General features: G+C 72.2%; 186 protein-coding genes, 5 tRNA genes, 2 pseudogenes and 1 riboswitch. Of the genes and pseudogenes, 89 read left to right on the top strand and 104 right to left on the bottom strand.

The annotated features are described in order from the left end of the window. The first annotated feature begins 609 nt into the window (after positions 1–609). From ACF062_RS05580 to ACF062_RS05530, 11 genes are all read left to right on the top strand, one after another. Positions 610–1,440: an LPXTG cell wall anchor domain-containing protein gene (locus tag ACF062_RS05580; protein WP_392136000.1), complete on the top strand. Its 831-nt coding sequence runs from the start codon at positions 610–612 to the stop codon at positions 1,438–1,440. 81 nt (positions 1,441–1,521) lie between these two features. Then, a complete protein-coding gene (locus ACF062_RS05575; RefSeq protein ID WP_392135992.1) occupies positions 1,522–2,310 on the top strand; it encodes a GntR family transcriptional regulator in 789 nt (262 codons plus the stop codon). A gap of 140 nt (positions 2,311–2,450) precedes the next feature. Then, on the top strand, positions 2,451–3,575 hold the full coding sequence (locus tag ACF062_RS05570; protein WP_392135990.1) for a TIGR03364 family FAD-dependent oxidoreductase: 1,125 nt from the start codon (positions 2,451–2,453) through the stop codon (positions 3,573–3,575). 5 nt (positions 3,576–3,580) lie between these two features. Beyond that, a complete protein-coding gene (locus tag ACF062_RS05565; protein WP_392135987.1) occupies positions 3,581–4,285 on the top strand; it encodes a phosphonatase-like hydrolase in 705 nt (234 codons plus the stop codon). After that, positions 4,282–5,337: an ABC transporter ATP-binding protein gene (locus ACF062_RS05560; protein WP_392135985.1), complete on the top strand. Its 1,056-nt coding sequence runs from the start codon at positions 4,282–4,284 to the stop codon at positions 5,335–5,337. The genes ACF062_RS05565 and ACF062_RS05560 overlap by 4 nt, the downstream gene beginning before the upstream one ends. Continuing rightward, complete coding sequence (locus ACF062_RS05555) at positions 5,330–6,244, top strand: 2-aminoethylphosphonate ABC transporter permease subunit (RefSeq protein ID WP_392135982.1); 915 nt, start codon at positions 5,330–5,332, stop codon at positions 6,242–6,244. Before ACF062_RS05560 ends, ACF062_RS05555 begins: the two co-directional genes overlap by 8 nt. After that, entirely contained in the window at positions 6,231–7,058 is an 828-nt protein-coding gene (locus tag ACF062_RS05550; RefSeq protein WP_392135979.1) for an ABC transporter permease, read from the top strand. Before ACF062_RS05555 ends, ACF062_RS05550 begins: the two co-directional genes overlap by 14 nt. 21 nt (positions 7,059–7,079) lie before the next feature. Further along, positions 7,080–8,156 (top strand): 2-aminoethylphosphonate ABC transporter substrate-binding protein, encoded by a 1,077-nt coding sequence (locus ACF062_RS05545; RefSeq protein ID WP_392135977.1) that lies wholly within the window; start codon positions 7,080–7,082, stop codon positions 8,154–8,156. 73 nt (positions 8,157–8,229) lie between these two features. After that, positions 8,230–9,009, top strand: coding sequence for an HAD-IIA family hydrolase (locus ACF062_RS05540; protein ID WP_223774811.1), 780 nt, complete (start codon positions 8,230–8,232; stop codon positions 9,007–9,009). Between the two features lie 96 nt (positions 9,010–9,105). Then, entirely contained in the window at positions 9,106–9,657 is a 552-nt protein-coding gene (locus tag ACF062_RS05535) for a hypothetical protein (protein ID WP_392135974.1), read from the top strand. Positions 9,658–9,667: 10 nt separating this feature from the next. Continuing rightward, entirely contained in the window at positions 9,668–10,339 is a 672-nt protein-coding gene (locus tag ACF062_RS05530; protein ID WP_392135971.1) for a class F sortase, read from the top strand. A 19-nt stretch (positions 10,340–10,358) separates the two neighbouring features. On the opposite strand, the gene ACF062_RS05525 is transcribed toward ACF062_RS05530, so the two are convergent. The 3 genes from ACF062_RS05525 to ACF062_RS05515 form a co-directional block, all read right to left on the bottom strand. Then, positions 10,359–11,147, bottom strand: coding sequence for a CbtA family protein (locus tag ACF062_RS05525; protein ID WP_392135968.1), 789 nt, complete (start codon positions 11,145–11,147; stop codon positions 10,359–10,361). Between the two features lie 23 nt (positions 11,148–11,170). Then, positions 11,171–11,392 (bottom strand): CbtB-domain containing protein, encoded by a 222-nt coding sequence (locus ACF062_RS05520; RefSeq protein WP_223774808.1) that lies wholly within the window; start codon positions 11,390–11,392, stop codon positions 11,171–11,173. Between the two features lie 32 nt (positions 11,393–11,424). Then, a riboswitch (cobalamin riboswitch) is annotated at positions 11,425–11,548 on the bottom strand. Positions 11,549–11,764: 216 nt separating this feature from the next. Further along, entirely contained in the window at positions 11,765–12,523 is a 759-nt protein-coding gene (locus ACF062_RS05515) for an ANTAR domain-containing protein (RefSeq protein WP_392135964.1), read from the bottom strand. 136 nt (positions 12,524–12,659) lie between these two features. Between ACF062_RS05515 and ACF062_RS05510 the strand changes: the two genes are divergently transcribed. Continuing rightward, entirely contained in the window at positions 12,660–13,694 is a 1,035-nt protein-coding gene (locus ACF062_RS05510) for a glycoside hydrolase family 6 protein (RefSeq protein WP_392135961.1), read from the top strand. 209 nt (positions 13,695–13,903) lie between these two features. Here the strand turns inward: ACF062_RS05510 and ACF062_RS05505 are convergent, their stop codons facing one another. The 4 genes from ACF062_RS05505 to ACF062_RS05490 form a co-directional block, all read right to left on the bottom strand. Beyond that, complete coding sequence (locus ACF062_RS05505; RefSeq protein ID WP_392135958.1) at positions 13,904–15,841, bottom strand: galactose oxidase-like domain-containing protein; 1,938 nt, start codon at positions 15,839–15,841, stop codon at positions 13,904–13,906. After that, positions 15,838–17,724 carry a glycosyltransferase family 2 protein gene (locus ACF062_RS05500; RefSeq protein ID WP_392135955.1) on the bottom strand — a complete coding sequence of 629 codons (1,887 nt, stop codon included), beginning with the start codon at positions 17,722–17,724 and terminating at the stop codon, positions 15,838–15,840. Before ACF062_RS05500 ends, ACF062_RS05505 begins: the two co-directional genes overlap by 4 nt. A gap of 300 nt (positions 17,725–18,024) precedes the next feature. Then, positions 18,025–18,738 carry a FadR/GntR family transcriptional regulator gene (locus tag ACF062_RS05495; RefSeq protein ID WP_392135952.1) on the bottom strand — a complete coding sequence of 238 codons (714 nt, stop codon included), beginning with the start codon at positions 18,736–18,738 and terminating at the stop codon, positions 18,025–18,027. 98 nt (positions 18,739–18,836) lie between these two features. Next, a tRNA-Lys gene (locus ACF062_RS05490) sits at positions 18,837–18,910 on the bottom strand. Between the two features lie 196 nt (positions 18,911–19,106). On the opposite strand from ACF062_RS05490, the gene ACF062_RS05485 reads away from it, so the two are divergent. The 7 genes from ACF062_RS05485 to ACF062_RS05455 all read left to right on the top strand — a co-directional run bounded on the left by ACF062_RS05485 (position 19,107) and on the right by ACF062_RS05455 (position 27,809). Continuing rightward, positions 19,107–20,471: a peptidoglycan-binding protein gene (locus tag ACF062_RS05485; protein WP_392135949.1), complete on the top strand. Its 1,365-nt coding sequence runs from the start codon at positions 19,107–19,109 to the stop codon at positions 20,469–20,471. A 308-nt stretch (positions 20,472–20,779) separates the two neighbouring features. Next, positions 20,780–22,048, top strand: a complete 1,269-nt coding sequence (locus tag ACF062_RS05480; protein WP_392135946.1) for an SPFH domain-containing protein — start codon at positions 20,780–20,782, stop codon at positions 22,046–22,048. Positions 22,049–22,227: 179 nt separating this feature from the next. Beyond that, positions 22,228–22,830 carry a lytic polysaccharide monooxygenase gene (locus ACF062_RS05475; RefSeq protein WP_356572960.1) on the top strand — a complete coding sequence of 201 codons (603 nt, stop codon included), beginning with the start codon at positions 22,228–22,230 and terminating at the stop codon, positions 22,828–22,830. Positions 22,831–23,003: 173 nt separating this feature from the next. After that, positions 23,004–24,662, top strand: a complete 1,659-nt coding sequence (locus ACF062_RS05470; RefSeq protein ID WP_392135943.1) for an AMP-binding protein — start codon at positions 23,004–23,006, stop codon at positions 24,660–24,662. 685 nt (positions 24,663–25,347) lie between these two features. Continuing rightward, positions 25,348–26,691, top strand: a complete 1,344-nt coding sequence (locus ACF062_RS05465) for a sensor histidine kinase (protein WP_392135940.1) — start codon at positions 25,348–25,350, stop codon at positions 26,689–26,691. Then, positions 26,688–27,329, top strand: a complete 642-nt coding sequence (locus tag ACF062_RS05460; RefSeq protein WP_392136547.1) for a LuxR C-terminal-related transcriptional regulator — start codon at positions 26,688–26,690, stop codon at positions 27,327–27,329. Before ACF062_RS05465 ends, ACF062_RS05460 begins: the two co-directional genes overlap by 4 nt. A 78-nt stretch (positions 27,330–27,407) precedes the next feature. Further along, positions 27,408–27,809, top strand: a complete 402-nt coding sequence (locus ACF062_RS05455) for a hypothetical protein (RefSeq protein WP_392135937.1) — start codon at positions 27,408–27,410, stop codon at positions 27,807–27,809. A gap of 233 nt (positions 27,810–28,042) precedes the next feature. On the opposite strand, the gene ACF062_RS05450 is transcribed toward ACF062_RS05455, so the two are convergent. The 9 genes from ACF062_RS05450 to ehuB all read right to left on the bottom strand — a co-directional run bounded on the left by ACF062_RS05450 (position 28,043) and on the right by ehuB (position 34,869). Further along, positions 28,043–28,687 (bottom strand): response regulator, encoded by a 645-nt coding sequence (locus ACF062_RS05450; RefSeq protein ID WP_392135934.1) that lies wholly within the window; start codon positions 28,685–28,687, stop codon positions 28,043–28,045. Then, on the bottom strand, positions 28,678–29,820 hold the full coding sequence (locus tag ACF062_RS05445; RefSeq protein ID WP_392135931.1) for a sensor histidine kinase: 1,143 nt from the start codon (positions 29,818–29,820) through the stop codon (positions 28,678–28,680). Before ACF062_RS05445 ends, ACF062_RS05450 begins: the two co-directional genes overlap by 10 nt. A 22-nt stretch (positions 29,821–29,842) precedes the next feature. Continuing rightward, the gene (locus tag ACF062_RS05440) at positions 29,843–30,520 is read right to left on the bottom strand and encodes a DedA family protein (RefSeq protein WP_392135928.1); all 678 of its coding nucleotides are present in this window, start codon (positions 30,518–30,520) and stop codon (positions 29,843–29,845) included. 143 nt (positions 30,521–30,663) lie between these two features. Continuing rightward, positions 30,664–30,737: transfer RNA gene (locus ACF062_RS05435), tRNA-Lys, on the bottom strand. Positions 30,738–30,800: 63 nt separating this feature from the next. Next, complete coding sequence (locus tag ACF062_RS05430; RefSeq protein ID WP_392135925.1) at positions 30,801–31,559, bottom strand: IclR family transcriptional regulator; 759 nt, start codon at positions 31,557–31,559, stop codon at positions 30,801–30,803. Positions 31,560–31,756: 197 nt separating this feature from the next. Continuing rightward, entirely contained in the window at positions 31,757–32,572 is an 816-nt protein-coding gene (gene ehuA, locus ACF062_RS05425; RefSeq protein ID WP_223774792.1) for an ectoine/hydroxyectoine ABC transporter ATP-binding protein EhuA, read from the bottom strand. Beyond that, a complete protein-coding gene (ehuD, locus tag ACF062_RS05420; RefSeq protein WP_392135921.1) occupies positions 32,562–33,209 on the bottom strand; it encodes an ectoine/hydroxyectoine ABC transporter permease subunit EhuD in 648 nt (215 codons plus the stop codon). The genes ehuA and ehuD overlap by 11 nt, the downstream gene beginning before the upstream one ends. Further along, on the bottom strand, positions 33,206–33,937 hold the full coding sequence (gene ehuC, locus ACF062_RS05415) for an ectoine/hydroxyectoine ABC transporter permease subunit EhuC (RefSeq protein WP_223779048.1): 732 nt from the start codon (positions 33,935–33,937) through the stop codon (positions 33,206–33,208). Before ehuC ends, ehuD begins: the two co-directional genes overlap by 4 nt. Beyond that, positions 33,937–34,869 (bottom strand): ectoine/hydroxyectoine ABC transporter substrate-binding protein EhuB, encoded by a 933-nt coding sequence (gene ehuB, locus ACF062_RS05410; protein WP_392135918.1) that lies wholly within the window; start codon positions 34,867–34,869, stop codon positions 33,937–33,939. The genes ehuC and ehuB overlap by 1 nt, the downstream gene beginning before the upstream one ends. A 105-nt stretch (positions 34,870–34,974) precedes the next feature. Between ehuB and ACF062_RS05405 the strand changes: the two genes are divergently transcribed. Then, a complete protein-coding gene (locus tag ACF062_RS05405; protein WP_392135915.1) occupies positions 34,975–35,475 on the top strand; it encodes a DUF3830 family protein in 501 nt (166 codons plus the stop codon). 7 nt (positions 35,476–35,482) lie between these two features. On the opposite strand, the gene ACF062_RS05400 is transcribed toward ACF062_RS05405, so the two are convergent. Beyond that, the gene (locus ACF062_RS05400) at positions 35,483–36,886 is read right to left on the bottom strand and encodes an amidase (RefSeq protein ID WP_392135912.1); all 1,404 of its coding nucleotides are present in this window, start codon (positions 36,884–36,886) and stop codon (positions 35,483–35,485) included. An 18-nt stretch (positions 36,887–36,904) separates the two neighbouring features. Next, positions 36,905–37,861: a D-2-hydroxyacid dehydrogenase gene (locus tag ACF062_RS05395; RefSeq protein ID WP_392135909.1), complete on the bottom strand. Its 957-nt coding sequence runs from the start codon at positions 37,859–37,861 to the stop codon at positions 36,905–36,907. 231 nt (positions 37,862–38,092) lie between these two features. On the opposite strand from ACF062_RS05395, the gene ACF062_RS05390 reads away from it, so the two are divergent. Then, a complete protein-coding gene (locus ACF062_RS05390; protein WP_392135906.1) occupies positions 38,093–38,923 on the top strand; it encodes an aspartate/glutamate racemase family protein in 831 nt (276 codons plus the stop codon). Next, the gene (locus ACF062_RS05385; protein WP_392135903.1) at positions 38,920–39,666 is read left to right on the top strand and encodes a decarboxylase; all 747 of its coding nucleotides are present in this window, start codon (positions 38,920–38,922) and stop codon (positions 39,664–39,666) included. The genes ACF062_RS05390 and ACF062_RS05385 overlap by 4 nt, the downstream gene beginning before the upstream one ends. Before the next feature lie 21 nt (positions 39,667–39,687). Here ACF062_RS05385 and ACF062_RS05380 read toward each other — a convergent pair whose 3' ends face one another. Further along, positions 39,688–39,879 (bottom strand): hypothetical protein, encoded by a 192-nt coding sequence (locus ACF062_RS05380; RefSeq protein ID WP_392136544.1) that lies wholly within the window; start codon positions 39,877–39,879, stop codon positions 39,688–39,690. 65 nt (positions 39,880–39,944) lie between these two features. Further along, on the bottom strand, positions 39,945–40,193 hold the full coding sequence (locus ACF062_RS05375) for a hypothetical protein (RefSeq protein ID WP_223774784.1): 249 nt from the start codon (positions 40,191–40,193) through the stop codon (positions 39,945–39,947). Between the two features lie 185 nt (positions 40,194–40,378). Between ACF062_RS05375 and ACF062_RS05370 the strand changes: the two genes are divergently transcribed. After that, positions 40,379–41,467 (top strand): LLM class flavin-dependent oxidoreductase, encoded by a 1,089-nt coding sequence (locus tag ACF062_RS05370; RefSeq protein WP_392136542.1) that lies wholly within the window; start codon positions 40,379–40,381, stop codon positions 41,465–41,467. A 379-nt stretch (positions 41,468–41,846) separates the two neighbouring features. Here the strand turns inward: ACF062_RS05370 and ACF062_RS05365 are convergent, their stop codons facing one another. Next, positions 41,847–43,676 carry a putative bifunctional diguanylate cyclase/phosphodiesterase gene (locus ACF062_RS05365; protein WP_392135900.1) on the bottom strand — a complete coding sequence of 610 codons (1,830 nt, stop codon included), beginning with the start codon at positions 43,674–43,676 and terminating at the stop codon, positions 41,847–41,849. 357 nt (positions 43,677–44,033) lie between these two features. Here ACF062_RS05365 and ACF062_RS05360 point away from each other — a divergent pair, with 357 nt between their 5' ends. Then, positions 44,034–45,332, top strand: a complete 1,299-nt coding sequence (locus ACF062_RS05360; protein ID WP_392135897.1) for a M6 family metalloprotease domain-containing protein — start codon at positions 44,034–44,036, stop codon at positions 45,330–45,332. A gap of 73 nt (positions 45,333–45,405) precedes the next feature. On the opposite strand, the gene ACF062_RS05355 is transcribed toward ACF062_RS05360, so the two are convergent. From ACF062_RS05355 to ACF062_RS05325, 7 genes are all read right to left on the bottom strand, one after another. Then, positions 45,406–45,479 (bottom strand) — tRNA-Lys (locus ACF062_RS05355). Beyond that, positions 45,470–46,102, bottom strand: a complete 633-nt coding sequence (locus ACF062_RS05350; protein ID WP_392135894.1) for a bifunctional DNA primase/polymerase — start codon at positions 46,100–46,102, stop codon at positions 45,470–45,472. The genes ACF062_RS05355 and ACF062_RS05350 overlap by 10 nt, the downstream gene beginning before the upstream one ends. A 109-nt stretch (positions 46,103–46,211) precedes the next feature. Beyond that, positions 46,212–46,565, bottom strand: a complete 354-nt coding sequence (locus tag ACF062_RS05345) for a hypothetical protein (protein ID WP_223774780.1) — start codon at positions 46,563–46,565, stop codon at positions 46,212–46,214. A 552-nt stretch (positions 46,566–47,117) separates the two neighbouring features. Next, positions 47,118–48,479, bottom strand: a complete 1,362-nt coding sequence (locus ACF062_RS05340; RefSeq protein WP_392135889.1) for an AAA family ATPase — start codon at positions 48,477–48,479, stop codon at positions 47,118–47,120. Then, the gene (locus ACF062_RS05335; RefSeq protein WP_392135886.1) at positions 48,479–50,074 is read right to left on the bottom strand and encodes a hypothetical protein; all 1,596 of its coding nucleotides are present in this window, start codon (positions 50,072–50,074) and stop codon (positions 48,479–48,481) included. The genes ACF062_RS05340 and ACF062_RS05335 overlap by 1 nt, the downstream gene beginning before the upstream one ends. A 55-nt stretch (positions 50,075–50,129) precedes the next feature. Continuing rightward, complete coding sequence (locus ACF062_RS05330; protein ID WP_392136540.1) at positions 50,130–51,305, bottom strand: hypothetical protein; 1,176 nt, start codon at positions 51,303–51,305, stop codon at positions 50,130–50,132. Next, positions 51,232–52,185 (bottom strand): phosphatase PAP2 family protein, encoded by a 954-nt coding sequence (locus ACF062_RS05325; protein WP_392135884.1) that lies wholly within the window; start codon positions 52,183–52,185, stop codon positions 51,232–51,234. The genes ACF062_RS05330 and ACF062_RS05325 overlap by 74 nt, the downstream gene beginning before the upstream one ends. 220 nt (positions 52,186–52,405) lie before the next feature. Here ACF062_RS05325 and ACF062_RS05320 point away from each other — a divergent pair, with 220 nt between their 5' ends. Next, positions 52,406–52,999 carry a histidine phosphatase family protein gene (locus ACF062_RS05320; protein WP_392135881.1) on the top strand — a complete coding sequence of 198 codons (594 nt, stop codon included), beginning with the start codon at positions 52,406–52,408 and terminating at the stop codon, positions 52,997–52,999. A 203-nt stretch (positions 53,000–53,202) separates the two neighbouring features. On the opposite strand, the gene ACF062_RS05315 is transcribed toward ACF062_RS05320, so the two are convergent. After that, on the bottom strand, positions 53,203–54,732 hold the full coding sequence (locus ACF062_RS05315; RefSeq protein ID WP_392135878.1) for a hypothetical protein: 1,530 nt from the start codon (positions 54,730–54,732) through the stop codon (positions 53,203–53,205). 312 nt (positions 54,733–55,044) lie between these two features. Here ACF062_RS05315 and ACF062_RS05310 point away from each other — a divergent pair, with 312 nt between their 5' ends. Both ACF062_RS05310 and ACF062_RS05305 read left to right on the top strand, forming a co-directional pair. Then, complete coding sequence (locus ACF062_RS05310) at positions 55,045–55,539, top strand: hypothetical protein (RefSeq protein WP_356573008.1); 495 nt, start codon at positions 55,045–55,047, stop codon at positions 55,537–55,539. A gap of 61 nt (positions 55,540–55,600) precedes the next feature. After that, entirely contained in the window at positions 55,601–56,461 is an 861-nt protein-coding gene (locus tag ACF062_RS05305; protein WP_392135875.1) for a spermidine synthase, read from the top strand. 9 nt (positions 56,462–56,470) lie between these two features. On the opposite strand, the gene ACF062_RS05300 is transcribed toward ACF062_RS05305, so the two are convergent. Next, positions 56,471–57,046: a hypothetical protein gene (locus tag ACF062_RS05300; protein WP_392135872.1), complete on the bottom strand. Its 576-nt coding sequence runs from the start codon at positions 57,044–57,046 to the stop codon at positions 56,471–56,473. A gap of 78 nt (positions 57,047–57,124) precedes the next feature. Here ACF062_RS05300 and ACF062_RS05295 point away from each other — a divergent pair, with 78 nt between their 5' ends. Beyond that, positions 57,125–57,829 carry a response regulator transcription factor gene (locus ACF062_RS05295; RefSeq protein ID WP_392135869.1) on the top strand — a complete coding sequence of 235 codons (705 nt, stop codon included), beginning with the start codon at positions 57,125–57,127 and terminating at the stop codon, positions 57,827–57,829. Continuing rightward, positions 57,826–59,199: a sensor histidine kinase gene (locus tag ACF062_RS05290; RefSeq protein ID WP_392135866.1), complete on the top strand. Its 1,374-nt coding sequence runs from the start codon at positions 57,826–57,828 to the stop codon at positions 59,197–59,199. The genes ACF062_RS05295 and ACF062_RS05290 overlap by 4 nt, the downstream gene beginning before the upstream one ends. A 56-nt stretch (positions 59,200–59,255) precedes the next feature. Here ACF062_RS05290 and ACF062_RS05285 read toward each other — a convergent pair whose 3' ends face one another. The 4 genes from ACF062_RS05285 to ACF062_RS05270 all read right to left on the bottom strand — a co-directional run bounded on the left by ACF062_RS05285 (position 59,256) and on the right by ACF062_RS05270 (position 63,986). Beyond that, the gene (locus ACF062_RS05285; RefSeq protein WP_392135863.1) at positions 59,256–60,701 is read right to left on the bottom strand and encodes a GH1 family beta-glucosidase; all 1,446 of its coding nucleotides are present in this window, start codon (positions 60,699–60,701) and stop codon (positions 59,256–59,258) included. A 92-nt stretch (positions 60,702–60,793) separates the two neighbouring features. Continuing rightward, positions 60,794–61,666 (bottom strand): carbohydrate ABC transporter permease, encoded by an 873-nt coding sequence (locus ACF062_RS05280; RefSeq protein WP_223774769.1) that lies wholly within the window; start codon positions 61,664–61,666, stop codon positions 60,794–60,796. Beyond that, the gene (locus tag ACF062_RS05275) at positions 61,663–62,667 is read right to left on the bottom strand and encodes a carbohydrate ABC transporter permease (RefSeq protein WP_392135860.1); all 1,005 of its coding nucleotides are present in this window, start codon (positions 62,665–62,667) and stop codon (positions 61,663–61,665) included. Before ACF062_RS05275 ends, ACF062_RS05280 begins: the two co-directional genes overlap by 4 nt. Positions 62,668–62,672: 5 nt before the next feature. Then, on the bottom strand, positions 62,673–63,986 hold the full coding sequence (locus ACF062_RS05270; protein WP_356573024.1) for an extracellular solute-binding protein: 1,314 nt from the start codon (positions 63,984–63,986) through the stop codon (positions 62,673–62,675). A 301-nt stretch (positions 63,987–64,287) separates the two neighbouring features. Here ACF062_RS05270 and ACF062_RS05265 point away from each other — a divergent pair, with 301 nt between their 5' ends. Then, entirely contained in the window at positions 64,288–65,343 is a 1,056-nt protein-coding gene (locus ACF062_RS05265) for a LacI family DNA-binding transcriptional regulator (protein ID WP_392135856.1), read from the top strand. A gap of 86 nt (positions 65,344–65,429) precedes the next feature. On the opposite strand, the gene ACF062_RS05260 is transcribed toward ACF062_RS05265, so the two are convergent. The 4 genes from ACF062_RS05260 to ACF062_RS05245 all read right to left on the bottom strand — a co-directional run bounded on the left by ACF062_RS05260 (position 65,430) and on the right by ACF062_RS05245 (position 68,161). Beyond that, positions 65,430–65,502: transfer RNA gene (locus ACF062_RS05260), tRNA-His, on the bottom strand. Positions 65,503–65,613: 111 nt separating this feature from the next. Continuing rightward, the gene (orn, locus tag ACF062_RS05255) at positions 65,614–66,216 is read right to left on the bottom strand and encodes an oligoribonuclease (protein ID WP_205034441.1); all 603 of its coding nucleotides are present in this window, start codon (positions 66,214–66,216) and stop codon (positions 65,614–65,616) included. A gap of 10 nt (positions 66,217–66,226) precedes the next feature. Next, entirely contained in the window at positions 66,227–67,456 is a 1,230-nt protein-coding gene (locus ACF062_RS05250; RefSeq protein ID WP_392135854.1) for a helix-turn-helix domain-containing protein, read from the bottom strand. Positions 67,457–67,888: 432 nt separating this feature from the next. Next, complete coding sequence (locus tag ACF062_RS05245; RefSeq protein WP_223774763.1) at positions 67,889–68,161, bottom strand: hypothetical protein; 273 nt, start codon at positions 68,159–68,161, stop codon at positions 67,889–67,891. 508 nt (positions 68,162–68,669) lie between these two features. Here ACF062_RS05245 and ACF062_RS05240 point away from each other — a divergent pair. Continuing rightward, entirely contained in the window at positions 68,670–69,194 is a 525-nt protein-coding gene (locus ACF062_RS05240; RefSeq protein ID WP_223774762.1) for a universal stress protein, read from the top strand. Positions 69,195–69,505: 311 nt separating this feature from the next. Here ACF062_RS05240 and glmS read toward each other — a convergent pair whose 3' ends face one another. The 3 genes from glmS to ACF062_RS05225 form a co-directional block, all read right to left on the bottom strand. After that, positions 69,506–71,323: a glutamine--fructose-6-phosphate transaminase (isomerizing) gene (gene glmS / locus ACF062_RS05235; protein ID WP_392135851.1), complete on the bottom strand. Its 1,818-nt coding sequence runs from the start codon at positions 71,321–71,323 to the stop codon at positions 69,506–69,508. A gap of 10 nt (positions 71,324–71,333) precedes the next feature. Beyond that, the gene (locus ACF062_RS05230; RefSeq protein WP_205034437.1) at positions 71,334–71,591 is read right to left on the bottom strand and encodes a hypothetical protein; all 258 of its coding nucleotides are present in this window, start codon (positions 71,589–71,591) and stop codon (positions 71,334–71,336) included. 98 nt (positions 71,592–71,689) lie between these two features. Beyond that, on the bottom strand, positions 71,690–72,577 hold the full coding sequence (locus ACF062_RS05225; RefSeq protein ID WP_392135849.1) for a DUF4429 domain-containing protein: 888 nt from the start codon (positions 72,575–72,577) through the stop codon (positions 71,690–71,692). A 166-nt stretch (positions 72,578–72,743) separates the two neighbouring features. Here ACF062_RS05225 and ACF062_RS05220 point away from each other — a divergent pair, with 166 nt between their 5' ends. Then, positions 72,744–74,366, top strand: a complete 1,623-nt coding sequence (locus ACF062_RS05220) for a beta-N-acetylhexosaminidase (protein ID WP_392135848.1) — start codon at positions 72,744–72,746, stop codon at positions 74,364–74,366. Positions 74,367–74,434: 68 nt separating this feature from the next. Here ACF062_RS05220 and ACF062_RS05215 read toward each other — a convergent pair whose 3' ends face one another. The 5 genes from ACF062_RS05215 to ACF062_RS05195 all read right to left on the bottom strand — a co-directional run bounded on the left by ACF062_RS05215 (position 74,435) and on the right by ACF062_RS05195 (position 81,411). After that, positions 74,435–75,499: an ABC transporter substrate-binding protein gene (locus ACF062_RS05215; protein WP_392135846.1), complete on the bottom strand. Its 1,065-nt coding sequence runs from the start codon at positions 75,497–75,499 to the stop codon at positions 74,435–74,437. A 126-nt stretch (positions 75,500–75,625) separates the two neighbouring features. Then, entirely contained in the window at positions 75,626–76,780 is a 1,155-nt protein-coding gene (locus ACF062_RS05210) for an acyl-CoA dehydrogenase family protein (protein WP_223774757.1), read from the bottom strand. A 7-nt stretch (positions 76,781–76,787) separates the two neighbouring features. Further along, on the bottom strand, positions 76,788–77,732 hold the full coding sequence (locus ACF062_RS05205; protein WP_356573037.1) for a hydroxymethylglutaryl-CoA lyase: 945 nt from the start codon (positions 77,730–77,732) through the stop codon (positions 76,788–76,790). After that, positions 77,729–79,714 (bottom strand): acetyl/propionyl/methylcrotonyl-CoA carboxylase subunit alpha, encoded by a 1,986-nt coding sequence (locus ACF062_RS05200; RefSeq protein ID WP_392135843.1) that lies wholly within the window; start codon positions 79,712–79,714, stop codon positions 77,729–77,731. Before ACF062_RS05200 ends, ACF062_RS05205 begins: the two co-directional genes overlap by 4 nt. A gap of 65 nt (positions 79,715–79,779) precedes the next feature. Next, positions 79,780–81,411 carry a carboxyl transferase domain-containing protein gene (locus ACF062_RS05195; protein WP_392135841.1) on the bottom strand — a complete coding sequence of 544 codons (1,632 nt, stop codon included), beginning with the start codon at positions 81,409–81,411 and terminating at the stop codon, positions 79,780–79,782. A gap of 88 nt (positions 81,412–81,499) precedes the next feature. On the opposite strand from ACF062_RS05195, the gene ACF062_RS05190 reads away from it, so the two are divergent. From ACF062_RS05190 to ACF062_RS05175, 4 genes are all read left to right on the top strand, one after another. Continuing rightward, positions 81,500–82,093, top strand: coding sequence for a TetR/AcrR family transcriptional regulator (locus tag ACF062_RS05190; protein WP_392135839.1), 594 nt, complete (start codon positions 81,500–81,502; stop codon positions 82,091–82,093). 105 nt (positions 82,094–82,198) lie between these two features. After that, complete coding sequence (locus ACF062_RS05185) at positions 82,199–83,356, top strand: acyl-CoA dehydrogenase family protein (RefSeq protein ID WP_392135838.1); 1,158 nt, start codon at positions 82,199–82,201, stop codon at positions 83,354–83,356. Positions 83,357–83,392: 36 nt separating this feature from the next. Then, positions 83,393–84,304, top strand: a complete 912-nt coding sequence (locus ACF062_RS05180; RefSeq protein ID WP_392135836.1) for an acyl-CoA thioesterase — start codon at positions 83,393–83,395, stop codon at positions 84,302–84,304. A 20-nt stretch (positions 84,305–84,324) separates the two neighbouring features. Next, positions 84,325–85,305, top strand: coding sequence for a cation diffusion facilitator family transporter (locus ACF062_RS05175; RefSeq protein WP_392135834.1), 981 nt, complete (start codon positions 84,325–84,327; stop codon positions 85,303–85,305). Here the strand turns inward: ACF062_RS05175 and ACF062_RS05170 are convergent. The 3 genes from ACF062_RS05170 to ACF062_RS05160 all read right to left on the bottom strand — a co-directional run bounded on the left by ACF062_RS05170 (position 85,266) and on the right by ACF062_RS05160 (position 89,142). After that, positions 85,266–86,054 (bottom strand): phosphatase, encoded by a 789-nt coding sequence (locus ACF062_RS05170; protein WP_223774749.1) that lies wholly within the window; start codon positions 86,052–86,054, stop codon positions 85,266–85,268. The genes ACF062_RS05175 and ACF062_RS05170 overlap by 40 nt on opposite strands. A gap of 115 nt (positions 86,055–86,169) precedes the next feature. Next, the gene (locus ACF062_RS05165; protein WP_392135833.1) at positions 86,170–87,561 is read right to left on the bottom strand and encodes an erythromycin esterase family protein; all 1,392 of its coding nucleotides are present in this window, start codon (positions 87,559–87,561) and stop codon (positions 86,170–86,172) included. A gap of 93 nt (positions 87,562–87,654) precedes the next feature. Continuing rightward, positions 87,655–89,142, bottom strand: coding sequence for a PucR family transcriptional regulator ligand-binding domain-containing protein (locus tag ACF062_RS05160; RefSeq protein WP_392135832.1), 1,488 nt, complete (start codon positions 89,140–89,142; stop codon positions 87,655–87,657). Between the two features lie 159 nt (positions 89,143–89,301). Between ACF062_RS05160 and ACF062_RS05155 the strand changes: the two genes are divergently transcribed. From ACF062_RS05155 to ACF062_RS05125, 7 genes are all read left to right on the top strand, one after another. Beyond that, positions 89,302–90,759: a sodium:solute symporter gene (locus tag ACF062_RS05155; protein WP_392135831.1), complete on the top strand. Its 1,458-nt coding sequence runs from the start codon at positions 89,302–89,304 to the stop codon at positions 90,757–90,759. Between the two features lie 96 nt (positions 90,760–90,855). Then, positions 90,856–91,857: an agmatinase gene (gene speB, locus ACF062_RS05150; RefSeq protein ID WP_392135829.1), complete on the top strand. Its 1,002-nt coding sequence runs from the start codon at positions 90,856–90,858 to the stop codon at positions 91,855–91,857. After that, a complete protein-coding gene (locus tag ACF062_RS05145) occupies positions 91,854–93,563 on the top strand; it encodes a thiamine pyrophosphate-binding protein (RefSeq protein ID WP_392135827.1) in 1,710 nt (569 codons plus the stop codon). Before speB ends, ACF062_RS05145 begins: the two co-directional genes overlap by 4 nt. Before the next feature lie 273 nt (positions 93,564–93,836). Then, entirely contained in the window at positions 93,837–94,775 is a 939-nt protein-coding gene (locus tag ACF062_RS05140; protein ID WP_392135825.1) for a serine hydrolase, read from the top strand. Positions 94,776–94,862: 87 nt separating this feature from the next. Then, positions 94,863–98,585 (top strand): ABC transporter ATP-binding protein, encoded by a 3,723-nt coding sequence (locus tag ACF062_RS05135; protein WP_392135822.1) that lies wholly within the window; start codon positions 94,863–94,865, stop codon positions 98,583–98,585. Positions 98,586–98,704: 119 nt separating this feature from the next. Then, on the top strand, positions 98,705–99,112 hold the full coding sequence (locus ACF062_RS05130; protein WP_392135819.1) for a hypothetical protein: 408 nt from the start codon (positions 98,705–98,707) through the stop codon (positions 99,110–99,112). A 117-nt stretch (positions 99,113–99,229) separates the two neighbouring features. Next, on the top strand, positions 99,230–100,669 hold the full coding sequence (locus tag ACF062_RS05125) for an aminopeptidase (RefSeq protein ID WP_392135816.1): 1,440 nt from the start codon (positions 99,230–99,232) through the stop codon (positions 100,667–100,669). A 41-nt stretch (positions 100,670–100,710) separates the two neighbouring features. On the opposite strand, the gene ACF062_RS05120 is transcribed toward ACF062_RS05125, so the two are convergent. The 3 genes from ACF062_RS05120 to ACF062_RS05110 form a co-directional block, all read right to left on the bottom strand. Next, positions 100,711–101,328 (bottom strand): hypothetical protein, encoded by a 618-nt coding sequence (locus ACF062_RS05120; protein WP_392135814.1) that lies wholly within the window; start codon positions 101,326–101,328, stop codon positions 100,711–100,713. A 210-nt stretch (positions 101,329–101,538) separates the two neighbouring features. Beyond that, entirely contained in the window at positions 101,539–103,317 is a 1,779-nt protein-coding gene (locus ACF062_RS05115) for a glycoside hydrolase family 3 protein (RefSeq protein WP_392136537.1), read from the bottom strand. Between the two features lie 243 nt (positions 103,318–103,560). Continuing rightward, positions 103,561–104,457 (bottom strand): LysR family transcriptional regulator, encoded by an 897-nt coding sequence (locus ACF062_RS05110; protein ID WP_392135811.1) that lies wholly within the window; start codon positions 104,455–104,457, stop codon positions 103,561–103,563. Positions 104,458–104,547: 90 nt separating this feature from the next. Between ACF062_RS05110 and ACF062_RS05105 the strand changes: the two genes are divergently transcribed. After that, positions 104,548–105,540, top strand: coding sequence for an EamA family transporter (locus ACF062_RS05105; RefSeq protein ID WP_392135808.1), 993 nt, complete (start codon positions 104,548–104,550; stop codon positions 105,538–105,540). On the opposite strand, the pseudogene ACF062_RS05100 reads toward ACF062_RS05105, so the two are convergent. From ACF062_RS05100 to ACF062_RS05090, 3 genes and pseudogenes are all read right to left on the bottom strand, one after another. Next, positions 105,518–106,207: pseudogene (locus ACF062_RS05100) on the bottom strand (sugar phosphate isomerase/epimerase family protein); the annotation flags it as partial. The gene ACF062_RS05105 and the pseudogene ACF062_RS05100 overlap by 23 nt on opposite strands. Before the next feature lie 49 nt (positions 106,208–106,256). Then, complete coding sequence (locus ACF062_RS05095) at positions 106,257–106,814, bottom strand: Uma2 family endonuclease (protein ID WP_392135805.1); 558 nt, start codon at positions 106,812–106,814, stop codon at positions 106,257–106,259. Positions 106,815–106,827: 13 nt separating this feature from the next. After that, positions 106,828–107,427 (bottom strand): LysE family translocator, encoded by a 600-nt coding sequence (locus ACF062_RS05090; RefSeq protein WP_392135802.1) that lies wholly within the window; start codon positions 107,425–107,427, stop codon positions 106,828–106,830. Between the two features lie 28 nt (positions 107,428–107,455). Here ACF062_RS05090 and ACF062_RS05085 point away from each other — a divergent pair, with 28 nt between their 5' ends. Then, positions 107,456–108,970 carry a PLP-dependent aminotransferase family protein gene (locus tag ACF062_RS05085; RefSeq protein WP_392135799.1) on the top strand — a complete coding sequence of 505 codons (1,515 nt, stop codon included), beginning with the start codon at positions 107,456–107,458 and terminating at the stop codon, positions 108,968–108,970. 39 nt (positions 108,971–109,009) lie between these two features. Here the strand turns inward: ACF062_RS05085 and ACF062_RS05080 are convergent, their stop codons facing one another. Further along, positions 109,010–110,053 (bottom strand): LacI family DNA-binding transcriptional regulator, encoded by a 1,044-nt coding sequence (locus ACF062_RS05080; protein ID WP_392135797.1) that lies wholly within the window; start codon positions 110,051–110,053, stop codon positions 109,010–109,012. Positions 110,054–110,251: 198 nt separating this feature from the next. Here ACF062_RS05080 and ACF062_RS05075 point away from each other — a divergent pair, with 198 nt between their 5' ends. From ACF062_RS05075 to ACF062_RS05065, 3 genes are read left to right on the top strand one after another with little or no spacing between them, the layout of a single operon-like run. After that, positions 110,252–111,403 (top strand): Gfo/Idh/MocA family protein, encoded by a 1,152-nt coding sequence (locus ACF062_RS05075; protein WP_392135794.1) that lies wholly within the window; start codon positions 110,252–110,254, stop codon positions 111,401–111,403. Further along, positions 111,400–112,569 (top strand): dihydrodipicolinate synthase family protein, encoded by a 1,170-nt coding sequence (locus ACF062_RS05070; RefSeq protein ID WP_392135791.1) that lies wholly within the window; start codon positions 111,400–111,402, stop codon positions 112,567–112,569. The genes ACF062_RS05075 and ACF062_RS05070 overlap by 4 nt, the downstream gene beginning before the upstream one ends. Beyond that, entirely contained in the window at positions 112,566–113,414 is an 849-nt protein-coding gene (locus ACF062_RS05065) for a sugar phosphate isomerase/epimerase family protein (RefSeq protein ID WP_392135788.1), read from the top strand. The genes ACF062_RS05070 and ACF062_RS05065 overlap by 4 nt, the downstream gene beginning before the upstream one ends. 24 nt (positions 113,415–113,438) lie before the next feature. Here ACF062_RS05065 and ACF062_RS05060 read toward each other — a convergent pair whose 3' ends face one another. Beyond that, on the bottom strand, positions 113,439–113,645 hold the full coding sequence (locus ACF062_RS05060; RefSeq protein ID WP_392135785.1) for a hypothetical protein: 207 nt from the start codon (positions 113,643–113,645) through the stop codon (positions 113,439–113,441). A 311-nt stretch (positions 113,646–113,956) separates the two neighbouring features. On the opposite strand from ACF062_RS05060, the gene ACF062_RS05055 reads away from it, so the two are divergent. Both ACF062_RS05055 and ACF062_RS05050 read left to right on the top strand, forming a co-directional pair. Continuing rightward, positions 113,957–116,200, top strand: coding sequence for an ATP-dependent RecD-like DNA helicase (locus ACF062_RS05055; RefSeq protein WP_392135783.1), 2,244 nt, complete (start codon positions 113,957–113,959; stop codon positions 116,198–116,200). A 197-nt stretch (positions 116,201–116,397) separates the two neighbouring features. After that, positions 116,398–117,696, top strand: coding sequence for a citrate synthase (locus ACF062_RS05050; protein WP_392135780.1), 1,299 nt, complete (start codon positions 116,398–116,400; stop codon positions 117,694–117,696). Positions 117,697–118,180: 484 nt separating this feature from the next. Here ACF062_RS05050 and ACF062_RS05045 read toward each other — a convergent pair whose 3' ends face one another. The 5 genes from ACF062_RS05045 to ACF062_RS05025 form a co-directional block, all read right to left on the bottom strand. Further along, positions 118,181–120,460, bottom strand: a complete 2,280-nt coding sequence (locus ACF062_RS05045) for a heavy metal translocating P-type ATPase (RefSeq protein WP_392135777.1) — start codon at positions 120,458–120,460, stop codon at positions 118,181–118,183. 96 nt (positions 120,461–120,556) lie between these two features. Then, positions 120,557–120,880: a heavy-metal-associated domain-containing protein gene (locus ACF062_RS05040; RefSeq protein WP_392135774.1), complete on the bottom strand. Its 324-nt coding sequence runs from the start codon at positions 120,878–120,880 to the stop codon at positions 120,557–120,559. Between the two features lie 137 nt (positions 120,881–121,017). Beyond that, on the bottom strand, positions 121,018–121,215 hold the full coding sequence (locus ACF062_RS05035) for a MerR family transcriptional regulator (protein ID WP_055564500.1): 198 nt from the start codon (positions 121,213–121,215) through the stop codon (positions 121,018–121,020). A 374-nt stretch (positions 121,216–121,589) separates the two neighbouring features. Continuing rightward, positions 121,590–122,501 carry a helix-turn-helix transcriptional regulator gene (locus ACF062_RS05030; RefSeq protein ID WP_392136534.1) on the bottom strand — a complete coding sequence of 304 codons (912 nt, stop codon included), beginning with the start codon at positions 122,499–122,501 and terminating at the stop codon, positions 121,590–121,592. Between the two features lie 110 nt (positions 122,502–122,611). Further along, positions 122,612–123,511: a sugar phosphate isomerase/epimerase family protein gene (locus ACF062_RS05025; RefSeq protein ID WP_392135771.1), complete on the bottom strand. Its 900-nt coding sequence runs from the start codon at positions 123,509–123,511 to the stop codon at positions 122,612–122,614. Between the two features lie 126 nt (positions 123,512–123,637). On the opposite strand from ACF062_RS05025, the gene iolC reads away from it, so the two are divergent. The 6 genes from iolC to ACF062_RS04995 all read left to right on the top strand — a co-directional run bounded on the left by iolC (position 123,638) and on the right by ACF062_RS04995 (position 131,671). Beyond that, a complete protein-coding gene (gene iolC / locus ACF062_RS05020) occupies positions 123,638–124,621 on the top strand; it encodes a 5-dehydro-2-deoxygluconokinase (protein WP_392135768.1) in 984 nt (327 codons plus the stop codon). A 65-nt stretch (positions 124,622–124,686) separates the two neighbouring features. After that, positions 124,687–125,598: a deoxyribose-phosphate aldolase gene (locus ACF062_RS05015; RefSeq protein ID WP_392136531.1), complete on the top strand. Its 912-nt coding sequence runs from the start codon at positions 124,687–124,689 to the stop codon at positions 125,596–125,598. A 28-nt stretch (positions 125,599–125,626) separates the two neighbouring features. After that, positions 125,627–126,439, top strand: coding sequence for a 5-deoxy-glucuronate isomerase (iolB, locus tag ACF062_RS05010; protein ID WP_392135765.1), 813 nt, complete (start codon positions 125,627–125,629; stop codon positions 126,437–126,439). After that, positions 126,436–128,325, top strand: coding sequence for a 3D-(3,5/4)-trihydroxycyclohexane-1,2-dione acylhydrolase (decyclizing) (gene iolD, locus ACF062_RS05005; RefSeq protein ID WP_392135762.1), 1,890 nt, complete (start codon positions 126,436–126,438; stop codon positions 128,323–128,325). Before iolB ends, iolD begins: the two co-directional genes overlap by 4 nt. A gap of 17 nt (positions 128,326–128,342) precedes the next feature. Continuing rightward, entirely contained in the window at positions 128,343–129,845 is a 1,503-nt protein-coding gene (mmsA, locus tag ACF062_RS05000; protein WP_223774721.1) for a CoA-acylating methylmalonate-semialdehyde dehydrogenase, read from the top strand. Positions 129,846–130,243: 398 nt separating this feature from the next. After that, positions 130,244–131,671, top strand: a complete 1,428-nt coding sequence (locus tag ACF062_RS04995; RefSeq protein ID WP_392135759.1) for an APC family permease — start codon at positions 130,244–130,246, stop codon at positions 131,669–131,671. Between the two features lie 229 nt (positions 131,672–131,900). Here the strand turns inward: ACF062_RS04995 and ACF062_RS04990 are convergent, their stop codons facing one another. Next, positions 131,901–133,133, bottom strand: coding sequence for a pyridoxal-phosphate dependent enzyme (locus ACF062_RS04990; RefSeq protein WP_392135757.1), 1,233 nt, complete (start codon positions 133,131–133,133; stop codon positions 131,901–131,903). A gap of 180 nt (positions 133,134–133,313) precedes the next feature. On the opposite strand from ACF062_RS04990, the gene ACF062_RS04985 reads away from it, so the two are divergent. The 3 genes from ACF062_RS04985 (at position 133,314) to ACF062_RS04975 (ending at position 138,615) form a co-directional block, all read left to right on the top strand. Then, positions 133,314–135,980 (top strand): alpha/beta fold hydrolase, encoded by a 2,667-nt coding sequence (locus ACF062_RS04985; protein WP_392135754.1) that lies wholly within the window; start codon positions 133,314–133,316, stop codon positions 135,978–135,980. After that, on the top strand, positions 135,977–136,840 hold the full coding sequence (locus ACF062_RS04980) for an ABC transporter permease (protein WP_223774717.1): 864 nt from the start codon (positions 135,977–135,979) through the stop codon (positions 136,838–136,840). Before ACF062_RS04985 ends, ACF062_RS04980 begins: the two co-directional genes overlap by 4 nt. Before the next feature lie 119 nt (positions 136,841–136,959). Further along, on the top strand, positions 136,960–138,615 hold the full coding sequence (locus ACF062_RS04975) for a von Willebrand factor type A domain-containing protein (RefSeq protein WP_392135751.1): 1,656 nt from the start codon (positions 136,960–136,962) through the stop codon (positions 138,613–138,615). Between the two features lie 74 nt (positions 138,616–138,689). Here ACF062_RS04975 and ACF062_RS04970 read toward each other — a convergent pair. The 3 genes and pseudogenes from ACF062_RS04970 to ACF062_RS04960 form a co-directional block, all read right to left on the bottom strand. After that, positions 138,690–138,855, bottom strand: a pseudogene (locus ACF062_RS04970) (sugar-binding domain-containing protein); the annotation flags it as partial. Between the two features lie 15 nt (positions 138,856–138,870). Next, positions 138,871–140,562 (bottom strand): hypothetical protein, encoded by a 1,692-nt coding sequence (locus tag ACF062_RS04965; protein WP_392135748.1) that lies wholly within the window; start codon positions 140,560–140,562, stop codon positions 138,871–138,873. Positions 140,563–140,628: 66 nt separating this feature from the next. Continuing rightward, on the bottom strand, positions 140,629–141,108 hold the full coding sequence (locus ACF062_RS04960; RefSeq protein WP_392135746.1) for an SCP2 sterol-binding domain-containing protein: 480 nt from the start codon (positions 141,106–141,108) through the stop codon (positions 140,629–140,631). Between the two features lie 216 nt (positions 141,109–141,324). On the opposite strand from ACF062_RS04960, the gene ACF062_RS04955 reads away from it, so the two are divergent. Then, the gene (locus tag ACF062_RS04955) at positions 141,325–143,268 is read left to right on the top strand and encodes an AMP-dependent synthetase/ligase (RefSeq protein WP_392135743.1); all 1,944 of its coding nucleotides are present in this window, start codon (positions 141,325–141,327) and stop codon (positions 143,266–143,268) included. On the opposite strand, the gene ACF062_RS04950 is transcribed toward ACF062_RS04955, so the two are convergent. The 3 genes from ACF062_RS04950 to ACF062_RS04940 form a co-directional block, all read right to left on the bottom strand. Next, complete coding sequence (locus ACF062_RS04950; protein WP_392135740.1) at positions 143,269–145,719, bottom strand: ATP-binding protein; 2,451 nt, start codon at positions 145,717–145,719, stop codon at positions 143,269–143,271. Positions 145,720–145,870: 151 nt separating this feature from the next. After that, on the bottom strand, positions 145,871–147,601 hold the full coding sequence (locus tag ACF062_RS04945) for a hypothetical protein (RefSeq protein ID WP_392135737.1): 1,731 nt from the start codon (positions 147,599–147,601) through the stop codon (positions 145,871–145,873). 314 nt (positions 147,602–147,915) lie between these two features. After that, positions 147,916–147,988: transfer RNA gene (locus ACF062_RS04940), tRNA-Arg, on the bottom strand. Between the two features lie 310 nt (positions 147,989–148,298). On the opposite strand from ACF062_RS04940, the gene ACF062_RS04935 reads away from it, so the two are divergent. From ACF062_RS04935 to ACF062_RS04920, 4 genes are all read left to right on the top strand, one after another. Beyond that, a complete protein-coding gene (locus ACF062_RS04935; protein ID WP_392135734.1) occupies positions 148,299–149,969 on the top strand; it encodes a dynamin family protein in 1,671 nt (556 codons plus the stop codon). A 5-nt stretch (positions 149,970–149,974) separates the two neighbouring features. Next, entirely contained in the window at positions 149,975–152,008 is a 2,034-nt protein-coding gene (locus ACF062_RS04930; RefSeq protein WP_392135731.1) for a GTPase, read from the top strand. Positions 152,009–152,178: 170 nt separating this feature from the next. Then, on the top strand, positions 152,179–152,598 hold the full coding sequence (locus tag ACF062_RS04925) for a single-stranded DNA-binding protein (protein WP_392135728.1): 420 nt from the start codon (positions 152,179–152,181) through the stop codon (positions 152,596–152,598). A gap of 282 nt (positions 152,599–152,880) precedes the next feature. Beyond that, positions 152,881–154,353: a Cys-Gln thioester bond-forming surface protein gene (locus ACF062_RS04920; protein WP_392135725.1), complete on the top strand. Its 1,473-nt coding sequence runs from the start codon at positions 152,881–152,883 to the stop codon at positions 154,351–154,353. A 71-nt stretch (positions 154,354–154,424) separates the two neighbouring features. Here ACF062_RS04920 and ACF062_RS04915 read toward each other — a convergent pair whose 3' ends face one another. Then, positions 154,425–154,721, bottom strand: a complete 297-nt coding sequence (locus tag ACF062_RS04915; protein WP_392135722.1) for a DUF3303 family protein — start codon at positions 154,719–154,721, stop codon at positions 154,425–154,427. A gap of 211 nt (positions 154,722–154,932) precedes the next feature. Here ACF062_RS04915 and ettA point away from each other — a divergent pair, with 211 nt between their 5' ends. From ettA to ACF062_RS04900, 3 genes are read left to right on the top strand one after another with little or no spacing between them, the layout of a single operon-like run. Further along, the gene (ettA, locus tag ACF062_RS04910) at positions 154,933–156,597 is read left to right on the top strand and encodes an energy-dependent translational throttle protein EttA (RefSeq protein WP_392135719.1); all 1,665 of its coding nucleotides are present in this window, start codon (positions 154,933–154,935) and stop codon (positions 156,595–156,597) included. Between the two features lie 7 nt (positions 156,598–156,604). After that, positions 156,605–157,045, top strand: a complete 441-nt coding sequence (locus ACF062_RS04905; RefSeq protein WP_392135716.1) for an acyl-CoA thioesterase — start codon at positions 156,605–156,607, stop codon at positions 157,043–157,045. Then, positions 157,042–157,728, top strand: coding sequence for a hypothetical protein (locus ACF062_RS04900; RefSeq protein ID WP_392135714.1), 687 nt, complete (start codon positions 157,042–157,044; stop codon positions 157,726–157,728). Before ACF062_RS04905 ends, ACF062_RS04900 begins: the two co-directional genes overlap by 4 nt. A 41-nt stretch (positions 157,729–157,769) precedes the next feature. Here the strand turns inward: ACF062_RS04900 and ACF062_RS04895 are convergent, their stop codons facing one another. Next, positions 157,770–158,183 (bottom strand): globin, encoded by a 414-nt coding sequence (locus ACF062_RS04895; protein WP_223774701.1) that lies wholly within the window; start codon positions 158,181–158,183, stop codon positions 157,770–157,772. Positions 158,184–158,295: 112 nt separating this feature from the next. On the opposite strand from ACF062_RS04895, the gene ACF062_RS04890 reads away from it, so the two are divergent. Next, positions 158,296–159,264: a methyltransferase domain-containing protein gene (locus ACF062_RS04890; protein ID WP_392135711.1), complete on the top strand. Its 969-nt coding sequence runs from the start codon at positions 158,296–158,298 to the stop codon at positions 159,262–159,264. A gap of 33 nt (positions 159,265–159,297) precedes the next feature. Here the strand turns inward: ACF062_RS04890 and ACF062_RS04885 are convergent, their stop codons facing one another. The 15 genes from ACF062_RS04885 to ACF062_RS04815 form a co-directional block, all read right to left on the bottom strand. Continuing rightward, positions 159,298–160,650, bottom strand: a complete 1,353-nt coding sequence (locus ACF062_RS04885) for an FHA domain-containing protein (protein ID WP_392135710.1) — start codon at positions 160,648–160,650, stop codon at positions 159,298–159,300. Between the two features lie 97 nt (positions 160,651–160,747). Further along, entirely contained in the window at positions 160,748–162,103 is a 1,356-nt protein-coding gene (locus ACF062_RS04880) for a VWA domain-containing protein (protein ID WP_392135708.1), read from the bottom strand. Between the two features lie 70 nt (positions 162,104–162,173). Beyond that, entirely contained in the window at positions 162,174–163,469 is a 1,296-nt protein-coding gene (locus ACF062_RS04875; RefSeq protein ID WP_392135706.1) for a protein phosphatase 2C domain-containing protein, read from the bottom strand. 3 nt (positions 163,470–163,472) lie between these two features. Then, positions 163,473–166,013, bottom strand: coding sequence for a tetratricopeptide repeat protein (locus ACF062_RS04870; protein WP_392135703.1), 2,541 nt, complete (start codon positions 166,011–166,013; stop codon positions 163,473–163,475). Then, complete coding sequence (locus ACF062_RS04865) at positions 166,010–167,329, bottom strand: hypothetical protein (RefSeq protein ID WP_392135700.1); 1,320 nt, start codon at positions 167,327–167,329, stop codon at positions 166,010–166,012. The genes ACF062_RS04870 and ACF062_RS04865 overlap by 4 nt, the downstream gene beginning before the upstream one ends. A gap of 85 nt (positions 167,330–167,414) precedes the next feature. Next, positions 167,415–168,407, bottom strand: coding sequence for a glutamate ABC transporter substrate-binding protein (locus ACF062_RS04860; protein WP_392135697.1), 993 nt, complete (start codon positions 168,405–168,407; stop codon positions 167,415–167,417). Between the two features lie 32 nt (positions 168,408–168,439). Further along, on the bottom strand, positions 168,440–169,897 hold the full coding sequence (locus tag ACF062_RS04855; protein ID WP_392136528.1) for a hypothetical protein: 1,458 nt from the start codon (positions 169,895–169,897) through the stop codon (positions 168,440–168,442). Positions 169,898–170,167: 270 nt separating this feature from the next. After that, on the bottom strand, positions 170,168–171,160 hold the full coding sequence (locus ACF062_RS04850) for an N-acetylglucosamine kinase (protein WP_392135694.1): 993 nt from the start codon (positions 171,158–171,160) through the stop codon (positions 170,168–170,170). Then, entirely contained in the window at positions 171,151–172,416 is a 1,266-nt protein-coding gene (locus ACF062_RS04845) for a 6-phospho-beta-glucosidase (protein WP_392135691.1), read from the bottom strand. The genes ACF062_RS04850 and ACF062_RS04845 overlap by 10 nt, the downstream gene beginning before the upstream one ends. Positions 172,417–172,424: 8 nt before the next feature. Continuing rightward, positions 172,425–173,333, bottom strand: a complete 909-nt coding sequence (locus ACF062_RS04840) for a carbohydrate ABC transporter permease (protein ID WP_392135688.1) — start codon at positions 173,331–173,333, stop codon at positions 172,425–172,427. A gap of 6 nt (positions 173,334–173,339) precedes the next feature. After that, entirely contained in the window at positions 173,340–174,281 is a 942-nt protein-coding gene (locus ACF062_RS04835; protein WP_392135686.1) for a carbohydrate ABC transporter permease, read from the bottom strand. Positions 174,282–174,294: 13 nt separating this feature from the next. Beyond that, positions 174,295–175,635, bottom strand: a complete 1,341-nt coding sequence (locus tag ACF062_RS04830) for an ABC transporter substrate-binding protein (RefSeq protein ID WP_392135683.1) — start codon at positions 175,633–175,635, stop codon at positions 174,295–174,297. A gap of 48 nt (positions 175,636–175,683) precedes the next feature. After that, positions 175,684–176,871: an ROK family protein gene (locus ACF062_RS04825; protein ID WP_392135680.1), complete on the bottom strand. Its 1,188-nt coding sequence runs from the start codon at positions 176,869–176,871 to the stop codon at positions 175,684–175,686. Between the two features lie 158 nt (positions 176,872–177,029). Further along, the gene (locus ACF062_RS04820; RefSeq protein ID WP_392135678.1) at positions 177,030–177,650 is read right to left on the bottom strand and encodes a Uma2 family endonuclease; all 621 of its coding nucleotides are present in this window, start codon (positions 177,648–177,650) and stop codon (positions 177,030–177,032) included. Positions 177,651–177,777: 127 nt separating this feature from the next. After that, complete coding sequence (locus tag ACF062_RS04815) at positions 177,778–178,866, bottom strand: mechanosensitive ion channel family protein (RefSeq protein ID WP_392135675.1); 1,089 nt, start codon at positions 178,864–178,866, stop codon at positions 177,778–177,780. Positions 178,867–179,157: 291 nt separating this feature from the next. Here ACF062_RS04815 and ACF062_RS04810 point away from each other — a divergent pair, with 291 nt between their 5' ends. Continuing rightward, positions 179,158–179,694 carry an HNH endonuclease gene (locus ACF062_RS04810; RefSeq protein WP_205039954.1) on the top strand — a complete coding sequence of 179 codons (537 nt, stop codon included), beginning with the start codon at positions 179,158–179,160 and terminating at the stop codon, positions 179,692–179,694. Between the two features lie 224 nt (positions 179,695–179,918). Here ACF062_RS04810 and ACF062_RS04805 read toward each other — a convergent pair whose 3' ends face one another. Beyond that, the gene (locus ACF062_RS04805) at positions 179,919–183,023 is read right to left on the bottom strand and encodes a beta-N-acetylglucosaminidase domain-containing protein (protein WP_392135672.1); all 3,105 of its coding nucleotides are present in this window, start codon (positions 183,021–183,023) and stop codon (positions 179,919–179,921) included. Between the two features lie 290 nt (positions 183,024–183,313). On the opposite strand from ACF062_RS04805, the gene ACF062_RS04800 reads away from it, so the two are divergent. From ACF062_RS04800 to ACF062_RS04790, 3 genes are read left to right on the top strand one after another with little or no spacing between them, the layout of a single operon-like run. Next, complete coding sequence (locus tag ACF062_RS04800) at positions 183,314–183,670, top strand: hypothetical protein (protein ID WP_392135669.1); 357 nt, start codon at positions 183,314–183,316, stop codon at positions 183,668–183,670. Then, positions 183,670–185,820 (top strand): 4-alpha-glucanotransferase, encoded by a 2,151-nt coding sequence (gene malQ / locus ACF062_RS04795; protein WP_392135666.1) that lies wholly within the window; start codon positions 183,670–183,672, stop codon positions 185,818–185,820. The genes ACF062_RS04800 and malQ overlap by 1 nt, the downstream gene beginning before the upstream one ends. A gap of 20 nt (positions 185,821–185,840) precedes the next feature. Next, positions 185,841–186,080 (top strand): hypothetical protein, encoded by a 240-nt coding sequence (locus ACF062_RS04790; RefSeq protein WP_030791007.1) that lies wholly within the window; start codon positions 185,841–185,843, stop codon positions 186,078–186,080. Between the two features lie 101 nt (positions 186,081–186,181). Here the strand turns inward: ACF062_RS04790 and ACF062_RS04785 are convergent, their stop codons facing one another. Continuing rightward, complete coding sequence (locus tag ACF062_RS04785) at positions 186,182–186,844, bottom strand: TetR family transcriptional regulator (protein ID WP_392135663.1); 663 nt, start codon at positions 186,842–186,844, stop codon at positions 186,182–186,184. 99 nt (positions 186,845–186,943) lie between these two features. On the opposite strand from ACF062_RS04785, the gene ACF062_RS04780 reads away from it, so the two are divergent. From ACF062_RS04780 to ACF062_RS04770, 3 genes are all read left to right on the top strand, one after another. Continuing rightward, the gene (locus tag ACF062_RS04780; RefSeq protein ID WP_392135660.1) at positions 186,944–188,431 is read left to right on the top strand and encodes an FAD-dependent monooxygenase; all 1,488 of its coding nucleotides are present in this window, start codon (positions 186,944–186,946) and stop codon (positions 188,429–188,431) included. A gap of 150 nt (positions 188,432–188,581) precedes the next feature. Continuing rightward, positions 188,582–189,523, top strand: coding sequence for a DMT family transporter (locus tag ACF062_RS04775; protein ID WP_392135658.1), 942 nt, complete (start codon positions 188,582–188,584; stop codon positions 189,521–189,523). Between the two features lie 51 nt (positions 189,524–189,574). Beyond that, positions 189,575–190,486 carry a LysR family transcriptional regulator gene (locus tag ACF062_RS04770; protein WP_392135655.1) on the top strand — a complete coding sequence of 304 codons (912 nt, stop codon included), beginning with the start codon at positions 189,575–189,577 and terminating at the stop codon, positions 190,484–190,486. Between the two features lie 164 nt (positions 190,487–190,650). Here the strand turns inward: ACF062_RS04770 and ACF062_RS04765 are convergent, their stop codons facing one another. Continuing rightward, positions 190,651–191,721 (bottom strand): alpha/beta hydrolase family protein, encoded by a 1,071-nt coding sequence (locus ACF062_RS04765; protein ID WP_392135652.1) that lies wholly within the window; start codon positions 191,719–191,721, stop codon positions 190,651–190,653. 84 nt (positions 191,722–191,805) lie between these two features. On the opposite strand from ACF062_RS04765, the gene ACF062_RS04760 reads away from it, so the two are divergent. Next, positions 191,806–192,765, top strand: coding sequence for an ArsR family transcriptional regulator (locus ACF062_RS04760; RefSeq protein ID WP_392135650.1), 960 nt, complete (start codon positions 191,806–191,808; stop codon positions 192,763–192,765). A 178-nt stretch (positions 192,766–192,943) separates the two neighbouring features. On the opposite strand, the gene pepN (ACF062_RS04755) is transcribed toward ACF062_RS04760, so the two are convergent. After that, positions 192,944–195,520, bottom strand: coding sequence for an aminopeptidase N (gene pepN / locus ACF062_RS04755; RefSeq protein ID WP_392135647.1), 2,577 nt, complete (start codon positions 195,518–195,520; stop codon positions 192,944–192,946). Between the two features lie 349 nt (positions 195,521–195,869). Here pepN (ACF062_RS04755) and ACF062_RS04750 point away from each other — a divergent pair, with 349 nt between their 5' ends. Both ACF062_RS04750 and ACF062_RS04745 read left to right on the top strand, forming a co-directional pair. Continuing rightward, on the top strand, positions 195,870–197,147 hold the full coding sequence (locus ACF062_RS04750) for a flavin-dependent oxidoreductase (RefSeq protein ID WP_392135644.1): 1,278 nt from the start codon (positions 195,870–195,872) through the stop codon (positions 197,145–197,147). A 72-nt stretch (positions 197,148–197,219) separates the two neighbouring features. After that, on the top strand, positions 197,220–197,744 hold the full coding sequence (locus tag ACF062_RS04745) for a DUF1203 domain-containing protein (RefSeq protein ID WP_392135641.1): 525 nt from the start codon (positions 197,220–197,222) through the stop codon (positions 197,742–197,744). A gap of 4 nt (positions 197,745–197,748) precedes the next feature. Here ACF062_RS04745 and ACF062_RS04740 read toward each other — a convergent pair whose 3' ends face one another. Then, on the bottom strand, positions 197,749–198,618 hold the full coding sequence (locus tag ACF062_RS04740) for a LysR family transcriptional regulator (RefSeq protein ID WP_392135639.1): 870 nt from the start codon (positions 198,616–198,618) through the stop codon (positions 197,749–197,751). 109 nt (positions 198,619–198,727) lie between these two features. Between ACF062_RS04740 and ACF062_RS04735 the strand changes: the two genes are divergently transcribed. Further along, positions 198,728–199,930 carry an MFS transporter gene (locus tag ACF062_RS04735; RefSeq protein ID WP_392135635.1) on the top strand — a complete coding sequence of 401 codons (1,203 nt, stop codon included), beginning with the start codon at positions 198,728–198,730 and terminating at the stop codon, positions 199,928–199,930. A gap of 30 nt (positions 199,931–199,960) precedes the next feature. Here ACF062_RS04735 and ACF062_RS04730 read toward each other — a convergent pair whose 3' ends face one another. Further along, on the bottom strand, positions 199,961–200,977 hold the full coding sequence (locus tag ACF062_RS04730) for an aspartate-semialdehyde dehydrogenase (RefSeq protein WP_392135632.1): 1,017 nt from the start codon (positions 200,975–200,977) through the stop codon (positions 199,961–199,963). Between the two features lie 197 nt (positions 200,978–201,174). Here ACF062_RS04730 and ACF062_RS04725 point away from each other — a divergent pair, with 197 nt between their 5' ends. Continuing rightward, a complete protein-coding gene (locus tag ACF062_RS04725; protein WP_223779041.1) occupies positions 201,175–201,705 on the top strand; it encodes an RNA polymerase sigma factor in 531 nt (176 codons plus the stop codon). 2 nt (positions 201,706–201,707) lie between these two features. After that, positions 201,708–202,445 carry a hypothetical protein gene (locus ACF062_RS04720; protein ID WP_392135629.1) on the top strand — a complete coding sequence of 246 codons (738 nt, stop codon included), beginning with the start codon at positions 201,708–201,710 and terminating at the stop codon, positions 202,443–202,445. 58 nt (positions 202,446–202,503) lie between these two features. Here the strand turns inward: ACF062_RS04720 and ACF062_RS04715 are convergent, their stop codons facing one another. After that, on the bottom strand, positions 202,504–205,803 hold the full coding sequence (locus ACF062_RS04715; RefSeq protein ID WP_392135626.1) for a S8 family serine peptidase: 3,300 nt from the start codon (positions 205,801–205,803) through the stop codon (positions 202,504–202,506). 206 nt (positions 205,804–206,009) lie between these two features. Continuing rightward, positions 206,010–206,561, bottom strand: coding sequence for a CGNR zinc finger domain-containing protein (locus tag ACF062_RS04710; RefSeq protein WP_392135623.1), 552 nt, complete (start codon positions 206,559–206,561; stop codon positions 206,010–206,012). Between the two features lie 146 nt (positions 206,562–206,707). Here ACF062_RS04710 and ACF062_RS04705 point away from each other — a divergent pair, with 146 nt between their 5' ends. The 5 genes from ACF062_RS04705 to ACF062_RS04685 all read left to right on the top strand — a co-directional run bounded on the left by ACF062_RS04705 (position 206,708) and on the right by ACF062_RS04685 (position 212,038). Further along, the gene (locus tag ACF062_RS04705; RefSeq protein WP_392135621.1) at positions 206,708–207,172 is read left to right on the top strand and encodes a VOC family protein; all 465 of its coding nucleotides are present in this window, start codon (positions 206,708–206,710) and stop codon (positions 207,170–207,172) included. Positions 207,173–207,345: 173 nt separating this feature from the next. Continuing rightward, positions 207,346–208,281, top strand: coding sequence for a pyridoxamine 5'-phosphate oxidase family protein (locus ACF062_RS04700; RefSeq protein ID WP_392135618.1), 936 nt, complete (start codon positions 207,346–207,348; stop codon positions 208,279–208,281). 9 nt (positions 208,282–208,290) lie between these two features. Next, on the top strand, positions 208,291–208,758 hold the full coding sequence (locus ACF062_RS04695) for an NUDIX hydrolase (RefSeq protein WP_392135615.1): 468 nt from the start codon (positions 208,291–208,293) through the stop codon (positions 208,756–208,758). A 256-nt stretch (positions 208,759–209,014) separates the two neighbouring features. After that, the gene (locus ACF062_RS04690; protein WP_392135612.1) at positions 209,015–210,787 is read left to right on the top strand and encodes a TIGR03767 family metallophosphoesterase; all 1,773 of its coding nucleotides are present in this window, start codon (positions 209,015–209,017) and stop codon (positions 210,785–210,787) included. 90 nt (positions 210,788–210,877) lie between these two features. After that, the gene (locus tag ACF062_RS04685; protein WP_392135609.1) at positions 210,878–212,038 is read left to right on the top strand and encodes a serine hydrolase domain-containing protein; all 1,161 of its coding nucleotides are present in this window, start codon (positions 210,878–210,880) and stop codon (positions 212,036–212,038) included. Positions 212,039–212,066: 28 nt separating this feature from the next. Here ACF062_RS04685 and ACF062_RS04680 read toward each other — a convergent pair whose 3' ends face one another. From ACF062_RS04680 to pepN (ACF062_RS04670), 3 genes are all read right to left on the bottom strand, one after another. Further along, complete coding sequence (locus ACF062_RS04680; protein ID WP_392135606.1) at positions 212,067–213,122, bottom strand: hypothetical protein; 1,056 nt, start codon at positions 213,120–213,122, stop codon at positions 212,067–212,069. 115 nt (positions 213,123–213,237) lie between these two features. Then, positions 213,238–213,636: a hypothetical protein gene (locus tag ACF062_RS04675; RefSeq protein ID WP_392135604.1), complete on the bottom strand. Its 399-nt coding sequence runs from the start codon at positions 213,634–213,636 to the stop codon at positions 213,238–213,240. Positions 213,637–213,891: 255 nt separating this feature from the next. Next, positions 213,892–216,456 carry an aminopeptidase N gene (gene pepN / locus ACF062_RS04670; RefSeq protein WP_392135601.1) on the bottom strand — a complete coding sequence of 855 codons (2,565 nt, stop codon included), beginning with the start codon at positions 216,454–216,456 and terminating at the stop codon, positions 213,892–213,894. Between the two features lie 145 nt (positions 216,457–216,601). Here pepN (ACF062_RS04670) and ACF062_RS04665 point away from each other — a divergent pair, with 145 nt between their 5' ends. Next, a complete protein-coding gene (locus ACF062_RS04665) occupies positions 216,602–217,258 on the top strand; it encodes a DsbA family protein (RefSeq protein ID WP_392135598.1) in 657 nt (218 codons plus the stop codon). A 21-nt stretch (positions 217,259–217,279) separates the two neighbouring features. Here the strand turns inward: ACF062_RS04665 and ACF062_RS04660 are convergent, their stop codons facing one another. The 5 genes from ACF062_RS04660 to ACF062_RS04640 all read right to left on the bottom strand — a co-directional run bounded on the left by ACF062_RS04660 (position 217,280) and on the right by ACF062_RS04640 (position 222,902). Then, positions 217,280–217,486, bottom strand: coding sequence for a hypothetical protein (locus ACF062_RS04660; RefSeq protein WP_223774663.1), 207 nt, complete (start codon positions 217,484–217,486; stop codon positions 217,280–217,282). 142 nt (positions 217,487–217,628) lie between these two features. Next, complete coding sequence (locus ACF062_RS04655) at positions 217,629–218,279, bottom strand: superoxide dismutase (protein ID WP_062773926.1); 651 nt, start codon at positions 218,277–218,279, stop codon at positions 217,629–217,631. Between the two features lie 146 nt (positions 218,280–218,425). Then, complete coding sequence (locus ACF062_RS04650; protein ID WP_392135594.1) at positions 218,426–219,742, bottom strand: hypothetical protein; 1,317 nt, start codon at positions 219,740–219,742, stop codon at positions 218,426–218,428. A gap of 105 nt (positions 219,743–219,847) precedes the next feature. Next, on the bottom strand, positions 219,848–221,299 hold the full coding sequence (locus ACF062_RS04645; RefSeq protein ID WP_392135592.1) for an amino acid permease: 1,452 nt from the start codon (positions 221,297–221,299) through the stop codon (positions 219,848–219,850). A 136-nt stretch (positions 221,300–221,435) separates the two neighbouring features. Further along, complete coding sequence (locus ACF062_RS04640) at positions 221,436–222,902, bottom strand: amino acid permease (protein WP_392135589.1); 1,467 nt, start codon at positions 222,900–222,902, stop codon at positions 221,436–221,438. A gap of 315 nt (positions 222,903–223,217) precedes the next feature. Here ACF062_RS04640 and ACF062_RS04635 point away from each other — a divergent pair, with 315 nt between their 5' ends. Further along, the gene (locus tag ACF062_RS04635) at positions 223,218–223,796 is read left to right on the top strand and encodes a biotin transporter BioY (RefSeq protein WP_392135586.1); all 579 of its coding nucleotides are present in this window, start codon (positions 223,218–223,220) and stop codon (positions 223,794–223,796) included. A 171-nt stretch (positions 223,797–223,967) separates the two neighbouring features. Here the strand turns inward: ACF062_RS04635 and ACF062_RS04630 are convergent, their stop codons facing one another. Together ACF062_RS04630 and ACF062_RS04625 are read right to left on the bottom strand one after the other, a co-directional pair. Beyond that, positions 223,968–225,308, bottom strand: coding sequence for an FAD-binding oxidoreductase (locus ACF062_RS04630; RefSeq protein ID WP_392135583.1), 1,341 nt, complete (start codon positions 225,306–225,308; stop codon positions 223,968–223,970). Between the two features lie 128 nt (positions 225,309–225,436). Then, entirely contained in the window at positions 225,437–226,900 is a 1,464-nt protein-coding gene (locus ACF062_RS04625; protein WP_392135580.1) for an amino acid permease, read from the bottom strand. Positions 226,901–227,084: 184 nt separating this feature from the next. Here ACF062_RS04625 and ACF062_RS04620 point away from each other — a divergent pair, with 184 nt between their 5' ends. Next, the gene (locus tag ACF062_RS04620; RefSeq protein WP_392135577.1) at positions 227,085–227,570 is read left to right on the top strand and encodes a ribose-5-phosphate isomerase; all 486 of its coding nucleotides are present in this window, start codon (positions 227,085–227,087) and stop codon (positions 227,568–227,570) included. Positions 227,571–227,712: the final 142 nt, after the last annotated feature.

Here is a 227,712-nt window from a genome sequence, read left to right as displayed (position 1 = left end):
TCGGTTGGTCGGCTTCCGGGCGGTGGTGTGGCGGTCAGTCGGGTGCTTGGTTGGTCGGCTTCCGGGCGGTGGTGTGGCGGTCAGTCGGGTGCTCGGTTGATCGGTTCCGGCCGGTGGTGTGGCGGCCAGTCGTCTCTCCGGTTGATCGGTTTCGGGCCGGTCGTCCGCCGGGCAGTCGGCTGCCCGGTTGATCGGCTCTCGGCCGGTGGTGTGGCGGGCAGTCGGGTGCTCGGTTGGTCGGCTTCCGGGCGGTGGTGTGGCGGTCAGTCGGGTGCTTGGTTGGTCGGCTTCCGGGCGGTGGTGTGGCGGTCAGTCGGGTGCTCGGTAGATCGGCTTCCGGCCAGTCGTTTCACGGTCAGTCGGCTGCCCGGTGAAGCGGCTCCCGGCCAGTCCTCCGCCGGCCAATCGCGATATGCGGGATCTCGACTGATCGTGGGGTTCTTGAACGGCCGATCGGGCCTACCGGGGGGTGGCGCTCCGGGGCGGCGGCGGCCGCGTGGCAGGGTCGCGGCCATGACCGGTGGCCCGGTCACCGTGCCCACCTCACCGGCCCCCGACGTACGCATCACAGCCTGGCAAAGGTCCATTCACACCCGGCAAAGGTCCGTCATGCGATTCCGCAGCTCCGCCCCCTTCGGCCTCGCCACCACGGTCGCCACGACCCTCGCCACCGCCCTCGCGTCCACCGTGGCGACCGCCCCCGCCGCCGCCGAGGAGCCCGGCCAGGCGGCGCCCGTTCCGCAGGTGCGCCGGCAGGGCCACGCCGGTGTGCCCCCGCCCAGCTGCGCCCCGCCCGACCGCGTCGACTTCCCCCTCGCCACCCGGATCCACGAGGGCCCCGGCGCCTACCGCCCCGGCGGCCCCCGGCAGGAGTGGACGATCGACCTCACCAACGCCACGGACGAGACCTGCGCCGGCGTCCACCCGATCCTGGTCCTCGTCGGCCAGCGGCAGCCGCTGCTGCCGGAGCAGATCCGGCTGGAGTTCCACGACGGGACGCGCTGGCGGTCCGTGCCGTTCGAGAAGACCGACCAGGACGAGAACATCGGCGTCCTCGACGACGGCTTCCCCGGCTTCACCGTCGGCCGCGGCGAGACCGTCACCGTGAAGGTCCGCCTCGCCTTCACCGCCGACGCCCTGCCGAACCGCGTCGTGGCGTCGGTGGCGCTGGTGCAGCGCAGGGAGGACGACGGCGAGTGGGTCGGCGACTCCAACGACTACGGCTTCGCCGTCGCGGCCGATGCCCCTGACGATGCCGAGGACGCCGAGGACGCCGAGGACTCAGGGGGGGTGTCCACCGCACGGCCGGAACCGATCGAGCAGCTGGCGCAGACCGGCCCCGCCACTCTGCTCGGCCTCGGGGCGGCCGCCGGTGCCCTCCTCCTCGGCGGCGCCGCCCTGCTGGCCCGCTACCGCAGGCTCCGCGCGACCGGCCGCTGAGCCGTCCCGCACCGGATCCCCTGCGCGGGCGGGCCCCGTTCACGTACGTCTGCGTTCACGTACGTCTGCGAACATCCCCGGGTGGACAACCCGAACCCCGCTCAGCCGCCCGCCCACCTGCTGGACCAGGCGCCCGGCGCCCCCATCCGCTCCGGCATCCCCGAGCACGGGCGCATCCCGAAGTACTACGCCGTGAAGGCCCGGATCGCCGCCCTCACGGACGAGTTGGGGGACGGGCAGACGCTGCCCACGGAGCGGGACCTCGCCGAGCGGTACGAGGTGGCGCGCGAGACCGTGCGCCAGGCGCTGCGCGAACTCCTCCTGGAGGGGCGGCTGCGCAGGCAGGGCCGCGGCACCGTCGTCGCGGGCCCCAAGCTGGAGCAGCCGCTCTCCCTGGCCAGTTACACCGAGGGCGTACGCCGACAGGGACGCACGCCCGGACGTCACCTCATCTCCCTCGACCGCTTCCCGTGCCCGGCCGCGCTCGCCGCCGAGATCGACGCCGGGCCGGGCGAGCCGGTCTGGCACATGGAGCGCGTCCTGCTCGCCGACGACGAACGGGTCGGCCTGGAGAGCACCTACGTGTCCGTGGCGCGGGCGCCGCGCCTCGACCGCGACTTCGAACCGGACTCCTCCTTCTACGCCTACCTCCGCGACCGGCTCGGCATCGGCTTCGGGGACGCCGACGAACGCATCGAGACGGTGCTCGCCACCCCGCGTGAGGCCCTGCTCATCGGGACGCCGCCCGCCCTGCCCATGCTGCTCATCCACCGCCTCTCACGGGACACCGACGGCCACCCGCTGGAGCGGGTGCGCACGCTCTACCGGGGCGACCGGTTCTCCTTCACCACGCATCTGGGGCGGGACTGAGGCTCCCGTCCTCCGCGCGGCGACAGCGGACCGGGATATCACGAACAGATAACGGGTCTAGTCCAAGCTTGGGTGCCCGTTCACCGTCCCGTTGCCGTTCGGCCCCGCGCGGGCCACCCGTCCGCAGGAGCGTTGCCGCCGTGAGAGTCATCGTCGTAGGAGCCGGCGTGGTGGGCACCATGCACGCCTGGCACGCAGTGGAACGCGGCCACGAGGTCGTACAGATCGAGCGCGAGAGCGAGGCCCGAGGGGCGTCCCTGCGCAACTTCGGGCAGATATGGGTGAGCGGCCGCGCGGGCGGCGAGGAGCTCGAAACCGCTCTGCGCGCACGCGAGTTGTGGGAGGCCATCGGTGAGCGCGTGCCGGGCCTCGGCTTCCGGGCCAACGGCTCCCTGACCCTCGTGCGCACCGAACGCGAGCGCGCGGTCGCCGAGGCCGCACTCACCCGCCCCGACGCCGCCGCCCGCGGCTACGAACTCCTCGGGGAGAAGGAGGCCCGCGCCCTCAACCCGGCCCTGCGCGGCGACTTCCTCGCCGCCCTGTGGTGCGAGCGGGACGCCGCCGTCGAGCCCCGCACCGCCCAGCTCCGGCTGCGCGAAGCCCTCCTGGCCTCCCCGCGCTACACCTTCCTGCCCGGCCGCGAGGTCCGCGAGGCCGTCGGTGGGAACGCGGTGCGCGACGACCACGGTGACGTGCACACCGGTGACGTCGTCGTGCTCGCCACCGGCGCCTGGCTCGGCGGCCTGGTGCGCGAACTGGCCGGGCCCGAGCTGCCCGTGCGCCGCGTCCGCCTCCAGATGATGCAGACCGCGCCGCTCGGCGAACCACTCACCACGTCCGTCGCCGACGCCGACAGCTTCCGCTACTACCCGGCGTACCGGTCCGCCGCGCTCGACGCGCTCAACGCAGGGCAGGCGCAGACCCCGACCGCCGCCGCGCACAAGATGCAGCTGCTCATGGTGCAGCGCGCGGACGGCGGCCTGACCATCGGCGACACCCACGAGTACGAACACCCCTTCGCCTTCGACACCGTCGAGGACCCCTACGACCACCTCACCGAGGTCGTCGAGGGCTTCCTCGGCCGCCCGCTGCCGAAGATCAGGCGACGCTGGGCCGGGGTGTACGCGCAGTGCGTCGACACCAGCCGTGTCGTGCACCGCCAGCAGGTGCGCGACGGCATGTGGCTGGTCACCGGGCCCGGCGGGCGCGGCATGACCTGCTCGCCGGCGATCGCCGAGACGACCGCGGACGAACTGGGATGGTGAGCGCTGTGCAGGACAACCGCATCGGTCTCGTCGTGCTCGACATGGCCGGGACCACCGTCGCCGACGGAGGCCTCGTCGAACAGGCCTTCTCCGCCGCCGCGGCCGGACTCGGCGTCGAGCCCGGCTCGGCCGACCACGCCGAGAAGCTCGCGTACGTGCGCGCCACGATGGGCGAGTCCAAGATCTCCGTCTTCCGGCACCTCTTCGGCGAGGAGGCGCTCGCCCGGCGGGCCAACGCCGCCTTCGAGCAGGCGTACGGGGAGCTGGTCGACGGCGGCCGGATCGCACCGATCCCCGGGGCGAGGGAGGCCATCGAGCAGCTCAAGTCCCAGGACCTCACCGTGGTGCTGACCACCGGCTTCGCCCGCGTCACCCAGGACGCCATCCTGGACGCGCTCGGCTGGCGCGACCTCGTCGAACTGACGCTGTGCCCCGCCGACGCGGGCGGCCGGGGCAGGCCCTACCCGGACATGGTGCTCAGCGCCTTCCTGCGCACCGGGGCCGTGGCGGGCGTCCAGGAGGTCGCCGTCGTGGGCGACACCGCGTACGACATGACGAGCGGGGTGCGGGCCGGGGCGGGCGTCGTCGCGGGCGTGCTGACCGGCGCCCACGGCGAGGCGGAGCTGCGGGAGCACGGCGCCACACACGTCCTCGCCTCGGTCGGCGACCTGCCCGGGCTGCTCGCCCTGCTCGCCGGGGCGCGGACATGAGCAGCGGCATCCGCTTCGACCGGGTCAGCGTCGCCTACGGCAGGACCACCGTCCTCGACGCGCTCGACCTGACCGTCGAGCCGGGCGAGGTCATGGCGCTGCTCGGGCCCTCCGGCTCCGGGAAGACCACCGCGCTGCGGGCCGTCGCGGGCTTCGTGCGGCCCGCGTCGGGGCGCGTGTTCATCGGGGAGCGCGACGTCACCGCGCTGCCGCCGCACCGGCGGGGCATCGGCATGGTCGTCCAGCAGTACGCGCTGTTCCCGCACATGCGGGTCGAGGACAACGTCGCCTTCGGCCTGAAGGCACGCAAGGCCGCGAAGTCCGAGATCGCCGGGCGGGTCGCCGAGGCCCTGGAGATGACCGGGATGGCCGCGTACGCCAAGCGGTTCCCGCGCGAGCTGTCCGGCGGCCAGCAGCAGCGCGTCGCCATCGCGCGGGCGCTGGCGGTCCGGCCGGGCGTCCTGCTCCTCGACGAGCCGCTCTCCGCGCTCGACGCACAGCTGCGCTCCGGCATGCTGGCCGAACTGGCGCGCCTGCACCGGGAGTTGCCGGACGTGTCGATCCTGTACGTCACCCATGACCAGGTGGAGGCGCTGACCCTCGCCGACCGGATCGCCGTCATGGACCGGGCGCGGCTCCAGGACTGCGGGACGCCGCAGCAGCTCTACCGCGCGCCGCGCACGGAGTTCACGGCCTCCTTCGTGGGCAACGCGAACCTCCTCGCGGTGACCGTGGGCGGTGCGGGGGCGGTCTCCTTCGGCGGCTTCGAGCTGAAGGCCGACACGGGGGAGGCCGTGCCCGGCGCGGCGGCCACGCTGTGCGTGCGGCCGCATCTCGTCGGGCTCGGGGACGGGCCCAACGCCCTCACCGGACGCGTGAGCGAGGTCCAGTGGCGGGGCGCCACGCACCGGCTGTACGTCGAGGTGGGCGGCGAGCGGGTGAAGGCGGACGTCCGTGAGCTGCGGACACCACCCGGCATCGGGGACGAGGTCACCGTGCACTTCGCACCGGAGGACGCGGTGCTGCTGTCCGCAGGGGTGACCGATGGGTAGCTCCACTGAGCGCCTCGTTTCCGGTGACCCGGCAGTGAGCGCTGCGCCCACCCGTTCCGCCGTGCGGAACGCCTGCCCACAGCGGGAGCGGCTACCTCGCTTCGTGTGGGCCCTGCCCCCCGTCGCCCTTCTCGCCCTCACCTTCCTCTACCCCCTCGCCCTCGTCGGCCGGCAGTCCGTGCGGCCGGACACCGGCGGCACCTCGCTCCAGCCGTACGCGGACGTCTTCGCCTCCGAGGCGTTCCGCGAGGCGCTCGGCACCACCGTGTGGCTGGCGCTCGGCGCGACCGCCGGATGTCTCGTGCTCGGGTTCGCGCTCGCGCTGGTCATCGCCTTCGTGCCGTTCCCCGGCGGGAAGGCCGTGGCGAAGTTCGTCGACGTCTTCCTCTCCTTCCCGTCCTTCCTGATCACCCTCGCCCTGCTGTTCGTCTACGGGACGAAGGGCATTGCCAACGGGCTCTGGACGGACGCGACCGGCGCCGCCGAAGGCCCCTTCCAGTTCCTGACGACCCCCTGGGGCGTACTCCTCGCGGAGATCACCTACTTCACGCCCTTCGTGATGCGCCCGCTGCTCGCCGCGTTCACGCAGATCGACACGGCGCAGATCGAGGTCGCGTCGAGTCTCGGCGCCCGGCCCGGGCGCATCGTGCGGCGCGTCATCCTGCCCGAGGCGCTGCCCGCGCTCGCGGCCGGCGGCAGCCTCGTCCTGGTCATGTGCCTGAACGAGTTCGGCATCGTCCTCTTCACGGGCGCCAAGGACGTCACGACCCTGCCGACGCTCGTCTACTCCAAGGCCATGCTCGAAGCCGACTACCCGGCGGCCTGCGTCGTCGCCGTCGTCAACATCGCGATATCCGTGGGCCTCTACGGCCTCTACCGGGTGGTGAGCCGTCGTGCTGGTGCATAGCCGCATGGGCAGGTGGGCCGTGCGGGCCCTCTTCCTCGTCCTCTTCCTGCCCCTCTTCGCGCTGCCGCTCCTCGTGATCGTCGCGGCGTCCTTCTCCGCCCACTGGTCGGGAGCCTTCCCCACCGGCTTCACCACAGGGCACTACGCGGCGGCCACTCGCGGGGAGTCGCTCCAGGCCCTCACCACCAGCCTGGTCACCGCCGTCGGCGCCAGCCTGCTCGCGCTCGCCACCGGGACCTGGGCCGCGCTCGCCGCCGCGTCGCTGAAGCGGGGCGGCGGCAAGAACCCCCGGCTGTCCCGGCTCCTCGGGAAGGCCCTCGACACGCTCTTCATGCTGCCCGTCGCCGTGCCGTCCGTCGTGGTCGGCCTCGCGGTCCTCGTCGCGTTCAGCAAGCCGCCGATGCTCCTCAACGGCACCCGCTGGATCGTCGTCCTCGCCCACGCCGTCCTCGTCACGGCCTTCGCCCACCAGTCGGTCTCCGCCGCCGTCGCCCGCCTCGACCCCGCGTACGAACAGGCCGCCGCCTCGCTCGGCGCCCGCCCCTCGTACGTCCTGTGGAAGGTGAGGCTGCCCCTGCTGCTGCCCTCCCTGACCGCGGCCGCCGGGCTCTGCTTCGCGCTCTCCATGGGCGAGTTGAGCGCCACCATGATGCTCTACCCGCCCGACTGGACACCGCTGCCCGTGCGGATCTACGCGGCGACCGACCGCGGCTCGGCCTTCACCGGCGCCGCCCTCGCCGTGGTCCTCATGGCCGCGACCCTGCTCGTCCTCCTCGCCGTCTCCCGCATCCGCACCCGCGCCTCCTACCGCTGAGAACCCCTTCAAGGAGTACGAATGTCCCGCCCCACCCGAGCCCGCCGCCTCCGCACGGCCGCCGCCGTCACCGGCGGCCTCCTCCTCGCCGGGTCCCTCACCGCGTGCGGCGGCTCCGCCGCGTCCGAAGAGAACGTCGTCACCGTCTACAGCGCCGACGGCCTCAAGGGCGAGAAGGGCGACGGCTGGTACGACAAGGTCTTCAAGGACTTCGAGAAGAAGACCGGCATCAAGGTCAACTACGTGGAGGGCGGCTCCGGCGAGATGGTGCAGCGCGCCGTCCGCGAGAAGTCCAACACGCAGGCCGACGTCATCATCACGCTGCCGCCCTTCATCCAGCAGGCCGACGAGAAGGGGCTGTTGAAGGCGTACAAGCCCAAGGGCTCCGAAGAGGTCGACGGCGCCGACAAGGCACCGGACGGCAAGTGGACGTCCGTCGTCAACAACTACTTCGGCTTCATTTACAACAAGAAGGAACTGCCCGGCGGCAAGGCCCCCAAGACGTGGGAGGACCTCACCGGCAGCGCGTACAAGGGCAAGGTGCAGTACTCGACGCCGGGCGTCGCGGGCGACGGCACCGCCGTGCTCATCAAGGCCATGCACGACTTCGGCGGCCGCGGGCCCGCGATGGCGTACCTGAAGAAGCTCCAGACCAACAACGTCGGCCCCTCCGCCTCCACCGGCAAGCTGGCGCCCAAGGTCGACAAGGGCGAATTGCTCGCCGCCAACGGCGACGTCCAGATGAACTACGCCCAGTCCAAGGACATGCCGAACCTCAAGATCTGGTTCCCCGCCAAGGAAGGCGGCGAACCGACCACCTTCGCCCTGCCCTACGCGGCCGGACTCGTCGACAAGGCCCCGCACGGCGCCAACGCGAAGAAGCTCCTCGACCACCTGCTCAGCCAGGAGGCCCAGCGGCAGGTGAGCGAGGTCGGCGGCGGCTTCGCGGCCCGCAAGGACGTCAAGGCCACCGACGCCGACGCGGTCGCCCTCGACAAGATCATGGACGGCGTCGAGATCTTCGAGCCGGATTGGGCGGACATTTCGGAGAACCTCCGGAGCTACGTGGAGGACTGGAAGTCGGCCACCGGCAGCTGATCGTAGGGTGGGGGCGTCGGCACAGCGCTGTCCCGGCGCCCCAGCCACCCCGTACACCGCAGGAGTGCACCTCATGGCAGAGCGCAAGCCCATCGAATCGTGGCTCACCGACATGGACGGCGTGCTCATTCACGAGGGCGTCCCGATCCCCGGTGCCGACGCGTTCATCAAGAAGCTGCGCGATTCCGGCAAGCCCTTCCTGGTGCTGACCAACAACTCCATCTACACCGCGCGCGACCTACAGGCCCGGCTGACCCGCATGGGCCTCGAAGTGCCCGTCGAGAACATCTGGACCTCCGCGCTCGCCACCGCCAAATTCCTGGACGACCAGCGCCCCGGCGGCACGGCCTACGTCATCGGCGAGGCGGGCCTGACCACGGCCCTGCACGACATCGGGTACGTCCTGACCGACCACGACCCGGACTACGTGGTGCTCGGCGAGACCCGCACCTACTCCTTCGAGGCCATGACCAAGGCGGTGCGCCTCATCAACGGTGGGGCCCGCTTCATCTGCACCAACCCCGACGAGACCGGCCCCTCCACGGAGGGCCCGCTGCCCGCCACCGGCGCCGTCGCCGCGCTGATCACCAAGGCGACCGGCAAGAACCCGTACTTCGCGGGCAAGCCGAATCCGCTGATGATGCGGACGGGGCTGAACGCCATCGGGGCCCACTCGGAGACCAGCGCGATGATCGGCGACCGCATGGACACCGACGTCCTCGCCGGTCTCGAAGCGGGCATGGAGACGTTCCTGGTGCTCACCGGCCTGACGTCCCGGCGCGACATCGACAAGTACCCCTTCCGGCCGTCCACCGTCGTGGATTCCATCGCCGACCTGGTCGATCGTGTCTGACCGTCTGGCCGTCTGACCGTCTGACCCCCGTTTGGCCCCGTACCAGGATGCGAAGAGCGTCACCGGGCGTGAACCTCGAAGGACAGGAGGTTCACGATGTGCATACGATCCCTTGCTCTCCGTGGGGCGGGTGCGGCCGTCGTCCTGGCGCTCGCCCTGCCCGTCGGTGGGGCCCGTGCCCACGAGGACGGCGCCGTACAGGCCGAGGTCACCCCGGCCGACGCCCAGGCCGGCGCCACCGTCGAGGTGCGCGTCTCGGGCTGTGAGGGCAGCAGCGGGACGGCCGGGTCCGGCGCCTTCGAGGGGGACGCGAAGCTCACCGGCCGGGGCGGGAAGGACGCGCTGCACGGCAACGCCGAGATCCGGGGCGGCCTCTCCGGTTCGTACGACGTCACCGTCATCTGCGACGGCCACCCCCACCAGGGCACCGGCACGGTCCGGATCAACCAGCGGAACCCGGAGCCCGCCGCCCCGGTGCGCGCCGGTGGCGGGGGCACCGCCCACATCACCTCGACGGTGTCCGCGGAGGCCGACGGGGCCGACGAGGCGGGACCCGGCACCCGGCACGCCGTGATCGGCCTGATCCTCGCGGGCGTCGCGGCGGTCGCCGTGGCCTTCCGCAGCGTCCGCCGGCGCCGCTCCGAGTGACGGGCGGGACGTGAGCGTGTCCGGCGGCGAACGCCCGCCCGGGTCCGGACGCCTGCTGACCGGCGTCGCCTGGGCGGTCCTCCTGGTGGGCCTCGCGCTGTGGGGCAGCGGCCTCACGAACCTGCCCGGCGGCCTGTCGGGGCCCGCGACCGGCGACGTGGCGGCGGTCGGCCGCCCCCACGCGGTCGAACTGCCGCCCGCACACGAGCCGTTGACGCCCGCCCGGCCGGCGCGCGTCGAGGTGCCGTCCCTGAAGATCGGCGCCCCGGTGACCGCCCGCGGCCTCGACGCCCGCGGCGCGATCGACCCGCCGCCGTTCGCCGAGGCGGACGCCGTCGGCTGGTACGGCGGCGGCACCCGCCCCGGCGCCCCCGGCGCGGCCCTCTTCGTCGGCCACGTCGACACCGAGACGGACCCGGCCGTCTTCTACGACCTCAGCGCGGCGCGCCCCGGCGAGAAGATCGACGTGACCCGCGACGACGGCACCGTCGCACAGTTCACGATCGACGACGTCCAGGTCGTCACCAGCGACCGCTTCGACGCGAAGAAGGCCTACGGCCCCCACGAGGAGGGCCGCGCCGAACTGCGCCTCATCACCTGCGGCGGCACCTTCGACCGGGCCACCCGCACCTACACGGCGAACGTGATCGTCTCGGCGTACCTCACGGGAGTGCGGCGCTAGCCCCGGCGCCACCCCCCGGTCAGGCGACCCGCTGCCCGGCCGGCGACGGGGCCGGAGCGGCCACCTCGACGGCGCTCCGGGCCGCCGCGCGCACCCCCAGGGCGCCGAAGACCGCCGCGAACACCGCCCACAGCAGGGCGTGCGAGGCGAGCGACAGCATGCGGAACTCCCACAGCAGCGACGCCTCGACCGGCACCGGGTCCGGGTTGCCCGGCAGCAGGAAGAGCACAAGGAGGACGGCGACCGCGGTGAGCGCCGTCGCGATGTGCCGCACCGGTTCGGGACGCGTGACGAGGCGCACGTACACCTGGCGCACGAGGAACATGCCGAGCACGCCGATGGCGACCGAGGCGAGCCAGAGCGCCTGGCGGTCACCGACGGTGCCCGCGTCGCCGACGCCCGGCGGGTTCGCCGGATAGCGGATCCCGGGCAGGAGCGAGACCGCGAGGAAGGCCGCGCCGCAGAAGGCCAGCGCACGCGGCCACGGCAGCGCGCGCGGATCCCGCCGGTGCACCGCGGCGTACGCGACGGCGACCAGCACGCCGAGGGCAAGACCCGCGACGACCGCGGTCACGACCAGGCCGCCGTGCTGGGTGGAGCGGCTGAACAGCTCCTCATGGTGCTGGACGGCCTGCGCCGCGCCGTGCTGCGCGTGCTCCTCGGCGGCCGAGCGTCTCTCCTCGGCGCGGATCGCGCGGTCCATCAGGGGCTCGGCGAGCAGCAGGGAGAAGAGGCCGGCGGTGAGGCCCGCCGCTCCTCCCGCCACCAGGCCGCGTCCGAGCAACGGGAGTACGGGTGATGTGGGCATGGTGCTCGTGTCCGTCCGCCCGGTCAGTGGCACGGGGCGCCGAAGAGGTGCCGGCCGTCGTGCGCGAACTCGTGGAGGTAGTCGCCGGTCGCCGAGATCAGCGAGCCGTTGTCCATGAACACGGCGTACAGCGCGATGAGCGCGATGACCGCGGCGGCCGATGCGATCAGCCAGTCGCGGGTCTGCGTCACGGCGGCCTGGCTCGCCGTGGTGTCGGTGTGCGGAGCTGCGGAGTGCAGGGACATACCGGTGGGCCTCCTTCTGGGGTTTCCACGCCCCATGGCAGGAGGACGACGGCTCAGTTCCTGACTTCCGCGTACGAGCGTGCGTACGCGGTCACAGTGGCGGGACCGTCCCGGATTCGCACCGGGTTCCTGACAACCGTCGCCTCGATGTATGGACTTGTCGTCACGGAGAGTCCCAGTGCGTCGCGTCCCTGTCAACACGCGCCAGGTCAGGGCGGCTCCGCCGGCCGCCGGGCTCACCTGGCCCGATCGGCGACCCGCTCCCCCCGGGAGCCGCCGACCGGGCTGCCCCGCGACGGACGGCGCCAAGTGGGCCACGCGGTTGGCCCCGCGTCCCTCCGTGGCCCGGCCCGCCCTGTCAGGACCGCCCTCTCAGGACCGCCCGGGTCGCACCCGCCGCAACTCCTCGACGCCGAGGGTTCCCTCGATGACCTGCGCGGCGACCGCGTCGATGAGCCGGCGCTCCCTGCGCGCGTAACACCGCAGCGCCTCAAAGGCGTCGTCCACCCCCGTGTTCCAGCGTTCGGCCAGGACGCCCTTGGCCTGTTCGATGCGGATACGACTGTCCAGCGCCCCCTGGAGCTGTGCGGACAGCGTGCGGTACCGCGTGTGCGTGCGGTGGTTGTGCAGGCCCACCGCCGCGGCGTCCGCGAGCACCCGCAGGAGCCGCAGCTCCCGCTCGGCGGGCTCGGTCCCGCGCGCCTGCGACACGAAGACGTTGAGCACCCCGATGACCGGGCCGCGGTGCCGCAGCGGCACCGCCGACGTCGCCGTGACGCCGTGCTCACCGGCCCGCGCGGCGAACGCGGGCCAGCGGGACGCCACTTCGGCGCGGTCGATCCGGACCGGCGGCACGGGCCTGCCCGTTCCGAAGCCCTCGAGACACGGACCGCCCCGGTGCTGTGCCGCCAACAGGGCGCGTACCGCCGCCGGCCGCCTGCTCCCGGTGATGAGGCGGACCTCGCCGCCCCCGCCGGTGTACATCACGCCCGCGCCCTGCGCGCCGAGCAGTTCCACGGAGTGGTCCGAGAGCCGCCGCAGATAGCCCTCGGGGTCGAAATCGTCGGTCAGCGTGTCCGCGCTCTCCACCAGGATCTCCGCGAGCCGCAGTTCGCATGGGTGGTCCCCCATGGCCCTCTCCTCCCCTCTCCGCACGCTCTGCCTACCCTGCCGACGCGCACGGTAACGGCCCTTGGTGACAGCTCTCGTGGGGCAAAGGACCGTATGTCAGGATTGAGATACGGACAGTGCACCCAAGGGGGAGTGGATGTACCGCAAAGACACCCGCCGCGGACATGGTCTCGCGGCCAGGGGGGTGCGGACGGGGGTGGCGCTCGCGGGGGCCGCGCTGCTCCTTTCCGCGTGCTCCTCCTCCGGTGGTGACCCGGAGGACAAGTCTTCGGGCCGGCCTCCGGAGCAGCAGCCGAAGAGCAAGGACCCGTACTGGGTCAACCCGGAGGGGACCGCGGCCAAGCAGGTCGCCTCGTACGAGAAGGACGGCAAGAAGGACGAGGCCGAGCTGATCCGGCGGATCGCCGAGCAGCCGGTGTCCGAGTGGATCGTCCCGGAGAACGCCGAGGAACAGGCCCGCGGCTTCACAGAGGCCGCCGAGAAGGCGGACCGGGACGCCCTGCTGGTCCTCTACAACATCCCGCACCGCGACTGCGGCCAGTACTCGGGCGGCGGCGCGGCCGACGGCAACGCGTACCGCGCCTTCGTCGACCAGGTCGCCAAGGGCATCGGCGACCGGCGCGCCACGGTGATCCTGGAGCCCGACGCGGTGCTGCACATGGTCGACAACTGCACGCCCGAGCAGTTCCACGAGGAGCGCTACGACCTCCTCAAGGGCGCCATCACCACACTCAAGTCCCTGAAGAACACCAAGGTGTACCTCGACGCGGGCAACGCGGGCTGGCAGAACCCCGACTCGCTCTGGGAGCCCCTGAAGCGGTCCGGCGTCGAGCAGGCCGACGGCTTCTCGGTGAACGTCTCCAACTTCCAGACCACCGAGGACAGTACGGAGTTCGGCAAGAAGCTCTCGGCGAAGATCGGCGGCAAGCCGTTCGTCATCGACACGGGCCGCAACGGCAACGGCCCTTACGACAAGGGCAAGGACCCCTGGTGCAACCCGCCGGGGCGGGCGCTCGGCGAGACGCCGACGACGAAGACGGACGATCCGCTCGTCGACGCGTATCTGTGGGTCAAGCGGCCGGGGGAGTCCGACGGGACGTGCCGGGGTGGCCCCAAGGCGGGCGAGTGGTGGCCGGAGTACGCGCTCGGCCTGGCGAGGAACGCCTCGTAGGGGTCGCCTCCCTAGGGCCTGTCTGACAATTCCCGCCTGCCTCCCTCCGGGCGACGACGCGAATTGTCAGACAGGCCCTAGGGGCGCGGCGAACTGCGCGCTCAGCGAGGGGAAAGCCGCAGACGCGACTGCCGGGATCTCGGCAGATGCGTCTGCGGCTTCTTTGTGGTTGCTCGCGCAGTTCCCCGCGCCCCTTACGGGGCGGCTGCTCACCGGACGTGGACCCACCGCGCCTTGCTCGGGACGCCCTGGTCGTCCGTCACGAAAAGCATGTACCAGCCCGTTTCCACCAGGCTCCGATTCTTCGGGACCGTCACCGTCACCTTGCCCCGCGACTTCTCCAGGTCCAGCGCGATCGACGTCTGGTCGATGTCCGTGACGTGCGTGGAGGCGCTGGGCCGGATGAGGCGGGCCGCCTTGATGGCCGAGGAGTGCGGGGTCGGGAAGGTCCCGGAGCCGCCCCGCGCGATGGTCTTCGGGCCCTTGCCGAGGGCCGGCCGCGAGCCTTGGTAGAGGTACGGCGGGCTGTAGATCTCGATGCGCTGCTCGAAGACGCCCGGCTTGGTGTTGGCCTTGTCGGCGTAGAGCGAGTCGGAGCCGAAGAACATCACGCGGCCGTCGGGGAGCAGGACCGACCCGGCGTGGTAGTTGCGGCCCACCTCCGGGTCCGCGACCCGCCGCATCTCCCCGGTCCCGGCGTCGTAGATCCGCGCCTGGTGGATGTTGGAGTCGCCGCGCCCGCGGTAGTCCTCCGAGCCGCCGGAGATCAGCACGGTGTCGTCCGGCAGCGTGGACATCTGCGGGTAGCGCGTGCCCTTCTCCAGCGGGGGACCGTCGACGAAGCGCGGCTCGTCCGCCTTCAGGTCGACGATGCGGGTCTTCTCGCTGGACCTCTTGGACTCGCCCACGCCGCCGCCGCCGACCACCAGGTACTTCTGGTCCTGGGCGGGCGGCAGCTCGACCGTGCCGGAGGTCTCCATGAGCCCCGGGTCGCTCAGACCGGGGACGCCCTGCCACTTGTTGGTCCGAAGGTCCCAGATGCCGGGCTTGCGGCCGACGTCGGCGGGGCCGTAGCCCGCGTTGGAACCGGAGTAGAAGAGCCTGCCGTCGGTCATCTGGAAGATCGCCGGGTACGTCGGGAACTGCCGGATGCCCTTGGTGTACGTCCACTTCTTGGTCTTCGGGTCGTACACCTCGTTCTTGCCCGGCACCAGCTGGCCGATCTCGTCAAGGCCCGAGGTGGAGAGGATCCTGCCGTCGGTGAGCGTGGTCAGCGTGGGGTACCAGCGCGCCTCGTTCATCGGGTCGACCTTGATGTACCGCTCGGCCACCGGGTCGAACTCGAAGGCGTCCTTGATCCCCTGGAAGTCCTTCTTGTCCAGGGCGAGCTTCTGCGCCATGCCGTAGACGTTGCGCTTGTCGGAGCCCTTCATGCCCTCGACGCGGTAATTGTCCTGGGTCCCCGTCTCGTACTTGGCGCCGCTTTTGGCGGCTTCTACGTAGACCCGGCCGAGACCCGCCTCCGTGCGCAGGAACCTCCCGGTCCGCTTGTCGAAGACCTTCTTCGCCTTCTCCACGAGGACGTTGTCCTGGGAGACGAACGTCTTGCCGTTCTTCTTGCCGGTGAACTTCGTGCCGGCGGGAATCGTCTTCGGCTCGTCCGGGTCCTCGTTGTGGACGATCATCAGGCCGCCGGCCTTGGTGACGTCGCCCTTGAGCTTCTCGTAGCGCTGCGTGCCGCCGGCGATCAGCAGATTGCCGTTGCCGAGCTGGGTGTGACCCGTGCAGAACAGGTCGGTGGGCGTCGGGATCTTCTTGATGGTCTTCTTGACCGGGTCCCACAGCCGGGTGTCGAACTTCTTCTTGTCGAAGTTGCCCTGGTCGTTGCCGGAACCGGCGACCAGCAGGACCTTGCCGGTGTGCAGGAGCGCCGCGTGGATCGTGTTCTGCCGGTACTCCTCGGGGAATTCCACGATGTCCCAGTGGCCGTTGTCGGCCTTGTACTCCGGCTGGTTGATCTTGTAGTCGTGGTACTTCTCGGAGCCCACGCGCCACAGCCATGGGCCGTTCATCCCCGCCAGCGCGAGGACGACCGCCGCGCCTATCGCGATGCGGCGGGCGCGGCGACGGCTCGAACGGTCTTTCATTTCTCACGTCCCCCAAGGGAGATCGGCATCGTCTGCTCGGACGACGCCCAGCTGGGCTTCGGCCGCGGAACCACCGCTTCGAGCGCGGGCGGTGCGGGCTTCTTCCTCTCCTGCCGCATGCCCCAGCGCCACGCGAAGATCGGCGCCGCCGTGATCAGCAGGGCGAACGAGGCCCAGATGATCATCGCCGGGTGGGAGTGGCCGTACAGGAAGGAGGCGGCCATCGAGGCACCGAAGACCACGATGAAGAACAGGTGGATGCGGAAGGTCCCGAACAGCGTGTCCGGGCTGGCCGAGTCGCCCTTGGGGGTCACCACGAACCTGCTCTTGCGGCGCAGGGCCGCGTCGAGCAGTGAGCGCGCGTAGATCGGGGCGGAGAGCGCCGACATCACCATGCCCGCCACACCGCCGGAGCCCTCGGGTTCGTGCGGGGAGACGTTGTGCCTGCGGTTCCAGATGTAGAGGCCGATCTGGAGCGCCGAGGCGTTGCCGTACAGCATCAGCCAGATGGTCGGGTCGATGTTCACGCCGGACGCGCCGAGACCCAGGAAGAGCGCGCAGCTCAGCGCCGCCAGGATCCAGTTCATGGCGGACATCGGGTAGAAGATGACCATCATCGTGTAGTTGAAGAGACGGCCCGGCGGCAGCGAGAACGGCGCCTTCCAGAACTGCTTGAGGATCGTCTCGTACGTCCCCCGCGACCAGCGCAGCTGCTGGGTGAAGAAGTCCGTCCAGGCGTTCGGGCCCTCGCCGACCGCGAGCACGTCGGGTGTGTAGACCGACTTCCACTTCTTGCCGGTCGCCGGGTTCGTGGCGCGGTGGATCTCGAAGCCGGTCGCCATGTCCTCGGTGATCGAGTCGTACAGGCCCCCGATCTGCTTCAGCGCCTTAATGCGTACGGCGTTAGAGGTACCGACGAACATCGGGGCGCCGTAGGCGTTGCCGGCCCGCTGGATCAGCGCGTGGAAGAGGAACTGCTGCGACTCGGCGGCCTTGGTGACGAAGTTGTCGTAGTTGCCGTAGACCTGCGGGCCGATGACGAAGCCGACGTTCTCGTCGCGGAAGAAGCCGAGCATCCGCTCCAGGTAGTTCGGCATCGGGACGTGGTCGGTGTCCACGGAGGCGAAGTAGTCGTAGGCGTCGCCGTGCGCGTCCAGCCAGGCGTTGTAGTTGCCGTGCTTGGTCCTGGCGCGGTGCGGGCCCTTCGCCGTGTTCCACCTCGCCACGCCCTTGCGGGAGAAGTGGTGCACGCCGAGCCGCCGGCAGACCTCCTTGACCTCCGGGTCGTCGCCCTCGTCGAGGAGCCAGACGTGCAGCACGCCGCGGTGGCGGATCCTGACCGCGGCCTCCAGGGTCTTCGTCACCATCTCGATCGGCTCCTTGCCGGGCACGAACGAGGTGAGGAAGGCGACTCTGGTGCCGGTCTCGGGCACCACCGGGACCGGGTCCCGTGCCACCAGCGTCGCGTGCGCGTTGGAGAGCACGTTCATACAGCGGAAGAACTCGATCAGGCCGATCGAGACGAGCATGACGACGTCGAGGACGGGCAGCCAGTCGTTCGCGACGTAGTCCCGCTTCGTCCAGTGTTCGGGCTGGAGCAGCCAGCCGAGCAGGACGAGCGAGAGCAGTGGGGCCGCGCCCAGCATCAGCGCGGCCCGTACTCTGTGCGGCTCCTGCGAGAGCAGTGAGCGGTACCTCACCCGGTAGGGCTTGCCCGGGTCGGGCTGCGTCAGCGGCCCGGCGAGCCGGCTGTAGTGCTCGTAGTCGTACCGCGGCAGGGTCTTCTTGATGCGGCGGAAGCCACCGGTCCTGTGCGGTGGCACTCGCAGCCGGGTCGTTTCTGACGGGTCGTTCTGCCGCGCCCCCGTCGGCGTCGACGTCATGGTCATCCCCCCGCACGCGGTTTCGCCCGCGTGTCCTTGGTTCCATCCGCCCGGCGGGTTCCCCACGACCCTCACGGACGTGTCAGTGGCAGGCCACCGTCCCCTCAGACAGGGACCGGCACGCCTCCGGTCGCAGTGATGCCCCCCTCGACATCGCTTCGTGAGCGAGGCCCCCCAGCCCTGCCCCGCCGCGGACGCGGGAGCCCCCAACTGCCCCGTGCCGCCCGCCTCATGAGAGCCGATGGCTCCCGAACAGGTTTCTACGCCCTCCAGCATGATCGCAAGGGCGAAACAAGGCGTTTACCGGTCAAACGAGCTATCTGAGGTGTCTCTTGGTGCAGGTGTGCCCAAACGTGTTCGAATGTTGCCGAAGTGTTCCCGTATGGCCCGCTCGGCCCGGAGGGCGTCACCCGAGCGCACGGCCTCCAGGATCTCGCGGTGCTGGCGGCAGGTGATCTTGGGATCCTGCGGTACGTCCACCAGATCTGTGCGGACCTTGTGAAAGGCGTCCCAGAACGCCTCCAGGACCTCGCCGAGGAGCGGATTGCCGAGCCCGCGGTAGAGCGCGGCGTGAAAGGCGCGGTCGGTCTCGGCGCGCACGGCGCCCTGAGGGGAGGCCGCCTCGGCGTCCATGCGGTCCGCCAAGGCGTCGAGTTCGGCGAGGTCGGCCGCCGGGACGCGGCCCGCGAGGCGCGCGATCAGCCCGGTCTCCACGGCCTCGCGCAGCTCAAGGAGCTGGAGCAGGCTGTCCTCGCCGCGGTAATGGCCGGCGACCGTGCGGAACGCGAGGCCCTCGATCATCGGCGCGACCGACATCGGGCCGACGTACGTCCCGAAACCGTGCCGGATCTCTACGATGCCCATGGCCTGGAGTGCCTTGAGGGCCTCCCGTACGGAGTTCCTGCTGACCCCCAGGCGCTCCATCAGTTCGGGCTCGGTGGGGAGCGAGGCCCCGGAGGGCAGCCGGGAATCGAGGATGAGCTTCTTGATCCGCTCCTGGATGTCGCGCGCCATGGCGCAACCGTAGCGGTAGGGGTGGCGTGCCGAGGGGACGGCGAAGGCCCCCGCATACACGAAGGCCCCCCGCGTGAACGGGGGGCCTTCGCTGTCTGTGCGCCGCCAGGGACTCGAACCCCGGACCCGCTGATTAAGAGTCAGCTGCTCTAACCAACTGAGCTAGCGGCGCCTGCTGACCTGGAGAACTCTACCGGATGTGCCGGGGTGCTCCCGACCACCCCCGTCTCCCCGGCGCACGTGGCGAGGGCCCCTGGCGGGCCGGATACATCATTCGGACCGTCAACATGCGGTATCGCCGGACAGTTGAGAAACTGACGGATGTGCAGATTCGCGGACATTCTTTTCAGGGGTGTGAGGGAAATCGCATGGAGGACGCTCCGGTATTCGTGGAATTCGATCCCGAGAGCGACTGCGACTGCCCCGGCTGTATCCACTGGCGGCGCTCGATGGCGCACGCGCTCCCGCTGCGCCTCGGGGGCCACCCGGCGGCGCACGGCGCGCGCCGCGCCCTCGTCCTCGTGGCGGCGGCCGGCACGGTGCTCGGCGGCCAGGCGCTGCCGGCCGTGGCCCTGGCGGACGCGGGTGCCCGTCCGACCAGGCCCGATCCCCGGCCGGCGCCGGACGGACCGGACACGCCGCAGGGCGGGGTCAGCCCGCTGCACGGCGGCGCGGGCACGTCGGCGGGCTCGACCTACCGGGCGATCACCCGTACGGAGATCATCGAGCGGGCCCAGACGTGGGTCACCGCGCGGGTGCCGTACAGCATGAGCGAGTACTGGACCGACGGCTACCGCCAGGACTGCTCGGGCTTTGTCTCGATGGCCTGGAACCTGAGCGGCAACGAATGGACGGGCACCCTCGACAAGTACGGGACCCGTATTGCCAAGGAGCAGCTCCGGCCCGGCGACATTCTCCTCTTCCACAATCCGGCGAACCCCACCAACGGTTCTCACGTGACGATTTTCGGGGGGTGGACGGACAGTACGCAGACGTTTTACGTGGCATACGAACAAGCAAGGCCACACGCCCGCAAACAGGCGACGCCCTATGCCTACTGGGCGAACGCGAACCGCTATGTGGCCTATCGCTTCAAGGGGGTGGAGGGCGCCGCGGAGGACGTGGGGGCCGTGGGGGCCGTGGAGGACCCGGCGGGCGGCAAGGCGAGCGGCGCGGGCTCCGCGGTGACGCCGTACCCGGGTGCCGGGGCCTTCGGTCCGGGGGCGGACAACAAGTACGTGACGCGGCTCGGCAAGGCCCTGGTCGCCCGTGGCGGCAAGCGGTTCTACCGGTCGGGCCCCGGGCCGCGCTGGACCGAGGCGGACCGCAGGGCGACGCGGGCGTTCCAGCTGGCGCAGGGCTGGCGGGGCGCGGACGCGGACGGGCTGCCGGGGCCGACGACGTGGTCGTACCTGATGCAGGGGAAGGGACGGGACATCCCGGCGGCGGGCGCGGGGGTCGGCGGGAGCGGCGCGGAGGCTCGCCCTGCCTTTCCCGGCAGGGGCGTCTTCCGCCCCGGCCAGTCGCATGCGGCGGTCGAGCAGCTCGGGAGGCAGCTGGTGCGGAAGGGCTATGGCAGGTACTACACGGGGGGCCCGGGCCGGGGCCCGGACCCGGTCTGGAGCGAGAGCGACCGACGCAACGTGGAGGCGTTCCAGCGCGCCCAGGGCTGGCGTGGCGCGGCGGCCAACGGCTATCCGGGGCCGGAGACGTGGCGGAGGCTGTTCCGGTGAGGGCCGTGGGCGGGGCCGGGGCCGTGCGGGGGAGGTGGGACAGGCGTGGGCGACGGCGGGCGGGATCGGCGTATGCACGGATGAGGTCGATGCGGGGGCGGGGGCGGGTGGATTCGGCGCGGGTGCGGATGAGTCCGTCGGCGGACGTGTGGGCGGGTTCGGCGCAGGGCCTGGCGGGGTCGGCGGACGTGTGGACGGGTTCGGCGCAGGGGCAGGCGGGTCCGACGGACGCACGGACGGGCCCGGCGCACGGGCAGGCGGGACCGGTGCGAGAGCGAGATCGAGGCATGAATGAGGCGGAGGCACGGATGAGCGCGACGGCAGCTTCACAATCCCAGGCCCAGCCCCAACCTCAGCCCCAGCCCAAAGCCCAGCCCCAGCCCAAAGCTCAGCCCCACCCCCCGCAGAGCGGTGCCGCGCACGAAGCGGTCGCCGTGCGGGCGGGGCGGGTGATTCAGACTGAGGCCACCACCGAGATCCCCGTCCACCTCCTCTTCCGCGACGACCCGGACGACGTGACGGGCGTCCCGCTGAGGCCGGCCGTGGTGCGGCGCAGGCAGGGTACGGGGGAGCAGCCGAAGGCGGTACGAAGCAGGCAGGGTACGGGGGAGCAGCCGAAGGCGGTACGGCGCCCGGCGACCGCGCCCGCCGAAGCCGTGGCGCGTCCGGCGCCCGACGTCGACCCCGCGCTCGTGGAACGCCGGGCGCGGGTGCTGCCCGGCTTCGCCGGCGTGCTCGGCGGGTGCGCCGGCGCCGCCGGGTGCGCGCTCTCGCTGTGGTGGGCGGGGTTCCTGCCCGAGCCCGCGCTGCGCGTCACGGGATTGCCCGGGCACGCGGGGGCCGGGCTCGGGGCCGCCCAGTGGGCCTCGCTCGCCGGCTCCGGGGCGCTCGGCCTCTTCGGGTTCGGCGGGCTGGCGCGGGGACGGGTCGGCCGGGCGTGGGTGCTGAGCCTCTTCGGCCGCTACCGGGGCACTGTCCGCCGCACGGGCCTGATGTGGGTGAACCCTCTGCTCCTGCGCCGCCGTGTCGACGTACGTCTGCGGCACTGGCGGAGCGAGCCGATGCCCGCCGTGGACCGGGACGGGGTCGCGCTGCGCGTCGTCGTCCTCCTCGTCTGGCGGGTCAAGGACACCGCGCGGGCGACGCTCGCGGTCGAGGACCACCAGGAGTACCTGCGGGAGTGCGCGGAGGCGACGACCGCACGCGTGCTCTCGCGGCTGCCGGCCGACGCGTTCCACGACGACGCGCCCACTCTGCGTGACGCGGACGCCGTGGGCGCCGCGCTGACGCGGGCGCTCGCCGCCGAGGCGGAGGCGGTCGGCGTCGAGGTGTTCTCGGCTCAGCCGACCCGTATCGAGTACGCGCCCGAGGTCGCCGCCGCGATGCAGCGCAGCCGGGTCGCCGCGCTCGACGCGCGCCACCGCGACACGGTGCTGACCTCGGTGGTCGACTCCGTCGAGGACACCGTGACACGGCTGACCACGCGGGGCCTGGTGGAGCTGGACGACTACGAGCGCAAGGCGTTGGTGAAGGACCTGACGGTGGCGTTCTACACAGGGCGCGTGGAACAGCGCTGACCGGGCACCGTGGTGCACAACTGCCCGTTCCTGTCGTCAGGTTCCCGTTCACGGCCCGGACGGATCCCCTCCACGGTTGGTATGGACATGTTCAACTAACGGCAATAATCTGAACTTGGTCTAGACCGCAGTGCGCGCACGTCTCACGGAACTTCCCCATGTTCGGTCAGGAGCGGCACATGCGTAACAAGAAGGTGTACGCGGCCATGGTCGGCCTCACCACGGTCGGCGCGTTCGCGCTCTCCGCCGGTGGCGCCAGCAGCCACGGCTACACGGATCTGCCCGCCAGCCGGCAGATCAACTGCGCCAAGGGCGTGGTGACCAACTGCGGTTCCATCCAGTACGAACCGCAGAGCGTCGAGGGCCCCAAGGGCTTCCCCGCCGGGGGCCCCGCGGACGGCAAGATCTGCTCGGCGGGCATAGCGGGCTTCAACCAGCTCAACTCGCCGAAGACGCCGAGCGGCGCCGCCTGGCCCGCGACGCAGGTGAGCGGTGGGCAGAACTACACGTTCCGCTGGCAGTTCACCGCCCGTCATCGCACCACTGACTTCAAGTACTACATCACCAAGCAGGGCTGGGACGACAGCAAGCCGGTGACCAGGGCCGCCCTGGACACCACGCCGTTCCTCAGCGTCCCGTACAACAGCCAGCAGCCGCCCGCGACGCTCTCGCACAGCGGCACGATCCCCGGCGGCCGCAGCGGTCACCACGTGATCGTCGCGGTCTGGACGGTCGCCGACACGGCGAACGCGTTCTACGCCTGCTCGGACGTCAAATTCTGAACCGTGCCTGAGGCGCTTCCCCGCACCCCGCGAGCAGGTTCCGCGTACGCCGTGCACGACCTCACGGCGTACGCGGAGCCGCACGAGGGCAACGGCCATAAGGCAGTGTCAGAGCCGCCACTCGCCCGCGACACTCTCCCCATCTGACGGGCCGTCAACTATGGTGCGCGGTCATGGGGAGCACCGGGAGCACGGTCGCGGAACTCGTACAGGCGCGGTGGGAGGACCACCGCACCGGCCTGCGCTGGGCGGACGGCGCGCTGAGCCACCACGACGTCACGGCGGGCGCCGCGGCCAGGGCCGCGCTCCTCGCCGACCTGCTGTCGAGCCGGGGTGAACCCCACATAGGGGTCCTGCTCGACAACACCCCCGAATACCCCCTGTGGCTGAGCGCGGCGGCGCTCGCCGGGGTGGCGGTGGCGGGCATCAACCCCACCCGGCGCGGCGCCGAACTGGCCCGCGACATCCTGCACACCGACTGCCGGATCCTCGTCACCGAACAGGTTCGGCTGCCGCTGCTCGACGGCCTCGAACTGCCGGGCGTACGCGTGCTGGTGACCGACACCGAGGAGTACGAGGCCCTGCTCGCCCCCTACGCCGACGCGGAACCGGAGATCGCGCGGACCGTGGGCCCGGCGAGCCGCATGCTGCTCTACTTCACCTCCGGGTCCACGGGCGCCCCCAAGGCGGCGATCTGCAGCCAGGGCCGGCTCGCGGCGGCGGGCCGCTCCCTCGTCACCCATTTCGGGATCCGGCCGAGCGACACGCACTACATCTGCATGCCCATGTTCCACGGCAACGCGGTGATCGCGGACTGGGCGCCCGCGCTGGCGGCGGGCGCGGGGGTGGCGCTGCGCCGCCGCTTCTCCGCCTCGCGGTTCCTGCCCGACGTAAGGGAGTTCGGGGCCACGTACTTCACTTACGTGGGGCGGGCCGTGCAGTACCTCCTGGCCACGCCCGAGCGGCCGGACGACCGGGAGAATCCGCTGCGGGCCGGGTTCGGGACCGAGGCGGGGGCCGTGGACGCGGCGCGCTTCGAGGAGCGGTTCGGGGTGCGGCTCGTGGAGGGCTACGGCTCGTCGGAGGGCGGAGCGGCGATCCAGCGTACGCCGGGGACGCCGCCGGGGGCGATCGGGCGGGCGGCGCCCGGGGACGACCTCGCGGTGGTCGATTCCGTGACGCTGCGGGAGTGCGAGGCGGCGCGGTTCACGGATGACGGGCGGCTCCTCAATGGCCGCGCCGCGATAGGGGAGTTGGTCAACCGGGGGCCGAATCCCTTCGAGGGGTACTGGCGCAACGACGAGGCGCAGGCCGAGCGGGTGCGGGGCGGCTGGTACTGGACCGGGGACCTCTTCTACCGGGACGAGCGCGGGTACCTCTACTTCGCGGGGCGTACGGATGACCGGCTGAGGGTCGACAGCGAGAACCTCGCGGCGGCGATGATCGAGAACATCGTCGCGCGGTACCCGGGGGTGGTGGCCGTCGCGGTGTACGCGGTGCCGGATCCGGTGGCGGGTGATCAAGTCATGGCGGCGGTGGCGCCGGCGGAGGGGGTGGGCTTCGATCCGCCGGCCTTCGCGGAGTTCCTGCTGGCGCAGCCCGATCTGGGGACGAAGATGATGCCCCGCTTCGTGCGCGTGGTGCGGCGGATGCCGGTGACGGCGACGAACAAGGTGGCGCGGGCGGTGTTGCGGGGGGAGGGGTTCCGCTGTGCGGACCCCGTGTGGTGGCGTCCCTCTGGTTCCGCGTACCGCAGGCTGACGGCGGCGGACGTGGCGGCCCTGCGGGGCCGCTTCCGCGAGCATGGCCGTGAGTCGTTACTGCGCCTCTGACGTCCCCGGCGGCCTTCCCGCCCCGCGGCGCCCCGAGTACCCGGCGGCATCCCCTACCCCGCCGCTCCGCGCCGGACGTCTCCCACCCACCCGCCCGTAACCCGGCGTCGAGACGCCGAGCTAGGAGCAGGCCGGGGTTGCGCACCCCGCAGGGCGGTACAAGTACCCGGCGGCATCCCCTACCCCGCCGCTCCGCGCCGGACGTCTCCCACCCACCCGCCCGTTACTCGGCGTCGAGACGCCGAGGTAGGGGCAGGCCGGGGTTGCGCACCCCGCGGCGCCCCGAGTACCCGGCGGTATCCCCTAACCCGCCGCTCCGCGCCGGATGTCTCCCACCCACCCGCCCGTTACTCGGCGTCGAGACGCCGAGGTAGGGGCAGGGAAAGACGGGGCGCCACCCGCAGTCGAATACGACCCCGAGGGGAACAGAGGAACAGGGACGGCCCGCAGGTGCTCGCGCGCGGTCGAGGGAGGGCACGAGCCGACGACGGCCCGCAGGCGCTCGCGCTCCTGAGGGGACGTGGGGGTATGTGCGCGCGGAGCACAGTGGTGGTCATGAGGGTGGGCGAAGCAGCAAAGGTCCCGCGCCAAGATGGCGAGCACGGACGTACCCCCACGGCCCCGCCCCTAAGACGCACCCCAGGCGCCCCACCCGCCGGCCCCCCAACCCCATACCGTGAAGCCCATGGTTCGGGACAGCGTGTGGGTCGGGTTGTGGCGGCGGGACTACCTCCTGAGCAGCGCGCCCTGGCGCAGCGCCGCCTACCTCCTCGGCGGCGCCCTCCTCGGTGCCGCCGTACTCGTCATCGGCGCCGCCCTGACCGCCGTAGGGGCAGCCCTCGTGCTCGTACTGGTCGGCATCCCCCTCCTCACCGCCCTCACCTTCTCCGGCGTCCCCATCGCCGCCCTGGAACGCCGCCGCATGCTGCTCATCGACCCCGCCCCGGCGCCCACCCCCCACCGCACCCCGGAAGCCCCTGGCATCCAGGCCTGGTTCCGGCTCCGCCTGAAGGAGCAGGCGACCTGGCGCGAGCTGGCCCACACCGCCCTGCTCGCCCTCGTCCTGTGGCCCCTGGACCTCCTCGTCCTGGCCTGCACCGTCGCCTTCCCCGCCCTACTCGTCGCCGCCCCCGCGCACCTCGCCCTCACCGGCGGCCCCGGCCACGACATCCGCCCCGCCAAGCTGTGGGTCGTCGACGCCTACCCGGCGGCAGGCGGCACCGCGCTCCTCGGCCTGCTCCTACTAGCGGCCCTCGCGTATCCCCTCGGCGCGTACGCGGCCGCCCGCGCCGCGTTCACCCGCCTCCTGCTCGCCCCGCGCGAGGCGGAACTCGCCGCCAGCCTCGCCGAGGTCACCCGCTCCCGGGCCCGGCTCGTCGACGCCTTCGAAGCCGAACGGCGGCGGATCGAACGGGACCTGCATGACGGGGCACAGCAGCGGCTGGTCGCGCTCACGATGCGCCTCGGCCTCGCCCGGCTCGACGCCGAGCCCGGCAGCGCCCTCGCCGGGCAACTGGCCGCCGCGCACGACGAGGCGGGGCACGTCCTGACCGAACTGCGGGAACTCATCCGCGGCATCCACCCGCAGGTCCTCGCCGACTACGGCCTGGCGGCGGCCATAGAGGACGCAGCGGACCGCTCCGCAGTACCCGTGGAGACGGCCGGCGTGGAGACGGCCGACATGGCGCTGCCGAGGTTGTCCGAGTCCGTCGAGTCCGCCGGGTACTTCGCGGTCCGCGAGGCCCTCGCCAACGTCGGCAGGCACAGCGGCGCGACCAGGGCACACATCACGGCCGCGCACACCGACGGAGTCCTCCGTGTCGAGGTGCGCGACGACGGCCGCGGCGGCGCGGACCCGGCCCGCGGTACGGGTCTGACCGGGCTCGCCGACCGGCTCGCGGTCCTCGATGGCACACTGACGGTCACCAGCCCGCCGGGTGGTCCGACAGTCCTGTCCGTGGAGATCCCGTGCCAACCCCATCCCCAAACGCGACCCCAGCCCCGAACGCGACCCCAGCCCCAAGCCTGAGGGTCGTCCTCGCAGAGGACAGCGTGCTGCTGCGCGAGGGCCTCATAGGCGTCCTCGGCCGCTTCGGGCACGAAACGGTCGCCGCGGTCGGCGACGCGGAGGCGCTGCGGGACGCCGTATCGGCGTACGAACCGGACATCGTCGTCACCGATGTGCGGATGCCGCCCGGCTTCCAGGACGAGGGACTGCGGGCGGCGGTCGCGCTCAGGGCGCAGCGGCCGACGCTGCCGGTCCTCGTGCTCAGCCAGTACGTCCAACGGTCCTACGCGGCCGAGCTCCTGGACACCGGGGACGGCACCGGCGTCGGCTACCTGCTCAAGGACCGCGTGGGCCAGGTCGAGCAGTTCATCGAGGGACTCACGCGGGTCGCGCGGGGCGGCACGGTCGTCGACCCGGAGGTCGTACGGCAGTTGCTGCGGCGGCGGCGCGACCCGCTGGAGCAGCTGACGCCGCGCGAGCGCGAGGTCCTCGCGCTGGTCGCGGAGGGGAAGTCGAACGGGGCGATCGCGGCTGAACTGGTCGTATCCGAGGCGGCGGTGGGCAAGCACATCGGCAACATCCTGGGGAAGCTGGACCTGCCGCCGGCGGACGGAATTCACCGCAGGGTGCTGGCGGTCCTGGCGTATCTGCGGGGGTGAGCCCCGCTCGTGAGGGACCCGTGGTGAAGGAAGACAACTCCGCGGCCCCGCTTGTGTGAACGATTACGATCCACTCTCATGACCACGCCCGACCAGACCGACGCCGACGCAACGGCCAAGAACGACGAGCAGACGGCAACCCCGGAAAGCGCGACCGCAAAGCCCGAGGAACCCGAGGGACCCGAGGGACCCGAGCGGCCCGAGGGACCCGAGCGGCCCGAGGGACCCACCCCGGCCGCCCGCGCCCGCCGCGCCCGCATCGCCGCGGCCGGACTGCTGATGGCCGCGGCGGCGGTGGTCCTCGCGCTGCGTCTGGCGAGCCGTTCGTCGGTGCTGGTCGTCGGGGTCTACGGGCTGCTGCTCATCCTCTGCGGCGTGGTCATCGAGCTGAGCCGCCGCGGCCGCACCAGGCTCGGCACCTGGCTCCTGGCCGCGGGTCTCGTGGCGGCGCTGGTCATGGACGGTGCGGTCCTGTCGTGAACCCCCGCGGCGCCCACCAGGCGTGCCGGCCGAGCAGGGCCATGGTGGCCGGCACCAGGAACATACGGACCACGGTGGCGCCGATGAGGACCGCGAGGGTCAGGCCGAGGCTGACCTGGAGGACCGGGGAGAAGCCGCCCGCGCGACGTCGACCACGTACGGATGGGCGGCGGGCGGCCCCGGGCGGCGGGCGTCCCCGGGCGGCGGGCGGCCGGGCGGCGCGGGGGACCGGCTCAGGACTCCAGGTAGCGCAGCACCGCGAGGACCCGGCGGCTGTAGCCGGTCGTCCGGGACAGCCCCAGCTTGTCGAAGATGGCGTTCAGGTTCTTCTCGACCGCGCTCAGCGAGATGTGCAGCTTCTGCCCGATGGCCGCGTTGGTGTGCCCCTCGGCCAGCGCCTCAAGGACGGTGCGCTCGCGCGGGGTGAGGCGGGTCAGCGGGTCGGCGTGCGTGGTGCGGATGAGCAGCTGCCGGACGACCTCGGGGTCGATGGCGGCGCCCCCGGCGTGCACCCGCTCCAGAGCGTCGAGGAACTCCTCGACCTGGGCGACGCGGTCCTTGAGGAGGTAGCCGACCCGCTCGGCGCTCGACGTGAGCAGCTGCGCCGCGTAGTTGCGCTCCACGTACTGGGAGAGGACCACCACGCCGATCTCGGGGCGCAGCTCGCGGATGCGCACCGCGGCGCGCAGGCCCTCGTCGGTGTGGTCCGGGGGCATCCGGATGTCGGTGACGACGACGTCCGGGGTCTTCGCCTCGACCTCGGCGAGGAGCGCTTCGGCGTCACCGACGGCGGCCAGCACCTCATGGCCCTCCTCGGCGAGCAGCCGGACCAGGCCCTCCCGCAGCAGGGTCGAGTCCTCGGCGAGGATTACGCGCACGGCAGCTCCGCGGTGATCGTGGTGGGTCCCCCGAGGGGGCTGTCGACACACAGTGTGCCGTCGAGGGCGGCGACCCGGCTGCCCAGCCCGGTCAGGCCACTGCCCGAGGGGTCGGCGCCGCCGGTACCGGTGTCCCGGACGAGGACGACGAGGGAGGTCCCGTCCCCGTGTACGCGGACGAAGACCTCGTCGGCCGCCGAGTGCTTGGCGGCGTTGTTCACGGCCTCCGACACGACGAAGTAGGCGGCCGTCTCGACGGCGGACGGCAGCGGTTGCGGTACGTCGTACTCCATGCGCACGGGCAGCGCGCACCGCTCCGACACCCCGCCGAGCGCCTCGCGAAGGCCCAGGCTGTCGAGGGCGGTGGGGTAGACCCGCCAGGCCACCTCGCGCAGTTCGGTGAGGACTTCCTGCGCCTCTTTGTGGGCCTGTTCGAGCAGGGCGTCGGCGCGCTCGGGGGTGCGGCCCCTGCGGGCTCTGCCGAGCAGCATGGCGAGGGCGACGAGCCGCTGCTGGACGCCGTCGTGCAGGTCGCGCTCGACCCGGCGCCGCTCGACGTCGACGGCCCTGACCACCGCGGCACGGCTGGTGGCCAGCTCGTCGATGCGGCGCTGGAGCAGCTCCCGCTCGGAGGGGCCGAAGCACTCGCGGGCCAGGCGCGCGTCCTGCTCGGTGAGGGCGCGCAGGCCCTGCACGGCGAGGAAGAGGAGGGTGCCGCCGAGGACGACCTGGCCGAGTATGTCCACCCAGGTCATGGAGGTGTGGGTGAGCGACGCGGCGAAGATCCCGGCGAGGACCGCGCCGAAGTCGACCAGGCCGACCACGACCGCGCAGAGCAGCCCGGAGTACGTACGGGCCGCGAGGTAGCGCAGGATCTGCTGGTCACTGGCGCGGTGCTCGGGGAAGGCGTCGCGGAAGAAGAGGGAGCGGCGGCGCCGCTCGACCCCGGTGAGCCTGCGGGCGCCCGCGGCGAGCAGGGCGTGGGCGCGGGGGCGGGTGCGGGGCCAGAGCAGGAAGGCGCCGAGGGCGGTCCCCGCGAGGACGAAGTAGAGCAGGTTGAGCACGGCGGTGAGGCAGCCGACGAGCACACCGGCGACCCTGAGCAGGAACGGGGCGGCCACGGGCTGCTTCACGTCGTCCGACACTAGCGGACCCCTAGCCGCGACGGTGGCGGGCCGCGGCACCCGCAGGCGCCCGGCGGCGGGACCGTACGCGCACCGTCACATACACGGCGACGGCCGCGAGGGCGAGGACCAGGACGATCTTGGAGAGGACGCCCACGTACGTCCCGACCGTGTCCCACTGATCGCCCAGCCAGTAGCCGGCGAGGACGAGCACGGAGTTCCAGACCAGGCTGCCCAGCGTGGTCAGGGCCAGGAAAACCGGCAGCGGCATGCGCTCCACCCCGGCCGGCACGGAGATCAGGCTGCGGAAGATCGGCACCATCCGGCCGAAGAGGACGGCCTTGGTGCCGTGCTTGGCGAACCAGGCCTCGGTGCGTTCCAGGTCGGTGGCCTTGACCAGCGGGAGCTTCGCCCACAGGGCGTGCATGCGCTCGCGCCCGAACAGCACGCCGATCCCGTAGAGGGCGGCGGCGCCGACCACCGAGCCGAGCGTGGTCCAGAACAGCGCGGAGAACAGGGTGATGACTCCCTGCCCGGCGGCGAAGCCGGTGAGCGGCAGGATGACCTCGCTGGGCAGCGGCGGGAAGAGGTTCTCCAGCGCGATGGCGAGCCCGGCACCGGGGCCGCCCAGGGTGTCCACGAGATCGGCGGCCCACCCGGCGATGCCGCCGGCGGGCTCCTGAGGGAGGGCGAGAGTCATGAGGTCCATGGGGAAGACGCTAGAAAGCGCAGGTCGGCGGCGGTATGGGGGTTGCCGTTGAGTGAGGGTGCGGTTTTCCGCACCCCGGGTGCGGCAGGGGTACGCGAAAGGGCGTCCCCGGAGACCGGGAACGCCCTTTCGGCATTCGCAAGTGCGCCGCCAGGGACTCGAACCCCGGACCCGCTGATTAAGAGTCAGCTGCTCTAACCAACTGAGCTAGCGGCGCCTGCTGACACGAAAATACTACCTGGTCCGAAGGGGTGCTCCTGACCACGGCCCGCGGGCCGGCTCAGATGGCCAGCGACAGCAGAACCGGCGCCGCCCCGCGGTTCAGCGTGTCCGCCGCCTCCCGCAGCCGGTGCGCGTGCTCGACGGGCAGGGACAGGGCGAGGCAGCCGACCGAGGAGCCGGCGGTGATGGGCACGGCGGCGCAGACCGTGCCGACCGCGTACTCCTGGAGGTCGAGGACCGGGACCGTGGCGGGCTGGGCGGCGAGGCGGTTGAGCAGGACTCGCTCGTTGGTGATCGTCCGCGAGGTGAGGCGGGCCATCTTGTGGCGGGAGAGGTGATCGCGGCGGCCGTTCACGTCGAGCTGGGTGAGCAGGCTCTTGCCGATGGCGCTGGCGTGCGCGGAGGAGCGGAAGTCCACCCATTCGTTGACCGCCGGGGTGCGGGGCCCGGCGGCGATGTCGGTGACGCGGATCTCGCCGTCGACGTAGCGGCTGATGTAGACCGCGGCGCCGATGGAGTCGCGCAGGCCGTCCAGGGTGTGCCGGAGCTTCTCGCGCAGCGCCTCGTCGTGGTGGTCGGCCGAGGCGAGGCGGCTGAGGCACTGGCCGGTGACGTAGACCCCGTCGGCCGTCTGCTCGACGTACCCCTCGCGGCGCAGCATGCGGAGCAGGGGCGCCAGCCGGGTGGCGGGCAGACGGGTCACGCGGGCGAGCTCGACGGTGGTCACACCGGAGCCGTGCCGGGCGACCATTTCGAGCACCCGCAGGGCGCTCTGGACGGAGTCGTGCGGCGTGGTCGCCTGGTGCTTCAACGCCACGGCTTCCCCCTGCGTGGAGCGGTTCCGGACAGTCGGGCCCGTCCCACGATAGCCGCCAAGTGGCGTACGGAGAGCGGCTGTTGCGGAGATTGGCGGCGCGCTCCGGCCCGTCAGCAGGAACGCGCCACCCTGGCATATGTCAGCGTCATGCCCCAGGCGCGGGGCCTCGGTCGATGTCCCGCGCCTGGGGCCGACGGTCACAGCACCGCGCTGAGGAACTCGCGGGTCCGCTCGTGCTCGGGCTCGGTGAAGATCTTCTCCGGGGTCCCGGACTCGATGACCCGGCCCGAGTCGAACATCAGCACTTGGTCCGAGATGTCCCGCGCGAAGTTCATCTCGTGGGTCACGCAGAGCATCGTGATGTCCGTGGTGTGCGCGATGTCACGCAGGACGTCCAGGACACCCGCCACCAGCTCGGGGTCGAGCGCGGACGTCACCTCGTCGAGCAGCAGCACCTGCGGGCGCATCGCGAGGGCCCGCGCGATGGCGACCCGCTGCTGCTGGCCGCCGGAGAGCTGTGTCGGGTACGCGTCGCAGCGGTCGCCGAGGCCGACCAGGTCGAGCAGCTCACGGGCGCGCTGCTCGGCCTCGTCCTTGGACAGGCCGAGGACGTTGACGGGCGCCTCGGTGATGTTCCGGAGCACCTTCATGTTCGGGAAGAGGTTGAACTGCTGGAAGACCATCCCGATGTTCTTGCGGACCTCGCGGACGTGCTTCTCGCCGGCCGGGACGAGCTTGCCGTTCTTCTCCTCGTGGGTGAGGTAGTTGCCGCCCACCTTGATCGTGCCCTGCTCCGGCCGCACCAGCGTCATCAGGAGCCGCAGGATCGTGGTCTTCCCGGAACCGGAAGGTCCGATGAGCGTCACGTGCTTGCCGGAGGCGACGGAGAAGTCCAGCTCGTCCAGGACGACGTTCGAGCCGTAGCGCTTGACGACCTTGTCGAAGCGGATCAGCTCGCTGCCGTCGACGGCGGGGTTGGGGATTTCCTGGGAAGTGCTGCTGTCAGCGGACAAGGCGACGCTCCAAAGCTCGCAGAAGGACAGAGGCCGGGTAGGCGATGACGATGAAGGCGACACCGACCACGCTGATCGCCTCGTAGGTGAAGGTCGCCTGGCTGTAGCCCTGGGCCTGGCCCAGCATGTCGAGCGCGCCGATGGCGGCCATCTGCGGCGACTCCTTCAGCATGATGATCACGTAGTTGCCGAGCGCCGGGATCACCCGGCGTACCGCCTGCGGCAGGATCACGGACGTCCAGGTGCGCCGCTTGGAGAGGCTGAGCGCGGTCGCCGCCTCCCACTGGCCGGCGGGCACACCCTCGATCCCGGCGCGGTAGACCTCGGAGGTGTACGTCGAGTAGTGCAGCCCGAGGCCGACGATGCCCGTGGTGAGGGGAGACATAGAGGGGCCCCACTGAGGCACCACGTAGAACAGGAAGAACAGCTGCACCAGCAGCGGGGTGCTGCGGATGAACTCGGTGACGGCCGTGACCGGCCACCGGATCCACTTCTTCTCCGAGCGCTGCGCGATCGCCCAGACCAGGCCCAGCGAGAAGGCGATCAGGGTGCCGAAGAACAGCGCCTGGAGGGTGAGTTCGACGCCGTCCCAGAAGAGCGGCATGAAGTCGTCGACATGCGACCAGTTCCAGTTCACTTGGCAGCCCCCGTACCGGCGACGACGTCGATCGACGACTTGGCGCGCATCCCGCTGAACAGGCCCGTCTTCTCGGGCGCCTGGCCGACCCGTTTCTTGGCGTGCCGCTCCAGGAGCCGCATGCCGCGCGTGAGGACGAACGCGAGGACGAAGTACAGGACGAGCAGCAGCGTGTAGATCGGCGCGCTCTCGTTCGTGACGAGTCGCAGCAGGTCACCGGCGAAGGTCATGTCGGCCACCGCGATGAGGGACACCAGTGAGGTGCCCTTGAGCAGCTCGATGAGCAGGTTGTTGAACGGCGGGATCATCTCAGGCCAGGCCTGCGGGAGTTCGATGCGGCGCAGCCGCTGGAACGGCGTGAAGTTCAGGGCGATGCCCGCCTCGCGCTGCGCGGGCGGCACCGCGGCGAGCGCGCCGCGCACGATCTCCGAGGCGTAGGCCCCGTAGGTGATGCCGAGTGCCAGCACGCCCGCGAACATCGGCTGGAAACTGATGCCGAAAACCGGCGGGACCGTGAAAGCGATCCAGTACATGAAGACCAGCGACGACGTGCTGCGGAAGATCTCGAAGTAGGCCCCGGCGAGGAACCGCACGATCCAGAGCCGGTTCGTGCGCAGCACACCGATCGGGAAGGCGATCACGAAGGCGAGGGCCGCGCTGAGGAAGGTGACCTGGAGGGTGATCCAGATACCGGGCAGGAACCAGTTCCCGAAGAACTCCGACGACATCATGAGGAGACGCCCTTCACCGGGGGACACAGCTTCCGCAGGGTCAGGTCCGTCATCTCGGCCTCGGTGAAACCGAACGGCTTGACGATCCGCAGCAGCTCGCCGCTCTTCTTGAGCTTGTGCAGCTCCTTGTTGAAGGCGTCCCGGAGGTTCTTCTCGGACAGCCGGAAGGCGAAGCCGCCCGCGCCGTAGGCCGGCTTGCCGTCGACCTCCGGCTGGAAGGGCTTCGTCGCCTCGACCCGCGGGTTCTTCTTGATCACCGTGCGTACGGTGACGTTGGTGCCGGCGAAGGCGTCGACGCGGCCCTGGGCCACGGCGTCGAGCCCCGCCACCTGGTCGGGCAGGACGAGCACGTCCTTCACACCCGCGGCCTTGGCGTAGTCGATCTCCGCGTAGGCGGTGCCGCTCGCCAGCTTCAGGCCCTTCTCCGCGATGTCCTCGTACGTCCTGATGCCGTGCGGGTTGCCCTTCTTCACGATGAAGGAGTCGAGCATGAGGTAGTCGGGGTCGGAGAAGAGGACCTGCTCGCACCGCGTGGGGTTGATGTACATGCCCGCCGAGACCACGTCGAACTGCCGTGCCTGCGTCAGCCCGGGGATCAGCGCCCCGAACTTGGTGGGCACCGCCTTGACCTCGGGCACGCCGAGGCGCGGGAAGATGACCTTGGCGATGGCCGGCGCCTCGCCGGTGACCTCGCCGTCCTCGTCGATGTATCCGAACGGGACCTCGCCCGCGACGCCGATCCTGACCGTGCCGCTGTCACGCAGCCGCTCCAGCAGGTCGCCCCCCTGAACCTTCCCCTCCTCGGGCACCCGGCTGCATGCCGAGAGCCCGAACGCGCCAAAAGCCGCCCCGCCCGCTCCGGTGAGCAGGGCGCGGCGGCGAACCGCTCTGCCAGTGATTCCCTCGTTGTTCCCAAGTGGTGGAGCCATGGGCGCGCGGCTACCCGACTCGACGCCACATATGCCGGTGAATTTCGGCCCCTGATGCGATCGTTGTGCTCCCGGCGTCTTGACCCGGGGAGGAACATGGGATTCATGGCAGACCGATTCATCGAAGTCTCCCTCGCCAAGCGGGGAGTCCAGTGCACGGCCAGGCTGCTGGACGACCGGGCCCCGGTGACCTGCGTGGCGGTGTGGGAGGCGCTTCCGCTCGGGTCCGACGTCTACCACGCGAAATACGCGCGCAACGAGATCTACGCCCTCTTTCCGGCTTTCGCGGACCGCGAGCCGCCCTTGGAGAATCCGACAGTCACCCCCATTCCGGGTGATCTCTGCTATTTCTCCTTCTCCGGTACGGAATTGGGGACCCCGGCGTATGGCTACGAACCCGAGGCCGATGTGCGGGCCGGCACCACCGTCGTCGACCTCGCCCTCTTCTACGAACGGAACAACCTGCTCCTGAACGGCGACGTCGGCTGGGTGCCCGGCATCGTCTGGGGCCAGGTCGTCGACGGCCTCGACCGCATGGCCGAGGCCTGCAACGACCTGTGGCGCGCGGGCGCGCAGGGCGAGACGCTGAACTTCCGCCGGGCCTAGGCCCCGCTCAGCCGAGCTCGGGCGGCGCGACACCGGCGCCGCCCGCCTCGTACAACGCGTGCGCGGCCCGCAGCACCACCGTGTCGGCGTGCCGAGCGCCCACGATCTGCACCCCGATCGGCAGCCCCTCCTCGTCCACCCCGCAGGGCACGGTCGCCGCGGGCTGCTGGGTGAGGTTGAAGGGGTACGTGAACGGCGTCCAGCCCGTCCACCGCCGGTGCCCGGAGCCCTTGGGGACCTCGGCGCCCGCCTCGAACGCCGTGATCGGCAGCGTGGGCGTCACCAGCAGGTCGTACGCCGAGTGGAAGTGGCCCAGACGGCGCCCGAGATCCATGCGGACGTCGACCGCCGCGAGGTAGTCAAGGGCGCTGTACCGCGCGCCCTGCCCGCAGATCTCCCGCAGCCCCGGGTCGAGCAACTCCCGCCGGTCGGGTGCCAGATGCTGCACGACGCGCGCCGCCCCGCTGAACCACAGGGTGTGGAAGGCCTCCACCGGCTCCGAGAAGTCGGGGTCGGCCTCCTCCACGTACGCCCCCTGCGCGGCGAGGGACTCCACCGCCCGCCGCACGGCCGCCGCGACGGCGGGCCGCACCGCGACCTGGCCGCCCAGCGAGGGCGAGTAGGCGACGCGCAGCCCGCGCACACCGCCGTCCAGGCCCGCGCGGAAGCTCCCGGCCACCGCCCCGAGCTGGGACCAGTCCCGCGGGTCGGGGCCCGTGATCACCTCCATCATCAGCGCCGCGTCCGCCGCGTCCCGCGTCATCGGCCCCACGTGGGAGAGCGTCCCGAAGGGGCTCGCGGGGTACAGCGGCACCCGGCCGTACGTCGGCTTCAGCGCGAAGATCCCGCAGAACGCCGCCGGGATGCGCACGGAGCCACCGCCGTCCGTGCCCAGCGACAAGGGGCCCGCCCCGACCGCCACGGCCACCGCGCTGCCACCACTGGAGCCGCCCGAGGTGCGCGAGGTGTCGTACGGATTGCGGGTGATACCGCTGCGGGGGCTGTCCGTCACGCCCTTCCAGCCGAACTCCGGGGTCGTCGTGCGGCCGATGAACACCGCGCCGTGCTCCCGCAGCCGCGCCACCGAAGGGGCGTCCTCGTCCCACTCGCCCTCCGCGCGGATCGTCCTGGAACCGCGCAGGGTCGGGCCGCCGCGCAGCAGCAGGAGATCCTTCACCGACACCGGTACGCCGTCCACCAGGCCCTGCGGCTCCCCGCGCCGCCACCGCCCGGCACTGGCCTCGGCCTGGGCCAGTGCGGTCCGGGCCTCGATCCGCACGAAGGCGTTCACCAGGGGCTGGGTCTCCTCGGCCCGCCGCAGCGCGGCGCGGACCACGTCGACCGGGCTGAATTCGCCCTTGCGGTATCCGTCGACGAGTCGTACGGCGGTGAGATCCGTGAGTTCGGACATCCGGCCTCCTAGTCGTGATCAGTGCCCCGGGACATACCCACGTTCCTTGTCGACCACGTTCCACAGCGGCCGACCCGCCGCCCAGGCCTCGTACAACTCGAGGAACTGGGCGCCCAGTTCATCGCGCCAGCCGACCGTGTCGCCGCTCATGTGGGGGGAGACCAGCAGCCCCGGTGCCGTCCACAGCGGGCTGTCCCCGGGCAGCGGCTCGTGCGCGAAGACGTCGAGGGCCGCACCCGCGATCCACCGCTTCGACAGGGCGGCCACCAGGTCGTCCTCGACGACGAGGGGGCCGCGACCGATGTTGATGAAGTGCGCCGAGGGCTGCATGACGCCGAAGCGCCGGGCGTCGAACATGCCGCGCGTGTCGTCGGTGAGCGGCGCCGCGCACACCACCCAGTCGGCGCGCGCGAGCAGTCGGTCCAGTTCCTCGGCGCCGTGCACCCCCGGGCGTGGCGCGCGCCCCACCAGGGCGGTGGTGACGCCGAGCGCCTTGAGGGTCCGCGCGACGGCCCTGCCGATCGGTCCCGAGCCCACCACGCACGCGCGCGTGCCCGCGACCCGCCGCGACTCGCGGTGGCGCCAGGAGCGCTCGCGCTGGAGCTCCAGGGTGCGCGGCAGGTCCTTGGCCAGGGCGAGGACGAGCGCGGCGACGTACTCCGCGATGGGCCCGTCGAAGACGCCGCGCGCGTTGGTCACCACGGTGTCGCAGGCGGCGAGTTCGGGGCACATCAGGTGGTCCACGCCCGCGCTCGCGGTGTGCACCCAGCGCGGCCGGGAGCCCTCGCCCGGCCAGGCGCGGCGCACCGCGTCCGAGGCGAAGTCCCACACCAACAGCACGTCCGCGAGCGGCAGTCGGGCGGCGAGGCCGGCCTCGTCGGTGTGCAGGATCCGGGCGCGGCCGGTCAGGCTGCCCAGGCGCGGCGGCGGCGTCGGGGGAGCGGCGTCAAGGACGAGCACGGTGGTGGTGGCCAAGGGGGTTCCGCTTCCCTGAAGAGGTACGGCGCAGCCGTCTGAAAGGTGCGGATTGACCACGCTCGCACCCGAACCTACCTTCGTCAACAGAGGCACTGTGGCAGCGGTGCCGCACCCATCCGCTCCTTCTCCGTGCGCGCGTGCGCACCGCAGGTCCCGGCGCCCTCGCCGGGCAGCTCGCCCCGGCCTCCGGCCGGTCCCTGATCCCACGCACGAACTTGGGGCCTGCTCATGGACGTCTCCTTCCTCGGCGGACCGCACCCACAACGGGGTGTGGGTGTCGTCGCCCCCTTCGACTTCGCCCTCGACCGCGAGCTGTGGCGCTGGGTCCCGGACGAGGTCTCCCTCCATCTCACCCGCACGCCGTACGTGCCCGTCGAGGTCAGCCTGGACCTGGCGCGCCTGGTCAGCGAGCACGAGACGCTCGCCGACGCGGTCCGCGCGCTGACCGTCGCGGAGCCCGAAGTCCTCGCGTACGCCTGCACGTCGGGCAGCTTCGTCGGCGGCACCGCCGGTGAGCGGGCGATGTGCGAGGCCATGTCCCGCGAGGGCGCGGTCGCCTCCGTGACCACCTCCGGCGCGCTTCTTGAGGCACTGGAGGAACTGGGCGCCCGGCGCATCGCCCTCGTCACGCCCTACACCTGGTCGGTGACGCAGGCCCTGGAGGAGTACCTGGCCGAGGCGGGCGTGGTCGTCACGGCCCGCGCCTACCTGGGACTGACCCGGCACATCTGGAAGGTCCCCTACCGGGACGTGGCCGACATGGCGCGCCGCGCGGTCGAGGGCGGTGCGGACGCCCTCTTCATCAGCTGCACGAACCTCCCCACGTACGACGTGATCCCGCAACTGGAAGCGGAACTGCGCATGCCGGTGATCTCGGCGAACCAGGTGACGATGTGGTCGGCCCTGCGTCGGCTGGGTACGCGTGCGGTAGGGCCTTATCAGGCACTGATCGACCCGGGGGCACGGCCGGGCGCGAGTCCGCTGAATCCGCCGCCCCCACAGGGCCTGCCCGAAGGACCACCCGCGGGACCACCCGCAGAAGGAGGAGGCTGGACGTGACGGCACTCGGATTTCTCTACCCGGGGCACTCGGCCGAGGACGACTACCCCCGCATGGAGCAGATGCTCGGCAGCGATGTCCGGCTTCAGGTCGTCCACACGGACATCGGCGAGGACGCGCACCGGGTCGACGCGCTCCTGGAGATGGGCTCGGCCGCGCGGCTCGCCGCCGGCGTCGAGGAGCTGCGGCTCTCCGGCGCGGAGGCGGTCGTGTGGGCGTGCACCAGTGGCAGCTTCGTCCATGGCTGGGAGGGCGCGCACGAGCAGGTGCGCGGCCTCGCCCTCGCGGCGGGCCTGCCCGCCTCGTCGACGTCGTTCGCCTTCGCCCACGCCGTACGCGAGGTGGGCGCGGCCCGCGTCGCGATCGCTGCGACGTACCCGGACGACGTGGCCGCGCACTTCACGGCGTTCCTGAAGTCGGCGGGCACGGAGGTCGTCTCGACGCGGGGGAGCGGCGTCATCACGGCGGCGGAGGTCGGCACCTGGGGCCGCGAGGAGGTCCTCGCGCTGGCCCGCGACGGCGACCACCCGGACGCGCAGGCGCTGCTCCTGCCGGACACGGCGCTGCACACGGCGGCGTACGTCCGCGAGCTGGAGGCGGCCGTCGGCAAGCCGGTCCTGACGGCCAACCAGGTCACGGTCTGGGAGGCGCTGCGGCTCGCCGAGCGCCGGGTGAATGCCCCGGAGCTGGGCTCGCTGTTCACGAGGGAACCGGTGGTCCAGGCCGACGGCGGCACTTCCTAGGGGGCAGGGGCGTCAGGGGCGTCAGGGGCTGAGGATCAGTCTGACCACCGTTAACGTCTGGACCGACCCGGAGACGTAGTACAGGACGATGGCTCCCTCGACGGTCGCCTCCCTGCGGTCCTGCTCGCCCCGTACGGGCGTCGAGCCGTGGCCGTACGGGTCGCGGCCGATCGTGCGTGTCAGCGCGGCGCGGAACGCATCGGGGTCGCCCATCTTGGCGAGGGTGTCGTCCGCGGGCGGCGCGTAGGTGATCCGGTGGGCCCGGCGGTGGCGGGGGCTCACGCCGTTCCCCGCCGCTCGGCCTCGTCGGAGGCGAGCCGCGCGAGTCGCGCCTCGGCGTCCGGATCGGGCACGGCCTCCAGCATCCAGTGCCGCATCACGGCGTGGATCTCGTCGACCCCGGCGGCGTTGATGGCCCGGTCGAACTCCGCGCGCCGGTCCTCGGGCAGGGCGGCGCGGATGTCCGGGATGGTGTTGGGCACCTCGACCTCGACTCCGTCGACCAGTGTCTTCAGGGGATCAGCCATGGCGGCACGGTACTGGTACGAGGCGCCGACCGGGGCGCGGCCATGGCCCCGGAATAAAACGGAGTGTGCCTCCTGTTGTGCTCTCCCGTACCCACGTGACGTACATACGCAGTGCAGGAGGCACCCCAGTGACAGTGGACCCGACCGGCGACGGCACCCGCGACGACGGCACCCGCGACGACGGCATCCGCGGTGACGGCATCCGGGGTGAGCGGCACGGCACCGCGCCCGTTCCCCTGTCCGTCCTCGACCTCGTCACCGTCGGCGCCGGGCGCACCGCCACCGACGCGCTGCGCACCAGCGTCGAGATCGCCAAGCTCACCGAGGCCCGCGGCTACCACCGCTACTGGGTGGCCGAGCACCACTCCATGCCGGGCGTCGCGTCCTCCTCACCGGCCGTGATCCTCGCCCACCTCGCCGCCCACACCGACCGCATCCGGCTCGGCTCCGGCGGCGTCATGCTGCCCAACCACGCCCCGCTCGTCATCGCCGAGCAGTTCGGCACCCTGGAGGCGATGGCCCCCGGCCGCGTCGACCTGGGCCTCGGCCGCGCCCCCGGCACGGACGGCGCCACCGCCGCCGCGCTGCGCCGCTCGGACCGGCTGAGCGAGGGCGCCGACGAGTTCCCGCAGCAACTGGCCGAGCTGACGCGCTTCTTGGACGACGACTTCCCGGACGGCCACCCCTACCGGCGCATCCACGCCGTGCCGGGACCGATCCAGGCGACCTCGCCCGGCGGTGTCCAGTCCCCGCACCGGCCGCCGCTGTGGCTGCTCGGCTCCTCCGGTTTCAGCGCGCGCCTCGCCGGTGTCCTCGGCCTGCCGTTCGCCTTCGCGCACCATTTCTCGGCGCAGAACACCGTCCCGGCGCTGGACCTCTACCGCGAGTCGTTCAAGCCCTCCGCGGTGCTCGACGCCCCCTACGCCCTCATCGGTGTCTCGGCACTCGCCACGGACGACGAGAACGAGGCCCGCCGCCAGGTCATGGCCGCCGCCCTGAACATGGTCCGCCTGCGCACCGGGCGTCCCGGCCTGGTCCCCACCCCGGAGGAGGCGGAGGCGTACGAATTCAACGAGATGGAACGGGAGTTCGTCGCGAGCTGGAACGCCAACGTCATCCATGGCACCGCCGACCAGGTCCGCACCGGCCTCGACGACCTCGCCAAGCGGACGGGGGCGGACGAGCTGATGATCACGGGCAACGCGCACGGTGGTGACATCCGTCTGCGGTCGTACGAGCTGATCGCGAACGCGTACGGGTTGCCCCTGGCGTAGCCCCGTAAGGGGCGCGCTCAGCCCCTTGCGGTCCGCAGCGGCTGGTGTGCGGGATTGCGCGGACGCGTCTGCCTGTGACGGTGCGCCTGCGTGTGCGGGTGGGACGGGGGTTGCTCGCGCAGTTCCTCGCGCCCCTGGGGGCGGTCGTCGGCCGTAGGGCCCCGTAAGGGGCGCGGGGAACTGCGCGCTCAGCTCCTTGCGGGCCGCAGCGGCGGGTGTCCGGGATTGCGCAGACGCGTCAGTTCCTCGCACCCCTGAAACCACCGCCCCGTAAGGGGCGCGGGGAACTGCGCGAGCAACCCCGTTCGGTCCGCACCCGCGCGCGGCGGGCTGTGGGCAGACGCGTCTGCGTGGTCCCCCGCGTCGGCCGGTGCGGCTCTCAGTGGGCTGGGCGCGCAGTTCCTCGCGCCCCTGACGGGGCGGCGGCCGTGGTGCGCAGCAGCAGGGAGATGCGGTCCGCCGGGACCGGGCGGGAGTAGAGCCAGCCCTGGCCCGTGTCGCAGCCGATCCGCCGCAGCCGCGCGGCCTGCGCCGCCGTCTCCACGCACTCCGCGGTGACCGTGATCCCCAGGCGGTGGGCCAGCTGCACCAGCGCCTCGACGATGACCTCGTCGGCGGGGTTGGTGTGCGTCTCCCCCTCCTCGTACTGGAAGCCCCGTACGAAGGACCCGTCCAGCTTCAGGACCGACACCGGCAGCCGGCTCAGGTAGGCCAGGTTCGAGTACCCCGTGCCGAAGTCGTCGATGGCGATCCGCACCCCCATGTCGCTGAGCGCCTGGAGGGCCTGGAGGGGACGGCCCGCCGAGCCCATGACGGCGGACTCGGTCAGCTCCAGCTGGAGCAGCCGGGCCGGCAGGCCCGTCTCGGCGAGGATCTCCGCCACGTCCGCGACCAGGTCGGAGTCCCACACCTGCCGCACCGCCACGTTCACGCTCACGAACACGGGCTCCCGCTCGGGGTGCGCGACCTGCCACCGCCGGGCCTGCCGACAGGCGGTCCGCAGCACCCAGCGGCCGAGCTGCACGATCGAACCGTCCTCTTCCGCCAATCCGATGAACCGATTCGGCGTCAACAGCCCGAACTGCGGATGCCGCCACCGCACCAGCGCCTCGACGCCCCGCACACCCTCGTCGTCCAGACCCACCAGCGGCTGGTAGTCCAGGACGAACTCGTCGCGCTCCACGGCGGGCCGCAGCGAACTGGAGAGTGTCTGACGGGTCATGCGGTGGGCGTTGCGCTCCGGGTCGAAGAGCGTCCAGCGGGCCTTGCCGTCCGTCTTCGCCCAGTACAGCGTGGTGTCGGCGGCCTGCATGAGCCCCGTCGTGGTGGTGCCCGCGGCCCGCCGCTCCACCACGCCGATGGAGGCGGAGACGGAGAGCCGCTGACCGGCGAGGTCGAACGGCTCCTGGAGAGCCTTCAGCGCCGCCTCGGCGAGGTCCGCCAGCTGTTCGGTCCCGGTCGAGTCCTCCACGAGCAGCGCGAACTCGTCACCCCCGAGGCGCGCCACCAGCGGCGCCGTCACCGCGCCGTACCCGGCCCGGTCGGCGCAGCGCGTGAGCCGCTCCGCGACGGCGGCGAGCAGCCGGTCGCCGACCCGGTGGCCGAGGGTGTCGTTGACCGCCTTGAACCCGTCAAGATCCAGGTAGCACAGGCCGACCCGGCCGGTGCTCGTGTCGTCGTACGCGCCCGCTTCGAGGGCGGCCGCCAGGCGTTCGAAGAAGAGGTTGCGGTTGGGCAGCCGCGTCACCGGGTCGTGCATCTGCACGTGGCGCAGCCGGGCCTGCAACTCGCGGCGCGCGCTGATGTCGGCGGCGGAGAGCAGGACGGTCCTGCCCTCGCGCCGCTCGGCGGACTCCGGCATCGGCGTGACCGTGATCTGTACCCACAGCGAGTGCCCGTCGGGATGTTTCAGTCGTCGCGTGCAGCGCAGCTTCGCCTGCCGGCCGCGGAGCACTTCGCGGTACGCGTGCCACGTACGGGCGTCGGAGGCGAGGTCGACCAGATCGGCGGCGACGCACCCGTCGAGCCCTCCGGGGCCTGCGCCGAGAAGCGTGCCGAGGGCGTCGTTGGCGCAGACGACCAGTCCCTCGCTGTCGACGACGGCCAGGGGGAGGGGGGCGTGCGCGAAGGCGCCGCGGTAGTCGACCCGCTCCGGGCCGCGACGTTCTGTGACGACAGGACGGGCTCGGCCGGGTGCAGTGGCCGCCATGGGGGTGGGCCCTTGGGACGTTCCGTTCACCGCTTGCTCCCGCAGTGCAGTTGTTCTCGAACAGGTCTCGTCGGGCGGCGGGCAGGGGGCGGACGGCGGTGTGGGGGCCGGGCCCGCGCTGGAAAGTGTGCCGATCATAGAGGCCCGCCTGAGGGGCTATCCAGCCATGCGACCGGACCGGGTGGGGCCCGTCGGCGATGGCAGATCGTTTCTGCTCGGCAGTGAACTGGTTCCTGCAAGGCCCGATCACTTGTGACGTTCCGTGAGCGGTCGGGGTGTCGCCCCGCTGCCCGCCGCTCACCCGGAAGGGCCAGACAAACAGGGCGAAGTTCAACAAAACATCACAAGGTGGGTGGGGTGTCCCGCATTCCGCACCCGGAGGTCGACGTGCCGCGTCAGCTCCCCCCCAGGGGACTCACCCGTGGAGGGAGGAACCCCAGGCCAGGAGGGAACCACCGGCTGCGCAGCACCGCGGCGATGCTCACCTCGCTGACCGCCCTCGTCGCCACCTCGCTCGTCGCGGGGCCCGCCATCGCCGAGTCCGTCGCGGGACCATGCGCCCTGCGCCGCACCGCCGCGCACCACTCGGAGGGCCTCGACACCTGGAACGCCGCCTATCCGCGCCCGGCCAGGACCCTGGACGCGGTCATGGTCTTCCTGTCCTTCCCGGACTCCCCGCCGCTGACCACGCCCGAGGAGCTGGCCGCCGACCACTTCCCCGCCACCAGCCGCTTCTTCGAACAGGCCTCCTACGGAAAGTTCAGGCTCCAGCCGCATCCGCAGCCCGAGTGGGTGCAGATGCCGCGGAACTCCCTCGCGTACGCCATAAAGCGCGACTGGAACGCGCAGCGCCGCGCCGCCTACCTGCGGGACGCGCTGGCCGCCGCCGATCCGCACGTGGACTTCTCCGGGTACGACATCGTCTACTTCGTCGCGGACCCGGACGCGCCCGGCGTCGACTCGGACGCCACGAAGGTCGTGAACTTCGACCGGCCGATGCGGGCCGACGGCACGGACATCCGGCGCATCGTCACCGTCTTCGAGCGCCACCCGCCGGACCGCAACGTCCTGGCCCACGAGACCGGCCACGTCTTCGACCTGCCCGACCTCTACCACCGGCCGACCGACGGCAAGGGCGACTGGGACACCCACGTGGGCGACTGGGACGTCATGGGCAGCCAGTTCGGCCTCGCCCCCGACCTCTTCGGCTGGCACAAGTGGAAGCTGGGCTGGCTGGAGCCGCGGCAGGTGCGCTGCGTGGCGGCGGGCACCGGGCGGCTGACCCTGGAGCCGCTGGCGGCCGAGCCCGCGCGGGGGGCGCTCGGCGGCACCAGGCTGGCCGTGGTCCGTACGGGCCGGGACTCCGCGATCGCCCTGGAGGCGCGGACCGCCGCCGGCAACGACCACGCGACGTGCACGGAGGGCGTGCTCGTCTACGAGGTGCGGGGCGAGACGGCCTCGGGGGACGGCCCCGTGGAGGTCGTCGACGCCCATCCGGAGTCAGAGTCCTGCTGGGGCGACTCGGTGTATCCGCAGCTGGCGGACGCCCCGGTGCGGGAGGGGGAGACCTTCACGGTGCCGGGGGAGGCGATCCGCGTCGAGGTGGAGGGGCGGACGGCTTCGGGGGCCTGGACGGTGAAGGTCACGGTGGGCTGACACCCTCCGGCGCGGGTGAGGCCCCGGCAACGCGAGAAGCCCCTCGCTCGCGCGAGGGGCTTCTTGCTGTCTGTGCGCCGCCAGGGACTCGAACCCCGGACCCGCTGATTAAGAGTCAGCTGCTCTAACCAACTGAGCTAGCGGCGCCTGCTGACGTCGTAGACCTTAGCATCCTGATCGGGGCCAGGAAAAATCGATATGCGGACCGTGGAGGAGGCCGCCGAGCGGGCCGCCCGGACGCAGGCCCAGAGCATCACCTCGGGACCGGGCAGCCAGGGATGGCGGGTGTCGGGGGCCACCAGCCAGCGCGAATCGAGACGGGCGTTATCGGGTGCGGCGTCCTCGGCGGTGGTGTCGGCGGCGGTCGTGAGCGGGGGCACGGTGATGGCGTCGCCCGTGCCGTGGCAGAGCACGGAGGGCACCGCGCGGCCCCACTCCTCCCACTCCAGGAGCGAGGGCAGGCGCGGCGCGGTGCCGGGGGCGGCGAACAGGAGCATGCGGCCGCGATGGGCGGCGACGGGGCCCGAGCCCGGGCCCTCCTCCCATAAGCGGTCGAGCATCCGCCGGCCGAAGACCGCGGGGACGCTCACCACGTCGAAGGCGGAGCCGCAGGGCAGGACGGCGGGCGCGGTCGGCCGGGCGCGCCAGTGGCTGAGCGTGCTGCGCGGGTACGTCTCGGCCGAGGCGAGCCAGGCGGCGCCCTCGGCGGTGACGCGGCAGGCGTCGCGGGAGGTCCGGGCGGGGGTGAGGGTGGGGGTGCTGGCGCTCATGACAGGAACATCTACCGGTAGTGAGCGTCCCCGTTCGGAGAGTTGCCGAAAGCCGGGACAGTGCCGGGTGAAGTGGAGTACCTTGCCCCCCGGGCATATGCCGTCCGCACTAACCCTGCCGGTCGGCGCCTCCGCGCAGGAGGTCACGGCCGAACTCGACCATCTTCTTCGCGTAGTCCTCGGTCCACTCGGCGCGCTCCGCGATCGTCGCGGTCGTCAGCCGGTCGAAGCGGCGGGGATCGGCGAGCTGCGCGGCCGCCATCGCCTGGAACTCGACGGACCGGTCCGTCGCGGCGCGGAACGCGTGCGTCAGCTCCGTCGCGCGGTCCAGCAGCTCCCGCGGGTCCTCGATCGACTCCAGGTCGAAGAAGTGCTCGGGGTCCGCCGCCGCCTCCGCCGGCTCGAAGAGCAGGGGCGCGGGGCGCATACGCTGCTCGGTCCGGGGCCGCTCGGGCTCCGCCATGGTGGTTCCTCCTCGTACGGTGCGTGCCGCCCGCGCGGCGTTGGGCCATCTTCCATTCTCCCCCGCAGCACAAGTAGGCAGGGGAGTCCGCCGCCGCCAGGGGCGCGGGGAACTGCGCGCTCGGCGCACGAGGGCGGCGGGCGCGTGCGCGGTTCTCCTGCGGCTGGACGGTGGGTCCGCCGCCGCCAGGGGCGCGGGGAACTGCGCGCTCAGCCCACGAAGAGCCGCAGACGCGTCTGCGCGGGACCCGGCAGTCGCGGCGGCGGCTTCCCTTCGGCTTGGCGGCGGCCCCGCTTCCCTCAGGGGCGCGGGGAACTGCGCGCCCAGCCCCCGCGGAGCCGCAGCCGCGTCCGCGCAGAGTCCGGCAGTCGCGGCGGCGGCTTCCCCTCGGCTTGGCGGCGGCCGCACCTCCCTCAGGGGCGCGGGGAACTGCGCGCCCAGCCCCCGCGGAGCCGCAGACGCGTCTGCGCAAGGTCCGGCAGCTGCGGCGGCGGCTTTTTCGTGGCTCGGCGGTGCCTCCGCCTCCCGCCACCCCCGGCGGCCGCCGCACCCTCACACCGGCCACCTCACCCTGTGCTCCGACAGCCGCGCGAGCACCGCATGGTTCGCCTCCCAGCCGTCCGGGAACTTCACCGTGACGCCCAGCTGAACCGGCTCCGTGGACGGGTGGTCGTCGAGGAGCGCGTCGACGCCCGCACGGCACACCACGATGCACGCGTGCCGGTGCCGCGAGGCAAGGACGCACAGCCGCCCCGTCTCCAAGTGGAACGCCGTGGCGTCCGGGCGCCCCGACAGCGGATGCAGGACGACCGTCACGTCGTACTCACGGCCCTGGAGGCGGTTCGCCGTGTCCACCGTGACGTCCGTGACGCCGAGCTCCGCGAGGGCCGCGCGGACCGCCGCCGCCTGGTCGCGGTGGGCGGTGCCCACCGCGATCCGGTCGGCCGTCAGCGGGGCGGGCTCGGGTCCGCGCTCCGACGTGGCCGCACCGCCCCGGTCCAGCAGGCGCCGCACCACCAGCGCCAGCGCCCGCACGGCCTGAGGGTCCGTACGCGGCGTGTTCCGCGCGGGCAGCTCCAGCAGGCCCCAGCCCGCCCGCGCCGCCTCGTCGATCACCCGGTCCGCCGCCGAACCGTCCGACGCCACCGCGAAGTTCAGCGTCCGGTCGCCAGGGCCCGTGCCGCTGCGGAAGGGCGTGTACGGATAGAACGCGCCGGACACCAGCGGCGCCGCCGACGCCGGCAGCCGCCAGGACACCGGAAGGCGGTGCTGCGGCAGCTCGGGGTTGTGGGCCAGCAGCGTCGCCACGGCGGAGGCCGAGGGATCGTACGACAGGCCCGCCCACTGCTCCGCGCCGACGATCGAGAACGGATCCAGCTGGCCCGGGTCGCCCACGAACAGCGCCCGCTCGAAGAGGCCCGCCACGGCCAGCAGCGCGTCCGACCGCATCTGGTACGCCTCGTCGACGATCGCGTGCCCCCACGGCGCGTCGAGCTGGTCCACCTTGACGTGCGCCCACTTCGCGGCCGTCGAGATGACCACGTCAAGACCGGCCAGGTCACCCGCCTTGGTGGACTTGCGGACGTTCGGCAAGTCGTCGAGCGCCTTGTCGTACGGGTCCGGGTCGCTGCTGTGCAGGCGGCCCACCGGAAGCTCCGGGTCCTTCTCGGCGAGGCGCAGCACCAGGTCGTCCACCTGCGCGTTCGTCTGCGCGATCACCATCAGCGGTCGGCCCGCCGCGGCCAGTTCCCGTGCCGCGCGAACCACCAGCGTCGACTTCCCGGCACCGGGCGGGGAGTCGACGACGACACCGCGGTGCGTGCCGTGCAGCGTGTCGTGGAGGATCGCGTCCGTGGCGCGCGCGGCCTCGGCGCCGGGGTCGAAGGCGTGGCCCGCGGGCGGGGCGAGCTGCATCACAGGGTGTCCTCCGCGGTGACGGGGTCAGGGCTCTCCGCGGCGCCCGACGGCGGGCCGCCGTGGGTCCACGGGGTCGCTTCCGGGTCCGGCAGCTTCGGGCCGCCGCGCTGCTCGTGCTCGAACAGCGTCCAGCAGATCCGCTCGCCCTTCTCGGGGACCGACCCCGCGTCGGGCTCCTTGCCGCGGCCCATCTTGTCGACCAGGCGCAGCACGATCGAGTGACCGGGGCCCTCACCCTCGTACGCCACGAACTCGGCCGTCTGCGGCTTGCCCTGGAGCGAGCGGTACACCTTCGTGCGCTCACCGAGGTGCGGGCGGTCGTCCGTGCGGACGGTGACCAGTGGGCGCGGCCTCGGGCTCTTGGCCTCGCTGTACGCCATGACGACCTCGGTCACCTCGCCCGCGAAGGCCTCGCCCGCCAGGCGGCGGCCCGCCATCACCAGCGGGTCGTCGAGGGCCTCCTGGGCGTCGAGGCGGGCCTGCTCGCGCTCGCGCGTGGCCAGTTTGTTCGCCGCGGTGATCGCGTCGTCGACGCGGGGCTGCGGGGGCTCGCCCGCCGTCACGCGGTCGCGGTGGCCGGTGAACGACCAGCGGTCGCGGGTCCACCGGTCGGCGTCGTGCGCGGCCACGGGCAGCGTGCACAGGGCGTCCAGGCCGCGCCACACGGCGTCCCAGGTGGGGCGGGTCCTGCTCTCGATCAGGGCGTGGATCTCGCGCTCGGCGGCCGTCAGCCCGGCCAGCCGCGTGTCCGCCTCGACGCCGTCCTGCGCGGCGGCAAGGGCGGTGCGCGCGCGGTCGTAGCGCTCGATGGCGGGGGCCAGCAGGTCGTTGTCGAACGCCGGGTCGGTGGCCGGGCCCGCGGGCGGGCACAGCAGCTGGCCGTCCTTGTCGCGTGCCAGCTCGGCGCGGAGCGCGGCCTCGGCGCCCGAGGTGCCCTCCGGGGCCTCGATCCAGGCGAGCAGGGCGCCCAGGTGCTGGTCCTCCAGGCTGGACTGGCCAGTGGCCCAGTGCCGCGAGAGCAGGTCGGTCATGGCGACGAGCAGAGACGAGCCGGGGACGCGGGCACGCTCCCCGAAGTGCGTCAGCCAGCGGCCGAGGAGGGGCACGCGGGGCGGGGCGGGATAGGGCGCGTCGGGGTCCTGCTCGGCGGTGCGGCGAAACCGCATGGAGCGGCCGAGGAGCCGCACGAACTCGACGCCGGCGCGGCTCGGGACGATCAGCTGCGGGGCGTCCGCGCACAGTTCGACCTCGACCTTGACGCGCTTGCCGGTCTCGGGGTCGGTCTCACTGCGCTCGGCCGCCTCGACGTCGTCGGCGTACGCGTCGATGTACGGCAGGACGGTCTCGGCGAGCCGGGCGAGGAACGCGAAGCGCAGGTCGCGGTCGCGGGGCTGCGGTACGACGAGGAGGCGGGGCGCGGTGCGCTCCGTGCCGACGAGCGCGCCCAGCGGTGCGCCCGCCTCGCCGGCGGTGGTCAGCGGGACGAGGACCAGCGGCCGCTGGGAGATGTGCCGGTGGCGCACCGTCGCGCGCGGCTGCGCGCGTCCGGTGCTCACGGCCTCAAGACGGGCGAGGCTGTCGATCAGCGACACGAGCGGCCTTTCTTCGTCTGCGGGGCGTGGGGGCGCACGGCGGGCGGCGTCAGCGTCACGAAGCCTCCAGCGCACCGGCGCCGGCCGCGGCGCCCGCGCCCGCCAGCGCCTCGGACCGCAACGCCGCCGCCCTCCGCAGCGTCGCCACCGCCGGGTCGTCCGGGTCGCCCGAGGTGCCCGCGGCCGCCGCGAGGATCTCGCCGATCGTGGTCAGGCCGCCCAGCTCGCCGCGGATCGAGCGGCCCAGGGACGTCACCTCGCCCTCCTCGCGGGCGCGGGTCCGGCAGTGGAAGGCCAGCTCGCAGGCGGCCAGGCACTCGGGGGCGTACGTCGCGGGGACCGCCTCGACCGCCGCCGTCAGCTCGGCGGCGGAACGGCGCACATCGAAGGTCGTGCCCTCGGGCAGCTGAGCCGCGATGTCCTCGACCCGGGTGAGGCGGGCCAACTGGCGCCTGGTCACCGCCAGTTGCTTGCGGACGTCGATCGCCGACGCCGTGGGGAGGTTCGAGAAGTCCTTGGGGCAGACCAGCAGGACGTCGTGCCGGACGCGGGGCGCCGGGTCCAGGCGCTCGGCCACCCGCTCCAGCGCCAGCGCGTACACCGCGGCCTGGCGGGCCGCCGCGCCCACCTTCGCCGCGTCCGCCGAACCGTCGATCATCGGGAAGGACTTGATCTCCACGACCGTCCAGCCGCCGTCCGGATGGACGACCACCGCGTCCGGCTCCAGGAAGGCGAGGGTCCCCGCGACGTCCAGCGCCAGCATGGGATGGTCGAGGAGCGTCCAGCCGCCGGACTCCGTGGCCTCGCGCAGCGCCAGCGCCGTGCGTGCCGCCCGGCCCTCGGGGCCCGCCGCCGCGAGGTCGGGGACGGCGGACTCACCCGGCACCGGCTCAAAACCGCCGCCGAGGCGCCCGTGCGTCAGCCGCAGCAGCTCCGCGCCGCCGTCCGCCTTGACCCGCGCCTCGAAGGCGTTGCCCCGCATGAACGCGAACTGGGACTGCCCGAAGCCGGAGGGCGCGCCGAGCGACCGGGCGAGCGCCGTCTTGTCCACGCCCGCCCCGTCGAGCAGCGCGCGCCGGCTGCAGCCGGGATTGGCCGCGAGCGCGGCGAGCGCGCGGGCGTCAAGCGGCAGTGCGGGTACGTCACCGCCGCGCAGCTCAGCGAGCCGGTGCCGCAGCGCTGTCCGCCGCGTCGGCGGGGTGGACGCTCGGCTCGGCGCCGGGGACGGCACTGTGCTTGCGCTGTCGGGGAAATCGCTCACCCGGCGAAGTCTGGCACTCGCCACTGACAATTGAGGACTCTGGGGCGGACGCGACCGCGGCGGTCCGCGTGAACCGCTCCCGCAGCCGCTCCATCACCGGCCCCGTGAGCCGCTGCACGGGCCGTACGAGCAGCAGCCCGACGCCCATCACGGCGGCGCCCGCGACCGCGTCGAAGAAGTAGTGGTTGGCGGTGCCCATCACGACGAGCGTGGTGATGAGCGGATAGGCGACCGCGGCGGCCCGCACCAGCGGCGAGCGCCCGTGCCGCCACAGCATCACGCCGCACCACAGCGCCCACCCCACGTGGAGGCTCGGCATGGCCGCGTACTGGTTGGTCATGCCGCCGAGCCCGCGCGGCGCGCTCGCCTCGGCTCCCCACCAGCCGTAGTCGCTGTACTGCGCCATGGTGTCGATGAAGCCGTGGCCCGCGCTCAAAAGCCGCGGCGGACACGTCGGCAGGAGCGTGAAGCCGACCAGGCCGATCAGGGTGGAGATCATCAGCCACGCGCGTGCCGCGCGGTAGTGCACCGCGCGGCTGCGGAAGAGCCAGACCAGCACGGCGGGCGTGACGAGATAGTGCAGCGAGGCGTACCAGAAGTCGGCGGGGACGCCGATCCAGGCGTGGGCGGTGAAGAGACGGTTCAGCGGGCTCTCCGCGTCGAGCCGCAGGAACTGCTCGGCCCTGAGGATCCCGACACCGTGGTCGACGGCGCTGGAGACGTCCCCCCGCGCGAGCAGCCGCCCCGCCGAGTACGCGGCGTACACCAGCACGATCAGCGGCAGCTCGGTCCACCAGCGCAACTGGTGCCCGATTATGCGGCCGGTGCCTGGTACGTCCTTCTTCGGCATCCGGTCGGTCCCCCATCATCTCTGTTCACTCGGTGTAGCCCGGCGCGTCACTTTACGGCGTACGCGAGGACCGCGGGGGTGCCGTCCCCCGGAGGTAGGGGACGCAGGGATCGGCCCAGGGGTTGCCAGGCCGGACGAGGCGTCGATCACGGGTGGGCGATGATGGAGGGGCGGACGCGCCCGGTCCGCGGAGAGCACGAAAAGCTTGGAGAGTCCCCCCATGGCACCCCGCATCCTGCTGGCCCGGCACGGACAGACGGAATGGTCACTGTCCGGGAAACACACCGGCAGGACGGACATCCCGCTCCTCGACGAGGGCAGGCGGGGCGCGAAGCTCCTGGGCGAGCGGCTGCACCGCGCGCCCTACGACGGCCTCCCGGACGTCGAGGTACGCACGAGCCCGCTCGCCCGCGCGCGTGAGACCTGCGAGATCGCCGGCTTCGGGGACCGTGCCCGCCCGTGGGGCACGCTCATGGAGTTCGACTACGGCGACTACGACGGCATGACCCCGGCCGACATCCAGGCCATCCGGCCCGGCTGGCTCATCTGGCGCGACGGCGTCCCCGGCGGCGAGACGCTCGCACAGGTGTCCGCCCGCGCGGATGAGGTGGTCGAGTGGGCCAGGAGCGCGGACCGCGACGTGCTGGTCTTCGCGCACGGCCACATCCTGCGGGTCATCGGCGCGCGCTGGCTCGGCCTCGACATCGGCTTCGCGGCCCGCATCCGCCTCAACCCGACGTCCCTCTCGGTCCTCGGCTGGGCCTATGGAGAGCCCGCCATCGAGTCGTGGAACGAGACGGGCCACCTGGCCTAGGGCCTGTCTGACAATTCCCGCCTGCCTCGCGACGCCATGCACGCACTCGCGCCGCACCGGGCGCAGAGCCAAGTACATCCAGTACGAGGCCCTACGCCCGGCACGCCGAGAGCACGCACCTGACGCCGCGAGGCCGCCCTCCGGGCGACGACGCGAATTGTCAGACAGGCCCTAGCGGTCCGGGCCCTTCACCGGGCGTACGCCTACACGGCCCGCGGCAGCGCGGCGTGCCGCTCCAGGAAGCCGCCCACCCCGGAGGCCCTGCGGTGCGGCAGCAGCACCCGCGCGGTCGCGGCGAGCATCGACTGGATGCGGGACGACTGCACCTCGTCGAGGAGGGTCAGCACCCGCAGGCCCGCCGTCGCCGCCTCGTCGGGGCGTCCCGCGCGCGCCAGGTCGTCGGCCAGCTCGGCGGTGTAGAGCGCGATATTCCGGGTGAAGTGCGGAGTCTTCGCGGAGGCCGTGGCCGCCGCGCGCCGCGCGTGCCGGGCAGCCCGCTCCCAGTCGCCGAGCGCCGACCAGCACTGCGCCTCGAGGCCCTCCAGCTCGGCCGGGCCGTAGAAGCTCATCCACTCCGGGTCGGCGTCCGAGGCCCCCCGCTGGAAGAGGGCGTGCGCACGGGCCAGCGACTGCTCGCAGCCCACGCGGTCGCCGAGCCCCGCCCAGCCCCCGGCCTCACGCAGCGCGAGCAGCGAGAGCAGCCGGTGCGAGCCGCCGTGCCGCGCGGCGTGGGTGCCCGCCTGCGCGGCACGCACGGCCTCCCGGGGGCGCCCGGCGTCGCGCGCGAGGAAGGCGGTGTTGCAGAAGGCGTGCGCCTCCAGGCCGGGGTCCCCGGCGACTCTTGCCGTGGCGAGTGCCTCGGCGTAGTGCGAGCGGGCGTCGTCGAAGCGGCCCGAGTCGTGCGCCAACCAGCCGACCGAGATGGCCAGCTCCCCGGCGCAGGCGTGCAGCCGGTCCGAGGCGGACTGCCGGGTGGTGCCCGCGTCGAGCAGGGTATAGGCGGTGCGCAGCGGGGCGGCGGCGCGCCGGTAGAGGCCGTCGGCGCCGTGCCGGTCGTCGAGCAGCCTGATCTTGCGCACGGCCTCCTCGACCGCGTCCGCCTCGGCCTCGCCGATCCTGCGGCCGAGCCGGGCGGCGGCCTCGGCCGGTCCGCCCAGGGCGAGCCCGATGGGTGCCAGGGACGCGGTGGCCACGGCGGCGGTGGAGCCGGTCATGAATGCGCGACGTTGCACGTCGCTCTCCTCGTGAGTCTGGATCGCGTACGGATCGCAGGCGCGGGGGTCGGACCCGGACGGATGGGACTCGTACAACTGGATCGTGGTGTGCGGCTTGTTCGTGGTGCTGGATCGGTCCGTGGTGCTGGTCCGGTCCGTGGTGCTGGTCCGGTAGGGCCCGTGCGGACGGATCACGGCGGGGACGGGCGGCGCCTCGGCGTCGGCGCGCGTCCCCCTGCCGCGGACCTGCGCACGGGGCGCGAACCCCAGGTCGGCCAGCGTCCGGCCCGGGAACATGTGCAGGAACACACGCTCGTAGGCGTAGTTGGGGCAACGGATCTCGCCCGCCTCCACGCGTCCGACATAGCGCGCGTCGCAGCTGACACGCTCACCGATCTCGCGCGCGGCCCGCCGGACCGCCGCGGCGAACTCGCCGGGCGAGCGCGGTCCGCGCAGCTGCCGGAAGGCAAGGTTCGGTCGCGGGGACTGAGTTGACGATGCCATCGGTGACGACGCCATGGCCGGACCCTCTCGTGCGGAGCGTGCCGGACCGCGCACACGCTGGCGCACTGGACGCGGCACCCGCGCACGGGATTCTCGCGGGGCTGCCCCCTGTTCCGGCGGAGCACGAACGTACCCGCTGTGACGGGTTCGACACGCGGAGTTTGGCTACAAACCGGATATCTCACCCACGATCTGCCATGAACTGCCATCCTTTGCGGCGGCGTGCCGCAGTGCCTGTTGACGCAGAGTCGCGTTGAACCATGTGGAGTGGGAGATCCGAACAGCTCCCGCACTCGCGTGGAGGGGTCCCCCTTGTTGGAGATCGGCATGCAGAACAGCGACTCCCGTACGGACAGCGGCACGTCCGCGGCCTCGCGGACGACGGCACGGCACCGGCCCACCCAGGACGGCAGCGCGCCACCCCGCGACGCGGGCCCCTGCGACGACGAATGCTGTGACCTCGTCACCGTCCCGGCCCGGCAGGGCCTCGAAGCGGTCGACATCCTGCGCCGCGGCGCGGGCGACACCATCGGCCCCGTCCTGCACGACGGGAGCTGCGACACCCTCGGCTTCCTGGTGCCGCCCGGCACCGCCGACGGCTGGGACCTGCCGGGCAGCGCCTGCACGCAGACCTCCGGACGCGGCGCGCGCCTCGTCCCTGAGCCGGACCCCGGGCCCGCCGTCCCCGAACCGCCGGTCGCGGGCACCGGCTGGCTCCTGCCACCGGGCGGCGAGACCGACCCCGTCACCGACCCCGCCGTCCTTCGGGCCGCGCTCGGCCAGGCGGCCCGCACCATCGAGGCCGCCGACAACTGCCGCTGACCGGTCCCCCCCCCCCCCGCGCCGCCGGGCCGCTTCGTCCGCGTACGCCGATAATGGTCTGATGGCAAGGAACAGGCGATCCCGGGAAGGGTCCGAGGCCGTCGTCGAGAAGGTGGACGGCGGGCTCGCCGAACTCATGCCCGACCGGGACAGGCCGCGCGCGTGGACGCTGCTCGTGGACGGCGCCCCGCAGTCCCACGTGGACCTCGACGACCCCACGTACCTCGACTTCGAGTACCAGCGCAGGATCGGCCACATCGCCGACCTCGTCGCGCCCGCGGGCAGGCCGATACGGGCGGTGCACCTCGGCGGCGGCGCCTTCACCCTCGCCCGGTACATAGCGGCGACCCGGCCCCGCTCCACCCAGCAGATCGTCGAGCGCGACACCGCGCTCATCCAACTCGTCCGGCGCGAGCTGCCACTGGACCCGCAGGCCCGCGTCCGGGTGCGCGGCACCGACGCCCGCGAAGGCCTCGCGAAGATCGCCGACGGCTGGGCGGACCTCGTCATCGCCGACGTCTTCAGCGGCGCCCGCACCCCCGCGCATCTCACCAGCACGGAGTTCCTCACCGATATACGCCGGGTCCTGGCGCCCGGCGGGTACTACGTGGCCAACCTCGCCGACGGGCCGCCGCTCGCACACCTGCGCGGCCAGCTCGCCACCGCCGCCGCGCTCTTCCCCGAACTCGCGCTCGTCGCCGACCCCGCCGTGCTGCGCGGCAAGCGGTTCGGCAACGCCGTGCTCCTCGGCTGCGCCCAGGAGCTGCCCGTCGCCGAGCTGACCCGGCGCAGCGCGAGCGACCCGCACCCCGCCAGGGTCGAACACGGGCGCGGGCTGCGGGACTTCAGCGGAGGGGCGGCCGTCGTGACGGACGCCGGCGCGGTCGCCTCGCCGGCGCCACCGCCGTCCGTCTTCAGGTGACGTCGCGCGTCAGTACGAGTTGATCTCGACCCGGGGCGCGGTGTCGTGCCAGGTGCAGAACACCGACACCCTGTCCGCGCCCGAGGTGAACTGCACGCGGATCCACGTGTCCTGCTTCCACGTCCGCACCGACCAGCCCGCCGCCGGCGTCGCCGAGACCAGCGTCGCGGACTCCTTGCCGAGGTCGAAGGCGACCCGGCCGCCGTCGGTGCGGTAGCTCCGCACCGTGCCCGTGTCGGTGTCGGTGCCCGTGTCTTTGCCGGTGCCGACGGGCGGCGGGGTGTCGCCGCGCGTCGCCTCGGTGCGGGTCTTGGCCGGCGCGGAGGACTTCGGGGCTCGCGGGGGCTCTGTGGGCTCGGGGGACCGGGGCGACTTCTCGGCCGGTGACGGGTCGGGGCGGTGCGTCGAGGACGACAGCGCCTCCGCGCGGTCCCGGCCGCCGCCGCCGTCGGCCGCGAGCGGCAGGGCGCGCGGCGGGTCGTAGGCGGTGCCCGTCAGCACCGTGTGGACGCCCCACCACGACAGCGTGACCGCCGCGCCCGTGGCCAGCGACCATGCGATTGCGTGTACGAATCCTCTGCGCATCGCGGGCCATACTGCACCACGCGGTGCGGCGTTGTCCCCCGAGGACCGCGTTCCTCCGTATGGCGTACGGTGCCGCCCATGGCAAGTGTGCTCGTCGTCGAGGACGACCAGTTCGTGCGCTCCGCCCTCATCCGGCACCTGACCGATGCCTCGCACACCGTGCGCAGCGTCGGCACGGCCCTGGAGGCGCTGCGCGAGGTCGCCCATTTCCGCTTCGACGTGGTGATCCTGGACCTCGGCCTGCCCGACCTCGACGGGTCGGAGGCGCTGAAGATGCTGCGCGGCATCACGGACGTACCCGTGATCATCGCCACCGCGCGGGACGACGAGGCGGAGATCGTACGGCTCCTCAACGACGGCGCCGACGACTACCTCACCAAGCCCTTCTCGGTCGAACACCTGTCGGCACGGATGGCGGCGGTGCTGCGCCGCGCCCGTGGCATGGCCGGCGAGGCGCCGCCGAGCGACGTCCTGCGGGTCGGCGGGCTCCGCATCGACCCGCTGCGCCGCCAGGCCGAGCTGGACGGGGCGCGCCTGGACCTGACCCGCCGCGAGTTCGACCTGCTCGCCTTCCTCGCCGGGCGGCCCGGCGTCGTCGTGCCGCGCAGGGAGCTGCTCGCCGAGGTGTGGCAGCAGAGCTACGGCGACGACCAGACCATCGACGTACACCTTTCCTGGCTGCGGCGGAAGTTGGGCGAGACGGCGGCCCGGCCCCGCTATCTGCACACCCTGCGCGGCGTCGGTGTGAAGCTGGAGCCGCCGGCCGCGGACTCGCCGCTGTGAGGTGGGCCCTCGTCAAGGTCTGCCTGGCCGTCACGACGATGGTCGTGGTGGCCTTCGCGGTACCGCTCGGCCTCGTCGTGAAGGAGATGGCCAGGGACCGCGCCCTCTCGAACGCGGAGCGGCACGGCGCGGGCATGGGCCCCACGCTCTCCATCACCACCGACCGCGCGGAGCTGACCCGGGCCGTCGCCACGTCCGAGGCGGGCGGCGAAGGGCGGATGGCCGTCCACGTACCGGCCATCGGCGACGCCCCCGCCTTCGAGGTCGGTGACCCGAGGGCCGACGCGCGGGCCGTGGCGGCCACCCGCGAGGAGGGCCGGGCCAGGACCACCGGGGTGCCCGGCGGCTTCGTGGTCCTCCAGCCGACCGCGCTCAGCTCCGGGACGGCGGTCGTGGAGATCTACGTTCCCGAGGCCGAGGTCAGCAACGGCGTGACCACGGCATGGCTGGTGCTCGCGGGCGTCGGCGTCGCGCTCGTCATCGGCTCGGTGGCGGTCGCGGACCGGCTCGGCGTACGCATGGTCCAGCCGGCGAAGCGGCTGGTGGGCGCCGCGCACGACCTCGGGGAGGGGAAGCTGGGGGCGCGGGTGCCGGAGGAGGGGCCGACCGAACTGCGGCTGGCGGCGGTCGCGTTCAACTCCATGGCCGACCAGGTCGTCCAACTCCTCGCCAATGAACGGGAGCTGGCGGCCGACCTCTCCCACCGGCTGCGCACGCCGCTCACCGTGCTGCGGCTGAACGCGGCCTCGCTCGGCGACGGTCCGGCGGCCGAGCAGACCCGTACGGCCGTCGAGACGCTGGAGCGCGAGGTCGACACGATCATCCGCACGGCGCGGGACGCGAAGCCGCGGACCGGGGCGGCGGTCGGCTCCGGCGCGGGCTGCGACGCCGCCGAGGTGATCCGGGAGCGGATGGCGTTCTGGTCGGCGCTGGCGGAGGACGAGGGGCGGGAGGCGCGGCTCGCGGGGGTGGAGCGGCCGGTCCGCCTACCGGTGGCGCGGGCCGAGCTGGTCGCCGCGGTCGACGCGTTGCTCGGCAACGTCTTCCGGCACACACCTGAGGGCACGGCGTTCTCGGTGGACGTGCACAGCGGTGAGGACGCGGTGATCGTCCTCGTCTCCGATGCCGGGCCGGGGATCGCCGACCCCGAGGCGGCGCTGGCGCGGGGCGCGGGTTCGGGGGAGGACGGCTCCACGGGGCTCGGCCTGGACATCGTGCGGCGCCTGGCGGAGTCGACGGGCGGGGATGTGCGGGTCGGCGGCTCGGTGCTTGGCGGGGCGGAGGTTCGGGTGTGGCTTCAGCGGGGTGGGCGTGAGCGGGGGCGTGGGGGTGCGGTGGGACGGCGTAGGCGGGGGCGGGGGCGGAGCTGAGCGCCCCTTAGGGGCGCGGGGAACTGCGCGACCAGCCCCCACCCACCCACACGGGTTCAGTCCAGCACCAGCTCCCGCGGCAGCGCCCCCGCGCCGGCGACCGTCGCGTACCAGTGGGCGCTGGACTTCGGGATGCGGGCCTGCGTCTCGTAGTCGACGTAGACCGCCCCGAAGCGCTTGCTGTAGCCGTACGCCCATTCGAAGTTGTCCAGGAGCGACCAGAGGTAGTAGCCGCGGACGTCGGCGCCGTCGGTGATGGCGCGGCGGACGGCGGCCAGATGGCCGTGCAGGTAGGCGATGCGCTCCGGATCGTGGACGCGGCCGTCCGGATCGGGCTTGTCGTCGCAGGCCGCGCCGTTCTCCGTGATGTACAGCGGCAGCCCAGGCGCCTCCCGCGAGTACCGCATGATCAGCTCGTGCAGCCCCGTCGGGTCGATGGTCCAGCCCATCTCGGTGCGCTCGCCCGGCGTCTGGTGGAAGGCCACGTCCTCGGCCGAGGGCCAGGGGGAGTGGTCGCTCGCGCCATGCCCGTCGGCGCTCGAACTGCCGCCCTCGGGGGCGGCCGACACCAGCGCGGGCGTGTAGTAGTTGAGGCCCAGCGCGTCCAGCGGCTGGTGGATGGCGGCCAGGTCGCCGTCCTTGACGCAGGACCAGTCGGTGATCCGGGCCGTGTCCGTCAGCAGATCCGCCGGATAGGCGCCGTGCAGCATCGGCCCGTGGAAGACGCCGTTGGCGAGGTTGTCGATGCGCCGCCGGGCGTCCATGTCCGGTGCGGAGCCGGAGACCGCCCTGACCACAGCGGAGTTGAGGCTCACCGCGACACGGGCGCGGGCCGGCAGGGCGGCACGCAGCGCTTGCGTACCGAGCCCGTGCGCGAGGTTGAGGTGGTGCGCGGCATGGAGGGCGGCCGCGGGGTCGGTGCGGCCGGGGGCGTGCACGCCGGAGCCGTAGCCGAGGAAGGCGCTGCACCACGGTTCGTTGAGCGTGATCCAGGACTCGACGCGGTCGCCCAGCGCCTCGGCGACGAAGCCCGCGTACTCGGCGAAGCGGTACGCCGTCTCGCGCGCCGGCCAGCCGCCCGCGTCCTCCAGCTCCTGCGGCAGGTCCCAGTGGTAGAGCGTCACGGCGGGCGCGATGCCCTTGGCGAGGAGCTCGTCGACAAGGCGCCGGTAGAAGTCCAGGCCGCGCTGGACGGCGGGGCCGCGCCCGGTGGGCTGCACCCGCGACCAGGAGACGGAGAACCGGTAGGCGTTCAGGCCGAGGTCCGCCATGAGCGCCACGTCGTCGCGGTAGCGGTGGTAGTGCTCGACGGCGACGTCACCGGTGTCACCGCCGACCGTGCGTCCCGGCGTATGGCTGAAGGTGTCCCAGATGGAGGGGGTGCGGCCGTCCTCGCGCACGGCGCCCTCGATCTGGTACGCGGAGGTAGCGGCGCCCCAGAGGAAACCGGCGGGAAAGGCGAGGGGAGAGGGAGGGGTGAGGGGGGTGAGGGATTCGGGCATGGAAGCGCTCCCATAGAGGGGTGAGGGAAGTGCGGGAAATGGGGAACAGAGGGAGGCGGCGGTGTCCGGGGGCCCGCGGGCCCCCGGAGGGCTCAGCCCTTGACCGCGCCCTGCATGATGCCGCTCACGATCTGCTTGCCGAACAGGACGAACGCCAGGAGCAGCGGCAGCGTGCCGAGCAGCGCGCCCGCCATGATCACCGCCCGGTCGGGGATGTACCCCGTGCCGAGGGAGTTGAGCGCCACCTGCACGGTGGGGTTCGACTGGTTCAGCGCGATGATCGGCCACAGGAAGTCGTTCCAGGCCATGACGAACGTCAGCAGGCCGAGCACGGCCATCGCGGGCCGCGCCGCCGGGAACACCACGTGCCAGATGATGCGCAGGCTGCTCGCCCCGTCCATCCGCGCCGCCTCGATCAGCTCGCTGGGCAGCGCCTGGAGCAGGTACTGCCGCATGAAGAAGACACCGAAGGCGCTCACGAACGTCGGCAGGATCACGGCCTGGAGCTGGTTGGTCCACTGGAGGTCGGCGACCCACAGATACAGCGGTACGACGCTCAGCTGCGGCGGCACCATCATCGTGCCGATGGTCAGCAGCAGCAGCGCCCCGCTGAAGCGGAACTTCAGCTTGGCGAAGGCGAATCCGGCGATCGTGGAGAACAGGACGGTGCCGATGGTGATGCTGCCCGCCACGATGGTGGTGTTGAGCATCGCGTCGCCGAGGCTCGCCTCGGTCCAGGCCCGTTCCAGGTTCTTGAAGAGGTTCCCGCCGAACCACAGGGGCGGCGGCGTCTGGGCGAGCCGCCCGCTGGTGCGCGAGGCCGCGATGGCCGTCCAGATCAGCGGGGCCAGCGAGACGGCGGTGAACAGCGCGAGGACGAGGTAGGTGAGCGGCCCCGCGTGCATCGTGCGGCCGGCCTTCAGGCCCATGGGGCGGGACGTCGGGCCCGTGGCGCGGGACTTCATCGGTCCTTCCTCAGACGTCGGGCGATCAGCAGATTGACCGCGGCGATGAGCAGCAGGATCACGAGCATCAGCCAGGCGACCGCGGACGCCCGCCCCAGGTGGCCGTTGATCCAGCCCTGGTCGTACAGATACAGGCCGAGCGTCTGGAACTGGTGGTCCGCGCCGCCCTTGGACCCGGCCGTCCCGCCGAACAGCAGCGGCTCACCGAAGAGCTGGGTCGCGCCGATGGTCGAGACGACGACCGTGAACAGGATCGTCGGCCGCAGCATCGGGATCGTCACGTGCCGGAACTGCTGCCAGCGCGAGGCGCCGTCGAGCGAGGCCGACTCGTACAGGTCGTGCGGCACGGCCTGCATCGCCGCCAGGTAGATCAGCGCGTTGTAACCGGTCCACCGCCAGATGACGATGGACGACACCGCGAACTGCGAACCCCACGACGACTCCCGCCAGTTGACGGGGTCGAGGCCCACCGAACCGATCATCCAGTTGACCATGCCGCCGTCCCACGCGAAGAGCAGCGTGAAGACCAGCGAGGCGCTCGCCACCGAGGTGGCGTACGGGGCGAGCATCGCCACCCGCCACAGGGTGGAGCCGCGCAGCTTGTAGTTGAGCAGGTGCGCGATGCCGAGCGCGATGGCCAGCTGTGGGACGGTGGAGATGACACCGATGGTGAAGGTGTTGCCGAGCGCGTTCCAGAAGTAGTCGCTCTGGAGCAGGTTGGTGTAGTTCTCCAGGCCGAGCCAGGTGCTCTCGTCGAGGTTGGTCAGCTCCAGGCGGTGCAGCGAGGCCCACCCGGTGTAGAGGAGCGGGAAGAGGCCGAAGGCACCGAAGAAGAGGAAGAACGGCGCCACGAAGACGTACGGCGACGCCTTGATGTCCCAGCGGTACAGGCGGCTGCGCCACGAGGACGTGGGGGAGGCCTTGCGGCTCCCGGACGCGGCCGGGGCCGCGTCCCCCTCACCGGGGGACGCGGTCTCGGCGTACTCAGCGGTCTCGGACATGGGCGTCACTGTCCCAGAACATCCTTGATCTCCTTCTGGGCGGCGCTCCAGCCCTCCTCGGGGGACTTGCCCTGCTGCTCCACCTGGAGCACACCGATGTCCGTGATGGACTGGCCGATCTGGGCGTCCTTGAGGCCGTAGACGGCCGAGGGGGTGTTCTTGGCGATACCGGCGAAGATCTCCGTGATGGGGGCGTCACTGAAGTACGCCTTGGTCGCCGGCGACGGCTTCAGCGTGTCGTAGACCGCCGGGGTGGAGGGGAAGCTGGCCTGCTTGGCGAAGACCTTCGCGAGCTGCTCGGGCTGGGTGAGCCAGACCGCGAGCTCGGTCGCCTCCTTCTTGTGCTTGCCCGCGCTCGGCACACCGAGGAACGTGCCGCCCCAGTTGCCGTCGGTCGGCGCCTTGGCCATGTCCCACTTGCCCTTGCCGTCCGGGCCCGTCTTCTCCTGAATGTAACCGGCCATCCAGGCGGGGCAGGCCACGGTGGCGAACTTGCCGTTGGCGAAGCCCTGGTCCCACGTCGGGTCGAACTGCTTGAGCTTGGCGGACATGTCGCCCCGCGCGACCTTCATGGCCGCGTCCCAGGCGTCCTTGCGGCCCTGGCTGTCCTCGTAGATCTCCTTGCCGCTCTTGTCGTAGTACCGCTCCTTCGCACCCGCGAAGACGGCGTTGTAGACACTGGAGGCGGAGTCGACGAACTTGGTGCCATCGGGCGCCTTGTCCATGTACTTCTCGCCCATCGCGACGTACTTGTCCCAGTCGCCCTCCCACTCCTTCGCGAGCTTCTCGCGGTCGGTGGGCAGCCCGGCCTTCTCGAAGAGGTCCTTGCGGTAGCAGAGCGCGGTCGGGCCGATGTCGACGCCGAGGCCGATCGTCTTGCCGTCCTCGGTGGTGGCCTGCTTCCACTTCCAGTCGAGATACGTCGACTTCTGTACGCCGTCCGCCTTGCCCAGATCCTCGAACTTGGCGCCCTGGGTCTGCACGACCTCGGTGATGTTGCTGACCTCTATGGCCGCGACGTCGTTGACACCGGCGCCGGACTGGAGCTGGGTGAGGAGCTTCGGGTAGTAGGCGTCGTTCCGCTCGATGACGTTCTCTTTGATCTCGATGTTCGGGTGGGCCTTCTCGTACTCCTCGTACAGACCTGCCTGCTTGAGGCCCAGCACACCGAACGTGCCCACATTGAGCGTGATCTTGCCGTCGCCGCCCGCTGAGCCGCTGTCGTCGTCGCTCGAACAAGCGGCCAGCAGGCTCGTGGCCAGCGCGGTCACGGCCGCGTAGGTCACGATCCTTCGGGTCCGGCGGGAACTGCTGTGCATGACGTCCTCCTGTTGCCTGACGTGCCGACCCCCCGGCCAACTGCACTGCTGGGCCCGTTGGTTCACTCTGCGGCTCGGGCGGGGAACGTGCGGGATGTGTACGTGTCAGGTAGTGTGGGAGCGCTCCCACGGGTGATGAGTTGAAGACTCGTGGTTGGGGGCGGGGGTGTCAAGGGACCGGACAGAGAGTTCTGTCTTCGGTTATCGGGCCGTTACGGGCGGCCGCGGTTTCGGCCCAGGCGCCAGGCGAAGATCCGGCTGTTACATTCCTCGCCGGGGGACGTGTGACGGGAGGCGGACAATGGCAGGTCACGCAGCGCGCGGCCGCGGCGGCGGACGACCGACTCTGGAGGAGGTCGCCGCGCGGGCGGGAGTGGGCCGGGGGACGGTGTCCCGCGTGATCAACGGCTCGCCCAGAGTCAGCGCGGCCACCCGGACGGCCGTCGAGGCCGCCGTGGCGGAACTGGGCTACGTACCCAACACCGCGGCCCGCGCCCTGGCCGCCAACCGCACGGACGCGATCGCCCTGGTCGTGCCCGAGCCCGAGACCCGCTTCTTCGCCGAGCCGTACTTCTCCGACGTGCTGCGCGGGGTGGGCGCCCAGCTCAGCGAGACCGAGATGCAGCTGCTGCTGATCTTCGCGGGGAACGACCAGCGGCGACAGCGCCTGGCCCAGTACCTCGCGGCCCACCGCGTCGACGGCGTACTGCTGGTCTCCGTGCACGCCGACGACCCGCTGCCGGACCTGCTGAGCCAGCTGGAGATCCCCGCGGTGATCAGCGGCCGCCGCTGTGCCGAGGAGCCGCTGCCCTCGGTCGACTCCGACAACTTCGCCGGGGCGTGCGCGGCGGTGGACCACCTGCTGGCGCGCGGGCGCACGGCCATAGCCACCATCACCGGCCGCCTCGACGTGTACGGCGCCCAGCGCCGCCTCGACGGCTACCGCGCCGCGCTGCGGGACGCGGGCCGCCCGGTCGACGAGCGGCTGATCGCGCCGGGCGACTTCACGGAGGAGGGCGGCCGCCGCGCGATGCGGGAGCTGCTCGCGGCCTGCCCCGAGGTGGACGCGGTCTTCGCGGGCTCCGACGTGATGGCGGCGGGCGCCCGGCAGGCGCTGCGGGAGGCGGGCCGCCGGATACCCGACGACGTGGCGCTGGTCGGCTTCGACGACTCGGCGATCGCCCGCCACATGGATCCGCCGCTCACCAGCGTGCGGCAGCCGATCGAGGAGATGGGGCGGGCCATGATCGACCTGCTCCTCGCGGAGATCGCCGACGACCGCCCGGCGGCCGTCCGCCGCCTGGAGCGACGCCAGCTGGTGCTCCCGACGGAACTGGTGGAGCGGGACTCTTCCTGAGCCCGCCCGGATCCCCCGCCCCCCGGGGGGAGCCGCGGAACGCGGAAAGAGCCCCGGTTCTCTCGAACCGGGGCCCTTTCCTTCAGGGTGAGTGACGGGACTTGAACCCGCGGCCACCTGGACCACAACCAGGTGCTCTACCAACTGAGCTACACCCACCATGTCCGGTCGTTTTGCTTTCTTCCGACCGGCCGAGAAAAAGTGTACAGGGTCCGAAGGGGTGCTCGCGCACACGTTTTCCGGACCCCGTACACGGAGCCCCCGCGAGGGCTACTCCGCGGCCAGCACGTGCTTGGCCGCGATCGACTTGGCGGTGTCCGAGTCCGGCCCGGGCTGTGGGACGAAGATCGCCTCGCGGTAGTAGCGCAGCTCGGCGATGGACTCGCGGATGTCGGCGAGCGCGCGGTGATTGCCGTTCTTGTCCGGGCTGTTGAAGTACGCCCGGGGGTACCAGCGCCGCGCGAGCTCCTTGATGGAGGAGACGTCGACGATCCGGTAGTGGAGGTACTCCTCCAGCGTCGCCATGTCCCGCAGCAGGAAGCCGCGGTCGGTGCCGACCGAGTTTCCGCACAGCGGAGCCTTCCGCGGCTCCTTGACGTGCTCGCGTACGTACGCCAGGACCTGCTCCTCGGCGTCGGCCAGTGTGGTGCCGCCGGCCAGCTCGTCGAGGAGCCCCGAGGCGGTGTGCATCGCGCGCACCACCTCGGGCATGGTCTCCAGCGCCGCGTCCGGCGGGCGGATCACGATGTCCACACCTTCGCCGAGCACGTTCAGTTCCGAGTCGGTGACCAGTGCGGCCACCTCGATAAGTGCGTCATCCGTCAACGAGAGCCCGGTCATCTCGCAGTCGATCCACACCATGCGATCGTTCATGCGTCTTACCCTACGGCGCGCTCCTCTGGCCGGGCAGGGGAGGACGGCCCGGCGCGTAGACGTCCGAGTGCGGCTTGCCGGGCTCGGCGGGCATGGAAGCCGTCGGCCCGAGGGCGCTTGCGGCCGCCGTGCGCCGGGTCTGCGTCGGCACCGGGCCCGCCTCCACCAGGGTGGGCACGGCCTGCGAGGACGCCTGGGCGGCCTCCAGCGCGCGCTCGCCCTGCGGCCTGCGGGCGCGGTAGGCGGCCCGGTAGGCGGCGGGGGATGAGCCGAGCTGACGGCGGAAGTGGCCGCGCAGCGCGACCGGTGAGCGGAAGCCGCAACGGCCCGCGACCTCGTCGACGGAGTAGTCGGAGGTCTCAAGGAGCCGCTGCGCCTGGAGCACCCGCTGGGTGATCAGCCACTGCAGGGGAGCGCTGCCGGTGAGCGAGCGGAACCTGCGGTCGAAGGTGCGCCTGCTCATATAGGCGCGCGCGGCGAGCGTCTCCACGTCGAACTGCTCGTGGAGGTGCTCAAGGGCCCAGGCGACGACCTCGGCGAGCGGGTCGGCGCCGATCTCCTCGGGTAAAGACCTGTCGAGATAGCGCTCCTGACCGCCGGCGCGGCGCGGCGGCACCACGAGCCTGCGGGCGAGCGCGCCCGCCGCTTCGTTGCCGTGGTCCGTGCGCACGATGTGCAGACAGAGATCGATTCCGGCCGCGGTGCCCGCGCTCGTCAGGACGTCTCCGTCGTCGACGAACAGCTCACGCGGGTCCACGTGGACGGACGGATAGCGCTTCGCGAGCGTCGGCGCGTACATCCAGTGGGTGGTCGCGGGCCGCCCGTCGAGCAGTCCCGCGGCAGCGAGCACGAACGCGCCGGTGCAGAGCCCGACGATGCGGGCCCCTTCCTCGTGCGCGCGGCGCAGCGCGTCCAGCGCCTCCGGGGGAGGCGGCGAGGTGATCGACCGCCAGGCCGGCACGACGACCGTCCCCGCCCGGCCGATCGCCTCCAGGCCGTGCGGCGCCGTCAGTTCGAGACCGCCGGTGGTCCGCAGCGGTCCGTCCTCACCGGCGCACACCAGCAACCGGTAACGGGGGACGCCGGCGTCCTGCCGGTCGATGCCGAAAACGGAGAGCGGTATGGAACTCTCGAAGATGGGACCACCGCTGAAGAGCAGCACCGATACGATCTCCCGGCGGCGGCGCCCGGAGAGCTTCCGAGCCGTGGTCTCCGGCGCGGCAGTGGAGTCGTGACTCATGGTGCTAAACCCCCCTCGGTCGCAGCGGCTCCCTGTTCTTGGCGCTCTTGACGTTCTTGACGTTTTTGACGTTTTTCACGTGCTTGCTGGGCCTGTCGCTCCTGCACGTTTCCCCTCGGTCCTCCACCAGTCCCCCGCCGTAATACAGTCAAGATCGAATCTACTGTGTCCCGTGCTGCCGGGGTGACCAGTTCAGCACCCGGCAGATTGTCGACATGGCAACTTGGCGTGAAGCTTTCGATCACGAAGCGTTGCACTCGTGGGCCCGACAGGGAAGTGCGCCTCTGCTCCATGGCCGGTCCCCGTAGGGTGCGCAGGCCCTCGGCGCACCTTTCAGTCCTGGTCGGACCGGGGTTGAGGGCCCGTTCGGCCAAGGAATGCCCGGCCTCCGGAAGTTGGCTGAAAAGCTACGGGAGCGTGTGTGCGAATCGGTCAGTCGACCGGCGTGCTCCCGGAGCCGTGCCGCACGCCCCGGTGCGCCCCTGTGCCCGTCCTGCTGTGCCGTCCACGGTGCCCGCCGTTCTGTTCCGCGAGCTGCCGCGCGGCGCCCCGCTCGGACTGCCGCAGCAGCACCCGGCAGACCCCGGTGACGGCCGCCAGGCCCAGCGCGGCGCCGCCCGCTCCCGCCAGGGAGGTCCCGTACCCCACAAGGACGACCGGAACCAGGACGCAGCTGAACGCCGCCCAGCGCACCACGTCGCCCACCGAGTCCTGCGGGGCCGCCCGTCGGGGCCCCCGGGCCCGGGGGCCGGAGGCCGGGCGGTGCCTGCGGCCGGGCGGAGACGGCGGAGACGGTGAGGACGGTGAGGGCGGTGGGGACACGGTCGGGGGTCCAGGCACGGCGTGCTCCCTGTCGCGGTGGCGTACGGGGGTTCAACGCGCGTTCGGGCGGCCGGTCACTGGTGAGCCGCGGGGCGGCCGCCGGACGGGTGCGCAAACCGCCTGTACGAGGCAGCAACCATTGCCATACGGGCGAGGCTCATGCATGCTCCGGTGAACGCCGGGAGGCCCTGTGCACGGCCCGGCGCGGGCCCGCACGGGCTCTTCGCAGGCTCTGGGCAGGAAAGGAGTGTCGCCGTACCCTTGGGGGTATGGGGTTGGGAAGATGATTCCCGGACGACCTTCAGGTCTTGAACTTTCTCGAACTCCCCTGAACTGCCGCACCACCTGAACAGCAGACCCTCCCACAGAGGACTCCTTCGCCGAGACACCCATGGCCGGTCACGAATTCTTCGAACCCGCGGACCGCAAGCGGCAGGTCGCCGATCCGACAGCGACCCCCCGAGCGGCGGAAGAACCGCGTCATTCCTGCGATCCGGCGTTCCGCCACGGCGTCGTCGTAGGCTTCGACGGCTCGACCTCCAGTGAGCGCGCCCTCGCCTACGCCATCGGCATGGCCCACCGCTCGGGATCGGGCCTGATCATCGTCCATGTCGCCAACCGGCTGCCCACCACGGTGTGGGCGGGCTGCGAGCCGCCGGTCTTCGTCGACGTGCCGGACCACCGCACCGAGGTGCTCGGTCTGGAGCTGGCCTGCGCGGACTACCTGACCGAGGTGCCCTGGATCCTCGTCGAGCGCGGCGGCGACATCTGCCACGAGTTGGAGGAGGTCGGCCGCGAGTACAGCGCGGACGCGATCGTCGTCGGCTCCACGCACGGCATCGTGGGGCGCATCTTCGGCTCCGTCGCGGGGCGGCTGGCGCGGCGCGCGCAGCGTCCCGTCATCGTCATCCCCTGATCACCGTCATCCGCTGACGGTCCGTACGGTTCGGCCGGCCCGTACGGCTCCCAAGTCCCCTGCGTAGCAGCCCTGTTGAGCGGATGAATCTACTCGCGCGTAGAGGTGGTTCCCGCCCTCGGGGCGGGTACATAGAGGTCGCCGGCATACCGCCCTGTCGGCCCGGGGGGTGACGGCCGCCGGACGCCGAGGGCGCGGGTCGGGGTAATGGGCGACCCCGGCCCCTGAAGAACGACCCCCTGCGCGCCGGTGGCACGCGCAGGGGGTCGTTCACATGTCCGCGGCGGGGGCGGCCCAGGCGGGGGCCGGCCCTACTCGACGGTGACCGACTTCGCGAGGTTGCGCGGCTTGTCGATGTCCCGGCCCAGCGCCAATGCCGTGTGGTAGGCGAGGAGCTGGAGCGGGATGCCCATCAGGATCGGGTCGAGCTCGTTCTCGTTCTTCGGGACGATGATCGTCTGGTCGGCCTTCTCCTGCTCCTGGTGCGCGACCGCGAGGATCTTGCCGCTGCGGGCCTTGATCTCCTCCAGGGCGGCGCGGTTCTTCTCCAGCAGGTCGTCGTCCGGGACGATCGCGACGGTCGGCAGGGCGGGCTCGATGAGCGCGAGCGGACCGTGCTTCAGCTCGGACGCGGGATAGGCCTCGGCGTGGATGTACGAGACCTCCTTGAGCTTGAGCGAGGCCTCGCGGGCGACGGGGTAGCCGCGTACGCGCCCGATGAAGAGCATCGAGCGGGCGTCGGCGTAGCTCTTGGCGATCTTCTTGATCTCGTCCTCCTGCTTGAGGATCTCCGAGATCTGGCCGGGCAGCTTCCGCAGGCCCTCGATGATCCGCTTGCCGTCGGAGACCGACAGGTCGCGGATGCGGCCGAGGTGCAGGGCGAGCAGGCCGAAGGCGACGGTGGTGTTCGTGAAGCACTTCGTCGATACGACGCAGACCTCCGGGCCCGCGTGGACGTACACGCCCGAGTCCGCCTCACGGGCGATCGCCGAGCCGACCACGTTGACCACACCCAGGACGCGGGCGCCCTTGCGCTTCAGCTCCTGGACGGCGGCCAGCACGTCGTACGTCTCACCGGACTGGGAGACCGCGATGTAGAGGGTGTCGGGGTCCACGACCGCGTTGCGGTAGCGGAACTCGGACGCCGGCTCCGCGTCGGCGGGGATGCGGGCCAGCTCCTCGATCATCTGGGCGCCGATCATGCCCGCGTGGTACGAGGTGCCGCAGCCGAGGATCTTGACGCGGCGCACCTTGCGGGCGTCGTGCGCGTCGAGGTTGAGGCCGCCGAGATGCACGGTGGAGAAGCGGTCGTCGATGCGGCCGCGAAGCACGCGGTCCACCGCGTCGGGCTGCTCGAAGATCTCCTTGTGCATGTACGTGTCGTGGCCGCCCATGTCGTACGACTCGGCCTCCCACTCCACGGTGGTCGGCGAGGCGGTCGTGCGGGAGCCCTCGGTGGTGTACGTGCGGTAGTCGTCGGCCTTGATGGTGGCCATCTCGCCGTCGTCGAGGGTGACGACCTGGCGGGTGTGGGAGACGAGCGCGGCGACGTCCGAGGCGACGAACATCTCCTTCTCGCCGATGCCGAGGACGACCGGGGAGCCGTTGCGGGCGACGACGATGCGGTCGTTGAAGTCGGCGTGCAGGACGGCGATGCCGTACGTGCCCTCGATGTGGCGCAGCGCCTCGCGCACCTTCTCTTCCAGGGTGTCCGCCTGGGAGCGGGCGATCAGGTGGGTGAGGACCTCGGTGTCCGTCTCGGAGAGGAACTCGATGCCGTCGGCGGTGAGCTTGGCGCGCAGCTCGGAGGCGTTGTCGATGATGCCGTTGTGGACGACGGCGACCTTCTCGTCCTGCGAGAGGTGCGGGTGGGCGTTCTCGTCGGAGGGGGCGCCGTGCGTGGCCCAGCGGGTGTGGGCGATGCCGGTGGTGCCCTTGAAGCGGGCGGGCACCTTGGCCTCCAGGTCGCGGACGCGACCCTTGGCCTTCACGGTCTTCAGGCCCGTGGCCTTGGGACCGGTGACGGCGATGCCCGCCGAGTCGTAGCCGCGGTACTCCAGGCGCTGGAGGCCTTCGAGGAGCAGCGGGGCGACGTCACGCTTGCCGATGTAACCGACGATTCCGCACATAGAGGGTGTCCTAGCCGTAGATGATGCGGCGCAGCTGCCTGAGGCTCAGCTCGGGCGGCGCGACCGCGCGGTATTCGAGGTCCGCCGAGATCTGCTGGAAGATCGCCGCGTTCAGCAGGCCCTGACCCTGGAGTTCGCGGTGGCGGCGACGGACGAAGTCTTCGGTCGTCTCGTCGAAGTAGGCCAGCACGTCCTGGATGACCCGCAGGGCTTCGCCCCGCTGGAGCGGGGTGCTGCGGGTGAGGTGGTCCACCAGGTCGTCGTGCATTCGATGATCCTGGGGGATCTTCTCCGCTTTCGCAAGAATCCTGCCCGGAATCGGGCAGGAGCGTGGCGTGATGGGCCGGATGGTGGCTTCTGTGCGGCTCACATACGGCGCAGGACCGCCTGCTTGGCCGCGGTGAACTCCTCCTCCGTGAGGATCCCCGCCCGGTGCAGTTCGCCCAGCTCGCGCAGGCGCCGCAGAAGGGCGTCGTGGTCCTCGGCCGGGGGCGCCGGGGCCGTGGACTTCGTGAGGGCGGGCGGCGCGTCCTCGGGGGCCGCAGGGGCGGTGGGCGCCGAGGGGTGGGGGAGGCGGGCCTGGACCGCGGCGGCGACCAGGGCCATCAGCGGGTCCTTCTTGAAGCCCCAGAGCTCCACCGCGTTGGGGTCGTACTTCGGTGGGGTCTTGCTCGGGGCGTTGCGCACGGTGAAGCGGAGGTAGCCGTTCTCCAGGCCGACCGCCGGCTGCCACTCCACCGCGGCGACCTCGGCGAGCGGCAGGGACCGGGTGCCGGACGCCGACTTCGCCTCCTCCGTCTTCCAGTTCCACTCCAGGCGTATCCGCTCCCCGTCGAAGCTCGCGGTGCCGTCCCCGGCGGAGACCGACAGCGGCACGGACGGGCCGGGGAGGAGGTAGGCCTCGCAGGGGGCGGTCGGCACCTGTTCGATCAGATGGGCGTTGCGCACCTCGTCGACCAGGTACTCCGCCACGCCGTACCGGTCGGGTTCCACGATCAGCTGATACGGGTCGCTGTCCGTCAGCTTGCCGCCCGTCGCCTGGAGCAGCGGGTCGGCGCCGTCGCGCAGGCGCAGCCGCAGCCGGCCCGACTTCTTTCCGTGCTCGAAGGCGATGCCCGCCAACGCGCCCAGCGGTACGGCCAGTTCGCCCAGTGTCTTGCGGAGCAGGGAGACGCTCTTGTCGTGGCCCGGCACGAGCCGCAGCGTCTGTCCGTCGAAGGTCCAGGTTCCGTCGCGCTGGATGATTTCCGCCATGCGGGGATTCTCGCACCGCTCCGGGGACAGCTGGTCTACACCCCTTGACCCCTAGTGGGGGCCGGGTTACCAATGGGAACCGTTCGAACGGTATGCACCACAGCTGCGCCCCCGTCGAAGGGACCCGCTTGTGAGAACGCACCACAGAACACCGAGCGCACAGAGAGTGCGGAGAACACCGAGAGCACACCACCGGACGTCACGGCTGCTCGGCTCGCTGCTGCTGGTGGCGGCCGCCGGGATCTCCTCCTTCGCCGCCGCACCCGCGCCCGCGGGGAAGCCGAAGACCCCGGTCACCCCGCTCGGCCAGATCGTCCCGGCGCCCCTGAAGGCCGAGCCGGGCGGTGCCGGTTACGAGATCACCGCGAAGACCCGCATCCGCGTCGGCAAACCGGAGGAGCGGCGCATCGGCGAGTACCTCGCCAAGGTGCTGCGCCCCTCCACCGGCTACAGACTGCCCGTCGTCACCGGCGAGGGCGGCGACGGCATCCGCCTGCGCATCAGCGCCGAACCGGAGAACAAGGTCCTCGGCAACGAGGGCTACCGGGTCATCTCCACGCGCGGCTCCCTCACCATCACCTCCTGGTCGGACGCCGGGCTCTTCCACGGCGTCCAGACGGTGCGCCAGCAACTGCCCGCCGCCGTCGAGAAGAAGACCAGGCAGCGCGGCCCGTGGCGGATCGCGGGCGGCACCATCAGGGACATGCCGCGCTACGGCTACCGCTCCACGATGCTCGACGTCTCGCGGCACTTCTTCACCGTCGAGCAGGTCAAGCGCTACATCGACCAGGCGGCGCTCTACAAGATGAACAAGCTGCACCTGCACCTCAGCGACGACCAGGGCTGGCGCATCGCCATCGACTCCTGGCCGCGCCTGGCCACGTACGGCGGCTCCACGCAGGTCGGCGGCGGCGAGGGCGGCTACTACACCAAGGCCCAGTACAAGGAGATCGTCGCCTACGCCGCGTCGCGTCACCTGGAGGTCGTCCCGGAGATCGACATGCCGGGGCACACCAACGCGGCCCTCGCCTCGTACGCCGAACTGAACTGCGACGGCGTCGCCCCGCCCCTCTACACCGGCACCGCCGTCGGCTTCAGCTCGCTGTGCGTGAAGAAGGACGTCACGTACGACTTCGTGGACGACGTGATCCGCGAGCTGGCCGCCATGACGCCCGGCAAGTACCTCCACATCGGCGGCGACGAGGCGCATTCCACCAGCCACGAGGACTTCGTCGCCTTCATGGACAAGGTGCAGCCGGTGGTCGCCAAGTACGGCAAGACCGTCATGGGCTGGCACCAGCTCACCGGTGCCAGGCCCGCCGAGGGCGCCGTCGCCCAGTACTGGGGCTACGACAGGACGGGCGCCGCCGAGCGCGAGCAGGTCGTGGACGCCGCGAGGAACGGCACCAAGCTGGTCCTCTCGCCGGCCGACCGCTCCTACCTCGACATGAAGTACACCAAGGACACCCCACTCGGCCTGTCCTGGGCGGGCCTCGTCGAGGTGCAGCGCTCGTACGACTGGGACCCGGCGACCTACCTGAAGGGCGCGCCCGCGGACGCCGTCATGGGTGTCGAGGCGCCGCTGTGGACGGAGACGCTCTCGACCTCCGCGCACCTGGACCACATGGCGTTCCCGAGGCTGCCCGGGATCGCCGAACTCGGCTGGTCGCCCGCGGCCACGCACGACTGGGAGAAGTACAAGGTGCGGCTCGCCGCGCAGGCCCCGCGCTGGGACGCGCTGGGCATCGGCTACTACAAGTCGCCGCAGGTTCCCTGGCCCGCGGGGTAGGCGCACGGGCGGGGCTCCCGGGGACCGTCCCGGGAGCCCCGCCCGTACCTGCTTTTGCGGCTTTGGGGTCAGGCGCGCTTCTTGAGCTTCTTCGCCTTCTCGATCGCGTCCGCGAGGTCCTCGAGGATCGGCGCGCACTTGTCGTACGAGAAGATCGGCTCCGTGACGCGCGGGATGACCTGCCCGGCCTTGACCGCAGGGAGCTTGCGCCAGGTCGGCTTGGACTCGTCGAGGACGGCCGGCTGGAGGGCGGAGGTGCGGTTGTCCATCATGATGAGGTCCGCGTCGTACTGGTCGACGTTCTCCCAGCTGAGGTTCTCGAACCAGCCGCCGGACCCCTTCTTGGCCTTCTCCGGCGGCTCGATGATGTTCACGCCGAGCGCCTTGAAGTACTCCAGGTCGGCGGAGAGGTTCGAGCCGGAGACGTAGAACAGGTCCTGGCTCGCGGAGCCCACGAGGACCTTGATGTCCTTGTGCGCCTTGGCGACCCCGCGCAGCCGCTCGGAGGCGTCCTCGAAGCGCTTCTTCGCCTTGACGACCTTGTCGGACTTCACGTCCGCGCCGAGCGACTCGGCGAGCGCGAGGATGCGCTGGAGCGGCTGGGTCATCTGACGGTCGTAGACGCTGATGCCGACGCTCGGGGCGAGCTCGAGGATCTTGTCGCTGGGCTCCTCCGGCACGTACCAGAGGGTGCCCTTGGCGTCGAACATGGTGGAGATCAGCACGTCGGGGGCGAGGCTCGCGTACTTCTCGACGCTGAACCGGCCCCATTCGTTGCCGATGACCGTCAGCTTGCTGACGTCCATGTCGCCGGCCTGCACGTCGGCCTTGCCGTCCTTGGTCTTCGTCGGACCGAAGACGCCCTTGCACTCGATGCCGTAGTCGAACAGGGCGGCGGCGACGCCGGTGAACGCGACGATGTTCTTCGGTGTCGCGTCGCGCTTCGCCGTCTCGCCGCGGTCGTCCTTGAAGCTCCACGGGCCGGACTTGGCCGCGCCGCCCTCGGTCTTCTCCCCTTTCTCTCCGTCCCTTTTCCCGCTGCCGCAGGCCGCCAGGACGGCGGTCAGGCCGAGGGCGCCGCCGGCGGCGAGCACGCCGCGGCGGGAGAGCTGGGAGGGACGGGAGTGGGGCATGGGGTCTCTGCTTTCGTGACGGTACGGTGGCCGGGGCCACTGGCCGGAAGTAGAGCTTAGGCTAGCCTAAGCTCACTCTGGTTCCAGGGGCCCCTCACGCACCGCCGGCCGGGCAGGGTTGCCTGCTCAGCCCGCGAAGCCCAACTCCCGGGCGATGAGCATCCGCTGCACCTCGCTGGTGCCCTCACCGATCTCCAGGATCTTGGAGTCCCGCCACATCCGGGCCACCGGGTACTCGTTCATGAAGCCGTATCCGCCGTGGATCTGCGTGGCCTCGCGGGCGTTGTCCACGGCGACCGTCGAGGAGTAGAGCTTGGCGATCGCCGCCTCCTTCTTGAACGGCTCCCCGGCGACCAGGCGCGACGCCGCGTCCCGCCAGCCGACCCGGGCCATGTGCGCCCGCGTCTCCATGTCGGCGATCTTGAACTGGATGGCTTGATTCGCTCCGATCGGCTTCCCGAAGGCGTGCCGCTCCTTGGCGTACTTCACCGACTCGTCCACGCAGCCCTGCGCGAGGCCGGTGGCGAGTGCGGAGATCGCGACCCGGCCCTCGTCCAGGATGCGCAGGAACTGGGCGTAGCCCCGGCCTTCCTCGCCCAGGAGGTTCGCCGCGGGCACGCGGACGTCGGAGAAGGACAGCTCTCGGGTGTCCGAGGCGTTCCAGCCGACCTTCGAGTACGGCGCCGCGACCGTGAAGCCCGGTGTCCCCGACGGGACGATGATCGAGGAGATCAGCGGGCGGCCGTCGGCCTTGCGGCCGGTGACAGCGGTGACCGTGACCAGGCCGGTGATGTCCGTACCGGAGTTGGTGATGAAGCACTTCGAGCCGTTGATCACCCACTGGTCGCCGTCGCGCACGGCCGTGGTGCGGGTGCCGCCCGCGTCCGAGCCGCCGTCCGGCTCGGTCAGGCCGAACGCGCCGAGCATCTCGCCGGAGCACAGCTTCGGCAGCCACTGCCGCTTCTGCTCCTCCGTGCCGAACAGGTGCAGCGGCATCGCGCCGAGCGAGACGCCCGCCTCCAGGGTGATCGCCACGGACGAGTCGACGCGGGCCAGCTCTTCGAGGGCGATGCCGAGCGCGAAGTAGTCGCCGCCCATCCCGCCGTACTCCTCGGGGAAGGGCAGGCCGAACAGGCCCATGCGGCCCATCTCGCGGACGATCTCGTACGGGAACTCGTGGCGCTCGTAGAAGTCGCCGATCTTCGGAGCGACGACGTCGTGCGCGAACGCCTCGACCGTGCGGCGCAGTTCCTCGTGCTCGGGGCTCAGACGGTGGTCCATCTTCTCTTCACTGCTCCTGGTGGGTCAGGGCGCGGACGGTGCGGGACGGGCTGGGTCGGCCCAGGTGGCCGGCCATCCAGGCGCTGGTGGCGCAGAGACGGCCGAGGTCGACCCCGGTGTCGATGCCGAGGCCGTGCAGCATCCAGACGAGGTCTTCGGTGGCGAGATTGCCGGTGGCGCTCTTCGCGTACGGGCAGCCGCCGAGACCGCCCGCGGAGGCGTCCACCGTCGTCACGCCGTGGCGCAGGGCGGCCAGGGTGTTGGCGAGCGCCTGGCCGTACGTGTCGTGGAAGTGCACGCCGATCCGGTCGGTCGGGACCTCCGCCTCGTTCAACGCGGTGAGCAGGGCGGCCACATGGCCCGGGGTGGCCACGCCGATGGTGTCGCCGAGGCTCAGCTCGTCGCACCCCATGTCGAGCAGCGCGCGGCAGACGTGGACGACCTGCTCGACGGGGACCGGGCCCTCCCACGGGTCGCCGAAGCACATCGAGAGATAGCCGCGCACGTGCATCCGCTGCTCCCGCGCGCGGGTGACCACCGGGTCGAACATGGCGAGGGCCTCGTCCACCGTGCGGTTGAGGTTGGCCTTGGCGAAGGACTCGGTGGCGCTGGCGAAGACGGCGACGCGGTGGGCGCCGAGCGCGAGGGCCCGCTCCAGGCCGCGTTCGTTCGGCACGAGGACCGGCAGGCGCACGTCCTGGAGGTCGCCGAGGAGCGGGAAGAGCCGCTCGGCGTCGGCCAGTTGGGGCACCCACTTCGGGTGCACGAAGCTGGTCGCCTCGACCGTGGTCAGGCCCGCGTCGGCCAGGCGGTGGATGAACTCCGCCTTGACCTCAGTGGGGACGACCGACTGCTCGTTCTGCAGGCCGTCCCGGGCGCCGACCTCATGGATGCGGACGCGGGGCGGCAGCTGCGGGTCCGGGACGGTCATCGGAAGCCCGGCGGCGGTCATCGCCCTGCCTCGTGCGCTTCGTCGTGTGCCTCGTCGTGCGCCTCGTCGTCCGGCAGGACCACCGCGAGGACCTGGTCCATGGCGACCGTGGTGCCCGCGGTGACATCGAGCTCGGTGACCGTGCCGGCGTGCGGGGCGCAGATGACGTGCTCCATCTTCATCGCCTCGACCACCAGCAGGCTCTGGCCCGCGCTCACCCGGTCGCCGGGGGAGACCTTCACGACCGTGACGGTGCCCGGCATGGGGGCGGTGAGCGCGTCGGCCCCGGCGTGCGCGGCACCGGTCAGGCTCGCCTCCACGGGGTCGTGGTCCCGCACCTGCCAGGCGTCGCCGTCCCGGCCCAGCCAGTCGCCCGCGCGGTGGAAGGTGTGCCGGGTGCCGTCGAGGGTGACCGAGACGTGGTCGGCGGTGACCGTGTGGCCGCTGCCCCGCAGTCGGTGAGTGACGGGTTCATGTCCCGCCGCGTGCAGCCAGTGCGTCACGGGCGCCGAGGTGCCCCCGAGCCGCCAGCCGCTCGGCACCGAGAAGGGGTCCGTCCAGCCGTCCCCCGAGGGGGCGAGCGCGGCCTCACGCACGGCGGCCGCCGCCTCGTACACCTCGTCGGGCACGCCGTCCGGGATCAGGCCGTCCACCTCGCGCTCCACGAGGCCGGTGTCCAGCTCGCCCGCGACCACCGCCGGATGGGCCAGCAGTCTGCGCAGGAAGCCCGCGTTCGTCGGCACGCCCAGGGTGACCGTCCCGGCGAGCGCGGCCCGCAGCTTGCGCAGGGCCGTGGCGCGGTCGGGGCCGTACGCGATGACCTTGGAGAGCATCGGGTCGTAGAGGCTGCCGACCTCCGTGCCCTCGCTCAGACCGGAGTCCGTGCGCACGGCCCCGACCGCCTGACGGCCTTGCGGCTCGCGCAGGGCGAGGACGGTGCCGCCCGAGGGGAGGAAGCCGCGGGAAGGGTCCTCGGCGCAGATCCGGGCCTCCACCGCGTGTCCGGTGAGGGTGATGTCCTCCTGCGCGAACGGCAGGCGCTCCCCGGCGGCCACCCGCAGCTGCCACTCCACCAGGTCGAGGCCGGTGATCAGCTCCGTGACGGGGTGCTCCACCTGGAGGCGGGTGTTCATCTCCATGAAGTAGTACGAGGAGGGGTCCTTGCCCGGCACGATGAACTCGACCGTGCCCGCGCCCGAGTACCCGCAGGAGCGGGCCGCCTGGACCGCCGCCTCGCCCATCGCCGCGCGCGTGGCCTCGTCCAGGAGGACGCTGGGCGCCTCCTCGATGATCTTCTGGTGGCGGCGCTGGAGGGAGCACTCGCGCTCGCCGAGGTGGATCACGTGTCCCTGGCCGTCCGCGAGGACCTGGATCTCGATGTGCCGGGGGCGGTCGATCCACCGCTCCACGAGCAGCGTGTCGTCGCCGAAGGAGGCGCGGGCCTCCCGGCGGGCCGCCGCGATCTCCTCGGTGAGCAGGGATTCGTCGCGCACCAGGCGCATGCCCTTGCCGCCGCCGCCCGCGCTCGGCTTGAGCAGCACCGGGGTGCCGATCTCCCGCGCGGCGGCGGCCAGTTCGGCGTCGGTCAGGCCGCTTCCCGAGGAGCCGGGGACGACCGGGACGCCGGCCTCCTTCACCGTCTCCTTGGCGCGGATCTTGTCGCCCATCAGCTCGATCGCCGAGGCGGGCGGGCCGATGAAGACGAGTCCGGCGTCTGCGCAGGCCCGCGCGAATGTGGCGTTCTCCGCGAGGAAGCCGTATCCCGGGTGGATCGCCTGGGCGCCCGAGGCGGCCGCCGCCGCGAGGATGCGCTCCACGGACAGATAGCTCTCGGCGGCCGGCGCGGGGCCGAGCCGCACCGCCGTGTCCGCCTCGCGCACATGGCGGGCGTCCGCGTCCGCGTCGCTGAACACGGCCACCGAGCGGACGCCGAGCGCCCGCAGCGTGCGGATGACGCGGACCGCGATCTCGCCGCGGTTGGCGACGAGCACCGTGTCGAACATGGTCCCTCTCCCCGAGGTGGTCCCTTGCCTGGTCCCTTGCTGGAAGTCGCTCATCGTCCCGCCCCTCACATCCGGAAGACGCCGAAGCCGGGCGCCGCGGGGTCCCTCTGGGGAAGTGGGGCGCCCGCGCACGCGGTCAGGGCAAGGCCGAGCACCTGCCGGGTCTCCAGGGGGTCGATCACGCCGTCGTCCCAGAGGCGGGCCGTGGCGTAATAGGCGTTGCCCTGGTCCTCGTACTGCGCGCGGATCGGGTCCTTGAAGGCCTCCTCGTCCTCGGCCGCCCACTGCTCGCCGCGCGCCTCCAGCTGGTCGCGCTTGACCGTGGCGAGGACGGAGGCGGCCTGCTCGCCGCCCATCACGGAGATCTTGGCGTTCGGCCACATCCACAGGAAGCGGGGGCTGTAGGCCCGGCCGCACATCGAGTAGTTGCCCGCGCCGTACGAACCGCCGACGACGACCGTCAGCTTCGGGACGCGGGCGCAGGCCACGGCCGTGACCATCTTCGCGCCGTGCTTGGCGATGCCGCCCGCCTCGTAGTCCTTGCCGACCATGAAGCCGGAGATGTTCTGGAGGAAGACCAGGGGGATGCCGCGCTGGTCGCACAGCTCGATGAAGTGGGCGCCCTTCTGGGCGGACTCGGAGAACAGGATGCCGTTGTTCGCGACGATCCCGACCGGGTGGCCGTGGATGTGCGCGAAGCCGGTGACCAGCGTCGTGCCGTACTCCGCCTTGAACTCCTGGAAGCGCGAGCCGTCCACCACGCGCGCGATGACCTCGCGGACGTCATAGGGGGTGCGGGAGTCCGTCGGCACGGCGCCGTACAGCCCCAGGGGGTCGACCTTGGGCTCCTCCACGGGCTGTACCGCCCACGGCGGCTCCCCGCGCGCGGGGAGGGTGGCCACGATGTTCCGCACGATGCGCAGCGCGTGCGCGTCGTCCTCGGCGAGGTGGTCGGTGACGCCGGAGGTGCGGGAGTGGACCGCGCCGCCGCCCAGCTCCTCCGCGGTCACGACCTCGCCGGTCGCGGCCTTCACCAGGGGTGGGCCGCCGAGGAAGATCGTGCCCTGCTCGCGCACGATCACCGCCTCGTCGCTCATCGCCGGGACATACGCCCCGCCGGCCGTGCACGAGCCGAGCACGGCCGCGATCTGCGGAATGCCCGCGCCCGACATCCGCGCCTGGTTGTAGAAGATCCGCCCGAAGTGCTCGCGGTCGGGGAAGACCTCGTCCTGCATCGGCAGGAAGGCGCCGCCCGAGTCGACGAGGTAGAGGCACGGGAGGCGGTTCTCCAGGGCCACCTCTTGGGCGCGCAGGTGCTTCTTCACCGTCATGGGGTAGTACGTGCCGCCCTTGACCGTGGCGTCATTGGCGACGATCACGCACTCGCGGCCCGAGACCCGGCCGATCCCGGCGATGACACCGGCCGCCGGGGCGTCCCCGCCATACATCCCCTCGGCCGCGAGGGGAGCCAGCTCCAGGAAGGGCGAGCCGGGGTCGAGGAGCGTGTCCACCCGGTCGCGGGGCAGCAGCTTGCCGCGCGCCACATGGCGGGCGCGGGCCCGCTCGCCGCCGCCGAGCGCGGCCGCCGCGAGCTTGGCCCGCAGCTCTTCGACGAGGGCGGTGTGCGCCGTCTCGTTCGCCCGCCACGCCTCCGACGCGGGATCAGCCGCGCTCGTCAGCACTGGTGCCTGCCGCATCAGTTCGAGCCCCCTTGCCCGGTTAATGAGCGTTAACGTGTTTCCCTCAGGTTAACGACCGCTAACCGGCCTGTCTAGAATTAATTCCATGGCCACCAGAACCGACGCCCCCACCCGCCGCGAGCAGATCCTCAAGGAGGCTGCCCGGCTCTTCGCCGAGCGCGGCTTCCACGGGGTCGGGGTGGACGAGATAGGGGCCGCCGTGGGGATCAGCGGACCCGGTCTCTACCGGCACTTCGCGGGCAAGGACGCGATGCTCGCCGAGTTGCTCGTCGGCATCAGCGGGCAGCTCCTGACGGGCGGCAAGCGGTGCCTGGCCGACACGGACGGGGCGCCCGAGCGGGTCCTTGACTCGCTCATCGAGGGCCACATCGACTTCGCCCTCGACGACCGCTCCCTGATCACCCTGCACGACCGCGAGCTGGACCGCCTGCGGGACAGCGACCGCAAGCTGGTGCGCCAGCTCCAGCGGCAGTACGTGGAGATCTGGGTGGAGGTGGTGCGCAAGGTCTACCCCGACCTCGCCGAGAAGGCGGCCCGGGTCGCCGTGCACGCCGTCTTCGGGCTGCTGAACTCCACGCCGCACCTCAGCCGCCGCGACGTGCTGCCCAGCCGGGCCGGCATGGCGGAGCTCCTGCACCGCCTCGCGCGGGGGGCCTTCGCGGCGGCGGCCGCCGAGTGACGTGCGTCTCTGGACGCCTCTGGTGACCGCCGGGTAACCTGCCTCTGAGCAAGCGCTTAGTCGACGTAGGCAGTAGCCGGCAGCAGTAGCCAGAGGGAGTTCTCCGTGCGCCGTACCGTTTTCAATGAGGACCACGAGGCGTTCCGGGAGACCCTGCGCGCCTTCATCGAGGCCGAGGTCGTACCCGTCCACGATGAGTGGTTCGCCGCCGGTCAGGTCCCCCGCGAGTTCTACTACAAGCTCGCCGACCTCGGCCTCTTCGGGATCAACGTCCCCGAGGAGTTCGGCGGCGCCGGTCTGGACACGCACAAGTTCGAGGCCATCCAGTACGAGGAGACGGCCCGCGCGGGCGTCAGCTTCGGCGGCTCCGGCGTCCACGTGCTGCTCGCCCTGCCCTACATCAAGATGCTCGCCACCGACGAGCAGAAGAAGCGCTACCTGGAGAAGTTCGTCTCCGCCGAGGAGATGTGGGCCCTCGCGATGACCGAGCCGGGCACCGGCTCCGACGTCGCGGGCATGAAGACCACCGCCAAGCTCTCCGAGGACGGCACCCACTACGTCCTCAACGGCGCCAAGACCTTCATCACCGGCGGCGTGCACGCCGACCGTGTCATCGTCTGCGCCCGCACCTCCGCGCCCACCGCCGAGGACCGCCGCTTCGGCATCTCCCTCTTCGCCGTCGACACCAAGTCCGAGGGCTACTCCGTCGGCCGCAAGCTCGACAAGCTGGGCCTGAAGACCTCCGACACCGCCGAGCTGGCGTTCGTCGACGTCAAGGTCCCCGTCGAGGACCTCCTCGGCGAGGAGAACAAGGGCTTCCACTACCTCGGCAGCAACCTCCCCTCCGAGCGCTGGGGCATCGCCTTCGGTGCCTACGCGCAGGCCAAGGCCGCCGTCCGGTTCGCCAAGGAGTACGTCAAGGACCGCACGGTCTTCGGCAAGCCGGTCGCCTCCTTCCAGAACACCAAGTTCGAGCTGGCCGCCTGCCAGGCCGAGGTGGACGCCGCCGAGGCCGTCGTCGACCGCGCCCTGGAGGCCCTGGACGCGGGCGAGCTGACCGCCGCCGAGGCCGCCTCCGCGAAGCTGTTCGCCACCGAGGTCGCGCACCGCGTCATCGACAAGTGCCTCCAGCTGCACGGCGGCTACGGCTTCATGAACGAGTACCCCATCGCCCGTCTGTACGCCGACAACCGCGTCAACCGCATCTACGGCGGCACCAGCGAGGTCATGAAGATGATCATCGCCAAGGACATGGGCCTGTAGGGGCACCCTCCGTAGAAGCCCGGTAGAACTACCTTTATGAACCAGGCACTTGACGCCCTCCTCGATCTGCTCGACCTGGAGCAGATCGAGGAGGACATCTTCCGGGGCGTGAGCCGTTCGGCGCTCGTGCCCCGCGTCTTCGGGGGTCAGGTCGCCGCGCAGGCCTTGGTCGCCGCCGGGCGCACCGTCCCCGCCGACCGTTCCCCAAGCTCTCGGCTCCGCTCGACGAGCAGGGGAGGCCCCACTGCCCACTCCCTGCACGCGTACTTCCTGCGCCCCGGTGACCCCGGCGCACCGATCGTCTACACCGTCGACCGCATCCGCGACGGCCGCTCCTTCACCACGCGGCGCGTCGTCGCCGTCCAGCACGGGCAGCCGATCTTCCACCTCTCCGCGTCCTTCCAGACGTACGAGGAGGGCCTGGAGCACCAGGCCGTGATGCCGCACGCGCCCGACCCCGAGACGCTGCCGACCGCCGCCGAGACGCTCCCCCTCCATCTGCCGGGACACGTCGCCGAGCGGCTCATCGAGGCGCGCGCCGCCGTCGACCTGCGCTACGCCGACGTGCCGCCCTGGGGAACCGTCGGGCAGCCGCGCGAGCCGCGCTCCCAGGTGTGGTTCCGCACCAACGGCAAACTCGCCGACGACGCGCCCGGCTCCCTGCTGCACGTCTGTCTCGCCACGTACGTCTCCGACATGACGCTGCTCGACTCGGTGCTGCTCGCGCACGGCCGGGGCGGCTGGGCGGTCGGCGACGTCGTCGGCGCCTCGCTCGACCACGCCATGTGGTTCCACCGGCCCTTCCGCGCGGACGAGTGGCTGCTCTACGACCAGGAGTCGCCGTCCGCCTCGGGTGGCCGGGGCCTCGGGCAGGCGCGGATCTGGACGCAGGACGGGCGACTCGCGGTGACGGTCATCCAGGAAGGCGTGGTTCGCGTTCCGCGCTGATCGGACATACCGTCCGGTATATGAGTGAGGAACCGTCAGAGAAGCCGCGGGGTGGCGGCGAGAGCACCTTCACCGTCATCGTCGCCGCCGTCGCCAACCTCGGCATCGCACTGGCCAAGGCGGTCGCCGGTGTCCTCAGCGGCTCCAGCGCGATGCTCTCCGAAGCGGCGCACTCCGTCGCCGACACCGTCACCGAGCTGATGCTGCTCGCCTCCCTCAAGGCCGGCGCACGGCCCGCCGACGAGGAACACCCGCTCGGCTACGGAGGGGCCCGCTACATCTGGGCGCTGCTCGCCTCCGTCGCCACCTTCGTCGGCGGCGGCGTCTTCGCCGTCTACGACGGCATCCACACCCTGACCCACGGTCATGAGCCGGGCGACCCGCTCATCTCGTACATCGTCCTCGGCGTCGCCTTCCTCCTGGAGGGCTACTCCCTGCGCACCGGCCTCAAGCAGGCGCGCGGGGAGGCCGACCGCTACGGAGTGCGGCTCAAGCGCTATCTGCGCCACACCCCCGACACGGCGGTCAAGGCCGTCGTGATGGAGGACTCGGCGGCGCTCGCGGGCCTCGTGCTCGCCGCGGCCGGGCTGCTCGGCGGGCAGCTCACCGGGTCCGGGGTGTGGGACGGCGTCGCCTCGCTCTGCATCGGCGTGCTGCTCGTGTATGTCGCCTGGGTCCTCGGCCGCGCCAACTCCGAGCTGCTGATCGGCCGTCCGCTGCCGCGGGAGATGCGGGAGGCGGTGCGGGCAGAGCTGCTCGCCGACCCGCACGTGGTGGACGTACTGGAGCTGACCACGCTCCTCCAGGGGCCCGACGAGGCCCTGGTGGCCGCGAAGGTGGACTTCCGGGACGTGTCGACGGCCGGGGACGTCGAGCAGGCCTGCGACCGCATGGCGCGGCGCGTGCGGGCGCGCGTTCCGGCGATCAGGCGGGTGTACCTGGACCCGACGCCGGGTCCGGGTCAGGACTCGGGGAGCAGCCCCGCCGCGTTCAGCAAGTAGGCCGTCATCGGGTCGTAGTGGCGGGGGCTCGTCACGTGGTCGTCCAGGGGGACCGTCACCTGCACGGTGCCCTCCGCCTCGCCGATGAACAGCGCCGGGTCGTTGCAGTCCGCGTAGCCCATCGAGTCCAGGCCGCGCTGGCCGGCGCGGCCCGCCCAGCCGTGGTCGGCGACCACCAGGTCCGGCTGCGGGCGGCCCTCGCGCTCCAGGCCGTCCAGGATCGCGTTCATCGGCTCGGGGGAGTGCGTGTGCCACAGCGTCGCGCCGCGCTCGAGCACCGCCACGTCCGCGAACTGGAACACCATGCCCTCGTCGGCCATCAGGCCCTCGGGGATCACCACGATCTCGCAGCCCGCCGCGCGCAGGGCGGCGGCCGTCGCGCGGTGCACGTCGAGCAGGCCGCCGGGGTGGCCGGTGGCGAACAGGACGCTCTCCTTGCCGGCGGCCGCCTTGCGCAGGCGGGCCGCCATGCGCTCCAGGGCGTCGACCGTCAGCTCCGGGTCGATGGTGTCCTGGCCCTGCCGGTGCCCGGGGTCGTCGATGACGCCACAGCGCTCGGCCATCACCGCGAGGACGTCCTGCTCGTCGCTCCAGCGGTCGCCGAGCTCCAGGCCGAGCCAGTAGTGGCGGTCGCCGTTCGCGAGCTTCCTGTAGTGGCTGAGGTTGTTCTCACGGGGAGTGGCGACGTCGCCCGCGATGCGGGTGCGGACGAGGTGATCGACGAGCGCGGGACGGGTGGGTATCGGCATGGCTCCTATTGTGCGGGACGAGTGCTCTGCGCTGGGCGGGGTTTGGTGATCGTCGGGCGGCCCGCCGCGGCCATGACCGTTGCCGCCGCTCGACGAGAGCCCTGCCGGCGAGGCTTCAGCGCGCGGGTGTGGACGGAGAGGGGGCACGCAGCTTCGCCGCGGTGGTGTGATGCAGGTGGACGATGATGTCGTGGGCGCGGGACAGCGCTATCGGGTACTCGATTCCCGGCCCCGGATAGGAGGCGGCGATGAGCCTGGTGGCGCGGGGCGTGGCCAGCCAGGCCCGGGCGTTCGCGGGGGTGTCGCGCAGGTCCAGGGCGTAGTCGCGGTGGCGCACCTTGTCCAGTGTGTGTTCGTTGGTGCCCGGCTTCGCGGGGCCCAGGCTGAAGGCGCGGATGCGGTTCTCGGCGTCGACGGCGTTGAACGAGCCGCTGTCGAAGGCGGTGCCGATGCTCACGTAGTCCTTGCCCAGCTTGTCGCGCAGGAAGTGGCCCTGCACCTTCGGGTACACCTCCGGAGCGTGGCTCCGCAGGGCGAGATGCGCGTTGTGGGCCGACACCAGCACCTTGTCGCCGGTCTGCCGGTGCCACCAGGCCACGGTGGCCGCCATGGCCCGGTCGCGGTAGCGCATCGACGCCGCGACCTGCCGCGGGTCGTCGAAGTCGAACGCGAACTGCCCGGCCGTCTGGTCGATGGCGGTCGCGTGCCGCACGGCCCAGGCGAACGCCTCCTGTGCCGCCTTGCCGGACCCCGGGCCGGGCTGCTGCCGCTTCAGCAGGTCCAGGGCACGTCCGGTCCGGTCGGCGATCTCCCGGCTCTCGGCCACCGGCCGTTCCTTCGACGCGTTGATGTGGGCGCCGACAGACGTCGTCGGGCGCAGGCCGCGGTACAGCTCGGTGAAGCGGGGCAGCAGTGCCGGGCGGTTCTCGGCGACGTACGCGGTGACCTTGTCGTACAGCTCCGGGCCGGCGTAGATGTGGTCGTTGCCCATGAACCGCACCGGGTCCTTCGGGTGTGCGCGGTTGTAGTCGCGCATCCAGGTCAGCAGGTCCGCGAACTCGTCGGTGTTCCACCAGAGGTAGTCGGCCTGGAACTCCTCGTCCATGATGCGCCGGGGGTCACCCTTGCCGTGCAGGACGTAGTCGTCGAGGCGCAGTCCGGTGCTCCAGCTCGCCTCCAGCGAGAAGCCGCGGAAGCCCTTCTCCTCGACGAGGTAGCGGAAGAGCCGGTGCTTCATCGTGAAGAACTCGTGCGTGCTGTGGGTGGCCTCGCCGAGCCCGACCACGCGGGCGTCCTTCACCATGCGGCCCACGGGGCGCAGGTCGCGCAGGCTCCCCCCGGGTTCGGTGGTCCGCAGGGGGTGGGCGCCGCGCTCCAGTTCGGCGACCAGCGCGGAGTCGGCGCCGGCCGGCGGCGGAGGCGTCCGCGCGAAGGACACGGGCACGGCGGCGGCCACCGTGCCGACGGCGAGGAGCAGCGCGGCAAGAGTTGTTCTGCGAGGTGTCATGACGCACAGCCTGTCCGGCGGCGTGCGAGCCCACCATGGGGAACACCCCCGGCTCCGGAGTGCGGTTGACCTCACCACTGCTCCCCCGCGGCCTCAGCGGTCCGCGTTCAGGGCGAACCACAGCTCCATGCGTACGTCCGGATCGTCCAGGTCCGCGTCCAGCAGTGCCGCGCAGCGCGTGATTCGTTGGCGGACCGTGTTGCGGTGGACGGAGAGTGCTACCGCCGTGCGGTCCCAGCTGCCGTGCAAGGAGAGCCACGTGCGCAGGGTCTCCAGCAACGTGGCGTTGTCGCCCAGGGGAGCGAGCAGCACGCGCGCGTGGGCGTCGGCCTCCTCCGGGGCGACCAGCGCGGCGAGGCCGCTCGCGTGGTGGCGTACGAGGGGGCGGCGGGTGGCCTCCGCGCGGCGCAGGGCGCGGGCCGCCTGGGCGTCGGCCGCCGCGAGGTCGCCCGGGGCGGCGGGGGCGGAGACACCCAGGGTCCAGCCGTGAGCGGGGGCGACTTCGCGGTCGGCGGGCAGGAGCAGGCGTACGACGTCCTCTCCCGGGTCGACCAGACCGCTGCCGAGCGCCGCGGCGAGCGCCGACGCGGCCAGTGGGGTGCGCTCCCCGCGCGCGTGGACGACGGTCCACGTGTCGCTGCCCAGGAGAGGGCCGGTTTCCTCGGGGGCGGCACCGAGGAGCAGCCGTACGAGCGCCGCCGAGCGGGCCGCTTCGGAGGCACCCTGGTGTTCACCGGTGAGCAGGGAGAGCAGCACGACCGCCGCTCCCGCGATGGTGTGGTCGCCGGGTTCGCGGCGCTCCGTGGCGACGCCGAGCGTGAAGCCGCGGCCGCCGCCGAGCGCGTACACGGCGAGGTGCGTGGTCCCTGCCGTGTCCGCGGCGGACGCCGGGGCGGCGGGCGTGGCGCGCCGCACGATGCCGGTCAGCTCCCGCAGGCTTCCGCGCGCCGCCTCCCGGGCCCGCCCCTCGGCCTGCAACTCCGTGCCGTCCGGCCCGTACAGCACCGCGAGGCCGCCGAGCCGCGCCGCCAGCTGGCGCAGGACGGCAGGGACGGGGTCGGGCCGCGCGGCGGCCGTCGCGAGGCTCTGCTGCGCCTCCGCGACCCGGCGCAGCTCCACATGCCTGGCCTCGCTCATCAGCCGCCACACCGCGCGGGCGACGCCGCTGAACGTGGTCTGCGGCGGTACCTCGAGGAGGGGCAGGCCGTGCCGGTCGCAGGCCGCGACCAGGGCGTGGGGCACGGTGTCGTGGACCGGTGCGACACCGAAGCCGAGGGCCGCGCCGCCCGCCGCGACGATGCGGGCCACATAGGCGTCGAGGTGAGCCTGCGACGCCTCCGGACCGGTGATGTGGACGCCCGCCGTCAGGAGCAGCTCGCCTCCGAGGAGGTACGGGTACGGGTCCGCCATCTCCGAGGTGTGCACCCACTGCACGGTCGTCCCCGCCGCGTCCGGGCCCGCGATCTGCCGCAGGCCCAGCTCTTCGCGGGCCAGCAGCGCGGCGAGCGGGACCGGCGGGGTCGGGGGCGCCGCGGGGCCCTGAGCGCCGGTGGGGTCGGCCATGGCGGACGTTCCATCCATCTAGGTCACGGTAAGTGGATGAAACGTACACTTCAGGGTTGCTTTGCGGCCACCTAAGGTCGTGCCGACCGCAGGCCGCGGGTACGGGCGGATGTCCCCGCGGCGGTCTTCACCCCATCTGCACGACACGCCACCGAGGTGCGCGAAGGAGGCCCCCCTATGGCCGTCGACTACACAGTGATCGTCGTCTATCTCGCCGGGATGCTGGCCATGGGCTGGTGGGGCATGCGCCGCGCCAAGTCGAAGTCCGAGTTCCTGGTCGCCGGGCGGCGCCTCGGGCCGTGGATGTACTCCGGGACCATGGCCGCCATCGTCCTCGGCGGGGCCTCCACCATCGGCGGCGTCGGCCTCGGCTACCAGTACGGGCTCTCCGGCGCCTGGATGGTCTTCACCATCGGCCTCGGACTCCTCGCGCTCAGCGTGTTCTTCTCGGCCCGCATCGCGCGCCTGAAGGTCTACACCGTCTCCGAAATGCTCGACCTGCGCTACGGAGGGCGCGCGGGCGTCATCTCCGGAGTGGTCATGTGGGCGTACACGCTGATGCTCGCGGTCACCTCGACCATCGCGTACGCCACCATCTTCGACGTCCTGTTCGACATGAACCGCACGCTCGCGATCGTCCTCGGCGGGTCCATCGTCGTCGCCTACTCCACGCTCGGCGGCATGTGGTCCATCACCCTCACCGACATGGTGCAGTTCGTGGTGAAGACCATCGGCGTGCTGTTGCTGCTTCTGCCCATCGCCGTCGTCAAGGCCGGCGGGTTCGGCGAGATGAAGGCGAAGCTGCCGACCGAGTACTTCGACCCGCTGGGCATCGGCGGCGAGACGATCTTCACTTACGTGCTGATCTATACGTTCGGCATGCTCATCGGGCAGGACATCTGGCAGCGCGTCTTCACCGCGCGCAGCGACAAGGTGGCCCGCTACGGCGGCACCGTCGCCGGTACCTACTGCCTCCTCTACGCGATCGCGGGCGCCGTCATCGGCACCGCCGCCAAGGTGATGTACCCGAAGCTGCCGAGCGCCGACGCGGCCTTCGCGACCATCGTCAAGGACGAACTGCCGATCGGCGTACGGGGACTTGTGCTGGCCGCCGCCCTTGCCGCCGTCATGTCGACGTCCTCCGGAGCGCTCATCGCCTGCGCGACCGTCGCCAACAACGACATCTGGTCGCGCCTGCGGGGGGCCGTGAAGCCCGGGGACGGCGAGCCGCACGACGAGGTCAGGGGCAACCGCGCCTTCATCCTCATCATGGGCGTCGCCGTGATCGTCATCGCCATCGCGCTCAACGACGTGGTCCAGGCGCTGACCGTCGCCTATAACCTGCTCGTCGGCGGGCTGCTCGTGCCGATCCTCGGCGGCCTGCTGTGGCGCCGCGGCACCGCTCCCGGCGCGCTCGCCGCGGTCGCCGCCGGCGGTCTCTCCGTCATCGGGCTCATGTGGGGGTACGGAATCCTCGCCACCGAGCCGGTCTACTACGGCCTGCTGACCTCGCTCGCCGTGTACGTGGCGGTCTCCCTCGCCACGAAGCCCACCGACGCGGCCGTGCTCGCCGCCTGGCGCGAACGCCTCGCCGGGCGGGACGCCACGGAACCGCAGGCTCCGGTGGCCGTCTAGATCTCCGTGCGGCCCGTTGTCAGCGCTGCCAGCGTTGTCAGTGGGTCGCGCGACACTTGAAACGCAGTACTCGCACCAGCAGGAGGAACACCGACCATGAGCAGCGCCGAGAACCCGACGACCCCCCGTGGCCCCGTCGACTCCTCCCGCATCCCCCGGTACGCGGGCCCGGCGACGTACGCGCGGCTGCCCCGCCTGGACGAGGTCGGCGGCAAGACGGACGTCGCCGTGGTCGGTGTGCCGTTCGACTCCGGCGTCTCCTACCGCCCCGGCGCCCGCTTCGGCGGCAACGCGATCCGTGAGGCCTCCCGCCTCCTGCGCCCCTACAACCCCGCGCAGGACGCCTCCCCGTTCGCCCTCGCGCAGGTCGCGGACGCCGGCGACATCTCCGCGAACCCGTTCAACATCAACGAGGCAGTGGAGACCATCGAGGCCGCCGCCGACGACCTCCTCGGCTCCGGCGCCCGCATGATGACCCTCGGCGGCGACCACACCATCGCGCTGCCGCTGCTGCGTTCCGTGGCCAAGAAGCACGGCCCGGTCGCGCTGCTGCACTTCGACGCCCACCTGGACACCTGGGACACGTACTTCGGCGCCGAGTACACGCACGGCACGCCGTTCCGCCGCGCCGTGGAGGAGGGCATCCTCGACACCGAGGCGCTCTCCCACGTCGGCACGCGCGGCCCGCTGTACGGCAAGAAGGACCTCACCGACGACGAGAAGATGGGCTTCGGCATCGTCACCTCGGCGGACATCTACCGCCGCGGCGCCGACGAGGTCGCCGACCAGCTGCGCCAGCGCATCGGCGACCGCCCGCTGTACATCTCCATCGACATCGACTGCCTCGACCCGGCCCACGCGCCCGGCACCGGCACCCCCGAGGCGGGCGGCATGACCTCCCGCGAGCTCCTGGAGATCCTGCGGGGCCTGGCCTCCTGCAACCTCGTCTCGGCGGACGTCGTCGAGGTCGCCCCGGCCTACGACCACGCGGAGATCACCGCGGTCGCCGCCTCCCACACGGCGTACGAACTGACGACGATCATGTCCCGCCAGATCGCCGAGGCGCGCCTGTCCCACCAGGTGGTGAGCGAGCGGTGACCCACGATCACGATGTCGTGCTGCGGCCCACCGCCGCACAGACCGAGGCCGCGCTGAACCCGCCCCCGGGGCGCAACGGCGGCGACCTCGTCATGGAGACCCTGTCCGGCCTCGGCGCGACCACCGTCTTCGGTCTGCCGGGCCAGCACGCGCTCGGCATGTTCGACGCGCTGCGCCGCTCGTCACTGTCGTACGTCGGCCTGCGCGTCGAGAACAACACGGGGTTCGCGGCGGACGCGTACGGCCGGATCACCGGTGAGGTCGCCCCGCTGCTGCTCTCCACCGGGCCCGGCGCGCTGACCTCGCTCGCCGCGCTCCAGGAGGCGGCGGCGGGTTCGTCGCCGGTCCTCGCCATCGCCAGTCAGGTGCCGGTGGCGGGGCTCGGCGGCGGCCGCCACGGCTATCTGCACGAGCTGCGCGACCAGCAGGCCTCCTTCCGCGACATCGTGAAGTCGGTCCACACGGTGCGCACGGCCTCCCAGATCCCGTCGGCGATCGCCGCGGCCTGGGAGTCCGCGCTCACCGCGCCGCACGGCCCGGTCTGGGTGGAGATCCCGCAGGACGTACTGCTCGCGGAGACGACGCTGCCGGTCGTCACGGCCATGGACGCGACGCCGGACGAGGTCGTGCCGCGTGCCGAACTGACGGCCGTCGCCGCCGACCTCCTCACGCGCGCGGAGCGGCCGGCGATCATCGCGGGCGGCGGTGTCATCCGCTCGGACGCCTCCGGGAAGCTCCTCGCGCTGGCCGAGCTGGTGAACGCCCCCGTGGTCACGACCTTCGGCGGCAAGGGCGCCTTCCCCTGGGAACACCCGCTGTCCCTCCAGTCCTGGCTGGAGGACCGCCACACCACGGAATTCCTGGAGGACGCGGACGTCCTCCTCGTGGTCGGCTCCGGGCTCGGTGAACTGTCCTCGAACTACCACACCTTCAAGCCGCGCGGCCGGGTCATCCAGATCGAGGCGGACGCGGGGAAGCTGGAGTCCAACCACCCCGGGCTCGGCATCCACGCGGACGCGCGGCTCGCGCTGTCGGCCCTCCTGGAGACGATCGACGCGCCCCGCGAGGACCCGTCGGCGCCGGAGCGGGTGCGGGTGGTGCTGGACCGCGTCCGGGAGCGGATCGCCGCGCAGGACCTCACGCTGGAGCAGCAGGTCCTCGCCGCCGTGCGCGATGCCCTGCCGGACGCGGCGCCGTCCTTCTGGGACATGACGATCCTCGCCTACTGGGCGTGGTCGGCGTTCGACGCGCGGCGCCCCAACACGATGCACTCGGCGCAGGGCGCGGGCGGCCTCGGCTACGGTTTCCCGGCGGCGCTGGGCGCCGCCGTCGCCGACCCCTCCCATCCTGTCCTCGCCGTCTCGGGTGACGGCGGCGCGATGTACTCGCTGGCGGAGCTGGCGACCGCGCGGCAGTACGGGCTCAACGTGACGTGGCTGATCGTCGACGACGGCGGTTACGGCATCCTGCGCGAGTACATGTCCGACGCGTTCGGCGAGGCGACCGGCACGGAGCTGGCGCGGCCCGACTTCGTGGCGCTCGCGGAGTCCTTCGGGGTGCCGGGGGTTCGTACGACCCCGGAGACCCTCCGGGACGACCTCGCGAAGGCGCTGGCAGAGCCGGGGCCGTCCGTGGTGGTGCTTCCGGCGGTGCTGCGGATGTTCGCGCCGACGCACCAGGGGAGCGGTGGTTCCGCTGGAGGATGATCTGCTCCTGAGGCGGGGCTCAGGAAGGGAGCCGGCCGTCCTTCAGCGCTGTCACGAACGATGACCGACCGGCCGTCGGGAAGATCGGCGCGGGGTCTTCCAGCGGCAAGGCGCGGCGTTTGGACACAGGGCGGTCACGGCTCGGTTATCTGTTCCCGAATCCGTGCAACCTTTCACCGGTATCGGTGAGTCATGTGAAGCGAGTGCGCCGGGGGGCGCTCTTGTACGGGCCCAGAGGGTTCTGTACGGACCCAAGGGGATGGGAAAAGCAACATGACTCACCCGGTATCCGGGATATCCCGGCGTGCCCGCCTGCTCTCGGCGGGGCTCGCCGCCGGCGTCCTCGTGCCGCTCGGCGCGGTCGCGGGCTCCGCGCCCGCCGTCGCCGCGCCCGCGCCGACCGTCAGCTGCACGTCCGCGCAGGCCGGCCTCGCCGCCAAGCTCACCAAGGACATCACCGCCGCGCTGAAGAACCGCAAGGGCACCATCGCCGTCGGGCTGCACGACCGCACCACGAAGACGACCTGCAACCTGCGCTCGACCACCTCGTTCGACTCGGCCAGCGTCGTCAAGGCGACCGTCCTCGCCACGCTCCTGTGGGACGCGAAGAAGACCGACCGGAAGCTGACGGAACGCGAGTCGGACCTCGCGTACGCCATGATCACCAAGTCGGACAACACGGCGACCAGCACACTCTGGCGCCAGCTCGGCACCGGAAAGATCAACGCCTTCCTCAAGGCCGCGAAGATGACGAAGACCGTGCCGGGCTCCGGCGGCTACTGGGGCCTCACCCGGATCAACGCGGCCGACGAGCAGAAGCTCCTCGCACTGATCACCGCCAAGAACTCCGTCCTGAGCGACAACGCGCGCGCCTACATACTGAAGCTGATGGGCAAGGTCGTCTCCTCCCAGCGCTGGGGCACTCCGGCGGGCGCGCCCTCCGGTGTCGCCATACACGTCAAGAACGGCTGGCTCCAGCGTTCGACCCACGGCTGGCGCGTGCACAGCATCGGCGCGTTCAAGGGCGGCGGCCACGACTACACGATCTCCGTGCTCACGCATGGCAACAGCACCATGAACTACGGCGTCGCCACCATCCAGGGCGTCGCCAAGGCCATCCACAAGGACCTGACGCCCCAGGCCCCGGCCGCCCACCGCTACGTCCCGACGGACACCCCGCGCGAGGCGTTCGTGGCCGTGCCCGGCAGCTGACGGGCCCCGTTTTTGTTGCGGCGGGATGAAATCGGCTCGTCGCGGCGTTGGTGCCTTCCGGCAGTACGGACGACCGGGAGGCACTGAGTGACAGAGCAACGGGGATGGGCACGGCGGCTCACCGGATACGCCTGGCGGTATCCGAAGGACGTCGTGCTCGCGCTCGGCTCCTCGCTCGCCGGCATGGCCGTCATGGCCGTCGTACCCCTGATCACCAAGGTGATCATCGATGACGTCATCGGGGAGGACGGCAAGGGCGGCGGCAGCTCCATGGGCCCCTGGGCGGGGGCCCTGATCGGCGCCGCCGTCCTCGTCTACGTCTTCACCTACATCCGCCGCTACTACGGCGGCCGCCTCGCCCTCGACGTCCAGCACGACCTGCGCACCGAGATGTACGGGACGATCACCCGGCTCGACGGACGGCGCCAGGACGAGCTGTCCACCGGGCAGGTCGTCGGCCGCGCGACCAGCGACCTCCAGCTCATCCAGGGCCTGCTCTTCATGTTGCCGATGACCATCGGCAACATCCTGCTCTTCGTGATCTCCCTGGGCATCATGGCCTGGCTCTCGCTGCCGCTCACCCTCGTCGCGCTCGCCGTCGCCCCCGCCCTGTGGTTCATCGCCCGCCGTTCCCGCTCCCGGCTGCACCCCGCCACCTGGTACGCGCAGGCCCAGGCCGCCGCCGTCGCCGGAGTGGTCGACGGCGCCGTCAGCGGCGTACGCGTGGTGAAGGGCTTCGGGCAGGAGGACCAGGAGACCGGGAAGCTCCGCGAGGTCGGGCGCAAGCTCTTCGCGGGGCGGATGCGGACCATCCGCCTCAACTCCCGCTACACCCCCGCCCTCCAGGCCGTCCCCATGCTCGGCCAGGTCGCCATGCTGGCCCTCGGCGGCTGGCTGGCCGTGCGCGGCGAGATCACGCTCGGCACGTTCGTCGCCTTCTCCACCTACCTCGCGCAGCTCGTCGGCCCGGTGCGGATGCTCGCCATGGTCCTCACCGTCGGGCAGCAGGCCCGCGCGGGCGTCGAGCGCGTCCTTGAGCTCATCGACACCGAACCGAGCATGAGCGACGGCACCAAGGAACTGCCCGCCGACGCTCCCGCCACCGTCGAGTTCGACGACGTGGGCTTCGCGTACGAGGACGACCGTCCCGTCCTCAGCGGGCTCACCTTCCGCATAGCCCCCGGCGAGACCCTCGCCGTCGTCGGCTCCTCCGGCAGCGGCAAGTCGACCGTGTCGCTGCTGCTGCCCCGCTTCTACGACGTGACGCACGGCGCCGTCCTCATCGGCGGGCACGACGTGCGCGAGCTGACGCTCGACTCCCTGCGCTCCGCCATCGGGCTGGTGCCCGAGGACTCCTTCCTCTTCTCCGACACGGTCCGCGCCAACATCGCGTACGGCCATCCCGACGCCACGCAGGAGCAGATCGAGGCCGCCGCGCGCGCCGCCCAGGCCGACCGGTTCATCTCCGAACTGCCCGACGGGTACGACACCACGGTCGGCGAGCAGGGCCTCACCCTCTCCGGCGGCCAGCGCCAGCGCATCGCGCTCGCCCGCGCCATCCTCACCGACCCCCGCCTGCTCGTCCTCGACGACGCCACGTCGGCGGTGGACGCGCGCGTGGAGCACGAGATCCACGAGGCGCTGCGCGGCGTCATGGCGGGCCGCACGACGCTGCTCATCGCCCACCGCCGCTCCACCCTGAACCTCGCCGACCGCATCGCCGTCCTCGACGACGGACGCCTCGCCGACGTCGGCACCCACGAGGAACTTCAGGAGCGCTCCGCCCTCTACCGGCGTCTGCTCACCGACCCCGACGAGCTGGGCGGCGTCTCGCCCGGCCACGCCCGCCCGGCGGACCTGCCCGAGGACACCTCCGTACGAGACGAGCTGGACGCCGAGTTCGACGCCGAGCGCGGCATCACGCCCGCCCTGTGGAGCGGCGACCGCGAGGCCGGTTCCGCCAAGGACCCGGCGCTCTCCGGGATGCCGTCCACGCCCGAGCTGCTCGCCCAGGTCGAGGCGCTGCCCCCGGCGGACGACAAGCCCGGCATCGACGAGGCGCGTGCCGTGCGCCCCGAGGAGTCGTACGGCCTGCGCAGGCTGCTGGGCGGCTTCGGGCTGCCGCTCCTGCTGAGCCTGCTGCTCGTCGCCGTCGACGCGGGCATGGGCCTGCTGCTGCCCGTCCTGATCCGGCACGGCATCGACGAGGGCGTCAACCAGCTGGCGCTGGGCGCCGTCTGGGCGGCCGCAGGGCTCGCGCTCGCCGCCGTCGCCGTGCAGTGGGTGGCGCAGACGGGCGAGATGCGGATGACCGGACGTACGGGCGAGCGGGTCCTGTACTCGCTGCGGCTCAAGATCTTCGCGCAGCTCCAGCGGCTCGGGCTCGACTACTACGAGCGGGAGCTGACCGGGCGCATCATGACCCGGATGACGACCGATGTGGACGCCCTGTCCACGTTCCTCCAGACCGGCCTCGTCACCGCCTTCGTCTCCGTCGTCACCTTCTTCGGCATCATGGCCGCCCTGCTCGTCATCGACGTGGAACTCGCCCTCGTCGTCTTCGCGACCCTGCCGCTGCTGATCGTCGGCACGTACTTCTTCCGCAAGTCCAGCGTGAAGGCGTACGAACTGGCCCGCGAGCGCGTCTCCGTCGTCAACGCCGACCTCCAGGAGTCCGTCGCCGGGCTGCGCATCGTGCAGGCCTTCCGGCGTGAGCGCTCCGGTGCCGAGCGGTTCGTCCGCAACAGCGACAGCTACCGCCGGGCCCGCATCCGCGGCCAGTGGCTGATCTCCGTGTACTTCCCGTTCGTGCAGTTCCTGTCGTCCGTCGCCGTCGTCGCCGTCCTCATCGTGGGGGCGGGCCGGGTCCAGGCGGGCACGCTGACCACCGGCGCACTCGTCGCCTACCTCCTCTACATCGACCTGTTCTTCGCGCCCGTCCAGCAGCTCTCCCAGGTCTTCGACGGCTATCAGCAGGCCACCGTCTCGCTCGGCCGCATCCAAGAGCTGCTCCGGGAGCCGACGTCGACCAAGGCCGCCGACGAGCCGCTGGACGTGCTGTCGCTGCGCGGCGAGATCGCCTTCGAAGACGTGCGGTTCGCGTACAACGGCGAGGAGGAGGCCCTTACCGACGTGCGGCTGCGGATTCCCGCCGGACAGACCGTCGCCTTCGTCGGCGAGACCGGCGCCGGCAAGTCGACGCTGGTCAAGCTCGTCGCCCGCTTCTACGACCCCACGAGCGGGCGGGTCACCGTCGACGGCACCGATCTGCGCTCCCTGGACCTGACCGCGTACCGCCACCGTCTCGGGGTCGTGCCGCAGGAGGCGTACCTGTTCGAGGGCACCGTCCGCGACGCCATCGCCTACGGGCGGCCCGACGCCACGGACGCCGAGGTCGAGGCCGCCGCCCGCGCGGTCGGCGCGCACGACATGATCGCCACCCTGGACGGCGGTTACCTCCACGAGGTCTCCGAGCGCGGCCGCAACCTCTCCGCCGGTCAGCGCCAGCTCATCGCGCTGGCCCGCGCCGAACTGGTCGACCCCGACATCCTGCTCCTGGACGAGGCCACCGCCGCCCTCGACCTCGCCACCGAGGCGCAGGTCAACCAGGCCACCGACCGCATCGCGGGCAGGCGCACCACGCTGGTCGTCGCGCACCGCCTGACCACCGCCGCCCGCGCCGACCGCGTCGTCGTCATGGACCAGGGGCGCGTCGCGGAGGACGGCACGCACGAGGAACTGCTCGCGCGAGGCGGGCGGTACGCCGAGCTGTGGCGGACGTTCGTGGGCGAGCCGGTGCAGGCGGTCTGAACACGCGGGGGCGCACCGCACGGGAAAGCGCAGAAAAGCCGGGGGTCTCCGCAACCACAGGGGCGGTGGGCTGCGTCCGTACATCAGTACGTGATGCCGAAGTGGCGGGAGGGGACTCCGTGAGCAGTGGTCGCGGCCGTGGCCGGATACGACGGCGGCTGACGCTCGGCGCCGCCGGGCTCGCCGCCTCCGTCCTGCTCGCCCTCGCAGGCCCCGGCGTCGGCACCGCCCACGCCCTCGCGGGCCCGTGCGTCGGGCACAAGGTGCGGACGCTGCCCTTCAGCACGGGCAGGGTCGAGGTCTTCAAGACCCGCGGTTACGTCTGTGCCGTGACCGTCGCCAAGCGCCCCGGCGCCCGCAAGGCCATGTCCGTCAGCGTCCAGGCGCGTGGTGGCCGCCCCGTGCGCGACAAGGGGCGCTACACCCGCCGCGCGGGCCCGGTGACGGTCCACGCGGGCCACCGGTGCGTGCGCGTGACGGGGACGGTCTCCGGGCGCGGGGTCAGTTCGGGCTGGATCCTCTGCTGACGTCCGCTGCCGTCGGATAACTCCCCGTCATCCGCTGTCGTCGCATAACTCCCCCTGGTGTGGAGCCAGTTGCTCCGTTAGGTTCCGGGACATCGCTGTGTCGACAGGGGAGGGTGCATGCGCAAGGTGCTCAGATGGGTGCTGTCGCTCGTGGTGCTGATAGGCACGGTGGGCGCGGCCGGAGCGACGACGACCGGGGCGGCCACGGCCGCGGAACCGGCCGCGGAACCGGTCACCACCGAGACCACGGACATCAAGGACAGGCTGCTCGCCATACCCGGCATGAGCCTGATCGAGGAGAAGCCCTATCCCGGCTACCGCTTCTTCGTCCTGAACTACACCCAGCCGGTGGACCACCGCCGCCCGTCCAAGGGCACGTTCAAGCAGCGCCTGACGGTCCTGCACAAGGACACCAGCCGCCCGACCGTCTACTACACCAGCGGCTACAGCGTCTCCACGAACCCCAGCCGCCGTGAGCCGACGCAGATCGTGGACGGCAACCAGATCTCCATGGAGTACCGCTTCTTCACGCCCTCGCGCCCCGAGCCGGCCGACTGGTCGAAGCTCGACATCTGGCAGGCGGCCACCGACCAGCACCGCATCTACCGGGCGCTCAAGCCCATCTACGGCAAGAAGTGGCTGGCCACCGGCATCTCCAAGGGCGGCATGACCGCCACGTACTACGAGCGCTTCTACCCGCGCGACATGGCCGGCATCGTCTCCTACGTCGCGCCCAACGACGTCGTCGACAAGGAGGACTCCGCCTACGACGAGTTCCTCGCGAACGTCGGCACCAAGGAGTGCCGCGAGCGGATCCAGGCCGTGCAGCGCGAGGCGATGGTCCGCAGGGAGCCGCTGTCGCGCAAGCTCGCCGCCTACGCGGAGGCCGAGGGCCACACCTTCAAGACCGTCGGCACGCTGGACAAGGCGTTCGAGGCTGTCGTCATGGACCTGGTCTGGGGCTTCTGGCAGTATCAGCCCGCGGCCACCGCCTGCGGCACCATCCCCGACGCGGCCGCCATGACCGACCAGGCGCTCTTCGACTACGTCGACTCGGTGGGCGGCTGGTCCTCCTACACCGACAAGGGCCTCACGCCCTACACGCCGTACTACTACCAGGCGGGCACCGAACTCGGCGCACCCACCATCCGCCAGCCCTGGCTCGGCGACCTGAGCCGCTACGGCTATCAGCCGCCCCGCAACTTCGTGCCGCGCGACATCCCGATGCGGTTCAGGCCGCACGCGATGCGGGACATCGACACGTGGGTGCGGCACAACGCCCACCGGATGATGTACGTCTACGGAGAGTACGACCCGTACGGCGCCGAGAAGTTCCGTCCCGCGCGGGGCGCCGAGCACGACAGTCACGTGTTCACCGCGCCCGGCGCGAACCACGGGGCGACCGTCTCGCAGCTCGTCCCGAGCGAGAAGGCGAAGGCCACGCAGCGCATCCAGGCGTGGGCCGGGGTCGCGTCGGCCTCGGGCAAGCCGCTGGCCCCGTACGACGCGAAGCTCGACCGGCGGGACGTGAAGAAGGAGCAGACGCTGCGGCCATAGGCCCGCCGGCCCCCTCGGGTGTGGCGCACTGGAGCGGTGCGCTACACCCGCACGGCGCACCCCACGGGACGCGTCCCGCCCAGCGTCACGTAAAGGGCGGTCGAGGCCCCGCACGCCGCCCTGTTCCGCACCGTCGCCGTCACGCGATACTCCGGCCGCCGCTTCCCGGAGCCGTCGCAGGCCGTCTCCCGCACCTCGCCGCGCCCCGCGCCGTACACGCAGTCCCCGACGACGGTCCGCGGCCCGCCGCCCTCGCCGGGGTCACCGGGGTGCGGGGGTTCGAGGTTCCGCATGCAGGCGTGGCCGCGCGGGACGGTGCCGTCGCCGTCCTCGTCGACGGCGGGCCTGCTCTCGCTGATGTGCAGCACGAAGTCCGTGCGGGCCGGGCAGGAGGGGCGCTGCCCGGCCCGCACGTCGTGCCGGGCGACGACCCGCGCCGCCGCCCGCTCACTGGCGCACGGCACCTCCGTGAACGTCTCGCGCCCCCGCGAACTACACTCGCCGACCGCGAGGAACACCGCGCCGGAACCGGTCGGGCGCGAGGCCACGGGCGTCTTGTCGTCGGCGCGGCCCGACGCGGGACCGTCCGACTTCTGGCACCCCGTCACCCCGGCCAGCGCCACCGCGACGGCGAGCAGCGGCGCGGCGAGCACCCTCATGGCCACACGCGGCCGCCGCCGTGCAGTGCCGTGGGCAGGCATGGCTCGTCCCCCGACATGTGCCCTCACTCGTCCCCCCGACGTGTGCCCCGGCGCGGTCCGCCCCCGGCGTGGCGTGTCCCCAGCGTGGCCCGGCGCGGGGGGCCGCGCCAGCCGCACGGGGCGCTTTGGGGCAGCGGGCGGTGGTGCGCCGGTGGCGCGGCGTACGCCTCAATACGTCAGCCCGTGGCCGATCGGGTACAGCACCTGCGCCGGGTCGTCCGCCCGCCGCACCGGCACCGGCAGCCGGCCGCGCGGGGCGGCGCGGCCCGCGATGACCCGGGCGGCGGCGCGCAGTTCGACGTCCGTCCAGCAGTACGCGGCGAGCGCGGCGTCGACGGTGGGCAGCCGGGCCACGTCGTAGGGGTTGCGGACGGCGAGGGTGATCACGGGCAGGCCGGTGGCCTTGAGCGCGGCCACCAGGGCGATCTGGCCGTCCTCGGCCGCCGCCGGGTCCTGCGCGGTGGCGGGGCTCCCGTCCAGGGCGGCGTTCGCGGCCTGGGTGTTGTCCCGCGCCGTGGTGGCGTGCGTCGCGACGTTGTACGTGGCGACGAGGACCGCGTGCTTGCCCCGGGCCGCCGTCACGGCCTTCTCCACCGCCGTGGCGTCCGGGGCGGTGCCCGTGGACAGGGCCGTGGCCCTGAAGCCGAGGCCGGTCAGGGCGTCCGCGAGGACCGTGGTCGGCGGGCCGGTCGTGCCGGACGGCGAACGCGGGTCGGCGCCGACCACCAGGACGTCGCGGTGCGTACGGGGCGAGAGGGGAAGCAGGCCCCCGTCGTTCTCCAGCAGCGTCGTCGTGGCCTCCGCGATGCGGTCGGCGGCGGCGAGATGGGCTGGGGCGCCCACCACGGCGTCCACCGCGGCCGCCGTGATCTCCTCGGGTGCGGTGCCGTCCTCGGGCAGCAGCCCGACCCGCGCCTTCATGCGCAGGACGCGCAGGACCGATTCCTCGACGCGTTCCTCCGTCAGCTCGCCGTCCCTGACGGCTTGGAGCACCGCGTCCCACGCGACCTGCGGCCGCGGCGGGTTGAGCAGCTGGTCCACGCCCGCCTTCAGCGCGAGCACGGCCACGCGGTCGTCGCCGTACTTCGTGCGGACCCCGCGCATCGCCAGCGAGTCGGTGGCGACCACGCCGTCGTAGCCGAACTCCTCACGCAGGATGCCCGTCACGACGGGGTACGAGAGCGTCGCCGGATCGCCCGACGGGTCCAGGGCGGGCACCACGATGTGCGCGGTCATCACGGAGTCCACGCCCGCGGCGACCGCCGCCCGGAAGGGCGGGGCGTCGAAGCGGTCCCACTCCTCGCGGGTGTGGTGGATGTACGGCAGCTCGGTGTGGCTGTCGTCGGTGGTGTCGCCGTGCCCGGGGAAGTGCTTGGCCGCGGTCGCGATGCCCGCGCTCCGGTAGCCCTCGATCTGGGCGGCCACGAAGCCTGCGACGGCTTCGGGATCGGCGCCGAAGGAGCGTACGCCGATGACGGGGTTGGCGGGGTCGACGTTCACGTCGGCGTCCGGGGCGTGGTCCTGGCGGATGCCGAGGGCGCGCAGCTCGGCGCCCGCGATCCGGGCCGCCTCGCGCGCGTGCTCGTGGGAACCGGAGGCGCCGAGGGCCATCGCGCCCGGCAGCAGCGTCGCGGGGGCGCCGACGCGGGCCACGGCGCCGTGCTCCTGGTCCACGGAGATCAGTACGGGGACGCCGGAGGGCAGGGCCTTCGCCGCGGCCTCCTGGATGCCGCGGGAGAGTGCGGCGATCTGGTGCGGGGAGCGGGTGTTGTGGGCCCAGCCGAAGTAGATGACGCCGCCGAGGCGGTAGCGGGCGATGAGTTCGGCGGCGTCGCGGACGCCGAGTTCCTTGAGGTTGGTGTCGACGTCGCTCTGGTCGGGGTCGGTGGCCGTGTGCCCGTACACGTGCATCACGAAGAGCTGGCCGACCTTCTCCTCCAGGGACATCTTGGAGATCAGGCCGAGGAGCCGGTCGTCGTCGGGGCCGTCGTCGGGACCGTCGTCGGGCTGGGGCACGGGTGCTCCTGGTGGGGCCGGAGGAAAGTTTCGGGGGTTCACGGATATCCCGAGGATTTCCGCCGGTCAAGGAGGGGCGGGCTCGGCGGTGGGCTCTTCGGGATGGTTCGGCTGCCGAGTGTCGGGCGGGTGGGTGGGAGAGGCCCTTGCGGTACCCGAAGCCGCAGGGCACCGTCACTCCGCCCAGCGCGCCCGCAGCACCCGTACCGTCTCCGTGATGGCGGGCCGCCGCGCGGCCCCCGCGCGCCACAGCGCGTACAGCCGCCGCACCGGGACCGGATCGAGGCGGACGGTGACCGCGCCGTCCGGGATCGGGCCGCGCCCCAGCCGCGGCACGAGCGCGATGCCGAGCCCCGCCGCGACGAGCGCGACCAGCGTCGGGTTCTCCTCCGCCTGGTGGGCGATGTCGGGCTCGCAGCCGGCCTCCCGCAGGGTCCGCACCAGCCACTCGTGGCAGACGAGCCCCGGCGGCTGGGTGATCCAGCGTTCGTCCTTCAACTCCTCGCGCCGCACCGACGTACGCCCCGCCAGCCGGTGCCCCTCCGGGACGACGAGGTCGCAGAAGTCGTCGCCGATGACCGCCTGTTCGACGCCGGGTGGAGTCGGCAGGGGAGCGATGTCCCAGTCGTGGACGACGGCCACGTCGACCGCGCCCTTGGCGACCAGGTCGATCGAGAGATGCGGGTCGATCTCCGACATGCGGGCGTCGAGCGCCGGATGGCGCCGGGCGAGGTCCGCGAGCGCCCCCGGCAGCAGCCCGCGCGCCGCCGAGGCGAACGCCGCGATGGTCAGGCGCCCCGCCGGCACCCCGCGCCGCTCTTCGAGCTCGGTCTCGGCGCGCTCCATGATGGCCATCAACTGCCGGGCCGTCTCCGCGAGATGGAGCGCCTCCTCGGTGAGCGCGACGCCCCTGCCGCGGCGCTCCAGAAGGATGGTGCGCGTCTCCCTCTCCAGCTTCGCTATCTGCTGCGAGACGGCGGACGGGGTGTAGCCGAGCGCGGTGGCGGCGGCGCCCACGGTGCCGTGCACGGAGACGGCGTGCAGGGCGCGGAGCCGGGCGAGATCAAGCACGGGGCCTCCGGGATCGTTCAGTGCTGCTTCATCCAATCATGCAGAGATCCGTGCTGGTCCTACACGGTGGCGTCGGGTGATCCTCGACGCATGCGACCCGCACATGTCTGTCTGGCCGTCCTCGTCGCCGCCGTCTGGGGCGTCAACTTCGTCGTGATCGAAGTGGGGCTCGACCACTTCCCGCCGCTGCTCTTCTCCGCCCTGCGCTTCCTGGTGGCGGCGCTGCCCGCGGTCTTCTTCGTGGGGCGGCCGAAGGTGGCGTGGAAGTGGCTGGTCGGGGTCGGACTGGTCCTCGGCGTGGCCAAGTTCGGGCTGCTCTTCATCGGCATGGACGCGGGAATGCCCGCGGGCCTGTCGTCCCTGGTGCTCCAGAGCCAGGCGGTCTTCACCGCACTCTTCGCCTTCGTGGCGCTCGGCGAACGACCGGGCCGGGTCCGCGTGACGGGCATGGTGATCGCCCTCGCGGGCATCGCGGTCGCCGCCGTGGACGAGGGGGAGACGGGGCCGCTCACCGCGTTCGCGCTGCTGATCGGCGCCGCGGCCTGCTGGGGCGTCTCCAACGTCCTGACCCGCAAGGCGTCCCCGTCCGACGCCCTGAACTTCATGGTGTGGGTGAGCACCGTTCCCGTACTGCCGCTGCTCGGGCTCTCGTTGCTCTGGGAGGGGCCGTCGAGGGACCTGGAGGCGCTGCGCTCCCTCGACTGGCAGGGCGCGGGCATCATCGTCTACGTCGCCTGGATCACCACCGTCTTCGGCTTCGGCGCCTGGGGCTACCTGCTGCGCCGCCACCCGGCGTCCACCGTCGCCCCGTACTCCCTGCTCGTCCCGGTCTTCGGGATGTCCGGCGCGGCCCTGGTGCTCGGCGAGTCGGTGAGCGCCCTGAGGTGGTGCGCGGCCGCCCTGCTGGTGGGCGGCGTCGCGCTGACCTCGTTCTCGAAGGGGGGCGGTGTCAGCCGGAGCGGGACACGAGGCGTGACAGGAAGTCACGGCCCGGGCCGAGGAGTTGAGCCAGCGGCGGCGCCTGCTCGTACCACCGCTTCTCGTACTCCCAGCACAGCCAGCCGTCCCAGCCCTCCGCGCTGAGCACGTCCACGCACTCGGCGAGCGGCAGGGCCCCGGCGCCGAGCGCGAGCGGCGTCGTGTCGTCCGCCGAGGCGATGTCCTTCACCTGGACGTAGCCGAGGTAGGGGGAGAGCGCGGCGAAGGTGTCGGCGGGGGACTCGCCGCCGAGCCAGGTGTGCATCACGTCCCACAGGGCGCCGACCTGGCGGTGCCCGACCGTGCCGAGGACGCGGGTGACGTCGGCGCCGGTGCGGTGCGAGTCGTGGGTCTCGACGAGGATGCGTACGCCGGCGTCGGCGGCGTACCGCGCGGCGGTGCCGAGCCGCCTCGCGGCCGTCGCGTCGGCCTCGGCCTCGCCCTGGTCGGTGCCGCCGCCGGGGAAGACGCGGACGAAGGGGGCGCCGAGGTCACGGGCGAGCCCGACGAGGGAGTTCAGCTCGTCGAGGACGGGTTCGTCGTCACCGGGCGCCGCCACGCGCGCGTACCCCGCGACGGTGAGGATCTCGACGCCGGCCGCCTTGAACTCGGCGGCCACGTCGGTCCGCTCGACGAGCCCGAGCCCGGGGTGCACCGGCTCCTCGGGGTGCGCGCGCAGTTCGACGCCCTGATAGCCGTACTCGGTGGCGAGCCGCAGCACATCGGGGACGGGCAGACCGGGCACGCCGAGGGTGGAGAAAGCGAATTTCATGGTCCCGACAGTAGGGGCGGCCATGTGGCTGCGGTCAACCCCGGCCCCCTCAGTCGAGGTCACCGGCCTTCGGGAAACCCTCCGTCTTGACAGTGATTTCCCGCCCGGCGAGCGGCAGGACGAGCTCCGCGCCGAACGGGACCTCCGTCTCGTCCTCGTACGCCCCTGTCCGGGTGGGGCGGCGGTGGACGGTACAGGCCCCGGCCTCGGGGTCGATCACTACGTACACCGGGATACCGCATTCCGCATACAGGCGGACCTTCTTGTCGAAGTCGTTGTCCCGGCTGCTCTTCGAGACGACTTCGAGCACCGCCTCGAGGCTGTGCCACTCGAAGCGGCCACGGCTGTTGCGCTCCGCTCCCGGCGCGATGACCGCCAGGTCGGGCGCGTAGCCGTACTGACTGGACGGGAAGTCGATCATGACATCCGAGAGGATGTCACCGCGGGCGGCAAGTTGTTGCTTGATCTGGGGGGCGGTCCGGAGGACGACCTTCCACCGATACTCGTCTCGCGGGGCCATGATGATTCTCCCGGCGGTGATCTCGACACGGTAGCCGCGGGGGAGCGTCACGCCGTCCAGTACGTCCCAAGCGCTGGGTGCATCCATGCCCCCGACTGTCTCAGAGGAACGCCAGCCGCGCCCCCAGCGCCGCGAACGCCGCCGCGAAGGTCCGGCGCATCCAGCTCACCACCCGGGGGCGGGAGATCACGTGGCTGCGCATCGCCGCCGCGAAGCGGCCGTACGCCACGAAGACCGCGAACGTGATCAGCATGAAGTACGCGCTCAGCTCCGTCATCCGCAGGAACGCGTACGGCTCGTCGGTGCTCACGAACTGCGGCAGGAACGCGAAGAAGAACAGCGTCAGCTTCGGGTTGAGGATGTTGATCAGTACGCCCGTCAGGATCGTGCGGCCCGCCGAGCGCGGCTCGCTCTCACGTTCGGCGGTCAGCTCGCTCTTGTCCCGCAGTGTGCTCCACGCCATGTACAAGAGGTAGGCCACGCCCAGGTACTTGAGGGTCTGGAAGGCGACCGCGCTGGCGTTCAGCAGGGCCGCGAGGCCGGTGATCGCGGCCACCATGTGCGGGACGACGCCCAGCGTGCAGCCGACGGCCGCGACCATCGCGGCCCGCGTGCCGCGCGAGAGCCCCGCCGCGATCGTGAACAGGACACCCGTGCCGGGCGTCACACAGACGACGAGGGAGGTGAGGAGAAATTCCATGCCTTGACCCTGTCGCCACAATGGCTCCATGAACAGGTCCAATGGATCTTCTTCCGACCGGTCCATAACAACGGGCGGCGCGGACACCGGGCACGCTCGCTCCTCCTCCGACTTCCTCCAGCTCGACCCCCGCGAGGCCCCGAGGGGCGGCCGCGGCGACTGGCTGGCGCGGCGGATCAGGGACGCCATCGCGGACGGCCGCCTCCCCACCGGCGCCAGGCTCCCCGCCACCCGCACCCTCGCCGCCGAGCTCGGCGTCTCGCGCGGCGTCGTCACCGAGGCCTACCGGCGGCTCACCGAGGACGGGCACGTCGCAGGACGGGGCCGGGGCGGCACGGTCGTCCTCGCCGTGCCGTCACCACCCCGGCCCCCCTCCCGGCACGGCCGCGGCACAAGGGCTCCCGCGAGCCGCCCCGGCCTCTTCACCGCCCCGCCCGACCTCGGCGTCTTCGACGCCCTGCGCGCCGTGCCCGCCCGCGTCGACCTCACCCCGGGCCTCCCCGACCTCGCCGCCTTCCCGCGCGCGGCCTGGCTGCGCGCCGAACGCGCCGTGCTCGCCGGGCTGACCCCCTCCGACTTCGGGTACGGGGATCCGCGCGGCACCCCGGCCCTGCGTACCGCCGTCGCGCGCTGGCTCTCCCGGAACCGCGGGATCGTCGCCGACCCGGACGACGTGATGATCGTCAACGGCACCGCCCAGGCCCTGCGGCTGCTCGTCGACGTACTGCGCGCCGAGGGGATCACGGGCGTCGCGGTCGAGGAGCCGGGATCACTCGGCGTGCGCCAGCATCTGCGGCCCCTGCGCACCCCGCCCGTCCCGGTCGACGCCCACGGCGTCCGCGTCGACGCGCTGCGCGCCACCGGAGCCTCCGCCGTACTCCTCACGCCCGCCCACCAGTTCCCCACCGGCGTGGTGCTCGGCGGCGAGCGGCGGCGCGAGTTGACGGACTGGGCGCGCGAGGGCGGTCTCGTCATCGAGGACGACTACGACGCCGAGCACCGCTACGACCGCCCCGCCGTCCCCGCCCTGCGCGCCCGCCTCCCCGAGCACGTCGCTTACGCGGGCAGCGTCTCGAAGCTTCTCGCGCCCGCCCTGCGCCTGGGCTGGCTGCTCGCGCCGCCCGTCCACCGGGCCGCGTTGGTGGACGCCAAGCGCCTGGTCGACCTCGGCAACGCGGCCCTGCCGCAGCTCGTCCTCGCCCACCTCATGGAATCCGGCGACCTGGAACGCCATCTGCGGCTCATCCGCAGGCACCACCGCAGGCGCAGGGACGCGATGATCGAGGCGATCCGCACGCATCTGCCGGGAGCGGTCGTGCACGGCGCGGCGGCCGGGCTGCACCTGATGATCACCCTCGGCGAGCAGACATCCCCGGGCTCCGACGCCGCCCTCGCCGCCGCCGCCCTCGCCCACGGCGTCAAGGTCCACCCCCTGTCGTGGCACACCCAACTCCCGCACCCGCCGGGCCTGGTCCTCGGCTACGCGGCCGGCAGCCCGACACAGATCACGGAGGGCGTGCGGGTGATCGGCGGGTTGGTGTGAGGGGCCGGGCCCCTACCCGCCGGTGTGAGCGGCCGCGCCCTACCGCGGCCCCGCCGTGGACCCCCGCACCATCAGCTCCCCGTGCACCGTCGCCACACCGCCCGGCGGCGGCTCCTCCTTGCCCATGGCGATGCGGCCCGCCCGCGCGCCCGCCTCGTGCAGCGGCAGCCGTACCGTCGTGAGCGCGGGCACGGCGTCGACGCTGAACGGCAGGTCGTCGAAGCCCGCCACCGAGACGTCGTCGGGGATCCGCAGCCCCTTGTCCCGCAGCGCGGCGCACGCGCCGAGCGCCACCGTGTCGTTGGCGGCGACGACGGCCGTCAGGTCCGGGGCGCGGCGCAGGAGTTCGTCCGTGGCGTCGTACCCCGAGCGCCGGTCGTAGGGGCCGTGCACGGTGAGCGCGGGGTCGTCCTCGACGCCGTGCGCGGCCAGCGCCGCCCGGTGGCCCTCCAGGCGGTGGCGCGTGGTGGTGCGCTCCCGCGGGCCCGCGATGTAGCCGACGCGCCGGTGGCCGAGGTTCAGCAGGTGCTCGGTGAGCTGCCGGCCGCCGCCGCGGTTGTCGAAGGTGAGCGCCACCGCGTCGGTGTCCGGCGAGGGCGGCCGCCCGCACAGCACCACCCGGGTGCCCGCCTCCGCGAGGCGCCGCAGCTTCCCGGCGATGGCGGCGGCGTGCTCGGCGTCCTCGATGGCACCGCCGGTGAGGATCACCGCGGCGGCGCGCTGCCGCTGGAGGAGCGTGAGGTAGGTCAGCTCGCGCTCCGGGGAGCCGCCGGTGTTGCAGACCACCGCCATCCGCTCCCCGCCCGCACGGCCGCCGGGCCCGCCGATCTCGGACTGCACGGCGCCCGCCATGATTCCGAAGAAGGGGTCGGCGATGTCGTTGACGAGGATGCCGACCAGGTCGCTGGTGGCCGCGGCGAGCGCACTCGCGGGGCCGTTCAGGACGTAGTCGAGGTCGTCCACGGCCCGCAGCACCCGCTCACGGGTGGCGGCGGCCACGGGGTAGTTGCCGTTCAGCACGCGGGAGACGGTCGCGGGGGAGACCTGCGCGCGCGCCGCCACGTCCGCCAAGGTCACGGTCATCTCGTCGTCCTCCGGTCTCTGCACCGGCCCGGCGCCCTTGTCCGAACCTTGTGCGGCAGGCTAGCTTCTCCGTAGATAGAAAGCGCTTGCTACGCACGCGGTACACGCACCCGACGCACGCACCCGACGCACGCATGCGGTGCACGCATGCCGGTGCACGCCGACAAGCGCTCGCCACCCGCTTACGGAGGGACTTTCGTGACACGCAAGACGGTGCGCATCGCCATGAACGGCGTCACCGGACGCATGGGCCACCGCCAGCACCTCGTCCGCTCGATCCTCGCCCTCCGCGAACAGGGCGGCCTCGACCTCGGCGACGGCACGGTGCTGTGGCCCGAGCCGGTCCTGGTGGGCCGCAGGGAACACGCGCTGCGCGCGCTCGCCGAGCGGCACGGCCTGGAGCATTTCTCGACCGATCTCGACGCGGTCCTCGCCGACCCGGCCGTCGACATCTACTTCGACGCGCAGGTCACCTCCGCCCGCGAGGACGCCCTCAAGAAGGCCATCGCCGCGGGCAAGCACATCTACACCGAGAAGCCGACCGCCACCGGCCTGGACGCCGCCCTCGGCCTCGCCCGCCTGGCCAGGGAGGCCGGTGTCAAGCACGGCGTCGTCCAGGACAAGCTCTTCCTGCCGGGCCTGCTCAAGCTGAAGCGACTCATCGACGGCGGCTTCTTCGGCCGCATCCTCTCCGTGCGCGGCGAGTTCGGCTACTGGGTCTTCGAGGGCGACTGGCAGAGCGCCCAGCGCCCCTCCTGGAACTACCGCGCCGAGGACGGCGGCGGCATCGTCGTCGACATGTTCCCGCACTGGGAGTACGTCCTGCACGAGCTGTTCGGCCGCGTCCGCACCGTCCAGGCGCTGACCGCCACGCACATCCCGCAGCGCTGGGACGAGCGCGACAAGCCCTACGACGCCACCGCCGACGACGCCGCGTACGGCGTCTTCGAGCTGGACGGCGGCGTGATCGCGCAGATCAACTCCTCCTGGGCGGTGCGCGTCAACCGCGACGAGCTGGTGGAGTTCCAGGTCGACGGCACCGAGGGCTCGGCCGTCGCGGGGCTGCGCAACTGCCGCGTCCAGCACCGCGGGGCGACACCGAAGCCGGTCTGGAACCCCGACCTGCCCGCCACCCACTCCTTCCGCGACCAGTGGCAGGAGGTCCCGGACAACGGCGAGTTCGACAACGGCTTCAAGACGCAGTGGGAGCTGTTCCTCAGGCACGTCTACGCCGGCGCGCCCTACCACTGGGACCTCCTCGCGGGCGCGCGCGGCGTGCAGCTCGCGGAGCTCGGCCTGAAGTCCTCCGCCGAGGGCCGCCGCCTCGACGTGCCGGAGATCGAGCTGTGACCCGGCCCCGCCAGGTGCTGCTGCCGGCCGGGGGAGGCGGCACGCGCGCGTACACCCCACGCGACGAGGCCCTCCGTTTCGCCGCCGACGGCCCACCCTTCACCTCCCGCACCGTCTTCTCCGCGGCCCACGTCGTCGCCGACCCCCTCGCGGACGTCTCCCCGGACGGCCCCGCCGCCGTCGACTGGGACGCCACGCTCGCCTTCCGCCGCCACCTGTGGTCGCACGGCCTGGGCGTCGCCGAGGCCATGGACACCGCCCAGCGCGGCATGGGCCTGGACTGGGCGGGCGCCGCCGAGCTCATCCGCCGCTCGGCCGCGGAGGCGAAGGCGGTCGGCGGCCGCATCGCGTGCGGAGTCGGCACCGACCAGCTGACCCTGCCCGCGACGCTGACCCAGGTCAGAGAGGCGTACGAGGAGCAGCTCGCCCTCGTCGAGGCGGCCGGCGCCCAGGCGATCCTGATGGCGTCGCGTGCCCTCGCCGCCACTGCCGCCTCACCGGACGACTACGCCGAGACGTACGGCCACCTCCTGCGCCAGGCGAGCGAGCCGGTGATCCTGCACTGGCTCGGCCCCATGTTCGATCCCGCCCTGGCGGGCTACTGGGGCTCGGCCGACCTGGACGCGGCGACCGACACCTTCCTGGAGGTCATCGCCGCCCACCCGGACAAGGTCGACGGCATCAAGATCTCGCTCCTGGACGCGGACCGCGAGGTCGCCCTGCGCCGCCGCCTCCCGCAGGGCGTGCGCTGCTACACCGGCGACGACTTCCACTACCCCGAGCTGATCGCGGGCGATGACCACGGCTTCAGCCACGCGCTGCTCGGCATCTTCGACCCGCTCGGGCCGCTCGCCGCCGCGGCGGTGCGGGTCCTCGACACGGGCGACGTGAAGGCCTTCCGCGCCCTCCTCGATCCCACCGTCGAGCTCTCCCGCCACCTCTTCCAGAGCCCCACGCGCTACTACAAGACCGGCGTGGTGTTCCTCGCCTGGCTGGCCGGCCACCAGACACACTTCACGATGGTGGGCGGCCTCCAGTCGGCCCGCTCGCTCCCGCACCTCGCCCGCGCCTACGAACTGGCCGACACTCTCGGCCTGTTCCCCGACCCCACCCTGGCGGCGTCCCGGATGCGCTCGCTGCTGGCCGTCCATGGAGTGACGCAATGAGCACCGTGCCGCCGAACGCATCGCCGCTGTCCCGCCTGAGCGTCAACCAGGAGACCGTCAAGCAGCTCTCCCTGCCCGAACTCGCCGAGGGCTGTGCCAAGGAGGGCATCACCGCCGTCGGCCTGTGGCGCGCGCCGGTCCAGGAGTACGGGGTCGAGCGCACCGCCCGCCTCATGCGCGACGCGGGGCTCGCCGTCACCAGCCTGTGCCGGGGCGGCTTCCTCACGGACACCGATCAGGCGGCACGCGCGCGTGCCCTGGACGACAACCGCGCGGCGATCGACGAGGCGGCGGCCCTCGGCACGGACACGCTGGTCCTCGTCTCGGGCGGACTGCCGCCCGGCAGTCGTGACCTGGCCGGGGCGCGGGAGCGCGTCGCGGACGCCCTCACGGTCCTCGCGCCCCACGCCGAGGAGCGGGGCGTACGCCTGGCCATCGAACCGCTGCACCCGATGTTCGCCGCCGACCGCTGCGTGGTCTCCACGCTGGGCCAGGCGCTCGACCTCGCAGAGCGCTTCCCCGCGCGCCAGGTCGGCGTGGTGGTGGACACCTACCACGTCTGGTGGGACGACCAGGCGCCCGCGCAGATCGCGCGCGCCGGGCGGGGCGGCCGGCTGCACGCCTTCCAACTGGCGGACTGGATCACGCCGTTGCCCGCGGGCGTGCTGCTCGGCCGGGGGCAGCTGGGCGAGGGCAGCGTCGACTTCAAGGCCTTCCGGGCGCTCGTGGAGGCCGCCGGGTACGCCGGCCCGATCGAGGTCGAGATCTTCAACGAGGCGCTGTGGGCGCGGGACGGGGGAGAGGTGCTGCGGGAGACGGCGGAGCGCTTCCGCGCGCACGCGTGAACAACCCCCGGCACTCTCCGGCCGCTACCCCTTGCCGCCCTTCCTGCGCGCCGCCTTCTTGGAGACCACCGCGATCACGACCGGGGCGAGCATCTCGATGCCGCGTGTGACGGTCTGCACGGGGATGCCGGTCTTCTTGGAGATCGCCTTGGCCACCGGCCTGCTCATCTTCGTGACGACACCGAACATCATCTCTCCAGGCTCTCGAGGCTCCAGGGGCCGACCGGACATCGACACTCCTGGGCCAACGCTACGTCCACCCCCGCGCGTCGGCACCCGGAGGCCGGTCACGGAAGCCGGCCACGGAAATTCCTCGGCAACGCCGTGCAACCCTTCGGGCACGACGCGTGTCGTACTTGGCGTCAGGACTTTCCGAGGGGGAAATCCGGGGGGATTCCGGGGGGAATCCGGGGGGCTTCTGGCACATGGGGGAGGGATCGAGGGGGCCCGGTCGAAAGACCGGGCCCCCTCGACAGTTGTCCAGTCGTCGGTTTGCCCACCAAGGTGTCCGCGCTGTCGGTGCCGGGCGGTAGCGTCGGATCATGTCGAGTCCAGCTGTAGCGACGGCAGTGGTCGAGGGCGTCCTCGAACGCATCACGTACGCCAATGAGGAGACCGGGTACACGGTCGCGCGCGTCGACACCGGCCGCGGCGCCGGCGACCTGCTCACCGTCGTCGGTTCGCTGCTCGGCGCCCAGGTCGGCGAGTCCCTGCGGATGCAGGGCCGCTGGGGCTCCCACCCGCAGTACGGCAAGCAGTTCACCGTCGAGAACTACACGACGGTGCTGCCCGCCACCATCCAGGGCATCCGCCGCTATCTCGGCTCCGGCCTCATCAAGGGCATCGGCCCCGTGATGGCCGACCGGATCACCACCCACTTCGGCGTGGACACCCTCGACATCATCGAGACCGAGCCGAAGCGGCTCGTGGAAGTGCCCGGCCTCGGCCCCAAGCGGACGAAGATGATCGCCGCCGCCTGGGAGGAGCAGAAGGCCATCAAGGAGGTCATGGTCTTCCTCCAGGGAGTGGGTGTCTCCACCTCCATCGCCGTGCGCATCTACAAGAAATACGGCGACGCGTCGATCTCCGTGGTGAAGAACGAGCCGTACCGCCTCGCCGCCGACGTCTGGGGCATCGGCTTCCTCACCGCCGACCGCATCGCCCAGGCCGTCGGCATCCCGCACGACAGCCCGGAGCGCGTCAAGGCCGGTCTCCAGTACGCCCTTTCGCAATCCACCGACCAGGGCAACTGCTACCTCCCCGAGGAGCGCCTCATCGCCGACGCGGTGAAGCTGCTCCAGGTCGACACCGGCCTGGTCATCGACTGCCTCGCCGAGCTGGCCGGGGAGGAGGAGGGGGTCGTCCGCGAGACCGTCCCCGGACCGGACGGCGGCGACGACATCACCGCCGTCTACCTCGTCCCCTTCCATCGCGCCGAACTGTCCCTGGCCGGACAGATATCGCGCCTCCTGAAGACCCCCGAGGACCGCATGCCCGCCTTCGGGGACGTCGCCTGGGACAAGGCGCTCGGCTGGCTCGCGGACCGCACCGGGGCCACGCTCGCCCCCGAGCAGGAAGCGGCGGTGCGGCTCGCGCTCACCCGGAAGGTCGCCGTCCTGACCGGCGGACCGGGCTGCGGCAAGTCCTTCACGGTCCGCTCCATCGTCGAGCTGGCCCGCGCCAAGAAGGCCAAGGTCGTCCTCGCCGCCCCCACCGGCCGCGCGGCCAAACGCCTCGCCGAACTGACCGGCGCCGAGGCCTCTACGGTCCACCGCCTGCTCGAACTGAGGCCCGGAGGCGACGCGGCGTACGACAAGGAGCGGCCGCTCGACGCCGACCTGGTCGTGGTCGACGAGGCCTCGATGCTCGACCTGCTGCTGGCCAACAAGCTGGTGAAGGCCGTACCGCCCGGCGCCCATCTGCTCTTCGTGGGCGACGTGGACCAGCTGCCGAGCGTGGGCGCGGGGGAGGTCCTGCGGGACATGCTCAGCGAGGGCAGCCCGGTCCCCGCCGTCCGCCTCACCCGCATCTTCCGGCAGGCCCAGGAGTCGGGCGTGGTCACCAACGCCCACCGCATCAACTCCGGCCTGCCGCCCCTCACCCAGGGCATGAAGGACTTCTTCCTCTTCGTCGAGGAGGAGACGGAGGACGCGGGCCGCCTCACGGTGGACGTCGCCGCCCACCGCATCCCCCGCAAGTTCGGCCTCGACCCGCGCCGTGACGTCCAGGTCCTCGCGCCCATGCACCGCGGCCCCGCGGGCGCCGGAAACCTCAACGGGCTCCTCCAGCAGGCCATCACCCCCGCCCGCCCCGGCCTGCCGGAGAAGCGGTTCGGCGGCCGGGTCTTCCGCGTCGGCGACAAGGTCACCCAGATCCGCAACAACTACGAGAAGGGCCAGAACGGCGTCTTCAACGGCACGGTGGGCGTCGTCACCGCCCTCGACCCCGACGAGCAGCGGCTCACCGTCCTGACCGACGAGGACGAGGAAGTCCCCTACGACTTCGACGAACTGGACGAGCTGGCCCACGCGTACGCCGTGACGATCCACCGCTCCCAGGGCAGCGAGTACCCGGCCGTGGTGATCCCGGTCACCACGGGCGCCTGGATGATGCTGCAGCGCAACTTGCTCTACACCGCCGTGACACGCGCCAAGAAGCTGGTGGTCCTCGTCGGTTCGCGCAAAGCTCTGGGTCAGGCCGTACGCACGGTCTCCGCGGGCAGACGTTGCACGGCACTGGATTTCAGGCTCTCGGGGCGCCGTGGAGAGACCCCCGTGACGTTTTGATCGATCAAACGAGTCGGAAACGTCACACAGCACTTCCGGAACCAGGGCGAAGGGGGCAGGATGAGCAGGTTGGCGGCACTGAGTGCCGCCAATAGGCCCAATGGTCGACCCCGAGTGCACTCTCCAGGGCCAAATGGGGGATGGTAGAGACAGTCAGGGCACCTCGAAGAAGAGGCACAACGTCGGTGAGGGATGACGTGAGCGAGAACGGTAACAACGCTGTAGTACTGCGGTACGGCGATGGCGAGTACACCTACCCGGTGATCGATTCGACCGTCGGCGACAAGGGCTTCGACATCGGGAAGCTCCGCGCCCAGACCGGTCTGGTGACCCTGGACAGCGGCTATGGCAACACCGCCGCCTATAAATCCGCCATCACCTATCTCGACGGTGAGCAGGGCATCCTCCGGTACCGCGGCTACCCGATCGAGCAGCTGGCCGAGCGCTCCACCTTCACCGAGGTGGCGTACCTGCTGATCAACGGCGAACTGCCGAAGGTCGACGAGCTGGCCTCGTTCAAGAACGAGATCACGCAGCACACCCTGCTGCACGAGGACGTCAAGCGGTTCTACGACGGCTTCCCGCGCGACGCCCACCCGATGGCCATGCTGTCGTCCGTGGTCAGCGCGCTGTCGACGTTCTACCAGGACAGCCACAACCCCTTCGACGAGAAGCAGCGTCACCTCTCGACGATCCGCCTGCTCGCCAAGCTTCCGACGATCGCCGCGTACGCCTACAAGAAGTCCGTGGGCCACCCGGTCGTCTACCCGCGCAACGACCTCGGCTACGTCGAGAACTTCCTGCGCATGACCTTCTCGGTGCCCGCCGCCGAGTACGACCTGGACCCGGTCGTCGTCGCCGCGCTCGACAAGCTGCTGATCCTGCACGCGGACCACGAGCAGAACTGTTCGACCTCCACCGTGCGTCTGGTCGGCTCCTCGCAGGCGAACATGTTCGCCTCGATCTCGGCCGGCATCTCGGCCCTGTGGGGCCCGCTGCACGGCGGCGCCAACCAGTCGGTCCTGGAGATGCTGGAAGGCATCCAGGCCTCCGGCGGCGACGTCGACACCTTCATCCGCAAGGTGAAGAACAAGGAAGACGGCGTGAAGCTCATGGGCTTCGGGCACCGCGTCTACAAGAACTTCGACCCCCGGGCGAAGATCATCAAGGCGGCGGCGCACGATGTCCTCTCGGCGCTCGGCAAGTCCGACGAGCTGCTCGACATCGCGCTGAAGCTGGAGGAGCACGCGCTGGCCGACGACTACTTCGTCGAGCGCAAGCTCTACCCGAACGTGGACTTCTACACGGGTCTCATCTACCGGGCCATGGGCTTCCCGACCGAGATGTTCACCGTGCTGTTCGCGCTGGGCCGCCTGCCGGGCTGGATCGCGCAGTGGCACGAGATGATCAAGGAGCCGGGTTCGCGCATCGGCCGCCCGCGCCAGATCTACACCGGCGAGGTGCTGCGGGACTTCGTCCCGGTCGAGGGTCGCTGATCTTTTTTCGGGAACTGCGGGCCGGATCGGGCTGGTCGCGCAGTTCCCCGCGCCCCTTCGGGGCGCTCCCTCAGCTGCGGCTTGAAAGCGAGAAGCGCCCCGCCGTCGATCCCCCCACGGGTCGACGGTCGGGGCGCTTCCCTTTTTCCCGGTGCGGATTCCCCCCACGGGATCCGGCCGGGCGTCTGTGGTTGCCCTGCGGTCTGCCGGGACGCGTACTGACGGGAGGGCCGCTCAAAGCTCCCCGACGCACGTGCCCCGGCCAACGCATGCCAAGGACATCCCCCAAGATGTCCTCTGATGTCAGAAGACGTCCCCCAAGACATCTTCTGGCATCGTCCCATTAGACTCGCGACCCCCCAAGATGGTTACGTTCGGATCACTGTGATCTGCGTCTCTTGCATATGTCGCGAATATGAGCAAGAGGCCCGATATGGGGATCTGCGCACCTGCGTGAGGATGCTGAAACGGTCCTGTGAAGAGCTTATGAGAACGCGCGCAGACGCAGGCTGTTCGTGACCACGAAGACCGAGGAGAACGCCATCGCGGCACCCGCGATCATCGGATTCAGGAGCCCGGCCGCCGCCAGCGGCAGCGCGGCCACGTTGTAGCCGAAGGCCCAGCAGAGATTGCCCTTGATGGTGGCGAGAGTCTTGCGGGAGAGCCTGATGGCATCGGCCGCGACCCGCAAGTCCCCGCGCACCAGCGTCAGGTCGCTCGCCTCGATCGCCACGTCGGTGCCGGTGCCCATCGCCAGGCCCAGATCGGCCGCGGCCAGCGCCGCCGCGTCGTTCACCCCGTCCCCGACCATCGCCACGACCCGTCCCTCGTCGCGCAGCCTCGTCACGACGTCGACCTTGTCCTCGGGCAGGACCTCCGCGTACACGGCGTCGGGCGCGATCCCCACCGCCCGGGCCACGGCGTCGGCGACGGCCTTGTTGTCGCCGGTGAGCAGCACCGGCGTCAGGCCGAGCGCCCGCAGCTCGCGCACCGCCTGAGGGCTCGTCTCCTTCAGGGCGTCGGCGACCGTGAGCACGCCGCGCGCGACGCCGTCCCAGGCGACCAGCACGGCCGTGTGCCCGGCGGCCTCCGCCTCCTCGCGCAGCGCGCTCAGCGTGTCCAGGCCGGTGACACCGGCCTGGACCAGGAGCCGTTCGCGCCCGGCCAGCACCTCGTGCCCGTCCACCGTGCCGCGCACGCCGTACCCGGCGACGTTCTCGAACCCCTGGGGCGTCGGCAACTGGCCGACGGCGGTGCCGAGGCGCTCGGCGGCGCCCGCCGCCACGGCCCGTGCGACGGGGTGCTCGGAGGCGTGCTCCAGGGCGCCCGCGAGGCGCAGCAGCTCCTTCTCGTCCGTCTCCCCGGCGGCGTACGCGTCCTTCAGCTCCATGCGGCCCGTGGTCACCGTCCCCGTCTTGTCCAGCACGACGGTGTCGACGCGGCGCGTGGACTCCAGCACCTCGGGGCCCTTGATGAGGATGCCGAGCTGGGCGCCGCGCCCGGTGCCGACCATGAGGGCCGTCGGGGTGGCGAGGCCGAGCGCGCACGGGCAGGCGATGATCAGTACGGCGACGGCGGCCGTGAACGCGGCCGTCACGTCGCCCGTGGCGCCCAGCCAGCCGGCGAGCGTGCCGGCCGCGATGAGCAGGACCACCGGCACGAAGACCCCGGCGATGCGGTCGGCGAGGCGCTGCACCTGGGCCTTGCCGGTCTGCGCGTCCGCCACGAGCCGTGCCATGCGCGCCAGTTGGGTGTCGGAGCCGACGCGGGTGGCCCGTACGACGAGGCGCCCCGAGGCGTTCACGGTCGCCCCGGTGACGGCGTCGCCGACGCCGACGTCGACCGGCACGGACTCACCCGTCAGCATCGAGGCGTCGACCGCGGACGCGCCCTCGACGACGGTGCCGTCGGTGGCGACGGTCTCTCCGGGGCGTACGACGAAACGGTCGCCGACGGCCAGCCGCCCGACCGGGATCCGCTCCTCCGCGCCGTCGCGCAGCACGGTGACGTCCTTGGCGCCCAGTTCGAGCAGGGCGCGCAGGGCGGAGCCGGCCCGCCGCTTGGCGCGGGCCTCGAGCCAGCGGCCGAGCAGGATGAACGTGACGACGCCGGAGGCGACTTCGAGATAGATGGCCGAGGCGCCGTCCCCGGGCGAGGCCGTGAAGTCGAAGCCGTGCCGCATCCCGGGCATCCCGGCGTCGCCGGCGAAGAGCGCCCACAGCGACCAGCCGAAGGCGGCGAGCGTGCCGACCGAGACGAGCGTGTCCATGGTCGCCGCGCCGTGCCGGAGGTTGGTGAACGCGGCCCGGTGGAAGGGCAGCCCGCCCCAGACGACCACGGGCGCGGCGAGGGTCAGCGAGAGCCACTGCCAGTTGTCGAACTGGAGGGCGGGGACCATCGCGAGCAGCACCACGGGCAGGGAGAGGACCGCGGAGACGGTCAGGCGCTGCCGCAGCGTGTCGGGCTCGGTGATGTCGGCGGTGGTCGGGGGCGTGGAGCCGTCGGCCGCCGCGGCCCCCGGGGCGCGTTCCGGTTCCGGCGGGGGCGGGAGGATCTCCTCGGCCGTGTAGCCCAGCTTCTCGACCAGGGCGATCAGCTGGGCGACCTCGACTCCGTCGGCGTACGAGACCTTGGCCTTCTCCGTGGCGAGGTTGACCGAGGCGGTCACGCCCTCCACGCGGTTCAGCTTCTTCTCGATGCGGGACGAGCAGGAGGCGCAGGTCATCCCGCCGACGGCGAGTTCGACTTCGGAGACTTCGGTCATGCCTCCTTGGTACTACTTCCCGGCGGGAAGCGTGGCGGCGGGCCCTGTGGTGTCGGTGCCGAGACCGCGGGGCCCGAAACCACGGGGCCCGGGGCCTCAGGCCTTGACGCCGACGAGCTCGTAGCCCGCCTCGTCGACCGCGGCGCGCACCGCGGCCTCGTCGAGGGCGGCCTCGGAGACCACGGTCACCAGGCCCGAGGCGGCCACGGCCTGAACGGAGCTGACGCCCGCGATCTCGGAGATCTCACCGGAGACGGCGCCCTCGCAGTGGCCGCAGGTCATGCCCTTCACCTCGTACACCGTGGTGACGGCACCCTGCGGCGCCTCGGCCGCGCCGCCGGAGTGGCAGGAACCGCTGGGGGAGCAGCAGGAGCCGGTCGTCTCGGACGCGGCCTGCGGGAGCTCGGTCTGGGCGCTCATGTCGTTCTCCTCGGGAGGCTTGTGTACGTATGCGACGTTACGTGCAGGAGGGGACCCCGGAGTCCCCGAGACCCCCCTGACACACATCACACTATACCCCCAGGGGGTATTTCTCCAACCAGGTCCCGGCTGCGGCCTCAGTCTCTGCGTCCCCGGTTGCCCGGGCGGGCCGCGACCCACGCGCGGACGGTGTCGGCGTACCAGTACGGCTTGCCGCCCTCCACGTGGTCGGGATCCGGCAGCAGTCCGTGCTTGCGATAGGAGCGCACGGTGTCGGGCTGCACCCGGATGTGCGCGGCGATCTCTTTGTACGACCAGAGCCTGCGGTCCGTCATAGGTGGCACCTCCCTGCGCGCGCCCAGGGTGGCCGGAGGGCCGACGGGGGGACTGGACGCGACGCGCGGCGATCACTCAGCCTGTGCCCCGTGAACGACGCAGAGTGACCGCTGGAGGGCAGCTGTCGACTGCCTGTGACGCAAGATCCGCACACATGTGACATGTGTGACAAGAAAAGAGTGTTTGTGACGGAAGAGACGCATGCGCGTGGCGGTGATCCGGCGTGGACACGGGGTGCGGCGCACAAGCCGAGGTGGGCCGGGCCCGCTGCGCCGGGTCCGGCCCACCCGCTTCCCCGCGGTCCTCCGGCTTCCGGCCCGGAGGGCGTCGCGGGATCCCCCGCGGCAGTTGGCCCAAGGGTCACAGCGTGCCGTCAGCGCCGCCCTCCGGTCTTGGAGAAAAGCGCACTCGACGCCGCGGGCCCGGCCCCGGCCGGGAGCACCAGACTCGTGGGCTGCCCGTCGAGCCGGTCCGCCGCGGGTGCGGACGCCGCGTGCCGCGCCCGCGTGAACTGGCGCGGCGTACACCCCGTCAGCGCCTTGAACTCGCCGCTCAGATGGGCCTGGTCGTAGTAGCCGCAGGCCGCCGCCGTCTCGGCCTGGCCGTGGCCGGCCGCGAGCATCTTGCGGGCCCGCTGGAGCCGCAGGACCCGTGCCGCGGCCTTGGGTCCGATCCCGATCTGCTCCCGGAAGCGGTTCTCCAACTGGCGTACGCTCCAGCCGACTTCCTCGGCGAGGCGGCCGACCGGGGCGGTGCCCCGGGAGCGTACGAGCTCGTCCCAGGCCCGCACGGTGCGCGCCGAGGGCGGGTGGCCCGTCGCGGACCAGCGGGCGAACACCTCGTCCAGCAGGTGGAAGCGCGCGGACCAGGAGGGCAGCGCGCCCAGCGCGTCCGCCAGCTCGGCCACGCTCGCCCAGCGGCCCGGATCCGGCCGGACGCCGAGCGCGTCGGGGTCGAGGGTGCGGTCGGCGAGTTCGTGCAGCGCGGTGCCGAAGAGCGTGAACGCGGCCCACGGCATCAGGAGCACCTCGATGCCCGCGACATGTCCGTCGTGCTCGCCGAGCACCGGCGTCGTGCCGAGCCCGGAGAGGACCGAGACGAGCGAGACCGGCGGTCGGCCCGGCCTGTCCGGCCCGGCGCGCCCCGGCCGTTCGAGGCCCGAGATCCGCACCGGCCGGCCGAAGCCGAGCAGCAGGGTCACCGCGCCGATCGGCACCTCCAGGCGCCGCCGCGGTCCGGCCAGCGCGAGTCGTGTGCCGCGGTAGCTGATCACGCCGGGACGCAGCCGGGGGTGCGGGCGCGCGAGGGCGATCTCCCAGCGCCCGTCGGGGGCCCGCAGGACGTCCGGGGCCCGCAGGGCTCGGGGGGTGCTCAGGGCGCCGGTGCTGGTGGTCCTCAGGCTCCGCACGACCGCAGGAAGGCGCGGGTGCGCCGGGCGATCGGCAGCGGCTTGTCCGGCGGGCACGGGTACATGTCCTGCTCGACGATCGCGAAGAGGTCGACGTCGAGGCGCCGCGCCGCGGCGAGGACGGGCCCGAGGTCCGGCACCCCGGCGGGCGGCTCGCACATCACGCCGCGGGCCACGGCGGGCCCGAACGGCACCTCGTCCGCGCGCACGGCGGCGAGGATCTCCGGGTCGACCTGCTTGAGGTGCAGATAGCCGATGCGTTCGCCGTACGTCTCGATGAGCTTGACGCTGTCGCCGCCGCAGTAGGCGTAGTGCCCGGTGTCCAGGCAGAGCGAGACGAGGCCGGAGTCGGTGGCGTCGAGGAAGCGGGTGACGTTCTCCTCGGTGTCGATGTGGGTGTCCGCGTGCGGGTGGACGACGACCTTCAGGCCGTACCGCTCGCGGACCTCATGGGCCAGGCGTTCGGTCTGGGTGGTCAGTTCGCGCCATTGCGCCGGTGTCAGGGTGCGGTCCTCCAGGACGACGCCCGTCTTGTCGTCGCGCCAGAAGGACGGGATGACGACGAGATGTCCGGCGCCCATGGCCTGGGTCAGGGCGGCGATCTCGGCGACGTGCGCCCAGGTCTTCTCCCAGACGGCGGGTCCGTGGTGCAGGCCCGTGAAGACCGTGCCCGCGGAGACCTTGAGGCCTCGGCGGGCCGTCTCACCGGCCAGTTCCGCGGGGTCGGTGGGCAGATAGCCGTAGGGGCCGAGCTCGATCCACTCGTAGCCGGACGCGGCGACCTCGTCGAGGAAGCGGCGCCAGGGGACCTGCCGGGGGTCCTCGGGAAACCACACGCCCCAGGAGTCGGGCGCCGAACCGATCCGGATGCGAGACAGCGTCGTCATGTCGGCAAGCCTCCAGGCCGCCTCGGAAGAGTGTCAAGGAGTGGTCCGAATGTAAGGACAAAATGTTGACAGGGCTCGTGGCGCGGGATTAGACCTGGGGCAGGCGCCGCCGAGAGGGAGTGCAGGGTGACGGACCCGACGGACCCGAAAGACCCGACAGACCCGTACGACGTGATCACCATGGGGCGGATCGGGGTCGACCTCTATCCGTTGCAGAGCGGGGTGCCCCTCGCCGAGGTCACCACGTTCGGGAAGTTCCTCGGTGGCTCGGCCAGTAACGTCGCGGTCGCCGCGGCCCGCCTGGGCCGCCGGGCCGCCGTCGTCACGCGCACCGGCGAGGACCCCTTCGGCGCCTATCTGCACCGGGCGCTGCGGGAGTTCGGGGTCGACGACCGCTGGGTGAGCGGGGTCGCGGGGCTGCCGACGCCCGTGACGTTCTGCGAGATCTTTCCGCCGGACGACTTCCCGCTGTACTTCTACCGGCTGCCCAAGGCCCCCGACCTGGAGATGTACGAGGACGAGCTCGACCTCGACGCCATCCGGGCGGCGCGGATCTTCTGGATGACAGGGACGGGGCTCTGCGCGGAGCCGAGCCGGTCGGCGACGCTGGCGGCGCTGGCCGCGCGGTCGGCGGGCGGACGCACGGTGTTCGATCTCGACTGGCGGCCCATGTTCTGGGGGGACCCCGCCGAGGCGCGGCTCCACTACGCCGCCGCCCTCGCGCACGCCACAGTCGCCGTCGGCAACGTCGACGAGGTGGAGATCGCCACGGGGGAGCGTGAACCGCGGGCGGCGGCACGGGCGTTGCTCGACGCCGGGATCGAACTCGCCGTCGTCAAGCAGGGACCCAAGGGCGTCCTCGCGATGAACCGCGCCGGGGAGTCGGCCGAGGTGCCGCCGCTGCCGGTGACGGTACTCAACGGGCTCGGGGCGGGGGACGCGTTCGGCGGGGCGCTGTGCCATGGGCTGCTCGCGGGGTGGGAGCTGGAGCGGATCATGCGGTATGCCAACGCCGCGGGGGCGATCGTGGCCTCGCGGCTGGAGTGTTCGTCCGCGATGCCGTTTCCCGGCGAGGTCGCTTCCGCTGTGGAAGCGGGGGTTGTTCTGTGAACGCCGGTCATGGGCACCGCCCGCGGGGCTCCGCCCCGGACCCCGCTCCTCAAACGCCGGAGGGGCTGGATTCTGGCGGCCGGACGCGAGTCGTCGATGTCGCCGCCCTCAGCCGCATCCGTGCCCACCACCCCGAAGCCATCGCCGAGGCCGCCGCCCGGCGGGTGCGGCGGCCCCTTCTCGGGGACGGGGGGCGGTTGTTGATCATCGCCGCCGATCATCCCGCCCGTGGGGCCCTCGGCGTCGGCGGTGATCCGTTCGCCATGGCCCACCGCGGGGACCTCCTCGAACGGCTCTGCCTCGCGCTCTCGCGTCCCGGGGTCGACGGCGTGCTGGCCACCGCCGACATCCTCGACGACCTGCTGCTCCTCGGCGCCCTCGACGGCAAGATCGCCATGGGATCGATGAACCGCGGCGGCCTCGCCGGGGCCTCCTTCGAGCTGGACGACCGGTTCACCGGATACCGCCCCGAGGACCTCGCGCGGCTCGGCTTCGACGCGGGCAAACTGCTGCTGCGCGTCGACTACGACGACCCCGGCTCGCTGACCACCCTGCACTCGGCCGCGCGCGCCGTCGATGCCATGGCGGAGCGGCGGATACCGGTCTTCGTCGAGCCGTTCCTGACCCGCCGCGGGGGACCGGACGGCACCGGACCGCCCCGCAACGACCTGAGCGCCGAGGCCGTCACCACGTCCATCGCCATCGCCTCGGGGCTCGGCGGGAGTTCCGCATACACCTGGCTGAAGGTCCCCGTCACCGAGAACCCCGACGACATGGCCCGGGTCATGGAGACGTCCACCCTGCCGGCCGTGCTGCTCGGCGGTGACATCGGGGACGATCAGGACGCCGCGTACGAGAAGTGGCGCGGCGCCCTGCGCCTGCCCACGGTGCGGGGTCTCGTCGTCGGCAGGGCGCTGCTCCATCCGCCCGACGGTGACGTGGCGGGGGCGGTCGACACCGCCGTGGGGCTGCTCTAGCGGAGCACAGGGGCTCAAGGAGGCTCATATGACGTACGTACCGAAAGGCAGTGCGGCGACCGGCCCGTACGCCGTCGACATCGATCCGAAACGGGCGGGCTGGACGTACTCCGCGCTGCGCGTCGTCGAGATCGGGCCCGGCGGCATCCACTCCTTCACCACGGGGGAGAGTGAATGGATCGTGCTCCCGCTGACCGGCGGCTGTACGGTGCACGCGGAAGGCGGGATCATCGAACTCCTGGGCCGGGAGAGCGTGTTCAGCGGAGTCACCGACTTCGCTTACGTGCCCCGCGATGCCCACATCCAGATCGCCTCCGGCGCGGGAGGCCGCTTCGCCCTGGCAGGAGCGAAGTGCGAGCGTCGACTCCCCGCCCGCTACGGCTCCGCGCCGGAGGTTCCCGTCGAAAGCCGCGGCAGCGGCACGTGCGCCCGTGAGGTCCGCAATTTCGCCGCCGCGGACGCCTTCGACTGCGACCGCCTCATCGCCGTCGAGGTGATCACGCCCGGCGGCAACTGGTCCTCGTATCCGCCGCACAAGCACGACGAGCACCGCCCGGGCGCCGAGGCCGAGCTGGAGGAGATCTACTACTTCGAGATCGAGGCGCCGGATGGGCGGGAAGGCTTCGGGTATCAGCGGGTCTTCCCCTCCCGTGAGGGTGGTACGGACGTCCTCGCCGAGGTCCGCACCGGTGACGCCGTGCTCGTGCCCGACGGCTGGCACGGGCCCTCCGTCGCCCAGCCCGGCCATGCCATGTACTACCTGAACGTGATGGCGGGGCCCGGCGAGGAGAGGGAGTGGCGGATCTGCTTCCACCCCGACCACACGGAGGGATACCGATGACGGAGACCCCGTACAGGAGTGTCCGGCTCACCACCGCGCAGGCGCTCGTGCGCTTCCTGTCCCGGCAGTTCACCGAGCGGGACGGGGTGCGGCGGCGGCTGATCGGCGCGACGTGGGGCATCTTCGGCCACGGCAATGTGGCGGGCGTCGGGCAGGCCCTCGTCGAGTACGCCGATGAGATGCCCTTCCACCAAGGGCGCAACGAACAGGCCATGGTGCACGCCGCCGTCGGGTACGCCCGCCAGTGCGGCCGCCTGGCCACCCACGCCGTCACCACGTCCATCGGGCCCGGCGCCACCAACCTCGTCACCGGCGCCGCGCTCGCCACGGTCAACCGGCTGCCGGTACTCCTCCTGCCCGGCGACACCTTCGCCACCCGGCCCGCCGACCCAGTGCTCCAGCAGCTCGAAGTGCCGTACGCGGGCGACGTGTCGGTCAACGACTGCCTGCGGCCCGTCTCGGCGTACTTCGACCGCGTCACCCGCCCCGAGGCCCTGATCCCGGCCGCCCTCGCCGCGATGCGCGTCCTCACCGACCCGGCCGCCACCGGCGCCGTCACCCTCGCCCTGCCGCAGGACGTGCAGGCGGAAGGCCACGACTGGCCCGAGGAGTTCTTCGCCGAGCGGGTGTGGACGGTGCGCAGGGCGGCCCCCGACCCGCGCGAACTGGCCGCCGCCGCGGACGCGGTGCGCGCGGCGCGGCGGCCCCTGGTCATCGCGGGCGGCGGCGTCCACCACAGCGCCGCCGAGGACACCCTCAAGGAGTTCGCCGACGCCACCGGCATCCCCGTCGCCGCCACCCAGGCGGGCAAGGGCTCCCTGCGCTTCGACCACCCGGCGGACGTCGGTGGCATCGGCCACACCGGCACGGCGACCGCGAACGAACTGGCGCGCGCCGCCGACCTGGTGATCGGTGTCGGCACCCGTTACAGCGACTTCACCACGGCCTCCGGCACGCTCTTCGAACGGCCGGGGGTGCGCTTCCTCAACCTCAACGTCACGCCCTTCGACGGCCACAAGATGGCGGGCGCCACGCTGATCGCGGACGCCCGCGCCGGGCTCGAGGCGCTCACGGGGGCGCTGGGCGGCCACCGGGTCGAGCCCGCCTACACCGCCCAGTACACGGGCGACAAGGCGCGCTGGGAGCAGCGCGTCGACGCCGCGTACCAGGTGGACGAGGTGGACGCGCGCCCCACACAGGCCCAGGTCCTCGGCGCGCTCGACGCGCTGGTGACGGACGAGGACGTCGTCATCAACGCCGCCGGGTCCCTCCCTGGCGACCTGCACAAGCTGTGGCGGACGCGGTCGGCGCGGCAGTACCACGTCGAGTACGGCTACTCCTGCATGGGCTACGAGATCCCGGCGTCGATCGGCGTCGCGCTCGCCGCGCCCGGCCGGCCCGTGTGGGCGCTGGTCGGCGACGGCACGTACCTGATGAACCCGACGGAGATCGTCACGGCCGTCCAGGAGAACCTGCCGATCAAGGTCGTCATCCTCCAGAACCACGGCTACGCCTCCATCGGCGGCCTCTCCGAGTCCGTCGGCGCCGAGCGGTTCGGCACCGCCTACCGCTTCCGGGCGCCGGACGGGACGTACACCGAGGGCCCGCTGCCCGTCGATCTCGCCGCCAACGCGGCCTCGCTCGGGATGCGGGTGCTGCGCGCCAAGACCGTGCGTGACCTGCGGGAGGCCTTGCGGGAGGCGCGGGGCGCAGACCGTCCCACATGTGTCTATGTGGAGACGGAAACGGCAGACACAGTGTCGGGGCCGCCCCCGGCACAGGCGTGGTGGGATGTGCCCGTGGCCGAGACGGCGACCCGGGTGTCCGCGGTCAAGGCCAGGGAAGAGTACGACCGGCACGTCGCTGCCCGACGCCGCCACCTGTGAGAGTAGGGATGCTTGTCATGACGAAGACCGTCAACCACTGGATCGGTGGCAAGACCGTCGAGGGCGCGTCCGGCACCTTCGGCCCGGTCACCGACCCGGCGACCGGCGCCGTCACCACGCAGGTCGCCTTCGCGAACGTCGACGAGGTGGACGCGGCTGTCGCCGCCGCCCGCGACGCCTTCGCGACCTGGGGCACCTCCTCCCTCGCCAAGCGGACCGCGATCCTCTTCAAGTTCCGCGCGCTGCTCGACGCCAACCGCGACGCGATCGCCGAGCACATCGTCGCCGAGCACGGCAAGGTGCACTCCGACGCGCTCGGCGAGGTCGCCCGCGGCCTGGAGATCGTCGATCTGGCCTGCGGCATCACCGTGCAGCTGAAGGGCGAGCTGTCGACGGAGGTGGCGAGCCGCGTGGACGTGTCGTCCATCCGCCAGCCGCTGGGCGTCGTCGCCGGCATCACGCCGTTCAACTTCCCGGCCATGGTGCCGATGTGGATGTTCCCGCTGGCCATCGCCTGCGGCAACACCTTCGTCCTGAAGCCGTCGGAGAAGGACCCGTCCGCGTCGATGAAGATCGCGGAGCTGCTGAGCGAGGCAGGGCTGCCGGACGGCGTCTTCAACGTCGTACACGGCGACAAGGTGGCCGTGGACCGCCTCCTCGAACACCCGGACGTCGCGGCCGTCTCCTTCGTGGGCTCGACCCCGATCGCCCGCCACATCCACGCCACCGCCTCCGCGAACGGCAAGCGCGTCCAGGCGCTCGGCGGCGCCAAGAACCACATGCTGGTCCTTCCCGACGCCGACCTGGACGCGGCCGCCGACGCCGCCGTCTCCGCCGCGTACGGCTCCGCGGGCGAGCGCTGCATGGCCATCTCCGCCGTCGTCGCGGTCGGCGCCATCGCCGATGAGCTGGTGGCGAAGATCAAGGAGCGCGCCGAGAAGATCAAGATCGGCCCCGGCAGCGACCCGGCGTCCGAGATGGGTCCGCTCATCACCGCCGCCCACCGCGACAAGGTCGCCTCCTACGTCACGGGCGCCGCGGCCGAGGGCTGCGAGGTCGTCCTCGACGGCACCGGCTACACCGTCGAGGGCCACGAGAACGGCCACTGGATCGGCCTCTCGCTGCTCGACCGCGTGCCGACGACCGCCAAGGCCTACCAGGACGAGATCTTCGGCCCGGTCCTGTGCGTGCTGCGCGTCGACACGTACGAGGAGGGCGTCGCCCTCATGAACGCCTCGCCGTTCGGCAACGGCACCGCGATCTTCACCCGGGACGGCGGCGCGGCCCGCCGCTTCCAGCTGGAGATCGAGGCGGGCATGGTCGGCGTGAACGTACCGATCCCGGTGCCGGTGGGCTACCACTCCTTCGGCGGCTGGAAGGACTCGCTCTTCGGCGACCACCACATCTACGGCAACGACGGCACGCACTTCTACACGCGCGGCAAGGTCGTCACCACGCGCTGGCCCGACCCGTCGGACGCGCCGGCCGGGGTCGACCTGGGCTTCCCGCGCAACCACTGAGCCGACCACCGAGTCACCGGCGCGTGACAGCGCGTAGAACAGGGCCGTCCGGATTCCGGACGGCCCTGATTCTTTTTTGACGCCTCCCTTGCGGTTCCCGTGCACAGGGCGCAATCCGGGCAGTGAAAGCAGTCGCGTTCATACGCCTGCAATATGAAGGTCATCTCCGGTGTCGGCATGTTCATTGAGACCTGAATGGGCAAACTCTTGCGAAAGCGAGGCGACTTGGAGTGCGGGGGCGCTGCGGATTCCGTAGGCAAATGACCGTTGACGTTCCGGTTATCGCCGGGGTTCCATGACGCGCCGGGAGCCAGAGAAACACCCAGCTCAGCAGCCTTCGGAGGCGATAGGGCTCCCCCCGCATCTCCTGCCGCACGAGTCGATCGGAATCGCGCTTCATGACCGACACGCTCCGCCCGCTCCAGACACCGCACGCCGCACCCCCGGCGGCCACGGCTGATCCGGTCGCCCCCGCGAGCCCCCAGAAGCTCAAGCGTTCCATCGGCGTCGTCGGCGGCACCCTGCTCACGCTGTCGTGCGTGACGCCCGCCTCCACGCTCTTCGTGGTCGTCCCCGACCTCTTCTCCTCGCTCGGCACCGCCACCGCGCTCACCATCGCGATCGGCTCGCTGCTCTGTGTGGGCGTCGCGTTCTGCTACTCCGAGCTGGGCACCCTCATCCCCAGCGCGGGCGGCGAGTACGCCATGGTCTCCACGATGGCGGGGCGGCTGGCCGGCTGGCTTGTCTTCGTCCTGTCGCTGCTCGTCGTGATGATCGTGCCGCCCGTCATCGCCATGGGCACGGCGGACTATCTGGCGCCGGTCGTCCACCTCGACCCGTCCTACGCGGGCGCGGGCGTCATGATCTGCGCGACCCTCGCGGGCCTGCTCGACCTGCGCGCCAACGCGTGGATCACCGGCATCTTCCTGGTCCTCGAAGTCGTCGCGGCGGGCGTCGTGGCCGTCCTCGGCTTCGCCCACGCCGAGCGGGGCGCGGGCAGCCTGGTGGACCTGTCGGTCGCCGGTTCCGGCCCCGGCGGCGTCGACCCCGTCACGGCCATGCTGATCGTCTCCGGCCTCGCGATCGCGCTCTTCGTCACGCAGGGCTTCTCCACGGCGGTCTACCTCTCCGAGGAACTGGAGAACCCGCGCCGCAACGTCGCCCGCACCGTCCTCGCCACCCTCGGCATCTCCGCCGTGATCATCCTGGTGCCGGTCATCGCGATCACCATGGGCGCGGAGAGCCTGACCGCGCTGACCGAGGGCGACATCAGCGCCATGGTGACGGCCTGGTCCAACTCCGCCGTGGGTACGTTCGTCAGCCTCTGCGTGGCCCTCGCGATCATCAACGCGGGCATCGTCATGGTCATCCAGAACTCCCGCGTCCTGTTCGCCTCGGCGCGCGACAAGGCGTGGCCCACGCCGGTCAACAAGGCGCTCTCGAAGCTCGGCGCGTCCGGCGCCCCCTGGATCGCAACGCTCCTGGTCGGCGTGCCCGGCGCGCTCCTGTGCTTCGTCAACCTGGACACGCTGTACGGCGTGACCGGCGTCTCCGTGACCGGCATGTACCTCCTGGTGGCGGTCGCCGCGCTGCTGGCCCGGCGGGGCTCCCACGGCCACGCGGCCGCCTGGCGGATGCCGCTGTGGCCCGCCGTGCCTGTGGTGCTGATCGCCGTCCTCGCGTACGTGCTGAGCCAGCAGGAGGCGGAGTACCTGGTGTGGACCGGCGGCATCGTGGTCGTGGCCACGCTGTACTGGGCGCTGTACCTGCGCCCCCGGCGGGACACGCGGTGGCTGGTGAGCGTGCCGGAGGACGGGCAGGGCTGAGGAGGCTTCGGGGCGCTGAGGTCTGCCTCCGGCGTTCTCTTCCCCGAGCCCGCCCCTGCCCGAACCGGGGCTCCGCCCAGACCCCGGTCCTCAATCGCCGGACGGGCTCAATTGTGAGCCCGTCCGGCGATTGAGGACGAGCCCGAAGGGCGATCGACCGAGCCCCGGGCGGCGGAGCCGCAAACTTCGGGAAGGGGCGGGCTCGGGGAGGAACCGCCGGAGGCAGACCTCAGCCCCGCCCCACCCGCCGCTCCACCTCCGCCCAGTCCTCCGGATCCACCTCGGCGGCGACCGCCGAGTCCAGCAGATCGCGGTCCTTGAAGCCGCTCGACGTCGACACGCACACCACGGGCCCCTCGACCACCGCCGCCTGACCGAGCTGCCGGTACCCGGCGAGCCCCGCCGCGGCCGACAGCTCCGCCCACAGGCCCGCCCGCGCCAGCTCCGCCCGCGCCGCCGCCATCCGCTGGTCGGAGACGAGCAGCGGATGGCCCCCGCTCTCCCGCAGGGCGACCACACCCCGGTAACCGCCGACCGCGCAGTCGATGGCGTACGCCGCCGTCTCGCCGACCGGGACCCGCGTCGCGGGAACCCCGTCCCGTACCGCCGCCGCCAGCGGCCCCCCGGCCTCGGGCTCGCAGCTGTAGAGGCGGGGCACCCGGTCCGCGAGGCCCAGGGTGACCAGTTCCGCGAAGCCCTTCCAGACGCCGAAGAGCAGCTCTCCGTACCCGGTGGGCAGGAACACCGCGGCGGGGACGCCGAGTTCGGTGTAGATCTCGTAGGCGAGGGTCTTGTAGCCCTCGGGCCCGAACGCGTGCCCGGTGTGCGTGGGCGTCACATTGCTCACCGGGTGGTAGCCGAACCGCTCCACGATCCGCCGCAGCAGCGGCCACCGCGCGTCCTCCGGCACCGGCAGCACCACCGCGCCGTACGCCCGCAGGAACGCGTCCACCGCGGGCGGCCGCCCCGCCGAGCCGATCACCACGCACCGCAGGCCCGCCCGCGCCGCGTACGCCGCCGCGGAGGCCCCGTGGTTGCCCGACGAGGCGACGACGATGCCCTGCGCGCCCGCGCCGACCGCCGCGCTCACCGTGACGCGGTTGATGCGGTCCTTGTGGCTCCAGGTCGGATTGCGCGACTCGTCCTTGATCCACAGCCCGTCCCCGAGCGGGACGAGCGGCGTGCCGCCCTCGCCGAGGCCCGGTGCGCGCAGCGGCGGCAGGAGCGGGGCCCAGCGTTCGTGCCCGCGCGGCCGGCCGGGCGCGGTGGTGAAGAGACCGGCGGGCACCTCGTCGTACGCGTAGTCGACCTCGACCGGGTACGACACGCTGTCCGTGCTGGTCGCCGGACACCCGCTGGTGAGCGGCGGCCACAGCGGGAAGCGGACGGACGGGTCACCGAGCGAGCGCTGACCGATGGCGAGGGAGGCCTGAGAGGCGCTGGGCGAGACCTGTGATGTCATAGGTGCAGCCTAAGTTCACCCCTGACACGGTGCGTCCCGTTCAGCGGAGTCCCACCCGATCCGGATCTTCCCGCGTACACGATCGCGGTACACGCGGCGAGGCGCCTACTCCCCGGGGAGACGCGAGAGTTCAGACCGGCGGCTGCCCCGGTTGTCGGTGGGCACCCGTACGGTTGACGCATGGATCTACGACTGCCCAGGCCACCCAGGCTTCCCGGACCCCGCGGGCCACGCCGGCTGCTCGCCGCCGTGGCCGCCGTCGTGGTGCTCGCGGGGACGGGCACCTGGACGGCGGTGGCATCGGACGACGGCCCGGCGGTGCACCGGTCGGACCGCACGCTCCGCACCGACGGCGCGCGGATCGACACCTCCTACTTCACCGCGGGGGACGCCGGCACGAAGCGCCCCGCCGTCCTCATCGGCCACGGCTTCGGCGGCAGCAAGGCCGACGTCCGCGAGCAGGCCGAGGAGCTGGCCAGGGACGGCTATGCCGTGCTGACCTGGTCCGCGCGCGGCTTCGGCAGGTCCACCGGCAAGATCGGGCTGAACGACCCCAAGGGCGAGGTCGCCGACGTCTCGAAGCTGATCGACTGGCTGGCGAAGCGCCCCGAGGTGCGGCTCGACAAGGCGGGCGACCCGCGCGTGGGCGTCACCGGCGCCTCGTACGGGGGAGCGGTGTCGCTGCTTGCCGCCGGGCACGACCGGCGGGTGGACGCGATCGCCCCGCAGATCACCTACTGGAACCTCGCGGACGCCCTGTTCCCCGACGGCGTCTTCAAGAAGCTGTGGACCGGTTCGTTCATCACCACCGGAGGCGGCTGCGAGAAGTTCGAGAAGCGGCTGTGCGCCATGTACAACCGGGTCGCGGTCGCCGGGGAGCCCGACCAGAAGGCGCGCGAGCTGCTCGCCGCGCGCAGCCCCGCCGCCGTCGGCGACCGCATCAAGGTGCCGACGTATCTCGTACAGGGCCAGACCGACTCGCTCTTCCCGCTCGGGCAGGGTGACGCCATCGCGCGGGCGGTCCGGGCCAACGGCGCGCCCGTGACGGTCGACTGGATCGCGGGCGGCCACGACGGCGGCGAGCGTGAGGCCGAGCGTGGGCGCGTCGAGAAGCGCGTCGGCGCGTGGTTCGACCGCTACTTGAAGGGCGACAAGGGCGCCGACACCGGCCCGGCGTTCCGCGTCACCCGCACCGGAGGCGTCGACTCCACCGACGGGGCGGCCCAGCTGCGGGGCGCGAGCGGCGACACGTACCCCGGCCTTCGGAGCGGCCCGCGCGCGGTGCCGCTCAGCGGGCGGGAGCAGACCTTCGACAACCCCGCGGGCGCGAGCCCGCCCGCGGTCTCCACCCTCCCCGGACTCGGCGGCACAGGCCTCTCCCGGCTCTCCTCCCTCGGTGTGGGCGTCTCTCTGGACATCCCCGGGCAGCACGCCAAGTTCGAGTCGAAGCCGCTGGACGAGGACCTGCGGATCACCGGTTCACCGACCGTGCGGGCCCATGTGAAATCCACGGGCGAGGACGCGGTGCTCTTCGCGAAGGTGTACGACGTCGGGCCCGGCGGCAAGCAGCAGGTGCTGCCCTCCCAGCTCGTCGCCCCCGTACGCGTCGAAGGCGCCCGGCAGGGCAAGGACGTCGAGCTGCGGCTGCCCGCCGTCGACCACGAGGTGCAGAAGGGCCACCGGCTGCGGCTCGTCTTCGCCTCCACCGACCTCGGGTACGCCTCACCGGCCGAGCCCGCCAAGTACACCGTCTCCCTGAAGGGCGACCTGACGGTGCCGACGGCTCCCGGCGTGAAGACCGCCGCCGCGCCGCTGCCCTCCTGGGTGTGGTGGCTGCCGGCGGCCGGAGCGGTGATCGCCCTCGGCCTGCTGATCACCGGACGACGGCGCACGACGGCGCCCGCACCCGACCCGGCGCTCGCCGAAGTTCCGCTCCAGATCACGGACTTGAGCAAGCGGTATGCGAAGTCCGCCGACCGGTACGCCGTCCGCGACGTCTCCTTCCGCGTGGAGAAGGGCCAGGTGCTCGGCCTCCTGGGGCCGAACGGCGCGGGCAAGACCACGACCCTGCGCATGCTGATGGGCCTGATCCGGCCCGATGCGGGCGAGATCCGTGTCTTCGGGCAGGCGATCCGGCCGGGAGCGCCAGTGCTCTCCCGGGTCGGTGCGTTCGTCGAGGGCGCCGGATTCCTGCCGCACCTCAGTGGCCGGGAGAACCTGGAGCTGTACTGGAAGGCCACCGGACGCCCCGCCGAGGACGCCCACCTGACCGAGGCGCTGGAGATCGCCGGGCTCGGTGACGCCCTGACCCGCGCCGTGCGGACGTACTCCCAGGGCATGCGGCAGCGCCTCGCCATCGCCCAGGCCATGCTCGGCCTGCCGGACCTCTTGATCCTCGACGAGCCGACGAACGGCCTCGACCCGCCGCAGATCCGCGAGATGCGCGAGGTCATGATCCGCTACGCGCGCAGGGGCCGCACGGTCATCGTCTCCAGCCACCTCCTCGCCGAGGTCGAGCAGTCCTGCACGCACCTGGTCGTCATGGACCGCGGCCGCCTCGTCCAGGCGGGCCCGGTCGCCGAGATCATCGGCTCCGGGGACACGCTCCTCGTGGGGCTCGCGCGGGACATCTCCGACCCGCTGGTCGAGAAGATCGCCGCGCTGCCCGGCGTCGCCTCGGCGGTGCGCGCCGACGACGGCCTCCTGGTGCGGCTCGACGGCACCCCGGACGCGGGCGCCGCCCGGCTGCTGCCCGAACTGGTCCGTCTCGACGTGCCGGTGGAGTCCATGGGCCCGCACCGCCGCCTCGAAGACGCCTTCCTGACCCTGATCGGAGGCACCGCATGAGCGCCCCCACCCTGGAGCGCCCCACGGCGCCCGGCTACCGCGCCGGACGCACCTTGCCGCTGCGGGTCGAGGCGGTCCGCCAGCTGAAGCGGCGCCGCACGCTCGTGATGGGCGGCGTCATGGCGCTGCTGCCCGTCGTGCTGGTCATCGCGTTCGCCGTCGCCGGTTCGCCGGGGGAGCGCAACAGCGCGGTGACGCTGATGGACACGGCCACCGCGTCCGGCGTGAACTTCGCCGCGACGTGCCTGTTCGTCTCCGCCGGCTTCCTCCTCGTCATCCCCGTCGCCCTGTTCTGCGGGGACACCGTCGCCTCCGAGGCGAGCTGGTCCTCCCTGCGCTACCTGCTGGCGGCACCCGTGCCGCGCGCCCGCCTCCTGTGGTCCAAGCTCGCCGTCGCGCTCGCCCTCAGCGCCGCCGCCATGGTGCTGCTCCCGCTGATCGCGCTGGCGGTCGGCACGATGGCGTACGGCTGGGGCCCGCTGGAGATCCCCACCGGCGGTGCGCTGCCCGCGACCACGGCGGCCCAGCGCCTACTGATCGCCGTCGGCTACGTCTTCGTCTCCCAACTGGTCACCGCGGGCCTCGCGTTCTGGCTGTCGACGAAGACCGACGCCCCGCTCGGCGCGGTCGGCGGCGCGGTCGGCCTGACGATCGTCGGCAACGTCCTGGACGCGGTGACCGCGCTGGAGGACTGGCGCGACTTCCTCCCCGCCCACTGGCAGTTCGCCTGGGCCGACGCCCTCCAGGCCCGCCCCGAGTGGGGCGGCATGATCCAGGGTTCGGCGATCTCGGTGACGTACGCGCTGGTGCTGTTCGCGCTGGCGTTCCGGGGATTCGCGCGCAAGGACGTGGTGTCCTGACCGGCGAGGCCGTGGTCCCGTAGCCGCATCGAGACCCATCCGCAACGTCCCATGGCGACCGTTCCCGGCCCCCCGCGCGTCACAGTCAGGAAAGCCGACGACGTGAGGGGGACGGGCGGATGCGGGCCAGGAAGACACGCCACGCGGTGCTCGCCGTGGCCATGGCGGGTGGGCTGCTGCTCACGGGGTGCACCGCAGGCGGCGGTGACAACCGCGCCACCGCCGACGGCAAGGAGAAGAGCCGGGGGAGCGGGGCCGCGCCGCTGCCCGCGCCGGACGCGCCCGGCACCGGCGAAGCCGTGCGCCCCGAGCGGCAGCGGAAGGCCGCGCCGCCCGACTACCTCTCCACCTTCGCCCTGGACGTCGACACGGCCTCCTACGGCTTCGCGCGCCGCACGCTCGCCGAGGGGCGCCTGCCCGATCCGTCGACCGTCCGGCCCGAGGAGTTCGTCAACAGCTTCCGGCAGGACTATCCGCGGCCCGACGGCGACGGGTTCTCGGTCAGCGTCGACGGCGCCCGCACCGGAGAGGGCGGCTGGTCGCTGGTGCGCGTCGGGCTCGCCACCCGCGGCGCCGCGAAAGAGGGCGAACGGCCGCCCGCCGCCCTCACCTTCGTCATCGACGTGTCCGGTTCCATGGCCGAGCCCGGCCGCCTCGACCTCGTGAAGAAGTCCCTCGGGATCATGGCCGACCAGCTGCGCCCCGACGACTCGATCGCGCTCGTCACCTTCAGCGACACCGCCGAGACGGTCCTGCCGATGACCCGCCTCGGCGACACCGGGGACGGCCGCTCCCGCGTGCACGAGGCGATCGAGCGGATGGAGCCGACCCGGTCCACCAACCTGGAGGCGGGCGTCACCACCGGCTACGACACCGCCGTGCGCGGCAAGAAGAAGGGCGCGACCAACCGCGTCGTCCTGCTCTCCGACGCCCTCGCCAACACCGGCGAGACCAGTGCCGAAGGCATCCTGGACCGGATCTCCGACGCCCGCCGCGAGCACGGCATCACCCTCTTCGGGGTCGGCGTCGGCAGCGACTACGGCGACGCCCTGATGGAGCGCCTCGCCGACAAGGGCGACGGCCACACCACGTACGTCTCGAACGACAAGGAGGCCCGCGAGGTCTTCTGCGAACAGCTCCCCGCCCACATCGAGCTGCGCGCCCGCGACGCCAAGGCGCAGGTCGCCTTCGACCCCGCCACCGTCGAGCGGTTCCGCCTGATCGGCTACGAGAACCGCGAGGTCGCCGACGACGACTTCCGCGACGACTCCGTGGACGGCGGCGAGATCGGCCCCGGCCACACGGTGACGGCGCTGTACGCGGTGCGCACCAAACCGGGCGCCGACGGCCACCTCGCCACGGCCGGCGTGCGCTGGCTCGACCCCGACACCCGCGCCCCGCACGAGGAGTCGGGCCGCATCGAGGCCGCCGACCTGGACGCGTCACTGTGGCGGGCCGACAGCGGCCTCCAACTGGCCGCCGTCGCCGCATACTTCGCGGACAACCTGCGCTCCGGGCACGGCGGCCGCCACGACGGTGCGCGGCACCCCGCCGCCCTGCCCGGCACCCCCTCCCTGAGCGAACTGGCGGGCCGCGCCCGCGCGTTGGCCGCGGAGGGCGCGCCGGCACGGGAGCTGGCCACCGCCATCGACCGGGCCGGGGAGCTCGCCGGCGCGGCCCCCGCCCCGGAGGACCCCGGCGAGGAGCACCGGGGCGAGGTCCGGCCCGGCGAGCGCCTCGCCGGCCAGCCGGCGGCCCGCAGGCGGTATCCGTAGGTGTACGCACGCCCCGCGCGCAGCAGGTACGGCTCCTTTGGCGGGGCGCCCCACGAGTCATTGCCGCCGACGCGGGCCGGGGTGTAGCTGTCCTCGCTGTAGCCGACCTTCTTGCCGTTGACCCAGACGAAGAACGCGGACTTCACGCCCTGGAAGGAGAGCAGGGGCCTGCGCCCCCCGCCAGCCGCGCGGCACGGCGAAGGCGCGGCGGTAGGAGCCGACGGGGTTGAAGTCCTTGGGCGCCGTCATGGGTGGCTACCCGCACAACTCCCGCTCCGCCCGCACCGGATCGTTGGGGAACCGGAAGGCCGTGAGCCCCGCGGCACCCGTCAGATTCCGCCAGAACCGCCCGGCCGTCATCGGCGCCCGTGTGGCCGCCCGCAGCTCGGCGAACGGCTCGCAGCGCAGGGCACGCCGGGCAGCCGCGACGCGCTTCGGGTCGAGCCCCTCCGGCAGCGCGCCCCTGACCCCTCGGTCGGCGACGATCCACTCGTCGGGGAGCCGCTTGTCGTGCCCCACCCGGCCGTTGATGGGCTGGGAGTGGGCCGCCAGTGGATAGGCGAGCCCGATCGGGTCGAGCGCGGCGCCGGACAGCGGGATCACGGAACCGCTGAAGCCGAGCGTGTTGTAGACCCCCGTGATCCCGGGCCGGGCCGCGGCGACCGGGCTCCTGGCGAGCAGCAGCGTGGGCGCGCCGTCCCGCGTCCGTTCCCGCACGAGACCGGCGTAGGCCATGTTGCCGGGCTGCCCCGCGAAGGTGTGGTGCACGGGGTGGCGGGCGTCGTTCTGGTGTACGTACACGCCCCGCTCGTCCGCGATTCCGCCGGGCCCGATCCGGCCCTCGTACGGCACCCGCAGTACGGCCGCGCACGTCACGGCCCACACCGCGACCCCGGCGCCGACGATCGTCCACGCGCGCGTGACGGGCACGAGGAAGACGGGCAGCAGCATCAGCAGCAGTCCCGGCAGGAACATCCGCCCGTGCATGAAGTCGCCGCCCACCTTGATGACGTAGAGCCAGCAGAGCGCCCCCGCGACCACCGGCGCGGCCACGACGACGCGTTCGCGCATCCGCCCGGACGCCAGGAGGCCCGCCACGATCATCAGCAGCGGCAGCCACAGCAGGTACGTACCGGCGAAGTCGTCGAGATAGTCGGCGCCCCGCCACCACAGGCTCCGCGAGGCCTCCTTGGTGACGCCCGGCAGCGGCATCAGATGGCCGTAGTAGCCCATGCGGAAGATCTCGTACGCGACCGGCAGCGCCCCCGCGGCGCCCGCGCCCGCGAGCACCCCGCGCCAGGGCGGGCGCGCCACGGCCCACTGGGCGGCGAGGAAGACCAGCGACACCAGTGCCAGGTCCGGCCGCACGAGGGGGCCGAGCCCCAGCATCGCGCAGGTCGCCAGCGCGCGGGGCCGGGTGACGAGCATCAGCCAGGCGCCCGCGATCCAGCAGGTCGCCAGCCCCGTCTCCAGGCCGGACGTCGCGAAGTCCCAGACGGGCGGCAGCGCGAGGAGCACGAGGGCGCCGCAGGGCAGCAGGAGGCCGTCCCCGCCGCGCAGGCGCAGCGCGGCGGCCGCGGCGAGCGCGAAGCCGGCGGCGGTCAGGAACAGACCGCCGTACATCGCCGCCGTGGGGATGTCGAAGCCGGGCGCCCCGGCGGCGACCAGCAGCCACTGCCACAGGGTCCCGGTGGACGACTCGGCCCGCTCCCCGGCGTTGAAGACGGGCCCGTTGCCCGCCAGCACCTGGCGCACCGTCCGCACGTAGATGTGACCGTCGTCGGACATCCACCGCCGCTGGAACCCGGCGAAGGCGACGACGAGGGCCGGCAGGAAGGCGAGCCCGAGCCGCGCGGCCGCCCGCCATCGCTCGGCCCGGGCGTCGACGGGCAGCCCGGCCTCCGCGGTACCGACACCGGAGGAGCCAAAGGAGTACGTAGACGTCATGGGCCCTACATCGGCGCAGCTCACCCCGGCCTTGAGCCCCGCCGGCCGGCTACGCCCCGCCCGGCATCACGCGCCCGGCCGCCCGGGTATGTCGAAGTACCGCGTGAGCGCCGCCGCCAGCGCGACGTCCCCCGTGACCTTGACCTTGCGCAGCATGAACAGCGTGACGGGGCTGGCGTTGCCCGAGACGAGCTTGAGGAACGCGGCGTCGCCCATGGCGAACGTGACCCGTGGCTCCGCCTCCGAACGTCCCTCCCGCACGGTGCAGACGCCGTCCGCGATCCGCGTCTCGTACACGACCTCGGGGTTGTCACCGCTGCCCGTGACCCGCCACCGGAGCAGCGCCGCCAGCGAGCCGGCCGCCGCCGGCCTGAACTGCCGCTCCATGCGCCGGAAGACCTCGTCCAGGACGCGCTTGCGCAGCGTTCCGTCGCGGGCGATCCCGGCTATCTCCTTGTCGGAGAGGCCCTTCACGATGCGGGCGAACTCCTCCGGGGTGACGCTCGCGAAATCCAGTCCGGCGATCTTGCTGATGTCGTCCGCCACGGCCCGTCTCCTTAACCCGATCTCCTTGCGGCAGTTGCCCCGTGGCAGCGTACGGCGGGGGCGGGCGGCACGGGAAAACGCGTACGACTGCCGCTGTCCGGCCCATTGAATTTTCCTTACGGGCGAGTAAGTTGACGGCCGCGTAAGCAAGCAGGCCGTGAGCAAGCGGGCACCACATCGAGCAGCACCTCCGTGAACCGGACCCCGGGAGCCGTCATGGGCGTACGCAAGGATCTGAGAAGGGCACAGCGACGCAGCGGGCTCGCGGACCGCGCCCGGGTCGAACTCGTCAGGGACGAGCACGGCACCGTGCGCGAGGCCCGCACCGCCCCACTGGCCGCGCGGGCCACCACGGGCAGTACCGCCGACATCCCTTTCGTCAACGCGCACGAGGCCCCCGACGCCGTGGTGCTGCGCCGCAAGCAGGGCGGCCGGTGGCAGCCGGTGACGGCGGCGGCCTTCGCCCGCGAGGTGACGGAGACCGCCAAGGGCCTGATGGCGGCGGGCCTCGAACCCGGCGGACGCGTCGCGCTGATGTCGCGCACGCGCTACGAGTGGGCGGTCCTGGACTTCGCGATCTGGGCGGCGGGCGGCCAGGGCGTCCCCGTCTACGCCACGTCGTCGGCGGAGCAGATCGAGTGGATCGTCCGCGACTCGGGAGCCCGCCTCCTGATAGCGGAGACCGCCGAGAACGCGGCGACCGCCGAGGCGGCCCTCAGTGCCTCCGGTGGGACACCACCACGCGTCCGGCACCTCGACGGCGGCGCGATGGCGGAACTGGTGCTGCTGGGCCGGGACGTGCCCGACGAGGAGGTGACGAAGCGGCGCGCCGCGCTCACCCCCGACACCATCGCCACCCTCTGCTACACCTCGGGCACCACCGGACGCCCCAAGGGCTGCGTCCTCACGCACGGCAACCTCCACGCCGAGGCCGCCAACACGGTCGAGCTGCTGCACCCCGTCTTCAAGGAGATCACCGGACAGGTCGCCGCCACGCTCCTCTTCCTGCCGCTCGCCCACATACTGGGCCGCAGCCTCCAGATCGCGTGCCTGCTCGCCCGCATAGAGCTCGGCCACTGCCCGAGCATCAAGCCGGACGAACTCCGGCCGGAACTGCGCGCCTTCAAGCCCACGTTCCTCGTCGGCGTCCCGTACCTCTTCGAGAAGATCCACGACACCGGCCGGGCGACCGCCGAGAAGATCGGCCGCGCCGCGTCCTTCGACCGGGCGGAGCGCATCGGGGTGCGCTTCGCCGAGGCGTACCTGGACAAGTTCCTCGACCCGCGCCGGCCCGGCCCCTCCCTGGGGCTGCGCCTCGGCTGGGCGCTGTACGAACTCCTCGTCTACCGCCGCATCCGCAAGGAGGTCGGCGGGCACCTGCGGTACGCGATCAGCGGCGGCTCCCCCCTGGACCGCGAGCTCAACCTCTTCTTCTACGCCGCCGGGATCATCATCTACGAGGGGTACGGCCTGACGGAGACCACGGCCGCCGCCACCATCACGCCACCGCTGAGGCCCCGCCCCGGTACGGTCGGCCTGCCCGTGCCCGGCACGGCCGTGCGCATCGCGGAGGACGGCGAGGTGCTGCTCAAGGGCGGCATCGTCTTCAGCGGCTACTGGAACGACCCGGCGGCGACGGACACCGTGCTCACCGGCGAGTGGCTGGCCACCGGCGACCTGGGCGCGCTCGACGAGGACGGCTACCTCACCATCACCGGCCGCAAGAAGGACCTCATCGTCACCTCCGGCGGCAAGAACGTCTCGCCCGCCGTCCTGGAGGACCGCCTGCGCGGCCGTGCGCCCGTGGGGCAGTGCATCGTCGTGGGGGACAACCGCTCCTACGTCGCCGCGCTCATCACCCTGGACCCCGAGGCCGTCGAGCACTGGCTCGCCGTACGCAAGCGCCCCAAGGACACACCTCTCGCGGAGCTGGCCCGGGACCCGGAGATGGCCGCGGAGGTACAAAAGGCGGTGGACCACGCCAACGCGGCGGTCTCCAGAGCCGAGTCGATCCGCAGGTTCGCCATCGTGGAAGGGGAGTTCACGGAGGACAACGGGCTGCTCACACCGTCCCTGAAGATCAAGCGGAGCGCGGTGACGGCGGCGTACGCGAAGGAGATCGAGGCGCTGTACGAGGGGGGCACGGCGCCCAGCGGCTGATCACTCGGGAGGCGAACGGCGCGGCTCCTCCGCGGCGCGCAGCCGCTCGGCCAGTTCCCCGGTGAGCGGGCTCTCCATGTCCTTGTGGATGGCCAGGGCCCTGGCCAGGTCCTCCCGCAGCCGGGAGCGGTCGCCGCCCGGGCGTTCGGCGATGGCGGCCAGGTCGAGCAGGGCCTCGGCTTCGTAGGCGTACGCTTCGAGGCCCTCCAGAGACCGCGCGGCCTCCCGCAGGACGGGTACGGCTTCACCGGTCCGGCCCAGGTGGTCCAGGCACCGGCCGAGCGCGGCGGTGGCCCGGGCCGCCATGCGGTGGTCGGGAGAAGGCAGGGACAGCAGGTCCGTGCGGGCCTGCCGGAGGGTGGCGAGGGCGCGGGCGAAGTCGCCGCTCGCGTCCTCGGCCCGCCCGAGGAAGAAGGCGGCGATGGCGGCGCCGCGTGCCTCGCCGGCCCGGAGGTTCAGCTCCATGGAGCGCCGATACGCCGCGATGGCGCGGGCCGGATCGAAGCGGTCCCAATAGCGGCCCGAGAACTCCAGCGCGGACGCGAGCAGCACCAGGTCGCCGGAGACCTCCGCACAGGCCAGCGCCGCGGTCAGCTCCCGCTCCGCCCTGTCGTGCTCGCCGAGGTCCATGAGCGGGCGGGAGAGCAGGCTGCGCAGCCGGGCCTCGGCTGCCGGGGCGACGGCGGAGCGCGCGTACCCGGCGCCCAGCTCCAGGGACTCCTTCCAGTCACCGAGGTGCCTGTGGTGCAGGAACAGCACGGTGAAGCACTCCGCGAGCTGCCATCCGGGCGTGTGCAGCCGGTGGGCACCGGCTGCACGCAGCACCGCCATGATGTTGGCCCGCTCGGCCGCCAGCCAGTCCAGTGGCCGGGGACCGCCGTGGGCCGCGAAGGGGTCGGCGCGCCCCGCCAGCAGCGGACGGAGGTCGGCCGCACGCGTCCGGTCGGCGCGCACCGAGCGGTCGGCGAACGCGGTGAGCGCCAGGTAGTGGGTCAGGACCCGCCCCACCACCGTGCCTTCGGCGTCCGCGGGCTCCTCGGCGGCCGCGCGCTCACGAGCGTGGACGCGCACGAGGCCGTGGAACCGGTACCGGCGGTCCTCCGCCGTCTCCAGCAGGCTCATGTCCTCCAGGACGTCGAGGAGGAGCTGGGCGGCCGCCACGTCGGAGCCGAGCGCGGCAGCGGCTGTCGCCGCGTCGAAGCAGTGGCCGGGGACCCAGCCGAGAAGCCGGTACCCGTGCGCCAGCTCCGGTGACAGCTGCCGGTAGGAGGCGTCAAGGACGGCGGTGACGGGGGACTCGCCCCCCACGCTCAGGGCGGACAACCGGCGCTTGTCGTCCGCCAGTTCGGCGGCGAGCGACGCCAGCGTCAGGCGCCGCTCGTTCACCAGCCGCGCCGCGGCCACCTGGAGGGCGACCGGGAGTCCGGAGCACAGGTCGGCGACCCGGCACGCGGCCTCCGGCTCGGCGGCGATCCGGTCCTCGCCGCACCGGTCGGCCAGCAGGAGAAGCGCGGCGTCCCGTGTGAAGGGCTCCAGGGACAGCGGTCGGGCGCCGTCCAGCGCGAGTTCGCCGAGTCTCGCGGTGCTCGTGGCGAGGACGGTGCTCCCGGGCCCCTGCGGGACCAGGGCCCGTACCTGCGCGGGCGAGGTCACATCGTCCAGTACGAGGAGCACCCGCAGATCGGCCGTCCGGCTCCGGAAGAGCGCGGTCCGCTCGGCCAGGGACGGCGGCAGCAGCGAGTCGTCGACACCGAGGGACCGCAGACAGTGGCCCACGGCGTCCGCCACGTCGCCGCCGGCACCGGCGCGGTCCCGCAGCGCTGCGAAGTCGACGTACAGCCGCCCGTCGGGGAAGCGCTCGCGCATGGTGTGCGCCCAGTGCCGCGCCAGGGCGGACTTGCCGACTCCGGGCGGCCCGGCCAGCACACGGACATCGACGTGCGAGGCGACGGCGGTGGCGCCTGCCGACGAGCCGTCCAGATCCGTGATCTCCGCCGTGCGGTTGACGAAGCGGGTGCGCAGTACCGGGACCTGGGAGGGCGGGCCGCCGGGCCGCGGGGCGGGGGGTACGTCGTACGCGATGCCGGTCGAGGCGGTCACGAACGGGGCTGCCGCGCCGGCGCCTTCCCGTTCGCCCTCCGGATCCAGGTCACGGAGGAGCGAGACCAGTTCGCCGGCGACCGGGGACTCCTCCCGCAGCGAGTGGCGCAACCTGCGCCGCAGCCGGTCGGCGGCGTCCCCCAGCGAGCGCGGGTCCTCCGACTGAAACGCCGCCGCCAGCTCCTCCACGGCCGACTGGAGCTGCTGGTCCCCTGCCGTGGCGTCGTCCTGCCGACGGCTGAAGAGCCGGGTGACGAGGGCCCGCGTACGCGTCCACGCCTCGGTGACCGCGAGCCCGACCAGCGTGCTCGTCGCTCCCGACGCGGCGATGGCCGCCACCTCGATTGCCACTGGTCCCCCTTCGCGTATCGGCTGAGCCGCCGTATCGGCGGCAACCCGCGTGCTGACGACCACCGTAGTGTGATCAAGGAGGGCTGTGTAGTAGGGCACTTGGCGGCCGACGGACGCGGCAGACCTGCCGGGGAGCCGGCCGGCAGGGCGGTCAGGGGGACCAGGACGACAGAAGGACGTCGTCGCGGTGGGCGCCGACGCGCAGTGTCATGGAGCCGGCGGCCGGCGGATGCCCGGCCCGGAGACAGGTGTAGACGGCTGCCGACACCAGCCCGGGGTCGAGGTTCCCGGCGTCGGCCGACGCCAGCACGGTCCGGCCGTCACGGAGGACCACCAGGCAGTCCCCGGAGGTGAGCACGGTCGCGGCCAGCAGGCTCCCGGGCCACGTGGCGAGCGCGTCGCGCCCCCAACTCCGGGCCGCGGCCGCCGTCGGCGCCGGATCCGAGGCCACCAGGACCGAGGCGCTCTCGGTCAGGCGCTGGTCACGTTCGTCACCGGGGCGGACGGAAAGATGCGAGAAGCACCCGTCCCCCGCGTCTCCCTCGCCCTCCTCGCTCCACGCTTCGCCGACGGCGGCGGGGACACGGCGGACGGTCACGGCGGTCCGCCCCGCTTCCTCCGTCTCGATGCGGGTGCCGACCACCCAGGAAGTGACGTTCGTCGCGAGCGGGCCCGGCGGTACGAGGACCAGCGGAGCCGGCGGCGGAGTCGGCGGCGGCTCCAGACGGAGCAGGCCGTACAGCGCCGTGCGCAGCCGGGTGAGTGCGGTGCCGGGTTCGTCGAAGGCCCGGGAGACCGCCGGCGCGTACCGCTCGGGCTGGTCCGCGTGGGCCCGCAGCACGGCCTCGATCTGGCGCAGTGGGCCGCCCTGGGGTTCGAACCGAGGCGCGAGTTCCGCCAGGTCGGCGGCAGCGGTGCCGGGCACGGCTTCTTCTTCTCCGTACGCGGCCAGGGCCAGGGGCTTGGCCAGGGCGGCGCCGTACAGCGTCACCGAGCCGTGGTCGCCGATGACCGCGTCGGCGGCCACGAGCGCGGGACGCCAGTCGTGCACCGGCGGGATCAGCAGCAGCCCGGCGTCGAGGGCCTCGGCCAGCAGGGCCCGGAGGTGCCAGGCGCCGTGGGCCGACCACACGTTGGGGTGGAGGACCAGCGCGACGCGGTACTCGTCCCAGGGCAGATCGGCGAGGAGCCGCGCGGGCAGGCCGGGGTCACGGCCGATGAGCGACGTCGGCCCCCACGTCGAGGTCACGAGCACCAGCCGCTGACCGTCCGCGACGCCCAGCGCCCGCCGGTATTCACCGCGCCGGTCCCCGCTGACGAGCAGTTCGTCGAGGCAGGGATCACCGATGAGCAGAGTCCGTCCGGCGCTCTTCGGATGCGCGGCGAGCAGTTGCCGCTCCTGTTCCGGATGCGACACGGCGGTCCAGGCCCGGCCCGCCTCGAAGAGCGCGTCGGGCGCGACGCCCGACAGCCGCCTGCGGGGGGAGCGGGAGTCGGGCACGTACTTCTGGAAGCCGATGCCGTGCGGCAGCACGAGCACCGGGCACTCACCCTCGGAGACGTCGATGTTCTCGCTGGTGCTGAGGATCAGATCCGGGGCGGCGTACGGCAGTTGCTCCCACGGCATGACACGGCAGCCCGCATCGTGGAGCAGGTCGAGCGAGCCGTCGCTGAAAGCGGAGGTCGGATCGTGGGCGAAGACCACGGACACGCGGGGATCCGCGCGCAGCACCGGCGGCAGCGTCTCCAGGGCGCGGATCGTCGAGGTGAGCGTACGGGTGGCGACGACGAGCCGCCGCTCGCCCGGAAAGGTGCTCCAGCGGTGGGCATCGTGCCCGACGGGAACGCGCAGGAACGGAATGTCAGCAAAACGCGCGGCCATCCCGAACCTCCTCGCGCTCAGCACGGCTTACGCGGTTCGCGGTTCGCGGTTCGCGGTTCGCGGTTCGCGGTTCGCGGTTCGCGGTTCGCGGTTCGCGGTTCGCGGTTCGCGGTTCGCGGTTCGCGGTCAGTGTCGCTAGCGCACTTCAAGCCGTCCCGCAACCTCTCAGATCCGCGCCGGGCCGGGCCGCGACGGCCTGGCGGGCTTCATTGTAGATCGAGTGGCGAAAACCGGTTCGGCCATGCCGATGGGGGCCCGCGGCCTGCACACCAAGAAGCCTCTCGCCCGCGTTCGCGGGTGAGAGGCCGTGTGTGTGCCCCCGGCAGGACTCGAACCTGCGGCCAAGCGCTTAGAAGGCGCCTGCTCTATCCACTGAGCTACGGGGGCCGGGTGTGGCCGGGTGGCATGGGGTTCGGATGTGGGGGAGATCCGTGACCTTGCCGGGGACAAGGATAGGGCTCCCGGGTCCCTGTCCCTGGTGCTTCGCCTCCGCGCCGCGATGTGGAGGTTCGGTGAAGCGGTCCTGATAATCGCAGGCAGGTGCGAATCTCGCATCGCTTTTGGCGCCTCGCGCCACGGGTGTTGTGCACTCGTTATGCCTGCGCCCCCAGTCGCCCCTTCCCTCCGTGGTGTCCGATCGGCGCGCAGAGGCTCTCATATGCTTCAGAAAACCATCAAAATTGGGCATTCTTCGCATGTGGTGACCTTGGACGTACGGCCTCAATTGCTTGACGCACTCTCCGCCCTGCGCGAGCGTGTCGCCGCCGCACGCTTTCCGCTCCCCCTGCCGGGGGCGCCACGCGCGCGTGCCAATCGGGACGAGTTGCTCGCACAGCTCGACGACTACCTGGTGCCCCGGCTCAAGGCGCCCGAAGCGCCGCTGCTCGCCGTCATCGGCGGATCCACCGGGGCGGGCAAGTCCACCCTGGTGAACTCCCTCGTGGGCCGGCAGGTCAGCGAGGCGGGCGTGCTGCGGCCCACGACGCGGACGCCGGTGCTCGTCTGCCATCCGGATGATCATCACTGGTTCGCCGGGATGCGCGTCCTGCCCGACCTCACCCGCGTGTGGATGCCCCCGAAGAAGTCCGTGCAGGGCAGCGAAGGGGAGGACGAGGAGGACAACGACGACGACATGCCGACGTACGGCGACGGCGGCGGGGGCGGGGAGGAGCAGGAACGCGCCCTGCGGATCGAGACCGCCCACACCCTGCCCCGCGGGCTCGCCCTCCTGGACGCGCCCGACGTCGACTCGCTCGTCCCCGACAGCCGCTGTCTCGCCGCCGAGCTGATCTCCGCGGCCGACGTATGGGTGATGGTGACCACCGCTTCCCGGTACGCCGACGCGGTGCCCTGGCATCTGCTGCGTACCGCCAAGGAGCACGACGCCACCCTCGTCACCGTCCTCGACCGCGTGCCCCACCAGGTGGTGACGGAGGTGTCACGGCAGTACGGCGCCCTCCTCACGAAGGCGGGGCTCGGCGACGTACCGCGGTTCACCGTGCCGGAACTGCCCGAGTCCGCGGGCGGTGGCGGGCTGCTCCCCGCCACCGCCGTCGCACCGCTGCGGGCCTGGCTCACGCACCGGGTCCAGGAACCCGCCGCCCGCGCCGCCGCCATCGCCCGTACGGCACACGGCGTCCTGCACTCGCTCGACTCCCGGCTCCCCGAACTCGCGGGTGCCGTCGCCGCCCAGTACGCCGCCGCTCTGCGGCTCACCTCCGCCGTCGACGAGGCGTACGACAACGAGTACGCGCGCGTGAAGGGGCGATTGCAGGCCGGTGGCGTACTGGCGGGCGACGCCCTGAAGCGGTGGCGCAGCTATCCGCTCGACTGCGGGCCCGGCGAACTGCTCGACGCGATCGCCGAGAGCCTGGAGGCGCTGCTGCTGTGCGCCGTCACGGCCGCCGACGAGCGCATCGACGAGGCCTGGCGGCGCGAACCCGCCGCGGGCGCCCCGGGGCTCGCCGACCGCGATCCGGAGGTGGAGAGCGCCGAGCACCGCATCGGGATGGCGGTCCGCAGATGGCGGCGCGTCCTGGAGGAGTACGCCGATGACGAGGTGCGCGGCCTGGAGCGCATCGACAGGAACGGCCTGCCCGACCCCGAGGTCGTCGCCGCGCTGCTCGCCACGGCCCTCCTCGGCGGGCACCGGGCCCGCGCGGCCGGGGAGATCCTCGCCGAGCGGATCGGCGCCCAGGGCGCGGTCCGGCTGCGTGACCGGGGCGGGCGCCTGCTGACCGAGTATCTGGAGAAGGTCCTCGCCACCGAGCGCGAACGGCGGCTCGCACCCCTGTACGCCCTCGACGTGCATCCCGAACCCCAGGCCGAGCTGATCGCCGCCCTGTCCGTACTTCAGAAGGAGAGGTGACCGCGGTGACTGCCGTCACTGATCACACCGAACGCGACGAGCGGGAGGAGCGGGAGGAGCGAAAGGAGACAGAGGCGCGGGCCGAGCGGGAGGGGGCGGCTGCCGGGCGCGCGGGGCTTGCGGGGCGCGCGGCGGGCCCGGCGAACGAGCCGGGCATGACGGGCACGACAGCCGCGGAAGGCCCGGCAGGCGCGGCAGGCACGGGGCATCCCGGAGAGGCCGGCCGGTCAGGTCAGGCCTCCACCCGCACCGAGCAGAAGCCCGCCCGCACCGAGCAGAAGCCCATCCGGTCCCCCGAGGGTCCCGGCCAGTCCGCCGACGACCCCGAGGACGCCTGGGGCGACGGCCTCATCGCACGTCGCGTCGCGGACGCCTCGAAACCCGCCACCACCCCCCGCGCCTACGCCCCCACCGCGCCCCCCACGCCGTACGACGGGCCCCTGCGCGCGCGGCTCGACGCGCTGCGCGAACTCGTCGGGCTCTCCCGCACCCGGCTCGACACCGGCACCCTCGCCGAGGCCGGCCGGGTCCTCGACGAGGCCGACGCCCGGCGGCGGCTCTCCGAACGGCACACCGTCGTCGCCATCGCGGGCGCCACCGGCAGCGGCAAGTCGACGCTCTTCAACGCCCTCGCCGGCGTGATGATCTCGGACACCGGCGTACGCAGGCCGACCACCGCCGCGCCCATCGGGTGCAGCTGGACGGACGGCGCCGCCGGGCTGCTCGACCGGCTCGGCATCCCGGGGCGGCTGCGTCGTCGCCCCCTCCAGGGGCCCGGTGCCGACGAGCTCCAGGGGCTCGTACTGATCGACCTGCCCGACCACGACTCGGCGGTCGGCGAGCACCGCGAGCACGTCGACCGGATCCTGGCACTCGTCGACGCCGTCATCTGGGTCGTCGACCCGGAGAAGTACGCGGACGCGATGCTCCACGAGCGGTATCTGCGGCCCATGGCGGGGCACGCCGAGGTCACCTTCGTGGTGCTCAACCAGATCGACCGGCTCCCCGGCGACGCCGCCGACCAGGTCCTCGACGATCTGCGCCGGCTCCTCGACGAGGACGGCATCGCACTCGGCGAACACGGAGAACCCGGCGCCACCGTGCTCGCCATCTCCGCGCTGACCGGTGACGGGATCGGCGAACTGAGGGAGGCACTCGGCCAGTTCACCCAGGAACGGGGCGCCGCCGTCCGCCGGATCTCCGCCGACCTGGACGCCGCCGCGGAACGCCTGCGTCCGGTCTACGTCGCCGGGGCGCCCCGCGGTCGCCGCCCCGGGCGCGTCGGACTCAGCGAGGAGGCCCGCGAGGAGTTCGCGGACCGTCTCGCGGACGCGGTGGGCGCCGCGGCGGCCGGGGACGCGGCGGAACGGGCCTGGCGCAGACACGCGGGCAAGGCGTGCGGTGACCCCTGGCTCAGACTCTGGCGGTGGTACGAGTCGCAGCGCTCGCCGCACGGCGCCGCCGCGACGCCCGTGGCCCTGCCCGTGGTGGACGAGGAGGTGACGGCGCGCCAGCGGGTGGAGCACGCCGTGCGCACGGTGGCCGACGAGGCGGCCGCGGGGCTGCCCGTGCCCTGGGGCCAGGCCGTGCGGGAGGCCGCCGCGCGCGGCGCCGAAGGGCTGCCCGAGGCGCTCGACAAGCTGGCGGTGACGGCGGGTGTGCCGGTCGGACGTCCGCCGCGGCCCAACTGGTGGCCCGCGGCGGTCCTCGCGCAGGCCGCGATGTCGATGCTCCAGGTCGTGGGCGGGCTCTGGCTGCTGGGGCAGATCATCGGCATCGCCGACCCGAACCTCGGCGTGCCGGTGCTGCTGATGCTTGCGGGCATCGTGGGCGGCCCGTGCGTGGAGTGGGCGAGCCGGCTGGCCGCGCGAGGGCCCGCGCGACGGTACGGGCACGAAGCGGAGCGGCGGCTGCGGGAGGCGGCCGCCGGGTGCGGGCGGGCCCGGGTCCTCGATCCGGTGGCCGCCGAGCTGCTGCGGTATCTGGAGGTCAGGGAGCAGTACGTGCGCGTGACGGGGACGCGCGGGGCTCTTGGGTGAGGTCGCCTCAGGGTCGGCCGTCGGGGGTGAAGGGCGCCTTCGGGTGACCGAGTTATCCACAACCAGTGGGTAGCGCACAGGGCTCAGCGGGCTCGGCCGGACGGGTGCAGTCTGAGAGCGCGGCCGCGGAAGGCACGGCGGCACGGACGGACGCACGGGAGGGGCAGGACATGAACGAGACGATGGTGACCGTGGTGGGGAACGTCGCGACGACGCCGGTGTACCGGGAGTTGCCGTCGGGACCGGTGGCGCGGTTCCGGCTCGCGGTGACGGCGCGGTACTTCGACGCGGTGAAGAACACCTGGAACGACGGACACACCAACTTCTTCACCGTCTGGGCCAGGCGCGCGCTCGGCAGCAATGTGCAGGCATCGCTCGCGGTGGGCGAACCAGTCATCGTGCAGGGGCGGTTGAAGGTGCGCGACGAGGAGCGCGGCGGTCAGCACTGGACCTCGGCGGACATCGACGCGCAGGCCATCGGTCACGATCTGTCACGCGGGACCGCGGCGTTCCGGCGCGTGGGCAGGCCGGATGCGTCGCTGACGGATTCTCCGCCCGTGCGAGAGCCCGAACCGGAGCCGGTGGGCTGATGGTGATGGCCCGTCAACCAGCGTGCCACCGCTCGGAATGCCCGTTGATTTGTCGATAAGCCCAGCTCGCGCGGGTGGTTGGCGATAACGATTACGAGTCGGAACGGTTATCCGACGGTATGACTGAGGGTCATGGTGCGCCGCTTCCCTAGGATGCCGGACGTAGCTCACGGGGCAGTTGGCAGGAGATGCCATGCAGGTGGCAGGTGTTCCTGCCCCTTTCAATCTGCTGGCGGGACCACCCCCCTCGTTGTGAACGGGTCCCGCCCGGAGGGGAATTCAGTGTTTTCTGCGTTTACCGCGCTTTCCGCGTCCGCCGCTTCGTCTGCGGTGCCGCCACGCGGCCGAGGCGTCGCCCGCCTCGCCGCCGTGACCGCGGCGTCGGGGCTCCTCGCCGCGGGGGCACTGGTCGGCGCGGGCCCGGCGACGGCCGAGGAGGCGCCGCAGCACCGGGGCGGCGCGACCGCGACGCTGGGCGGGTTGCAGACGTACGACCAGGCGGTCGTCCACGAGAACGGCAGCTCCCAGCAGGTGCCCGCCGGGCTCTTCGAGATGGCCGTGGAGGATGGCGGCACCCTCCAGACGTACTGCGTCGACATCCACAACCCCACGCAGAAGGACGCCAGATACCAGGAGACCCCCTGGAGCGGCACGTCGCTGAACGGCAACCGTGACGCCGGGAGGATCCGCTGGATCCTCCAGCACTCCTACCCGCAGGTGAACGACCTCGCGGCGCTCGCCAAGAAGGCGGGCGCGACGTCCCTCACCGAGCAGACCGCCGCGGCCGGCACCCAGGTGGCGATCTGGCGGTACTCGGACGGCGCGCACGTCGACGCCGTCGACCCGCAGGCCGAGAAGCTCGCCGACTATCTGCACAAGAGCGCACGCGCCGGCGTGGAGCCCAAGGCGTCGCTGACACTGGAGCCGCCCGCGGTCTCCGGGCGCGCGGGGGAGCGGCTCGGCCCGGTCACCGTGCGGACCGACGCGGAGGCGGTGACCGTGACGCCGCCCGCCGACTCCGTGGCCAGCGGAGTGAAGGTGGTCGGCAAGGACGGCAAGCCCGTGAAGTCCGCGGGTGACGGCAGCCGGCTCTACTTCGACGTGCCGAAGGACGCGCCGGACGGCTCGGCCGCGCTCTCCGTACAGGCGTCGACCACCGTGCCGGTCGGCAGGGCCTTCACCTCCGAGACCAGGAGCCAGACGCAGATCCTCGCGGGTTCCAGCGAGTCGACGGTGTCGGCGACGGCGACGGCCGACTGGGCGGACAAGGGTGCGATACCGGCACTGTCGGCGGAGAAGAACTGCGCCAAGGGCAGCGTGGACATCACGGCGAGCAACAACGGCGACGCCCCCTTCACCTTCCGGCTGATGGGCTTCAAGCACACGATCAAGGCGGGCACGTCGCAGACGGTGACGATCCCGTTGCAGGAGGACCAGCCCTACGACTTCACGATCGCCGGGCCCAACGGCGTACAGAAGCGCTTCAAGGGCGTACTCGACTGCCGAACCGAAGGCGGCGCTCTCGACAACAAGGCGCAGCCCGCCTCAGAGCCCAGCCCCGCGTCGGCGGGCGGCATCACGGGCGGCGGCGACCTCGCCGAGACCGGCAGCTCAGGCAATACGCCGCTGATGGCGGGCATCGCGGTGGGGTTCATCCTGCTCGGCGGCGCGGCGGTCTTCTTCCTCCGCTCCAAGAAGGAACCGGCGGCCCAGACGCCCGAGACGCCCGAAGAGACGGCGGTCACCGGCAAGTGAACCAGTGAACCGGTGAGTGCCATGGGTAAGTGAACACGCGGCCGACCAACACTTGAACCTGGGGAGGGGGCTCAGTCCTCTCGCAGTGCGGCAAGCCCCTTCTGCAGGTCTTCGGTGTTCATGACCGGCTGGATCTCTATCTCCGCGCCCAGATCCCGGAGGAGGGGCTCCGTGAGGGAGGGCAACCGTGAACTGTCCTGCATGTCGAAGACGAAGGTGCAGGAGCGACCGCCGTCACAGGGCCCGAAATATGCGGCCTCGGGCTGGAGTCGTTCCGTCAGCGTCTGCATGATCTTCGGCAGTGCGCCGTTCTTGAGTGCTTCATTCGACGCCTGAGTGTCCAGACGTGCCCGCAGCATGACCCTCATCGCGCGCGCTCCTAGCGGTCACCACGACCGGCACGGTCTCATCCGTGCTCACTGAGACCTGGCGACGTCCCTTTCAGCGTCTCTCCGGGCGGTCGGGGCGGCAACATCTCGCCCTCCGGCAGGGCCCCGGCCATACGGGTTTCCTCCGGAGGGTGGCCGTCAGGCAAGATGGGGTGTATCTGCCCACTCACTGATTGCCGGACGGTTTCTCTTGGCTGAGTACATCTACACCATGCGCAAGACGCGCAAGGCGCACGGCGACAAGGTGATCCTCGACGACGTCACCTTGAGCTTCCTTCCTGGCGCGAAGATCGGTGTCGTGGGCCCCAACGGCGCCGGTAAGTCCACGGTGCTCAAGATCATGGCGGGCATCGAGCAGCCCTCCAACGGCGACGCCTTCCTCTCGCCCGGTTACACCGTCGGCATGCTCCTCCAGGAGCCGCCCCTCGACGAGTCCAAGACCGTCCTGGAGAACGTGCAGGACGGGGCGAAGGAGGTCATGGGCAAGCTCAAGCGCTTCAACGAGGTCGCCGAGCTCATGGCGACCGACTACTCCGACGCGCTGATGGAGGAGATGGGCAAGCTCCAGGAGGACCTGGACCACGCCAACGCCTGGGACCTCGACGCCCAGCTGGAGCAGGCCATGGACGCGCTGGGCTGCCCGCCCGGCGACTGGCCCGTCACCAACCTCTCCGGTGGTGAGAAGCGCCGCGTCGCGCTCTGCAAGCTGCTCCTCGAAGCCCCCGACCTGCTGCTCCTCGACGAGCCCACCAACCACCTGGACGCCGAGTCCGTGCAGTGGCTGGAGCAGCACCTCGCGAAGTACCCCGGCACCGTCGTCGCCGTCACCCACGACCGGTACTTCCTCGACAACGTCGCGGGCTGGATCCTGGAGCTCGACCGAGGCCGCGCCATCGGCTACGAGGGCAACTACTCCACGTACCTGGAGACCAAGCAGACCCGTCTCAAGGTCGAGGGCCAGAAGGACGCCAAGCGCGCCAAGCGCCTGAAGGAAGAGCTCGACTGGGTGCGGTCGAACGCCAAGGGGCGGCAGGCCAAGTCCAAGGCGCGTCTGGCGCGCTACGAGGAGATGGCCGCCGAGGCGGACAAGATGCGGAAGCTGGACTTCGAGGAGATCCAGATTCCGCCGGGCCCGCGCCTCGGCAACATCGTCGTCGAGGTCAACAACCTCTCGAAGGCCTTCGGCGAGAAGGTCCTCATCGACGACCTGAGCTTCACCCTGCCGCGCAACGGCATCGTCGGCGTCATCGGTCCGAACGGCGCGGGCAAGACCACGCTGTTCAAGATGATCCAGGGCTTCGAGGAGCCGGACTCCGGCTCCATCAAGGTCGGCGACACGGTCAAGATCTCCTACGTCGACCAGAGCCGCGCCAACATCGACCCGAAGAAGACCCTCTGGGCGGTCGTCTCGGACGAGCTGGACTACATCAACGTCGGCCAGGTCGAGATGCCGAGCCGCGCGTACGTGTCCGCCTTCGGCTTCAAGGGACCGGACCAGCAGAAGCCCGCGGGCGTGCTCTCCGGCGGTGAGCGCAACCGCCTGAACCTCGCGCTCACCCTCAAGCAGGGCGGCAACCTCCTGCTCCTCGACGAGCCGACGAACGACCTGGACGTCGAGACCCTGTCCTCCCTGGAGAACGCCCTCCTGGAGTTCCCGGGCGCGGCCGTGGTCGTCTCCCACGACCGCTGGTTCCTGGACCGCGTCGCCACGCACATCCTGGCGTACGAGGGCGACTCCAAGTGGTTCTGGTTCGAGGGCAACTTCGAGGCGTACGAGAAGAACAAGATCGAGCGCCTCGGCCCGGACGCGGCCCGTCCGCACCGTGCCACCTACAAGAAGCTGACGCGAGGCTGAGGCGGCGGTGGCTCGACACATTTACCAGTGCCCGCTGCGCTGGTCGGACATGGATGCCTTCGGGCACGTCAACAACGCGGTCTTCGTCCGGTACCTGGAGGAGGCGCGCATCGACTTCATGTTCCGGCTGGCGCCCGGTGACGGGTCCCCGTCGTTCTCCGGCGGTTCGGTCGTGGCCCGCCACGAGATCGACTACGTACGGCCGTTGGTGCACCGGCACGAGCCGGTCACCATCGAGTCGTGGGTGACGAAGATCGGTGCGGCGTCGCTGACCATCGCGTACGAGATCAAGGACGCGGACCAGGTGTATGTGCGGGCCTCGACCGTGGTCGTCCCCTTCGACCTGGAGGCGCAGCGGCCCCGGCGGATCTCCGCCGAGGAGCGGCAGTTCCTCCAGGAGTACGTCGACGATTCCGCCGACGGCGGTTCGGGGGCGCTCGCCGCATGACCGCGCGGCTGCACTTCGCCGATGCCGGGGAGGCGGCGGACCTCGCCGCCTTCCTGGCCCGGCTGATCCACTACGACAAGGCCGCCGCGGTGCGGTTGCAGGCCGCCGGGGACACGCTCGCCGTGTTCGGGCGGCCGCCGTCGTTCGAGGTGCTCGCCATCCGCACGGCGCGGCTCGCCAAGCCGTACGAACACGCGCTCGACACCACGCTCGACGTCACCGTCTCCGCGGGTGAGTTCCTGGAGTCCGTGGGGGAGGCGGCGCAGTCCGTGACGTCGGCGGGTGTCGCCGCGGTGCCGCAAGCCGTCACCGGACCGCCGTGGGCGGGCGTGCTGCCGCCGCGGGGCGGATGGCGGCAGGAGCCGGGGCTGCCGGCCCCGGACGCGGTGCGGGATCTCGTCCGGATCGCCGTGGCCGAGTTCCGGGCCCGCGTCGAGGAGTTGCCCGCCGAGCGGCGGGTGCGGGCCGAGCTCGACCGGGTGGGGCGGGAGATCTGGTCCCGGCCGGTCGGGGACACGGGGCTGCCGATGCGCGCCGCGCATGCCGCGCAGTCCCTCCGGTTCCTGCGGGGGGACACGCTGACCCTGCTGTCCTCGGGGGCGTGGCTCCGGCTGCGTACCGCCTATGGCTCCGTCGCCGTGCGGCGATCCGGCGTCGGCGGCCTCACGGTCACGCCCGCTTAGGCGGACCGCGGGGCGCCCCGGTCCGGAGCCGCCTCAGGCCGTCAGCCCTCGGAGTTCACCATCGACGCCGCCGCGTACGTCAGGTAGTTCCACAGCGTCCGCTCGTGCTCCTCGGAGAGGCCGAGCTCGTCGACCGCCGCGCGCATGTGCTTCAGCCAGGCGTCGTGCGCCGCCCTGTCCACGGTGAACGGCGCGTGCCGCATGCGCAGCCGCGGGTGGCCGCGGTTGTCGCTGTAGGTGCGCGGGCCGCCCCAGTACTGCATCAGGAAGAGCGCGAGGCGCTCCTCGGCGGGTCCAAGGTCCTCCTCCGGGTACATCGGCCGCAGCAGCGGGTCCTCCGCGACTCCCCGGTAGAAGAGGTGCACCAGGCGCCGGAAGGTTTCCTCGCCGCCGACCTGTTCGTAGTAGGTCTGCTCCTGAAGCGTGCCGCGCGGGATCTCATTCACACCGTCCATGGTCTCAGACGGGACGACCGACGACCGAAGGCTTAGGACCACCGGCCCCGGGCACCGGCTCCGCACCTTCCCGCCACTCGCATCGACGGCGTCCGCGCAGCACAGTGGAGCCATGGAACCCGATCCTGCACTCGTGACCGAGGTCCGGTCCGCCCTCGTGCGCGAGATCGAGGCGAGCGGGGCCTGGCGGGACGACCCCGCCTGGCGGGCGGCCTTCGAGGCCGTGCCGCGGCACCTGTTCGTGCCCTACTACTACGCCACCAGTTCGGGCGGGGCCCACGAACGGCTGTGGGGCGAGGACCCCGACCCGGAGCGCCGCGCCCGCTGGCTGCGCGGGGCCTACGCCGACGCGCCCCTCGCCACCCGGGTGCGCGACGGCGAGCTGGTCTCCTCCAGCAGTCAGCCGTCCCTGATGGCGAAGATGCTCGTCGAGCTGGACATACGAGAAGGAGAGAGCTGCAACGTACTGGAGATCGGCGCCGGCACCGGCTACAACGCGGCGCTGCTCGCCCACCGGCTCGGCGACGACCACGTCACCACCGTCGACCTGGACCCGGAGATCACGGAGTCCGCGCGGCGGCATCTGGCGGCCGCCGGATACCGCCCGGCCGTGGTCACCGGGGACGGGGCGGCCGGGTGCCCCGAGCGCGCGCCGTACGACCGGATCATCGTCACCTGCACCCTCACCTCGGTGCCCCGGCGGTGGCTCGCCCAGTGCACCCCGGGCGCCCGGATCCTCGCGCCGCTGGCCACCGGCCTGATCGCGCTGACCGTACGGGACGCCGAGCACGCCGAGGGGCGCTTCCTGCACACGCCCGCCTACTTCGTGCCGCTGCGCGGCGGCGGCACGGGCGCCCCGCACGAGCAGTACATCGGGGGGCTGCCGCGCAGGGCTCTTCAGAACGAGCTCTTCCGGTTCCTGCTGGAGCTGACCGCGGGCAGCCTCGACCCGCACGAGGCGCTCGCGCTGTGGGAGCGCGAGGGCCGTCCGGTACGCGAACGCTTCGGGGTCTGCGTGCGCGGGCGGTACGAGTGGGCCTGGCTGGACGACCCCGAAGGGCCGTACGCCTGGCCACTGTGAGGTGACCGCCCGCGCCGCCCGCGGCAAGGGGTGCTAGTCGCGGCGGACCGTGATCGTCGTCCAGGCGCCCACGTGCACCTGGTCGCCGTCCTGGAGCGGTACCGGGACGAACGGCTGGATGGGGTCCTCGCCGCCGTTGACCGTGGTGCCGTTCGTCGAGTTCTGGTCGACGACCGCCCAGCTGCCGTCCTGCTGCTGGACCAGGACCGCGTGCTGGTGGGAGACGCCCGGGTCCTCCGGGGGCACCGACAGGTCGATGTCCGGGGTGTCGCCCGTGGAGTGGCGGCGGCGGCCGATGGTGATCTGGCTGCCGGCCAGCGGGCGCTGCTGCTCGGGCGAGTACGCGGGCAGGTTCAGGCCCGACGCCTCGGGGCCGCTGCGCTGCATCATCGCCCTGAAGTACTCGCGGTCGGGACCGATCGTCGCCGTCCACGTGCCCGGGGACTGCGGCTGCGGGGGTGCCTGCTGCTGCGGGGGCCCCTGCTGGAAGGGGTCCTGCGACTGCGGCGGCGGGCCCTGCTGGGTCTGCGGCTGCGGCGGCGGGCCCTGCTGGGTCTGCGGCTGCGGCGGGCCCTGCGGGGCCTGCGACTGCGGTGGGACCTGCTGGAAGACGTCCTGCCGCTGGAACGGCTCGTGCGGCTGGGCCGGGGGCGCCGGCGGTGAGATCACCCAGTCGTCGTCACCGCCGCCGCCACCGCCGAAGGACGGGCCCGCGGAGCCGGGCGGCGGGGGCGGGGGACCCTGCGGGGCCCCGGTCTCCTGCGGGAAGGCGGGCGGCGCGGGCGGACCCGGCTGCTGGAAGGCCTGCGGAGCGCCGGGCGGTGCCTGACCGGGACCGGGCTGACCAGGGCCAGGGCCGTGCTGACCGGGACCGTGCTGACCCGGCCTGCCGCCGTTGCCGTTGCCGTTGCCGAACGGCGGGATCGGCTCGGCCGGCCGGTTCATCTGCGAGGGGCGCGAGCCCTGGTACTCGTACGGGTCCTGCCCGGGGTGGCCCGGCTGCCCGGGGCGCGGCGCGGGCGCGCCGGGTCCGCCCTGGGTGTTCGGCAGCGGCCGGATGGGCGCGGCCGGGGTGTAGGACGTCGCGGTGTTCGTCAGGAAGTTCCAGCGGCACTCCTCGCAGAACGGCGCGTTCGCCTCGCGGGGCGTGCGGCACTGCGGGCAGAGCTCCGCCTCGGGCGCCGGGTCCGGCACGGCGGCCAGGTGCGGGCGCCCGGGAGCGGGCTGCGAGAAGTTCGGGTCCTGGCCGGGAGGCGGCGGCGGGTAGCCGTAGCCGGCCGCGGGCGGCGGCGGGGGCGGCGGCGGTACGGCACCGGCCATGCGGTGACCGCAGACCTCGCACCAGTCGTCGGAACCCGACTGGTGTCCGTTCGGGCAGGTCGGCATGTCGGCGCTTCCCCCTCTCCTCATCCGGCCCGAGGGCCGTACGCATCGCTTTCAGGACTGCTTGTGTTCAGTACTACTCGGGCAGCACTGCTCAGTACTACTGCTTCTTCACGCGAACGGTCTTCGTCGACCGGGTCTCGAGGGTCATCTCGTCAGCCTCGGCGACCTTCGCCTTCAATCGAACAGTACCTTCCGCGGCATCCACCACGTCCACCACCTTCGAAAGCAGTTTCGCGGTATCGGCGTTGCCCGAGGCGGCGGCCAGCTGGACGGCGCGGCCGAGTTTCGCCGTCGCCCCGTCGAGATCTCCCGATTTGCGGGCGTCGAGTCCCTGCTGGATGACGTGCGCCAGTTCCGCCTGGCCCGTGTAGTGCGCGACCTGCGGATTGATGGAGGTGGAGGCCGCCATGTCGTCCGTCCACACCGCCCGCACCAGCCCCTGCGACAGCGTCTGTGTGGTGCCGTCGGCCTGCGGCACGACCAGGGAGACCCGGGCCGCGAGCATCTCCTGGCCGAGGTCGGCGGTCGGCACCCGCACGCAGATGTGATAGTCGCGGGACTCGTCGCCCCAGGACCCCGTCGGGTAGTCCCCGGCGCGCGGTCCGGCCTCCGTGCGACGGCCGGTCAACTCCTCGACCGTCGGCGCCACCTGCTTCACGAACTGGATCTCCACGCCCACCGGCGTCCACAGCCGCAGGCTGACATCGGCGACCTCCTTGCCCATCGCCGCCTCCATCATCCGCGTGAAGTCGGCGGCGAGCCCGGCCGGGTCGGCGACGATGTCGGCGGTGCCGAGCAGCGCGGAGGCGATCCCCGTGACCTCCTTCACCTCCCAGTCCGTGCCGACGCCCCGGGCGTCGCAGGTGAAGCGGCCCGCACAGGAGTCCAGCGCGGCCTTGAGGTCCTCGGGCGACTCGTGTTCGTTGCGGCCGTCGGTGAGCAGGATGCCGTGGCGCACCGCGGACGCGGCGACGTCGGCGGAGGCGAGCAGCCGGTCGGCGAGCCGCAGCCAGGTGCCGATCGCCGTGCCGCCGCCCGCGCTGAGCCTGCGCAGGGCCTGCTTGGCCTGCTCGCGGGTGGCGGGGTCGGCCACCGCGAGGCGGCCGTTGCCCGGATAGACCTCCTTGGCGACATGGGTGCCGCCGATCACCGCGAACCGCACGCCGTCGCGCAGGGCGTCGATCGCGGCGGCCGTGGCGTCCCGCGCGCCCCGCATCTTCGTCGGCGGGTAGTCCATGGAGCCTGAGCAGTCGACCATGATCGCCACGGCGGCGTCCGGACCCTGCCCCGCGGAGTACAGATGCGGCGCGCTCACCGCGGAGCCGACGGTCCCGCCTCCGGTGGAGGTCACCGTCGCGATGGCGTTGACCTCGCGGCCGCCCTCCGGCAGGAACTCGTTCTGGTAGACGTCGACCGAGAACTGCGGCACGTTCGACTTCGAGAAATTGGCCATGGATGCTGCTCCCCCTCAGATCCTCGGATCCTCAAAACCTCGGCAGCCCCGGTACGGCCCCCGTACGGCGCTAGGCCGATCCTGCCCCTTGGGGCGCGTACGGGAACGGGACGACCGCCACTGTTACGTTGTCGTGGCCCCCGCCGTCCAGCGCGTGGCCGACCAGGACCTGGGCGCTGTGCAGCGGCCGGACCGCGGCGTCGGCGGGCACGGCCCGCGCCATCTCGTCGACGGCTTCCGCGTAGTTCCACAGTCCGTCCGTGCACACCACCACTACACCCGCACGGTCCGGCTTGAAGGAAGCGGTGTGCGGCTCCAGTTCGTACGCGTCCGCGCCGAGCCAGCCCGTGATGGCGTGCGCGCGCTCGTCGGCGTACGCCTCGGCCTCGTTCATCAGGCCCGCGGCGACCATCTGCGCGGCCCACGAGTCGTCCTCGGTGAGGCGGACGGTGGGCCCGCTGCGGTCGTCGGGGACCCAGTAGGCGCGGCTGTCGCCGACCCAGCCGATCACGAGCAGGCCCCCGGCGACGACCGCGCCGACCAGGGTGCAGGCGGGCGCGTTCTGGTGCGGGCCGTGCTCGCGCGCGGAAGTGGGCTCGTCCGCCAGGGCGTTGACGGCGTCGGCCGCCGACAGGATGGCGTCGTGCATCGCCTGCTGCGGGTGCGTGCCGCGCGGCAGCGCGCCCTGGAGGGATTCGTTGGCGGCGCGGGAGGCGGCGAGCGAGGCCTCGTCGGGGCGGGTCGCGGAGGAGACGCCGTCGCAGACGATCGCGACGACGGCGGGGGAGCCGTCGGGCAGCGCGGCCGCGGAGATCGCGAACGCGTCCTCGTTGCGGTGGTGGCGCAGGCCACGGTCGCTGACGGCCGCGACCGTGTCGAGCTCCTGTTCCATGTGGTCGCGCTCGCGCGGCTGGGCGTGTCCGCAGTTCTCGCAGTACCCGTCCGGGTCGACACGGCCCGAACGGCACGCCACGCAGAGCTTGGTGCCCCCGGGCGGCGTGGGGTCGGGCGCGGCGGTGCGGGGGTCGGCGGCGGCTTCCGGGGCGGGCACGGCTTTTGGAACGGCGGTGGCTTCCGGCGCGGGCAGCGGGTACTCGTCCGGCTCCGCCAGCTCCGTCCCCGCCGAGTCGGTGCCCGGCAGGTCGGTGGGCAGATGGGTGGGCGCCGGGGTGTCGGAGCTGTCCGCCTCGGGGGCGAGGGGCCACTCGGAGGGCTGACCGGTGGCGGCCGCCGACCCGCCCGGCGAGGTGGCGGGACGGGCCGGCACCGCCGACAGGTCGTACCCGCACGCACCACAGAACAGGTCACCCGACTCCAGCGGCTCCTCGCAGCTGGGGCAGGCAGACAGTTGGGGCATCTGCGACATCACTCACACCCACGTCCGGGGGCGGAAACGGTTGGCCCGCTCCACCAGTTCGATCCTCTCCTCGCCACCCTGTGCGAGCCGGGCCAGTGTCCGGTACGAACGCTCCAGACCGAACCGGAGACCGCGCTCGTCCAGATCACTGCCGAGCAGCACGGTCCGCGTTCCGGTGGTGGCCGGCGGCGCGGATACGTGACCAGAGTGCCTACCGGAGAGTACCCAGTCGAGCGCCGTCCCCAGAACCTCGGTCGACAGGCGCTCCCTGCGCACCGCGTCAAGACCGAAGCCCGCGAGCGCCTCGATCTGCCCCGCGGCCGCCGTCAGGTCGTCCAGGAACGCCACGCCCGGCACCGCCGCCTGACCCTCCATACGACGACGAAGACGCGCCCGCACCGCCGCGATCCGGGCCGCGGTGTAGTGGATGGACGACTCCGGCACCGACTCCAGGGTGCGCACCGCGCCCGTCCTGTCGTCGGCGGCGAGCCGCACCCTGGCCAGGCCGAAGGCCGCGCTCACATAACTCGGGTCGGTGGCCCACACCAGGCGGTAGTACTCGGCGGCGTTGTCCAGCTGGCCGAGGACCTCCGCGCACACGCCGAGCGCCAGCTTCGGCGCGGCCTCGCCGGGGAACGCGTCGTAGACCGCGTCGAAGGAGAGCGCGGCGCTCTCGAAGTCGCCGGTGACCAGGCCCGCGACGCCCCGGTACCAGACCACACGCCAGTCGTCCGGATGACGCCGCTCCAGGTCGGCCAGGGCCTCGGCGGCGGAGGCGACCTCCCCCATCGCGAGCCGCGCGCGCAGGCCGCGCAGCTGGAGCTCGACGGAGTCGGCGGGCGCCGCCCCGAGCGCGGTGATCAGCTCGGCCGGCGCGGACGCCATCAGACCGGCGAGGAAGCCCGCGTTCGGGTCGTTCGGGTCGACGCGCGGCACTGGCAGGGCGAGCGCGGTCGCCGCGCAGTCCAGGGGCCGCACGATGGCCGTCACCGGGGGCGCGGGCGGCAGTTCACGGCGGGCCCCCGAACCCGCCGGGACGAGCGGCCGCACCCCGAGCCGCGACACCTCGCCCGGCAGCTCCGCGAACAGCTCCGTGTCGGTGACCTTCACCTCGGGCCCGAAGAGCGTGGAGAGTGCGGGGCGCGGCCTGCCCGTCTGGAGCGCCACGACCTCCCGCAGCACGCCCGTGAGCTGCTCGGCCATCTCCTGCGCGGAGGCGAAGCGGCGGGCCGGGTCGGGGTCGGTGGCGCGCACCAGGAGGCGGTAGAACGACTCGTAGCGGCGGAAGACCTCGATGTTGTCGGGGTCGGGCAGGGTGTCCACGAACACGTTCGTATAGCCCTGGAAGTCGAAGGTCAGCACGGCGAGGGTGCGGGCGACCGTGTAGAGATCGGAGGCGACCGAGGGCCCCACCTCGGCGACTTCGGGGGCCTGGTAGCCGACCGTGCCGTAGATCGCGGACTCGTCGTCGTCCATCCTGCGGACGGCGCCCATGTCGATGACCTTGAGCTGGCCCTCGGTCTGGATGGCGTTGTCGACCTTGAAGTCGCAGTACAGCAGATTGCGGCTGTGCAGGTGCCCGAGCGCTTCGAGGGCCTCGATGCCGTACGCGCACGCCTGCTCGACCGGCAGCGGATCGCGTCTGCCGTCGGGCGTGCGGCGGCCGTTGGCGATCTCCTTCAGGGACTTGCCGCCCACGTACTCCATGACGATGTAGCCGTCCATGGAGCCGGTGCGCTGGTCGAGGTGCTCGACGAAGTTGTAGATCCGCACGATGTTGGCGTGCTCGATCTCGGCGAGGAAGCGGCGCTCGGAGATCGCGGCGGCCATCGCGTCCTGGTCGCCCGTGTCGAGCAGGCCCTTGAGGACCACCCAGCGGTCGGAGACAGCCCGGTCGATGGCGAGGTAGACCCAGCCGAGACCGCCGTGCGCCAGGCAGCCCACGACCTCGTACTGGCCGTGCACGATGTCGCCTGGGTTCAGCTTCGGTACGAAGGAGTAGGGGTGGCCGCACTTGGTGCAGAACCCCTCGGTGCGGCCGGGACGGTCCCCGCGCGCGCGGCCCACCGGCGCCCCGCAGTCCGAGCGCGAGCAGAACCGCTTGCGCTCGGGCACCTCGGGGTTCTGCTGCACGGCGCCGCGCGGATCGGGCCGCGGCACGTCCGGCACGGTGACCAGACCGACGCCGAGCCGCCCGCGCCCGGAGGACGACGGCGTCGACCCCGAGCTGCGCACCGACACCGAACGCGACGTCGAGGCGCCCGACAGGGAGCGGGAGAGCCGCCCCGAGACCGACCGGCGCGAGGACTGCGAACGGGACGAGCGGGATGAGCGCGACGAGGCGCGGGACGAGCGTGATGCCGAGCGGGCGCTCGAACTGCCGGAGCCCCGCGCGCCCTTGCCGCCGCCCGTGACACCCGTCGGCGGCGAACTCACCGATCCGTTCGGCGCGACCACCGGGGCGAGACCGCACGTGTCGCAGTAGAGCTCGCCGCCGCCGACATCCTCGTACGACCCCGTGCATCCGGGCCGCTGACACTGCCGTTGGCTCACGCTTCCCCCCTCCGGTCGGTGGGCCCGCCCTGCTGCGGGACCCTCGGCACGAGCACCTCGGCGGCCGCCTGCTGATAGCGCAGCACCGCCTGCTCGGCCACGCGCAGATCACAGGGCGCGCTCCACAGCATCCGGCGCGCCGCGTCGTACCGCTCGACGAGGAGCGGATCCTCGGCGTGGCCGTGCCGGGCGACCTTCGCCTTGTACGCGTCCAGGCGGCCGCGCAGCTCCGCGCGGACCGCGAGGGGTGCCGTGACGGCGGTCAGGGACTCGCGGGCGCGCAGCAGTTCGTCCTCGGCCTTCTCCTCCAGGGACTCCAGGAGCGGGGAGAGGCGGTGCCACTGGGCGTTCCTGCGGTAGTCGGAGGCTTTCGCCAGCTGCTCCTGGAGCGCGGTCGGCGGGCCGCTGACCGCGGGCACCTCGGAGGCGGCGATCTTCGCGAGGACCTCGCCGCGGGCGCTGCGGGCCTCGGCGAGGGTGCGGTCGGCGCGGGAGAGCACGTCGCGCAGCCTGCCGAGGCGGGCCTCCGCGTCCTGGCGGACGGTGAGCACCGCCTCGATCTCGCGGCGCACCTCCTCCAGGGCGCGTGCCTCACGGTCGTACCGGTCGGTGTGCGCGCGGCCGCCGCCGGGTGCGGAACTGCCCTCCGCGCGCTGCCAGAAGGCGAGCGGGTCGCTGATCACCTGCTCGCGCAGGGCGGTCAGGGCGCGCGTGATGCGCTCCAGGTCGTCGCCCGCGGGATGCTCCCCGGGGCGTACGCCGACGGAGTGCGCGAGGTGGCGGGTGCGGGCCAGCTCGGCGGCGAGCAGATCGATGCGGGCGGGCAGCGCCGACCAGACGGCGTCGGCGGCGACGACCATGTCGAGGGAGTGCGCGTACAGGTCGTTCATGCGGGCCACCAGCTTCTCAAGCGTGAACCGCTCGGTGAGCTTGGCGGGGCCGGTGGCCGACGGCGAGTGGCCGGACCCGGCGCCGCCCGCGACGGTCACCGACTCGCCGCGCAGCAGCTCCGTCAGCTCGACCAGGTCGTCACGGCTGAGCCAGCGTCTGCGGGCCCGCAGGTCGTGCGCGGCGCGCAGGGCGCCGGCGTAGGCGTCGAAGTAGGCCCAGAGCAGGGTGATCCGGTGCTCCGTGGCCGCCCAGCGCTCCTGGGTGACGCCGGTGAGCGCGGCACCTTCCAGGAGCCGGCGCCCCGCGTGGTCCTGGAGGGCGAGCAGCGAGGTCTCGATCGCCTCGTGCTCGGCGTCGAGCCGCGCCAGCGCACGGTCCACCTCGTCCCGGTCCATCACCGGACCAGGGGGTCCCGTGACGCTCATCGATCACCTCTCCGCTCTGCGTTGCCGCAACACTTCAGTCGCATCGGGTCAGTTGTCCGCTCCGGGGGTCGCGGCCGTTTTCGCGTCAGTCGCGGTACTCGGCCCGCGGCGGGCCCGACACCTCGCCGAGGCCGCTCTTGAGCCACTTGTCGTAGGACTTCTGCCAGCCGTTCTTCCTGTCCTCGCGGTACTCCTCAAGCACCTTGTTGACCCGGCGCACCAGGTCGTCCGAGCCCTTCTTCATCGCCACGCCGTAGTGCTCGGTGGTGAACGGCTCCTCGCCCTTGAGCTCGACCGTCGGGTCCTGCGCGGCCTGGCTCGCGGCGAGCGCGCTGTCGGTCACCACGGCGTCCACCTCACCGAGCTGGAGCCGGACCAGGCAGTCGAGCTGGTTGGGCACCCTGGTGGAGATGTCGGCGCCGAAGTCCTTCTTCTTTAGCTCCTCCAGGGCGATGGAGCCCGCCGCCGAACAGACCTTCTTGCCCTTGAGGGTTTCGTTGTAGCCCGTGATGTCGGACTTCTTGGGGGCGAGGACCTGCTGGCCCGTCTGGAAGTACCCCGTGGAGAAGTCGACGTCCTTCAGGCGCTCGCAGTTGACCGTCATGGTGCGCACCACCATGTCGACCTGCCCGCTCTTGATGGCCGGGATGCGCTGGTTGGTGGGGATGGCGCGGAAGACCACGGCGTCGCGGTCGCCGAAGATCTCCTCGGCGATCTCGCGCGCGAGGTCGATGTCGAAGCCTTCGAGCTCGCCGCCCTTCTTGTTCGGGTCGCGGTAGCCCCAGCGGTAGCTGTTCTGGTCGACGCCGACGACGAGCTTCTTGACCTCGCGGTTCTTGATGGCGTCGATCGCCGGGCCGTCCTTGCCCGCGGGGCGCAGGCTCCGGTCGTTGCAGTCGTCGGCGTCCGCGCGCGCGGGCGCGGCCACCGTGACGCCGGTGCCGGCGTCGGCCGTCGCCGCGCCGCCGTCCTTGTGCGGCAGGGCCAGCGCGAGCGCACCCGTCAGGGCGCAGGCGACCCCCATCGCACCGACTCCGCCCCAGCCGCGCAGCCTGACCGTGCCACGTCGTGTACGCATCGTCTGCGCGCCCCCTTCCACCTCTGGCCCCATCACCGGTACTCCGAAAGCCTGCGGCCGATGCCGAGTACGGCGCCCGCCGCGCCGAGGACCGCGAGCACGGCGGCGCCGACCGGCAGTCCCGTCATGGCGCCCCTGCCGTCCTCGGCGGCCCGCTTGAACTCCTGCTGCTCGTGCCCGAGGGCGCGGTCCAGGGCCGCGTCCACGTTGTCGAAGCACTCGCCGGTCGGCTGGGCGCCCCGGTCGTTCTTGCCGCCTATGATCTTGTCGAGCGCTCCTTGGTAGTCACCGGAGTCGTCGCTGGAGCGGGCCTGCTTGTGGCGGTCCTTCCAGACGCCCACGTTCTTCGCGGCCTCGGCCACCGGGCGCTCGCCGTCCGGGTCGTCGGCGAGGTCGGCGGCCCTGCCCAGCAGGCCGCTCTCGGCGTCACCGAGCCGCTTCATCTGTGCGCGGTAGGAGACGTCGAACTTGTCCTCGGTCTCGCCCGCCACCTCGGTGGTCTCCGCGCCACGGCTGACCAGCGTGAGGTTCTCGTCGCCCCGCGCCTTCAGCGAGCTGATGCGGGCGTCGTTGAGGACGTTCAGGGACCGCACGCCGTGGTCGTACGAGTCGTTGAGCCCCGAGCGGGCGAAGGTGTGACCGACCACCAGCCAGAGCAGTACGACCGTGGTGGCGGCGGTCGCGGCGAGCAGCCCGTGGTTGAACACCCGGTTCGTGCGGCGGTAGTTGCGGCGCTGCGCCCAGACGAGGGCGGCGAGCGCGAGGACGCCGAGGGAGATGGCGAACCACGGGTAGGGCTTGGCGTTGCCGTAGTCGGAGTTCAGGCGGGCGTTCTCCGCTTTGTAGAGCTTCTCGGCGGCCGGGAGCATCTGCGTCTGCATCTTGTCGTTGGCGTAGCGCAGATAGGCGCCGCCGAGCGGCAGGCCCTGGCGGTTGTTCGCGCGGGCGCGTTCGATCAGGCCCGTGTACTGGGGCAGCAGCTTGTTCAGCTTGCCGACGGCCGTGGCCGAGGAGGAGTCCGAGCCGGCGGCTGCCGCGGCGGTGGCGAGCTTCTGCGAGGCCCGCTCGATGTCGCGCTCGTACCGGTCGCGGACGGCGGCGGGTTCCTGGCCCCCCGCCAGGAAGCCGCTGGACGCCGCGGTGTTGGCGTCCGCCAGGGAGCGGTAGATGGCCGCGGCGTCGGCGCTCAGCGGCTGGCTGCGGCGCAGCACGTCGTCCGCGGCGGTGGAGCGCTCCGTCATCTGCCAGGTGGTGACCGCGCCGAACGCCACGACGAGCAGGGCGAGGACGGCACCGATGATGCGCAGCCTGCCCGGCTCCGTGGTCGCGGCGGCGCGCAGCCGGTCGGTGCCCTCGGCCCAGGCGGTACGGCGCGGCGCGGCGGCGGCGGGCTCGGGCGGCGGCCCCTGCGGCGGCACGGCGGGCATCGTCGGCGTGGGCGGCGCGGGTGCCCCTGGCGGCGCCGCGCTGCCGTTCGGCGGATATGTCACCTTGACCTCGACCTCCCCCTTGGTCATCGGACGGTTCCTCCCGCCCGACGCACGCGGCGCGGGAAGAAGTGCACGGCCGCAAGTATTGCCCCAGGGACTGACATCCGCACAGGCCTTGTCGCGATCTTGCGCGGATCCCTGCCTTTGAACACGTATGGGGGAGAGGTTCGGTTCCCGCCCGCGCACGCGGCGCACGCGGGAACCGCCGCCAGGCGCCGGTGTGCGCCGCCGTGTTGGGCGAGGCCGGCGAGGGCGCGGGCACCCTCGGCGTCAGTCCCGCGTGCCCCCTTCGTAATGGCTTCGTACGCGTGCGTATGTCTCGGAGGGTGCCCCTGCCTGGTCGAGGCCGAGTAGGGTCGCGCCCAGGACCGGGCGGGCTGTGACCACGCGTGGCTGGGCCTTGGGGGCCCGTTCGCAGAGCAACAGGCGGATGCGATCGTCCAGTTGAGGGTGGCGGGCGGCCAGTACGCTGCCGCCGAGCAGTACCGGGGCCTCCTCGTCGAGCAGATCCAGGCGGTCGAGCGCCACGGTCGACATGGCGACGACCTCGTCGGCCATCCGGTCCACCAGCGAGCGCGCCACCGCGTCGCCCGCCGCCGCCGTGGCGAAGAGCACCGGCGTCAACTCATGCCGCCGAGCAGCGGCGATGTGCCCCAGGTGCAGCGCCTCGATCAGCGCGTACATGGACGGCAGGCCGAAGTGCGCGGGCAGCGCCTCCCGAAGTGCGGTCGGGCCGCCGCGGCCGTCCTCGGCGCGCGCCGCGTGCCACAGCGCCTCCTCGGCGAGGCCGCCGCCCCCGCCCCAGTCGCCGGAGATGCGGCCGATCGCGGGGAAGCGGGCGGTGCGTCCGTCGGGCAGCATGCCGACGCAGTTGATGCCCGCGCCGCACACCACGGCGACGCCCCGCGGCTCCGCGTCCTCCAGGAGCCCGGCGCGCAGCACGGCGAAGGTGTCGTTGTAGACCTGCACCGACGTGCCCCAGCCGCGCCGGCGCAGCGCCCGCGCCAACTCCCGCTCCTCCACCGGGAGGTCGGCGTTGGCCAGGCACGCCGACACGTGGCCGACGGTGTCGGCGCCCGCCTGCGCGAGCGCCCGCGTCACCGCCTCCGCCAGCACGTCCACCGCCGGTTCGACACCGATCCGCGGCGGCTGGAACCCGCCGCCGCGGGCCGCGCCGACGACCTGGCCGTCGGCCGCGACCACCGCGACGTCGGTCTTGCTGTTGCCCGCGTCGATCGCGAGCACACTCGTGCCTACGCCCACGCCAGGTGCTCCCGGTTGTGGGCGATGAGGTGGTCGGTGAGCGCCTCCGCGTACGCGTACTGGCCGACCAGCGGGTGGGCGAGCAGCGCCTTGAAGACGCGGTTCCGGCCGCCGTGCAGGGCCGCCTGGAGCGCCAGGTCCTCGTACCCGGTGACATGGGAGATCAGCCCCGAGTACAGCGGGTCGAGCTTCTCCACCTGGAGCGGCTTCGCGCCGGTGCCGTCCACCGTGGCCTGCACCTCGATGACCGCGTCGTCGGGGAGGAACGGCAGCGTGCCGTTGTTGACGGTGTTCACCACCTGGTAGGGGCTGCCGCCGTTGCCGAGCAGCGAAGCCGCCAGGTCCACGGCCGCCTCGGAGTAGAAGGCGCCGCCGCGCTTGGCCAGCAGCTCCGGCTTCTCGTCGAGCGCCGGGTCCCCGTACATCTCCAGCAGCTGCCGTTCCATCGCCGCCACTTCGGCGGCCCGCGACGGCTTGGTCCGCAGCTCCTCCACCACCGCGTCGTGCTGGTAGTAGTAGCGCAGGTAGTACGAGGGCACGACGCCGAGCCGGTCGACGATCTCGCGCGGCATGTGCAGGTCCTCGGCGACCGCGCCCCCGTGCTCGGCCAGCAGCTTGGGCAGCACGTCGTCGCCGCCCGGACCCCCGATGCGTACGCCCGTCTCCCACGTCAGGTGGTTGAGCCCCACGTGATCCAGATGCACCTGCCCCGGCGCGACGTCGAGCAGCTTCGCGAACTTCCGCTGGAAGCCGATCGCCACGTTGCACAGCCCGACCGCCTTGTGCCCGGCCTGGAGCAGCGCCCGCGTCACGATGCCCACCGGGTTGGTGAAGTCGATGATCCAGGCGTTCGGGTTCGTACGCCGTACGCGCTCGGCGATGTCCAGGACGACCGGGACCGTGCGCAGGGCCTTGGCCAGGCCGCCCGCCCCGGTCGTCTCCTGGCCGACGCAGCCGCACTCCAGCGGCCACGTCTCGTCCTGCTGCCGGGCCGCCTGCCCGCCCACGCGCAGCTGGAGGAGGACCGCGTCGGCGTCGGCGACGCCCGCGTCCACGTCGGACGTGGTGACGACGCGCCCCGGATGGCCCTGCTTGGCGAAGATCCGCCGCGCGAGGCCGCCCACGAGTTCGAGCCGGTCCGCGGCCGGGTCGACGAGGACCAGTTCCTCGATCGGCAAGGTGTCCCTCAAACGGGCGAAGCCGTCGATGAGTTCGGGTGTGTAGGTCGACCCTCCGCCGACCACTGCGAGCTTCATTACGTGTCTCAGCCCTTTACTCCGGTGAGGGTGACGCCTTCGACGAAGGCCTTCTGTGCGAAGAAGAAGACGAGGATGACCGGCGCCATGACGAGCAGTGTCGCCGCCATGGTCAGGTTCCAGTTGACGCTGTGGGCGCTCTTGAAGGACTCAAGGCCGTACGAAAGAGTCCACGCGCCGGGGTTCTGGGCCGCGTAGATCTGCGGCCCGAAGTAGTCGTTCCAGCAGTAGAAGAACTGGAAGAGCGCGATGGCGGCGATGCCGGGCTTGGCCATCGGCACCACGATCTTGACCATGGTGCGGAACTCCCCGCAGCCGTCGACCTTCGCCGACTCTATGTACTCCTTGGGAATGGTCAGGAGGAACTGCCGCAGCAGGAAGATCGAGTACGCGTCGCCGAACGCCATCGGGATGATCAGCGGCCACAGCGTGCCCGACAGGTGCAGCTGCTGCGCCCACACCAGGTACATCGGGATCACGATGACCTGCGGCGGCAGCATCATCGTGGAGATGACGAGCATCATCGCGGTGCGCCGGCCGCGGAAGCGGAACTTGGCGAGCGCGTACGCCACGGGGATCGCCGAGCAGACGGTGAGGAGGGTGCCGAGCCCCGCGTACAGGAGCGAATTGCGCCACCAGTCCAGGAAGCCGGGTGTGTCGAACACCGTCCTGTAGTTGGACCAGTGCCAGGAGTCCGGCCACAGCTCGCCGCTCATCGCCTGGGAGTCGCTCATCACCGACGTCAGGAAGACGAAGACGAACGGCAGGACGAACAGCAGCGCGACCGCGATCGCCACACTGTGTACGGCGATCCAGTGCAGGATCCGCTTGCGTCGGGCGCGGGCGGCGGCGGGGCCCCGGAGCGGGGCGGCGGTGCGTTCGGGCGCGGCCGGCGCGCTGAGAGCGGTAGTCGTCATGAGTCCTCAGTCCTCCGCCGAGAGCAGCCCGGAACGCTTGCGCATCAGGAGCATCGTCACGGCCATGGCGATGGCGAAGAGCACGAGCGAGAGCACGCACGCGGCGCCGGTGTTGAAGTTCTGGAAGCCCATCGAGTAGACGAGCTGGGGGACCGTGAGGGTCGAGTGCTCCGGATAGCCGGGCTGGATCACCGAGCCGGGGCCGATGCTGACGCCGGAGGCGACCTTCCCCGCGACCAGGGCCTGCGTGTAGTACTGCATGGTCTGCACGACACCCGTGACCACCGCGAACATCACGATCGGCGTGATCGAGGGCCAGGTGACGTAGCGGAACTTGGCCCACGCCCCGGCGCCGTCCAGCTCCGCGGCCTCGTACTGCTCCTTGGGTACGTCGAGCAGCGCGGCCATGAAGATCACCATCAGGTCGCCGATGCCCCACAGGGAGAGCAGCACCAGCGAGGGCTTGGCGGTGTCCGGGTCGTTGAACCAGTTGGGCCCGGAGATCCCGATCGCGCCGAGGATCTCGTTGACCGGGCCCGTGCCCGGGTTGAGCAGGAAGACGAAGGCGACGGTGGCGGCCACCGGCGGGGCCAGATACGGGATGTAGAAGGCGGTGCGGAAGAACCCGGCGCCCGTCTTGATCTTCGTGATGAGCAGTCCGAGCGAGAGTCCGAAGACCACCCGCAGCGCCACCATGATCACGACCAGCCACAGGGTGTTCCACAGGGCGGGCCCGAAGAGCGGCATCTGGTCGAACACGTACGTCCAGTTCCTGAGGCCCACGAAGGTGGGCTCCTTGATCTGGTTGTAGTGCATGAAGGAGAAGTAGACGGTCGCGATCAGCGGGTACGCGAAGAAGACGCTGAAGCCGACCAGCCAGGGGGAGAGGAAGCCGAGCGTGCGCAGTCTGCGGCGCGCGGGGCGGGAGAGTGTCAGGGAACGTGCCATGGCTCAGGGGTCCTCAGCTCTTCGACTGGAGCGTGTCGGCGTCGATCTGGTCGTCGAGCTTCTTCAGGCCCGCGCGCAGATCTCCCGCGCGCCCGGCTTCGACGGAGTACGCGAAGTCCGCCAGCGAGACGATGTAGGAGCCGCCGTTCGTGGAGGGCGGCAGGGCCTCGCTGTGCTTGTTCTCCAGGATCTCGAAGAAGGTGCGGAACGTCGGATCGGCGTCCAGGCGCGGGGACTTGAGCGCCGCGTACGTGGACGGCACGTTGTGGATTGCGTTGGCGAAGTCCACCACCTGATCGGTGTCGGTGGTCAGGAACTTCACCAGCTCCCACGCCGCGTTCTGGTGCTTGCTGCTGTGCGCGATGCCGGCGACCGTGCCGGTGATGAAGCCGCGTCCGTAGGTGTCCGCCTGGTCGTCGGGGACGGGCAGCGGCGCGACCCCCCAGTCGAAGTCGGCCTTGGCGTCCTTCAGCATGAGCCCGCGCCACTCGCCGTCCAGGTGCATGGCGAGCTTGCCGGTCAGGAAGGCGTTCTGGCTGGACATCTCGTCGCCGAAGGACAGCCGGAACTTCTCCAGGTCGTCGAAGCCGCCCTGCGCGTCGGCGAGCTGTCGGGCGGTCTTCAGGAAGTCGTAGGTCGCCGGTTCCTCGGCGAGCCGCGAATTCCCGTCCGCGTCGAAGTACTTGGGACCCCACTGCGCGAAGAGGCGGTCCGGACTGTTCTGGTAGAGCCGGAAGTTGGGCATGTACCCGACCCGCTCGTACGAGTCCTTGCCGCGGCGCACGGTGAGCTTCTTGGCGACCCGCTCGAACTCGGACATCGTGCGCGGCGGCCGCTCGATGCCGGCCTCTTCGAAGGCGTCCTTGTTGTAGTACATGCCGAAGGCGTCGGCGAGGAGGGGGAGGGCGCACTGATTGCCCTGGTAGCTGGTGTAGTCGAGCAGCGTCTTGGGGAAGACCTCGCGCTTGTCGACGCCGGTCTTCTTCATGAAGGGGTCGAGGTCGACCCACATCCCGGAGTCGCAGTACTGCCCGACGTTGTTGGTGGTGAAGGACGACACCACGTCCGGGGCCTTGTCGCCGCCCGCGCGCAGCGCCTGGTTGACGGTGGTGTCGGTGACGTTCCCGGTGGACTCCACCCTGATGTTGGGGTGCAGCTTCTCGAACCGCTCGATGCTGTCGTCGACGGCCTTGACCTCGCCGGGCGTGGCCCAGCCGTGCCAGAACTTCAGGGTGACCGGCTTGGTCGGGTCGTCGTTCGCGCTGCCGACGCTCGGGTTGGCGCAGCCGGAGAGCAACAGGCCGGCTGCGGCGAGCGCCGCGGACGCGCAGGTGGGCATGCGCCATCGCGGCATGGCGGGCTTCCTTTACGGGGAGGAGGGAGCTACGGGCTGGGGCGGGGCTCAGGCGGTGTCGAAGACCTGGTCCCGGGCCTGGGTGAGGGCGGAGCGGAGGGCGCCGGTGAGGATCGGGTCGCCGTTCAGTTCGCTGATGCGGATCTCCGGGCGGGGCAGCGCGAGCCCGGTCAGCTCCTCCTCGACCCTGGCGCGCAGTTTGTCGCCGCCCGCCTGGGCCACGGAGCCGGAGAGCACGACGAGTTCGGGGTCCACGACGGCGACGACGGCGGCGATGCCGGTGGCGATGCGCCGCGCGACTTCGCCGAGCGTGCCGTCGTCGGCCATGACGTCCGCCAGCGTCCCGCCCGGGCCCCCGAGTTCACGCACGACGTACGCGGAGACGAGGCTTTCGAAGCCGCCGTCACCGCCGCCGTCGCGGTTCTCCTGCGAGCCTCTGCGCACCAGGGGGGCGCCCGGCAGCGGCATGTAGCCGATCTCGCCCGCGCCGCCGGTGGCGCCGCGCAGCAGGGTGCCGCCGAGCACGATGGCGGCGCCGACGCCTTCGTCGAGCCACGTCAGGACGTAGTTGTCGTGGTCCTGGGCGGCGCCTTCGTACTGCTCGGCGACGGCGGCCAGGTTCACGTCGTTCTCGATGTCGACGGGGGTGCCGAGGACGGCGGCGAGGTCGTCGCGCAGCGTCCGCGAGTGCCAGCCCGGCAGGTGCGGGGCGTAGCGCAGCTGGCCGGTGCGCGGGTCGATGGCGCCGGGGGTGCCGATGACGGCGGCCCGCAGGTCGTCGTGGCCGAGGCCCGCCTGGCGCAGCGCTCCGTCGACGGCCTCCGCGACGAGCTGGGCGGTGCGGTGGCGCACGTCCTCGGCGACGCGCCCGTCGGAGTCCGCCTCGACCCGCTCGGTGCCGAGGACGGTGCCGGTGATGTCGGCGACGAGGGCGGTGATGCCGGTCGGGTCGGCGGACAGCGCCGCGACGTGCCCGGCGCCGGGGTCGATCTCGTACAGCAGGGCGTTGGGCCCCGGCCGCCCGCTGAGGCTGCCGGTGGTGTGCACGAGCCCGGCGGCTTCGAGCCGCCCGAGGAGCTGCGAGGTGGTCGGCTTGGACAGGCCCGTCAGCTCACCGATGCGGGTGCGGGTGAGGGGGCCGTGGGCGACCAGCAGGTCCAGGACGGCGCGGTCGTTCATGGCGCGCAGGACGCGCGGCGTACCCGGGGTTCCCGGCGTGCTGCCTCCCGCTGCCATGACGGCACCTGCCCTTCCGTGGCCACTAACTGTTAGGAAACTTTCCAATTGGTGAGGACCGTACGGCTGGCGTGAACAGGCCGTCAATAGAAGAGGCCCCCGCGGCAACCAAGTCGTTACCTGCGGGGGCGGGGTGTTGCACGGTGTGTTCGCGGGCGCTACTCCTCCACGAGGAACGCCGTGTCGAGCTTCGGGTAGGGCTCGGGGAGCGGCAGCGGGTGGCCCAGCTCGACCTCGACCTTGGTGGCGTAGTGGGCCTTGGCGGGGTCCTCCTCCTGGACCGGGTCGGAGTAGGCGTACGCCTTGCCGTCCTGGCGGTGGAACAGGACGTAGACGGGGACGCCCGCGGCGGCGTAGGTGCGGTACTTCGGGCCGGTGTCGGTCTCGTGGTTGCTGGAGGTGACCTCGCCCACAAGAGCGAGCAGCTCAGCGGAGTACCAGCCCAGGTGAGCCTCGCGGGACGTCTCGTCGAGCTCCGTGGGCCTGCGGCGGCGCACATAGAAGTCGGGGGCGACCAGAGCCGTGGTGGGGCCGCCCCTGGGGCCGACACGGTAGCCATTGCCCATGCCGACCAGGCGGACGCCGGCCAAGCGCAGTTGGAAGCAGAACTCGAAGGCCACGTCGTTGTGCTCGTCGTCGGCCTGTGGTGGCACGATGCCCATCCCCTCGAAGTACTCGGGACGAATCGGCACCTCGGATGCCTCTTCGAACGCGATCAGTAGATCGATGGGGTCCTGCTGCGGCAGCATGCTCGGCTCCGTGATGGGATCGGAGCTCATCGCAGGCCCTCCCTGTCGCTGATGCCAGGCTACGCCCGTTCCGGGTGCCCCAGCGGGAGCATGGCGGCGCCCAGCGGGCGCCCGGGGAAGGTCATGCGCGGTTCACCCGGACGGGGGACCGCCGGGTCTACTTCGACAGGTGCGGCGGGGGCGGCGGTATCGGGGAGGCCGCCAGGGACTGCGGGGAGGTCGTCGAGGCGTACGCGGAGGGGGCCGCCATGCCCGCTGACGGGTCCGCGGCCGCGGCGTCCTCTCCCGGCTGGAGCGGCAGGCCGCCCACGATGCGGATGCCCGCCTCGTCGAAGGCCCGCTTGATGCGCCAGCGCAGCTCACGCTCGACGCCCAGGGACTTGCCCGGCATCGTCTTCGCCGAGACACGGATCACCATGGAGTCCAGGAGGACGCTGTCCAGGCCGAGGATCTCCACCGGGCCCCACAGGCGCTCGTTCCACGGCTCGTCCTTGGCCATGGTCTCGCCGACCTCCGCCAGGGTCGCCTTCACCTTGTCGAGGTCCTCGTCCGGGCGGACCGTGACGTCGACGCCCGCCGTGGACCAGCCCTGCGAGAGGTTGCCGATGCGCTTGACCTCGCCGTTGCGGACGTACCAGATCTCGCCGTTGTCACCCCGCAGCTTGGTCACGCGCAGGCCCACCTCGATCACCTCGCCGGAGGCGACGCCCGCGTCGATCGTGTCGCCCACCCCGTACTGGTCCTCCAGGATCATGAAGACACCGGAGAGGAAGTCCGTGACGAGGTTGCGGGCGCCGAAACCGATCGCCACGCCCGCCACACCCGCCGAGGCGAGCAGCGGGGCGAGGTTGATCTCGAAGGCGCCGAGGATCATCAGGGCCGCGGTGCCGAGGATCAGGAACGACGCCACCGAGCGGAGCACGGACCCGATGGCCTGCGAGCGCTGGCGGCGGCGCTCCACGTTCACGAGGAGGCCGCCGAGCGCCGTGCCGTCCACGGCGTTCGCGGTGCGGTTCATGCGGTCTATGAGCTTGGTGATGGCACGCCGGACCAGGATGCGCAGGACGACCGCGATCGTGACGATCAGCACGATGCGCAGGCCGATGCCGAGCCACGTGGACCAGTTCTGCTCGACCCAGCTCGCCGCGTTCGTGGCGCTCTCCTGGGCGTCCTCGAACGTGGGCGGCTTCGGCGTCGACGTGTCGTCCGGGTCCGTTCCGGCTGCCGACAGGACGGACAAGAACACGGCAGGTACCTCCAGGTATCGCGGCCTGCCCGGCGGACGAGAAGTCAAGGGGGAAGCGGGCAGACACACCACACTAACGGGGCATTGTGTGTGGATCGTTGTCATGTTCGAGGGAGAGACGGGGCTCACCTGGGCAAGAAGCAGGTGACGTGCCGGTGGCATGTCGCTGTGGTCGAAAACACTTCGAGCCCGTTACCGGTACATGCTGGCGCTTCGACCAGGCATGAGGGGAGACTGTCCACAGATCGTCCCGGCGCGAGCCACGCGCCGCCGGCGTTATAGGAGGCATCCGTGCCGCACGTCCTGGTCCTCAACGCGTCGTACGAGCCCCTCGGCGTCGTACCGCTCCGCCGCGCGCTCGTCCTCGTCCTGGAGAACAAGGCTCTCTGCCTCGAGGAATCCGGCGCCTTCATGCACAGTGCGACTCGCACCGTCCCCGCACCCAGCGTGGTCCGCCTCAAGCGGTTCGTCCGGGTCCCTTATCGGGGGCCCGTTCCTCTGACCAGGCGGGCGCTGTTCGCCCGCGACGGCGGTCGGTGCATGTACTGCGGTGGCGTCGCAACCAGCGTCGACCACGTCGTTCCCAAGAGCCGGGGCGGACAGCACGCCTGGGAGAACGTGGTGGCCGCCTGCCGCCGCTGCAACCACGTCAAGGCCGACCGGCACCTCATGGAGCTCGGCTGGCGGCTGCGGCACAAGCCCGCGCCGCCCTCGGGCCTCGCGTGGCGCATCATCGGGACCGGACACAGGGATCCGCGCTGGCTGCCGTACTTGCAGCCGTTCGGCGCGGACGACGCGATGGCCCGGATCGATGGCATTTCCGCCTAGGAAACGATCCGGGCCTTCGTCGTAGGTGGGGCGTTCGCCGCGCGGTGCGCTAGGGCCTGTCTGACAATTCGCGTCGTCGCCCGGAGGGCGGCCTCGCGGCGTCAGGTGCGTGCTCTCGGCGTGCCGGGCGTAGGGCCTCGTACTGGATGTACTTGGCTCTGCGCCCGGTGCGGCGAGAGTGCGTGCATGGCGTCGCGAGGCAGGCGGGAATTGTCAGACAGGCCCTAGCCGCGCGGCCGCTGCCCGTCCGCGACCGCGTACGCCTCGACCGACCAGAGCGAGCAGCCGAAGCGGGTGGCGCGCTTGTCGCCCTGGATACGGAGGTAGCGCGTCCCGGGCTCGTCCATGCGGATCGCCTCGCGCCCGCCCCTGCCGTCCCGCACGGTCGCGGCCGTGCGCCACGTCCTGCCGTCCGCCGACGTCTGCACGCGGTACTCCGCCGCGTACGCGTCCTGCCAGCGCAGCACGACCTGGCCGAGCCGCACCGGCTCCGCCAGCTCCGCCTGCCACCACGCGCCGTCCTCGGCGGGCGAGGACCAGCGGGTCGACGGATCGCCGTCGTTCGCGGCCGACGCCGGGAAGTCCTTGGTCTCGTCGCCCGACGACGAGGCCTTCGCGCCGCGCGCCAGGTCCGGGCCCGACGTGCGCGGATAGGCGCGTACCAGGACCGTGCGCGTCTCGTCCCCGAAGGACACCGGGATCTCGTACGTCCCCGCCCGCGTGCCCGCGGCGACGCTGATCCCGACCGGCACCTCCACCTCCGTGCCGCGCGGCAGCGTGGTCCGCGCCGGCACCCGCACCTCGATGCCCTTCGGCGCCTTGGCCTCGACCTGCCCGCGCAGGCTGCCGGGCCGCAGGGAGCGCAGCTTCGCCGTGACCTCGCGGGGCTCCCCGCCGATCTCCGCGTCGGCCTCGGTGCGGGCCAGCGAGAGCCGGGCCTCGGGGGCGTCGGCGTACCAGGGGACGACATGGCGCACCGTACCCGTGCCGTCGGTGAGGGAGACGCGGACGGCGTCGGCGCGTACGCCCTCGCCGTGCTTCTTCGCGTCCCCGTCCTCGCCGGGTTTCTTCGCGCCCTCACCCTCGACCGCCCGGGTGAGGTCCAGTTCGGTGAAGCCGCTCCTGGCGAGGGACCCGACGCGCCGCCAGCCCTTCCCGGGCACGTGCACCTCGACGCTGCCCTTGGCGCCCGGGTCGGTCAGCGCCGTCACCGCCGCGAGCGGACGCTCACGGCCGAACCTCGCCGTCGCGCCGTCCGATGCCCGCCCGCCGTCGAGCCCCGCCCAGGACGCGTACGCCTTCCGGGCCCGCGTCAGGAACGGGTCGAGGACGCCCTCGCCGACGGTGACGCCATTGGCCCGCAGCTCCTTGCCGAGCTTCGTCAGCTCGCGCGAGGCACGCCAGGCGCCCGCGCCGTCACCGTGCGCCTGCGCGCGCAGCATGTCCACGGCCGCCTCACCGGCCTCGCCGTACAGCGCCAGCTTCTCGATCCACGGGCGCACCTCGCCGTCGAGCGCGCTGCCCGCGAGCCGCCGCGGCGCCTCGCGCATCACACCGAACGCCGCGCGCAGCCGCCGGGCGGAGGAGTCGATGCGGGCGCGGTCCGTCGTCGTGCGCGCACGCCAGAAGTCGTCCATCAGGGGCCGCAGGTACGCCGACTCGTCGGCGCCGAGCACGGAGGAGGCGTCGTTGCCCGCCAGCGCCCGCAGCGCGCCCCGCGCCTTCACGTCACCGCCCGCGAGGTCGTCGATCGCGGCGAGCCACGACTCGTGCGGGCGGTACGCGCGGGGGTTCCAGGCGTAGTCCGCGGCAGTGAAGAGCGGGATGCGGGAGGCGGCGGGCTGCTCCATGGCGTTGCCGAGGAGGGCGGCCGAGCCGGTGGCGACGGCGGGCTGGCGGCCGGTGTAGGGGCCGAGGAAGATACGGTCCTGCGCGAAGTCGTTGACCGGGTAGTTGTCCATCGTGACCAGCGGGTGCGGGCCGAACGCCTCGCGGGCGCCCGCCAGTTCGCGCCCCGTGATGGTCTTGGGGACCACGCCGACGCCGGTCCAGGCCACCTGCACCCGGTGGTCAAGGCCGGCCGAGAGGGCCGCGCGATACGCGGTCGTGCCGTCCTGGAAGTACTCGGTCGGCATCAGGGAGAGCGGCTCGGCGCCCCGGTGGCGCCCGGCCAGGTGCGCGGCGACGGCGTTGGCCACCCTGGCCTGTGCCTTCGCGGCGGCCTTAGGGCCCCTGCCGAACGTCTCGGCGTCCCGCTCGCAGTGCCACTCGCTGTAGCTGACGTCCTGGAACTGGAGCTGGAAGGCCCGCACCCCGAGCGCCCACATCGCGTCGATCTTGCGGGTGAGGTCCCTGAGGTCCCGGTCGGACGACATGCACATCGCCTGGCCGGGGGAGACGGCCCAGGCCAGCGTGACGTGGTTGGCCTTGGCGCGGGCGGCGAGGGCCCGGAAGTCCGCGCGCTGGTCCGCCGGGTAGGGCTCGCGCCAGCGGGCCTGGCGGTAGAGGTCGTCGCCGGGGGCGTAGAGGTAGCGGTTCTGCTTGGTGCGGCCCATGAAGTCGAGCTGGGCCAGGCGCTGCTCGCGGGTCCAGGGGGTGCCGTAGAACCCCTCGGTCAGTCCGCGCACGGCGGTGCCGGGCCAGTCGCGGATCCGGACGCCGGGCAGGGTGCGGGCGCCCTTCGCCGGGCCCGCCCCGCCGGTGAGCTGCCGCAGGGTCTGCACCCCGTGGAAGAGGCCGTCCTCGCCGGCTCCCGCGAGGGCGACGGTGTCGCGCCCGTCGACGCGGCCGACGGCCAGGCGGTACCCGCCCGACGGCAGGTCGCCGCGCTCACCGGCGCCGAGGACGCGCAGGGCCCGCTCGGCGCCGGGACCGCCGACGCGCACGACGAGGGCGCCGCCCGTGGGCAGCGGCTCGCCTTCGCGCACCTCGGTGACACGGCGGGCACCGGCGTCGTGCAGTACTTCGCGGAGCGCTTCGAGGGCGTACGGGTCGAAGGCGTCGCCGGAGTCCTCGCCGAGCGTGCCGCTCCGGTCGCCCCGGCCGCCTCGGCCGTCGTGGGCCGGTGTCACGAGGACGACGTCGTCCCTCACGGTGACGGCGTTCCCGGCGGAGTCCATCGACTGGGGGCGCGGCCAGACGGACGGCAGCGCGGCGCCGCTCCCACGGTCACCGGAGCCGATGCCGTCGCTGCCACTGTCCGGGGAGGTGGCCGGAGCGCTGGGCCCGCCCGGGCCCGGGGCCGCCATGGCGCCGGGCGCACCGCCGAGCGCACCCGCGATGACGGCTGCCGCGATGGCGACCGCGCCCTTCCTGCGCCGCACCTGCACGCCCACTCCTCGTTCTCGCCTCGTTCCGCTGGGGGCCCTGACGTCACGTGTGCAGTGAGCCCACCACTGAGGTGCCGGGGGTGTCAACGGAAGTGAGGAAGAGGTGGGGGATTCTTCGCGGAACATGCGCGGACCACGGGGCTCCGGGCCCTTCGCGCGACCTCCCGCGAAGCAACTCCCGCACGGGAGAAGCAATTGTGACCAGGGTCACGTTGATGCACGCTATACGTCTGCGGCCCCGCGCAGTGGGTAGGGCTGCCGTGACCTGCCCCCTGATTAGGAGCCCCCACGTGGCCGCTTCCGCGAATCTTCTGCTCTCCGCCCTCTCCAAACAGGTCCCCGCCCCCGACACGCATCTGGTCTCCGCCCCCGGCACGCATCTCATCTCCGGTCCCCACTCGCGCCGGCTCTCCGGCCTCGGCGCGCGCCAGGCCGCCGGCCCGGACACGCGCCAGGTCTCCGGCCCCGACTCGGGCCTCGACGGCTCCTCCTCCTGCACCTGCCTGGAGCCGCCGCTCACCAGCGAGCCCCCGCTCGCCGACGCCGCGCCGCTCACCAGCGAGCCGCCCCTCGCCGACGCCGCCCCCCTCACCAGCGAGCCCACCGCCACCGGTATGGCCTCGGGCCTGGACCCCATGGGGGTCTGATGGCCCTTTCCCGGCTGGCCGCCTCGTACGGGGTGGCCACCTCCTACTCCCCGTCCCCCGGGCGCACCGTCCCCGTCAGCGACGCCGCGGTCGTCGCGGCCCTCGCCGCGCTCGGTGTGGACGCGAGCGGCCCCGAGGCGATCCGCGCCGCCCTCGCCGCGCGCGAGGCGCACCTGGCCGAACGCCTGCTCCCGCCGACGGTGGTCGCCTGGACGGACGAACCCCTGTCCGAGGCCGCACCCCTCGCGGGGCTGCCGCGGGGGACACGGGTGCGGGTGGAGGCCGAGCGGGGCGAGGTGATCGAGTGGACGGCGCCTCCGGCGGACGCTGCCGCCCCCGCGCCCGAAGGCCCGGCAGGGCTGCCGCCCGGCGTGCACCGGCTTCTCGTACGGAGCCCCGACGGGCGCCGCGCCGAGGCCCACCTCATCGCCGCCCCCCGCCGGATCAAGACCCCGCCGCGCCGTACGCACGGGCTGCTGGTGCAGCTGTACTCCCTGCTGTCCCGCGACTCCTGGGGCATGGGCGACCTCGGCGACCTGGCCGAGCTCGCCGCCTGGTCCGGCCACGCCCTGAACGCCGGGTTCGTGCAGGTGAACCCGTTGCACGCCGCCGTGCCGAGCCCGCCCGAAGGCCCGGGCGGCGACCCGTCCCCGTACCGCCCCTCCTCCCGCCGCTTCCCCGACCCGGTACACCTGCGGGTCGAGGCCGTCCCGGAGTTCGCCCGGCTGACGGGGGACGCCCGCGACCGCGCCGACGCCCTGCGCCGCCGTGCCGGGGCGCTGCGCGAAGGGGTCCTGCGCGAGGGCCGGTTGATCGACCGGGACGAGGTCTGGGCCCTCAAGCGCGAAGCCCTCGAACTGCTCCACGAGGTGCCCCTCGGCCCCGGCCGCCGTGCCGACTACCACGCCTTCCTCGCCGAACAGGGCGCCGCTCTTGAGGACCACGCCACCTGGTACGCCCTCGCCGAGGTCCACGGCCCCGACTGGCACTCCTGGCCGGCGGCCCTGCGCGACCCGTCCTCGCCCGCGACCGTCCGGGCCCGGCGCGAGCTGATGGACCGCGTCGACTTCCACTGCCGCCTCGCCTGGCTCACCGACGCCCAGCTGTCCGCCGCCCAGCGCACCGCCCGCGACGCGGGCATGGACATCGGCCTGGTGCACGACCTCGCGGTCGGCGTGCACCCGGGCGGTGCTGACGCCTGGGCCCAGCAGGACCACTTCGCGCCGCGCATGACGGTCGGGGCCCCGCCGGACGCGTTCAACGCGCGCGGCCAGGACTGGGGCCTGCCGCCCTGGCGCCCGGACCGCCTCGCGGAGTCCGGTTACGCCCCTTACCGCGCCCTCGTACGCGGACTGCTGCGGCACGCGGGGGCCCTGCGCATCGACCACGTCATGGGTCTGTTCCGCCTCTGGTGGGTGCCCGAAGGCCGCGAGCCCACCGAGGGGACGTACGTCCACTACGACGCCGAGGCGATGCTCGCCGTCCTCGCCCTGGAGGCGGACCGCGCGGACGCGCTCGTCATCGGCGAGGACCTCGGCACCGTCGAGCCGGGCGTGCGCGAGACGCTGCGCGAGCACGGCGTGCTCGGCACCTCGGTGCTCTGGTTCGAACGGGACTGGGCGGGCACCGGCCGCCCGCTGCCCGCCGAGGCGTGGCGCACCGACTGCGTGGCCACCGCCACCACGCACGACCTGCCGCCGACCGCCGCCCGCCTCACCGGCGAGCACGTGCAACTCCGCCACGAACTCGGCCTGCTGACCCGCCCCCTGGCCGAGGAGCGGGCCGAGGCCGCCCTCGACGTGCGCGAGTGGCTCGGCCTGCTCTGCCGGTTCGGGATGCTGCCCGGCGGGACGGGCTGCGAGGAGGACGAGATCCGCGCCCTGCACCGCTTCCTGCTCGCCACCCCGGCCCGCATGATCGGCGTCTGGCTGCCGGACGCGGTCGGCGACCGCCGCCCGCAGAACCTCCCCGGCACCTGGGACCAGTACCCCAACTGGCGGCTGCCGGTCGCCGACGCCACCGGACGCCCCGTCACCCTGGAGGAGCTGGCCGCCTCGCCGCGCCTGCACGCGTTCATGGCCGTCTTCCGGGAGGGCGCGGAGAGCGATGACACGGCGCGTACGGCACCCCCGGGCGCGCGCCCCGTTTAGGAGTTCGCTACGTTTGCACCGTGGACAAGAAGAACGCTCTGCGCGCCGGCGCCCTGGCCTCCGGCACGACGCTGATGATGCTGCTCATGTCGTCCCCCGCGCTCGCGCTCACGCGCGACGACGGCGACGACCCGGGCCCCGGCCTGAGTGTCATCGACACGCTCGGCCTCTATGTCGCCGCGCCCATCGTGCTGTTCCTGGTGATCGCGGGCCTCGTGATGGTCGGCGACAAGTCCCGCAAGCAGCAGAAGCAGGGCTGACGCCACCCGTTTCGTAGCCTCGTCCGAGGGCCCGGTCCGTCGGCGTACGCGCAAGTCGCGCACGTCGGTGGACCGGGCCCTCGGCGTGCGTTCAGGCGCCCTCAGGGCCGGTCGGCCGTCAGATAGCGCTGGAGCGTCGGCGCCAGCCAGTCCGTGATCTCCTCCCGCGTCAGCGCGGCCGACGGCGGGAACCGCAGGACGTAGCGCGTCAGCGCGAGGCCGAGCACCTGCGCGGCGCAGAGCGCGGCCCGCGTCGGCGCCTCGGCCGGATCCGGGCAGACCTCGCGCGCCACCGGCAGCAGCTGCTCGGCGAAGATCTCCCGCATGCGCTCGGCGCCCGCCTTGTTCGTGATGCCCACGCGGAGCAGCGCGGTGAGTTCGCCCGCGTCCTCCCACACGTCCAGGACGTGGGTCACGAGGTGCCGCCCCACGTCCTCGCGCGGCACCCGCGTGAAGTCCGGCATCCGCAGGTCGACCGAGGTGGCGGCCGCGAAGAGGCCCTCCTTGTTGCCGTAGTAGCGCATCACCATCGACGGGTCGATCCGCGCGTCCCGGGCGATGGCGCGGATCGTGGCGCGCTCGTACCCGTCGGCGGCGAACCGTTCGCGGGCCGCCGCGAGGATGCCGGCGCGGGTGGCGTCGGAGCGGCGGGGCGGGGCGGCGGACGCGGGGGCTGTGGGGGATGTGGCGGAGGCCGGGGCGGGCGAGGCCGGGGGCTCGGGATCGGCGGGCGGCTCGGCGGTGGCGTGGGCTCTCTCGGTCATGCCAACAAACGTAGGCCAACATCTGTTGACAGTCCATAGCGGCAGTTCTACCGTGGCCAACAAGCGTTGACCAACAGGTGTTGGCATCAGGAGGCGGCCATGAACGGTACGACCGGGGACAAAGGCACCACCGAGAGCGCGGCGGGCACGGACGGCGGCGGCGTCGTGGTCGTGGGGGCGGGGCCCACCGGGCTGCTGCTCGCCGGGGACCTCGCCGCGGCGGGCGTCCCCGTCACCCTCGTGGAGAAGCGGGCGCCCGGCATCAGCAACCTCTCCCGCGCGATGGTCGTGCACGCCCGCACGCTGGAGCAGCTCGACGCCCGCGGCCTCGCCGACGCACTGGAGGCCAAGGGGGAGCCGCTCGGCAGACTGCGCCTCTTCGACCGCTTCTCGCTCGACCTCGCGCGGCTGCCCTCCCGCTTCCCGCACGTCCTGGTCCTGCCGCAGTACGAGGTCGAGCGGGTCCTGGAGCGGCGGGCGGCGGAGGCCGGGGTGCGGTTCGCGTACGAGACGGAGGTCGTCGGCCTCACCCAGGACGCCGACGGGGTGAGCATCGAAGTCCGGGGCGCCGAGGGCGGGCCGGGCACGCTGCGCGCGGCCTACGCGGTCGGCGCCGACGGTCTGCGCAGCGCGGTGCGCGAGGCGGTCGGGCTGCCCTTCCCCGGCAGGTCCGTCATCCGCTCGCTCGTCCTCGCCGACGTCAGGCTCGCCGAGCCGCCGCCGACGCTGCTCACCGTCAACGCCGTCGGTGACGCCTTCGCCTTCATCGCGCCCTTCGCCGACGGCTACCACCGCGTCATCGGCTGGAACCGCGCCCGCGACGTCGCCGACAGCGAGCCGCTCGGCCTCGACGAGGTCAAGGAGATCGTCCGGGCGGCGCTCGGCCGGGACTTCGGGATGCACGACCCCCGCTGGATGTCCCGCTTCCACAGCGACGAGCGGCAGGCGCCCGCGTACCGCGTGGGCCGGGTCTTCCTCGCCGGGGACGCCGCTCACATCCACTCACCGGCCGGCGGCCAGGGGATGAACACGGGGCTCCAGGACGCGGCCAACCTGAGCTGGAAGCTGGCGGCCGCCGTCAACGGCCGTGCGCCGCAAGGGGTGTTGGGCGGCTCGTTGGACAGGCTGTTGGACACCTACCACGCCGAGCGGCACCCGGTCGGCAAGACGGTCCTGCGCACCAGCGGCGCGCTCGTCCGCCTCGCGATGGCCAAGCATGCGTGGACGCGGGGCGCCCGGGCGGTGCTCGCCGCCGTCGCCACCCATGTGCGTCCGGTCCGGACGAAGGTGCTCGGCACGGTCACGGGCATCGGCTTCGCCTACCCGGCCCCGAGGGGCGCCCACCGCCTCGTCGGGCGGCGGGCCCCCGACGTCGCGCTCAAGGAAGGGCGGCTCTACGAAGTCCTGCGCGCGGGCGAGTTCGTCCTCATCGCGCCGCAGGGCGAGGAGTGCGGGCGGGAGGCGGGACGTGCGGTGGTGGCGCACTGGGCGAGCGCGCGACGCATGTGGCTCCTGGTGCGGCCGGACGGGTACGTGGCGTGGGCGGGGGAGCGCCGCCCCACAACCATTCAGTTTCCCTACAACTAAACAGCAAAAACTTTCGATGGACCTGATTGGTGTCAGGGTGTCACGGTGTCACGGTGGTTGCGCGAAACGTCGCGCAAGCACATCGCGCAACACGCCGCGCAACACACCGAGACACCCCGCCGAGGCGGGGAGAGAGGCAAGGGATACCTCGTGGCACTCCTCGACCGGACCCCCGCTCCCACCCCCGCGGCCGCCGTGGCGACCGCCACGGCGAAGGCCGCGCGGCCCATAGGCGTCGGCCTCGCCCTCGCGGCACTCGCCACGGTCGTCTGGTCGGGCAGCTTCGTCACCTCCCGTGCCCTGCACGACTCCGTCCCGCCCATTCAGCACGCGTTCTGGCGCTGGATCATCGCCATCGTGGCGGTGGCGCCGTTCGCGGTGCGGGAGACCTGGCGGCAGCGGAAGCTGCTGCGCGAGCACCTCCGTTTCCTGCTGCTCGCCGCCCTGTTGGGCGTCACCGTCTACAACACCCTCGTGAACCAGGCCGGCCTGACGACCACCGCCGGCAACATGGGCATGATCATGGCCGCGTCGCCCGTCCTGATGGCCGTCCACGAACGCCTCGGCGGCACCCGGCTCGGCGCGCGCCGTGTCACCGGCATGCTCGTCGCCTGCGCGGGCGTCCTGCTGCTGGTCAGCAAGGGTTCCCTCGTCATGGACCTGGCGGTCGGCGACCTGTGGGTGATCGCGGCGGCGTTCTCCTTCGGCTCGTACAGCGCGCTGCTCAGGCGCAAGCCCGCGGCGATCGGCGGACTGCCCTTCCTCTTCACGACGTTCGTGCTCGGCGCGCTGATGCTGCTGCCGGTGTTCGTCGTCAGCTACGCCGTGCAGGGCGGGTTCGAACCGACGGCCGGCACGGTCTCGCCGCTCCTGTACGTGGGCGTGGTCTCCTCGGCGGTCGCCTTCTTCGCCTGGAACAAGGCCGTCTCGATCATCGGCGCCGCCCGCGCCGGAGTCGTCTACTACCTCCAGCCGGTCTGCGTGGCCCTGCTCTCCTTCGCGCTCCTCGGCGAGGCGATGGGGTGGCTCCAGGTGCTGTGCATGGGGCTGATCCTCGGCGGGGTCGTGCTCGGCGCGGCCCGCGCGAAGTAGGGGCGGGCGGGGGTGCGGCCGGGCCTGTCGGCCGGTCGGTACGTTGACCCCATGAGCGAGTGGGACATCAAGAAGCTCCAGATCCTGCGTACGTTGAGTGAACGGGGCACCGTCACGGCGACGGCGCAGGTCCTGCGCATGACGCCGTCGGCGGTGTCGCAGCAGCTGTCCAACCTCGCCAAGCAGCTCGGCGTACCGCTTCTGGAGGCCCATGGCCGCCGGGTGCGGCTGACCGACGCGGCCCATCTCGTGCTGCGGCACGCGGAAGCGGTCTTCGCCCAACTGGAGCGGGCGGACGCGGAGTTGGCGGCCTACGTGCAGGGCGAGGCGGGGGAGGTGCGGGTGGGGGCGTTCTCGACCGCCGTGCCCGCGCTCGTCGTGCCGGCGGTGCGGGCGCTGCGGGAGGCCGCGCCGGGCATCTCCGTACGGGTACGGGAGACCGAGGCGGCGGAGGCGTACGAGTTGCTCGCGGCGGGGGAGGTGGACGTCGCGCTGTCCCTCGCGGTGCAGGCGCCGGCCCCGTCCGACGCGGACACGCGTTTCACTCGGGAGTCGCTCGTCGCCGACCCCCTGGACGTGGCGCTCCCCGGTGACCATCCGCTGGCGGCGGCCGAGGGGCTGCGGCTGGCCGATCTGGCGGGGGAGCCGTGGATCTTCGGGGGGAGTGGACCCTGGTCGGAGATCACGCGGGCGGCGTGCGAGGGGGCCGGGTTCACTCCGGAGCAGGCGCATTCGGCTTCCGGGTGGACGGCGATCCTCGCGATGGTGGAGGCGGGGATGGGGGTGGCGTTGGTGCCGCGGATGGCGGCGGTGCGGCGGGACGGGGTGGTGATGCGGGGCCTCGCGGAGGACCGGCCGCGGCGGCATGTGATCGCGGCGGTGAGGAGGGGGGCGGCGGGTGGGGCGGGGGTGTCCCGGGTGCTGGCAGCGTTGCGGGGGGTTGTGGTGGAGCGTCCCGTCTGAGCCGCGCTCCGCGCGGATGTCCCACCCGCCCATCACCCGGCGGTGGAGGCGATGGGGCTGCCCTCCGGGTACGCGGTGCGCACGTCGTCGGTCTTGTCGGCCGCGACGACCGACGCCCCTGTGGGCTGGAGCAGGCCGCCCGCCGCCGCCTCGTGGTCCCGTTGCTACAGATGACGGGCGAAGAAGGTCCCCACCCGGCGCCGTACCGCAGCGAGTGTCACCGCAGGGTCGCCGGGGCCGACGAGCGCGGTCCGTGCCGTCGCTGTCACGAGACCGGAGGCCTGGAGCCGAGGGACGAGCGAGCCGTAGTCGGTGAACGCCCAGTGGTTCGCGTCGGGGAGCAGCACGCGGCGGCCGGGAAGCCCCGCCCAGGACGACTCGATGCGGGCGGCGCCGTCGAATCCGTCGGTGCGGAACAGCAGCAGCGGCCGCTCGAGGCCGGCCAGCTTCGGGTACAGGTCGAGATAGCCCTCCAGGTTCACCACCGCGCCGACCCGGCGGTCGTCATGGGCCGCGTACACCGTCGCCGTGCCGCCCGCGGAGTGCCCGTACAACCCGATCCGGCGGGAGTCCATGAACCGGGCGAGCGGGAGGTCGCTGAGCCGGCCCAGGACCAGCTGGAGGTCCGCGATCCGGGTGTCCACCATCGTGCGGAAGGTCGCCGGGTCCGGCGGCCCGAACAGGACGGTCGTCCGCAGCCCGGTCGGCAGCTCCACCTGGGAGGCGTCACCGGGGTGGTCGACGAGGACGACCACTCGACCGTGGCTCGCCAGGTCCTCCGCGAGGGTCGTGCCGAGCGTGCGGGAGTCGCCGCCGCCGGGTGAGTACACCAGCACAGGCCGACGCCCGGGAAGCGGTGGCGCACCCACGTGCCCGTGGGTGAGGACCGCGCCCCAGTCCACCGTTCCCGGCTGTGGCAGTCCGGGATGGACGTGGGGCGCGAGGCCGGCGAACTCCCTGGCCTCGACCGGGGTGAGCTGACGGGCCCGGCTGAAGCCGTGTACCGATCGGGCCGGGTACAGAACGGTCAGCATCAATTCGCGCACGCCGCCCACCCATGGGTCGGTCCGGGACGGGTCCGTCAGATGGACCGTCCGCATGCCTACGGGGTACGGGCCGGCGGGCGGGGGCAGCCGGGGGATGGAGCCGCCATCGGATGCGGGCGCAGCCGTGGGCAGCAGGGCGGCGGCACTCCCGAACAGGGTGCCCTTCAAAAGGGTGCGTCGAGACGTCATGCGAGCATCCTTGAGGCGGGGCCCGAACGACGCGAGAGTTCAGGCCCTGGCCGAAAGGCTGGCCCAGGACGAGGAGTTGTGCGAGTGCTGCGAGTCCGCTTCACCGCGGAGGACTTCGCCCGTATCCGGTTCACACCCCGCCCGGCGCCGCTCCAGGAGCTGCACGCCGCCTTGACGACAGCCGTGGTCCGGCGTGGCGGGCCGCCGCTGTTCGCGCCGTGGCGCGGCCGCATCCTGCGCTCTCTCCCAGCCACCGCCGGCCCACTCGCCGATCTGGTTCCGGAAGGCCGCCCGCCCTCCTTTCTCGACGTCATCGGCGACACCATGGCCGACGGCTTCGAACAGATCCGAGCCACCAGCCCCGGTCTCGTCCGATCCGAGCTGGAGCGGGTCTACGGGGCGGTGCCCGTACCTCGCTGGATCCGAGGCCTGCACGCGGGCGACGAGACCGCCTGGCACACCCTGCACCGCGCGCAGCGGGCCGCGTTCGAGACGGTCCTGGCCCCGGTCTGGTCCGTCGTGCAGGATCTGCACCGCGAGGAGTTCACCCGCTACGCCCTGACGGCCGCCGAGCACGGCGTGGCCGCCGCCTTGACCGGCCTGGCTCCAGGCAGCCGGCTCCACGAGGGCGTATGGGAATGGCCCGGCGCGGCGCCGGACCGCGACGTCTGCCTCGACGGGCGCGGTCTGCTCCTGCTGCCCACCTTCCATCACCCGGCGGGCCCACTTCTCCAGGACACCCCGGGTCATCCCGCGGTCCTGACGTACCCAGCCGGTGCCGGGCTCCCGCCCGCCGTTGGGGGTCCGGTCGCCTCCACCGAGGCCCTGGCCGCCCTCCTGGGCCGCACACGGCTGGAAGCCCTGGGCCTGCTCGCCGAACCTCACACCACCACATCACTGGCCCGCGCCCTCCAGGTCAGCAATGCGGCAGCTTCGTCCCATGCGGCCGCGCTGAGATCGGCGGGCATGGCGACGACGACCCGCACCGGCCGCTCGGTCACCCACCGGCGCACGGCCCTCGGCACGCTGGTCGTGGGTGCCTGACCGCCGTAGTTCGCCACGAGACGGAGCCGACCACGTCAGCCTTCGCCTCCAGGTGCCGCAGCACCGCGGTGAGCCGCGCCCCGCAGCCCAAAGCCGCGGGGCGCGGCCCCCGGCCGCCCGCAGCCGAAGCCAACGACCAGCCACCCCCCGGAGGGCCCCGCCCCGCCGCGCCAAACCGCTAGACGTCAGCCGAGCGCGCCCGCAGGGCCCGCTCCACCCCCGCCCGCGACTCCGTGATCAGCCGCCGCAGGGCCGCGGACGGGTTCGCCGAGGCGAGCCACGCGTCCGTGGCGTCCAGCGTGGCCTGGGAGACCTGGAGCGCCGGGTAGAGGCCGACGGCGATCTGCTGGGCCATCTCGTGGGACCGGGAGTCCCACGCGTCCTTGACCGCCGCGAAGAACTTCTCCGTGTAGGGCGCGAGCAGCTCCCGCTGATCCGTCTGGACGAAGCCGCCGATCACCGCTTCCTGCACGGCGTTGGGCAGCGTGTCGGACTCGACGACCGAGGCCCAGGCCGCCGCCTTCGCCTCCGCGGTGGGCCGCGCGGCCCGCGCGGAAGCCGCGTGGCGTTCGCCCGCCGCCGTCTTGTCCCGCTCCAGCTCCGCCGCGATCCCCGCCTCGTCGAGGCGGCCCGTCGCCGCGAGCCGGCCCACGAACGCCCAGCGCAGCTCCGTGTCGACGGCCAGGCCCTCGATCGTCTCCGAGCCGTCGAGCAGCCGCTCAAGGAGCGACAGTTCCGCGTCCGTGCGGGCCGTCGCCGAGAAGGCACGGGCCCACGCGAGCTGGTGGTCACTGCCCGGCTCCGCGGCCCGCAGGTGGGACAGCGTCGCCTCCGTCCAGCGCGTCAGCGCCTCCTCGCGGCGCGCGGGCGCCGCGTACAGGTCGAGGGCCAGCTTCACCTGGCGGTGCAGCGACTGCACGACGCCGATGTCGGACTCCTTGCCGATGCCGGAGAGGACCAGGGAGAGATAGTCCCGCGTCGGGAGTTCCGCGTCGCGCGTCATGTCCCACGCCGAGGCCCAGCACAGCGCCCTCGGCAGCGACGCCTCGAAGTCGCCGATGTGCTCCGTGACGAAGGCGAGGGACTCGGTGTCCAGGCGGACCTTCGCGTACGAGAGGTCGTCGTCGTTCAGGAGGATCACCGCGGGGCGGGCCTTGCCCACCAGCGCGTCGACCGCCGTCAGTTCGCCGTCGACGTCGAGCTCCACGCGGTCGGTGCGGACCAGCTTCCCGGACGTCTCGTCCAGGTCGTAGAGGCCGATCGCGATGCGGTGCGGGCGGAGCGTCGGCTCGCCCTTGGCGCCCGCGGGCAGCGCCGGGGCCTCCTGCTTGACCGCGAAGGACGTGATGACGCCGCGCGTGTCGACGTCCACGACCGGACGCAGGACGTTGATGCCCGCCGTCTCAAGCCACTTCGTCGACCACGTCTTCAGGTCGCGCCCGCTGGTCTCCTCCAGCGCGCCCAGCAGGTCGGACAGGCGCGTGTTGCCGAACGCGTGCTGCTTGAAGTACGCCTGCACGCCCCGGAAGAACTCGTCCATGCCGACGTAGGCGACGAGCTGCTTGAGGACGCTCGCGCCCTTGGCGTACGTGATGCCGTCGAAGTTGACCAGGACGTCGTCCAGGTCACGGATGTCCGCCATGATCGGGTGCGTGGACGGCAGCTGGTCCTGGCGGTACGCCCACGTCTTCATGGAGTTGGCGAACGTCGTCCAGGAGTGCGGCCAGCGCGAGCCCTCCGCGTACGCCTGGCAGGCGATGGAGGTGTACGTCGCGAACGACTCGTTCAGCCAGAGGTCGTTCCACCACTCCATCGTCACGAGGTCGCCGAACCACATGTGGGCCAGCTCGTGGAGGATGGTCTCCGCGCGCGTCTCGTACGCCGCGTCCGTCACCTTCGAACGGAACACGTACTGGTCGCGGATGGTCACCGCGCCCGCGTTCTCCATCGCGCCCGCGTTGAACTCCGGCACGAAGAGCTGGTCGTACTTGGCGAACGGGTAGGCGTAGTCGAACTTCTCCTGGAACCAGTCGAAGCCCTGCCGCGTCACCTCGAAGATGGCGTCCGAGTCGAGGAACTGGGCGAGCGAGGGCCGGCAGTAGATGCCGAGCGGCACCGACTGCCCGTCCGGGCCCTCGTACGAGGAGTGCACCGAGTGGTACGGGCCGACGATCAGGGCCGTGATGTACGTCGAGATGCGCGGCGTCGGCTCGAAGACCCAGACGTTGCCGTCGGAGTCCTTGGGCTCGGGCGTCGGCGAGTTGGAGACGACCGTCCAGCCGTCCGGCGCCTTCACGGTGAACTGGAAGGTCGCCTTGAGGTCCGGCTGCTCGAAGCTCGCGAAGACCCGGCGCGCGTCCGGGACCTCGAACTGCGTGTACAGGTAGGCCTGTTGGTCGACCGGGTCGACGAAGCGGTGCAGGCCCTCACCGGTGTTGGTGTAGTCGCAGTCGGCGACGACCCGCAGTTCGTTGCGGCCCGCCGCCAGGTGCCGCAGCTTGATGCGCGAGTCGCGGAAGACCGCGGCCACCTCCAGCGAGTGACCGTTCAGGACGACCTCGTGGACCGCGGGGGCCACCAGGTCGATGAAGGTCTCCGCGCCCGCCTCGGCGCAGTCGAAGCGCACCGTGGTCACGGACCGGAAGGTGCCTCCCTCCTGCGCTCCTGAGAGATCGAGGTCGATCTCGTACGAGTCAACGGTCAGCAGCTTCGCCCGCTGCTGCGCCTCTTCGCGGGTCAGATTGGTGCCGGGCACGCGGTCATCTCCTCGGGTACGACGAGTGGTCTGTCAGACGGTGGTTCAGACGGTGGTTCAGACGGTGGTTCAGACGGGGGTTCAGACGGATGGGTCAGACGGATGGTTCTGTCATTCGGGGGTGCGACTTGTGGTGTTTCCGGCCATCCTTCCATGCGCGTTCGCGTGGCCGCCCGAGCCATTGTTCTCCCGCTGCGGTGCCGCTACGCTCCGCGCGACCGCCCCGGCCAGGACAGGCCGCCGACCACGGCCTGACGACCACCCGCCGGGACCACGGTGACCACAGGGGGATGCGGGAGATGCTGAGGACCGAAGGGCCGGGCGGCGCCGGCCCGGCCGCGCGGCAGTCATGATCGACGTACTCGTGGCGGGCGCCGGTATCGGCGGACTCACCGCCGCGCTCAGCCTGCACGCGGCGGGCATCGACGTACGCGTGGTGGAAGCGGGCGACGAGCCGCGCCCGATCGGTGTGGGAATCAACCTCCTGCCGCACGCCGTACGGGAGTTGACCGAGCTGGGGCTCGGCGGCGAGCTGGCCGCGACCGCGGTGGCGCCGGACGCCATGGTCCACTTCGACCGGCACGGCAACCGCATCTGGGGCGAGCCCCGCGGCCTCGCGGCCGGCTACCACTGGCCGCAGTACTCCCTGCACCGCGGCGCCCTGCACCTCCTGCTGCTCGCCGCGGTGCGCGAACGGCTCGGCGACCACGTGGTGCACACCGGCACCGCCTTCGTCCGCCTCGCCGAGCGCGAGAGGACCGCCCTGCGGGTGATCCTGCGGGACGTGGCGCGCGGCCGGGAGCAGGCGGTGCGGGCCCGGGCCCTGATCGGCGCGGACGGCCTGCACTCGGCGGTACGGGCCATGCTGCACCCGGGCGAGGGTCCGCCGCTGTGGAGCGGCATCCGGATGTGGCGCGGCGTCGCCGAGTGGCATCCGGTGCTCGGCGGCCGCACGGTCGCCGTGGCGGGCAGCAACGCCGCCGCCAAGCTCGTCGTCTACCCGATCTCGCGGGCGGCCGAGGAGCGGGGCAGGGCGCTGCTCAACTGGGTGGCGGAGGTGCGGTTCCCGCGCGCGCACCGGCACGCCATGGCGGGGCCCGCCGACTGGAACCGCTCGGGGCGGCTCTCGGACGTCCTGCCGTACTACGCGGGGTGGCGCGTCGGCGACCTGGACGTCCCCGCGCTGCTCGCCTCGACCCGGCAGATCCTGGAGTACCCCATGGTCGACCGGGACCCGCTGCCCCGCTGGGGCCGGGGCCCCGTCACGCTGCTCGGCGACGCCGCGCACCCCATGTACCCGGTGGGGTCCAACGGCGGCTCGCAGGCCGTCCTGGACGCCCGTGTCCTCGCCCGCTGCCTCGCGTACACCTCGCCGGACCGCGAGGCGGGGCTGCGGGCCTACGAGGAGGTGCGCAGGGAGGCGGTCAACGCCCTCGTCCTCGCCAACCGCGACATGCCGGCCGACCGCGTCCTCCAGACGGTCGCGGAGCGGGCCCCGGACGGCTTCGAGCGCGTGACGGACGTCCTGACGCCGCAAGAGCTGGCAGCCCTGGGCGCGGCGTACCGCAGGACCACCGGCGTGGACGCGGCGGAGCTGAACAGCCGCGGGTCGTGGGGCATCGGCTGACCGCCCCGCGGCGCGAGCGCCACGTCCGAAAACCGCCAGCCCCCGCCGCCTCCCGCGCGCGAGGCTCGACCCATGAACACCACCGCGCACCCCGACACCGCCTACGTCCCCCGCCCCATCGCCCCCGACGCCCTCGCCCGGCTCCGCGACACCGACGACGCGGGGCGTCCCTGCGTCCCGTACGTCGACCACGAGGGCGGATCCCCGCTGCGCTGCTGCCTGCGGCCGGTCGCCCCCGGTGAGCGCGTCGCCCTCGTCTCGTACGCGCCCCTGCGCCGCTGGGCCGCCGAGACCGGCGCGGACCCCGGCGCCTACGACGAGCAGGGCCCCGTCTTCATCCACGCCGACCCGTGCGAGGGACCGGCACAGGAGCGTGCCGGCTACCCCTTCTCCCGCGCCGGGGCCCTGCGGACGCTGCGCCGCTACAACGCGCGGGGGCAGATCATCGGCGGGCGCCTGCTGGAGATCCCGCGGGACGGGACGCGGGGCTTCGACGCCGCGTTCGACGAGGCCTTCGCCGACCCGGAGACCGCCCTCGTGCACGTGCGCGCCGTGGAGTACGGCTGCTTCCACTTCGAGGTGCGCAGGCCCGCCTGACGCGCTACCTTTCGCCCCCCGCCAGGACCCGTGCGAACTCCCGCACGCGCGCCGTCTCCCCGTCCCGGTGCCACACCATCCCGAGCACCGAATCCGACAGCCCGTCCACCGGCACGAACGTGACGTCCTTGCGGCCGTGGTACTCCGCCGTCGGCCGGCACAGCAGCATCGCGCCCCGGTCCGCCGCCACCAGCGTCAGCCCCTCCTGGAGCGTGCGGACCGCGGGCGCGGGGACGTCCGAAGGGGCGTGCGCGGCGCGCCAGTACGCCGGCGCGGGCTCCGTCGCCGCGATCAGCGGGGTGTCCTTCAGCTCCGCCGCCGTCAGCGACTCCCGCCCCGCGAACGCGTGCCGCACCGAGACGGCGACGGTCTGCCGCTCGCTGGAGAAGACGGGCCCGAGGACCAGGTCCGGCTCGGCCACCGGCAGCAGCACGATCGCCGCGTCCACGTCGCCGTGGCGCACCGCGCCGAACGGATCGGCGAAGGGGATCTCCGCGATCTCCGTCACGCACGCGGGATGCCGCTCCTGGAACTCCGCGATGGCCCGCATCAGACGGGCGTCCGCCGTCCCCTGGAAGCCGATCCGCAGCGTGCCCTCGACGCCCCGCGCCGCCGCCCGCGCCCGCTCGACCGTAGACGCCAACTCGTCGTAGGAAGGGCGCAGTTCCCGCAGGAAGCGCTCGCCGAGCGGAGTCAGCCGCACCCGGCGGCTCGTCCGCTCGACGAGCCGGGCGCCGATCCTGCGCTCCAGGGCGGCGAGCAGCTGGCTGACGCGGCTCTGCGAGACGTACAGCCGCTCGCCGGTCCGCCCGAAGTGCAGCTCCTCGGCGAGCACGAGGAAACATTCGAGCTCCCGGATCTCCAGCCCCTGCATGTCCGCGCCCCTCCCGTGCCATGCTCATGCGGGATCGATGAGCCTGGCTCATACAAGGATGAGATCTCCGGCGTTGTTCCGCGTGCGGCCACGCCCGAGGGTGGACGACATGTCACAGAGCGCACAACTCCCCCCACACCCGGCCCCCTTGGGCCGTGCCCCTCTCGGCCCCGCCGTCGTCGCCGTCGCCACCGCCACGTTCTCCGTCGTCACCACGGAGATGCTCCCCGTCGGCCTCCTCACCTCCCTCGGCTCCGGCCTGCGCGTCTCGGACGGCACCGCGGGCCTCGCCGTCACCCTGCCGGGCCTCGTCGCGGCGCTCGCCGCCCTGCTGCTGCCCGTCGCGGTGCGCCGCGCGGACCGGCGTACGGTCCTGTGCGCCCTGATGGCGCTGCTCGCCGCCGCCAACCTGGCCTCGGCGCTCGCCCCCGCCTTCGGTGTCCTGCTCGTCGCGCGCGTCCTGGTGGGCGTGTGCATCGGCGGCGTGTGGGCCATCGCCGCCGGTCTCGGGGTGCGGCTGGTCCGCGAGGAGGCGGCCGCCGGACGGGCCACCGCCGTGATCTTCAGCGGGATCGCGGTGGCGTCCGTCCTCGGCGTCCCCGCGGGTACGCTCCTCGGTGAACTGGCGGGCTGGCGCTGGGGGTTCGCGGCGCTCGCCGCGCTCTCGCTGGCGGTCACGGCGCTGCTCGCCATGGTCCTGCCCGCGCTGCCCGCCGGAGAGGCCGTGCGGCTCGGCGCCTTCGCCCGGCTGCTGCGCATCGGGCGGCTGCGGTCCGGGCTGCTCGCCGTCACGCTCCTGGTCACCGGCCACTTCGCCGCGTACACCTACGTGCGCCCCGTCCTGGAGCGGGTGCCCGGCATCGGCGCGGGGCTGATCAGCGGGCTGCTGCTCGCCTACGGGACGGCCGGCATCGCCGGCAACTTCGCGGGCGGTGCCGTCGCGGCCCGCGACCCGCGCCGGGCGCTGCTCGCCATCTGCGCGGGGCTCGGCACGGTGGTGCTCCTGCTGGTGCCCGCGGGCGGCTCGCTCGCCGCGTCGGCGGCGCTGCTCGTGGCGTGGGGCCTGGCGTACGGCGGGGTCTCGGTCTCCGCCCAGAACTGGGTGATGGCCGCCGCGCCGCACGCCCGCGAGGCCGCGTCGGCGCTCTTCGCCGCGGTCTTCAACGTGGCGATCGCCCTCGGCGCGTTCGCCGGTGGCCGGGTCGCGGACAGCCGCGGCGCCGATGACGTGCTGTGGCTGGGCGGCGGCCTCGCCGGGCTGGCGCTGATCACCGTGGCGTACGCGAAAGGGGCGGTCACCCGTGAAGGGTGACCGCCCCCGTCGGGACGTACGCGGCTGAGGTCAGCCCTTGAGCTCGGCCGCGACCAGCTCCGCGATCTGCACGGCGTTCAGCGCCGCGCCCTTGCGGAGGTTGTCGTCGGAGATGAAGAACGCCAGGCCGTTGTCGACCGTCTCGTCCTTGCGGATGCGGCCCACGAAGGAGTCGTCCTTGCCCGCGGCGACCAGCGGCGTGGGCACGTCCGTGACGACGACACCCTCGGCCTCCGCGAGCAGCTCGGCGGCGCGCTCGGGGCTCAGCGGACGCGCGAAGCGGGCGTTGACCTGGAGGGAGTGGCCGGTGAAGACGGGCACGCGCACACAGGTGCCGGAGACCTTCAGCTCCGGGATCTCCAGGATCTTGCGCGATTCGTTGCGCAGCTTCTGCTCCTCGTCGGTCTCGTTCAGACCGTCGTCGACGATGGAGCCCGCCATCGGCAGGACGTTGTACGCGATGGGCGCGACGTACTTGTCCGGCTCGGGGAAGTCGACGGCCGAGCCGTCGTGCGTGAGCTTCGGGGCGTCCTCGCCGACCTTCTTGACCTGCTCGAACAGCTCGTCCACCCCGGCGAGGCCGGAACCGGACACCGCCTGGTAGGTCGCGACGACCAGCGCTTCGAGGCCCGCCTCGGCGTGCAGCGGCTTGAGGACCGGCATCGCGGCCATCGTCGTGCAGTTCGGGTTGGCGATGATGCCCTTGGGGCGGTTGGCCACCGCGTGCGGGTTCACCTCGGAGACGACGAGGGGGACCTCGGGGTCCATGCGCCAGGCGGAGGAGTTGTCGATCACGACGGCGCCCTGCGAGGCGACCCGCTCGGCGAGGGCCTTGGAGGTGGCGCCGCCGGCCGAGAAGAGCACGATGTCCAGGCCGGAGAAGTCGGCCGTGGAGGCGTCCTCGACGGTCACACCGTCCACGACGGTGCCGGCGCTGCGGGCCGAGGCGAACAGGCGCAGCTCGTCGACCGGGAACTTCCGCTCGACGAGGATCTTGCGCATGACCTTGCCGACCTGACCGGTGGCTCCGACGATTCCGACCTTCACAGGGACTTCCTCCGTATGTGCGTGCGGCCTCGTGACCTCGGCCTGGCTGTGGGGGGTGGCTCCATCATGCGTCTGTCCAGGCCCGGGTTGTCCAATCCATTGTCCGAGGTGCGGGACGCCACACTCGCGGTGAACGTTTCCGGCGGCCCCGGCGTCGTAGGGGAAAGGCGGGGGAGGGGAGGGGCATCTTGCCGCGCATCGGGACGCGCCGCGCGCAGCGGCGCCGCGAGACGGAGCGGGCGGATCCGCTCGATCCGGCCCAGGAGGACCGGGTACGGGCGGTGCTCGCGCTCGGCGGCGTGCCGCACGCCGACCTGCCGGACGGGGTGCAGCAGGTCAGGCTGAAGCTCCTGGAGCGGGCCGCGGACGGGCGTGAGGCGCCGCGTGACGTCTCGGCGTGGGCGGCCGTCGTCGCCTCCAACCTCGCCATGGACTGGCACCGGGCCCGGCGCAGGCAGGAGCGGCTCGGGGAGCGGCTCGCCGTGCTGTGGCGGGAGACCACGGACGAGGACGGCGCGGAGTCCCGGGCCCTGTCCATGGCCGTGGCGCAGGGCCTCGGCGAGCTGCCGGACGCCCAGCGGCAGGTCGTCGTGCTGCGCTTCTACGCCGATCTGCCGGTGCGCGCCATCGCGGCGGAGCTGGGCATTCCGGAGGGCACGGTCAAGAGCAGGCTGCACACGGCGGTACGGCTGCTGCGGGCGCGGCTGCACGAAGGGGAGGTGGTGTGACGGTGCCCGGCGATGACGGCTTCGACGCGCTGATGGCGGCGATCACCGAGGACCCCGTCCCCGAGGAGGCGCTGCGCGACCCCGCCTTCGCCGCCGAGCACGCGGCGGCTGTGGCGGATGTCGCACTCCTGCGGGAGCGGCTCGGGGTGATCGGCGAGACACTGGCGGCCGCTCCCGGGGCGCCGCCGGCACGGGTCGTCCCGCTCAGGGCCCCGCGCACGGCCCGGCAGCGGTTCACCCTCGCCCTCGGCGCGGTCGCCGCGGCGGTGGCCGCCGTCACCGTGATCGGCGGGCTCGGATGGCTCGCCGTGGACGCGGGCATGGGGGCGGGCGGCGGTGACGCGGACGCGAGCGGGGCGAAGGCGGCGGCGCCCGACGAGCGGGGCGACGGCTCCGGGCACGCGGAGGCCGACCTCACCGCCGAGGGCTTCGTCGCGTGCTCGCGGCTCATCGTGGAGGGCACGGTTTCGGCGGTCGACGCGGTGCCGGGCGCCGCGCGGGACCGGATCACGCTGAAGGTGACGCGGTACATCAAGCCCGCGTCCGGCGACCGGACGGTCACGTTCCCGATGAGCCATGACGTGGACCCGCGCCTGCGGAAGGGCGACCGCGCCCTGATCACCATCCCCAAGGGTGCGGCGGAACCGGACAACTGGCCCACCGGCAAGGACGGCGACGAACTGCGCCGCCTGATCCTCAAGGCCCTGCCGGGTTCGGTGGGCATCCGGTGCCGGCAATGAGAAACGCCGGGTGGGCTCGTTCCGAGCCCACCCGGCGCTTGGGGTCAGTCGGTCACCGCTACGGCGCGACCTTCTCGATCTTCACGCTGCCGCTACCGGCCACCGTGCCGCCCGCGTTCAGCAGGGACACCTCGCCGAACAGCTCACGGCCCTCAGCGGCCGGGGCCTTCGCCTCGACCGCGGCCTCGACCCGCGCCGAGTCGCCGTTGCCGAGCTCCACCGTCTTCGACCCGTCGACCGTGACCTTGCCGAGCGCGTCCGAGAAGAACACGTCCCGGTAGTCGTAGGCGGTCGAACCGGTCGGCACCGAGTAGCCCACGACCTCGATCGTGTACGTACCGGCGGCCGGTTTCGTCAGGCTCACGGACTCCTCCGAGTCGCCCTCCGCCGACGAGCCGACGACCTTGCCGTCCTTCTTGACGGCCAGGTCCAGGTCGGCGGCGACATCGGCCGGGGAGCCGATGACGACGTCGAGCCGCTCCGCGCCCGCGGGCACCTCCACCGTGGTGGTCTGCGTGGCGCCCTGGCCGATGCTGGGCCGCGCCGACTTGGACGAGCCGAGCGAGCCGCCCTTCAGCTTGCCCTCGACCGCGGCGAAGTTGTTCGTGGCCTTCCAGGCGACGGGCGCCGGGGCGCCGACCTTCGCCTCGGGGACCGTCTGCACGGCCGGGTCGAAGTCGACGCCGAGCGCGGAGACCTTCAGCTCGTAGGGGTTGTCGAGCAGCGGCGACGTGCGGCGCGACTCGACCTCGATCTCCCAGACGCCGGGCTGCGGCTCCCCGTACGAACGCAGGTCCGGGCGGCAGGTGTTGGCCGGGTTCTCGTAGTTCGGGTAGCAGACGATCGACGACGTGGAGTCGACCGGGACGCCGTAGGGATGCACGGCGATGAAGCGCGTCTGGCTCTTGTCCTTCAGGCCGCCGAGGGCGACTTCGAGGGACTTGGTGCCCTTGGGCACGGTGACGAAGTGCGACGTGGTGCTGTTGCGCTGCACCGAGCCGTCCGCCTCGAACGTGAACGACGGCTTGGCGAGCGGCGCCGCGACGACGACGGTCGACATGATCTGCCGGTCGACGCCCTCGGTGCGCTCGTCGTCGACGGTGAGGATCGCGCTGTGCAGACCGGCGGAGGCGGCCTTCGCCTGGACCTTCACGGTGACGGGCTTGTTCAGCGGCAGCGTCACGTCATCATCGCCGAGGAGGCGGAAGGTCCTGTCGTGGTTGTTGACGAGGTCCAGCTCGTGGCGGATGCCGCGGTCCGGGCCCGAGGTGCGGGTGATCGTGACGTCGTACGTCCGCTTCTGACCGGTCTTCAGGCCGCCCTCACGGTCGTAGATGCCGGTGCCGGGCTTCTTCAGCTCCTGCTCCAGGGCGGTGTCGACCGGGGCCTTCACGGTGTACGTGTGGGCCTTCGCGCCGTCCTCGATGGCGTGCCAGGCGCCGACCACGTCGATCAGGCCGCTGCCCTGCGCGTACGCCTGCTCGCCGCGGATGCGGTCGGCGGTCGAGGTGAGCGCGGTGCGCAGCTTCGCCGGGGTCAGCTCGACCTTCTCGCGCTTGGCGGCGGAGAGCAGCAGCGCCGAGGCGCCCGCGGCCTGCGGGGAGGCCATCGAGGTGCCCTGGAGCATCGAGTAACCGGCGGGGAGCTGGTAGCCGGCCTCGGCGACCGGGGAGCCCGGCAGCCAGGTCTGCGTGGTGTTGATGGCCGAGCCCGGCGCCGAGATGACCGGCGTGAAGCCGCCGTCCTCGCGCGGGCCGCGCGAGGAGAAGTTCATCATCGCGTACTTCTTCTCCACGACGGAGCCGTAGTTGGCGGCCCAGGTCTCCTTGGAGATTGAGGCGCCGACGGAGATGACCTTGTCCGCGAGGCTCGGGTCGCCGATGGTGTTCGCGCCGGGGCCGGAGTTGCCCGCGGAGATCACCAGCTGCACGCCGTAGGTGTCGATGAGGCGCGTGTACAGCTCGGCGCGCGCGTTGTTGCCGTCGTTGAGGGCGGGCAGGCCGCCGATCGACATGTTGACGATGTCGACGCCGCGCTTGGTGACGAGGTCGATCATGCCCTCGGTGAGCGCGACGTTGGTGCAGCCGCCGGTCCAGGTGCAGGCGCGCGAGGAGACCAGCTTGGCGCCGGGGGCGGCGCCGTCCATCTCGCCGCCGAACAGGCCGTTGGCCGCGGTGATGCCCGCGACGTGCGTGCCGTGCTCGGACTCGATGACGCCGATGTTGACGAAGTCGGCCTTCTTGCCGACCCAGTCACCGCCGTAGGGGTCGGTGGGGACGTCCTTGCGGATCTCGACGACGAACGGCACGCGCTCGACGACGTCGGTGTCCGGATTGTCCTTGCCGAAGTAGGCGACCTGGTGGTCGTCCTTGTACGGCTTCATCGTCTCGTCGTCGGTGAAGTCGTTGTTGTCGTTCAGGTCGACGCGCACGGTGCCGGCCGCCGCGTCGTACAGGACGCCCCAGCTGTCGGTGGTGTCGCCGTCGCGGTTGATGTCGCCCTTGGCGTCGCCGCCCGTGGTGGCCGACTCGCGGAAACGGTTCACCTGGAAGGAGCCCGCGGGGGCCTTCCAGGTCTTGCCGTCCCAGGTGAAGGTGGGCCCGCTGACCGCGTCGGTCATGCGGCGCCAGGTGCCGTCGGCGTCCACGATCGGGTCGGTCGCCGTCACCCAGTCGGTGATCTTGCGCTCGCCGGTGGTGGTCTTCTTCAGCGCCGGGTGGCCGAGGTCGACGCCGGAGTCCAGGATGCCGATGGTGACGCCGCGGCCGTCCGCCTTCGGGTGCTTCTTGACGAAGTCGACGGCGCCCGTCTCGGCGGAGGGGTTGTACGGGTTCTTCGCCGGGGTCTTCCTGCCCGGACCCGGGTACGTGCCCTTCGCCCCGAGCGCCGCGCCCTTGGCACGGTCGGCGGCGGGCGTCGGGTCGTCCAGCTCGATCTCATGGCGCAGGTCGATGGCGTGCACGGACGACAGTTTCGAGGCGGACTTGATCGCGGCGTCGGCCCTGCCGGTCGGCACGGTCGCGCGGACGTAGCCGAGCTTGTCGTAGGTGCGGCCGACCGAGCCGCCCTTGACCGCGTCGAGCTGGTCGGCGACCCGCTCGGTGGCGCCGGGGGCGGTGGCGACCATCATCGTGACGGTCTTCTCGCCGTCCGCCTTGGCCTCGGCGAGCAGGTCGGCGTCGGCCGGGCCGAGCTTGCCCGCGGCCGACTTGGGCTCGGGCACGGGGGCGTCGTCCGCCGCGAAGGCCATGGGCGCCGCCCCGGTCGCGCAGAGCGCGGCGGTGAGGCCGATGGCTATCGCGAGGCGGGGCGCGCGTCCTGAGACCGGGGGTCTCGCGCTGGAACTGGATCTGGGCATCGGCATCCCTGTACGTGAAGGTCGGGAGGAGGGTTCATACGGCCCGGTTTCCGCGAAGTTCCGGAATCCGGGGCCGGATGACCGCTCAGCCTTACGTAAGTGACAGCTGTTTGGGGAGAGTTGTCCGAGCTGTGATCAGGGCGTGACGCAATTCCGCCATACGTCATGGTGGACAAGGCGGTTCATAGGGTGACTTGGGGCTACTGCTACCGGCCGTCGCGCGAGCGGGCGTAATGCCGCGAAGCCTTCGCGCGGTTGCCGCAGGCCGCCATGGAGCACCAGCGGCGCGTGCCGTTGCGCGAGGTGTCGAAGAAGTGCAGGACGCATGCCTCGTGGGCGCAGCCGCGGATCCGGTCGGGCGCGGTGGCCAGGAGGTTCAGATAGTCGCGGGCGGCGAGCCAGGCCGCGCCCCACGTCACGTCGGCGAACTCGGGCTCCTCGCCGGGGCCCTCGGCGGAGAGCCTCGCGCGGATCCGGCCGTGCCCGAGGATCCGGTCGACGCGGGCGGCGGCGGCCGCATCGCCGGGGGAGTCCACGGCGGAGGCGAGCGCGTCGCGGGCGCGCAGCACGTGCTCCAGGGTCGGGCCGTCGGCGGGGAAGCGCTCGGCGAGGCCGTTCGCCGCGAGCCAGACGGCGAGTCCCTCGACGCCGGTCAGCAGGTCCTGGCGTGCGCCGTCGTGCACCCAGCGGGTGTTGAGCAGGTCGAGGGAGAGCGGCTCGCCGGTGAGCGGGCGGGGGTCGTGGGTTGCGGCGGGCATGGGGTGCTCCCTTCAGTGCTAACCGCTCAAGGCTACGTGACCGGTTGACGCACGCGACAGCTAACCCCTAACCTCACATTCAATGGTTAGATCGCCCCGCTCGGGGCGGCGCCGCGACACGTCCACGACCAGACCAGGGGAGAGTCATGACCGCGAGCACCACATCCACCGCTCCGCGCACCGGCCACATCGGCTTGAACGTCACGGACCTCGAACGCTCGCTCGCCTTCTACCGCGACGTCCTCGGCTACGGGGTCATCGGCGAGGGCAAGGAGGAGGGCCGCCGCTTCGCCTTCCTCGGGGACGGCGCGCGTCCGGTCCTCACGCTCTGGCAGCAGGCCGACGCCGCGTACTCGGGCGCCCACGCGGGCCTGCACCACCTCGCGATCGAGACCGACTCCATCGAACGCGTCAAGGACTACGAGAGCGCGCTGCGGGCCCATGGCGTGGAGTTCGCCTACGAGGGCGTCGTACCGCACGGCGAGGGCGCCGCGTCCGGCGGCATCTTCTTCCACGACCCGGACGGCACCCGCCTGGAGATCTTCGCCCCCTCCGGAGCCCAGAACGAGCCCACCCCCGTGAAGTCGGCCCCAACCTGCGGCTTCTTCTAGCCCACCCCGCACGAGCGCCCCCGAAAGGGGCGCGGGGAACTGCGCGACCAGCCACAACGCACCCGCGGACGGACATCCACATGAGCGCCCCGAAGGGGGCGCGGGGAACTGCGCGACCAGCCACAACACACCCGCACCCGCACCCGAACCCACACCCCCGGATCGGAGCCCCCATGGCCCCGCCAGCCGACCACCACACCCCCTACCGCCACACCCCCTACCGCCACACCCCCTACCACCACGGCTCCCGAGCCATCCAGGACAAGGCCGGCGTACGCGAACTCGCCGACCACGTAGCCCGCTCCATAAGCCAAGGCGTCCGCCCCATCGCCGCCGCCTTCCTGGAGATCCAGCCCCAGCTGGTGATCACCGGCACCGACCCCACCGGCGCCGTCTGGGCCTCCCTCCTGACCGGCACCCCCGGCTTCGTGCGAGCCACGGGCCCCCGCCAGATCTCGATCACCGGCACCCCCCGCGCCACCGACCCCCTCGCCCCCGCCCTGGCCCGCGAGAACACCCCCGTCGGCACCCTCGCCCTCGACCCCCGCACCAGGCGCCGCATGCGACTGAACGGCAGGTCCCGCCCCACACCCCGGGGCCTCGCGATCGAGGCCGACCAGGTCTTCGCCAACTGCCCGAAGTACCTGCAAAAACGCACACTGCACGAGGGCCGGAGGCCGGAAGGCCCCGGCGAACCCCACCGCACCACCCGCCTCACCGCCGAGCAGCACGCGTCCGTCGCCGCGAGCGACACCTTCTTCCTCGCCACCGTCCACGCGCACGGCGCCGACGCCGGACACCGCGGCGGCGACCCCGGCTTCGTACGCGTCACTTCACCGACCACCCTGGAGTGGGACGACTACCCCGGCAACGCCATGTTCCTCTCCCTCGGCAACCTCCACGAGGACCCCCGCGCCGGCCTCCTCTTCCTCGACTGGACGACCGGCACCACCCTCCAACTCACCGGCACCGCCCGCACCGACTACGCCGACGACGGCTCCCGCACGGTCCGCTTCACCCTGACCGAGGCGGTCGAGACCCGCTCCGCGAGCCCTTGGCGCTGGTCCGACCCTGAGTACTCTCCTGCCAATCCAGCCGTGGGCGACTAGCGTCGGTCTGTGCACAAGGAGCTCAGGGTGGCGGCCTACGCCGTATGCGTACGCGACGGACAGGTACTGCTGGCCCGCTGGGTCGCGGGCGACGGCAGCAAACGCTGGACGCTGCCCGGCGGCGGCATGGACCACGGCGAGGACCCCTACGACACCGTGATCCGCGAGGCCGACGAGGAGACCGGATACGTCGTCGAACCGGTGACCCTCCTCGGCGTCGACTCCCTGCGCCGCCGCTACCCGCGCAGACTCGGCGCCGTCGCCGACTTCCACGGGCTGCGCATCCTGTACGAGGGCCGGATCACCGGCGGCGAACTGCGCCACGAGACCGACGGCTCCACTGACCTCGCGGCCTGGCACCCCCTGGAGTCCGTCGCGGACCTCGACCGCGTCGGACTCGTCGACATCGGCCTCGCACTGTGGCGCGCCCGCCCCTCCGACGGTCACCTCCCTGACGGCGCTGACCCCGGCCGCTGAGCCTCCGCCGAGCCTTCCCTTCCCTCGAAGGTGAACGTGGAGTGACCGCTTCCTCTCCGCCCGGGGAGGGGTGCGTGACCGCGCAGGGCGCCCGGTGATCCACGTACGGTGATCGGCGCCGGTCGTTGCGGTGTCGTTCACACACAGGTCACCCCCGATGCCAACGATCCAGTGAGAGCGGGAAGTTCGCGGGCCGCACCCCGGCCCCCGGGCCCCGCGACCACTGTCGACGCGTTCGCACCCGGGGAGACCGCGCATGCCGCGCATACGCTCTGTCGCCACCGCACCCGCCACGGTCCGCCTCGACCGCCGCTCCGTCCTCGCCGCCGCCGGGGCGATCACCCTCTCCGCCGGGATCGGCTACGCGCTCGGCCCCGGCGCCGGCTCCGGCAACGCCGCGCCCGCGGGCCACGCCACCGTGCCCCGCTCCCGCCCGGCGCCCGCCGCGCCCCTCATGCCGTACAAGAGCGGCACCACCCTGCTCACCGCCGCCGCCCCGCGCGGCACCTCCGGCTACCGCCGGCTCGGCGACGGGCCCGCCTGGCGGCGTACGGTGCGTGCCGACCTCGCGGCGGCGAAGCCGGGGCGTCAGGGGCGCCGGACCGCGCTCGCCGCCTTCGTGCAATTCACCGACCTGCACATCGTCGACGTACAACACCCTCTGCGGTACGAGTACTTGCGCGCGCAGACGGCGAGCGCCTGGCGCCCCCACGAGTCCCTGTCGGTGGCCGGCGCGGTCTCCCTCGTCGAGCGCGTCAACGCCCTGCGCGGCGCGCCCGCCACCGGTGCGCCCCTGCACTGCGTCGTCACGACCGGCGACAACACCGACAACAACTCCCGCACCGAACTCGACTGGTTCCTCAAGGTGATGAGCGGCGGCCGCATCACCCCCAACACCGGCGACCCGCGCCGCTACGAAGGCGTGCAGGACAGCGGCCTCAAGCTGTACTGGCACCCGGACGACGCCCTGCGCGACACCGACAAGGCGCTCGGCTTCCCGCGTCTGCCCGGCTTCCTCGACGCCGCCGTCCGCGAGGTCAACAGCCCGGGCCTCGGACTGCCCTGGTACTCCACCGTCGGCAATCACGACGCGCTGCCCGGGGGCTGCTGGGCGCCGAAGGACTCCTACTTCACCGAGTTCGCCGTCGGCGGCAAGAAGCTGATGTCCCTCGACGAGATGCGCGGCGCCGCCCTGTGGAAGGCCGTGAAGAAGGGCCGTGACCCCAAGGGCGCCCACTTCAAGGAGCTCCTGAAGAGCGAGGCGCGGCGCATGCGGTCCATCACGCCCGACGAGTCGCGGGCGCCCTTCACCCCCGCCGAGTACGTCAAGGCGCACCTGGACCCCGCCCACAAGGGCCCCGGCCCCGTCGGCCACGGCTATACCCGGGAGAATTTGGCGTCCGCCACCCAGTACTACTCCTTCCGGGTCAGCGACGACGTGCTCGGCATCAGCCTGGACACCACCGACCCCGGCGGCCACTACGAGGGCTCGCTCGGCACCACCCAGCTGCGCTGGCTCGAGCGTGAGCTGACGGCCAACGAACGGCGGGCCGGCGGACCTTCGTACGTCGTCGTCTTCAGCCACCACACCAGCAGGACCATGCGCAACCTCCGCCACGACCCGGCGCGGCCCGGCGAGGCGCGGCACGGTGGCGAGGAGGTCCTCGCGCTGCTCGGCCGCCACCCGTCCGTCGTCGCCTGGGTCAACGGCCACAGCCACAAGAACAAGATCACCCCGCACCACACCCCGGACGGCTCCTTCTGGGAGGTCTCCACCGCCTCCCACATCGACTTCCCGCAGCTGGCGCGGGTCGTGGAACTCGCCGACAACCACGACGGCACCCTCTCCGTCTTCACCACGCTCATCGAATCGGCCGCGCCCCACCGCACGGATTTCGCCGATCTCTCCCAGACCGGTCTGGCCGCGCTCTACCGCGAGCTGTCCTTCAACGCCCCCGGCGCGAAGCCCGGTTCGGTCGGCGAGGCGGGCGACCGGAACACGGAACTGGTGCTGCGCAAAGGCCGATAACAGCTCAACCTCTCCCCGGTGGACAACCCGCGCGCCGCGCCCGGAGTCCCTCCCGCCGACCGACGCGGACAGACCAGGAGAGGGCGGCACATGACAGCGCGCAGGAGATGGACCGGGGTGGCGGCGACGCTGGCGGCGGTGGTGGCGGCGGGCGCCTTCGCGGCCCCCGCGGTCGCGGCGCCGCCCGGAGACGGGGAGCGGCACCGGGCGACCCTGCGCGCCATGGAGAAGGCCCTGAACGAGGACGCCCCCGGCGTCACCGCCCAGGCCAGGGACCTGCACGGTCGCTGGAACGCCGCCGCCGGCCTCGGCGACCTGGAGCGCGCCACCCCGCGCGGGGCCCACGACCGCTACCGCGTCGGCAGCATCACCAAGACCTTCGTCGCGACCGTCCTCCTCCAGCTGGAGGCCGAGGGGAAGCTGTCCCTCGACGACAAGGTCGGACGGTGGCTGCCGGGCGTCGTCGAGGGCAACGGCCACGACGGCGACCGCATCACGGTGCGCCAGCTCCTCAACCACACCAGCGGAATCTTCGGCGTCACGGCCGACGACGACTTCCAGCGACGGGTGTTCAGCGAGGAGTTCCTCGCCCACCGCCACGACACCTGGACCCCCGAGCAGCTGGTGGGGATCGCCATGCGCCACGAGCCGGACTTCGCGCCCGGCACCGGCTGGAACTACTCCAACACCAACTACGTACTGGCGGGCATGATCATCGAGCGGGTGACGGGCACCCCGTACGCACAGGAGATCAGGAAGCGCGTCATCAAACCGCTCGGCCTGCGCGCCACGTCCGTCCCGGGGACCGCGTCGACGATGCCGGCGCCCGGCTCCCGCGCCTACACCAGGCTCTCCGACGACCCCGGCGCCAAGCGCCACGACGTCACGGAGCTCAATCCCTCCATGGCGGGCGCGGCGGGCGAGATGATCTCCGACTCGGCGGACCTGAACCGCTTCTACACGGCGCTGCTGCGCGGCGAGCTCCTGCCGAAGCGGCAGCTCGCGGCGATGAAAACCACCGTGCCCAAGGGCGAGGACCGGCCCGGCCAGCGGTACGGCCTCGGCATCCAGCCCTTCACGACCTCGTGCGGCACGGTCGTGTGGGGCCACGGCGGCGACATCCACGGCTCGTCGTCCCTGGCGGGCACGACGGCGGACGGCCGCCACGCGCTGGCCCTCAACTTCAACGGTCCCGGCGGCGAGGCGGGCCCGGTCCTCGACGCCGAGTTCTGCGGGCGCGGGCAGGGATAGCGAAGACCCCGCCGGGGCGGCCGACGCGCTACCTGGGCAGCACCACGACGTACGCCGCCGGGTCACGGTCCGTCGACGCCATCAGCGCGGTCCGCACGACGGCCGCCTGCTGGTCCGGGGTGTCCCGGAGCTTTCTCGGGGTGATGTGGACGACGGTGATGCCGAGCCGCTCGAAGTGCTCGCGCTTGCGGGCGTACTCGGACCACAGCGCGTCGTCGTCCTGGCGCGCGCCCTGCCGGGGCGCGCGGGTGTCGAGCTCCACGGCGACGGACTGCTGAGGCCAGTAGGCGTCGACGCCGCCGAGGTGCGGGCCGCCGGGCAGCCGCAGGTCGACGTTCCACAAGGGGTCGGGCAGGCCATGCTCGGCCACCAGCCGGTACAGCCGGTCCTCCGCGATGGCCCGCCCCTCGGCGAGCAGCGAGTCCACGGCGTCCACGACGTGCGGCAGGGTCAGCAGCCGGGCGTTGGCCAGCTCCCGTACGACGGCGGGCGGTTCGCAGTGCCCGCCGCGCACCGCCTCGCTGAGCAGCCGGCGCACCGAGCCCGCCTCGGTGAGCTGCGCCACCGCGTCGGCGAGGGCGCGTTCCACCGGGGCGACCGGAACTCCCGTGAGGTGCTGGGGGGCCGGCAGTGCGGAACCGCGCACCAGCCGCACGAACCCGGCGGACCGCAGGCGGCGCGTGCGGGGCACCAGGATGTCGATGCGGTCCAGGGAGAGCAGCGGGGGAGCGGACGAGAAGCGGTGCAGGGCGAGCGCCGCCAGGCCCGTGATCATCGCGTCGGCGTACGGGGCGTGCGGCTCGCCCGAGGTGGGCTGGGCGGGCACGGCGGCGGCCCGCTGGGCCGGTGGGCGCCCCGCGTAGAGCAGGGCGCCGTGCAGCCGCTCCTCACTGGTCGGCGGCCCCGGGTGCAGCAGGCAGACCCCTGGCAGAAGCTGCTGCCAGGGACCGCCGGGTCGGCAGTGGGTGCCCGCGTCCGTGGCGGAGACGCCGTGCTCGCGGAGCTGGGCGGTGCTCAGGACGCGGGGCTGGATGTCGGCGAGGTGCTGGAGAGGGAGCGGCGAGAGCGGGGTGTCGTGGTTCATGCCCCGGTCGTTCCCGCCTCCGCTCCGCTCCCTAACCGCTGTTACACACTCGTCGTCAAACCCGGACAAGCTCGCCCTAAAGCACGGGCGTTCGACTGCCGATGAGCTTTCCCCCTCAGTAGTCGAACGAACCCGTGGCGCGGCTCGTGCCCTTGAACTGGAGGAAGAACTTGGTGCCGTCGAGCACGTCCGAGGCAGCCAGCTTCCAGCTGCTCCCGATCCGCTTCCAGCTGTTGCACTCCCAGCCCGACCCCTTCTTGAAGCAGGTCCGCACGTCGCGGGCGGCGCTGCTGAGCTTGACGTTGATGTCCTTGCACCGGGTGGTGGTGGTCGCGTAGGTGCCCCTGGCGGGCCAGTACGCCGGGTCGTTGGCGCCGGTGCCCGGGTAGCTGGTGAAGCGCGGCGCGTTCTCCGTGCAGGCACGGGCCGGGCTGACGGGTGAGTCCGAGGCGGCGGACGGCCCCGCCACGGCGGCCGTCAGGCCACTGCCGAGCAGTACGGCGGAGGCCGCCATCGATGCGATCTTGACCTTTCGCAAGGTGTTCCCCCTGTGTCTCAACGGGTTGTGCGGTCAAGACAGGAAGCTACGGGGGAAGCCCCTCACACCGCGTCCCACGGACGTTTGACTTTCCGCTCCACCCCTCGCGGCAGCGGGTAAACCACGGCGGTACGCGGCGGTGGGTCATCCAACGGGCGCGGTAGCGAAGGCACCCGCGGGGTGCCGGGGGCGGCGGACAGCCGCACGCCCCCGGCGAGACTTCCCCCCGGCCTAGGCCCCCGCGTCGCAGGCCTGCGCCCGCAGCGAGCGGGCCAGGTCGTCGCGGGCCTCCAGGACCAGGCGCCGCAGGGCCGGTGCGGCGCTCTCATGGGCGGCCAGCCACGCGTCGGCGGCGGCGAGCGCCTCGGCGCCCTGGAGGTGCGGGAACAGTCCCCGCACCACGTCCATGCCGATCTGGATGGACCGCTCCGCCCACACCCGCTCGATCGCCTCGAAGTACCTGGAGACGTACGGCGCGGTCAGCTCCCGCTGCGACGGTTGCGCGAACCCGGCGATCGTCGCCTCGACCAGTGCGTTGGACAGCGCGTCCGACTCCACCACGGCGGCCCACGCCTGCGCCTTGACCGCCGCCGAGGGCCGCGCGGCCAGGCACCGCACCTGGTGCCGCTTGCCGGAGGCCGTGTCGTCGCGGGCCAGCTCGGCCGTGAGGGCCTCCTCGTCGGCGGCGCCGTGTGCGGCCAGGGGGCCGAGCAGAGCCCAGCGCAGCTCCTGGTCGACCTCCAGGCCGTCGATCCTCGCCGTGCCCGCCAACAGGCCCTCCAGGAGCTGGAGATCGGCCGCCGAGGTGGCCACCGCCGCGAAGAACCGCGCCCAGGTCAGCTGGTGCTGGCTGCCCGGATCCGCCAGGCGCAGCTCCCGCAGCGCGCCCTCGGCGAGCACCCGGCCGCCCTCCTCGCGCCAGTCGGGCGCGGCGTACTGCGTGAGGGCGGCGTTGGCCCACGTGTGCAGCATCTGGAGCACGCCGATGTCGCTCTCGCGCCCCGCGAAGCGCAGCACGAGGCCGATGAAGTCCCGCGCGGGCATGAGCGCGTCCCGCGTGAGGTTCCACAGCGCGGACCAGCACAGGGCGCGGGCGAGCGGGTCGGTCAGGTCGCCGAGGTGCTCCCGCAGCGTCTCGAGTGAGGTCTCGTCGAAGCGGATCTTGCAGTACGTCAGGTCGTCGTCGTTGACCAGGACGAGTTCGGGGGCCGCCTCGCCGGCCAGCTCGGCCACCACCGTGCGCGGGCCGTCGACGTCGGCCTCCGCGCGGGCGTACCGCTCCAGGTCGCCGCCGGGCGTCCTGCGGTACAGGCCCACCGCCACGCGGTGCGGGCGCAGTTCGGGGTGCGACTCGGGGGCCTCCTGGAGCACGGACAGCTCGGTGATCCGGCCCTCCGCGTTCAAAATGACCTGGGGGGTCAGCGAGTTGACGCCCGCCGTCTGGAGCCAGGACCGCGACCAGGAGGACATGTCGCGGCCGGAGGTCTCCTCCAGGACCGACAGCAGGTCGCCGAGGACGGTGTTGCCGTACGCGTGCCGCTTGAAGTAGCGGCGGGCGCCCTCCAGGAAGGCGTCCCGGCCCGCGTACGCGACGAGCTGCTTGAGGACCGATGCGCCCTTGGCGTACGTGATCCCGTCGAAGTTGAGCTTGGCGTCCTCCAGGTCACGGATGTCGGCCGTGATCGGGTGGGTGGAGGGCAGCTGGTCGGCGCGGTAGGCCCAGGACTTGCGGTTGTTGGCGAAGGTGACCCAGCCGTTGGTGAAGCGGGTCGCCTCGACCATCGAGAAGGAGCCCATGAAGTCGGCGAAGGACTCCTTGAGCCACAGGTCGTCCCACCACCGCATGGTGACCAGGTCGCCGAACCACATGTGGGCCATCTCGTGGAGGATCACGTTGGCCCGGCGCTCGTACGACGCCTGGGTCACCTTGCCGCGGAAGACGAACTCCTCGCGGAACGTCACCAGGCCCGGGTTCTCCATCGCGCCGAGGTTGTACTCCGGCACGAACGCCTGGTCGTACTTCCCGAAGGGGTAGGGGTAGTCGAAGTTGTCGTGGAAGAAGTCCAGGCCCTGCTTGGTGACGAGGAAGATGTCGTCGGCGTCGAAGTGCGGGGCGAGGCCCTTGCGGCACATCGCGCCGAGGGGGATCTCCAGGCGCGTGCCGTCGGCCAGGACGCGCTCGTAGGAGTCCGTCACATAGTGGTAGGGGCCGGCGGCGATCGCCGTGATGTACGTGGAGATCGGCTTCGTCTCGGCGAACTTCCATACGCCGTCGGACAGTTCACCCACGCCGTTCGACCACACCGTCCAGCCCTCGGGGGCCCGCACCTCGAAGCGGTAGGGGGCCTTCAGGTCGGGCTGCTCGAAGTTGGTGAAGACGCGGCGGGCGTCCGCGGGCTCGTACTGCGTGTAGAGGTAGACCTCGCCGTCCTCGGGGTCGACGAAGCGGTGCATGCCCTCACCGGTGCGGCTGTAGGCGCACTGGGCGTCCACCACCAGTTCGTTCTCCTCGGCCAGGTCCTCCAGCGTGATGCGGGTGCCGTCGAAGGCCTCGGCCGGGTCCAGGTCCTTGCCGTTGAGCGTGAGGGCCGTGACGCTCGGCGCGATCAGGTCGGCGAAGCTCGCGGCGCCGGGCTCGGCACGGAAGCGGATCGTGGTCACCGAGCGGAAGGTGCGCGGCTCCTGACCGCCCTCGCCCACCGCCGAGCGCAGGTCCAGAAAGACCTCGTAGCCATCGACGGACAGCAGCGCGGCCCTCTCGCGGGCCTCGTCGCGGGACAGATTCTCACCGGGCACGGGCGGCACTCCCTTGTGACTCGCATGACTCGTACGAATGTCTTTGATCCTCGCATGGGCCGTCCGCCGCCGACATCCGGGAATGCCCTGGCAGGCCCCCGACGTTCCCCTCCCCAGGCGCCGAACACATCCCCTAGGGAGAGACATGTCCGAGAACACGAACGCTGCGAGCACGGCCAAGACCCCGGTCGACTTCTGGTTCGACCCGCTGTGCCCCTGGGCGTGGATGACGTCGCGCTGGATGCTCGAGGTGGAGAAGGTCCGCGACGTCGAGGTCCGCTGGCACGTGATGAGCCTCGCCGTCCTGAACGAGGACAAGATCGACGAGCTCCCCGAGGAGTACCAGGAGATGCTCAGGACCAAGGCCTGGGGGCCGGTCCGCGTCGTCATCGCCGCTCAGCAGGAGCATGGCGAGGAGATCGCCGGCAAGGTCTACACCGCGCTCGGCACGCGCTTCCACAACCGCGGCGAGGGCCCCACCCGGGAGGCCGTCGTCGGCGCCCTGGAGGACGTCGGCCTGCCCGCCGGCCTCGCCGACCACATGGACTCCGATGTGTACGACGCCCAGCTGCGCGCCTCCCACAAGGAGGGCATCGACAAGGTCGGCCAGGACGTCGGCACGCCGGTCATCGCCGTCCCCGGCGCCGACGGCGAGCAGATCGCCTTCTTCGGCCCGGTCGTCACCCCGGCCCCCAAGGGCGAGGCCGCGGCGAAGCTCTGGGACGGCACGCTGCTCGTCGCCTCGACGCCGGGCTTCTACGAGATCAAGCGGACGCGCACGCAGGGCCCCATCTTCGACTGACCCGCCTTCCGCGGAGCCGCGCTAGCCGAAGGTCTCCTCGGGGAGACGGAACCCCTGGCTCCGCACGTGGTACGGCTGCACCCACCGGCAGCCGGGGTTGGTGCAGCGCCAGAAGCCGCGGGCCTTGGCGAGCCCCACTTCCCCGGCGATGTGGGCCTCCTCGTCGGGGGTGACCTTGCGGAAGAGGTGCAGTTGTCGACAGGTCGGGCAGTGCTTCTCGTCCACCATGCAGGACACGGTGCACCGGAACGCCGGACACCGAAAGACCCCCGTGAGTCACGTCCTCACGGGGGTCTTTCCTCTATCCGCCTGCCTCAGCGAAGGTTGAGAAGACGATCACGAGGCAGGACGTTTCACGGGGCGGCGCGCCTCACGGGGCCAGGAGCAGGCTGTTCACGCGCTGCTTGGCGGCCTCGTAACGCTTGGCGACGTCCTGCCAGTTGACGACCTGCCACATAGCCTCGATGAAGTCCACCTTCTGGTTCTTGTACTGAAGGTAGAAGGCGTGCTCCCAGGCGTCGAAGACCAGGATCGGCGTCGAGCCCTGGCCGACGTTGCCCTGGTGGTCGTAGACCTGCTCGACGATGAGGCGGCCGCTGAGCGGCTCGTAGGCGAGCACGCCCCAGCCGGAACCCTGCGTCGTCGCCGAGGCCTTGGTCAGCTGGGCCTTGAACTTGGCGAAGGAGCCGAAGGACTCGGTGATCGCGTCCGCCAGCTCGCCGACACCGTCGGCGGCCAGCGGCTCGCCGCCGCCACCGTCCTTGGGGCTGTTCATGTTGTGCCAGTAGATGCTGTGCAGGATGTGGCCGGAGAGGTGGAAGGCGAGGTTCTTCTCCAGGCCGTTGATGGCCCCCCACGTCTCCTTGTCGCGCGCCTCCTCCAGCTGCTCAAGGGTGTCGTTCGCGCCCTTCACGTACGCCGCGTGGTGCTTGTCGTGGTGCAGCTCGATGATCTGCGGGTTGATGACCGGCTCGAGCGCCGCGTAGTCGTACGGAAGTTCAGGAAGCGTGTAAATGGCCATGACCGAGCCCTCCGACTGCATAACTACTGCTTGTTGCTACCTATTGCAAACGATGTGCAAGTGCAGGCTAGCAGCAGGTGAGGGCTTCGGCAGGGCAGGGGGGATCGGCCCTTCGACCTAGGGCTGGAGACGGTGTACCGCCGGGATCAGCGGAAGGCGGCCGGGGCGGGGAAGGTGACGTCGGTGCAGCCCCGCCGGGCGGTGATGTCGTCGACGTACGCGCGGAACAGGGCGCGCAGCCGGTCGCGCGTCAGGTTGTCGTACGTATAGCTGACGGTGAGGGTGTGGACCGCGGGGCGCCCGTCGCAGACGGAGGAGGCCCACCAGGCGCCGAGGCCCTCCCCGCCGCCCGCGGTGCCGGGCTTGGCGGCGTGCGGCTCGTCGTAGTCGTGCACGGCCACGGACCGCGCCTCGGCGCCGAAGAACGAGGCCGTCCGCATCCACCAGGGCGAGTGGGTGAGCGCGCTGTCCGTGAGGCGCCGCTGGGAGTCGCTCAGGTGTGGCGTGGTCGCGCGCACGCCGCGGGGGCTGACCGCCAGCAGGCAGGTCTCCGTCGTGCTCTCGGCTCCCGTGGGCGTTTCCAGCAGGCGGTCGGGGAGGCGGCCGCGCCGCGTGTCGTCGAGGTGGCGGGCGTACCAGGCGCAGGAGGCGCGCGCGGTCTTCGGGGCGCTGAGCTGTCGCTCGGGGCCGCGCAACTCGGTCGGCACGTCCGGGAGTCGGGGCATGCGGCAGTCGAGCCGGGCCGCGGCCCGGGTCAGGGAGTCGCGGGCGAGACCGGCCAGGATCTCGCGGTCGGCGTCCGACACGTCGTCGTATCCGGCCTTGGCCGTGACCTGCAAGGCCGAGGGTTTCCCGGCCGCGCAGTCGGCCCGCACGGTGACGGCGTCGTCGGTGTAGTGGCCCAGTGCCCCGTCGCCCAGCGGGCGCGGCTCGGCGTGATCGGCCCGGCGTGTCACGTCCGCCGGGCGGGACGCGAGAGTGCCCCGGTGGCCGAACGGCTCAAGCCGGACGCTGTCGCCGACCAGGTGCATCGGCATCGGGTCCTCGGGCGTACGGACGAGGAGGGAGAAGGAGCCCTGGTGGCCGCTGCGGCCGCGGTCCCAGCCGACCCGGCACTCCCGCGGTGTCGCGCCGGACCGCAGCGCGCCACCGTCCTCGCCCCACGCGACGGCCCTGCCGAATCCGCCCCGCAGCTCCATGACCGCCTCGGCGTCGATCACCCCGCCGCAGGCCTCGGCTATCCGCTTCTCGCTCGCGGCCCGGTCCCGCAGGTCCGTGTACGTGAGCCAGTACGCCCACAGGCTGGTGCCGATGCCGAGCACGGCGGCGACGTAGAACAGCTTGTTGAGCAGGTGACGCCCGGGTGAGGCGGGGGGCAGCCGACGGGGGCGCCGCGGCGGAGTCATGCCGTCCGGAAGCCGTGTGCCCGCGCGGTCCTGCCCGCTCTGCCCGTCCCACCTCATGCGTCGCCCCCCGTCGTCCGGCGCCGCACGTCAGCGGCCCGCAGAAGGTAACAGCCGCGGGCCGCGACGCCTCGGCCGGACGGCCGCGACTCCTGGGCCGGACGATCAGGCGGTCGCCGCCGGCTTCTCCTGCTTCTCCGCCAGCTTCTGCCGCACGAACCCGATCACCGCGAGGCACAGCGTCAGCGTGCCCGTCGCGAGGAGCTGCTTGCGCGTGTCCGGCTGCTCCGTCATCAGGTAGAAGATGTACGCCATCGCGGCCAGCGCGACCCAGGTCAGGAAGGGGTACGCCCACATCTTCACGACCAGCTTCCGCGGCTCCTCGCGCTCCGTCCTGCGGCGCAGGATCAGCTGCGAGACGGCGATGAAGATCCAGACGACGAGGATCATCGCGCCGATCATGTTGAGCAGCCACGGGAAGACGTCGTCGGGGCGCCAGTAGCTGAGCAGTACGCAGACGAAGCCGAAGACCGAGGAGGCGAGCACCGCGAGGCGCGGCACGCCGCTGTACACCCGGCCGAGGGCCTTCGGGCCCTGGCCGCGCGCGATCAGGGAGTACGACATGCGCGAGGCGCCGTAGATGTTGGCGTTCATCGCGGAGAGCAGGGCGATCAGGACGATGACGTTCATGATCTGCCCGGCGCCGGGGATGCCCAGGTGGTCGAGCGTGGCGACGTAGGGGCCCTTGGTGGCGACGTCCTTGTTGTCCCACGGCAGCAGCGTCACGACGACGAGCATGGAACCGACGTAGAAGAGGGCGATGCGCCACATCGCCGTGCGCACGGCCTTGGCGACGCTCTGGACCGGGTTCTCGGACTCGGCGGCGGCGATCGTGACGGTCTCCAGACCGCCGTACGCGAAGACGGAGGCGAGCAGACCGATGATCAGGCCGTCCGTGCCGTTCGGCATGAAGCCGCCCTCGCCGGTGAGGTTCTCCAGGCCGGGGGCGGGGGTGTCCGAGCCGGGCAGGATGCCGAGGATCGCGAGGACGCCGATGCCGAGAAAGAGCGTGATGGCGCCGACCTTCAGCGCGGCGAACCAGAATTCGAACTCGCCGAAGTTCTTCACGGCCGTCAGGTTCGCGCCGCAGAACACGAGCATGAAGAGGGCGACCCAGGCCCACTCGGGGCTGTCGGGGAACCAGCCCACCATGATCTTCGCGGCGCCGATGCCCTCCAGGCCGACGGCGACGCAGAGCAGGAACCAGAAACCCCAGCCCGCGGTGAAGCCCGCCCAGGGGCCGATCGCCCGCTCGGCGTGGACGGAGAAGGAGCCGGAGGCCGGGTTCGCGGCCGACATCTCGCCCAGCATGCGCATCACGAGCATGACGAGGGCGCCGGATATCGCGTAGGCGAGGACGATCGAGGGTCCGGCCTTGGCGATGCCCGCTCCGGAGCCCACGAAGAGCCCGGCACCGATGACGCCGCCGAGGGCGATCATGGAGAGGTGCCGCTGCTTGAGGCCGTGGACGAGCGGGGAGTCGGCCTTGGGTGCCGCATCAGGTGCTGCGGGGTCAGGCGCTGATGCTGCGTCCTGCTGGGTGGACGTCCGAGACATGGGCGTGCCCTGTTCAGTAGCCGAGACGGGGGGACGAGCGGGCCCACAGTCTGAAGTCCTGTACCGCTGACAGGGAACAGTGGACCGCTATACGGACACGACGCTTACACGTCGTGAAGGAATGAACACGTCATGTTCACGGGGTGTTCACTTCTGGTCCGGGCCGCCCCGCGCGCCGCTCCCGCCACTCCCGCAGGCCGGCCACCGCGAGCACCAGAGCAGTCGCCCCCGCGGACCACAGCAGCTGCGGCCGCGCCCCGTCGTCGCTCAGCATCAGGACGAGCACGGCGGCCATCGCGGCCAGCGCCGCCCAGGTCAGATAGGGGAAGGCCCACATGCGCAGGACGAGGCGCTCCGGCGCGTCCCGCTCGATGCGCCGGCGCAGCCGCAGCTGCGACACCGCGATCAACGCCCACACGAACAGCAGCACCGCGCCGACCGCGTTGAGCATGTAGAGGAAGACCGAGTCCGGCCACTTCAGATTGAGGACGACCGATGCGAAGCCGAAAGTGACCGACGCGAGGACCGCGCGGCGCGGCACCCCGCCGCCGGACACCTTCAGCAGGGCCTTCGGTGCCTCACCGCGCTCGGCCAGGGAGAAGACCATCCGGGAGGACCCGTAGAGGTTGGCGTTGAGCGCCGAGAGCAGGGCCACGAACACCACGATGTTCATGATCGTCCCGGCGGACGGCACCCCGATCGAGTCCAGGACCGTGACGTAAGGGCTGGCGCCCGCCTTCTGCGCCGTCCAGGGCAGCACCGTCACGATGACCAGCATCGAGCCGACGTAGAAGAAGAGAATGCGGTAGACGGCGCTGCGCACCGCGCGGGCCACCGAGCGGACCGGGTCGTCGGACTCGGCGGCCGCGATCGTGACGACCTCAAGGCCGCCGAAGGCGAAGACGACGGCGAGGACGCCGGAGATCACGCCCTCCCAGCCGTTGGGCAGGAAGCCGCCGTCACCGGTGAGGTGGCTGAGGCCGGCCGGGTCCGTGTCGGGGAGCACCCCGAAGATCGCGAGCAGCCCGAGGGCCAGGAAAGCGACGATCGCGAAGATCTTCAGGGCCGCGAACCAGAACTCGAACTCGCCGAAGTTCTTCACCGCCGCGAGGTTGGCGCCGGTGAAGACCAGCATGAAGATCAGCACCCAGGCCCACTGCGGCACCGCAGGTACCCAGCCGTTGGCGATCTGCGCGGCACCGGTCGCCTCCACGGCGAGCACGACCACCAGCAGGAACCAGTAGAGCCAGCCGACGCTGAATCCGGCCCAGCGGCCGAGCGCGCGCTCCGCGTGCACGGAGAAGGAGCCGGATGCGGGCATCGCGGCCGACATCTCGCCGAGCATCCGCATCACGCACATCGCGAGCGCGCCCGCGATCAGATACGAGACGACGATGCCGGGCCCCGCGACGGCGATCCCCGCCCCCGAACCGACGAACAGACCGGCCCCGATGACCCCACCGAGCCCGAGCATCGTCAGATGCCGCTGCTTGAGCCCGCCGCCGAGCGGTTCCCTCTCGGCACCAAGAGGCTCGGCACCAAGAGGCTCGGCTCCGAGTGGCCCGTCCCCGAGGGGAGCGGCCGTGGCCTTGGGGTCGTGCATGGTGCTCAGCGCTGCTCTCGGGGTGCTCAGGGGGCCCAGAGGTGCCCAGAGGTGCCTCTGGGGGATCCGCGGGGTCACGGAAACTTTTGGCGGGACTCCACAGTCTCCCCGGGCGGCGGCCCTCCGCGCAAAACGAGCCGCCCACCCGCCGACCTCCGTGACGAGCGTCACGCCGTAAGGGGTGTACGCGAAGCCCTTTGTGCGGAGCCCACCAACGCCCCGCCCACGGGTTGTCGCCCGGAGACCGTGTGGCGCCGCCCTCGCCTGGGATAGCGTCATCGCGTCCCAGCCTGCCCACGCCCTCGCGGAGTCCCGATGAGTATCGCCGCTGCCACCACCCGCCCCGGCCAGGTCCTCGCCGACCTGCTGCCCGCGTCCCGCGCGAAGGACGCGGTCCTCGTGCTCGGCGGCGCCGCGCTCACCGGCATCGCCGCCCAGATCGCGGTGCCCGTGCCGGGCTCCCCGGTGCCGGTGACCGGCCAGACCTTCGCCGCGCTGCTCGTCGGCACCGCGCTCGGCGCCCGCCGCGGCTTCCTCTCCCTCGCGCTGTACGCGCTGGTCGGCATGGCCGGCATGCCGTGGTTCGCGCAGGCGGGCTCGGGCGTCGCGGCCCCCTCCCTCGGCTACGTCCTCGGCATGCTGCTCGCCGCCACGGTGGTGGGCGCCCTCGCCCGGCGCGGCGGCGACCGCTCCGTGCTGCGCACCGCCGGCACGATGGTCCTCGGCTCCGCGATCATCTACGCCGTCGGCGTCCCCTACCTCGCCGCCGCGACCGGCATGTCGCTGACCCAGGCCGTCGCCGCCGGGCTCACGCCCTTCCTGATCGGCGACGCCCTGAAGGCCGCGCTCGCGATGGGCGCGCTGCCCACGGCGTGGAAGCTGCTCGACCGCTAGGGCCTGTCTGACACTTCCCGCCTGCCTCGCGACGCCATGCACGCACTCTCGCCGCACCGGGCGCAGAGCCAAGTACATCCAGTACGAGGCCCTACGCCCGGCACGCCGAGAGCACGCACCTGACGCCGCGAGACCGCCCTCCGGGCGACGACGGGAATCGTCAGACAGGCGCTAGGAGACGCCGTAGCGGACGCTGTAGTTCCGCCTGAAGAGGTTCGCCGGGTCGTACGTGGCCTTCAGCTCGGCGAGCCTCTTTCGCGTCCCCGCGTCGTACAGCCCCTCGGGGCGGTCCGCGCCGCCGAACGCGAAGTTCAGCGAGCGGCCGAGCGCCTGCCCCGCCACCTGCTTGAACGCCCGCGCGTGCAGCTCCCGCGCGGCCGCGACGTCCGTGCCGTGCAGCGGGGTGAGGAGCCGGACGAGCCAGCCCGCCTCACGGAAGGGCACCGCGTTCCGCGCGGGCCGCCCGAGCGCGCCGCCCAGGTGGTTGATCTGCACGACGTGCATCGACTCGGCGTCCGGCCCGGCCAGCGCGAGCAGCTCCCCGGCGGCGGCGACATCGAGGCCGCTCAGGGCCACGCTGTCCCCGTAGTAGGCGTGCGGGAACTCCGGATCGCTGTGGATGGTCGCGTTCTCGGTGTACGGCATCTCCCGCAGCGTGTCCGACTCGGCGGGCCCGAGCGCGCGCAGCGGCGCCACAAGACGCTCTCCCTCATCCGCCGGGCCCGTGAACGCGACGCGCACCGAGACCAGGTAACGGCCGCGCAGGTGCGGCGGGAGCTGCGGGATCTCCGGGTAGGCCACCGCCGCAAGGGACGAGGTCAGCTCCTCGGGCAGGCTCCGCGTCCACTCCTCGTAGCCGCGCAGCAGGTCGGCGGCGTCCGTCGTGGCCCCGTCGAAGGTGATCGCCCCGCCGTACAGCCGCGCGACCGGCACCAGGCCGATCTCCAGCCGCGTCACCACGCCGAGGGCGGCGCCGCCGCCCAGCAGGCCCCAGAACAGCTCGGGGTCGCTGTCGGCGGTGACGTGACGCAGGGTGGCGTCGGCGGTGACGACGTCGAGGGAGCGGACGTGATCGGCCGCGTAACCGAAGGTCCGGGCGAGGATGCCGAGGCCGCCGCCGAGCGTGTACGACACGGCGCCCACGCCCGGTGCCGAACCGTTCAGCGGGGCCAGCCCGTGGGGTGCCGCCGCCTCGACGACCTGACCCCAGCGGGCGCCGGCGTCGACGGTGGCGGTGCGCGCGGCGGCGTCGACGGTGACGGAGTCCATCCGCCGCGTACCGACAAGGACGCCGCCCTCCGAGGCCCCCGGCAGCCCGTGCCCGGTGGCCTGCACGCCCACGGGCAACGCGTGCTCGGCGGCGTGGGCCACGGCGGCGAGCACGTCGTCGGCGGTCTCGGCGCCGACGACGAGGGCGGGCCGGGTCGTGAAGCCGGTCTGGAACCCGGCGATCTCCTCGTCGTATCCGTCGTCGCCGGGCCGGAAGACGAAGCGCTGTGCGGTGAAATCCACGGGGTGCCTCCGTTGTGCCGCGTACGCCTGAGCCGCGTACGTCTGTCTGGCATCTGTCTGACAACGGAGAAGGTCCCGCGAAAAGCTGACAACCTCCGTCAGCTTTTCGCGGGACCCGGCAAGAAACGTCAGGCGTCGGCCTGCTCGCGGGGGCGGACCTTCTCGCGCACCACCGAGAACACGACCACGAACGCGGCCGCCAGGAGCGAGAGCAGCACCTGCTTGCGTCCGGTCTCGTCGGTCAGCATGTAGACGAGGACGAACGAGATCATCGCGATCGTCACCCACGTCAGATACGGGAAGAGCCACATCTTCACGACGAGCTTCTCCGGCTCCTCGCGCAGGATGATCCCGCGCATCCGCAGCTGCGTAAAGCAGATCATCAGCCACACGAAGAGGGCCACCGCGCCCGAGGAATTCAGCAGGAAGTCGAAGACGGTGTCCTTCCACTGGTAGTTGAACCAGACGGCGAGGAAGCCGAAGACGACGGAGCCGAGGATCGCGGCCACCGGCACGCCCCGCTCGTTCGTCTGCGCGAAGGCCTTGGGCGCGTCGCCGCGCTGGCCGAGCGAGAAGGCCATGCGGGAGGCGGTGTAGAGGCCGGAGTTGAGGCAGGACAGGACGGCGGTGAGCACGATGACGTTCATGACCTGACCGGCGTGCGGGATGCCGATCGAGTTGAGCGCGGCGACGTAGCTGCCGTCCTTGGTGATCGACTTGTCGTTCCACGGCAGGAGCGTGATCACCACGAAGATCGAGCCCAGGTAGAAGACGCCGATGCGCCAGATGACGCTGTTGGTCGCCTTGGTGACCGCGCGCTGCGGGTCCTCGGACTCGCCCGCCGCCAGCGTGACGATCTCGCTGCCCATGAAGGAGAAGACGACCATCAGCACACCGGTGAGGATGGCTCCCGCACCCTTGGGCATGAAGCCGCCCGCGTCGGTGAGGTGCCCGAATCCGGCGCCGGGGTTGTCCGAGCCGGGCAGCACGCCGAAGACGGCGAGCAGACCGATGGCGACGAACGCGCCGATCGCGACGACCTTGATGCCGGCGAACCAGAACTCGAACTCGCCGTAGGAGCCGACCGAGACGAGGTTCGTCGCGGTGAGCACCACCATCACGATGAGCGCCCAGCCCCACTGCGGGACGGCGGGTATCCAGCCGTTGAGGATCACGGCCCCCGCGGTGGCCTCCACCGCGAGCACCACGACCCAGAAGAACCAGTACAGCCAGCCGATGGAGAAGCCGGCCCAGCGGCCGAGCGCCTGGTCGGCGTAGGTGGAGAAGGAGCCGGAGGTCGGCCGTGCGGCCGCCATCTCGCCCAGCATCCGCATCACGAGGACGACCATGGTGCCGACGAGGGCGTACGAGACGAGGATCGCGGGCCCGGCGGCGGCGATCCCGGAACCGGAACCGACGAAGAGACCGGCGCCGATCACACCGCCGATCGCGATCATGGAGAGATGGCGGTTCTTGAGACCCGCTTTCAGGCCGTCGCCGGTGTCGCCGGTGTCACCACTGCCGCCAGACCGCGGATCCCCAGGGGATGAGGGGTTGCTGTCTGCCTTCGCAAGGGAGGGTTGCGAGGTCATGGACGAATCCTTAAGTTCTCGGGTCACGAGCCCCCGCATTCAAACTCAGGAGCGATCGGGACGGAAGTCCTGAATCCGGATCGTTGCATTCCGGCCCTTTGGCCCAGACCAGTCCGGGACCTTCGTCCCACAGGCCCGGCCCCGGTCGCGGCTACCCACCGCGCGACGTGCCACACTCGGTCGCATGCGCGTGTACCTCGGCTCGGATCATGCCGGCTACGAACTCAAGAACCACCTGGTCGAATGGCTCAAGAGCCACGGCCATGAGCCCGTCGACTGCGGGCCTCACATCTATGACGCCCAGGACGACTACCCGCCGTTCTGCCTGCGCGCCGCGGAGCGGACCGCCGCGGACCCCGAGGCCCTCGGCATCGTCATCGGCGGCTCCGGCAACGGCGAGCAGATCGCCGCGAACAAGGTCAGGGGCGTACGGGCGGCCCTCGCCTGGAGCGAGCAGACCGCGGCGCTTGGCCGTGAGCACAACAACGCCAACGTCGTCTCGATCGGCGGCCGGATGCACACCCAGGAAGAGGCGACGAAGTTCGTCGAGATCTTCCTGAACACGCCGTACTCGGGCGAGGAGCGCCACACCCGCCGCATCGACATGCTGTCGGCCTACGAGGAGACGGGGGAGCTTCCCCCGATCCCGCCTCACCACCCGCAGGCGTAGCGAGGCCACGGGGCTCCGCCCCGGACCCCGCTCCTCGAACGCCGGAGGGGCCGGTTCTCCCACGGCCCGGAACTCCTCGCCCCCGGCCCGCGCCGGAGTCTTCAGCCCGTCCGGCGTTTGAGGACGAGCCGTCAAGGCGATT

The sequence above is a fragment of the Streptomyces sp. NPDC015345 genome (assembly GCF_043078805.1).
Taxonomy (GTDB): Bacteria; Actinomycetota; Actinomycetes; order Streptomycetales; family Streptomycetaceae; genus Streptomyces.
Note: the sequence above shows the minus strand (reverse complement) of the source record. Positions and strands in the feature narration are given on the sequence as shown.

Excerpts from the sequence above, each read along its gene's own strand:
- ACF062_RS05580 (WP_392136000.1), top strand. The coding sequence starts at position 610 with ATGCGATTCCGCAGCTCCGCCCCCTTCGGCCTCGCCACCACGGTCGCC.
- ACF062_RS05560 (WP_392135985.1), top strand. The coding sequence starts at position 4,282 with ATGAGCAGCGGCATCCGCTTCGACCGGGTCAGCGTCGCCTACGGCAGG.
- ACF062_RS05555 (WP_392135982.1), top strand. The coding sequence starts at position 5,330 with ATGGGTAGCTCCACTGAGCGCCTCGTTTCCGGTGACCCGGCAGTGAGC.
- ACF062_RS05545 (WP_392135977.1), top strand. The coding sequence starts at position 7,080 with ATGTCCCGCCCCACCCGAGCCCGCCGCCTCCGCACGGCCGCCGCCGTC.
- ACF062_RS05540 (WP_223774811.1), top strand. The coding sequence starts at position 8,230 with ATGGCAGAGCGCAAGCCCATCGAATCGTGGCTCACCGACATGGACGGC.
- ACF062_RS05535 (WP_392135974.1), top strand. The coding sequence starts at position 9,106 with ATGTGCATACGATCCCTTGCTCTCCGTGGGGCGGGTGCGGCCGTCGTC.
- ACF062_RS05525 (WP_392135968.1), bottom strand. The coding sequence starts at position 11,147 with ATGCCCACATCACCCGTACTCCCGTTGCTCGGACGCGGCCTGGTGGCG.
- ACF062_RS05520 (WP_223774808.1), bottom strand. The coding sequence starts at position 11,392 with ATGTCCCTGCACTCCGCAGCTCCGCACACCGACACCACGGCGAGCCAG.
- ACF062_RS05515 (WP_392135964.1), bottom strand. The coding sequence starts at position 12,523 with ATGGGGGACCACCCATGCGAACTGCGGCTCGCGGAGATCCTGGTGGAG.
- ACF062_RS05510 (WP_392135961.1), top strand. The coding sequence starts at position 12,660 with ATGTACCGCAAAGACACCCGCCGCGGACATGGTCTCGCGGCCAGGGGG.
- ACF062_RS05505 (WP_392135958.1), bottom strand. The coding sequence starts at position 15,841 with ATGAAAGACCGTTCGAGCCGTCGCCGCGCCCGCCGCATCGCGATAGGC.
- ACF062_RS05500 (WP_392135955.1), bottom strand. The coding sequence starts at position 17,724 with ATGACGTCGACGCCGACGGGGGCGCGGCAGAACGACCCGTCAGAAACG.
- ACF062_RS05495 (WP_392135952.1), bottom strand. The coding sequence starts at position 18,738 with ATGGCGCGCGACATCCAGGAGCGGATCAAGAAGCTCATCCTCGATTCC.
- ACF062_RS05485 (WP_392135949.1), top strand. The coding sequence starts at position 19,107 with ATGGAGGACGCTCCGGTATTCGTGGAATTCGATCCCGAGAGCGACTGC.
- ACF062_RS05480 (WP_392135946.1), top strand. The coding sequence starts at position 20,780 with ATGAGCGCGACGGCAGCTTCACAATCCCAGGCCCAGCCCCAACCTCAG.
- ACF062_RS05475 (WP_356572960.1), top strand. The coding sequence starts at position 22,228 with ATGCGTAACAAGAAGGTGTACGCGGCCATGGTCGGCCTCACCACGGTC.
- ACF062_RS05470 (WP_392135943.1), top strand. The coding sequence starts at position 23,004 with ATGGGGAGCACCGGGAGCACGGTCGCGGAACTCGTACAGGCGCGGTGG.
- ACF062_RS05465 (WP_392135940.1), top strand. The coding sequence starts at position 25,348 with ATGGTTCGGGACAGCGTGTGGGTCGGGTTGTGGCGGCGGGACTACCTC.
- ACF062_RS05455 (WP_392135937.1), top strand. The coding sequence starts at position 27,408 with ATGACCACGCCCGACCAGACCGACGCCGACGCAACGGCCAAGAACGAC.
- ACF062_RS05440 (WP_392135928.1), bottom strand. The coding sequence starts at position 30,520 with ATGGACCTCATGACTCTCGCCCTCCCTCAGGAGCCCGCCGGCGGCATC.
- ehuC (WP_223779048.1), bottom strand. The coding sequence starts at position 33,937 with ATGTCGTCGGAGTTCTTCGGGAACTGGTTCCTGCCCGGTATCTGGATC.
- ehuB (WP_392135918.1), bottom strand. The coding sequence starts at position 34,869 with ATGGCTCCACCACTTGGGAACAACGAGGGAATCACTGGCAGAGCGGTT.
- ACF062_RS05405 (WP_392135915.1), top strand. The coding sequence starts at position 34,975 with ATGGCAGACCGATTCATCGAAGTCTCCCTCGCCAAGCGGGGAGTCCAG.
- ACF062_RS05400 (WP_392135912.1), bottom strand. The coding sequence starts at position 36,886 with ATGTCCGAACTCACGGATCTCACCGCCGTACGACTCGTCGACGGATAC.
- ACF062_RS05390 (WP_392135906.1), top strand. The coding sequence starts at position 38,093 with ATGGACGTCTCCTTCCTCGGCGGACCGCACCCACAACGGGGTGTGGGT.
- ACF062_RS05380 (WP_392136544.1), bottom strand. The coding sequence starts at position 39,879 with ATGGGCGACCCCGATGCGTTCCGCGCCGCGCTGACACGCACGATCGGC.
- ACF062_RS05375 (WP_223774784.1), bottom strand. The coding sequence starts at position 40,193 with ATGGCTGATCCCCTGAAGACACTGGTCGACGGAGTCGAGGTCGAGGTG.
- ACF062_RS05365 (WP_392135900.1), bottom strand. The coding sequence starts at position 43,676 with ATGGCGGCCACTGCACCCGGCCGAGCCCGTCCTGTCGTCACAGAACGT.
- ACF062_RS05350 (WP_392135894.1), bottom strand. The coding sequence starts at position 46,102 with ATGAGCGCCAGCACCCCCACCCTCACCCCCGCCCGGACCTCCCGCGAC.
- ACF062_RS05345 (WP_223774780.1), bottom strand. The coding sequence starts at position 46,565 with ATGGCGGAGCCCGAGCGGCCCCGGACCGAGCAGCGTATGCGCCCCGCG.
- ACF062_RS05340 (WP_392135889.1), bottom strand. The coding sequence starts at position 48,479 with ATGCAGCTCGCCCCGCCCGCGGGCCACGCCTTCGACCCCGGCGCCGAG.
- ACF062_RS05325 (WP_392135884.1), bottom strand. The coding sequence starts at position 52,185 with ATGCCGAAGAAGGACGTACCAGGCACCGGCCGCATAATCGGGCACCAG.
- ACF062_RS05320 (WP_392135881.1), top strand. The coding sequence starts at position 52,406 with ATGGCACCCCGCATCCTGCTGGCCCGGCACGGACAGACGGAATGGTCA.
- ACF062_RS05315 (WP_392135878.1), bottom strand. The coding sequence starts at position 54,732 with ATGGCGTCGTCACCGATGGCATCGTCAACTCAGTCCCCGCGACCGAAC.
- ACF062_RS05310 (WP_356573008.1), top strand. The coding sequence starts at position 55,045 with ATGCAGAACAGCGACTCCCGTACGGACAGCGGCACGTCCGCGGCCTCG.
- ACF062_RS05305 (WP_392135875.1), top strand. The coding sequence starts at position 55,601 with ATGGCAAGGAACAGGCGATCCCGGGAAGGGTCCGAGGCCGTCGTCGAG.
- ACF062_RS05300 (WP_392135872.1), bottom strand. The coding sequence starts at position 57,046 with ATGCGCAGAGGATTCGTACACGCAATCGCATGGTCGCTGGCCACGGGC.
- ACF062_RS05295 (WP_392135869.1), top strand. The coding sequence starts at position 57,125 with ATGGCAAGTGTGCTCGTCGTCGAGGACGACCAGTTCGTGCGCTCCGCC.
- ACF062_RS05285 (WP_392135863.1), bottom strand. The coding sequence starts at position 60,701 with ATGCCCGAATCCCTCACCCCCCTCACCCCTCCCTCTCCCCTCGCCTTT.
- ACF062_RS05280 (WP_223774769.1), bottom strand. The coding sequence starts at position 61,666 with ATGAAGTCCCGCGCCACGGGCCCGACGTCCCGCCCCATGGGCCTGAAG.
- ACF062_RS05275 (WP_392135860.1), bottom strand. The coding sequence starts at position 62,667 with ATGTCCGAGACCGCTGAGTACGCCGAGACCGCGTCCCCCGGTGAGGGG.
- ACF062_RS05270 (WP_356573024.1), bottom strand. The coding sequence starts at position 63,986 with ATGCACAGCAGTTCCCGCCGGACCCGAAGGATCGTGACCTACGCGGCC.
- ACF062_RS05265 (WP_392135856.1), top strand. The coding sequence starts at position 64,288 with ATGGCAGGTCACGCAGCGCGCGGCCGCGGCGGCGGACGACCGACTCTG.
- orn (WP_205034441.1), bottom strand. The coding sequence starts at position 66,216 with ATGAACGATCGCATGGTGTGGATCGACTGCGAGATGACCGGGCTCTCG.
- ACF062_RS05250 (WP_392135854.1), bottom strand. The coding sequence starts at position 67,456 with ATGAGTCACGACTCCACTGCCGCGCCGGAGACCACGGCTCGGAAGCTC.
- ACF062_RS05240 (WP_223774762.1), top strand. The coding sequence starts at position 68,670 with ATGGCCGGTCACGAATTCTTCGAACCCGCGGACCGCAAGCGGCAGGTC.
- glmS (WP_392135851.1), bottom strand. The coding sequence starts at position 71,323 with ATGTGCGGAATCGTCGGTTACATCGGCAAGCGTGACGTCGCCCCGCTG.
- ACF062_RS05230 (WP_205034437.1), bottom strand. The coding sequence starts at position 71,591 with ATGCACGACGACCTGGTGGACCACCTCACCCGCAGCACCCCGCTCCAG.
- ACF062_RS05225 (WP_392135849.1), bottom strand. The coding sequence starts at position 72,577 with ATGGCGGAAATCATCCAGCGCGACGGAACCTGGACCTTCGACGGACAG.
- ACF062_RS05215 (WP_392135846.1), bottom strand. The coding sequence starts at position 75,499 with ATGCCCCACTCCCGTCCCTCCCAGCTCTCCCGCCGCGGCGTGCTCGCC.
- ACF062_RS05210 (WP_223774757.1), bottom strand. The coding sequence starts at position 76,780 with ATGGACCACCGTCTGAGCCCCGAGCACGAGGAACTGCGCCGCACGGTC.
- ACF062_RS05205 (WP_356573037.1), bottom strand. The coding sequence starts at position 77,732 with ATGACCGCCGCCGGGCTTCCGATGACCGTCCCGGACCCGCAGCTGCCG.
- ACF062_RS05200 (WP_392135843.1), bottom strand. The coding sequence starts at position 79,714 with ATGTTCGACACGGTGCTCGTCGCCAACCGCGGCGAGATCGCGGTCCGC.
- ACF062_RS05195 (WP_392135841.1), bottom strand. The coding sequence starts at position 81,411 with ATGCGGCAGGCACCAGTGCTGACGAGCGCGGCTGATCCCGCGTCGGAG.
- ACF062_RS05190 (WP_392135839.1), top strand. The coding sequence starts at position 81,500 with ATGGCCACCAGAACCGACGCCCCCACCCGCCGCGAGCAGATCCTCAAG.
- ACF062_RS05180 (WP_392135836.1), top strand. The coding sequence starts at position 83,393 with ATGAACCAGGCACTTGACGCCCTCCTCGATCTGCTCGACCTGGAGCAG.
- ACF062_RS05175 (WP_392135834.1), top strand. The coding sequence starts at position 84,325 with ATGAGTGAGGAACCGTCAGAGAAGCCGCGGGGTGGCGGCGAGAGCACC.
- ACF062_RS05170 (WP_223774749.1), bottom strand. The coding sequence starts at position 86,054 with ATGCCGATACCCACCCGTCCCGCGCTCGTCGATCACCTCGTCCGCACC.
- ACF062_RS05165 (WP_392135833.1), bottom strand. The coding sequence starts at position 87,561 with ATGACACCTCGCAGAACAACTCTTGCCGCGCTGCTCCTCGCCGTCGGC.
- ACF062_RS05160 (WP_392135832.1), bottom strand. The coding sequence starts at position 89,142 with ATGGATGGAACGTCCGCCATGGCCGACCCCACCGGCGCTCAGGGCCCC.
- ACF062_RS05155 (WP_392135831.1), top strand. The coding sequence starts at position 89,302 with ATGGCCGTCGACTACACAGTGATCGTCGTCTATCTCGCCGGGATGCTG.
- speB (WP_392135829.1), top strand. The coding sequence starts at position 90,856 with ATGAGCAGCGCCGAGAACCCGACGACCCCCCGTGGCCCCGTCGACTCC.
- ACF062_RS05140 (WP_392135825.1), top strand. The coding sequence starts at position 93,837 with ATGACTCACCCGGTATCCGGGATATCCCGGCGTGCCCGCCTGCTCTCG.
- ACF062_RS05125 (WP_392135816.1), top strand. The coding sequence starts at position 99,230 with ATGCGCAAGGTGCTCAGATGGGTGCTGTCGCTCGTGGTGCTGATAGGC.
- ACF062_RS05120 (WP_392135814.1), bottom strand. The coding sequence starts at position 101,328 with ATGAGGGTGCTCGCCGCGCCGCTGCTCGCCGTCGCGGTGGCGCTGGCC.
- ACF062_RS05115 (WP_392136537.1), bottom strand. The coding sequence starts at position 103,317 with ATGTCCCTGGAGGAGAAGGTCGGCCAGCTCTTCGTGATGCACGTGTAC.
- ACF062_RS05105 (WP_392135808.1), top strand. The coding sequence starts at position 104,548 with ATGCGACCCGCACATGTCTGTCTGGCCGTCCTCGTCGCCGCCGTCTGG.
- ACF062_RS05095 (WP_392135805.1), bottom strand. The coding sequence starts at position 106,814 with ATGGATGCACCCAGCGCTTGGGACGTACTGGACGGCGTGACGCTCCCC.
- ACF062_RS05090 (WP_392135802.1), bottom strand. The coding sequence starts at position 107,427 with ATGGAATTTCTCCTCACCTCCCTCGTCGTCTGTGTGACGCCCGGCACG.
- ACF062_RS05085 (WP_392135799.1), top strand. The coding sequence starts at position 107,456 with ATGAACAGGTCCAATGGATCTTCTTCCGACCGGTCCATAACAACGGGC.
- ACF062_RS05080 (WP_392135797.1), bottom strand. The coding sequence starts at position 110,053 with ATGACCGTGACCTTGGCGGACGTGGCGGCGCGCGCGCAGGTCTCCCCC.
- ACF062_RS05065 (WP_392135788.1), top strand. The coding sequence starts at position 112,566 with ATGAGCACCGTGCCGCCGAACGCATCGCCGCTGTCCCGCCTGAGCGTC.
- ACF062_RS05060 (WP_392135785.1), bottom strand. The coding sequence starts at position 113,645 with ATGTCCGGTCGGCCCCTGGAGCCTCGAGAGCCTGGAGAGATGATGTTC.
- ACF062_RS05055 (WP_392135783.1), top strand. The coding sequence starts at position 113,957 with ATGTCGAGTCCAGCTGTAGCGACGGCAGTGGTCGAGGGCGTCCTCGAA.
- ACF062_RS05045 (WP_392135777.1), bottom strand. The coding sequence starts at position 120,460 with ATGACCGAAGTCTCCGAAGTCGAACTCGCCGTCGGCGGGATGACCTGC.
- ACF062_RS05040 (WP_392135774.1), bottom strand. The coding sequence starts at position 120,880 with ATGAGCGCCCAGACCGAGCTCCCGCAGGCCGCGTCCGAGACGACCGGC.
- ACF062_RS05035 (WP_055564500.1), bottom strand. The coding sequence starts at position 121,215 with ATGACGGACCGCAGGCTCTGGTCGTACAAAGAGATCGCCGCGCACATC.
- ACF062_RS05025 (WP_392135771.1), bottom strand. The coding sequence starts at position 123,511 with ATGACGACGCTGTCTCGCATCCGGATCGGTTCGGCGCCCGACTCCTGG.
- iolB (WP_392135765.1), top strand. The coding sequence starts at position 125,627 with ATGACGTACGTACCGAAAGGCAGTGCGGCGACCGGCCCGTACGCCGTC.
- iolD (WP_392135762.1), top strand. The coding sequence starts at position 126,436 with ATGACGGAGACCCCGTACAGGAGTGTCCGGCTCACCACCGCGCAGGCG.
- mmsA (WP_223774721.1), top strand. The coding sequence starts at position 128,343 with ATGACGAAGACCGTCAACCACTGGATCGGTGGCAAGACCGTCGAGGGC.
- ACF062_RS04995 (WP_392135759.1), top strand. The coding sequence starts at position 130,244 with ATGACCGACACGCTCCGCCCGCTCCAGACACCGCACGCCGCACCCCCG.
- ACF062_RS04990 (WP_392135757.1), bottom strand. The coding sequence starts at position 133,133 with ATGACATCACAGGTCTCGCCCAGCGCCTCTCAGGCCTCCCTCGCCATC.
- ACF062_RS04985 (WP_392135754.1), top strand. The coding sequence starts at position 133,314 with ATGGATCTACGACTGCCCAGGCCACCCAGGCTTCCCGGACCCCGCGGG.
- ACF062_RS04980 (WP_223774717.1), top strand. The coding sequence starts at position 135,977 with ATGAGCGCCCCCACCCTGGAGCGCCCCACGGCGCCCGGCTACCGCGCC.
- ACF062_RS04975 (WP_392135751.1), top strand. The coding sequence starts at position 136,960 with ATGCGGGCCAGGAAGACACGCCACGCGGTGCTCGCCGTGGCCATGGCG.
- ACF062_RS04965 (WP_392135748.1), bottom strand. The coding sequence starts at position 140,562 with ATGACGTCTACGTACTCCTTTGGCTCCTCCGGTGTCGGTACCGCGGAG.
- ACF062_RS04955 (WP_392135743.1), top strand. The coding sequence starts at position 141,325 with ATGGGCGTACGCAAGGATCTGAGAAGGGCACAGCGACGCAGCGGGCTC.
- ACF062_RS04945 (WP_392135737.1), bottom strand. The coding sequence starts at position 147,601 with ATGGCCGCGCGTTTTGCTGACATTCCGTTCCTGCGCGTTCCCGTCGGG.
- ACF062_RS04925 (WP_392135728.1), top strand. The coding sequence starts at position 152,179 with ATGAACGAGACGATGGTGACCGTGGTGGGGAACGTCGCGACGACGCCG.
- ACF062_RS04915 (WP_392135722.1), bottom strand. The coding sequence starts at position 154,721 with ATGAGGGTCATGCTGCGGGCACGTCTGGACACTCAGGCGTCGAATGAA.
- ACF062_RS04900 (WP_392135714.1), top strand. The coding sequence starts at position 157,042 with ATGACCGCGCGGCTGCACTTCGCCGATGCCGGGGAGGCGGCGGACCTC.
- ACF062_RS04895 (WP_223774701.1), bottom strand. The coding sequence starts at position 158,183 with ATGGACGGTGTGAATGAGATCCCGCGCGGCACGCTTCAGGAGCAGACC.
- ACF062_RS04890 (WP_392135711.1), top strand. The coding sequence starts at position 158,296 with ATGGAACCCGATCCTGCACTCGTGACCGAGGTCCGGTCCGCCCTCGTG.
- ACF062_RS04885 (WP_392135710.1), bottom strand. The coding sequence starts at position 160,650 with ATGCCGACCTGCCCGAACGGACACCAGTCGGGTTCCGACGACTGGTGC.
- ACF062_RS04880 (WP_392135708.1), bottom strand. The coding sequence starts at position 162,103 with ATGGCCAATTTCTCGAAGTCGAACGTGCCGCAGTTCTCGGTCGACGTC.
- ACF062_RS04875 (WP_392135706.1), bottom strand. The coding sequence starts at position 163,469 with ATGTCGCAGATGCCCCAACTGTCTGCCTGCCCCAGCTGCGAGGAGCCG.
- ACF062_RS04865 (WP_392135700.1), bottom strand. The coding sequence starts at position 167,329 with ATGAGCGTCACGGGACCCCCTGGTCCGGTGATGGACCGGGACGAGGTG.
- ACF062_RS04860 (WP_392135697.1), bottom strand. The coding sequence starts at position 168,407 with ATGCGTACACGACGTGGCACGGTCAGGCTGCGCGGCTGGGGCGGAGTC.
- ACF062_RS04845 (WP_392135691.1), bottom strand. The coding sequence starts at position 172,416 with ATGAAGCTCGCAGTGGTCGGCGGAGGGTCGACCTACACACCCGAACTC.
- ACF062_RS04840 (WP_392135688.1), bottom strand. The coding sequence starts at position 173,333 with ATGACGACTACCGCTCTCAGCGCGCCGGCCGCGCCCGAACGCACCGCC.
- ACF062_RS04835 (WP_392135686.1), bottom strand. The coding sequence starts at position 174,281 with ATGGCACGTTCCCTGACACTCTCCCGCCCCGCGCGCCGCAGACTGCGC.
- ACF062_RS04830 (WP_392135683.1), bottom strand. The coding sequence starts at position 175,635 with ATGCCGCGATGGCGCATGCCCACCTGCGCGTCCGCGGCGCTCGCCGCA.
- ACF062_RS04825 (WP_392135680.1), bottom strand. The coding sequence starts at position 176,871 with ATGGCAGCGGGAGGCAGCACGCCGGGAACCCCGGGTACGCCGCGCGTC.
- ACF062_RS04820 (WP_392135678.1), bottom strand. The coding sequence starts at position 177,650 with ATGAGCTCCGATCCCATCACGGAGCCGAGCATGCTGCCGCAGCAGGAC.
- malQ (WP_392135666.1), top strand. The coding sequence starts at position 183,670 with ATGGCCCTTTCCCGGCTGGCCGCCTCGTACGGGGTGGCCACCTCCTAC.
- ACF062_RS04785 (WP_392135663.1), bottom strand. The coding sequence starts at position 186,844 with ATGACCGAGAGAGCCCACGCCACCGCCGAGCCGCCCGCCGATCCCGAG.
- ACF062_RS04780 (WP_392135660.1), top strand. The coding sequence starts at position 186,944 with ATGAACGGTACGACCGGGGACAAAGGCACCACCGAGAGCGCGGCGGGC.
- ACF062_RS04770 (WP_392135655.1), top strand. The coding sequence starts at position 189,575 with ATGAGCGAGTGGGACATCAAGAAGCTCCAGATCCTGCGTACGTTGAGT.
- ACF062_RS04765 (WP_392135652.1), bottom strand. The coding sequence starts at position 191,721 with ATGACGTCTCGACGCACCCTTTTGAAGGGCACCCTGTTCGGGAGTGCC.
- ACF062_RS04750 (WP_392135644.1), top strand. The coding sequence starts at position 195,870 with ATGATCGACGTACTCGTGGCGGGCGCCGGTATCGGCGGACTCACCGCC.
- ACF062_RS04745 (WP_392135641.1), top strand. The coding sequence starts at position 197,220 with ATGAACACCACCGCGCACCCCGACACCGCCTACGTCCCCCGCCCCATC.
- ACF062_RS04740 (WP_392135639.1), bottom strand. The coding sequence starts at position 198,618 with ATGCAGGGGCTGGAGATCCGGGAGCTCGAATGTTTCCTCGTGCTCGCC.
- ACF062_RS04735 (WP_392135635.1), top strand. The coding sequence starts at position 198,728 with ATGTCACAGAGCGCACAACTCCCCCCACACCCGGCCCCCTTGGGCCGT.
- ACF062_RS04715 (WP_392135626.1), bottom strand. The coding sequence starts at position 205,803 with ATGCCCAGATCCAGTTCCAGCGCGAGACCCCCGGTCTCAGGACGCGCG.
- ACF062_RS04710 (WP_392135623.1), bottom strand. The coding sequence starts at position 206,561 with ATGCCCGCCGCAACCCACGACCCCCGCCCGCTCACCGGCGAGCCGCTC.
- ACF062_RS04705 (WP_392135621.1), top strand. The coding sequence starts at position 206,708 with ATGACCGCGAGCACCACATCCACCGCTCCGCGCACCGGCCACATCGGC.
- ACF062_RS04700 (WP_392135618.1), top strand. The coding sequence starts at position 207,346 with ATGGCCCCGCCAGCCGACCACCACACCCCCTACCGCCACACCCCCTAC.
- ACF062_RS04690 (WP_392135612.1), top strand. The coding sequence starts at position 209,015 with ATGCCGCGCATACGCTCTGTCGCCACCGCACCCGCCACGGTCCGCCTC.
- ACF062_RS04685 (WP_392135609.1), top strand. The coding sequence starts at position 210,878 with ATGACAGCGCGCAGGAGATGGACCGGGGTGGCGGCGACGCTGGCGGCG.
- ACF062_RS04680 (WP_392135606.1), bottom strand. The coding sequence starts at position 213,122 with ATGAACCACGACACCCCGCTCTCGCCGCTCCCTCTCCAGCACCTCGCC.
- ACF062_RS04675 (WP_392135604.1), bottom strand. The coding sequence starts at position 213,636 with ATGGCGGCCTCCGCCGTACTGCTCGGCAGTGGCCTGACGGCCGCCGTG.
- ACF062_RS04665 (WP_392135598.1), top strand. The coding sequence starts at position 216,602 with ATGTCCGAGAACACGAACGCTGCGAGCACGGCCAAGACCCCGGTCGAC.
- ACF062_RS04660 (WP_223774663.1), bottom strand. The coding sequence starts at position 217,486 with ATGGTGGACGAGAAGCACTGCCCGACCTGTCGACAACTGCACCTCTTC.
- ACF062_RS04655 (WP_062773926.1), bottom strand. The coding sequence starts at position 218,279 with ATGGCCATTTACACGCTTCCTGAACTTCCGTACGACTACGCGGCGCTC.
- ACF062_RS04650 (WP_392135594.1), bottom strand. The coding sequence starts at position 219,742 with ATGAGGTGGGACGGGCAGAGCGGGCAGGACCGCGCGGGCACACGGCTT.
- ACF062_RS04645 (WP_392135592.1), bottom strand. The coding sequence starts at position 221,299 with ATGTCTCGGACGTCCACCCAGCAGGACGCAGCATCAGCGCCTGACCCC.
- ACF062_RS04640 (WP_392135589.1), bottom strand. The coding sequence starts at position 222,902 with ATGCACGACCCCAAGGCCACGGCCGCTCCCCTCGGGGACGGGCCACTC.
- ACF062_RS04635 (WP_392135586.1), top strand. The coding sequence starts at position 223,218 with ATGAGTATCGCCGCTGCCACCACCCGCCCCGGCCAGGTCCTCGCCGAC.
- ACF062_RS04625 (WP_392135580.1), bottom strand. The coding sequence starts at position 226,900 with ATGACCTCGCAACCCTCCCTTGCGAAGGCAGACAGCAACCCCTCATCC.
- ACF062_RS04620 (WP_392135577.1), top strand. The coding sequence starts at position 227,085 with ATGCGCGTGTACCTCGGCTCGGATCATGCCGGCTACGAACTCAAGAAC.